Annotated in this window: 189 protein-coding genes, 2 tRNA genes and 1 pseudogene (1 of these 192 cut by a window edge); 118 read left to right on the top strand and 74 right to left on the bottom strand. The window is 70.6% G+C overall.

Annotated elements, in window-relative coordinates; translation table 11 throughout:
- The 33 genes from GTY96_RS11565 to polA all read left to right on the top strand — a co-directional run.
- Positions 1-135, top strand: a 135-nt coding sequence (locus GTY96_RS11565) for an EF-Tu C-terminal domain-related protein (protein WP_455423666.1), incomplete at its 5' end; no start/stop codon positions are given.
- A 94-nt stretch (positions 136-229) separates the two neighbouring features.
- Complete coding sequence (gene rpmG / locus GTY96_RS11560; protein ID WP_002617522.1) at positions 230-394, top strand: 50S ribosomal protein L33; 165 nt, start codon at positions 230-232, stop codon at positions 392-394.
- A gap of 22 nt (positions 395-416) precedes the next feature.
- Positions 417-492 (top strand) — tRNA-Trp (locus tag GTY96_RS11555).
- An 88-nt stretch (positions 493-580) separates the two neighbouring features.
- A complete protein-coding gene (secE, locus tag GTY96_RS11550) occupies positions 581-1,024 on the top strand; it encodes a preprotein translocase subunit SecE (RefSeq protein ID WP_161664708.1) in 444 nt (147 codons plus the stop codon).
- Positions 1,024-1,572 (top strand): transcription termination/antitermination protein NusG, encoded by a 549-nt coding sequence (gene nusG / locus GTY96_RS11545; protein WP_161664707.1) that lies wholly within the window; start codon positions 1,024-1,026, stop codon positions 1,570-1,572. Before secE ends, nusG begins: the two co-directional genes overlap by 1 nt.
- A 109-nt stretch (positions 1,573-1,681) precedes the next feature.
- A complete protein-coding gene (gene rplK / locus GTY96_RS11540; protein ID WP_120596209.1) occupies positions 1,682-2,128 on the top strand; it encodes a 50S ribosomal protein L11 in 447 nt (148 codons plus the stop codon).
- A gap of 28 nt (positions 2,129-2,156) precedes the next feature.
- A complete protein-coding gene (gene rplA / locus GTY96_RS11535) occupies positions 2,157-2,870 on the top strand; it encodes a 50S ribosomal protein L1 (RefSeq protein WP_143901318.1) in 714 nt (237 codons plus the stop codon).
- Positions 2,871-3,268: 398 nt separating this feature from the next.
- On the top strand, positions 3,269-3,790 hold the full coding sequence (rplJ, locus tag GTY96_RS11530) for a 50S ribosomal protein L10 (RefSeq protein WP_143901316.1): 522 nt from the start codon (positions 3,269-3,271) through the stop codon (positions 3,788-3,790).
- 89 nt (positions 3,791-3,879) lie between these two features.
- Positions 3,880-4,251: a 50S ribosomal protein L7/L12 gene (rplL, locus tag GTY96_RS11525; protein ID WP_161664706.1), complete on the top strand. Its 372-nt coding sequence runs from the start codon at positions 3,880-3,882 to the stop codon at positions 4,249-4,251.
- Positions 4,252-4,431: 180 nt separating this feature from the next.
- Entirely contained in the window at positions 4,432-8,658 is a 4,227-nt protein-coding gene (rpoB, locus tag GTY96_RS11520) for a DNA-directed RNA polymerase subunit beta (RefSeq protein ID WP_143901312.1), read from the top strand.
- Between the two features lie 132 nt (positions 8,659-8,790).
- Positions 8,791-12,999: a DNA-directed RNA polymerase subunit beta' gene (gene rpoC, locus GTY96_RS11515; RefSeq protein ID WP_143901310.1), complete on the top strand. Its 4,209-nt coding sequence runs from the start codon at positions 8,791-8,793 to the stop codon at positions 12,997-12,999.
- 176 nt (positions 13,000-13,175) lie between these two features.
- A complete protein-coding gene (locus GTY96_RS11510; RefSeq protein WP_201755975.1) occupies positions 13,176-13,637 on the top strand; it encodes a hypothetical protein in 462 nt (153 codons plus the stop codon).
- A gap of 101 nt (positions 13,638-13,738) precedes the next feature.
- Positions 13,739-14,089 (top strand): phasin family protein, encoded by a 351-nt coding sequence (locus GTY96_RS11505; protein WP_143901298.1) that lies wholly within the window; start codon positions 13,739-13,741, stop codon positions 14,087-14,089.
- Positions 14,086-14,847, top strand: a complete 762-nt coding sequence (locus GTY96_RS11500; protein ID WP_161664704.1) for a lytic transglycosylase domain-containing protein — start codon at positions 14,086-14,088, stop codon at positions 14,845-14,847. The genes GTY96_RS11505 and GTY96_RS11500 overlap by 4 nt, the downstream gene beginning before the upstream one ends.
- A 171-nt stretch (positions 14,848-15,018) precedes the next feature.
- A complete protein-coding gene (locus tag GTY96_RS11495) occupies positions 15,019-15,705 on the top strand; it encodes a hypothetical protein (protein ID WP_143901294.1) in 687 nt (228 codons plus the stop codon).
- Positions 15,706-15,738: 33 nt separating this feature from the next.
- Positions 15,739-16,203, top strand: a complete 465-nt coding sequence (locus GTY96_RS11490; RefSeq protein ID WP_143901292.1) for a social motility and stimulation tgl protein — start codon at positions 15,739-15,741, stop codon at positions 16,201-16,203.
- Between the two features lie 23 nt (positions 16,204-16,226).
- Positions 16,227-16,985: a social motility TPR repeat lipoprotein Tgl gene (gene tgl, locus GTY96_RS11485; RefSeq protein WP_161664703.1), complete on the top strand. Its 759-nt coding sequence runs from the start codon at positions 16,227-16,229 to the stop codon at positions 16,983-16,985.
- A gap of 21 nt (positions 16,986-17,006) precedes the next feature.
- Positions 17,007-17,393, top strand: coding sequence for a helix-turn-helix domain-containing protein (locus tag GTY96_RS11480; RefSeq protein WP_143901288.1), 387 nt, complete (start codon positions 17,007-17,009; stop codon positions 17,391-17,393).
- 9 nt (positions 17,394-17,402) lie between these two features.
- The gene (gene recO, locus GTY96_RS11475) at positions 17,403-18,137 is read left to right on the top strand and encodes a DNA repair protein RecO (protein ID WP_143901286.1); all 735 of its coding nucleotides are present in this window, start codon (positions 17,403-17,405) and stop codon (positions 18,135-18,137) included.
- A 29-nt stretch (positions 18,138-18,166) separates the two neighbouring features.
- Positions 18,167-19,192, top strand: a complete 1,026-nt coding sequence (locus GTY96_RS11470; RefSeq protein ID WP_143901284.1) for a carbohydrate kinase family protein — start codon at positions 18,167-18,169, stop codon at positions 19,190-19,192.
- 78 nt (positions 19,193-19,270) lie between these two features.
- Entirely contained in the window at positions 19,271-20,563 is a 1,293-nt protein-coding gene (locus GTY96_RS11465; RefSeq protein WP_143901282.1) for a DNA polymerase beta superfamily protein, read from the top strand.
- Entirely contained in the window at positions 20,560-21,348 is a 789-nt protein-coding gene (locus GTY96_RS11460; protein WP_201755974.1) for a nucleotidyltransferase domain-containing protein, read from the top strand. Before GTY96_RS11465 ends, GTY96_RS11460 begins: the two co-directional genes overlap by 4 nt.
- Positions 21,349-21,453: 105 nt before the next feature.
- A complete protein-coding gene (locus GTY96_RS11455) occupies positions 21,454-23,736 on the top strand; it encodes a serine/threonine-protein kinase (protein WP_161664702.1) in 2,283 nt (760 codons plus the stop codon).
- Between the two features lie 89 nt (positions 23,737-23,825).
- The gene (gene glyQ, locus GTY96_RS11450; protein WP_143901278.1) at positions 23,826-24,818 is read left to right on the top strand and encodes a glycine--tRNA ligase subunit alpha; all 993 of its coding nucleotides are present in this window, start codon (positions 23,826-23,828) and stop codon (positions 24,816-24,818) included.
- Positions 24,808-26,916 (top strand): glycine--tRNA ligase subunit beta, encoded by a 2,109-nt coding sequence (gene glyS / locus GTY96_RS11445; RefSeq protein ID WP_143901276.1) that lies wholly within the window; start codon positions 24,808-24,810, stop codon positions 26,914-26,916. The genes glyQ and glyS overlap by 11 nt, the downstream gene beginning before the upstream one ends.
- 167 nt (positions 26,917-27,083) lie before the next feature.
- Positions 27,084-28,613, top strand: a complete 1,530-nt coding sequence (locus tag GTY96_RS11440) for a YncE family protein (RefSeq protein ID WP_161664701.1) — start codon at positions 27,084-27,086, stop codon at positions 28,611-28,613.
- A 2-nt stretch (positions 28,614-28,615) separates the two neighbouring features.
- Positions 28,616-30,802 carry a hypothetical protein gene (locus tag GTY96_RS11435; protein ID WP_161664700.1) on the top strand — a complete coding sequence of 729 codons (2,187 nt, stop codon included), beginning with the start codon at positions 28,616-28,618 and terminating at the stop codon, positions 30,800-30,802.
- Positions 30,803-30,865: 63 nt separating this feature from the next.
- A complete protein-coding gene (locus GTY96_RS11430; RefSeq protein WP_143901270.1) occupies positions 30,866-31,723 on the top strand; it encodes an FHA domain-containing protein in 858 nt (285 codons plus the stop codon).
- Between the two features lie 104 nt (positions 31,724-31,827).
- Positions 31,828-32,364, top strand: coding sequence for an A24 family peptidase (locus GTY96_RS11425; RefSeq protein ID WP_143901268.1), 537 nt, complete (start codon positions 31,828-31,830; stop codon positions 32,362-32,364).
- A gap of 45 nt (positions 32,365-32,409) precedes the next feature.
- Positions 32,410-33,858 (top strand): type II and III secretion system protein family protein, encoded by a 1,449-nt coding sequence (locus GTY96_RS11420; protein WP_143901266.1) that lies wholly within the window; start codon positions 32,410-32,412, stop codon positions 33,856-33,858.
- Positions 33,859-34,021: 163 nt separating this feature from the next.
- Positions 34,022-35,788, top strand: a complete 1,767-nt coding sequence (locus tag GTY96_RS11415; protein ID WP_143901264.1) for an ATPase, T2SS/T4P/T4SS family — start codon at positions 34,022-34,024, stop codon at positions 35,786-35,788.
- A 7-nt stretch (positions 35,789-35,795) separates the two neighbouring features.
- Positions 35,796-38,012 (top strand): FHA domain-containing protein, encoded by a 2,217-nt coding sequence (locus GTY96_RS11410; RefSeq protein WP_161664699.1) that lies wholly within the window; start codon positions 35,796-35,798, stop codon positions 38,010-38,012.
- Positions 38,013-38,071: 59 nt separating this feature from the next.
- Positions 38,072-40,774 carry a DNA polymerase I gene (gene polA / locus GTY96_RS11405; protein WP_161664698.1) on the top strand — a complete coding sequence of 901 codons (2,703 nt, stop codon included), beginning with the start codon at positions 38,072-38,074 and terminating at the stop codon, positions 40,772-40,774.
- Positions 40,775-41,127: 353 nt separating this feature from the next.
- Here polA and GTY96_RS11400 read toward each other — a convergent pair whose 3' ends face one another.
- From GTY96_RS11400 to GTY96_RS11380, 5 genes are all read right to left on the bottom strand, one after another.
- On the bottom strand, positions 41,128-41,685 hold the full coding sequence (locus tag GTY96_RS11400; protein ID WP_143901259.1) for a hypothetical protein: 558 nt from the start codon (positions 41,683-41,685) through the stop codon (positions 41,128-41,130).
- 168 nt (positions 41,686-41,853) lie between these two features.
- Positions 41,854-43,131: a peptidase MA family metallohydrolase gene (locus GTY96_RS11395; RefSeq protein ID WP_161664697.1), complete on the bottom strand. Its 1,278-nt coding sequence runs from the start codon at positions 43,129-43,131 to the stop codon at positions 41,854-41,856.
- A gap of 8 nt (positions 43,132-43,139) precedes the next feature.
- Positions 43,140-43,439 carry a DUF167 domain-containing protein gene (locus GTY96_RS11390; protein ID WP_143901255.1) on the bottom strand — a complete coding sequence of 100 codons (300 nt, stop codon included), beginning with the start codon at positions 43,437-43,439 and terminating at the stop codon, positions 43,140-43,142.
- A gap of 7 nt (positions 43,440-43,446) precedes the next feature.
- The gene (locus GTY96_RS11385) at positions 43,447-43,974 is read right to left on the bottom strand and encodes a DivIVA domain-containing protein (protein WP_143901253.1); all 528 of its coding nucleotides are present in this window, start codon (positions 43,972-43,974) and stop codon (positions 43,447-43,449) included.
- A 114-nt stretch (positions 43,975-44,088) separates the two neighbouring features.
- Positions 44,089-44,649, bottom strand: a complete 561-nt coding sequence (locus tag GTY96_RS11380; protein WP_143901251.1) for a HEAT repeat domain-containing protein — start codon at positions 44,647-44,649, stop codon at positions 44,089-44,091.
- A 146-nt stretch (positions 44,650-44,795) separates the two neighbouring features.
- Here GTY96_RS11380 and GTY96_RS11375 point away from each other — a divergent pair, with 146 nt between their 5' ends.
- Positions 44,796-45,311: a J domain-containing protein gene (locus GTY96_RS11375; protein WP_143901249.1), complete on the top strand. Its 516-nt coding sequence runs from the start codon at positions 44,796-44,798 to the stop codon at positions 45,309-45,311.
- Here GTY96_RS11375 and GTY96_RS11370 read toward each other — a convergent pair.
- Both GTY96_RS11370 and GTY96_RS11365 read right to left on the bottom strand, forming a co-directional pair.
- Positions 45,227-46,237, bottom strand: a complete 1,011-nt coding sequence (locus GTY96_RS11370) for a stage II sporulation protein M (RefSeq protein WP_143901247.1) — start codon at positions 46,235-46,237, stop codon at positions 45,227-45,229. The genes GTY96_RS11375 and GTY96_RS11370 overlap by 85 nt on opposite strands.
- A 1-nt stretch (position 46,238) precedes the next feature.
- On the bottom strand, positions 46,239-47,018 hold the full coding sequence (locus GTY96_RS11365) for an RDD family protein (RefSeq protein WP_235685525.1): 780 nt from the start codon (positions 47,016-47,018) through the stop codon (positions 46,239-46,241).
- Between the two features lie 483 nt (positions 47,019-47,501).
- Here GTY96_RS11365 and fruA point away from each other — a divergent pair, with 483 nt between their 5' ends.
- On the top strand, positions 47,502-48,188 hold the full coding sequence (gene fruA, locus GTY96_RS11360; protein ID WP_120537371.1) for a response regulator transcription factor FruA: 687 nt from the start codon (positions 47,502-47,504) through the stop codon (positions 48,186-48,188).
- Positions 48,189-48,249: 61 nt separating this feature from the next.
- Here fruA and GTY96_RS11355 read toward each other — a convergent pair whose 3' ends face one another.
- Positions 48,250-48,477, bottom strand: a complete 228-nt coding sequence (locus GTY96_RS11355; RefSeq protein WP_143901243.1) for an MbtH family protein — start codon at positions 48,475-48,477, stop codon at positions 48,250-48,252.
- A 186-nt stretch (positions 48,478-48,663) separates the two neighbouring features.
- Between GTY96_RS11355 and GTY96_RS11350 the strand changes: the two genes are divergently transcribed.
- The gene (locus tag GTY96_RS11350) at positions 48,664-49,671 is read left to right on the top strand and encodes an Lnb N-terminal periplasmic domain-containing protein (protein ID WP_143901240.1); all 1,008 of its coding nucleotides are present in this window, start codon (positions 48,664-48,666) and stop codon (positions 49,669-49,671) included.
- Positions 49,672-49,680: 9 nt separating this feature from the next.
- Here the strand turns inward: GTY96_RS11350 and GTY96_RS11345 are convergent, their stop codons facing one another.
- The gene (locus GTY96_RS11345) at positions 49,681-50,424 is read right to left on the bottom strand and encodes a hypothetical protein (protein ID WP_161664695.1); all 744 of its coding nucleotides are present in this window, start codon (positions 50,422-50,424) and stop codon (positions 49,681-49,683) included.
- 123 nt (positions 50,425-50,547) lie between these two features.
- On the opposite strand from GTY96_RS11345, the gene GTY96_RS11340 reads away from it, so the two are divergent.
- A complete protein-coding gene (locus GTY96_RS11340; RefSeq protein ID WP_143901236.1) occupies positions 50,548-51,129 on the top strand; it encodes a YdeI/OmpD-associated family protein in 582 nt (193 codons plus the stop codon).
- Between the two features lie 13 nt (positions 51,130-51,142).
- On the opposite strand, the gene GTY96_RS11335 is transcribed toward GTY96_RS11340, so the two are convergent.
- Positions 51,143-52,033: a cyclic nucleotide-binding domain-containing protein gene (locus GTY96_RS11335; protein WP_161664694.1), complete on the bottom strand. Its 891-nt coding sequence runs from the start codon at positions 52,031-52,033 to the stop codon at positions 51,143-51,145.
- Positions 52,034-52,255: 222 nt separating this feature from the next.
- On the opposite strand from GTY96_RS11335, the gene GTY96_RS11330 reads away from it, so the two are divergent.
- Positions 52,256-53,251: a TIR domain-containing protein gene (locus tag GTY96_RS11330; protein WP_143901232.1), complete on the top strand. Its 996-nt coding sequence runs from the start codon at positions 52,256-52,258 to the stop codon at positions 53,249-53,251.
- A gap of 8 nt (positions 53,252-53,259) precedes the next feature.
- Here the strand turns inward: GTY96_RS11330 and GTY96_RS11325 are convergent, their stop codons facing one another.
- The 4 genes from GTY96_RS11325 to dacB all read right to left on the bottom strand — a co-directional run bounded on the left by GTY96_RS11325 (position 53,260) and on the right by dacB (position 58,705).
- Positions 53,260-54,345 (bottom strand): alanine racemase, encoded by a 1,086-nt coding sequence (locus GTY96_RS11325; RefSeq protein ID WP_143901230.1) that lies wholly within the window; start codon positions 54,343-54,345, stop codon positions 53,260-53,262.
- Between the two features lie 139 nt (positions 54,346-54,484).
- The gene (locus tag GTY96_RS11320) at positions 54,485-54,919 is read right to left on the bottom strand and encodes a hypothetical protein (protein ID WP_143901228.1); all 435 of its coding nucleotides are present in this window, start codon (positions 54,917-54,919) and stop codon (positions 54,485-54,487) included.
- A gap of 84 nt (positions 54,920-55,003) precedes the next feature.
- Complete coding sequence (locus tag GTY96_RS11315) at positions 55,004-57,184, bottom strand: prolyl oligopeptidase family serine peptidase (RefSeq protein ID WP_161664693.1); 2,181 nt, start codon at positions 57,182-57,184, stop codon at positions 55,004-55,006.
- A 36-nt stretch (positions 57,185-57,220) separates the two neighbouring features.
- Positions 57,221-58,705, bottom strand: a complete 1,485-nt coding sequence (gene dacB / locus GTY96_RS11310; RefSeq protein ID WP_161664692.1) for a D-alanyl-D-alanine carboxypeptidase/D-alanyl-D-alanine endopeptidase — start codon at positions 58,703-58,705, stop codon at positions 57,221-57,223.
- A 213-nt stretch (positions 58,706-58,918) separates the two neighbouring features.
- Between dacB and rdgC the strand changes: the two genes are divergently transcribed.
- The 5 genes from rdgC (at position 58,919) to GTY96_RS11285 (ending at position 65,422) form a co-directional block, all read left to right on the top strand.
- Positions 58,919-59,569: a recombination-associated protein RdgC gene (rdgC, locus tag GTY96_RS11305; protein WP_143901222.1), complete on the top strand. Its 651-nt coding sequence runs from the start codon at positions 58,919-58,921 to the stop codon at positions 59,567-59,569.
- Positions 59,556-60,245 (top strand): hypothetical protein, encoded by a 690-nt coding sequence (locus GTY96_RS11300; RefSeq protein ID WP_143901220.1) that lies wholly within the window; start codon positions 59,556-59,558, stop codon positions 60,243-60,245. The genes rdgC and GTY96_RS11300 overlap by 14 nt, the downstream gene beginning before the upstream one ends.
- 183 nt (positions 60,246-60,428) lie before the next feature.
- Positions 60,429-62,705 carry a hypothetical protein gene (locus GTY96_RS11295; RefSeq protein ID WP_161664691.1) on the top strand — a complete coding sequence of 759 codons (2,277 nt, stop codon included), beginning with the start codon at positions 60,429-60,431 and terminating at the stop codon, positions 62,703-62,705.
- A gap of 93 nt (positions 62,706-62,798) precedes the next feature.
- Complete coding sequence (locus tag GTY96_RS11290; RefSeq protein ID WP_161664690.1) at positions 62,799-63,833, top strand: HmuY family protein; 1,035 nt, start codon at positions 62,799-62,801, stop codon at positions 63,831-63,833.
- Complete coding sequence (locus GTY96_RS11285) at positions 63,833-65,422, top strand: MXAN_6640 family putative metalloprotease (RefSeq protein WP_161664689.1); 1,590 nt, start codon at positions 63,833-63,835, stop codon at positions 65,420-65,422. The genes GTY96_RS11290 and GTY96_RS11285 overlap by 1 nt, the downstream gene beginning before the upstream one ends.
- Here the strand turns inward: GTY96_RS11285 and GTY96_RS11280 are convergent.
- Entirely contained in the window at positions 65,419-66,420 is a 1,002-nt protein-coding gene (locus GTY96_RS11280; RefSeq protein ID WP_235685524.1) for a hypothetical protein, read from the bottom strand. The genes GTY96_RS11285 and GTY96_RS11280 overlap by 4 nt on opposite strands.
- Positions 66,421-66,647: 227 nt before the next feature.
- Between GTY96_RS11280 and GTY96_RS11275 the strand changes: the two genes are divergently transcribed.
- Positions 66,648-68,264, top strand: coding sequence for a VgrG-related protein (locus GTY96_RS11275; protein ID WP_161664687.1), 1,617 nt, complete (start codon positions 66,648-66,650; stop codon positions 68,262-68,264).
- Positions 68,265-68,318: 54 nt separating this feature from the next.
- Here the strand turns inward: GTY96_RS11275 and GTY96_RS11270 are convergent, their stop codons facing one another.
- The 4 genes from GTY96_RS11270 to GTY96_RS11255 form a co-directional block, all read right to left on the bottom strand.
- Positions 68,319-69,914 (bottom strand): aromatic amino acid hydroxylase, encoded by a 1,596-nt coding sequence (locus tag GTY96_RS11270; RefSeq protein WP_161664686.1) that lies wholly within the window; start codon positions 69,912-69,914, stop codon positions 68,319-68,321.
- 93 nt (positions 69,915-70,007) lie between these two features.
- Positions 70,008-70,928 (bottom strand): LysR family transcriptional regulator, encoded by a 921-nt coding sequence (locus GTY96_RS11265; RefSeq protein ID WP_143901206.1) that lies wholly within the window; start codon positions 70,926-70,928, stop codon positions 70,008-70,010.
- A gap of 23 nt (positions 70,929-70,951) precedes the next feature.
- A complete protein-coding gene (locus tag GTY96_RS11260; RefSeq protein WP_143901204.1) occupies positions 70,952-71,773 on the bottom strand; it encodes an SDR family oxidoreductase in 822 nt (273 codons plus the stop codon).
- A 99-nt stretch (positions 71,774-71,872) separates the two neighbouring features.
- Complete coding sequence (locus GTY96_RS11255) at positions 71,873-72,763, bottom strand: hypothetical protein (protein ID WP_161664685.1); 891 nt, start codon at positions 72,761-72,763, stop codon at positions 71,873-71,875.
- 103 nt (positions 72,764-72,866) lie between these two features.
- On the opposite strand from GTY96_RS11255, the gene GTY96_RS11250 reads away from it, so the two are divergent.
- Positions 72,867-75,551, top strand: a complete 2,685-nt coding sequence (locus GTY96_RS11250) for a M1 family metallopeptidase (protein WP_143901200.1) — start codon at positions 72,867-72,869, stop codon at positions 75,549-75,551.
- 20 nt (positions 75,552-75,571) lie between these two features.
- Here GTY96_RS11250 and GTY96_RS11245 read toward each other — a convergent pair whose 3' ends face one another.
- From GTY96_RS11245 to GTY96_RS11235, 3 genes are all read right to left on the bottom strand, one after another.
- Positions 75,572-75,925 (bottom strand): hypothetical protein, encoded by a 354-nt coding sequence (locus GTY96_RS11245; RefSeq protein ID WP_235685523.1) that lies wholly within the window; start codon positions 75,923-75,925, stop codon positions 75,572-75,574.
- Between the two features lie 165 nt (positions 75,926-76,090).
- Positions 76,091-76,435: an antibiotic biosynthesis monooxygenase family protein gene (locus GTY96_RS11240; RefSeq protein ID WP_161664683.1), complete on the bottom strand. Its 345-nt coding sequence runs from the start codon at positions 76,433-76,435 to the stop codon at positions 76,091-76,093.
- Positions 76,435-77,568 carry a cytochrome P450 gene (locus tag GTY96_RS11235; RefSeq protein ID WP_161664682.1) on the bottom strand — a complete coding sequence of 378 codons (1,134 nt, stop codon included), beginning with the start codon at positions 77,566-77,568 and terminating at the stop codon, positions 76,435-76,437. The genes GTY96_RS11240 and GTY96_RS11235 overlap by 1 nt, the downstream gene beginning before the upstream one ends.
- A 62-nt stretch (positions 77,569-77,630) precedes the next feature.
- Here GTY96_RS11235 and GTY96_RS11230 point away from each other — a divergent pair, with 62 nt between their 5' ends.
- Positions 77,631-78,314, top strand: coding sequence for an ArsR/SmtB family transcription factor (locus GTY96_RS11230; protein WP_161664681.1), 684 nt, complete (start codon positions 77,631-77,633; stop codon positions 78,312-78,314).
- A gap of 25 nt (positions 78,315-78,339) precedes the next feature.
- Here GTY96_RS11230 and GTY96_RS11225 read toward each other — a convergent pair whose 3' ends face one another.
- Positions 78,340-79,119: a DUF481 domain-containing protein gene (locus GTY96_RS11225; RefSeq protein ID WP_161664680.1), complete on the bottom strand. Its 780-nt coding sequence runs from the start codon at positions 79,117-79,119 to the stop codon at positions 78,340-78,342.
- Between the two features lie 144 nt (positions 79,120-79,263).
- Between GTY96_RS11225 and GTY96_RS11220 the strand changes: the two genes are divergently transcribed.
- Together GTY96_RS11220 and GTY96_RS11215 are read left to right on the top strand one after the other, a co-directional pair.
- The gene (locus GTY96_RS11220) at positions 79,264-80,151 is read left to right on the top strand and encodes a PhzF family phenazine biosynthesis protein (protein ID WP_143901191.1); all 888 of its coding nucleotides are present in this window, start codon (positions 79,264-79,266) and stop codon (positions 80,149-80,151) included.
- Between the two features lie 169 nt (positions 80,152-80,320).
- Positions 80,321-80,995: an Hsp20/alpha crystallin family protein gene (locus tag GTY96_RS11215; RefSeq protein WP_161664679.1), complete on the top strand. Its 675-nt coding sequence runs from the start codon at positions 80,321-80,323 to the stop codon at positions 80,993-80,995.
- A 12-nt stretch (positions 80,996-81,007) separates the two neighbouring features.
- Here the strand turns inward: GTY96_RS11215 and GTY96_RS11210 are convergent, their stop codons facing one another.
- Genes GTY96_RS11210 through GTY96_RS38550 form a run of 3 tightly spaced genes read right to left on the bottom strand, consistent with a single transcriptional unit; the run spans position 81,008 to position 83,045 of the window.
- Positions 81,008-81,709 (bottom strand): hypothetical protein, encoded by a 702-nt coding sequence (locus GTY96_RS11210; RefSeq protein WP_161664678.1) that lies wholly within the window; start codon positions 81,707-81,709, stop codon positions 81,008-81,010.
- Positions 81,706-82,371, bottom strand: a complete 666-nt coding sequence (locus tag GTY96_RS11205; protein ID WP_143901185.1) for a hypothetical protein — start codon at positions 82,369-82,371, stop codon at positions 81,706-81,708. The genes GTY96_RS11210 and GTY96_RS11205 overlap by 4 nt, the downstream gene beginning before the upstream one ends.
- Positions 82,368-83,045 carry a Fic family protein gene (locus GTY96_RS38550; protein ID WP_143901183.1) on the bottom strand — a complete coding sequence of 226 codons (678 nt, stop codon included), beginning with the start codon at positions 83,043-83,045 and terminating at the stop codon, positions 82,368-82,370. Before GTY96_RS38550 ends, GTY96_RS11205 begins: the two co-directional genes overlap by 4 nt.
- Positions 83,046-83,201: 156 nt before the next feature.
- Here GTY96_RS38550 and GTY96_RS11195 point away from each other — a divergent pair, with 156 nt between their 5' ends.
- Entirely contained in the window at positions 83,202-84,122 is a 921-nt protein-coding gene (locus GTY96_RS11195) for a diacylglycerol/lipid kinase family protein (protein ID WP_143901181.1), read from the top strand.
- On the opposite strand, the gene GTY96_RS11190 is transcribed toward GTY96_RS11195, so the two are convergent.
- From GTY96_RS11190 to GTY96_RS11155, 8 genes are all read right to left on the bottom strand, one after another.
- Positions 84,112-84,996: a CheR family methyltransferase gene (locus GTY96_RS11190; RefSeq protein ID WP_143901179.1), complete on the bottom strand. Its 885-nt coding sequence runs from the start codon at positions 84,994-84,996 to the stop codon at positions 84,112-84,114. The genes GTY96_RS11195 and GTY96_RS11190 overlap by 11 nt on opposite strands.
- A gap of 2 nt (positions 84,997-84,998) precedes the next feature.
- On the bottom strand, positions 84,999-86,063 hold the full coding sequence (gene cheB / locus GTY96_RS11185; RefSeq protein ID WP_143901177.1) for a chemotaxis-specific protein-glutamate methyltransferase CheB: 1,065 nt from the start codon (positions 86,061-86,063) through the stop codon (positions 84,999-85,001).
- A gap of 11 nt (positions 86,064-86,074) precedes the next feature.
- Positions 86,075-86,413, bottom strand: a complete 339-nt coding sequence (locus GTY96_RS11180; protein ID WP_143901175.1) for an antibiotic biosynthesis monooxygenase family protein — start codon at positions 86,411-86,413, stop codon at positions 86,075-86,077.
- 22 nt (positions 86,414-86,435) lie between these two features.
- The gene (locus GTY96_RS11175; protein WP_161664677.1) at positions 86,436-87,959 is read right to left on the bottom strand and encodes an ABC1 kinase family protein; all 1,524 of its coding nucleotides are present in this window, start codon (positions 87,957-87,959) and stop codon (positions 86,436-86,438) included.
- A 30-nt stretch (positions 87,960-87,989) separates the two neighbouring features.
- A complete protein-coding gene (locus tag GTY96_RS11170) occupies positions 87,990-90,092 on the bottom strand; it encodes a methyl-accepting chemotaxis protein (protein ID WP_143901171.1) in 2,103 nt (700 codons plus the stop codon).
- Positions 90,092-90,580: a chemotaxis protein CheW gene (locus GTY96_RS11165; RefSeq protein ID WP_143901169.1), complete on the bottom strand. Its 489-nt coding sequence runs from the start codon at positions 90,578-90,580 to the stop codon at positions 90,092-90,094. The genes GTY96_RS11170 and GTY96_RS11165 overlap by 1 nt, the downstream gene beginning before the upstream one ends.
- On the bottom strand, positions 90,577-92,748 hold the full coding sequence (locus tag GTY96_RS11160; RefSeq protein ID WP_201755973.1) for a chemotaxis protein CheA: 2,172 nt from the start codon (positions 92,746-92,748) through the stop codon (positions 90,577-90,579). Before GTY96_RS11160 ends, GTY96_RS11165 begins: the two co-directional genes overlap by 4 nt.
- A 174-nt stretch (positions 92,749-92,922) precedes the next feature.
- On the bottom strand, positions 92,923-93,843 hold the full coding sequence (locus GTY96_RS11155; protein ID WP_143901165.1) for a helix-turn-helix transcriptional regulator: 921 nt from the start codon (positions 93,841-93,843) through the stop codon (positions 92,923-92,925).
- A 278-nt stretch (positions 93,844-94,121) separates the two neighbouring features.
- Between GTY96_RS11155 and GTY96_RS11150 the strand changes: the two genes are divergently transcribed.
- Genes GTY96_RS11150 through GTY96_RS11140 form a run of 3 tightly spaced genes read left to right on the top strand, consistent with a single transcriptional unit; the run spans position 94,122 to position 95,795 of the window.
- Positions 94,122-95,180, top strand: a complete 1,059-nt coding sequence (locus GTY96_RS11150) for a DUF72 domain-containing protein (RefSeq protein WP_143901163.1) — start codon at positions 94,122-94,124, stop codon at positions 95,178-95,180.
- 38 nt (positions 95,181-95,218) lie between these two features.
- Entirely contained in the window at positions 95,219-95,524 is a 306-nt protein-coding gene (locus GTY96_RS11145) for a hypothetical protein (protein WP_161664675.1), read from the top strand.
- Positions 95,463-95,795 carry a Smr/MutS family protein gene (locus tag GTY96_RS11140; RefSeq protein ID WP_161664674.1) on the top strand — a complete coding sequence of 111 codons (333 nt, stop codon included), beginning with the start codon at positions 95,463-95,465 and terminating at the stop codon, positions 95,793-95,795. The genes GTY96_RS11145 and GTY96_RS11140 overlap by 62 nt, the downstream gene beginning before the upstream one ends.
- A 21-nt stretch (positions 95,796-95,816) precedes the next feature.
- On the opposite strand, the gene GTY96_RS11135 is transcribed toward GTY96_RS11140, so the two are convergent.
- The 4 genes from GTY96_RS11135 to GTY96_RS11120 all read right to left on the bottom strand — a co-directional run bounded on the left by GTY96_RS11135 (position 95,817) and on the right by GTY96_RS11120 (position 101,768).
- Positions 95,817-98,564, bottom strand: coding sequence for an SNF2-related protein (locus GTY96_RS11135; protein ID WP_143901158.1), 2,748 nt, complete (start codon positions 98,562-98,564; stop codon positions 95,817-95,819).
- A gap of 215 nt (positions 98,565-98,779) precedes the next feature.
- Entirely contained in the window at positions 98,780-100,108 is a 1,329-nt protein-coding gene (locus GTY96_RS11130) for a DUF58 domain-containing protein (RefSeq protein WP_161664673.1), read from the bottom strand.
- Positions 100,105-101,040 (bottom strand): AAA family ATPase, encoded by a 936-nt coding sequence (locus GTY96_RS11125; RefSeq protein ID WP_143901154.1) that lies wholly within the window; start codon positions 101,038-101,040, stop codon positions 100,105-100,107. Before GTY96_RS11125 ends, GTY96_RS11130 begins: the two co-directional genes overlap by 4 nt.
- Before the next feature lie 65 nt (positions 101,041-101,105).
- Entirely contained in the window at positions 101,106-101,768 is a 663-nt protein-coding gene (locus tag GTY96_RS11120) for a hypothetical protein (RefSeq protein ID WP_143901152.1), read from the bottom strand.
- A gap of 396 nt (positions 101,769-102,164) precedes the next feature.
- Here GTY96_RS11120 and GTY96_RS11115 point away from each other — a divergent pair, with 396 nt between their 5' ends.
- Positions 102,165-104,294, top strand: coding sequence for a peptidylprolyl isomerase (locus GTY96_RS11115; RefSeq protein ID WP_161664672.1), 2,130 nt, complete (start codon positions 102,165-102,167; stop codon positions 104,292-104,294).
- A gap of 18 nt (positions 104,295-104,312) precedes the next feature.
- Here GTY96_RS11115 and GTY96_RS11110 read toward each other — a convergent pair whose 3' ends face one another.
- The gene (locus GTY96_RS11110; RefSeq protein WP_143901149.1) at positions 104,313-105,434 is read right to left on the bottom strand and encodes an HD domain-containing phosphohydrolase; all 1,122 of its coding nucleotides are present in this window, start codon (positions 105,432-105,434) and stop codon (positions 104,313-104,315) included.
- Positions 105,435-105,678: 244 nt separating this feature from the next.
- Between GTY96_RS11110 and GTY96_RS11105 the strand changes: the two genes are divergently transcribed.
- The 4 genes from GTY96_RS11105 to GTY96_RS11090 all read left to right on the top strand — a co-directional run bounded on the left by GTY96_RS11105 (position 105,679) and on the right by GTY96_RS11090 (position 109,874).
- On the top strand, positions 105,679-106,680 hold the full coding sequence (locus GTY96_RS11105; RefSeq protein ID WP_143901147.1) for an NAD(P)H-dependent amine dehydrogenase family protein: 1,002 nt from the start codon (positions 105,679-105,681) through the stop codon (positions 106,678-106,680).
- 20 nt (positions 106,681-106,700) lie between these two features.
- Entirely contained in the window at positions 106,701-107,150 is a 450-nt protein-coding gene (locus tag GTY96_RS11100) for a MaoC family dehydratase N-terminal domain-containing protein (RefSeq protein ID WP_121715724.1), read from the top strand.
- Positions 107,150-107,842, top strand: a complete 693-nt coding sequence (locus GTY96_RS11095; protein WP_143901145.1) for a MaoC family dehydratase — start codon at positions 107,150-107,152, stop codon at positions 107,840-107,842. Before GTY96_RS11100 ends, GTY96_RS11095 begins: the two co-directional genes overlap by 1 nt.
- Before the next feature lie 187 nt (positions 107,843-108,029).
- Positions 108,030-109,874 carry an acyl-CoA dehydrogenase gene (locus tag GTY96_RS11090; protein WP_143901143.1) on the top strand — a complete coding sequence of 615 codons (1,845 nt, stop codon included), beginning with the start codon at positions 108,030-108,032 and terminating at the stop codon, positions 109,872-109,874.
- A gap of 89 nt (positions 109,875-109,963) precedes the next feature.
- Here the strand turns inward: GTY96_RS11090 and GTY96_RS11085 are convergent, their stop codons facing one another.
- On the bottom strand, positions 109,964-110,419 hold the full coding sequence (locus tag GTY96_RS11085; RefSeq protein ID WP_143901141.1) for an ExbD/TolR family protein: 456 nt from the start codon (positions 110,417-110,419) through the stop codon (positions 109,964-109,966).
- Positions 110,420-110,434: 15 nt separating this feature from the next.
- Positions 110,435-111,166, bottom strand: coding sequence for a MotA/TolQ/ExbB proton channel family protein (locus GTY96_RS11080; protein ID WP_143901139.1), 732 nt, complete (start codon positions 111,164-111,166; stop codon positions 110,435-110,437).
- A gap of 42 nt (positions 111,167-111,208) precedes the next feature.
- Between GTY96_RS11080 and GTY96_RS11075 the strand changes: the two genes are divergently transcribed.
- The 13 genes and pseudogenes from GTY96_RS11075 to GTY96_RS37570 all read left to right on the top strand — a co-directional run.
- Positions 111,209-112,039 carry a DUF4292 domain-containing protein gene (locus GTY96_RS11075; RefSeq protein ID WP_161664671.1) on the top strand — a complete coding sequence of 277 codons (831 nt, stop codon included), beginning with the start codon at positions 111,209-111,211 and terminating at the stop codon, positions 112,037-112,039.
- Positions 112,040-112,098: 59 nt separating this feature from the next.
- Entirely contained in the window at positions 112,099-112,854 is a 756-nt protein-coding gene (locus GTY96_RS11070) for a GspE/PulE/PilB domain-containing protein (protein ID WP_143901135.1), read from the top strand.
- A 9-nt stretch (positions 112,855-112,863) separates the two neighbouring features.
- Positions 112,864-113,865, top strand: coding sequence for a GspE/PulE/PilB domain-containing protein (locus tag GTY96_RS11065; RefSeq protein ID WP_161664670.1), 1,002 nt, complete (start codon positions 112,864-112,866; stop codon positions 113,863-113,865).
- On the top strand, positions 113,862-114,884 hold the full coding sequence (locus GTY96_RS11060; protein ID WP_143901131.1) for an ABC transporter ATP-binding protein: 1,023 nt from the start codon (positions 113,862-113,864) through the stop codon (positions 114,882-114,884). Before GTY96_RS11065 ends, GTY96_RS11060 begins: the two co-directional genes overlap by 4 nt.
- On the top strand, positions 114,881-115,936 hold the full coding sequence (locus GTY96_RS11055; RefSeq protein WP_201755972.1) for an ABC transporter ATP-binding protein: 1,056 nt from the start codon (positions 114,881-114,883) through the stop codon (positions 115,934-115,936). The genes GTY96_RS11060 and GTY96_RS11055 overlap by 4 nt, the downstream gene beginning before the upstream one ends.
- Positions 115,905-116,312, top strand: a complete 408-nt coding sequence (locus GTY96_RS11050) for a DUF2085 domain-containing protein (protein WP_161664668.1) — start codon at positions 115,905-115,907, stop codon at positions 116,310-116,312. The genes GTY96_RS11055 and GTY96_RS11050 overlap by 32 nt, the downstream gene beginning before the upstream one ends.
- 64 nt (positions 116,313-116,376) lie before the next feature.
- Positions 116,377-117,024 carry an RNA polymerase sigma factor gene (locus tag GTY96_RS11045; RefSeq protein ID WP_143901125.1) on the top strand — a complete coding sequence of 216 codons (648 nt, stop codon included), beginning with the start codon at positions 116,377-116,379 and terminating at the stop codon, positions 117,022-117,024.
- A complete protein-coding gene (locus tag GTY96_RS11040) occupies positions 117,021-118,466 on the top strand; it encodes an anti-sigma factor family protein (RefSeq protein ID WP_161664667.1) in 1,446 nt (481 codons plus the stop codon). The genes GTY96_RS11045 and GTY96_RS11040 overlap by 4 nt, the downstream gene beginning before the upstream one ends.
- 107 nt (positions 118,467-118,573) lie before the next feature.
- Positions 118,574-118,807 carry a hypothetical protein gene (locus tag GTY96_RS11035; protein ID WP_143901122.1) on the top strand — a complete coding sequence of 78 codons (234 nt, stop codon included), beginning with the start codon at positions 118,574-118,576 and terminating at the stop codon, positions 118,805-118,807.
- A 229-nt stretch (positions 118,808-119,036) separates the two neighbouring features.
- The gene (gene cpaB / locus GTY96_RS11030) at positions 119,037-119,852 is read left to right on the top strand and encodes a Flp pilus assembly protein CpaB (RefSeq protein ID WP_143901120.1); all 816 of its coding nucleotides are present in this window, start codon (positions 119,037-119,039) and stop codon (positions 119,850-119,852) included.
- Positions 119,853-119,930: 78 nt separating this feature from the next.
- On the top strand, positions 119,931-120,776 hold the full coding sequence (locus tag GTY96_RS11025; RefSeq protein WP_143901118.1) for a type II secretion system F family protein: 846 nt from the start codon (positions 119,931-119,933) through the stop codon (positions 120,774-120,776).
- A gap of 13 nt (positions 120,777-120,789) precedes the next feature.
- Complete coding sequence (locus tag GTY96_RS11020) at positions 120,790-121,680, top strand: type II secretion system F family protein (RefSeq protein WP_143901116.1); 891 nt, start codon at positions 120,790-120,792, stop codon at positions 121,678-121,680.
- A gap of 4 nt (positions 121,681-121,684) precedes the next feature.
- Positions 121,685-121,957: pseudogene (locus GTY96_RS37570) on the top strand (FHA domain-containing protein); the annotation flags it as partial.
- Between the two features lie 143 nt (positions 121,958-122,100).
- Here the strand turns inward: GTY96_RS37570 and GTY96_RS11010 are convergent.
- Positions 122,101-122,244: a hypothetical protein gene (locus tag GTY96_RS11010; RefSeq protein WP_161664666.1), complete on the bottom strand. Its 144-nt coding sequence runs from the start codon at positions 122,242-122,244 to the stop codon at positions 122,101-122,103.
- A 1,384-nt stretch (positions 122,245-123,628) separates the two neighbouring features.
- Between GTY96_RS11010 and GTY96_RS11005 the strand changes: the two genes are divergently transcribed.
- Genes GTY96_RS11005 through GTY96_RS10970 form a run of 8 tightly spaced genes read left to right on the top strand, consistent with a single transcriptional unit; the run spans position 123,629 to position 133,208 of the window.
- Positions 123,629-125,527 carry a hypothetical protein gene (locus tag GTY96_RS11005; protein WP_161664665.1) on the top strand — a complete coding sequence of 633 codons (1,899 nt, stop codon included), beginning with the start codon at positions 123,629-123,631 and terminating at the stop codon, positions 125,525-125,527.
- 36 nt (positions 125,528-125,563) lie between these two features.
- A complete protein-coding gene (locus GTY96_RS11000; RefSeq protein WP_186001880.1) occupies positions 125,564-127,309 on the top strand; it encodes an FHA domain-containing protein in 1,746 nt (581 codons plus the stop codon).
- On the top strand, positions 127,306-129,024 hold the full coding sequence (gene xseA, locus GTY96_RS10995) for an exodeoxyribonuclease VII large subunit (RefSeq protein ID WP_143901110.1): 1,719 nt from the start codon (positions 127,306-127,308) through the stop codon (positions 129,022-129,024). Before GTY96_RS11000 ends, xseA begins: the two co-directional genes overlap by 4 nt.
- 41 nt (positions 129,025-129,065) lie before the next feature.
- Positions 129,066-129,404, top strand: coding sequence for an exodeoxyribonuclease VII small subunit (gene xseB, locus GTY96_RS10990; RefSeq protein ID WP_120528859.1), 339 nt, complete (start codon positions 129,066-129,068; stop codon positions 129,402-129,404).
- Between the two features lie 27 nt (positions 129,405-129,431).
- Positions 129,432-129,821 (top strand): response regulator, encoded by a 390-nt coding sequence (locus GTY96_RS10985; protein WP_143901108.1) that lies wholly within the window; start codon positions 129,432-129,434, stop codon positions 129,819-129,821.
- A gap of 5 nt (positions 129,822-129,826) precedes the next feature.
- Positions 129,827-130,720: a polyprenyl synthetase family protein gene (locus GTY96_RS10980; RefSeq protein ID WP_161664664.1), complete on the top strand. Its 894-nt coding sequence runs from the start codon at positions 129,827-129,829 to the stop codon at positions 130,718-130,720.
- The gene (locus GTY96_RS10975) at positions 130,720-132,471 is read left to right on the top strand and encodes a 1-deoxy-D-xylulose-5-phosphate synthase (RefSeq protein WP_143901104.1); all 1,752 of its coding nucleotides are present in this window, start codon (positions 130,720-130,722) and stop codon (positions 132,469-132,471) included. The genes GTY96_RS10980 and GTY96_RS10975 overlap by 1 nt, the downstream gene beginning before the upstream one ends.
- The gene (locus GTY96_RS10970) at positions 132,468-133,208 is read left to right on the top strand and encodes a TlyA family RNA methyltransferase (protein WP_161664663.1); all 741 of its coding nucleotides are present in this window, start codon (positions 132,468-132,470) and stop codon (positions 133,206-133,208) included. The genes GTY96_RS10975 and GTY96_RS10970 overlap by 4 nt, the downstream gene beginning before the upstream one ends.
- Before the next feature lie 18 nt (positions 133,209-133,226).
- Here the strand turns inward: GTY96_RS10970 and GTY96_RS10965 are convergent, their stop codons facing one another.
- A complete protein-coding gene (locus tag GTY96_RS10965; protein ID WP_143901100.1) occupies positions 133,227-134,786 on the bottom strand; it encodes a hypothetical protein in 1,560 nt (519 codons plus the stop codon).
- Positions 134,787-135,305: 519 nt separating this feature from the next.
- Between GTY96_RS10965 and GTY96_RS10960 the strand changes: the two genes are divergently transcribed.
- The 9 genes from GTY96_RS10960 to GTY96_RS10920 all read left to right on the top strand — a co-directional run bounded on the left by GTY96_RS10960 (position 135,306) and on the right by GTY96_RS10920 (position 144,731).
- Positions 135,306-137,804, top strand: a complete 2,499-nt coding sequence (locus GTY96_RS10960) for an ATP-binding protein (RefSeq protein WP_143902137.1) — start codon at positions 135,306-135,308, stop codon at positions 137,802-137,804.
- A 5-nt stretch (positions 137,805-137,809) separates the two neighbouring features.
- On the top strand, positions 137,810-139,690 hold the full coding sequence (locus tag GTY96_RS10955; RefSeq protein ID WP_143901098.1) for a tetratricopeptide repeat protein: 1,881 nt from the start codon (positions 137,810-137,812) through the stop codon (positions 139,688-139,690).
- Positions 139,691-139,703: 13 nt separating this feature from the next.
- On the top strand, positions 139,704-140,540 hold the full coding sequence (locus tag GTY96_RS10950) for an alpha/beta hydrolase (protein WP_143901096.1): 837 nt from the start codon (positions 139,704-139,706) through the stop codon (positions 140,538-140,540).
- Between the two features lie 53 nt (positions 140,541-140,593).
- Complete coding sequence (gene bacN / locus GTY96_RS10945) at positions 140,594-140,935, top strand: bactofilin BacN (protein WP_014397642.1); 342 nt, start codon at positions 140,594-140,596, stop codon at positions 140,933-140,935.
- A 62-nt stretch (positions 140,936-140,997) separates the two neighbouring features.
- Complete coding sequence (locus tag GTY96_RS10940) at positions 140,998-141,321, top strand: bactofilin family protein (RefSeq protein WP_002636698.1); 324 nt, start codon at positions 140,998-141,000, stop codon at positions 141,319-141,321.
- Between the two features lie 3 nt (positions 141,322-141,324).
- The gene (gene bacP / locus GTY96_RS10935) at positions 141,325-142,044 is read left to right on the top strand and encodes a bactofilin BacP (RefSeq protein ID WP_143901095.1); all 720 of its coding nucleotides are present in this window, start codon (positions 141,325-141,327) and stop codon (positions 142,042-142,044) included.
- A gap of 139 nt (positions 142,045-142,183) precedes the next feature.
- Positions 142,184-143,533, top strand: coding sequence for a ParB/RepB/Spo0J family partition protein (locus GTY96_RS10930; RefSeq protein WP_328700827.1), 1,350 nt, complete (start codon positions 142,184-142,186; stop codon positions 143,531-143,533).
- A gap of 2 nt (positions 143,534-143,535) precedes the next feature.
- Positions 143,536-144,105, top strand: a complete 570-nt coding sequence (gene pyrE, locus GTY96_RS10925; protein ID WP_143901091.1) for an orotate phosphoribosyltransferase — start codon at positions 143,536-143,538, stop codon at positions 144,103-144,105.
- Positions 144,102-144,731 (top strand): hypothetical protein, encoded by a 630-nt coding sequence (locus GTY96_RS10920; RefSeq protein WP_143901089.1) that lies wholly within the window; start codon positions 144,102-144,104, stop codon positions 144,729-144,731. Before pyrE ends, GTY96_RS10920 begins: the two co-directional genes overlap by 4 nt.
- A gap of 28 nt (positions 144,732-144,759) precedes the next feature.
- Here GTY96_RS10920 and GTY96_RS10915 read toward each other — a convergent pair whose 3' ends face one another.
- From GTY96_RS10915 to nadB, 3 genes are read right to left on the bottom strand one after another with little or no spacing between them, the layout of a single operon-like run.
- A complete protein-coding gene (locus tag GTY96_RS10915) occupies positions 144,760-145,362 on the bottom strand; it encodes an LOG family protein (protein WP_161664661.1) in 603 nt (200 codons plus the stop codon).
- Positions 145,363-145,364: 2 nt separating this feature from the next.
- The gene (locus tag GTY96_RS10910; RefSeq protein WP_143901085.1) at positions 145,365-146,132 is read right to left on the bottom strand and encodes a rhomboid family intramembrane serine protease; all 768 of its coding nucleotides are present in this window, start codon (positions 146,130-146,132) and stop codon (positions 145,365-145,367) included.
- Positions 146,133-146,138: 6 nt separating this feature from the next.
- The gene (gene nadB, locus GTY96_RS10905) at positions 146,139-147,728 is read right to left on the bottom strand and encodes an L-aspartate oxidase (protein WP_143901083.1); all 1,590 of its coding nucleotides are present in this window, start codon (positions 147,726-147,728) and stop codon (positions 146,139-146,141) included.
- An 88-nt stretch (positions 147,729-147,816) separates the two neighbouring features.
- On the opposite strand from nadB, the gene GTY96_RS10900 reads away from it, so the two are divergent.
- The 7 genes from GTY96_RS10900 to GTY96_RS10870 all read left to right on the top strand — a co-directional run bounded on the left by GTY96_RS10900 (position 147,817) and on the right by GTY96_RS10870 (position 155,876).
- Positions 147,817-148,506 carry a lytic transglycosylase domain-containing protein gene (locus GTY96_RS10900; RefSeq protein WP_143901081.1) on the top strand — a complete coding sequence of 230 codons (690 nt, stop codon included), beginning with the start codon at positions 147,817-147,819 and terminating at the stop codon, positions 148,504-148,506.
- Complete coding sequence (locus tag GTY96_RS10895) at positions 148,463-150,133, top strand: tetratricopeptide repeat protein (protein ID WP_161664660.1); 1,671 nt, start codon at positions 148,463-148,465, stop codon at positions 150,131-150,133. The genes GTY96_RS10900 and GTY96_RS10895 overlap by 44 nt, the downstream gene beginning before the upstream one ends.
- A gap of 11 nt (positions 150,134-150,144) precedes the next feature.
- A complete protein-coding gene (gene pgsA, locus GTY96_RS10890; protein WP_143901077.1) occupies positions 150,145-150,834 on the top strand; it encodes a CDP-diacylglycerol--glycerol-3-phosphate 3-phosphatidyltransferase in 690 nt (229 codons plus the stop codon).
- Positions 150,835-150,921: 87 nt separating this feature from the next.
- A tRNA-Gly gene (locus GTY96_RS10885) sits at positions 150,922-150,996 on the top strand.
- Between the two features lie 154 nt (positions 150,997-151,150).
- Positions 151,151-151,930: an ABC transporter permease gene (locus GTY96_RS10880; protein WP_143901075.1), complete on the top strand. Its 780-nt coding sequence runs from the start codon at positions 151,151-151,153 to the stop codon at positions 151,928-151,930.
- Positions 151,931-153,277: an ABC transporter ATP-binding protein gene (locus GTY96_RS10875; protein ID WP_143901073.1), complete on the top strand. Its 1,347-nt coding sequence runs from the start codon at positions 151,931-151,933 to the stop codon at positions 153,275-153,277. It begins immediately after the preceding gene.
- Between the two features lie 61 nt (positions 153,278-153,338).
- Positions 153,339-155,876: a glycosyltransferase family 2 protein gene (locus GTY96_RS10870; protein ID WP_304503209.1), complete on the top strand. Its 2,538-nt coding sequence runs from the start codon at positions 153,339-153,341 to the stop codon at positions 155,874-155,876.
- Between the two features lie 12 nt (positions 155,877-155,888).
- Here GTY96_RS10870 and GTY96_RS10865 read toward each other — a convergent pair whose 3' ends face one another.
- From GTY96_RS10865 to GTY96_RS10845, 5 genes are all read right to left on the bottom strand, one after another.
- Positions 155,889-158,210 carry an HAD family hydrolase gene (locus GTY96_RS10865; RefSeq protein ID WP_161664659.1) on the bottom strand — a complete coding sequence of 774 codons (2,322 nt, stop codon included), beginning with the start codon at positions 158,208-158,210 and terminating at the stop codon, positions 155,889-155,891.
- Positions 158,211-158,232: 22 nt separating this feature from the next.
- On the bottom strand, positions 158,233-159,267 hold the full coding sequence (locus GTY96_RS10860; protein WP_161664658.1) for a hypothetical protein: 1,035 nt from the start codon (positions 159,265-159,267) through the stop codon (positions 158,233-158,235).
- Entirely contained in the window at positions 159,264-160,544 is a 1,281-nt protein-coding gene (locus tag GTY96_RS10855; protein WP_161664657.1) for a glycosyltransferase family 4 protein, read from the bottom strand. Before GTY96_RS10855 ends, GTY96_RS10860 begins: the two co-directional genes overlap by 4 nt.
- Positions 160,545-160,734: 190 nt before the next feature.
- The gene (locus GTY96_RS10850) at positions 160,735-161,190 is read right to left on the bottom strand and encodes a hypothetical protein (RefSeq protein WP_186001879.1); all 456 of its coding nucleotides are present in this window, start codon (positions 161,188-161,190) and stop codon (positions 160,735-160,737) included.
- A complete protein-coding gene (locus GTY96_RS10845) occupies positions 161,177-162,784 on the bottom strand; it encodes a glycosyltransferase (RefSeq protein ID WP_235685521.1) in 1,608 nt (535 codons plus the stop codon). The genes GTY96_RS10850 and GTY96_RS10845 overlap by 14 nt, the downstream gene beginning before the upstream one ends.
- Before the next feature lie 151 nt (positions 162,785-162,935).
- Between GTY96_RS10845 and rfbB the strand changes: the two genes are divergently transcribed.
- The 5 genes from rfbB (at position 162,936) to GTY96_RS10820 (ending at position 167,497) form a co-directional block, all read left to right on the top strand.
- On the top strand, positions 162,936-163,958 hold the full coding sequence (gene rfbB, locus GTY96_RS10840; RefSeq protein ID WP_161664656.1) for a dTDP-glucose 4,6-dehydratase: 1,023 nt from the start codon (positions 162,936-162,938) through the stop codon (positions 163,956-163,958).
- Positions 163,955-164,869, top strand: coding sequence for an SDR family oxidoreductase (locus GTY96_RS10835; RefSeq protein ID WP_161664655.1), 915 nt, complete (start codon positions 163,955-163,957; stop codon positions 164,867-164,869). The genes rfbB and GTY96_RS10835 overlap by 4 nt, the downstream gene beginning before the upstream one ends.
- On the top strand, positions 164,866-165,747 hold the full coding sequence (gene rfbA / locus GTY96_RS10830; RefSeq protein ID WP_161664654.1) for a glucose-1-phosphate thymidylyltransferase RfbA: 882 nt from the start codon (positions 164,866-164,868) through the stop codon (positions 165,745-165,747). The genes GTY96_RS10835 and rfbA overlap by 4 nt, the downstream gene beginning before the upstream one ends.
- On the top strand, positions 165,744-166,289 hold the full coding sequence (rfbC, locus tag GTY96_RS10825; RefSeq protein WP_143901060.1) for a dTDP-4-dehydrorhamnose 3,5-epimerase: 546 nt from the start codon (positions 165,744-165,746) through the stop codon (positions 166,287-166,289). Before rfbA ends, rfbC begins: the two co-directional genes overlap by 4 nt.
- A gap of 146 nt (positions 166,290-166,435) precedes the next feature.
- Positions 166,436-167,497, top strand: coding sequence for a YihY/virulence factor BrkB family protein (locus GTY96_RS10820; protein WP_161664653.1), 1,062 nt, complete (start codon positions 166,436-166,438; stop codon positions 167,495-167,497).
- On the opposite strand, the gene GTY96_RS10815 is transcribed toward GTY96_RS10820, so the two are convergent.
- On the bottom strand, positions 167,498-168,118 hold the full coding sequence (locus tag GTY96_RS10815) for a hypothetical protein (protein ID WP_161664652.1): 621 nt from the start codon (positions 168,116-168,118) through the stop codon (positions 167,498-167,500).
- Between the two features lie 30 nt (positions 168,119-168,148).
- A complete protein-coding gene (locus GTY96_RS10810) occupies positions 168,149-169,924 on the bottom strand; it encodes a serine hydrolase domain-containing protein (protein WP_143901054.1) in 1,776 nt (591 codons plus the stop codon).
- Positions 169,925-170,047: 123 nt separating this feature from the next.
- Here GTY96_RS10810 and GTY96_RS10805 point away from each other — a divergent pair, with 123 nt between their 5' ends.
- Positions 170,048-170,749 carry a lysozyme family protein gene (locus GTY96_RS10805; protein ID WP_161664651.1) on the top strand — a complete coding sequence of 234 codons (702 nt, stop codon included), beginning with the start codon at positions 170,048-170,050 and terminating at the stop codon, positions 170,747-170,749.
- A gap of 12 nt (positions 170,750-170,761) precedes the next feature.
- Here GTY96_RS10805 and GTY96_RS10800 read toward each other — a convergent pair whose 3' ends face one another.
- Both GTY96_RS10800 and GTY96_RS10795 read right to left on the bottom strand, forming a co-directional pair.
- Entirely contained in the window at positions 170,762-173,239 is a 2,478-nt protein-coding gene (locus GTY96_RS10800; protein ID WP_201755971.1) for an eCIS core domain-containing protein, read from the bottom strand.
- Positions 173,240-173,671: 432 nt separating this feature from the next.
- Positions 173,672-175,270, bottom strand: a complete 1,599-nt coding sequence (locus tag GTY96_RS10795; protein WP_143901050.1) for an ABC-F family ATP-binding cassette domain-containing protein — start codon at positions 175,268-175,270, stop codon at positions 173,672-173,674.
- Between the two features lie 268 nt (positions 175,271-175,538).
- On the opposite strand from GTY96_RS10795, the gene tgt reads away from it, so the two are divergent.
- Together tgt and GTY96_RS10785 are read left to right on the top strand one after the other, a co-directional pair.
- Positions 175,539-176,708 (top strand): tRNA guanosine(34) transglycosylase Tgt, encoded by a 1,170-nt coding sequence (tgt, locus tag GTY96_RS10790; RefSeq protein WP_143901048.1) that lies wholly within the window; start codon positions 175,539-175,541, stop codon positions 176,706-176,708.
- A gap of 125 nt (positions 176,709-176,833) precedes the next feature.
- The gene (locus GTY96_RS10785; RefSeq protein WP_143901046.1) at positions 176,834-178,018 is read left to right on the top strand and encodes an excinuclease ABC subunit UvrC; all 1,185 of its coding nucleotides are present in this window, start codon (positions 176,834-176,836) and stop codon (positions 178,016-178,018) included.
- Here GTY96_RS10785 and GTY96_RS10780 read toward each other — a convergent pair.
- Entirely contained in the window at positions 177,999-178,559 is a 561-nt protein-coding gene (locus tag GTY96_RS10780) for a sugar O-acetyltransferase (protein WP_143901045.1), read from the bottom strand. The genes GTY96_RS10785 and GTY96_RS10780 overlap by 20 nt on opposite strands.
- Before the next feature lie 105 nt (positions 178,560-178,664).
- On the opposite strand from GTY96_RS10780, the gene GTY96_RS10775 reads away from it, so the two are divergent.
- Positions 178,665-179,438, top strand: coding sequence for an HAD family hydrolase (locus GTY96_RS10775; protein ID WP_161664650.1), 774 nt, complete (start codon positions 178,665-178,667; stop codon positions 179,436-179,438).
- Between the two features lie 168 nt (positions 179,439-179,606).
- Here GTY96_RS10775 and GTY96_RS10770 read toward each other — a convergent pair whose 3' ends face one another.
- The 4 genes from GTY96_RS10770 to GTY96_RS10755 form a co-directional block, all read right to left on the bottom strand.
- A complete protein-coding gene (locus GTY96_RS10770) occupies positions 179,607-181,277 on the bottom strand; it encodes an OmpA family protein (protein WP_161664649.1) in 1,671 nt (556 codons plus the stop codon).
- Positions 181,278-181,280: 3 nt separating this feature from the next.
- Positions 181,281-184,574, bottom strand: a complete 3,294-nt coding sequence (locus GTY96_RS10765; RefSeq protein WP_235685520.1) for a Kelch repeat-containing protein — start codon at positions 184,572-184,574, stop codon at positions 181,281-181,283.
- Positions 184,575-184,724: 150 nt separating this feature from the next.
- Positions 184,725-185,312 carry a hypothetical protein gene (locus GTY96_RS10760; protein WP_161664648.1) on the bottom strand — a complete coding sequence of 196 codons (588 nt, stop codon included), beginning with the start codon at positions 185,310-185,312 and terminating at the stop codon, positions 184,725-184,727.
- Positions 185,309-186,298, bottom strand: a complete 990-nt coding sequence (locus tag GTY96_RS10755) for a hypothetical protein (RefSeq protein WP_161664647.1) — start codon at positions 186,296-186,298, stop codon at positions 185,309-185,311. The genes GTY96_RS10760 and GTY96_RS10755 overlap by 4 nt, the downstream gene beginning before the upstream one ends.
- Before the next feature lie 55 nt (positions 186,299-186,353).
- Here GTY96_RS10755 and GTY96_RS10750 point away from each other — a divergent pair, with 55 nt between their 5' ends.
- On the top strand, positions 186,354-187,199 hold the full coding sequence (locus GTY96_RS10750; RefSeq protein ID WP_143901036.1) for a tRNA (5-methylaminomethyl-2-thiouridine)(34)-methyltransferase MnmD: 846 nt from the start codon (positions 186,354-186,356) through the stop codon (positions 187,197-187,199).
- Here GTY96_RS10750 and GTY96_RS10745 read toward each other — a convergent pair.
- Both GTY96_RS10745 and GTY96_RS10740 read right to left on the bottom strand, forming a co-directional pair.
- Positions 187,150-187,767, bottom strand: coding sequence for a DUF2378 family protein (locus GTY96_RS10745; RefSeq protein WP_143901034.1), 618 nt, complete (start codon positions 187,765-187,767; stop codon positions 187,150-187,152). The two genes, GTY96_RS10750 and GTY96_RS10745, sit on opposite strands and share 50 nt — an antisense overlap.
- Before the next feature lie 79 nt (positions 187,768-187,846).
- Positions 187,847-188,848 carry a LysR family transcriptional regulator gene (locus GTY96_RS10740; RefSeq protein ID WP_235685519.1) on the bottom strand — a complete coding sequence of 334 codons (1,002 nt, stop codon included), beginning with the start codon at positions 188,846-188,848 and terminating at the stop codon, positions 187,847-187,849.
- A gap of 81 nt (positions 188,849-188,929) precedes the next feature.
- Between GTY96_RS10740 and GTY96_RS10735 the strand changes: the two genes are divergently transcribed.
- Both GTY96_RS10735 and GTY96_RS10730 read left to right on the top strand, forming a co-directional pair.
- Positions 188,930-189,823, top strand: a complete 894-nt coding sequence (locus GTY96_RS10735; protein ID WP_143901030.1) for an NmrA family NAD(P)-binding protein — start codon at positions 188,930-188,932, stop codon at positions 189,821-189,823.
- Positions 189,824-189,979: 156 nt separating this feature from the next.
- Positions 189,980-192,745, top strand: a complete 2,766-nt coding sequence (locus GTY96_RS10730; RefSeq protein ID WP_161664646.1) for a bifunctional acetate--CoA ligase family protein/GNAT family N-acetyltransferase — start codon at positions 189,980-189,982, stop codon at positions 192,743-192,745.
- Between the two features lie 30 nt (positions 192,746-192,775).
- On the opposite strand, the gene GTY96_RS10725 is transcribed toward GTY96_RS10730, so the two are convergent.
- The 3 genes from GTY96_RS10725 to GTY96_RS10715 all read right to left on the bottom strand — a co-directional run bounded on the left by GTY96_RS10725 (position 192,776) and on the right by GTY96_RS10715 (position 196,174).
- The gene (locus GTY96_RS10725; protein WP_235685518.1) at positions 192,776-193,591 is read right to left on the bottom strand and encodes a hypothetical protein; all 816 of its coding nucleotides are present in this window, start codon (positions 193,589-193,591) and stop codon (positions 192,776-192,778) included.
- Between the two features lie 17 nt (positions 193,592-193,608).
- Complete coding sequence (locus tag GTY96_RS10720; RefSeq protein WP_143901026.1) at positions 193,609-194,436, bottom strand: hypothetical protein; 828 nt, start codon at positions 194,434-194,436, stop codon at positions 193,609-193,611.
- Positions 194,437-194,497: 61 nt separating this feature from the next.
- Positions 194,498-196,174: a serine/threonine-protein kinase gene (locus GTY96_RS10715; RefSeq protein ID WP_161664645.1), complete on the bottom strand. Its 1,677-nt coding sequence runs from the start codon at positions 196,172-196,174 to the stop codon at positions 194,498-194,500.
- A gap of 164 nt (positions 196,175-196,338) precedes the next feature.
- On the opposite strand from GTY96_RS10715, the gene GTY96_RS10710 reads away from it, so the two are divergent.
- The gene (locus GTY96_RS10710) at positions 196,339-198,897 is read left to right on the top strand and encodes a DEAD/DEAH box helicase (protein WP_143901022.1); all 2,559 of its coding nucleotides are present in this window, start codon (positions 196,339-196,341) and stop codon (positions 198,895-198,897) included.
- 4 nt (positions 198,898-198,901) lie between these two features.
- Here the strand turns inward: GTY96_RS10710 and GTY96_RS10705 are convergent, their stop codons facing one another.
- The gene (locus tag GTY96_RS10705) at positions 198,902-199,186 is read right to left on the bottom strand and encodes a LysR family transcriptional regulator (protein WP_143901020.1); all 285 of its coding nucleotides are present in this window, start codon (positions 199,184-199,186) and stop codon (positions 198,902-198,904) included.
- A gap of 100 nt (positions 199,187-199,286) precedes the next feature.
- On the opposite strand from GTY96_RS10705, the gene map reads away from it, so the two are divergent.
- Both map and GTY96_RS10695 read left to right on the top strand, forming a co-directional pair.
- A complete protein-coding gene (gene map / locus GTY96_RS10700) occupies positions 199,287-200,078 on the top strand; it encodes a type I methionyl aminopeptidase (RefSeq protein WP_143901018.1) in 792 nt (263 codons plus the stop codon).
- A 120-nt stretch (positions 200,079-200,198) separates the two neighbouring features.
- Positions 200,199-201,116 carry a YeiH family protein gene (locus GTY96_RS10695; RefSeq protein WP_143901016.1) on the top strand — a complete coding sequence of 306 codons (918 nt, stop codon included), beginning with the start codon at positions 200,199-200,201 and terminating at the stop codon, positions 201,114-201,116.
- Between the two features lie 33 nt (positions 201,117-201,149).
- Here GTY96_RS10695 and GTY96_RS10690 read toward each other — a convergent pair whose 3' ends face one another.
- Positions 201,150-202,055, bottom strand: a complete 906-nt coding sequence (locus tag GTY96_RS10690) for a LysR family transcriptional regulator (RefSeq protein WP_143901014.1) — start codon at positions 202,053-202,055, stop codon at positions 201,150-201,152.
- Between the two features lie 408 nt (positions 202,056-202,463).
- Here GTY96_RS10690 and mltG point away from each other — a divergent pair, with 408 nt between their 5' ends.
- Positions 202,464-203,480, top strand: coding sequence for an endolytic transglycosylase MltG (mltG, locus tag GTY96_RS10685; protein WP_143901012.1), 1,017 nt, complete (start codon positions 202,464-202,466; stop codon positions 203,478-203,480).
- Positions 203,481-203,489: 9 nt separating this feature from the next.
- Entirely contained in the window at positions 203,490-205,181 is a 1,692-nt protein-coding gene (locus GTY96_RS10680) for a sensor histidine kinase (RefSeq protein ID WP_143901010.1), read from the top strand.
- Between the two features lie 98 nt (positions 205,182-205,279).
- Here the strand turns inward: GTY96_RS10680 and GTY96_RS10675 are convergent, their stop codons facing one another.
- Complete coding sequence (locus GTY96_RS10675) at positions 205,280-207,628, bottom strand: immune inhibitor A domain-containing protein (protein ID WP_161664644.1); 2,349 nt, start codon at positions 207,626-207,628, stop codon at positions 205,280-205,282.
- Positions 207,629-207,831: 203 nt separating this feature from the next.
- Here GTY96_RS10675 and GTY96_RS10670 point away from each other — a divergent pair, with 203 nt between their 5' ends.
- The 3 genes from GTY96_RS10670 (at position 207,832) to GTY96_RS10660 (ending at position 213,278) form a co-directional block, all read left to right on the top strand.
- A complete protein-coding gene (locus GTY96_RS10670) occupies positions 207,832-210,501 on the top strand; it encodes a phosphoenolpyruvate carboxylase (protein WP_161664643.1) in 2,670 nt (889 codons plus the stop codon).
- Positions 210,502-210,529: 28 nt separating this feature from the next.
- A complete protein-coding gene (locus tag GTY96_RS10665; protein ID WP_143901004.1) occupies positions 210,530-211,261 on the top strand; it encodes a hypothetical protein in 732 nt (243 codons plus the stop codon).
- Between the two features lie 79 nt (positions 211,262-211,340).
- Positions 211,341-213,278, top strand: a complete 1,938-nt coding sequence (locus GTY96_RS10660) for a CotH kinase family protein (protein WP_161664642.1) — start codon at positions 211,341-211,343, stop codon at positions 213,276-213,278.
- Here the strand turns inward: GTY96_RS10660 and GTY96_RS10655 are convergent.
- From GTY96_RS10655 to GTY96_RS10645, 3 genes are all read right to left on the bottom strand, one after another.
- Positions 213,272-213,613 carry a DUF2845 domain-containing protein gene (locus GTY96_RS10655; protein ID WP_143901002.1) on the bottom strand — a complete coding sequence of 114 codons (342 nt, stop codon included), beginning with the start codon at positions 213,611-213,613 and terminating at the stop codon, positions 213,272-213,274. The two genes, GTY96_RS10660 and GTY96_RS10655, sit on opposite strands and share 7 nt — an antisense overlap.
- Positions 213,614-213,711: 98 nt before the next feature.
- Positions 213,712-214,974, bottom strand: coding sequence for an SGNH/GDSL hydrolase family protein (locus GTY96_RS10650; RefSeq protein ID WP_143901001.1), 1,263 nt, complete (start codon positions 214,972-214,974; stop codon positions 213,712-213,714).
- A gap of 252 nt (positions 214,975-215,226) precedes the next feature.
- A complete protein-coding gene (locus GTY96_RS10645) occupies positions 215,227-216,108 on the bottom strand; it encodes a hypothetical protein (protein WP_235685517.1) in 882 nt (293 codons plus the stop codon).
- 126 nt (positions 216,109-216,234) lie between these two features.
- Between GTY96_RS10645 and GTY96_RS10640 the strand changes: the two genes are divergently transcribed.
- A complete protein-coding gene (locus tag GTY96_RS10640; RefSeq protein ID WP_143901000.1) occupies positions 216,235-216,591 on the top strand; it encodes a TIGR02266 family protein in 357 nt (118 codons plus the stop codon).
- A gap of 37 nt (positions 216,592-216,628) precedes the next feature.
- Here GTY96_RS10640 and GTY96_RS10635 read toward each other — a convergent pair whose 3' ends face one another.
- From GTY96_RS10635 to GTY96_RS10625, 3 genes are all read right to left on the bottom strand, one after another.
- The gene (locus GTY96_RS10635; RefSeq protein ID WP_143900999.1) at positions 216,629-217,120 is read right to left on the bottom strand and encodes a GNAT family N-acetyltransferase; all 492 of its coding nucleotides are present in this window, start codon (positions 217,118-217,120) and stop codon (positions 216,629-216,631) included.
- A 117-nt stretch (positions 217,121-217,237) separates the two neighbouring features.
- Positions 217,238-218,293: an alpha-ketoacid dehydrogenase subunit beta gene (locus GTY96_RS10630; RefSeq protein WP_143900998.1), complete on the bottom strand. Its 1,056-nt coding sequence runs from the start codon at positions 218,291-218,293 to the stop codon at positions 217,238-217,240.
- 2 nt (positions 218,294-218,295) lie between these two features.
- Positions 218,296-219,303 (bottom strand): thiamine pyrophosphate-dependent dehydrogenase E1 component subunit alpha, encoded by a 1,008-nt coding sequence (locus GTY96_RS10625; protein WP_143900997.1) that lies wholly within the window; start codon positions 219,301-219,303, stop codon positions 218,296-218,298.
- Between the two features lie 337 nt (positions 219,304-219,640).
- On the opposite strand from GTY96_RS10625, the gene GTY96_RS10620 reads away from it, so the two are divergent.
- The 3 genes in view from GTY96_RS10620 to GTY96_RS10610 are tightly spaced (at most 8 nt apart) and all read left to right on the top strand, a layout consistent with a single transcriptional unit that may run on beyond the window.
- A complete protein-coding gene (locus GTY96_RS10620) occupies positions 219,641-221,443 on the top strand; it encodes a PP2C family protein-serine/threonine phosphatase (protein ID WP_143900996.1) in 1,803 nt (600 codons plus the stop codon).
- An 8-nt stretch (positions 221,444-221,451) separates the two neighbouring features.
- Positions 221,452-223,965: a tetratricopeptide repeat protein gene (locus GTY96_RS10615; RefSeq protein WP_161664641.1), complete on the top strand. Its 2,514-nt coding sequence runs from the start codon at positions 221,452-221,454 to the stop codon at positions 223,963-223,965.
- On the top strand, positions 223,962-223,966 hold the start of the coding sequence (locus GTY96_RS10610) for a PhnD/SsuA/transferrin family substrate-binding protein (RefSeq protein ID WP_186001877.1). Its footprint extends 913 nt past the window's final position; only the first 5 of its 918 coding nucleotides appear in the window; the start codon lies at positions 223,962-223,964; its stop codon lies beyond the right edge, outside the window. The genes GTY96_RS10615 and GTY96_RS10610 overlap by 4 nt, the downstream gene beginning before the upstream one ends.

Raw genomic sequence — 223,966 nt, 5'->3', positions numbered from 1 at the left:
GTCATGCCGGGCGACAACATCGCCATCGAGGTGGAGCTGATCACCCCGGTCGCGATGGAGAAGGAGCTCCGGTTCGCCGTCCGCGAGGGCGGTCGTACGGTGGGCGCGGGCGTCGTTGCGGAGATCATCGCCTGATCGGCTTCCCGCCGACCAGCTTTCACGGGCACTGAGTTGCGGAGGGGAGGGCTGCTTTTGTAGCCTTCCCTTCTCGCATCTGGTGAAATGAGCCATGCCGAAGGGTAACCGTTCCATCATCTCGCTCGAGTGCACGACGTGCAAAGAGCGGAACTACACGACCACGAAGAACAAGCGGAAGAGCCAGGACAAGCTTGAGCTGAGCAAGTTCTGCCCTCGCTGCCGCAAGCATACGGACCACAAGGAAGGCAAGGTCTAGGTCGTCTGTTCCATGAAGGTTTAGGCCAGTAGCTCCAACGGTAGAGCAGCGGTCTCCAAATCCGCGTGTTGGGGGTTCGAATCCCTCCTGGCCTGCCAGCTTCAGTACAGGGACCCCCGGTACCGAGCGGTGCCGGGGGTCCCTGCCTTTTCGCAGTCCAGCTTCCACAGTCCCTCGTGAGGCACCATGGCGACGGCATCTGAGGCCAGCCAGCAGGCTAACCGCTCGGGTATCGACCCCAAGCGGCTCGTGGTCATCTTCTATCTCGTCGCCGGCATCGTCCTGGCCCTCTTCCTGGAGCACGTCTTCGGGTTGCTCTGGAGCCGGTTCGGCTGGAGTGACGTCGAACTGTTCGAGGGCCTCGGCTGGCGCGTGTCGACCCTGGTGGGCTACGTGACGGCCCTGGGGCTCGTGCTGGCGTCCTACTTCCACCCCCGTACGCACGCCTTGTCCATCGACGTGGCGTCCGAGCTGATGAAGGTCACCTGGCCCTCCTGGTCGGAGACCCGCGCGTCGACCATGGCCGTGGTCGTCGCCTCGCTCGTGGCGGCCGTTCTGCTCTTCTGCATCGACACCGTCGCCTACAACTTGATGGTGGAGTGGCTGCCTGCCCTGTGGGGGAAGCTGTAATGGCGAAGAAATGGTTCACGGTCCAGACCTACTCGAACTACGAGAACCAGGCGAAGAAGAACCTGGAAGAGCAGGTGCGCCTCAAGGGCCTGCAGGACCAGGACTTGATCGGTGAGATCCTCATCCCCATGGAGCAGGTCGTGGAGATGGTGAACGGCGAGAAGAAGACCACCCGCCGCAAGCTCTTCCCCGGCTACATCTTCGTCCAGATGGAGCTTAGCGACACCACCCTGCACCTGGTGAAGAACACCTCCAAGGTGACCGGGTTCCCGGGCGTCGGGCAGAACGAGCAGCCTCGGCCCATGTCGGACGCGGAGGTCGCGCGTCTCACGGCGCAGGTCACCGAGGGCGCGCACAAGCCCAAGCCCAAGGTCCAGTTCGAGACGAGCGACACGGTGCGCGTCATCGACGGCCCGTTCGCCAACTTCAACGGCACCGTGGAAGAGGTCAACCCGGAGAAGGGCCGCGTCCGCGTGCTCGTCAGCATCTTCGGTCGTGCGACCCCCGTGGAGCTCGACTTCATGCAGGTGGAGAAGACCACCGGCTAGCAGTTCCCAGTCTTCCGCGCCCGAGTGAAGGGCGTGGATCAACGGGTGGGAGGGTCGTCCCGTCTGGCGACCCGTTGGAACCACCCTCTCGAAAGGCAGCAGTCCGCCGATGAAGAAGGTCACAGGTCAGGTCAAGTTGCAGATCCCCGCCGGCAAGGCGAACCCCGCCCCGCCGATCGGTCCCGCCCTCGGTCAGCAGGGTGTGAACATCATGGAGTTCTGCAAGCAGTTCAACGCCAAGACGCAGGCGGAGGCCAAGGAGGGTCTGATCATCCCGGTGATCATCACCGTGTATCAGGACCGCTCCTTCACCTTCATCCTGAAGACGCCCCCCGCCGCCATCCTCATCAAGAAGGCCGCGGGTCTCCACACGGAGAAGAAGAAGGGTTCGGGCGCGAAGAAGCCGGGCAAGGAGAAGGTGGGGCAGATCACCCGCAAGCAGCTCGAGGAGATCGCCAACAAGAAGATCCAGGACACCACCGCCGCGTCCATCGAAGCCTGCATGAACACCATTGCTGGCACCGCGCGCTCCATGGGCATCGACGTCGTCGGCTAGCCCGCCCCATCTCTCAAGGATTCCTGCCATGGCTACCAATGGAAAGAAGTTCCGCGCGTCCTCCGAGCTGGTGGACCGCAACAAGCGCTACGCAGTCGCCGAGGGCTTCGCGCTGCTGAAGAAGACGGTGGACTCGCGCGCGACGAAGTACGACCAGACGGTGGATGTCGCCATCAACCTGGGCGTGGACCCGAAGCACGCGGACCAGATGGTCCGTGGCGCCGTGGTGCTCCCGCACGGCACCGGCGCCACCGTGCGCGTCGCCGTGTTCGCCAAGGGCGAGCGCGCCACCGAGGCCACCAACGCCGGCGCGGACATCGTGGGCGCGGAGGACCTCCAGAAGCGCATCGAGGAGGGCTTCCTCGACTTCGACACCGTCATCGCGACGCCGGACATGATGGGCGTCGTCGGCCGCCTCGGTAAGGTGCTCGGTCCCCGCGGCCTCATGCCGAACCCGAAGGTGGGCACGGTGACCATGGATGTCGCCAAGGCCATCCGCGACTCCAAGGGCGGTAAGGTGGACTTCCGCGCGGAGAAGGCGGGCATCGTCCACGCGAAGATGGGCAAGGCCTCCTTCGCCGCGGACAAGCTCGAGGCGAACTTCAACGCGCTGGTGGACCTGGTGATGAAGCTCAAGCCGGCCACCGCCAAGGGCGTGTACCTGAAGGGCATCGCCATCTCGACGACCATGGGGCCGGGCATCAAGCTCGACACCACGGAAATCCTGGCGCGTCACCGCTAGTCCCAGGGTGCCCGGGTGGGTAGGGAAGGGTGCGCTCCTCAACGGGGAGCGTCCCTCCCGTCATCCGCTGAACGTCCGTTCGATAGAAAGTGCTGGATCTTTGCGAAAGCCGGGGGTATAGGCCCCCGGCTTTTGCAATTGGAGCGCCATGTCGAGAGACGCGGCGTTCCGACCTGGTTCATGACAGCAGGGACCTGGAAGGGAGAAGACGCGTCCGTTGGGAACCGGGCAACCGGTCGGGCCGTCCATCCACTCCTGGTTCAAACGGCCGCAAGGTCAGCCCTGCCGAGACTGGAGGTGCGGTGTGGTGCCTCTCGGAGGCCCCCCTCTCGCTCTGCCACTTTGGCCCAGGCATCACGCCCGACCGTCCGGTCGGGCCATGAAGGAGGTGAGTCAAGGTGCTGAAGAGCGAGAAGGAAGAAATGATCAAGGAGCTCCACGAGAAGTTCGCCCGGACGAAGACGGCGGTTGTCGCCGAATTCTCCAAGGTGGACGTGGAGACCGTCACCAAGCTGCGTCGCAAGTTCCGCGAGGGCAAGGTCGAGTACAAGGTCATCAAGAACACGCTGGCGCGCCGTGCCGCTCAGGGTACGTCCGTCTCCGTGATTTCCGATGACTTCACCGGTCCCGTGGCCCTCTGCATCAGCTACGACGACGAGGTGGCTCCTGCGAAGATCCTGATGGATTTCATCAAGGACATGGAGACCATCAAGGTCCGTAGCGCCGTCGTCGCCGGTAACAAGGTCGACGCCAACGGCGTGAAGGCGCTGGCGAAGTTGCCGGGCCTCAATGAGCTGCGCGGGCAGTTGCTCGGCATGCTCAACCAGCCTGCTGGCAAGCTGGTTCGGACCATCGCGGCCCCCGGGTCGCAGCTCGCGCGGGTCATCCAGGCCAACGCGGACAAGGCGCAGGGGCAGTAATCGTTCCGAGAAGTTTTTCTACCGCAACCTCTTCGGTCGAGCCACCCAGCTGGGTCGCCGGCCGTTAGTCAAACAGAAGGACATGTTCCATGGCCGATTTGAACGCGATTGTTGAGCAGCTCTCCCAGTTGACCATTCTCGAGGCCGCCGAGCTCGTGAAGTCGCTGGAGACCAAGTGGGGCGTTTCCGCCGCCGCCGTGGCCGTTGCCGCGGGCCCGGCTGCCGCCGCCGCCGCCCCTGTTGAGGAGAAGACGGAGTTCAACGTGGTGCTGGCGAACGCCGGCGCCAACAAGATCAACGTCATCAAGGAAATCCGCGCCATCACCGGCCTGGGCCTGAAGGAGGCCAAGGACCTGGTCGAGGGCGCGCCCAAGACGGTCAAGGAAGGCGTCAACAAGGACGACGCCAAGAAGATCAAGGACCAGCTCGTCGCGGCTGGCGCCACCGTCGAGATCAAGTAGTTCTTACAGGGGCTGTCCTGTTCTTCCGGGAAATCCCGGGCAGCCTCCTGACCGGATGAGCAGGCCGGCGTCCCCATTGCTGGGACGCCGGCTTTGCCCATTTGACATTTGCCAAATTTCCCGGCGCCGCCGCGCGTTACTGAAGTTTGCCCCGCCCGAGCAGCCGTCCCCGGAGACCGAATGCCGACGCAGATCCAGAACAATTTCCGCGTGCGGAAGACCTTCGCGAAAATCGCGAAGATCATCGACATTCCCAATCTCATCAACATCCAGAAGCAATCCTACGAGAAGTTCCTCCAGGCCGACATCGCCCCGGAGAAGCGTGAGGATCTTGGCCTTCAGGGTGTCTTCAAGTCCGTCTTCCCGATCCGGGACTTCAACGAGACCTCTTCGTTGGAGTTTGTGAGCTACCACCTGGAGAAGCCGAAGTACGACGTTGATGAGTGCCACCAGCGTGGAATGACCTACTCGGCGCCTATCAAGGTCGTCGTGCGCTTGGTCGTCTGGGACAAGGACGAGGAGACCGGCGCCCAGTCCATCCGCGACGTGAAGGAGCAGGAGGTCTACTTCGGCGAAATCCCGCTGATGACCCAGAACGGTACGTTCATCATCAACGGCACCGAGCGCGTCGTGGTGAGCCAGCTGCACCGCAGCCCGGGTGCGTTCTTCGACCACGACAAGGGCAAGAGCCACTCGTCTGGCAAGCTGCTCTACAACGCCCGCATCATCCCGTACCGCGGCTCGTGGATCGACTTCGAGTTCGACCACAAGGACCTGCTGTACGTGCGCATCGACCGGCGCCGCAAGCTGCCGGCCACCGTGCTCATCCGCGCCCTGGGCGCCGTCGGTGACACGGCGAAGAAGAACCCGCTCGACTTCAAGGGCTCCACCGAGGAGATCCTCAACTACTACTACGCCACCGAGACCATCTACCTGCAGAGCGCCGCCGACTTCGAGAAGTCGGTCGAGCTGGAGCTCCTGCCGGGTCAGCGCGCCACGCGCGACATCAAGACCAAGTCCGGTGAGCTGATCGTCAAGAAGAACCGCAAGTTCACGCGCGCCGCCATCAAGAAGCTCGAAGCGGCGAAGATGACCAAGCTGCCCATCGACGCGGACGAGCTCTTCACCAAGGTGTCCGCCTACGACGTGGTGGACGAGAACACCGGTGAGGTCATCCTCGAGTGCAACGAGGAGGTCTCCCAGGAGAAGGTGGACGAGCTCCTCAAGCGGGAGATCAAGGAGTTCAAGGTCCTCTTCATCGACAACCTCAACGTGGGTCCGTACCTGCGTGAGACGTTGATGCTGGACAAGATCGAGTCGCCCGAGCAGGCCATCATGGAGATCTACCGGCGCCTGCGCCCGGGTGATCCCCCGACGCCGGAGACGGCGACGAACCTGTTCAGCAACCTGTTCTTCAACCCGGAGCGCTACGACCTGTCCAAGGTCGGCCGCCTCAAGCTGAACTTCAAGTTCAGCCTCGAGGAGCCCTTGGATGGTCAGATCCTCACCAAGCGCGACATCCTGGAGGTCATCCGCTACCTGATCGACCTGAAGAACGGCAAGGGGACGATCGACGACATCGACCACCTGGGCAACCGGCGTGTGCGCGCGGTGGGTGAGCTGCTGGAGAACCAGTACCGCATCGGTCTGGTTCGCATGGAGCGGGCGATCAAGGAGCGCATGAGCCTCCAGGAGATCGAGACGCTCATGCCGCACGATCTCATCAACGCCAAGCCCGTGACGGCGGTCATCAAGGAGTTCTTCGGGTCCAGCCAGCTGTCGCAGTTCATGGACCAGACGAACCCGCTCTCGGAAGTCACGCACAAGCGCCGTCTGTCCGCGCTCGGGCCTGGCGGCCTCACGCGTGAGCGCGCGGGCTTCGAAGTCCGCGACGTGCACCCGACGCACTACGGCCGCATCTGCCCCATCGAGACGCCGGAAGGCCCGAACATCGGCCTCATCGCGTCGCTGTCGACCTACGCGCGCGTCAACGAGTTCGGCTTCGTGGAGACGCCGTACCGCAAGGTGGACGCGGGCAGCGTGACGGCGGACGTGGCGTTCTACTCGGCGCTGGAGGAGGAGAAGCACACCATCGCCCAGGCCAACGCGGAGACGGACAAGAAGGGCAAGTTCCTCAACGCGCTGGTGCAGAGCCGCCGCAGCGGCGAGTTCGTCCAGGTCAAGGCCGAGGACGTGGACCTGATGGACGTGTCCCCGAACCAGCTGGTGTCGGTGGCCGCCTCCCTCATCCCGTTCCTGGAGAACGACGACGCGAACCGCGCGCTGATGGGCTCCAACATGCAGCGCCAGGCCGTGCCGCTGCTGCGCACGTCCGCGCCGCTCGTGGGCACTGGTATCGAGGCCATCGTCGCGCGCGACTCGGGCGTGACGTGCGTGGCCCGCCGCGACGGCATCGTGGAGTCGGTGGACGCCAGCCGCATCGTGGTGAAGGCGGACTCCAACGCGGCCCTGAGCGACGTGTCCAGCGAGGTGGACATCTACAACCTGCTCAAGTACCAGCGCTCCAACCAGAACACGTGCCTCAACCAGAAGCCCATCATCCGCAAGGGTGACCGGGTGAAGAAGGGCGACGTGATCGCGGACGGTCCGGCCACCGAGACCGGTGAGCTGGCGCTGGGGCAGAACATCGTCGTCGCGTTCATGCCGTGGCAGGGCTACAACTTCGAAGACTCCATCCTGCTCAGCGAGCGCATCCTCAAGGAGGACGTCTTCACGTCCATCCACATCGAGGAGTTCGAGTGCATCGCGCGCGACACCAAGCTGGGCAAGGAGGAGATCACCCGCGACATCCCGAACGTGGGTGAGGAAGCCCTCAAGGACCTGGACGAGAGCGGCATCATCCGCATCGGCGCCGAGGTGAAGCCCGGCGACGTGCTGGTGGGCAAGATCACCCCGAAGGGCGAGACCCAGCTGTCTCCGGAAGAGAAGCTGCTGCGCGCCATCTTCGGTGAGAAGGCCGGCGACGTGCGCGACAGCTCCCTGCGCGTCCCCCCGGGCGTGGTGGGCACCGTCATCAACGCCAAGGTGTTCAGCCGCAAGGGCGTGGAGAAGGACGAGCGCGCCAAGCAGATCGAGTCCATGGAGGAGGCGAAGCTCCTCAAGGACCAGAACGACGAGATCAAGGTCCTCCAGGACTCCGCCTACAGCCGCCTGCGCGGCCTGGTCCGCGGCAAGGAGGTCCAGGGCAAGCTCGTGGACGACAAGGGGAAGATCCTCCTGAAGAAGGGGGACATCCTCAACGACGAACTGCTGGCCACGGTGCCGTACAAGTACTGGGGCGAGATCTCCGTCGGTGATCCGCTGGACGCGCGCCTGCGCGACATCCTGCGCAACCTGGAGGAGACGAAGGAGGCCGTGAAGCTGGCCTTCGGCGAGAAGATCGCCCGCATCAAGAAGGGCGACGAGCTCCCCCCGGGCGTCATCAAGATGGTGAAGGTGTACGTCGCCATCAAGCGCAAGCTGGCGGTGGGCGACAAGATGGCCGGCCGCCACGGCAACAAGGGCGTCGTGTCCCGCGTCCTCCCCGAGGAGGACATGCCGTACCTGGAGGATGGCCGTCCGGTGGACATCGTCCTCAACCCGCTCGGCGTTCCCAGCCGCATGAACATCGGGCAGATCCTGGAGGTCCACCTGGGCTGGGCCGCCAAGGGCGTGGGCGAGCAGATCCAGCGCTACCTGGATGAGAACTTCAGCGGCGAGCAGCTCAAGAAGCAGCTGAAGACCATCTACGACGACAAGGCGTTCGGCGACTTCGTGGACGGCCTGTCCGACCCCGAGGTGCAGGACCTCTGCCGCCGCCTGAAGAAGGGCATCCACGTCGCGACGCCGGTGTTCGACGGCGCCCGCGAGACGGAGATCCACGGCCTGTTCGACGAAGGCCGGCTGCCGCGCTCGGGCCAGATGGTGCTCTTCGACGGCCGCACGGGTGAGCCGTTCGACCAGAACGTCACCGTGGGCGTGATGTACATGCTCAAGCTGCACCACCTGGTGGACGAGAAGATCCACGCCCGTTCCATCGGGCCCTACTCGCTCGTCACGCAGCAGCCCCTGGGCGGTAAGGCCCAGTTCGGCGGCCAGCGTCTGGGCGAGATGGAAGTGTGGGCGATGGAGGCCTACGGCGCGGCGTACACGCTGCAGGAGTTCCTCACGGTCAAGTCGGACGACGTGGTGGGCCGCACGCGCATGTACGAGGCGATCGTCAAGGGCGACAACGTCCTGGAGAGCGGCCTGCCCGAGTCGTTCAACGTGCTCCTCAAGGAGCTCCAGTCGCTGGCCCTGGACGTGGAGCTGCTCGAGAGCGCGCCCCCCGAACGGCAGCGCAGCTTCGGCGGCGACTTCCTGGGTGGTGGCGACGGCGAGGACCGCAAGTCCGGGACCGAAGCCTAGGCCTTTTCAAAGAAGCCGGTGCGCCCGCCTGACCGGCTGGCTGCTTCCTCGTAGGGGGAGCGGCTGGCCGGGTGCAGGGCGGGGGCCCGAAACGTTTGGCGCCTCGGGCGCTCATAAGTTTTCGGAGGCAACGTGAAGGACATTTTCAACTTCTTCGAGAAGCCGAAGGACCCGCTGTCGTTCAACGCCATCCGCATCGCGCTGGCGTCGCCCGACAAGATCCGCCAGTGGTCGCACGGCGAGGTGAAGAAGCCGGAGACGATCAACTACCGCACCTTCAAGCCGGAGCGGGACGGGCTCTTCTGCGCCCGCATCTTCGGGCCGGTGAAGGACTACGAGTGCAACTGCGGCAAGTACAAGCGCATGAAGCACCGTGGCGTCGTGTGCGAGAAGTGCGGCGTGGAGGTCATCCAGTCCAAGGTGCGCCGTGAGCGCCTGGGACACATCACGCTGGCCACGCCCGTGGCCCACATCTGGTTCCTCAAGTCGCTGCCCAGCCGCATCGGCAACCTGCTCGACATCACCCTCAAGGAGATGGAGAAGGTGCTGTACTGCGAGAGCTACATGGTCATCGACCCGAAGGCGACGCCGCTGCAGCGTGGCGAGCTCGTCTCCGAGGAGAAGATGCACCGGCTCTTCCAGGAGCACGGCGAGGACTCGTTCACCGCGGGCATGGGCGGCGAGGCCGTCCGCGAGATGCTCAAGTCCCTGGACGTGGAGAAGCTGTCCGAGGAACTGCGCAAGGACATGCGCGAGACCACCAGCGAGGCGAAGCGGAAGAAGTACGCCAAGCGCCTGAAGGTGGCCGAGGCGTTCCGCGTCTCCGGCAACAAGCCGGAGTGGATGATGCTGGATGTCATCCCCGTCATCCCGCCCGACCTGCGCCCCCTGGTCCCCCTGGACGGCGGCCGCTTCGCGACCTCCGACCTCAACGACCTGTACCGCCGCGTCATCAACCGGAACAACCGCCTCAAGCGGCTCCAGGAGCTGAACGCGCCGGACATCATCATCCGCAACGAGAAGCGGATGCTCCAGGAGGCCGTGGACGCGCTGTTCGACAACGGCCGCCGCGGCAAGACCATCACCGGCCCGAACAAGCGGCCGCTGAAGTCGCTGTCCGACATGCTCAAGGGCAAGCAGGGCCGGTTCCGTCAGAACCTGCTCGGCAAGCGCGTGGACTACTCGGGCCGCTCCGTCATCGTCGTGGGTCCCGAGCTGCGCCTGCACCAGTGCGGCCTGCCGAAGATCATGGCGCTCGAGCTCTTCAAGCCGTTCATCTACAACAAGCTCGAAGAGAAGGGCTACGTCACCACCATCAAGTCGGCGAAGAAGATGGTGGAGAAGGAGCGTCCGGAGGTCTGGGACATCCTCGAGGATGTGATCCGCGAGCACCCGGTGCTCCTCAACCGCGCCCCCACGCTGCACCGCCTGGGCATGCAGGCCTTCGAGCCCGTCCTGATTGAAGGCAAGGCCATCCAGCTGCACCCGCTGGTGTGCGCCGCGTTCAACGCGGACTTCGACGGCGACCAGATGGCCGTGCACGTGCCGCTGTCCATCGAGGCTCAGATGGAAGCGCGCGTCCTGATGATGTCGACGAACAACATCCTCAGCCCCGCGAACGGCAAGCCGATCATCGTCCCGACGCAGGACATGGTGCTCGGCATCTACTACATGACGCGCGCCCGCGAGTTCGCCAACGGCGAAGGCCGCGTGTTCGCGTCGCCGGACGAGGTGCGCGCCGCATACGACCACGGTGAGGTCCACCTGCAGGCCAAGGTGGTGTGCCGCATCGACGGCAAGCGCAAGGAGACCACGGTCGGCCGCGTGCTGCTGTGGGAGGTCGTGCCGCGCCGCGTGGGCTTCGACGCCATCAACAAGGTGCTCGACAAGAAGTCGCTCGGTAACCTCATCGACCTCTGCTACCGCCTCACGGGCGAGAAGGAGACGGTGCTGCTGGCGGACCGCGTCCGCAGCGCGGGCTACTTCCACGCGACCCGCGCCGGTATCTCCATCGCGCTCAAGGACATGATCATCCCTGCGAAGAAGCAGGAGTTCCTGGACTACGCGCGCAAGGAAGTGTCGGAGATCGAGAACCAGTACCTGGAAGGCCTCATCACCGACGGTGAGCGCTACAACAAGGTCATCGATATCTGGGCGGAGATCACCGAGAAGGTCGCCCAGGAGATGATGCAGCAGATCTCCCAGGACGAGGCCTCCGGGGACGTGGACGGCAAGCGCGTGACGCGCAAGCAGCCCTCGTTCAACCCCATCTACATCATGGCCGACTCCGGCGCCCGCGGCAGCGCCCAGCAGATCCGCCAGCTGGCGGGTATGCGCGGCCTGATGGCCAAGCCCTCCGGCGAAATCATCGAGACGCCCATCACGGCCAACTTCCGTGAAGGCCTCTCCGTGCTCCAGTACTTCATCTCCACGCACGGCGCCCGCAAGGGTCTGGCGGACACGGCGCTCAAGACGGCCAACTCCGGTTACCTCACCCGCCGTCTCGTGGACGTGGCGCAGGACGCCATCATCAACGAGTACGACTGCGGCACCATGGACGGTCTGTTCATTGGCGCGCTGGTCGAGGGCGGCGAGATCATCGAGCCGCTGGGTGAGCGCATCCTGGGCCGCGTGGCCCTGGACGACATCCTCGACCCGGTGACGGGCGAGGTGCTGGTGCGCGCCAACGAGGAGATCGACGAGGACCGCGTCCGCCGCATCGAGAACAGCGGCCTGGACAAGGTGAAGATCCGCTCGGTGCTGACGTGCCAGGCCAAGCGCGGCATCTGCGTGGAGTGCTACGGCCGTGACCTGGCGCGTGGCCGCAAGGTGTCCGTGGGCGAGGCCGTGGGCGTCATCGCGGCGCAGTCCATCGGTGAGCCGGGTACGCAGCTCACGATGCGCACCTTCCACATCGGTGGCGCGGCGACCCGTCGCGCGGAGCAGTCCAGCCTGGAGAACCGCTACGCGGGTTCCGTGAAGTTCGCGGGCCTGAACACGGTGCAGAAGGCGGACGGCACGCTGGTGGCCATGAACCGCAACGGCGAGATCGTCATCGTCGACGAGTCGGGCCGCGAGCGCGAGCGCTACCAGATCATCTACGGCGCCCGCATCCTGGTGAAGGAACACCAGAAGCTGGAGCCGGGCGTGCTCCTGGCCGAGTGGGATCCGTTCGCCATCCCGCTGCTCACGGAAGTGGGCGGTGTCGTGCGCTACGAGGACATCATCGAAGGCGTGACGATGTCCGAGACGCTCGACGAGGTGACGGGCCTGTCGCGCAAGACGGTCATCGAGTCCAAGGACCCGGAGGCGCGCCCGCGCGTCACCATCCGCGACGCGTCCGGCAACGTGAAGGATCTGCCGTCCTCCAGGAACCAGGCGAGCTACTTCCTGCCCCAGGGCGCGATCATCACCGTGAACGACACGGATGAGATCTCCGCGGGCGAGGTCATCGCCAAGGTGCCGCGCGAGACGACGAAGACCAAGGACATCACGGGCGGTCTGCCCCGCGTGGCCGAGCTCTTCGAGGCGCGCAAGCCCAAGGACGCGGCGGCGATCGCGGAGATCGACGGCGTGGTGTCCTTCGGCAAGGACACCAAGGGCAAGCGCAAGCTCATCATCACCCCCGAGGTGAGCGGCGAGCAGCGCGCGGACCTGGCCAAGGAGTACCTGATCTCCAAGGGCAAGAGCATCAACGTCCACTCCGGCGATCGCGTGAAGGCCGGCGAGGCGATGATGGACGGCGCGGCCAACCCGCACGACATCCTCAAGGTGCTGGGCGAGAAGGAACTCGCGCGCTACCTGGTGGACGAAGTGCAGGAGGTCTACCGACTGCAGGGCGTGAAGATCAACGACAAGCACATCGAGACGATCGTCCGGCAGATGCTGCGCCGGGTGCGCGTCACCGACGTGGGCGACACCAACTTCCTGGTCGACGAGCAGGTCGAGAAGTGGGTGTTCGAGGAGGAGAACGAGAAGGTCATGTCCGAAGGGAAGCGCCCGGCCGTGGGCGAGCCCCTGCTGCTCGGCATCACGAAGGCGTCGCTCTCCACCGAGTCGTTCATCTCCTCGGCGTCGTTCCAGGAGACCACCAAGGTGCTCACCGAGGCCGCCATCAACGGCAAGGTGGACTACCTGCGCGGCCTCAAGGAGAACGTCATCATGGGCCGGCTCATCCCCGCCGGCACGGGCCTGCCGAACTACAAGCACCTCGACATCGAGGTGGAGAGCCCCACTGACGAGGTCAACGAGATGGAGGCCGCCCTGGCCGCCACCCACGGAGACGCCCCGCTGACCCCTCCGCCGTCGCGGCCGGACACCCGGTCCACTGACGTCGCCTAGTGCCTGCTCGGAGCGTCCCTGACGCTTCCTGAGCCAGCCGCCGTCCTGGTGTCATGCCGGGACGGCGGCTTTCTCGTTTTGCACACTTCACATTCTGTCGCCTTGACACCATGTCGCGGTGCGTTATGTTGACGCATCACGTTATGAGACCCGGAACAGCCGGGGGGGAGCACGACATGGCGACGACGAGTGCGAAGGCAGCGGAGAAGACGGGCGTCACGCAGAACGTGGAGGCCTACCTGAAGGGGCGGTTCACGCAGGCGCAGAAGCGCTTCGAGGGCCTGGAAGGGGAGGCGAACAGGGCCTTCCGGGCGCTGGAGACGCGGGGCCAGGTGGCGGCGAAGGAGGTCCAGGCCCTGTGGACGAAGGTGCAGGCCGGTGAGCTGCGCGTGGATCCGCGGGTCGTGGAGCTGAGCAAGAAGGTGGACGCGGCGGGCGCGGAGCTGCGCAAGCGGCTGGACGGGCTTCAGGCGAAGGTCGTGGAGGCGGTGGGAGTTGCCAGCCAGTCCCAGGTGGAGCAGATCACCCACGAGCTGGGTCGCCTGTCGAAGAAGCTGGATGTGCTCCTCAAGCCCACCCGGCGTCCCCACCCGGCGGCCAAGAATTCGGGCGGCGCGGCGTCTTCTCCGCGGGCCTGAGCAGCGTTTTCTTCACCCATGGGGTGTGCTTAGGTCGCAGACCCCCTTTGAATGCCCCGGGTTCCCTCCAAGAGGGCCTGGGGTACTCCCGGAGCGACTTCATGGACAACAACACCGAGGCCCCCCGAGAGAAGACCTCCGTGGCGGAGGCATTCGAGCGGATCTGGAGCCAGGCGCTCCTCGCGGTGAACACGGCGGAAGAGGAGGCTTCCCGCGCGGTGCAGCGCGTGGCCTCCGTGGCGGGTTGGAGCCAGGACGAGGTGAAGCGCCAGGCCCGTGAGTTCTCCGACCGCCTGGCGGGGCACCGCAAGGACCTGGAGCACAACGTGGAGGAGCGGGTCCGTACGGCCCTGACCCTCCTGAAGCTGCCGCGCCGCGAGGAGTTGCAGGCGTTCGGCGCCCGCCTGGAGCGTCTGTCCGAACGCATCCAGGCCCTGGAGCACCGCAAGTGAGTGGACCCGCCGCCTCGGGCGGCAGGTCGCTGGGGACGCGGTTCTTCGCGGGGCTGCATGCCCTGAGCAGTGGGTGCTCCCGGCTCCCCTTGCTCGCGGGTGTGGCGCTCGTGGTGTCCGCGCGGGTGGTGCCTCTCCTGGAGGAGCCCACCCCCCAGCCCGTGGTCCCCGAGGTGGTGGGGATGGAGTCCGCCTCCGAGGAGGCGGTCCTCATCGACGCGGTGCTGGCCAAGCGGGCCCCGGATCTGGGCCTCACGTTGCGCCGGCGGTTGGGGCAGGCCATCGACGAGGAGTCCCGCCGCACGGGGTATGACCCGCTGTTGGTGCTGGCGCTCATCGACGTGGAGTCCGACTTCGAGGAGGAATCCATCTCCGAGAAGGGGGCCCGGGGCCTGATGCAGATCAAGCCCAGCACGTTGCACTTCCTGGCGGAGAAGGAAGGGCTGAGGCTGTCGCGCGAGGAAGTGGTGTCCGACCCGGCCGTCTGCGTGCGCCTGGGCATCCGCTACCTGCGCTCGCTCCAGGGGCGTTTCGGCGGAGACCTGGACCTGGCGCTGATGGCGTACAACGCCGGCCCCACGCGCATCCGGGACGCCATGCGGGCCGGGGAGCTGGAGAAGTTCCGCCGCTACCCGCGTGCCGTGCGGCGCGACTTTCGCCGCTTCCGCGAGGGCCACGGCCTGGGCGGGGACTGGGCGCTCGCGCAGCGGGAGCTGCCTCCCGAAGCGTCTGGCGCGTCTCCGACCGCGGCGCCCTGAGCCCTCGTCCGAGTCCGCTGGACGGGGGTGAGGAACACGGGCCCCGGGGTGAATGTTCGGGGCGGCGGTGCGCTCCATGGTGGGCCACACCCGCCTTGTCCCGCTCCCCCGGGTGCGCTAAGTCGTTGCAAGCCCCCGGGACTGTTGAGGATTCCCTGGAGGAATGCCCCCATGCCCCGCTCGTCCGACCGCATCGCGCTCACCCTCGTGGCTTCCCTCGTTCCCGTGCTGGCCCTGGCTGGCTCGGTGTTCTTGAACGGTGTGAACATCGACGGCGTGAAGAACCAGCGCTTCGAGAAGGCCACCGTCCGCATCGACGCGGAGGGCAATGTCCACATCGACGCGCCGGGATACGCCGCTCGCGTGACGACCGTGACCCCCACGCCCTCGACGCCTCCCGCCACGCCTCCGCCGCCGGCCGCCACGCCTCCGGACGCGGGCGTTGCCCAGGCCCCCGCGCCGGCCGCGGCGCCCACTCCTCCGGCTTCCGTGCCGGGCCGAATCTCGCAGCGCTACTGGCTGGTGACGGAGCAGACGACGCCGGGGATGACGGACTTCGACATCGACGTGTATGTGAACTCGCGCTGGCTGCGCCGTTTGCGCAATAACGAGGACCAGGTGGTGATGGACATCACCAGTCAGTTGCGTCCCGGTCCGAACGCGGTGACGCTGATGGCCCGCAAGGTCGTCGCGGGGAGCCGCCGCAGCAGCTCTCCCGGGAACGTCTTCAAGGTGATCATCGGCGAGGGCAACGAGGGTGGCGGCAACGTGATGATTGACACGCCCCTCATCCGCTTCCAGAAGACGGCTGCGGACGCGCAGGACGCGACCGAGGAGTTCACCCTCACCACCCGCTGAAGGTGGGGCGGGCGCTCAGGAAGGGAGACGACGGTGTTCACCATCGACGAGCGCTACCGGGGCCTTCCCGCGAGCCGCGACCAGGTGCTCGCGCTGCACCTGGCCCTCAACACTCCGCACGTGGCCATCCCCGGCAAGCAGGCGGGGCCCGCGCAGGCCTTCGTGGTGGGGCTTCGGGGCGGGCAGGGCGCGGGCGTCTTCGTGTACCTGTACCTCGTGGAGGCGGGCGACTGCGCGGTGTACGTGTCCGGCCGGCGCATCCAGTCCGCGGATGAGCTGCGCGAGGACGAGGACGACGCGCTCGCGTTCGTGGAGTCGCTGGGCTTCATGATGGACAACGCGAACTGGCGCGCCGCGGCCCCCGCGCAGCAGGACGAGTGGCTCAAGACGCTGCCCGTGTTCTTCCGGGAGCCCACGCTCGTGCCCGCCGTGAAGGCCCGCGCCGAAGAGAAGCGCAACGTCGCCACCACCCTGGGCCGCTTCCTGGCCGCGTTCTGAACCTCCATCCCGGATTGGCACCCATGTTCCGCATCGCTTCCTCCAGCTTCCTCGCGCTCGTGCTCGCTTCCGCGGGCTGCGCGCACGTCCCCACGGAGAAAGAGCGCCGGAGTTCGGAGATCTATTACGACCTGGGCGTGCAGGCGCAGCAGCAGGGCCACGTGCAGGACGCGCTCGCGGAGTACCAGAAGGCGCTGGCGCAGAACCCGGACAACCCAGAGGCCCACAACGCGGTGGGCATCCTCCTGCACCTGTCCTTCCGGCGGCTCGATGAGGCGTCCTCCCACTACGAGCAGGCCCTGAAGCTGCGGCCGACCTTCTCCGACGCGCGCAACAACCTGGGCAACCTGCGCCTGGATCAGGGCCGCTACGACGACGCCATCAAGCTGTACGAGGAGGCGCTCAACGACATGCAGTACCGCTTCGGCTTCTCCGCGCAGGGCAACCTGGGCTGGGCGCTGTACAAGAAGGGCGATACGTCGAACGCCCTGCAGAACATCAAGGCGGCCATCACCACCAATCCGGACTTCTGCATGGGCTACCGGAACCTGGGCATCATCTACGACGAGACGGGCAAGACGGAGGAGTCCTGCCGGCAGTTCGGGAACTTCCGTGAGAAGTGCCCGGACGTCGCGGAGGCCTACCACCGCGAGGGTGTGTGCCAGGCGAAGCTCGGGCAGGTGGAGTCGGCGAAGAAGGCGTTCGCGGGCTGCGAGGCGAAGGCCCAGCCCTCCGAGCAGGTGCTGAAGGACGATTGCCGCTCACTGCTGGAACACCTCTAAGCCAGGGGGCGCTGAGAGACCGTGGATCACGTCGACTTTGGCAAATACCTCAGCCAGCAGCGCGAGCTGCGCGGCATGTCTCGCGAGGACGTCTCCCGGGAGACGAAGATTCCCCCCAGCCTCGTCGCCGCGCTGGAGGCGGGACAGGTGGAGCGGCTGCCCGAGCGCGTGTTCGTGCTGAACTACATCCGCGCGTACGCGCAGGTCATCGGCCTGTCGCCCGAGGAAGCGGCGCTGCGCTACGAGGAGGTGGACCGGGCGGTGCCCGCGCCGTCGCCCGTGCAGCTGGAGAAGGAGCGGCGCAAGCGGGCGTACGTCGTCCTGGCGGTGCTGCTGGCGGTGCTGCTCCTGGGCGCGGTCCTGTTCCTGATGGTGTCCGGGAAGCTTCCGTCTCCCGTGGCGCGTTGAAGGGGGATCATGGAGCGGTACGCCGACGATGCGTTCGTGCTGTCCACGGTCGACTACGGTGAGTCCGACCGGCTGGTGACGCTGCTGACGCGCGAGCACGGCAAGCTGACCGCGTTCGCGGCGGGGGCACGCAAGAGCAAGCGGCGGTTCGCGGGCGCCCTGGAGCCGTTCATGCGTCTGCGCGTGCAACTGGTGGAGACGCGCGGCAGCACGGTGCGGTTGGACTCGGCGGACATCGTCGCGGGCTTCTACGCGGCGCGCGAGGACCTGTCCCTCATCGCCCGGGCGCTGTACGCGGTGGAGCTGTGCCGCGAGCTCACGCGCGACCATGAGCCGCATCCGGAGCTGTTCCAACTGGTGGAGGGCTATCTGCACCGCCTGGACGCGAAGGAGGCCGGCCCCACGTCGCTGCTCGCGTTCGAATTGGCGGCGCTGGCGCAGGCAGGGCTGATGCCTCGCTTCGACTCCTGCTCGCTGTGTGGTGGACAGCCCGGTGAGCGTCCGCGGTTCGACCAGGGCCACGGCGGTGCCGTGTGCGAGCCCTGCGGCGGACGCGCGCGCGATTCGGTGGCGGTACCGGTGGCGCTCCTGTCCGGCCTGCGCTCGCTCCAGGAAGGCGCGCGCACGCCGCTGCCCGCGGACCTCCGGGCCCGTGCACGCGGGCTGCTCAACGTCTTCATCGCGCACCACCTGGGCCGCAAGCTCAAGAGCGTGGACTTCATGGCCCAGGTGGGCCTGGACTGACGGCGCGCGCGCTCCCGAGGGGAAGAGTCATGCACGAGGCCGGATCGCTGGACGTGGTGTGTGTCGGCGAGACGCTGGTGGACTTCCTTCCCGTGGCGGGCGGCGCCTCGCGCGTGCGGGACGTGGAGGCATGGCGGCCTTCGCCCGGGGGCTCTCCGGCCAATGTCTCCGTGGGGCTCGCGCGGCTGGGGCTGCGCTCGGCGATGGTGGGCGTGGTGGGCGCGGACGAGTTCGGCCACTTCCTGAGGGAGCGGCTGGCGGCGGACGGCGTGGACGTGAGCCGCCTGCGGCAGGTGGACCACGCGCGCACGGGCCTGCTGTTCGTTTCCCTGGATGCTCGCGGCGAGCGGACGTTCACGTACTTCCGGACGCGTTCAGCGGAGTTCCTGCTGGATGACTCGGACGTGGATGGGGACTTCGTGCGGTGCGCGAAGGCGGTGCACTGCGGCTCCAACTCGCTGCTGCTGCCGGAGGCGCGTGAGGCCATGGTGCGCATGCTCACCCTGGCGCGCGACGCCGGGATGCTGGTGAGCTGTGATCCGAACCTGCGGTTGCACGTGTGGAGCCAGCCGGAGGAGCTGCGAGTCCTCCTGGGGCGCATGCTCCCGTTGTGCACGGTGGTGAAGCTGTCCGAGGAAGAGGTGTCCTTCGCGACGGGGGCGACGACGCCCGAGGACGCCCTGCGCGTCCTGGCGGGGCAGGGCGTGCGGCTTCCGGTGGTGACGCTGGGCGAGCGCGGGGCGGTGTTCCTCTGGCGCGGCGAGGTCATCTCCATTCCCGCGCCCCAGGTCACGGTGGTCGATACGACCGGCGCGGGTGACGGCTTCGTGTCCGCGATGCTTCACGGACTGGTGCGCTGGTACGGCGATGCGCGTTCGCTGGAGGACGCGACCCGCGAAGAGCTGAGCGCGCTGATGGCCTTCGCCGCCAGCGTGGGGGCGAGGGTGGTCACGAAGCTGGGCGCGTTGGCGGCACTGCCCCTGGCGTCCGAGGTGGAGGGCCTCCTCCCCGTGCGACCGCCCCGGCCCGACGCCGCGCGACGCGCCGCGCGCTGACGGGAAGCGCCGTGCCGGGTCAGGCTCCCGTGGTTCACTGCGTCCACCGTGGCCCACCCACCCAAGCAGGAGGGACCGATGAGTGACCCGCGAGCTGATGCCGCTTCCTCCACCGCCGCGAGGGTCCGGGGCCTGGAGCAGATCGACCGGCTGTCCGTGCCCCTTCCGCACGGCACCGAGGTGACGACGCGTGTGGAGCGAGTGGCCTCGGCGGGGCGCCGCATTCCGCAGGGCGTGGTGGGCCGCGTGGTGCGCGCGCATGACGGTGGGTTCGACGTGCAGATCGTCGGCGTGGGCGAGGTGTGGTTCGCGCGCGACGAGCTGGTTCCCCGGCGCATGGGCCAGGTGCAGTTCGCCCAGCGGCGAGAGGCGGCCTGGGGCGCGCTGCGGCCGTGCGTGGTGCTGGAGACGCGGGTGGGCAGCCACGCCTGGGGGCTCGCGGACGAGCGCTCCGACGTGGATGTGCGCGGCGTGTTCGCGCTGCCCTTGTCGTGGACGCTGGGGCTCGGGGAGCCTGCGCGGGACCTGGTGAGCGCGGACGGCAGCACCACGTACTGGGAGGTGCGCAAGGCGGTGGAGCAGGCCCTGCGCGCGGATCCAAACACGCTCGAGACGCTCTTCGTCCCGGGCGCGACGGCGGTGGACACCCTGGGCGAATGGGTGCTGGAGGCGCGCGAGGCGTTCGTCTCCAAGGCCATCTTCGGCAGCTTCGGGCGCTATGCCATGAGCCAGCTCGACAAGCTCACGCGAAGCCAGCGGCTGGCCGAGCACCGGGACCTGCTCCTCGCGTGGCTGTGCGAAGATCCCACGCCGGACCTGGACGAAGTGGCTCGGCGCCTGGCCGCAGTGTCTCCACGCGCCGCACCCTCGCCCGAGGACGCGGTGCTCGCGGCGAAGACATACGTCAAGCAGCTCTATCGCTCGCTGTGGGATCAGGGACTGCTCGCCGCCAACGACTTCGCGGCGCTCACGGTGTACGCGCGAGGTGGCGGCCAGCGCCCTCCCTCCGCGCGGGAGCTGCGGCCGAAGAACGCCTACAACCTGCTGCGGCTGGTGGCCCTGGCCACGGGTTGGCTGCGGGACGGTGTCCCCACCTTCGAGGCGACGGGGCCGTTGAAGGCGCGGCTGCTCGACATCAAGGGGGGACAGGTGCCCCTGGAGGACGTGCTGCGCGACGCGGAGGCGATGGCGCCCGAGCTGGAGGCCGCGCACCGGGAGAGCCGGCTGCCGGAACATCCGGACTACGCCCGCGCGGACCGGCTGCTGCGCAAGGTGGGGGACGAGGTGGCTCGGCGTTGGGTGTTGAAGACCCCTGGGCCCTTGGGCCGCGACGCGCCGGAGGCCCCGGCGCTGGAGGGAGGAGCGGAATGAAGGGCATGGTGACGGAGCATCAGGCACGCATGGCGGACAGGGTGCTGGACGAGGAGTCCCTCCAGCGCGAGCACCTGGTCATCACGCTGTCTGGCGCGCATGCGTACGGCTTCCCCTCGCACGACAGCGATCTGGACCTCAAGTCCATCCACATCGCACCCACCGCCGCGCTCCTGGGCCTCCAGCCCCGGCACGTGCCGGCGGAGCGCCTGGAGGTGCGGGAGGGCGTGGAGGTGGACTACTCGTCCAACGAGCTGCAGCCGGTGCTGCTCGGCATCCTGCAGGGCAACGGCAACTACATCGAGCGGGTGCTCGGCGCCGTCACCGTGCGGGCGCTGCCGGAGCTGGAGGCGCTGCGGCCTCGGGTCCGGGCCGTCCTGTCGCGGCGTGTCCACCGGCACTACCGCGGCTTCGCGCAGGGGCAGCTCCGCGAATGGGAGAAGAGCGGCTTTCGCTCCGCGAAGAAGCTGCTGTACGTGCTGCGCACCACGCTCACCGGGACGCATCTGCTGCGCACGGGCGAAGTGGAGACGGACGTCACCCACCTGCTGGAGCCGTATGGCTTCGCCGAAGCCCGCGCGCTGGTGGAGCGCAAGCAGCGGGGGGAGCACATCGAGCTGTCCGACGCGCTCAGCGAGCAGTGGCAACAGGGGGTGACGCGCGCCTTCGCGGTGCTCGACGAGGCGGACGCGTCCTCCACGCTGCCGCTGGAGCCCCCCGCGTCGGCGGTGGCGGCGCTCGAGGCCTGGATGCTTGACGTGCGGCGGCAACGGTTCGGCGCCTAAGCGGCTTTCCCCGGGCTCCTGAGCCGTTTGGGGGGGAGGGCCTGTCCGTCCAAGAGAAGACGAGCATCGACCTGGGGGGGCGTGACAGGTAACATCCCCCGGGCCATGAGCACGCAGGGAGGCGCCGGAGAAGATCCCGACCGGGGGCGGCGCATCGGAAAATACGAGATCCTCACCCGACTCTCGATGGGCGGGATGGCGGAGTTGTTCCTCGCGTTCACCTCCGGTCCCGGCGGCTTCCGCAAGTTCGTCGCGGTGAAGCAGATCCTCCCCGACATCAAGAAGGACGACCAGTTCGTCAAGATGTTCCTCGACGAGGCGCGCATCACCGCCGCCTTCTCGCACGCGAACATCGGACAGGTGTTCGACCTGGGTGAGGAGGACGGCGAGCTGTACCTCGCCATGGAGTTCCTGCCCGGTCAGAACCTGGAGCAGGTGGTGAAGATGGCGGCCCGGCGCAACTACGCGCTGCCGCTGGGCTTCAGCGCCCGCGTGATGCGCGACACGTGCCTGGGGCTGCACTACGCGCACCACTTCATGGATCCGTCTGGGCGGCCCGTGGCGGTGGTGCACCGCGACGTGTCCCCGAAGAACGTGATGATCACCTACGACGGCGTCGTGAAGGTGATCGACTTCGGCATCGCCAAGGCGCGCGGCAAGCTGGGCCGCACGCAGGTGGGCACGGTGAAGGGAACCAGCGGGTACATGTCCCCGGAGCAGGTGCGGGGACAGGGCCTGGATGGCCGCAGCGACCAGTTCTCCGCGGGCGTGATGTTCCATGAGCTCGTCGCCGGTCAGCGGCTGTTCAACGCTCCGGGCGAGGCCGCGGTGATGATGCAGATCGTGGACGGGGAGATTCCCGCGCCGCGCTCGCTCAACGCCACGCTCCCGGAGGCGATTGAAGCGGTGGTGCTCAAGGCGCTCTCGCGCGACGCGGCCCAGCGCTTCGGCACCTGTCGGGAGATGGCGCGCGCCATCGAGGCCACGCTCGGCGCCGAGCTGTTCGACGAAGATCAGATGACCGCCGTCATGGGCGAGCTCTTCGAGGAGAAGCGTCAGAAGACGCGCACCCTCCTGGAACTGGCCAGCCGCGCCGAGGACGCCCGCGTCAGCGAGGCCGCCGGTGCGCTTCAGGTGGAGGAGGGCACGGATCAGGCGGCGGCCGCCACCACCGCGCAGGTGAAGTCGCCGCACGCGGACGCCCCGCCCTCGGAGGCCGCGGCGTCCTTCCGTCCCACGCCCGTGCGCCGCACCGCGGCCGAGTCCCCGACGCCCGCCCCTCGCGCGACCCCGCGTCCTTCCGCCGACGGGGCGTCGCGCGTCAACACGCCACCGATGACGCCGCGTGCGCAGCGGCCCGCGGGCGCTGAAGCGGCTCCCATCCCCCGGGTGGTGCGTCCTCCCGCGGACAGCGCGCGGCCCGCCAGGGCACGTCCCTCGGCGCGCCCGGAGGCCGCCGAGGCCCGGAACGCACCCCAGGCCGACGCGCTGCTGGATCCCCCCAGCGATCTCCAGACGCAGCGCTTCCGCACCCGGCCGGCGCGCGGGGGCACCCGGCCCGCGCGTGGGGCCGGGGAGGCCGCGGACGCGGCACCGGAGGCTCCACCGCAGCGCTCCAATTGGGGCATGCGCCTCGTGCTGCTCCTCATCCTGGGCGGCGTGGGCTACCTGGCGACGCTGGAGCCGGTGCGCCGCCTGTTCATGCCCGCGTTCGACTCCGCGAAGCAGTGGGTGAAGGCGGAGCTGGATCCGGCAGCGCCCGTGGATCCCAGCGCGACCGCGGAGTGGCCCCCCAAGCGGTCCGGTCCTCCGCCGGGCTTCGTCGCGAAGACCGAGCCCGAGAAGCCGCCGCAGCAGGAGACTCCTCCGGCCCCCCCGTCCGAGCCCGTCGCGGAGGCGGAGACCCCGACCGCCGACGCGAAGAAGGGCGCCGCCGGCAAGGGCGCCCGCAAGGCGAAGCCGGGCAGCTCTCCCGCGAACTGGGTGGCCCCCGCCGACAAGCCGACGGTCGCGAAGGTCGACCCGAAGCCCACGCCGGCCGCGCCCACCGTGGCCCCACCCCGTGTGCCGGAGCCTGTCACCACGGTCACGCAGACGGAGGCCCCGGAGGTGCTCGACACGACCACCGCGAAGGGCGCGGCGAAGGCGGGCCTGGGCTGGCTGACGCTCTACACGGTGCCGAAGAACGCCGCGGTATTCGACGGCGCGACGCAGCTGGGCACGTCCCCGCTGACGAAGTTCCCGCTCCCCATCGGCACCTACCGCCTGCGCATCGTGGACCCTCAGGACCCCGGCGGAACGAGCAAGCTGTTGTCCGCTCCCATCCGTCCAGGGGAGGTGACGAAGCTCCAGATTCGACTGGCCGACCTCCCGGCCTATTCGGACTGATGCCCGTCCTTGACGCTCCTGGACCCCCTCACTAGGGTCCGCCGCGTTCAGCCTCCGCCTTCGACGCACTGCGAGAAGGACTCGCCATCATGTATTTCCAGGACCTCATCCTCACGCTCCAGAAGCACTGGGCCGACCAGGGATGCATCGTCACCCAGTCGTACGACACGGAAGTCGGCGCGGGCACCATGGCCCCGTACACGTTCCTGCGCGCGCTCGGCCCCGAGCCGTGGAACGTCGCCTACGTGCAGCCCTCGCGGCGCCCCGCAGACGGCCGCTTCGGTGAGAACCCGAACCGCCTGTTCCAGCACCACCAGTTCCAGGTCATCCTCAAGCCCGCGCCCAAGAACGTCCAGGAGCTGTACCTGGAGTCGCTGCGGAAGATTGGGATGGATCCGCTGGAGCACGACATCCGCTTCGTGGAGGACGACTGGGAGTCGCCGACCCTGGGCGCGTGGGGCCTGGGCTGGGAGGTGTGGTGTGATGGGATGGAGGTGACGCAGTTCACCTACTTCCAGCAGTGCGGTGGCTTCGACTGCCGCCCGGTCGCCGCGGAGCTGACGTACGGGCTCGAGCGCCTGACGATGTACCTGCAGAACGTCGAGAACGTCTTCGACATCGAGTGGGTCAAGGGCGTGAAGTACGGCGAGGTGTTCCACGCGAACGAAGTGGAGATGAGCAAGTACGCCCTCCACGAGTCGGATCCGCAGATGCTCTTCGCGCTGTTCGACGCGTACGAGAAGGAGTGCAAGCGCCTCATCGAGCGCCACCTTCCGCTGCCCGCGTACGACTTCGCGCTCAAGTGCTCGCACACGTTCAACCTGCTGGACGCGCGCGGCGCCATCTCCGTCACCGAGCGCGCCAACTTCATCAAGCGCGTGCGCGACAACGCGCGCCTGTGCGCGGAAGGCTATCTCCAGATGCGCGAGCGCCTGGGCTTCCCGCTGACGAAGACGCCGTGGACCGTGGGTGAGCAGCCGCCGGTGCTGGAGGGCAAGCCCGCCAGCGACTACTGGAAGACGGTGCAGCTCAACAAGCCGGTGGAGAAGAAGGAGAAGGGGGAGGTGGCCCGTGGCGCGTGATCTGCTCCTGGAAATCGGTGCCGAGGAGATCCCGGCGTCGTTCATCGTCCCGGCCTTGGAGGACCTGAAGCGCGTCCTCTCCGAGCGCATGGCCGACGCCCGCCTGAAGCACGGCGAGGTGCGCACGTTCGGTACGCCGCGCCGGCTGGCCGTGTGGGTGCGCGGCGTGGCGGACGCGGGCGAGGACGTGACGAAGGAGGTGCTGGGGCCCAGCGCCAAGGCCGCCTTCGACGCGCAGGGCAAGCCCACCAAGGCGGCGGAGAAGTTCGCCGAGAGCCTCAAGCTGTCCGTGGACGCGCTCGGGCGCACGACGACGGCCAAGGGCGAGTACCTCTCCGCGCGCGTGGAGGAGAAGGGCCGTCCCGCGGAGGCCATCCTCCAGGACGCGCTGCACACCGCGGTGCATGGCATCAACTTCAAGAAGTCCATGCGCTGGGGTGACGTGGACACGGCGTTCGCGCGTCCGGTGCAGTGGCTGGTGGCGCTCCTGGGCGACACGGAGCTGCCCGTGGTGCTGGGCGACGTGAAGGGCGGACGGACCACCCATGGCCACCGCTTCCTCGCGCCCGGTCCCATCGCGCTGAAGTCGCCCGCGGACTACGAGGCCACGCTGGAGAAGGCGCACGTGCTGGCGGACATCGGCAAGCGCCGTGCGTCGCTGGTGGAGAAGGTGAACGCGGCCGCGAAGGCAGCGGGTGCCCGCCTCCTGGAGGACGAGGGGCTGGTGGATCAGGTGACGAACCTGGTGGAGCTGCCGAGCCCCGTGGTGGGCAGCTTCGAGGCGCGTCACCTGGACCTGCCGCCCGAGGTGCTGGTGCAGGAGATGAAGAGCCACCAGCGCTACTTCTCGCTGACGGACGAGAAGGGGAAGCTGCTGCCGCTCTTCATCGCCGTGTCCAACACGCCGGTGCGCGACGAGCAGCTCTCCCTGCGCGGCTATCAGCGCGTGCTGGCCGCCCGGCTCGCGGACGGACGCTTCTTCTTCGACGAGGACCGCCGGACGCCCCTGGGCGACCGCGTGGAGAAGCTGGGCCGCGTGGTGTGGCAGAACCAGCTGGGCACGTACCTGGACAAGGTCGAGCGCTTCCGCGCGCTGGCCGTCTGGCTGGCGCAGGCCACGGGCAGGGCAGGGGAGGTGGCCACGGTGGAGCGCGCCGCCACGCTGTCCAAGGCGGACCTCGTCACCGGCATGGTGGGCGAGTTCCCGGAGCTCCAGGGCGTGATGGGCCGCGAGTACGCGCGCGCGGGCGGCGAGCCCGAGGCGGTCGCGCTGGCCATCGCCGAGCACTACCTCCCCCGCGGCGCCGAGGACGCGCTGCCGACCCAGGACGCGGGCGCGCTCATCGGCCTGGCGGACCGGCTGGACTCGCTGTGCGGCATCTTCGCCATTGGCAAGGCGCCGTCGGGCGCGGCGGATCCGTTCGCGCTGCGCCGCGCGTGCCTGTCCATCATCCGCATCGTGCTGGGGCGCGGCTATCGCTTCAGCCTGTCGGCCGCGGTGGATGAGGCGCTGCGCCTGCTGGCCCCGAAGCTGGCCAACGTGAAGCGCAAGCCGGGCGAAGCGGCGCCGCGCGAACAGGTGCTGGAGTTCTTCCGCGGACGCCTCAAGGCGCTCTGGGGCGAGCAGCACCGCACGGACGTCGTGGAGGCGGTGCTGGCCGTGGGGTTCGATGACCTCGTCGCGGCGAAGAAGCGCCTGGAGGCGCTGAGCGTGCTGGTGGGCCACTCCGACTTCCAGCCGCTGGCGGCGGCGTTCAAGCGCGTGGTCAACATCGTGGAGAAGCAGGGCAAGGACGTGGCCGGCGGGCAGACCAACCCGCAGCGCTTCACCGACGAGCCGGAGAAGAACCTCCACACCGCCTTCACCCACGCGCGGGACAAGGTGGGCGAGCGGGTGCGCGCGGATGACTTCGCCGGGGCCCTCAAGGAGATCACCGGCCTGAAGCCCGCCGTGGACACCTTCTTCGACAAGGTCATGGTGATGGCCGAGGACAGGGACCTCAGGGAAAACCGCATCCGGTTCCTCACGGAGATTGGCGCCCTGTTCAACCAGGTGGCGGACTTCTCCAAGATCCAGGCCGAGGCCGCGGCCGCCTGAGGCCCGCGGACCGCTTCAGCGCCGGAGCGCGCCCGTTCCCCAGCCAGGGGAGCGGCGCGCGCTCGCGTGCGGGGGCCGGATGTCGTCCGGTGGGCGGCCGGGGAATAGATACCCCCCTATTCAGTTGCCCGGGGCAGGGCGGCGTTCCTAGACTCCGCCCCCCTCTGATGCGCCTCCATTTCCTGACCCCCGCGCTGTTGTTCTTCGCGGCGTGTTCGATCGAATCCGACCCGAACCCGCCTCCCTCCACCCGCTTCGTGTACCCCAGCGGGGTGGCGTTCTGGCGCCCTCCCACGGCTGGGGGGCCCACGAACAGCAACGGATACCTGTTCGTCGCGAACGCCAATTTCGACAACTGCTACGACTCCGGGTCGGTGGTCGCGCTGAACCTGGACTCGCTGAGCGCCCAGGTGGACGGACAGTCGGTTCTGGTGCCCCGGCTGGGCGCCCCTGTCGCCGCCTCCCCGCTCGCCTTCGAGGACCTGACGACGGGCGACGAGTCGCTGGTCCAGATCCGCAGCTTCGCGGGGAAGCTGGGCCTGTGGATCAACCCGCTCAACGGGCTGCCCCGCTTGTTCGTCCCCTCGCGCGCGGAGGGCAACAACCTCTACGCGGTGGACGTGGGCGTGGCCGAGGGCGGCAAGCCGGTGCTCAACTGCGTGCAGGGCGGCGAGGACTGCCGCACGGGCGCCCTGTCCCTCACCAACGACATCCCGGCGTCGCTGCGCACGGAGGGGCTGCCGGACCTGCCTCGCGCGCCGTCGCCCATTGGCGTGACGGTGGATGACGCGAGCGGCACGCTGTACGTGACGCACTCGGAGGCGGCGGACTCGCCCGCCAAGTCGAGCAAGAACTTCGAGAGCTACCTGGCCACGGTGAAGCTGGACAACCCCACCCGCGACACGCTGGGCTTCATTCCGCTGTCGCCCACCGGCTTCCTGTATGGCGGCTCGGATGCGGTGACGGTGGGCGCGGGCTACCTCTACGTGACGGGCCGCAACTTCGTGGCCGGCGTCAACGGCACCGTGGGCGCGAACTTCGTGCTGCGGCTGGTGGACAAGTTCGACACCGGACGCATCCTGGAGCCCAACCTGCAGTCCGTGTACCGCATCCGCGAGGCGCGTGCGGCGCGCGTGGTGCCCCGGCCGGTGACGGCGGCGGAGCTCGCGGTGCGTCCGAACCTCGTGCGCGAGCGGCTCTACCTGCTGGCGCGCGGACCCGACACGCTCCTCACCCTCGACTTCGACTACGACGCGCCGCCCGGCGCCATCGCCACCCAGCCCGTCTTCCGGGTGGTCTCCGCGGTGCCCATGCCGAACGGCGTGAGCGACATGCAGATCATCAACCGGACGGCGTCACCGAGCGACCCCGACAGCCACATCGTCGCGGTGACGAGCACCGGCGACAGCGCGGTGTCCTTCTATGACGAGGGGCTTGGCCAGGTCGTCGCGCAGGTGCCGCTGGTCAACGCGCAGAACCAGGGCAGCAACCCGTCGCAGGCCTTCGGCCTGACGGTGGACAACCCGGTGGGCGTGAACTCGGCGCGGCTGTTCGTGACCAACTTCGGGGACGGGCAGGTGGCCATCGTGGACATCCCCGACCTCGCGCGTCCCCAGGACGCGAGGCTGGTGGCGAAGCTGGGCACGCAGCAGCAGCGCGATCCGAACCAGGGCACCAGCGTGTGCCAGGAGAACTGACCTTGAAGCGCGGCTTCCTTGCTGCCCTGTTGCTGAGTGGCGCGAGCTTCGCGCTCGCCTGCTCCGACACCACCTCCACCGCGGGCGCCGCCGGTCTGTCCGGCACATACGACGTGGTGCTCTCCAACCAGCTCGTCTTCGTCACCTCGCAGGACCGGGACGAGCTGCGCGTGCTGGACTTGAGTCGCACGCCGCGTGAGTTCATCCCCGCGCCCAATCCGCTGGAGCCGCTCGCCATTCCGGTCATCGCGCGGCCCGACTCGCTCACCCGGGACGTGGGCTACGACGCCAAGGGCGCCGACGTGTCCGGCCCCTACATCTACGCGCGCAACTCCGGTGGCCGGAGCATCTCCGTGGTGGCCGCCGACCGGACGCGCCTCAACGAGGTGACGCGCCTGGCGACCGGCCAGCTCATCACCGCCTTCGCCGCGCACGCCCCGGTGGCGGACGGCGCGCCGAGCGTCCTGTACTACGCGCTCCAGACGCGCCCGGAAGCCGCCGAGCAGCTCTGTGGCCCCTTCGGGGGGGGCGTCGTGATGCGCCAGGAGCTGCCCGGTCCGGAGGGCTTCGACGCCGCCGCGCTGCCTCCCGCGCTGCCCGTCTTCTGCCTGAAGGCCGCGGACACGGTGCTGTCCATGATCACGCTGCCCGCCCGGGCGGATGCCACGGACTCCCTGGTGCTCGCCATCCGCAACGTCTCCGGCACCAGCCGGCTCGTGCGCGTCGTCGCGGACCAGCAGTCGGTGGAGATCCCCTACAAGCGTCCACGCCCCGCGCCCTTCGCGGTGCCGGACTACACGGACCTGGTGGACATTCCGGCGCGGCTCGTCGTCACGCACCCCAGCTTCATCCCGGAGGGGGGCAGCGAGGCCAACCCGGTCCCCGCGGGTCGCTACGTGTACGTGGTGCTCGACGAGCTCACGTGCGTCTCGTCGGATTGCGAGGGCATCATCGCGCTCGACAACGGGCCGGATCCGCTGGTGCCGTCCGCGGCGCCCGTGCTCGCCCGCGACGTCACCGGCGCGGCCATGCTGACCCTGCGACCGTCCGCGGGCCTGCCCACGGGGCTCACCCTGCGCTCGGGTTTGGAGGTGCGTGAGCTGCTCGCGAACAGCGTCGCGTACCTCACCGCCATCCCGCTGCTGGGCATCATGCCGTCGTCCAGCGGGGAGATCACCCTGTTCCGCGCCGACGAGCTGCGCGCGTTCAACCTGGATCGCACCGTCACGACGGATCCCGTGACCAACGTGGAGAAGATCGTCTCCTTGGACTCGTCGGTGACCGTGGAGCTGCGCGACGGCAACGAGGTCGCCCGGTCGGACCAGTTCCAGGCCATCACCGTGGTGGAGCCGGGCTGCCCGCAGGTGGAGGCGACCAACGCCACGGCCTTCCTCTGCAACGGGACGGTCCCCAACGGGACCTACCGCTTCGTCTACCAGGGCCTGCTTCCGGGGCTGCTCAACCTGACGCGCGACCTGACCGTGACCGACCCGCCGCTGCTGATTGAAACGGAGCTGGCCGTCTCGCGCGGCGTGGTTCCCGGCGATTCCTTGGTGCTGTCGAACAACGGCGGCAACTGTGCGCAGCCCGTCCGGATCCTCCGCCTGGAGGATCAGGGCAACGGCTTCACGCGGCTCTTCGCGGACACGACGGACGCGACCACCGCCGCCGCGCTGGAGGCCTGCGCTACATACCCGTACTTCTCCGTGCGCGCGGGGCCGCTCGTGAAGCCCTACGTGCTCTATTCGGGCCTGGAGACCAGCGATACCTTCGTGCAGCGGCTGGACATCAACGAGCCCTACACGGTCTCCAGCTTCCTGGATTACTACTACCACCCGAATGGCTTCGACCTGGGGCTGAGCCCGCCCAAGTCGCCCACCACCTACGTGCCCGCGCCGCTCAAGCTCACGCTGACGGCGACGTTCGCGGACGCCACGCGCCTGAACCCGGGGGACCGCTACGTGGTGACGCTGCTGCCGCGCTTCCGCCGGTTCGTCTTCGGCGTGGACACCAGCTCGACGAGCAACCTGGCGGCCTACACCCTGCCTGGGACCGTGGTCGCCACGGACGTGGACGGCTCGAGCCTCGCCTACATCGCGTATCCCTCGGCGGACGGCGTGCTCCAGGTGGCCCTGGAGTCGATCAGCGACAACGCGTTGAACCTCCAGTATCTCCGGGCCTTCCAGTAACTGGGCGGCCCCGGCCGGCTCTGGTATCGTCCCCCAGGTCCAGCATTTCCCGAGCCAAGAACGATGATCGATCAGAACTCCCGTCCCGCACGCAAGGTCGGCATCGCCGAGCACCTGTGGGAGACGTACGAAGAGATGGCCCAGCAGATGGGGTCGGATCGCGACGCGCTCATCAATCAGGCGCTGTTCATGTTCGCGCGCCTCAACGGCTTCATCGACGTGAGGACGAAGGCGGAGCCGGCGGTGGCGGCCGTGCCGTCGCCCACGCCGTCTCCGCGCCCCGTCTCCGCGCCGCCGCCGGCCGCCGCGGCCAAGAGCGGGCCGCCGGTGCTCGCGCCCGCGCGCGCCGAGGCTCCCGCCGCCCGGCCCTCCGCGCGCAACGTGGACGAGCGCCCGTCCTCCAACGGCCTGGACAATGATCCGGTGCGCCGCGAGGTCGCCGAGCGCGTCCTGGAGACGGCCGCCGAGCTGGAGCGGCTCATCAAGGGCAAGAACGAGCCGCCTCCGCCCTCCGCCGACGACATGATCGAGGACGAGGAGGAGCCCCTGCCGGAGCAGGAGGATCCGCCGCTCGACGAGATGGAGGACGAGCCGCCGGAGGAGGCCGAGGAGGAGCAGGCGGAGGAGGCCGAAGAGGAGGGCGCGGCGCTCTACCTGGTCATGGAGTCCGGCGAGGAAGAGAAGATCGTCAAGGACCGCTACGTCATCGGCCGCGGCAAGCACTGCGACTTCGTCATCAACTCCGGCAAGGTGTCACGCGAGCACGCCGTCATCGCCCGTGACGGCGGGGACTTCTACATCGAAGACCTCGGCTCCTCGAACGGGACCTGGTTCAACAAGCAGCGCATCAAGCGCCGCAAGGTCGAGGACGGGGACGAGTACTTCATCTGCAGCGAGAAGATCCGCCTCGTCATCCACTGATGACGCAGAGCCCCACGGTACGAGGGTCTTGTTCAGGAATTGACGGGCTCCAGGCCTCCATTGTTTGATGGGGGTCGCCTGCTTCCCAGGGAAGCAGGTGCCGAATGACACCTGTTCAGCTCGCGCTTTGGACGATTCTGGGAGTGGCCCTCGTGATTGCGGCGGTGAGCGACGTGCTGCGCCGGCTCATCCCGAACGCCGTGACCTATCCGCTCATCGTGCTGGGGCTCGGGGTGCGCGGGGTGTCCGAAGGGGTGGGTGGGCTGGAGACGGGGTTGGTGAGCGGGGTGCTGGCGGGCGCGGGGCTCGCGCTGCTGCTGGTGCCGGGTGCGCTGCGCGGGCGCATGGGGTGGGGTGACGTCAAGCTGATGGCGGCCGTGGGCTGCGTGCTGGGCTTCCCCACGGTGCTCGCGGCGGCGGCCTTCATTTCGCTGGTGGGAGCGCTGCAGGCGGTCGTCACGCTGCTGTGGCAGGGGGCCGTCTGGGACACGCTGGCGGGGGTGGTTCGCCGCTGGGCGGTGCGCATGAAATGGCTGCGCGAGGAAACCTCGCCCGCTCCCGTGCGACACATCCCCTACGGCGTCTCCATCGCGCTCGGGACTTTCTGGGCCATGTGGTGGCAGCAACAACATCTGGGATAGCGCGCCGGCGTCCGGGCGCGCGCACGCAAGAAGGGGATTCACACGATGTCCACTCGCTTCACGCAAGCCCTGGCGCTCAGCGCCCTCGTCACCCTGGTGGCCGCTGCCCCCGCCCTTGCCCAGGAGGGCAGCACCGTCAGCCTGGGCGTGGGTACCCAGAAGGTGCTCACCATCCCCGGCCTCAGCCGCGTCGCGCTGGGCGATCCGTCCATCGCCGAGGTGAAGACGCTGGGCACCGGCCAGCTGCTCGTCACCGGTAACCAGGAAGGCAAGACGACGCTGCTGGTGTGGAAGTCCTCCGGGCAGCGCATCAGCTACCTGGTGACGGTCCGCAAGCAGGACCCCAACGAGGTCATCTCGGAGATCAAGCGCCTCCTGGGTGAAATCGAAGGTGTGTCCGTGCGCATGGTGGGTGACCGCATCTACCTGGACGGTCAGGCGTACACCACGCAGGACGCGGACCGCATCGAGCAGGTGGTGAGCCTCTACCCGAACGTGAAGTCGTTCGTGAAGATCGCCCCCAACGCGAAGAAGCTGGTCGCCCAGAACCTGAACGCGGCCTTCCAGAAGGCGGGCCTGAAGAACGTGCAGGCCAACGTGGTGGGCGCGACCATCTTCCTGGAGGGCTCCGTGGAGAGCCAGCAGGACCTGCAGAAGGCGGAGCTCATCACCAAGGCCATTGGCGAGAAGGTGGAGAACCTGCTCGTCGTCGGCATCAAGCGGATGATCCTCTCCGAGGTCCAGTTCGTGGAAATCCGGCGCAACAGCCGCGACCGCTACGGCATCAAGTACCCCACGGACATCACCGGCTCGCTCACCGCGACCGTCAACCTGACCAAGTCGCTCATCCCCTCCGCGGACGCCGTCTCCGGCCTCATCCTGGGCGCGACGGGCGGCTCGGACCTGAGCATCGGCTTCCAGTCCAATGACGGCTACGGCCGCCTGCTGGCGCAGCCCAAGCTGGTCTGCGCCAGCGGTGAGAAGGCGGAGTTCCTCGCCGGCGGCGAGGTGCCCATCCCGCTCATCACCAACACGCAGTTCACGGTGGAGTACAAGCCCTACGGCGTCATCCTGAAGATCCGCCCGACCGCGGACCGCAACGGCAACATCCAGACGGAGGTGGAGGCGGAGGCCTCTGAAATCGACACCTCCGTGTCGGTGTCCTTCGGTGGTTCGTCCGCCATCCCCGGCTTCCGCACCCGCAAGGTGAAGACCAACGTCACCGTGCGCCACGGTGAGACCATCGTGCTGTCGGGTGTGTTCAGCCACGACGAGCAGAAGGCCGTCGCGAAGCTGCCGGGCCTGGGCAACATCCCCATCGTGGGCGAACTGTTCAAGAACCGCGCGTTCGACTCCACCAAGCGCGAGCTGGTGATCTTCGTCACCCCGCGCATCGTGAACCCGGACTCGGACAAGGTCCGGAGCATCATCGAGGACGTGAAGACCCGCTACAAGCAGGCCCGTTCCGAGGTGAACTTCAACATCTTCGACTGAGGCAGGCGCCTGCCACGGGCGCGACACCTCTGTTGGATCCGGTCAGGGCCGGCCCCGTTCCCCGCTGCTGGGGGGAGGGTGCCGGCCCTTCCGTTTGCGGGCAGGCGAGCGAGCGTCGCAGGAGTCTTTGAGGTCGTGGGATGGCTTGGTAGCATCCCTGCCCATGTTTCTCATCACGCTGACGGAGAAGGGCGGCGGGTCGGAGCAGCGGGAGTATCCCAAGAACGAGATCACGATCGGCCGGCTCGCTGGCAACGACATCGTCCTCGCCAAGGGAAACGTCTCCAAGACCCACTCCCGCATCGTCGAAAAGGACGGGCGCTTCATCATCGTGGACATGAAGTCCACGAACGGCACCTTCGTGAACGGCAAGAAGATCGCCGGGCCCATGGTGCTCAAGCCCACCGACCAGGTCTCCATCGGCGACTACATCCTCAACGTGGAGGCGCTGGACGACGCGCCCCAGGATGAGCCCGCCGACGAGGCCTACGACGAGGAGCAGGGCGAGGAGGCCTACGAGGAGGAAGAGCCCTACGAGGAGGAGGAGCCCTACGAGGAGGAGGCGCCGCCGCCCGCCGCCGCCGCTCCCAGCCGCATGCCCGCGTCCATGGCCGCGGCCATGGCGAAGAACAAGCGCAAGGTGGACCCCCGGCTGGAGCGCTACTCGCGGCTCCAGAAGGAGATCCACGACCGGCTCATCGAGTACCTGGACCTGCGCCGGATGGACATGGACCGGCTCGGGGACGAGGAGCTGTGGCGCCGCACCGAGAAGGCCATCCGCGACATCATCGACCAGATGGAGGCGGACGGAGAGCTTCCGACGGACGTGGACCGCGAGGAGCTGCTCACCGACGTCATCAACGAGGCGCTGGGCCTGGGGCCCCTGGAGGCGTTCCTCGCGTCGGAAGAGATCAGCGAGATCATGGTGAACCACGCCAACCAGATCTACATCGAGCGCAAGGGCAAGCTGACCCTGTCGGAGAAGACGTTCTCCTCCAACCAGGCGGTGCTCGGCGTCATCGAGCGCATCGTGGCGCCCATCGGTCGGCGCATCGACGAGTCCAGCCCGCTGGTGGACGCGCGCCTCAAGGACGGCAGCCGCGTCAACGCCATCATCCCGCCGCTGGCGCTCAAGGGCCCCTGCATCACCATCCGCAAGTTCAAGAAGGACGCGCTGAAGATCCAGGACCTCATCAAGTACAAGACGGTCACGGCGCAGATGGCCGAGTTCCTGGAGATGTGTGTCACGGCCCGCCGCAACATCGTCATCTCCGGCGGCACCGGCTCCGGCAAGACGACGACGCTGAACATCATCAGCTCCTTCATTCCCGAGGGCGAGCGCATCATCACGGTGGAGGACGCCGCGGAGCTGCAGCTGCCGCAGGACCACTGGGTGCAGCTGGAGAGCCGCCCGCCCAACCTGGAAGGCAAGGGCGCCATCACCATCCGCGAGCTGGTGAAGAACTGCCTGCGCATGCGGCCCGACCGCATCGTCGTGGGGGAGTGCCGCTCCGGTGAGACGCTGGACATGCTCCAGGCGATGAACACCGGCCACGACGGTTCGCTCACCACGCTGCACGCGAACACGCCGCGAGACGCCATCGCGCGGCTGGAGACGATGGTGCTCATGTCCGGCATGGAGCTGCCGGTGAAGGCCATCCGCGAGCAGATCGCCAGCGCCGTGCACCTCATCGTGCAGCAGACGCGCTTCTCCGACGGCACGCGCAAGATCTGCTTCATCACGGAGGTGTCCGGCATGGAGGTCGACATCGTGACCCTCCAGGACATCTTCTATTTCAAGCAGGACGGCTTCACGGAGGACCACAAGGTGCGGGGGCGCTATGTGGCTTCGGGCTTCGTCCCGAAGTTCTACGACGAGCTCCAGCGCAAGGGCATTCCGGTCAACATGAGCATCTTCCGCGAGGACTGACGCGCCCATGGCAACCCTGGTCGTCCGTCATCCTGACGGCACTGAGCACGAGCACGAAATCGCCGGCGAGCTGAAGATCGGCCGCCAGCAGGGCAATGACCTCGTCCTCACGGAAGGGGGCGTGTCGCGGCAGCACGCGCGCCTCTACGTGGAGGGCAACACCGTCTATGTCGAGGACGGGGGGAGCCAGAACGGCACCTTCGTGGACGGCGAGCGCATCGAGGGGCCCACGGCGCTGACGCCGGCCTCGCAGGTGCTGCTGGGCGACTACGAGCTGAAGCTCAAGGCGAGCGCCCGGGGCAGCAGCGGCCGTCGCGCGGCGGTCCCCGCGTCCGGCGACCCCGCGACGCTCGCGGACGCGCCCGTGAAGGGCACCCGCGCCATGCCCAGCATCCGGGCCAAGGCCACCCAGAACGGGGCGGCGAAGCCCGAGGGTTCGGCCCTGGCGAGGCGGCCGGCGCGGTCGCTGCCCGCCGGCGCGGCGGCGGCGGGCGCGGGCGCGGGTCCCATGCTCAAGGGCATGACGGGGCCGTGGGCGGGCAAGTCGTATCCGCTGAACGGCACGGTGCTGGTGGGCCGGGCGCCGCCAGCGGCGGTCGTCCTGGATGACGACTCGGTGAGCCGCAAGCACGCGGAGGTGGAGCGCGCGGGCACCGTCGTGCGGGCGCGCGACCTGGGCAGTGCCAACGGCACCCTGCTCAACGGCGAGCTGCTGGGCGAGGAGTTCGTCGACCTGCAGCCCGGCGATGTCCTCCAGTTCGGCGTGGTGGAGATGGCCTACGAGGCGTCCGACACGCCCGTGCGGCGTCCGGGGTCGGGCGGGGCGCCCCCGGCGCGGCGTGGCGGCCGGGGTGAGCCCGCGGCCAACAGCCGACGCAAGCTGGTGGTGGTCGCCGGGGGCGTGATCGCGCTCCTGGCGGTGGCGGCGGTGGTGAAGGCGTCCGTGGGGCCGGGCGCGGGCAAGAACCCGAAGGCCGGGCCGGCCGCGCCGTTGGATCCCGCGCAGCAGGTGCAGGAGTTGCTCAGCGAGTGCCGCTCCTATGCCTCCAACGAACTGGGAGCGCCCAACTGGGAGCGGGCCGAGGCCACCTGTGAGAAGGCGCTGGATCAGGATCCCATCAACGTCGAGGCGAACAACCTCATCCGGCGCATCAAGCTGGAGAAGGAGGCCTTCGACAACTTCGAGGCCGCGAGGAAGGCCAGCGAGCTCAACCGCGAGAAGGACAGCCTGACGCTGCTGCGCAAGATTCCGAAGGAGAGCGAGTACTTCCGCCGCGCCCGCGCGAAGGCGCGCGAGACGGCGGCGCGCTTCGTGGAGCGCGCGAAGGATGACTGCAAGCGCTACCTGGCCAACTCGCAGTGGAGCGCCGCGGTGCCGCGCTGCCAGGACTTCATGGAGGTGTGGTGCCAGAAGCAGAGCAAGGAGGACCTGGAGCCGCCCATCGGTCAGACGCTCCGCCTGGAGGGCGGCCTGCGCAAGAACGAGTGGCGCCCGAAGGACCCCATGTTCGTGAAGTTCCTGGTGGCCCGCACGAAGCTGGACCGCAACGCGATACCCTGGACGTGCCCGGTGTCCGACATCCTGGCGCAGGACGAGCTGGGGCCGGACCAGGCCAGCGAGGTGCGCGCGATGATGAACTCGCGCTACGCCCCGAAGCTGATCCAGGCGGCGATGATGGACTACTGGACCGGCCGCGGCAGCGAGGCGCTGGCGACGCTCCAGAAGCTGCGCTCCAAGGAGGACCAGGCGCAGTACCACGCCCAGGTGGACGACCTCATCCGGGACGTGTCCAACGTGGATCAGCTCTTCAAGACGGGCGAGAGCGCGCTCACCAACAACGACCCCGAGCGCGCCGTGGCGCCGTTCAAGGAAGCGCTGACGACGGACAAGCGCCTGATGGCGGAGCTGGCGGAGACGCACCTGTCGTTCTACCGGAAGAACATCTTCCAGGACATGGCGACCGCGTCGTACCTGCGCGGCAAGCACTTCGCCGACCGCGAGGACCGGCGCCGGGGCTGCCGCATCTGGAAGCTGGGCTTCGACTTCTACAAGGGCAACACGGACCTGAACCGCGTGGTGGCCTTCTGCTCGACGCAGGCGCAGAACGCGCTGAACGCGGTGGGCAGCTGCTCGGACCTGACGGCGGTGGAGGACTACGCCGTGCCGGGTGACGGCATCGCGGAGCAGGTCGCGACGAAGAAGGCGGAGCTGAAGTGCCGGTGAGCTGAAGCGCCGGTACGGGCTTCATGGACAGGCGCCGGGAGGCGCGCTAGGGACGGGGGATGGCCGACACCAGCCCCCCGCGCTCCGAGCGCCGCCTGGCGCTCTTCGACGCCTCTGGCTTCATCTTCCGCGCCTACCACGCCATCCCCCCGCTCACGACGAGCAAGGGGGTGCCCACCAACGCGGTGCTGGGCTTCACCCGCATGGTGCTCAAGGCCCTGCAGGACCTGAAGCCCACCCACGTGGCGCTCGCGTTCGACAAGTCGGGCCGCGTGGAGCGTCAGAAGATCGACCCCACGTACAAGGCGAACCGCAAGGCGCCACCCGAGGATTTGACGCCCCAGTTCCCGCTCATCCGCAAGGTGGGGGACGTGCTCAACCTGCCCTCGCTGGACGCGGAGGGCTGGGAGGCGGACGACGTCATCGGCACGCTGGCGCTCCAGGCCAAGGCGGCGGGCTTCCAGGTCCTGGTCGTCACCAGCGACAAGGACTTCATGCAGATCGTCGACGAGGACATCACCCTCTTCGACCCCGCGAAGAACAAGCGCATCGCCATCGCGGACGTGCAGGAGAAGCTGGGCATCCTGCCCATGCAGGTGCGCGACTTCCTGGCCCTGGTGGGCGACGCGGTGGACAACGTCGCCAAGGTCCCAGGCGTGGGCGACAAGACGGCGGTGGAGTTGCTCCACCAGTTCGGTGACGTGGAGACGCTGCTGTCGCGGCTGGAGGAAGTGAAGAAGCCGAAGATCCGCGCGGCCCTGGAGTCCCACCGCGACAGCCTGGTGCGCGCCAAGCAACTGGTCACCTTCAACACCACGCTGCCCCTGGGCGTGAAGCTGGAGGACCTCATCCGCCGCGCCCCGGACGCCACGCGCGCGCGCGACCTGTTCACGGAGCTGGAGTTCTTCGCGCTCCTGCGCGACCTGCCGGCGGAGGAGGCCCCGCGGCCGGAGGTGGCGCCGCTGAACCTCACCACCACGCTGATCACCACGGAGGAGGAGCTGCGCTCCCTGGCGGACGCGGCGAAGGCCGCCGGGGCCCTCACGCTGGTGCCTGCCTTCGAGGGCATGCCCTTCGCGGCGCCGCTGGTGGGCCTGGGCGCGGCGCTGCCCGACGGCACCACGCGCTACGTGCCGCTGCGGCACCAGCAGCTGGGCGCCACCCAGGTGCCGGTGGCGGCCTTCACCGCGGTGATGAAGGACGTGCTGGCGGACGCGGCGGTGAAGAAGGGCGGGCACGACCTCAAGGCGCTCACGCTGGTGCTGGCCAACGAGGGGCTGTCGCTGGGGGGCGCGCACGACGACGTGGAGCTCCTGAGCTACCTGCTCAACCCTTCGCGCCGGGAGCACGCCCTGGCGGACCTGGCGCGCGAGCGGCTGCGTTCGGAGCTGCCCGCGCTGCCCGCGTCGGTGGAGGGCAAGAAGGGCCGGGCGCTGGCGGACCACGGGCCGGAGGAGGTGGCCGCGGCGTACGCGGTGCGCGCGGACGCGGCGCGCAGGCTGGCGCCTGAGCTGTGGCGCGAGCTGGAGCTGGGCGGGCTGGCGGAGCTGGCGCGCACGCTGGAGCTGCCGCTGTTGCCCGTGCTGGCGCGGATGGAGCGCGAGGGCGTGAAGCTGGACGTGGCGGAGCTCGCGCGCACCTCCGAGCACGTGGACGTGGAGGTGAAGGCGAAGGAGGCCGAGTGCCACCAGGCCGCGGGCCACGTCTTCAACCTGGGCTCCAACCCGCAGCTGGCGCAGGTGCTGTACGAGGAGCAGAAGCTGCCCATCCTCAAGCGCGGCAAGACGGGCCCCTCCACGGACCAGGAGGTGCTGGAGAAGCTGGCGGAGGAGCACGGCAGCGTGCTCGCGCGGGCGCTCATCGAGTACCGCGGGCTGTCCAAGCTCAAGAGCACCTACCTGGACACGCTGCCCACGCTGGTGGCGAAGGACGGGCGCATCCACACCACGTACCACCAGGCGGCCACCGCCACCGGGCGGCTGTCCTCGTCCGACCCGAACCTCCAGAACATCCCCATCCGCACCGAGCTGGGCCGGGAGATCCGCCGCGCCTTCGTGGCGGACGCGGGGCACCAACTGGTGAGCGCGGACTACTCGCAGATCGAGCTGCGGCTGCTGGCCCACATCGCGGAGGATCCGGTCCTCATCGACGCGTTCCGCAACGACGAGGACATCCACAGCCGCACGGCGGCGGAGATCTTCGGCGTGGAGCCCAAGGCCGTGGACCGCGAGCAGCGCCGCGTGGCGAAGATGGTGAACTTTGGCATCGCGTACGGCCTGTCCGCGCACGGCCTGTCCACGCGCCTGGGGATTTCACAGGAGAGCGCGCGCGACGTCATCGAGCGGTACTTCACCCGGTACGCGGGCATCCGTCAGTACCTGGAGGACACCGTGGAGAAGGCGCGCAAGGTGGGCTTCGTGGAGACGCTCGATGGCCGCCGCCGCCTGATGGGCGACCTGCTCTCCAAGAACCGGGGCGTGGCGCAGGCCGCGGAGCGGGCCGCCATCAACATGCCCATCCAGGGCACCGCCGCGGACCTGATGAAGAAGGCGATGCTGGCCGTGGACGCCGCGCTCCGGCAGGAGAAGCTCCAGGCGCGCGTGCTGCTCCAGGTGCACGACGAACTGCTCTTCGAGGCGCCGGACGCGGAGGTGGAGACGGTGAAGGCCCTGGCCGTGAAGTGCATGGCCGCCGTCGCCCAACTGAAGGTGCCGCTGAAGGTGGACGTGGGCTCGGGCCGGAGCTGGGCGGACGCGCACTGACGCGCCTCGCGGGCCCACGGCCTCGCGGACGAAGACATGCGGGAGAGCGCCCACCCCCGTAGGCGCCCTCCCGCGACCCCCGTCCCAATTCCCCCTGACAAAACATGCCGATCCGTCCGACCGGCGGAGCGCGCGGACCCCCATCCACGCGTTCCGGCGTTCGAACCTGTGTGCGCGCTCACCGCTCCCCCGAGCAGGAGCACGCTCCCTCAAGGCGCATCGCGGACCCCCATCCGCGACAGCGCACCCTCCCGCCAGACCCCGGACCCTCCTGTTGAGAGAAGCGTCAAGCCGGACGGATCGGCAAACCCTTGCGACATCACCTCAGCGCCACCCGCGCGCTGGAATCCCACTCAGTGCATCGCGGACCGCTCGTCGCGACGGCCCACCGGGGCCTTGCGCGCATGGGACGGTCGCTCGAAGTACTCCACCACCAACCCGCCAAAGGGCACCCGCGGCCCATCCGCCTTCGGGTCCGCCAGCCGTTGGAGGAGCGCCACCGCGCTGTCCACGGCCTCGTCCAGCGCGCGGTTGATGCGCTGGCGCTCCGCGTCCCCTCCGCCCAGGACCTCCAGGGCGTCCACCAGGCACCGGCGCAGCAGCGCGAACTCGTCGTGCAGGGCGCGCGCGCCACGCTCCGGCGCCAGGCGCAGCACCGCGCGGGTGCGGCTCCACGGGCTGGACTCCACGCCTTCCAGCGTCAGTCCCAGCTCCCGGACGAAGGGCTCCACCAGTCCGTCCAGCAGGCTGGCGACCGGAGCGCCCTGGCCCTCGTGCGCCGCCAGACGCATCCGCCGCCACAGCGCCGCGATGCGCTCAGGCTGCTTGCTGAAGACCCGGGCCGCCCCGGCCTTCTTCCGACCCCGCTCCGCCGCCATGTCCGCTGTCGTCCGCATCGCGAGCAGGGACATAGCAAGGGCTTTGCCAACGCCAGACGTGTCCCCGTTCCCAGTGAATCCAAACCCTTGGGCAGAGGCGCGGCCCCGGAGGGAGGCCGGAGTGCGTAAATCCTACGGGGCGGTTGTTGAAATCCAGGGGGTGGGGGGAAGAACCTTCCCTGCCTGGGCAGCGCGGGCCCTTCAGTGGAGCGTCGGCTTGGGCGGACGGCCCGCCGGGGACTCGCCTTCCAGCTCGTACTCGCCGCTGGAGGACTCCGGCTCCTCGTCGCCCGCGCCCAGGTCCTCCGGGGCTTCTGGCAGGGCGGAACCAGACTCCAGCGCCTCCGGAGCGCCCTCCAGGGCTTCCGGCTGGGCGGGGGCGGCGGAGGGGTTGGGCGGCGCGGGCGTGGTGGCGCCAGGCCACTCCGGCCAGGGCAGGGCGGGGGAGAGGGGTTCGGCGCCGTCCACCGGCCCCGCGGCGCGGGCCGCGGCGAGCAGGCGCAGCGCGGCGTCCTCGGCGGCGTCCTCGGCGGCCAGCTCCGTCATCCGCGCGGCCTTCTGCCGCATCCGGCGCACGAAGGCGGCCACGCACAGGACGGAGGCGGTGAGCCACAGGAGCGCGGAGCTGGTGGTGAGCGGCAGCCAGCCGTAGCGCGCCGCGAGCCCGTTCCTCCAGTCCTGCTCCTCCAGCAGCAGCGACGAGTGGAACGCCTTGCCGAAGGCCTGCTCGAAGGGCTCACCCGCGCGCACGCCGTCCACCAGCAGCCCCATGGCATGCGGGCCATGCTTCCCGGTGAGGTACGCGACGAAGGCGGCGCTCTGCGCATAGGCGATCTCCACGTCCGCGGGCACGTCCGGCCAGTCGTCGGACAGGTCCTCGAAGTGGAAAACGCGCTCCTGCGTCACCGCCCGGAAGAGGGCGGTGTAGTGGGCGACGGAGTAGCGCTCGTCGGTGAGGTTCTGCGCCACGCCCTCCTGGAACCAGCGCGGCCAGTCCTTCGCCAACTGCCCCAGCGCCACGTGCGCCAGCTCGTGGCGGAGCGTGGTGGGGCCTTCCGCGTCGCTCAGGCTCAGCGCGTCCAGCAGGATGATTTGATGCCCGGGGTACGCGAGCGCCACCGCCCAGCCCGGGGGCTTGCCGCCCGGCAGCGCCAGCGCCTCGAACTCGTCCCGGCCCACGCCCAGGCGGATCTCCGTGGTGCCCGGCCAGTCGCGCCCGAGCATCGCGCCGAAGGCATCCCGCACGCCTTCAATCTGCCCGGCCAGCGCCCGGGCCGCGCCCGCCGCCTTCGCTGTGTGGAGGATGACGAAGCGCTGCGTGCGCAGCTCACCCGCCACCAGCGCGGGGCGGGCGTGGGGCACGAGCGCGGCGTCGGTGACGACGGCCTCCGTGGCGTGGATGCCGCGCGGACCCTCTTCCTGCGCGAACACCCCGGGCGAGGCCAGCAGCATCATCAGGAATGCGAACAGGCGGAGCATGCGTGGCCTCACGGTCCACCAGAGATAACAGCCTCGACCGCCGCCGCATCAACCCCCTCCACCCTCAATCGCTTACGGCGCGACGTGTCACCGGCGGTGAGTGTCACCTGCCGACGGGGCACACCCAGCCTTTTGGCGATGAATTCCACCAGGGCGGCATTCGCTTCGCCATCCACCGGGGGCGCGGCGAGCTGAATCTTCAGCTGGCCGTCATGTTCGCCCACCACCTTCGTGCGGGACGCGCGCGGCTGGACGAGCACCGTCAGCTCCACTCCCTCCGGCAGCGCTTTGAGCCAGGGGGCGGGCACCGGGGCGCTAGTCGTTGGAGGTGGCCTTCTTCTGCGACAGGAAGGAGACGTTGTCCTCCACGCGCGCGTAGTCGCGGTCCGCGAAGGTGGGGGCGGCGAAGGTCTCCAGCAGCTTGCGGTGGGCCTCCACCACGGAGCGCACCTGCGATTCGAACTGGGTGCGCTGACGCTTGAGCTCGTTGATGTCCTCCACGACCTGCACCAGCCGCTGGTGCGCGCCGTGGACGATCTTCTCCGCCTGGTGCTCCGCGTCCGCGATGATGATCTCCGCTTCCTTCTTCGCGGCGTCCTTCAGGTCCTCGCTGATGCGCTGGGCGGTGACCATCGTCTCCTGGAGGGTGCGCTCGCGCTCCTGGTGCGTTTCGAGCTTGTGCTGCGTGCGCTTCAGCTCCTCCTTGAGCGCGATGTTCTCCTTCACCACCTCCTCGAACTCGCCGGCGATCAGCTCCAGGTACGCGCCCACTTCGGGACGCGCGAAGCCGCGCATCGCCGTCTCGAAGCGCTTCTGCCGGATGTCGAGCGGGGTGATCTTCATGCGCGCCAGTCTAACCCATACACGGGCGCACTCCAGGAATCGGCCCCGGGGGCGGAGACGCGCGGGGTGCCTGGGTCATGGCGCCTGGCGGGCGGGCAGGCGGGCAGCCGGGCCTCAGGGGGCCGGGGCCGTGGAGGCTTCCCACTGAGACGCCACCGAGCGCGCGGCGTTCTGCACCGCGTAGCCCAGGCGGCTGTCCGCGGCCACGTCCTGCACGACCCGGCGCGCGGTGGCGGTGCGCTGGTAGAGCAGGCCCCCCAGCGCCTGGATCTTCAGCGCGTCCGGCAGGCGCGGGTGGCGCACGACGTTGCCCAGGATCTCCTCCGCGCGGCGGTGCTGGAAGAGCGCCACCGCGCGCAGCGCCGCCTGCTGGATGCGCGGGTTCGGGTCCCAGATGTACGCGGCCAGCGGGTCCAGGGCGCGCGCGTCCCCCAGGAGCGCCAGGTCCTCGATGGCGAGCGTGCGGATCTCCTCCGGTGCCGGCTCCGCGGCCCACAGCAGGCCCCTCAGGAGGGCGGCGTCCGGGGAGGGCGCTTCCGTGGGGGGCCGGGCGGCCTTCTCCGGCGCGGCCTTCTCTGGCGCGGCCTTCGGGGAGGCGGCCCTGGCCGGGGCCGACGGGGCCTGGGCGTGGGCGGCGGCGGTCAGGAGCAGGGCGGCGGCGAGGAGCGGTCGCATGGGCCTCGTTCTACCCGAAACCCTGGAGGCCCGGCAGCACGGCACCCCCATCCCCTGGGTCGGTGGCGACATTTTCTTGACGGGATCGCCGGACGTGGGAGGTTGCCGCTGCTACAGGCGTGTTGCGAACGGAGGGCGAAGAGACCATGGGTGCGGCGGTCGCGAGCTGGCAGACACTGGAGAATGTCACGGTGGAGTGCACCCACTGCGGCGTGATGATGACGCTCCAGGCGGGAAGCCGGGTGAAGTACTACCGGTGCGGCTCATGCCACCGCTGGGTGTCCAGCACCTACAGCGAGGTCTTCCGCGCGGACGCGAAGATGCGCACGCACCCGGTGAAGGACACCGCGGACGCGGATGCGCGCTTCGTGGAGGTGAAGGACCGGCTGGACAAGTGGCTCACCGCCGTCCAGGAGCAGTGCCCGTACCAGACGATGGGCGTCTCGCCGCTGGATTCGCCGGACGTGGTGCGCGCGCGGTTTCACGCGCTGGCCATGGAGCGGCACCCGGACCGGGGCGGCTCCGCGGAGCAGATGCGCGAGCTGAACGCCGCCTACGAGCGCATCCTCAAGCACCGTCAGCGCAAGCGGCTGGAGGCCCTGTCCTCCGGCACCGCGTCGCGCGTGGCGCCCGCGTCCGTCCTGCCCGCGCGCAGCAGGTAGAACCAGAAGAGCGCTCCCAGCGACAGGCCCAGCCCCACCTTCGCCCAGGTGGGGAAGAGGTGGCCCGGGGAGATGAAGCCCTCCACCATGCCGATGCCGGCGAGGAAGGGCGCGCAGCCCACCACCAGCTTCACCGCCTCGCGTCCGCGCGCCTGGAGCGCCTGCGCGCGGGGCAGCTCACCAGGGTCGATGAGCGCCTGGCCCACCATCAGGCCCGCGCCGCCCGCGATGACGATGATGGACAGCTCCACCGGCCCGTGCGCGGCGATGAAGTCCAGGAAGCCCACCGTCATGCCCTCGCGGAAGCACAGCGCGCCCACCGCGCCAATGAGCACCCCGTTGTTCACGAGCGTGAAGATGGGCCCCACGCCCAACAGGATGCCGGACGCGAACGCGAACAGCGTGACGGTGAGGTTGTTGGTGGCGATGCCCGAGGCCACCGCGTTGGGCGGCGCCACCGACAGGATGTCATCCGTCCACATGCGCCCCTGCGCCACGTAGCGCCGCACACCCTCCGGCACGAGCAACTCCGCGCCGCGCGGCTCCAGCGTCACCACCAGCGCGCCCAGCAGCAGCCCCAGCACCAGCATCCCCGCGCTCACGCCCACGAAGCGCGCCTCGCGGCGCAGGGTGGCCGGGAAGTCGCGAAGGAAGAAGTCTCGCGTGGAGGCCCAGCGCTCGCGGGGGGGCTGGTAGATGGCGCCGTAGGCCTGGCCGCAGAGCTGGTTGAGGAAGCGGTGCGCGTCCGTGCCCGGGTAGAACGTCTGCGCCCGCGCCAGGTCCGCGGACGCGCGCCGGTAGAGCGTGTCCAGCGTTCGCAGCTCCTCCAGGTGCAAGCGGCCCGCGCGCTGGCGCGCGAGCAGCGCCTGGAGCGCGTCCCAGTCCGGGCGGCGCCGGGCGACGAAGGCGGGCAGGGGCGTGGCCATGTCAGTGGGCCGCCTGCGCGCGCGTGCGCAAGAAGGACTCCAGGGCCTCCGGAGTCTGGAGCACCTGGGCGCGCTCCTCGTCCGTCAGCGTGGCTCCCACGCGGTCCACCAGCCGTGCGCCCAGCCGGCGCCGCACGTCCGGCGCCAGGCCCGGGGCGCGCGCGAGGAAGGCCAGCACCAGCTCCACGTCCTCCGCGCCCAGGGGCCGCTGCGCGGCGGTGGCCGTCATGGCCTGGGCCGCGGCTTCGGACGCGGCGGGACGCGTGTACTTGTCCAGGTCGATGGCCTCCTCGCGCACCAGCACGGTGCCCGCGAGCAGGTCTCCCAACCGGCGGTGCCTTGCGTCCAGCAGCATGGTGATGCAGCCGGTCGCGTAGAGCACCGGCAGGAAGTCCACTGCACGGCAGAGGTTGCGCACGGCGCTTTCGAGGAAGCCCACGGGCGAGCCATCCTCCCGCACCACGCGGATCCTCAGCGCGCGTTTGCCCGGTGTCTGTCCATGGAAGAAGACCTCCGCCAGCGTCCAGTACAGCCATTGCGTGGCGAAGAGCCCCACCGCGAACAGCGTCTGCGTGAGCCCCGACAGGGACTGGAACGCGCCCAGCACGTCGGACACCAGCAGCGTGATGACGAAGTAGAGCGCCACCCAGAAAAAGAACAGCAGGCTTGCGTCCACCAGCCACGCGAGACAGCGGTAGCCGATACCGGCCACGGGCAGGGAGAGAGCCACCCGCTCGGGCGTGGCGACGTCGACATGGGGTGCGGGGGCAGAGGGAGTCATGCGCGTGGGACGCACAGCATACGCCCTTGGCGTCCAGGACGCGCCATCCGCATGCATCCCCTCCGCATGAAGGCGGCGGGGCGAAACAGCACGCGAAACATTGAAATGTGGACGCCGGACGCGTGTCCCACGGCCGACAGCGATCACGACCTGACGGACGAGGCCCTGGATTTCGATGCGATTCGTGCGCAATTGACAGTCCGGGCAGGGTCGGTTCGCAAGAGACTTGGGATGGTGTTAGGGTCTCGGTTGGCTGGAATTGCCTGAAACGTAAAAGGAGGAACGGCCAGGACGGGCCAGTTCGGCAGTCGCAAGCGCAGTCCGCGGGGCAGCACTGACAAGAACCCTGGATGGAGTTGAAGCGCGGTTCTCGCACGCTCAGCACTGGCGGAAGTTCCGCCGCGGTTCCACCGACTCCAGGGCAGGTTGCAGTCGACAGGTAGCATTGAAAGCAATTCGCCACGACGGCTGGGGGGCCATCGCATGGCAGCGAATCAATCCGCAGTTCGTATTTCGATTCTCGAAGGACCGTGGGCGGCCTGGCAGGGCCTCTCGGACGGGCTTCGGGGTGAGGGTCATTCCACTTCGGTGACGCGCGACGTGCGCGGCTTCCTGGATGGGCTTGGAACGGATCCGCCGCAGGTGGCGATTCTGGACGTGGAGAGCGATGGCGAAGCCGCCATTGGCTGCTCCGTGACGGAAGGGCTCAACCTGCTGCGCGAGGCCCGCAAGCGCCGGCTGGAGGTCCGCATGCTGCTCTTGTCCGCGGTGAGCACGCCGGAGGTCATCTCCCAGTGCTTCGACGAGGGCGCCTCGGGCTACCTCTTCCGCGCGGGGCTGGGCGTGAACGCCGTGTCTTCCGCGGTCCAGTCGCTGGTTCGGGGCGAACGCCTCTTCCCGGTGCAGCTGCTCCGCAATGACTTCGAGCATCCGCCGGTGACGTCACCCACGGCGAGCGTGCTGCTGCTGCTCACGCAGCGGGAGCGCGAGGTGCTGGCGTACGTGGCGGGAGGCGCGGACAACCTGAAGATCGCCGCGCACCTGCAGATCGCCGAGCGCACCGTGAAGTCCCACGTCACTCAGCTCTACCGCAAGCTGGGCGCGGAGAACCGCACCCAGCTCGCGCTGCGCGCCTGCCACCTGGGCGTCAGGCCTCCGCCGGACCTCTAGGCGGGGACGGCCCACCCTCCCCGGTGAAACGGGGAGGGCACGGCGAAGGGCGGCGCGGCCTTCAGTTCTTGTTGCGGGCCGCGTCCTCTTCCATCTTCTTGCGGAGGCTCAGGGGGCGCATGTCCGTCCAGACCTCCTTGATGTACTCCAGGCACTCGGCCTTGAGGCCCTGCTTGCCGGCGTCCTTCCAGCCGAGCGCGTTCTCGCGGTCCGCGGGCCAGATGGAGTACTGCTCTTCGTGGTTCACGACGACCTTGTAGATGGTCGTGTCTTCGCGCTCGTCGCTCATGGGCTGGCTCCTGGAAAGCTGGGGACTCCCTTTCGTCGCACACCCAGGGAAAAGCGGTCAAGGTAGGCGAACGCGGTCTTCACCGGTCCTGCCCACGAGGGCGGATCCGCGCCTGCCCGCCCGGCGGGGTTCCACCCGGAATCCGTGGTCGTGACAGGCAGGGGGGCGGCACGGATACTCCGCCCCATGCGCATCGTGAAGAACGCCGTCGCGGGCCTCGTGCTCCTCGTGGGGGGCGGCTGGGCCTCGCTCGCCCTGGCCCTGACAGGGGCGGGCCCGGAGGGACCGCACGTGGGGCGGGCCCTGCTGGCCGGGCTGCTCCTGGGCGCGGCGGTGGCCGCGTGGCGGTGGCGCTCGCGGCGCTGGGGCGTGGCGGTGGCGCTGCTGGGGTGTCTGATGGTCTACGGCTGGGTGCGCACCGTGCGGCCCTCCAACACGCGGGACTGGGCGCCGGACCTGGCGCGGGCGCCGTGGGCGGAGGTGGCTGGCTCCCAGGTGACGATCCACGACGTGCGCGACTTCCGCTACCGCAGCACCACGGACTGGGATGCCGCCTGGTACACGGCCACCTACGACACGGAGGCGCTCACGGAGGCGTCCTTCATCGTGGAGCCGTTCTCCGGCTTCTACGGCGCGGCGCACACCATGGTGAGCTTCGGCTTCCAGGACGGCCGCCGCGTGGTGTTCTCCGTGGAGGTCCGGCGCGAGAAGGGGGAGACGTTCTCCGCGGTGGGGGGGCTGTTCCGCCGCTTCGAGCTGGCGTACGTCGTGGGAGACGAGCGGGACCTGGTGCAGCTGCGGTCCAACTTCCGACACGACACCGTGTATGTGTATCCCGTGAAGGCATCCAGGGAACGCATCGCCGCGTTCTTCATGGACATGGTGCAGCGGATGAACGGACTGCACGCGGCACCGGAGTTCTACGACACGCTCACCAGCAACTGCACCACCAACCTGGTGCGCCACTTCGAGAAGGTGGCCACGCGGAACGTGCCGTACGACCATCGTACGTTGATGCCCGCGTTCTCGGATGAGCTCGCCTACTCGCTGGGCATCATCGACACGGACGCGCCGCTGTCGCAGGTCCGCGGCCGCTATGAAATCAACGCGCGCGCCCTGGCCGCGCAGGGGCGGGATGACTTCTCCGAGCGCATCCGCGCGCCCGCGACGACCGCCACCGCGCCCGCGCCGTGATGTCTGGCTTCAAGTCCCCGTGGCGGCCTGGGGCGTGGCCGGCGCCGTGGCGACCTGAAGGTGGCGGACGTAGTGCTCCTGGAGCGCGGTGAAGTAGCCGCGCTCCTCCCACAGCTCCTCCAGGAGGCGGTCGGTGAGGGACCGCACCTCCGCGCTCTCGTCCTCTCGGTCGGGCACGCGCGGGGTGGGTTCGGGCTGCATGAAGGCGCGGGTGGCCTCCGCCATCAGCAGCCGGCTGCTCCGGAAGAGGCGGCGCAGGGCCTGGTTGATGGGGCGCGCATCCATCCGCGCGCAGGCGGCGACGATGGCGGCCTGCACCGTCCGGGGGCCGTCCCCCTGGAGGGACGCGGCGTCCAGGTCGCCGCGCTCCAGCGCGTGGTGCAGCAGGTAGCCGTGGTGCAGGCACGTGGACGTCAGGTCCACGCAGTCCTTCACCCAGAGCACGATGAAGACCTTGCGGAACACCTTGCGCACCGGGAAGAGGGCCACGGCCTTCAGGTAGGACACGAGTCGCCCCCCCAGGTCGCGCGCCTCGTACGAGCCGGCCAGCAACTGCACGGCCTTGTCGGGGGCCTTGAGGCCCCGCTCCTTCAGCTGGTCGCGCACGGACTGCTCGCGCACCTGGCGCAGGGCGTAGTCGTCCAGGAAGGGCACGGGGATGAGCGGGGTGAGCCCGGCCGCCACGGCGTGGAAGGCCACGCGGGCGAGCGAGGGCGGCACGGCGTTCGGTGGGCGGGAGGTGGAATCGGCCATGGCGTGTTTCATAACCGCTTCCGCGCCGGCCGCCTTCCGCAGGTAGACTGATGGACGGATTCTGGCCGTGGGAGTGTCGTGAACTCCGCCGAAGCACGCGGCGGATGGGTGAGGTGCCTGGGAATGAAGGTGAAGCAAGAACTGCCCGTCGTGCCGTTCGCGTCGGAGAAGGCGTGGGAGAAGTGGCTGGCAGCGCACCACGCCGACTCGCCGGGCGTGTGGATGAAGCTCGCGAAGGGGGAGTCCGGCATCGCGTCCGTGACCTATCCCCAGGCGCTGGACGTGGCGCTCTGCTACGGGTGGATTGACGGCCAGAAGGGCGCGTTCGACGCCGAGTACTGGCTGCAGCGCTTCACGCCCCGGGGGCCCCGCAGCAAGTGGTCGAAGATCAACGTCGGCAAGGTGGAGGCCCTGGTGGCGGCGGGGCGGATGAAGGCCGCGGGCCTGCGCGAGGTGGAGGCGGCCCGGGCGGATGGTCGCTGGGAGGCGGCCTACTCGGGGGCGAAGACCATCCAGGTTCCGGAGGACCTGCTGCGCGCGCTGGAGGCGAACCCGCAGGCGAAGGCGTTCTTCGCGACGCTCAAGAGCGCCAACCGCTACGCCATCCTCTACCAGCTCCATGATGCGAAGAAGCCGGAGACGCGCACGCGCCGGCTGGAGAAGTTCGTCGCCATGCTGGAGGCCGGGGAGACGCTCCACGGCTGAGCCGGGCGGCGGGCTACTTCGGCTCGCCCATGACCTCCATCGTGTGCTTGAGCCGCTCCAGGCCCAGGCGCACCAGGGCGCCGCGCAGGTCGGGCTGGGCCAGGAACACCTTCTTGAACACGTCGCGCTCCAGCTTGAGCAGCGTGCACGGGGTCACCGCGCGCACGGTGGCGGTGGCCAGCCGGCTGCGAAGCAGGGAGATCTCCCCGAACAGGGCGCCTTCCTCCAGCGGGGGGTAGGGCGATTGGCGGCCATCGCCGTGCGTGTGGAACACCTCGCACTGGCCGCGGAGCAGGACGTAGAGCGCGTCGCCCGGCTGGCCCCGGGTGAGCAGCGTCTCGCCCGCGGGGACGGTGCAGGGGACGAAGGCGCCCCCCAGGTCGTGCTGCACGTCCGGAGGCAGCGCGGCGATGAGCGGGTTGCTGCGCAGCGCGTCCGCCAGCAGCCGCTCCCGGGCGGCGACCTGCATCTGGTCGCCCTTCACGCCGTAGTCGCGGCCCAGCTCCCGGACCCCCGCCAGGGTCAGCTCCAGCAGCACCACGTCCTCCACCGTCACCACGGTGGCGGTGCGCTTCGTGCCGGTGAGCAGCGCCAGCTCTCCGAAGAACTCGCCGGCCCCCAGGCGGCCAACCTCCGTGTTCGCGCCAGGGGCGCCGCCGTGGAGCACCGCGACGCGGCCCTCCAGCACGACGAACATCGAGTGGCCCGGGTCGCCCTCCCGCACCACCACCTGCCCCGCGGACAAGTAGCGGGTGCAGACCGGAGGCGGTGCCGGGGGCGTCTCCGCGTCCACCTGGGATGCCTCCGCCGCCGTGGACGGTGCCGCGGACGCCTGCCCGGCGCCGGTGGCCGGGGCGGACGGGTGTGCGGACAGCAGGGCCTGCAGGCGCGCGAACAGGGACATGGTGCCCGAATGCTAGCGGGGCGCCGGGGTGGAAACTGTGAAGCGCTTCACAGTGGGCAGGGGGCCGGGTTGAAAGACAGCCGGGTGCGCGCAATCCCTGTCAAGGCCGGCTGAGCAGGGATTGCGGGTGTTTGTGTTTCAGGGGGGGCCGCACCCCCGGGAGGTCCTTCGGGACCACGGGGATGGCGCGGGCGCTTCGGGGCGCTCTACAGTCCCGGATTCATGGGAGACACGCTGGACGTCGTCGTGGACCTGGGAGACGTGGCGGAGACCGCCGCGGACGCCGTGCTGCTGAAGTACGCGCAGGGCTTCCATGGGGCGGACGGGGCGGTGGCGCGCCGGCTGGAGTCGGCGGGCATCGCCGCGGAGTCCCTCTCCCTCCTTCCCGGGGACCACCGCTTCGTCGAGACGCGCGGCGGCCTGGGGGCTCCGGTGGTGCTCTTCCTGGGCACGGTGCGCCTGCGGCAGTTCGGCTACCATGAGATCCGCCAGTTCGCGGTCCGCGCGCTCCAGCTGCTGGAGCCCCGGCACTCCGTGCGGCACCTCGCGTGCACCGTGCACGGCCCCAACTACGGGCTCGACGAGGACGAGGCCGTGCTGGCCCTGGTGGGCGGCTTCGTGGACGCGTTCCAGCGCGGCAGCGGTCCTCGCGACCTGGAGCGCATCACGGTCGTGGAGTTGAACCCCAAGCGGATGGAGCGCCTGCGCCACGCCATCGCGCTGGGCCTGGGGGCCACCGCGGGCGTGGAGCCGCTCCCGGGCATCACGGGCTTCCGCGTCCGGCGGACGTCCCGCTTCGTCCAGGCGCCGCCGATGGCCAGCGCCGGCGCGAACTCGAATGAGAAGCCGCATGCCTTCGTGGCCATGCCTTTCGCGCCGGAGCTGGAGGACACGTACCACTACGGCATCCTGGGCCCCGTGAAGGCCGCGGGCCTGCTGTGCGAGCGCGTGGATCAGGCCACCTTCGACGGCCCCATCATCCAGCGCATCCGCGACCGCATCGACACCGCGAAGGTCGTCATCGCGGACCTGTCGCTGGCGAACCCCAATGTGTACCTGGAGGTGGGCTATGCCTGGGGACGCGGGAAGCCCACCCTGATGCTCGTGCGAGACGTGCGCGAGCTGCGCTTCGATGTTTCCAGCTACCGGTGTCTGGTCTACCGCAGCATCCGGCACCTGGAGGAGGTGCTGTCCGAGGAGCTGAAGCGCATCCTCTGAGCCGTGTCTCACCAACCTCGCGCGGCGACCTCCCACGTCGCCAGGCTCGCATCGCCGCGAATGACATGCAGCCGCGAGTGCAGGGGGACCGAAACACAGACATGGTTGGGCACCACGCGCACGCGCTCGCCGATGCGGGGGCGCCATGTCGTGGCGGACACGTCCAGCAGCCCGTGCTCCTCCGACAGGCTCTTCACCACGACCTCCGGCCGGTCGAGCAGGACGCCATAGCCCGGCGCCAGGCCTTCCTCCTTCGCGAGCGCCTTGGCCCCCGCGTCGATGACCACCTGCCCGGGCACGGCGGTGCTCACCACGGTGGCCAGGACCGAGTATGCCCACTCCGTCCCATCACAAGCGCCAATGACGGCGCTGTTGCGGTCGTTGAAGACGTTGAGGCCGGGGCGGATCTCCGTCAGCCCCCGCACGGTATGGGATTGCCAGAGGGTGGGGGTGGAGCCGCCGCTCACCACCTCGGGCGGGAGGCCCGCGCCGCGCAGGGCTTCCACGAACGCTGTCAGCGCTTCGGACTGGGCGTGCATCGCGGCGTCCAGCTCCGCCTGGGGGACGCGGATGTGGCCCGCGTAGAACGTCACGCCACGAAACGTCACGCCGGACATGGAGGCCGCCATGCGCGCCAGGGCCACGGCCTCGTCGGGGGTCCGCAGGCCGACCCGGCGCATGCCCAGGTCCAGCTCCACGAGGACGCCCACGGTGCGCCCCGCGTCCGTGGCCGCGCGCGCCAGCCCCTCCAGCGCCTCGCGCGAGTCGAGCGCCACGGTGAGCCGCACGCGCGCGGGCAGGGCCAGGAGCCGTGCGAGGCGGCGCGCGCCCACCGGCGGATACGCGAGCAGCACGTCATCACAGACGGAGGCCATCACCTCCGCCTCCAGCACGGTGGCCACCGTGACGCCCGAGGCCCCCGCCGCGACCTGGAGCGCGCAGAGCTCCGCCGTCTTGTGGGTCTTGGTGTGGGGCCGCCAGCGCAGGCCATGCTCGCGGGAGTAGTCCGCGACGCGCTGGAGGTTCCGCTCCACGCGGTCCAGGTCCACGAGGGCGGCGGGCGTATCGAGGGCATCCAGGGCGGGGACGGACATGCGGCGCATGCTGGCACCCGTTGCGTCACCCCGTCACAGGAATCCCCCGCCAGTGTGGCGAACGACGCCGGTCAGCCTCCGTGACCGTCGGGGGCTCAAGCCCGTCGCGGACCCTCCGTGCGCCGAGACCGCTTCCCGGTCACTGGACTTGCGACGCCGCTGGCTCGAAGCCAATCGTGGGCCGCTGCCACTTCCAGCCGCCGGACTTCAGGGCCTCCATCGCCTGAGCATCCAGCACGCGCAGCGCCGCGAGCACGTCCGTGGGCGGGCGGGGGGCTCCCGGGGCGCTCTCCACCTCGAAGCGCGCCGGGATGCCCGCCGCGTCCCGGCCGCCCATCACGACGCGGACGCGGCAGTTCTGCGGCGACAGCTCCGTCTCCCCGGACCACGACACGTCCTGGACGAACAGGTCCACCGTGCCGGCCGCCTTCTGTCCGCGCAGCCGCGTCACCACCGCGTCCAGCGAGCCCTTCGCGCGCTCGTTGCGCTTGCGGCCCAGGCGGGTGAGCGTCCACCAGGCCAGGCCTCCGGCGACCACGGGCGAGAGGATGAAGTAGGGGATGAGGGGGCTCATGGGGCGCCAGGGTGCCACGAAACGCGGGAGAAGAAACGCCCGTCTCCAGCGCCCAGGGGCCGGAGACGGGCGGGGGGAGGCGGGCTACTGCGGCGCGGGGGCGGCGACCTTCTTCGTCGCGTTGGGCTTGTACGTCATGCCCAGCTCGTTGAAGACGAAGGAGTAGACGTCCACCTCCTCCTCGATGCGCGCGGACAGCGGCGTGCCCATGCCGTGCCCCGTCTCCGCGTTGGCGCGCAGCAGGATGGGCTTCGGGGACGCCGTCGCCGCCTGCATCCGGGCCACCATCTTGCGCGAGTGGAAGGGATCCACGCGCGGGTCGTTCGCCCCGGACGTGAAGAGCACCGACGGGTACTTCGTCCCGTCCTTCACGTGGTGCACCGGCGAATAGCCATACAGCGCCTTGAACTGCGCCGGGTCCTTCACCGAGCCGTACTCGGTGACGTTGAACTGGCCGTTGGGCGTCAGCTCCGTGCGCAGCATGTCGTAGATGCCCACGCGCGCCACCACGGCGCCGTACTGCTCCGGGTGCTGCGTCACGGCCGCGCCCATCAGCAGGCCGCCGTTGCTGCCGCCCTGGATGACCAGCTTCTTCGGCTGCGTGTACTTCTGGTCCGTCAGCAGCTTCGCGCACGCGTAGAAGTCGTCGAACACGTTCTGCTTGTTCGTCAGCGAACCTCCCTGGTGCCAGGCCTCACCGAACTCCGAGCCGCCGCGCAGGTTCGCCACCGCGAACACGCCGCCCTGCTCCAGCCACATGCCCGCGAGCGCGTTGTAGCCCGGCGTGACGGCGAGGTTGAAGCCGCCGTAGCCCGTCAGCCACGCCGGGTTGTTGCCGTTCAGCTTCGTGCCCTTCTTCTTCAGGATGGAGAGCGGCACCTTCGTGCCGTCCTTCGACGTGGCCTCCGTGCGCACCACCTCCACGTCGCTCATGTCGATGGGCGACGTGCGCGCCAGCGCCGTCTTCGCCACCTTGCCGTCCTTCGCCGTGTAGCGGAACCACGCGGTCGGCTGGGTGAAGCTGCCATTGACGAACAGCAGGTCGTCCGCGCCCTGTCGCACCGCGCCGCCCACCGAGGACACCGGCAGCGTCGGCACCAGCCCCTGCGCCTTGCCCGTCAGGTCCACGATGCGCAGCTGGGAAGGACCGCCCAGCTGCTCCACCAGGTAGACGCGGCTCTGCGTGGGCAGGATGGACTGCACCGTCGCCTCGCTCTCCGGCACCAGCACCGTCGCCTTGTCCAGCGTCGGCGTGGCCAGGGGCAGGCGCAGCACCTTGCCGCGCGGCGCGTCCTTGCGGCTGAGCAGGTACGCCGCGCCGTCACCGCCGAAGCGCGCCGACACCACCTTGTCGGTGAACTTCGCCACCTGCGCCCACGTGCCCGTGGGGCCGTGCAGGTAGAGCTCGAACTCGCCGCCGTCCCCGTTGGCGACGCGCGCGAAGGTGTACTGGCCGTCGTCGCTCGACTCCAGGTTGGTCATCGCGATGCGCGGGAAGTCCTTGCCCAGCTCGTACGTGTCCTTCTCCGTGGGCGTGCCCAGCGCGTGGAAGTACACCTGCTGGTACACCTCGCGGTCGACGGGGGGGCGCTCCTCGCCGCGCGGATAGCGCGTGTAGAAGAAGCCCGTGCCCTGCGCGTTCCACGCGAGGCTGCCGCCCGCCGTGCCGCCGTTGACGCGCGGCACCAGCTCGTTGGGCAGCGCCTTCGCCGTGGCCACGTCATACACGGACACGTCGCCGCTCTCCGTGCCGCCCTTCGACATCGACACCGCGACCTTCTTGCCGTCGTGCGACAGCTGGAACCAGTCGATGGTCGTCTTGCCGGACGCATCCACCTGCGTGGGGTCCACCAGCACGCGCTCCTTCGACAGGTCGTCCACCTGGCCCACGGCGACCAGCGTCGGCTGCTGCTTGGGCGGCTGGAACTTCAGCGCCAGCAGCGTGCCGCCCTGCTCATCCAGGCCGCCGTACGCGGCGGACTTCCACGACAGCAGCTCGGTGATGCGCTGGCGCAGCGGCTCGCGGCCGGGGAGCTTGTCCAGCGTCGCGCGGGTGTAGGCGTTCTGCGTGTCGGTCCACTGCCGCACCTTGGGGTCGGTGGCGGACTCCATCCACTGGTAGGGGTCCGTCACGGCGGTGCCGTGGTAGGTGTTCTCCACGGGCTGCTTCTCCGCGGCGGCGGGCTTCGCGGGCGCCTTGCCCGCGGCCGTGGACACCAGGGGCAACAGCAGCACGGCGGTGGTGACGGCGGTTCTGAGCTTCATGGTTCACCTCGCATGCGGGTGGGCCCTGGCTGACGGTCAGCGCAGGGGCAGCTCCACCAGGGCGGTGGAGAAGGTGTCGAAGGTCTCGTTGGCGGAGGGCTTCGTGCCCTCGTCCATGTTGCCCAGCATCAGGGCGAAGACGACGCGCGGGTGCTCCGGGTCCTGGGGCCGCTCGGCCACGCCCACGAAGCACTTCTGGCCGGTGAGCGTCCCCGTCTTCGCGCGGATGCGGCCCGCGGTGGACCGCGTGGTGGGCCGGCCCGCCAGGGTCCCGTCCACGCCCAGCAGCGGCAGGCTGTCCACCAGCGCCGCGCCGTAGGGCTCCTGGAGGCTCGTGAAGATGACCCGCGCCATGCCCTGGGGCGTGGCCAGGTTGTAGCGGGACAGGCCGCTGCCATCCACCGGGCGCAGGTCCTTGGCCGGCACGCCCCGGCGCAGTAGCTCCGCGCCCAGGGCGGTGCGGAGCGCGGCGTAGCCTTCCTGTCCCGTGCGCTCGCGCGCGAAGCGCATGCCCAGCCGCTCCGCGTACAGGTTGAGGCTCTCCTTGTTCGTCACGCGCACCAGCTCCGACAGGGGCGGGCTGGTCAGCTCCACCAGCGGCATGGGGATGGGGGGCATGGGCGCGGTGGGGGCCTCCAGCGAGAGGGGCAGCCGCGTCACCCCGCGCCGGGCCAGCGCGTCATCCACGCACGCCGCGAAGAGCTCCTGGGGCGCGTCCACGGACAGCTTCACGGCGGCGGCCTGGGGGCAGGGGCCTCCCGTGGGCGAGCGCCACGTGCAGCGCACCCCGCCGCCGCCGCGCACGCAGGCCAGGTTCGCGCGCTCCGCGTTGACGTCCACGCGCACCACGGCGGCCAGGGGGGCGAAGGTGGGGGTCCACTCGAGGGAGGGCGCGGCGTCGCACGTGGCGCCGGGGGCGCGCCTCAGCGCCAGGTCCACCACGTTCTCGCGGAAGACGAAGGGCGTGGGCGCCGCGCTGTAGGCATACGCCGCGTCGTCCCAGGCCCAGCCGGGGCCCATCCCGCCCTCCACCCCGTCGGTGCCGGCGATGCGCACGCTGCCTCGCCACTGGTGGATGCCTCGCGCCTGGAACGCCTCCGCGATGCGGTCGCAGGCCAGCGCCGTCTCCGGGAAGCGCCACGAGCCCAGGGACGGGTCGCCGGAGGCCTGCGCCACCACGTCGCCCAGGAACAGGCCCCCGGTCTGCGAGCCCTCCAGGAACACGGGCGTCACGAAGCGGAAGTCCGCCCCCAGCGCGGACAGCGCGGCGGACGTGGACACCACCTTCATCGTGGACGCGGGCAACAGCCGCACGTTCTGCCGGTGGGTGAAGAGCGGCTCGCCGGTCCTCGCGTCCACCACGGCCACGCCCGCGAGCGCGCCGTCCGCCTCCAGGGTCTCCAGCAGCGCCTTCGCCACGCCGGGCAGGGTGTCGCCCCGGGCGCCTTCCGGCGCGGCGGGCGCGTGGGCACAGGCGGTCAACAGCACGGAGACGCTGGCGGACAGGAGAGCGCGGCGCATGGCGGCGGCCACCGTATGTCGCGTGCTGGGGAGTGTCATGGTTTCCCGCCAGCGGGGAGGGCGCGAGCGTGCGCGGGGAGACGGCCCGGCCGGGGACCAGGCGGTTGGACGCGCGCGGAACGGCCTTGTGCCCCGTCTATTCCCGGCGCTTCGCGTCCAGCCACACCGAGTGCCTTGACGCGACGGCACAGGCCCCCCATCCTGCCGCGCCCCATGCCTGTCCTACGTGGTGCCGTGACCTTTTCGCGCTTCCGGACCGAGCCGGCCAAGGATGCGCCGTCCGACGTGAAGCGCTGGTTGACCAAGGGGCTCAAGTCCCATGCGTTCGAGCCCATCGACCGCCGCTCCGAGGAGGAGCGCGCCGCCGGTTTCGTGGAGCTGGAGAACCCGGAGGCCTCCGAGTTCTCCACCACCCACCTCTTCTACGGCGAGTACGCCCTGTTCGCCTTCCGCATCGACACGCTCAAGGTGCCCGCGTCGCTGATGAAGTCGGAGCTGGACAAGTGGTCCGCCGCGTTCGCCAACGAGAACGGCCGCCCGCCCGCCCGCGCGGAGAAGAACAAGCAGCGCGCGGAGCTCAAGCAGCTGCTTCGCCAGCGCGCGGTGCCCCGCACCAGCGTGCTGGACGTGACGTGGAACCTGAAGACGCAGCAGGTGCAGATCTGGGCCGCGTCGCGCAAGACGGTGGATGAGATCGCCGTCGCGCTGGAGGGCGCCCTGGCGGTGAAGGTGATTGGCATCACGCCCGCGTCCATGGCGCAGCGCGCGGGCATCGACGAGAAGGCCCTGGGCCCCACCGCGGAGCTCATTGGCCTGGACCTGCCGGCGACGGCTTCGGTGGAGGGCAGCCATGGCGAGGCGTGAGCAGGCGAGGGAAGAGGCGGCGTTCGCCCGGGGCGACGTGGGCGTGGATGGCGTCGCCACCGAGGAGGAGAAGGACGCGGCCGAGGTCGAGAAGGGCCAGGCGCGCGAACAGCTGCTGCGCGGCCGGGCCTACCTGGGCCGCGAGTTCCTGACGTGGCTGCTGTGGCGTTCGGAGTCGGGCGACCCCATCTCCGAGTTCGACGGCTCGGGCGTCACCGTGCTCTACCTGGGCCGCGTGGTGCTGCGCGGCGTGGCGGGGGATGTCACGGAGATGAGCGCGAAGGGCACGCTGGCGCCGTACTCGGAGCAGGTGCGGCACTCGCTGGACCGGGGCCTGCTCGTGTCCCAGGCCCGGCTGCGGCTGTCGCACGGCGAGCGCGAATACGAGCTCACCCTGGATGCCGAGTTCCTGGACATCCGCGCCGCCAAGCTGCCCGCGCTCATGACCGAGGAGGAGGATGATCAGCTCTCCGAACGTCTGGAGCTGACCGAGCAGCTCTCCGCCCTGGTGGATACGCTGGTGCAGGACTTCCTGACCGTGCGCGCGGGCCGCGCCTGGAGCAAGCAGGTGGTGCCCGCGATGAAGGAATGGATGAAGGGCGAGGAGAAGGGCAGCGACCTGCTCTCCAAGGCCGCCCGCGCCCGGGGCCGCGACGCCCGCACCGCCCGGGGCTAGCGACCGGAACCTCCGGTGTGTGGCGCGCGCTGTCGCCGCGCCAGTCTGGACCGCCTCCCGTTCCGGAATGGAGCGGGGGGCAGCTCCAAGCCGGTGCGCGACCGCGCGGTTCCGGGGCAGGCAGGGGCGGCATGGGGCTCGCAGTGGCTCGAGGGCGAACCCCTCACCGCGAGCAGGTGTCCCGTGCCGTCCGCCCAGCCCACCACCGAAGCCATCCAGCGCATCTCCCTGAAGAATCGCGAGTACGCCTACATCGAGGACGCCAACCGCGGCGTGGTGTTGATGGAGGTGGGGCCTCGGGTGCTGACCCTGGAGGCGCACCTGACGCTCGTCGCGAAGGAGCGGATGGTGGAGGTGGGCGCCGGCAGCTGGTGCGTCGTGCGCAACCCCGTGGTCCGCGTGGAGGGCCAGGTGGCGCTGGATGACTTCGGTCAGGCCCGCGTGGCGGTGGGGGACCGCGAGGTCCGCGTGGGTCCCAAGGTGTTTCCGCTCTACCCCGGCGAGGAGCTGGAGGGGGACATCGTCCCGGAGTACGTGCTGGGCGTCTCCGAAGCGCTGCGGCTGCGCGCGCTCACCGCCTTCAGGGATGCCACCGCTCCGGACGCGCCCCGCCACCGCGAGGCCGGCGACGAGTGGCTGGTCCGCGGTCCCGGCCGCTACGTGCCCGCGGAGAGCGTCACCGTCGTGTCGCTGGAGAAGGCCCGCGTCCTCAAGGAGACCGAGTACTGCGTCGTCCTCAACCCCGTGGACCGCGCCACCGGCCGCGTCCAGGAGGGCCGCCGCAAGGTCGTCTCCGGCCCGGACGTCTTCTTCCTGGAGCCCGGCGAGGCGCTGGAGGGGGACGTGCGCCGCAAGCACGTCCTGTCGGAGCTGCAGGGGCTGAAGCTCCAGGCGCTGGATGACCTCTCCGAAGAGGAGGGCGGCGAGCCTCGCGCGCGAAAGGCCGGTGACACGTGGATCGTCCGGGGCCCGCGCACCTACGTGCCCAGCGAGAAGGTGCTCATCCACCGTGAGATCTCCGCGCTGTCGCTGGGCCAGGGTGAAGGTCTCTATGTGCGCGACCTGCGCTCCGGAAAGGTGACGCTGGTCCAGGGGCCCTGCCAGTTCATGCCGGAGGCGCATCAGGAGCTGCATGAGAAGCGCCTGTCCCCGGAGGCGGAGGGCCTGCTGGGGCTCACGCCGCCGCCTGCCTCGGAGACGAAGGACGCCCGCGCACCGCGCCCCACCACGGCGGGGGAGAAGGGGGACCGCACGCGCGCCATCGTGTTGCGCATCGAGGACAACACCGCGGTCCTGATCAACGACTTCGAGTCCAACCACGCGCGGGTGGAGTTCGGTCCCGCCAAGGTGATGCTGCGCCCGTACGAAGACGTCACCGTGCTGGACCTGTCCGGCGGCACGCCCAAGCGCCCGCGACAGCTCAAGGTGCTGATGCTGCGGCTGGGGCCGGACTTCGCCACGGACCTGTTCGAGGTCGCCACGCGCGACCACGCCCGGCTGCGCATCAAGCTCTCCTACAAGTGGCAGTTCGACGTGCAGGGCGATCCGGAGAAGGACAAGGCCATCTTCCGGGTGAACGACTTCATCGGATACGTGTGTGAGAACCTGGCGTCGCGCATCCGTCAGGTGGCGGCGGAGAACGAGTTCGAGACGTTCCACAAGAACGCCAGCGTCCTCATCCGCCGCGCCATCTTCGGCATGGACGACGCGGGCCGCGCGCGCAAGGACCGGCTCTTCTCCGAGAACCAGCTGCGCATCATCGACATCGACATCAAGGACATCGCCCCCGTCGACGAGAAGACGGCCCTGAAGCTGCGCGAGGCCATCGACACCAACATCCAGATCCAACTGGACGCGTCGCGCCAGGAGGCCCAGGCCGCCGCCGAGCTCAAGCGCATCCGCAGCGAGGAGGAGAAGCAGCTCGCGGACATCGCCAGCCACCGCAAGGCGGAGGCGGAACGCCAGTCCCTCATCGAGCTGCAGAACCGCAACCACCAACTGGAGACGCTCAGCCGCGCCAAGGTGGAGGCGGAGGCCCAGCTGGAGCGCGCCCGCGTGGAGAGCGAGGAGGCCCTGGCCCGCGCGGAGTCCGACGCCCGCGCCTCGCGCATCCGCTCCGAGGCGGAGCTGGAGCGCGAACGGCTGACGACCCAGGTGACCCTGGAGCGCCAGCAGCGCCTCAATGACCTGGAGGTGGAGCGCCAGTCCCGCATGTCGGAGGTGGAGGCCACCCAGTTCCGCCAACGCGTGGAGTCGCTGGGGGGAGGGGAGAACTTCGTGAAGGCCGTGGCCGCGCAGGCCCAGGCCGCCGTCGTCGGGGGCCTGGACAAGGTCGTGTTCCTCCCCAGCGGCTCCAACCTCAACCTCTTCGACGCCATGCAGGGACTGCTGGGCCCTGGAGGCGCACCCCGTGTGTCGTCCCACATCGTCTCCCCTCCGCCCGGGGACACTTCCGCATGAAGTCGGTGGAACGATATTGAAAATGATAATCGTTATCGAATAAGGATCGTCACCTTCGAAGACAGCGGTACTCCGCATCGAAAGGTCACGACGATGAGCTTCCCTGGAAGGGTGGTCCGGAAGAGCAGTGCCCGGTGGTTCGGCACGGGGGCCCTGGCGGCCCTCGCGCTGGCGGCGCTGGCAGCGGGTTGCAGCGGCGACGAGTGCGTGGACGCGTTTGATTGCCGCGACAAGGGCAGCGCCCCGGCGGGCAAGGCCTATGTCTGCAACGCCGACAACAAGTGCGAGCTGCGCACGCTGACCGTCGAGCCCGAGGCGGATGCGGGTACGGACGCGGGCACGGGTACGGACGCGGGCACGGATGCCGGCGCGGACGCGGGCACGGATGCCGGCACCGGCACGGACGCGGGCACGGATGCCGGCACGGACGCAGGGACGGAGACCGACGCGGGGACACCGGACGGCGGCGCGCAGCTCTGCCGCAACACGGTGGAGTGCAAGGAGCAGAGCATCGACCAGCTGACCCTCAAGTCCGTGGTGTCGACCGGCCTCGTGACGGAGGAGGGCACCACGGCGGGCCAGTTCCTCACGTACCTGGATGGCCGCGCAGGTGGCTCGAACCCGGCGCAGTCGTACACCTACGCGCGCTTCACCGCGACGGGGCTGGTGAAGGTGGACATCGACGATCTGGCCGCGCTCGATTCGACGGCGTGGGACATCGCGGTGCGCCGCTTCGTGATCCGCGTGAACAGCGGCGTGTCGGGCCCGTCCTGCGTCGGAGTCGCGCAGACGGCCGCGGGCACGACGTTCGACGCGGTGACGTCCGTGGACCCGGGTGCGACCTTCGCCTCCGAGTCGTACTTCACCGCCAACACGTGCCAGTACGTGCCGGATGACTCGGGCATCAACGGGCCCGACACCGGCCTGGCCACGTACTGGACCTATGCGAGCTGCCTCAAGATGACGGACAAGGTCTTCCTCCTTCAGCTGGCGGACGGCCGTCACGTGAAGCTACAGGTCGTGTCGTACTACGACCCCGCGGCGCAGACGCAGTGCAACACCTCGGGCACGCTGCCCGGGACGTCAGGCGCGGCCCAGTTCCGCATCAAGTGGGCCTTCCTGCCGTGATGACCGCCGGGGTTCCCACGCTGCTCCTGCTGCTGGCCGGCGCGGGAACCCCGCACCGCCTCCCCCATGAGGTGGAGGCGGTGAAGGGGCTGGCCGCCGAGTCCGGGCGGCCCACCTCGCCCACCGCGCCCGAGCCGCGCTACCTGCCCACGGACACGGTGGAGTCCATCGTCTCTCCGGGCGAGCGCTTCCGCATCCACTTCACCCGCCAGGGCCCCAACGCGGTGCCGCTGACGGACGCGGACGGCAACGGCGTGCCCGACTTCGTGGAGCTCGTCGGCCGCACGTATGAGCGCGTGGCGACGTTCTACGCGGGCCTGGGCTTCCGCCTGCCGCCCGACGACGCGAACACCTCCCAGGACGACGGCGGCGACGGCCGCTTCGACGTGTACCTGGTGGACTTCGCGCTGCGCGGCGATGGCGCCTTCCGGCAGGAGGTCTGTCTGGAGGGCACCACGCATTGCACCGGCTACATGCTCCAGGAGAACGACTTCACCGGCTACGGCTACCCCTCCGACGCCGAGGCCGTGGAGACGCTGGCCAGCCACGAGTTCTTCCATGCGGTCCAGGCCGCCTACCGGCCGGACCTGGGAGGGATTGCATCGGAGGGAACGGCGGTCTGGGCCACGGAGCGCTTCGAGCCCGCGCTCGACGACCTGGAGGGCTTCACCCGCTATTACATGTCCAGCCCGGACCGCAGCCTGCTGACGGATCCCACGGGGCCCGGGGTGAGCTTCAACTATGGCGCGGGCCTGTTCTTCCAGTTCCTCGGCGAGCGCTTCGGCGACGGCGTCCTCGTGGCGCTGCTGGAGGAGTCCGTGCGGCAGCCGGAGGCGCGCTGGCCGCTCCTCTTGGACACCTGCCTGCGCCGCGACTTCGCGTCCACGTTCGATGCGGCCTTCGCCCAGTTCGCCACCTGGAACCTGGGCACCGGGCCACGCGCCACGCCTGGGGGCGGCTATGCGCGAGGCGAGGGGTACGCGCCCGTGCTGACGGCCGAGGCCGCGCTCCCCACCTCGATGGCTTCCGTGCGCGTCGCCGCCGCCGCGTCGAGGCTCTTCGAGGTGCCGGGCGGCGCCCCCTTCGTCGCCGCCACGTTCGAGCCGGATCCGGGCACCGACCCCGCCGCGCTGCACCTGCTCGTGGCCGCCGTCACCGACGACGCCGTGCTGCGCGTCACCCGGGTGGATGGGCCGGAGTCCCTGCGCGCCCAGGTGGCCGCGCAGGACGCGACGCGGGTGGTGGTCGCGGTCGTGGATGGGCGGTCGGAGGGGCTGGGGCGCTACGGGCGGCTGTGCATCGCGGCCACCGGACAGAATGCGTCGTGCGCGCCCCTCCAGGTACCGGATGCGGGCACGCCCGACGCAGGCAGCCCGGATGGGGGCTCGCCGGATGGGGGCTCGCCGGATGGGGGCTCGCCGGATGCGGGGGGCGCCGATGCTGGCTCGCCCGTGGAGCCCGGCGAGGATCCTCGGACCCCCACGTCCAGCGGTGGCTGCCAGACGGCGGGGGGCCCCCTGTCCGGTGCGCTGGTGGCGCTGCTGCTCGGCAGGAGGCTGGGCCGCCGTCGCCGCTCGCCGGCGCGTTAGTGCTCGTACTCCTCGCACCCGGTCTCCTGCTTCATCGGGAACTCGGACCGCTTCTCCTGGCGCACGTAGTCGTGGCTCTTCGAGAAGAGGTCCGGGCTCGTGACGGACACGGTGCCCTTCGCGGCGTCGACCGTCTTCCACTGGAGGGCCTCTGGTTTGCCTTCCGGTGACGTGAGCCCCAGCGCCCAGGCCCCGGCGCCCTTGCCGGGCGCCACGGACGTCACCTTCAGCGTCGTCGCCTCCTGGCCCAGCTGCACCTCCAGCTCTCCCGTCGCGGGCTTGACGGTGAAGCTTCGCGTCATCGCCGAGCAGGGCTTGAAGATGACGAAGCCCTTGCCCTGCTTCGTCAGCGCCACCCACGTCCCCGCGAAGGGCTGGAGCTTGTCCGCGGCCACCGGGGGCGGCGTGGAGGTGGCCTTGGACGCCGTGTCCGCCGGGCACTCCAGGTCCTCGCGCTTGAGCAGCCCCACCGTGGCCTGGCGCGGCCCCTGGAACCGCGCGGCGAGGTAGTCCGGCTCGACGGGGTCGACGTAGGCCTGCACCGCGTCACCGGACACCACGAACGTCTTGCGCGGTGTATTGGCGGCATCCGACGCGAAGAAGCCCGCCTTCGGCACCTTCACCTTGCACGTGCTCAGCGGCCTGACGGGAGCGCGGGCGAACGAGTCCTTTCCCGGATAGCCGGCGCCGCAACACGTGGGGGCCCCGGTGGTCAGGACCAACTGCTTGGGATTGATGCTCAGCGTCCAGGCGTCGTCCTCCCCGCCCTGGTGCAGCGTCCAGCTCGACGCGCCCTTCTTCTGGACCACCAACGCGCAATCACACGTCCCCGTGCTGTTGCCCTGTGGAAACCCCGTAGCGTAGTGGACCAGCGTCTCGTTGGTGCCCTCGACAATCGCCAGCGTCCCGGCCTGATTGGAATAGACCCCGGAGAGTCCCGCCGCCCCCTGAGCGGTGGCGTCTGGGGTTGCCCCCGTGACGCAAAAGGCAAATAACAATGCTGCAAATTTTGAATCTGGTTTGAGCGTGGACATCTGGCTGGACCTCCTGGGCATGTCCTTTGATGACGTCGTATTGATCCGTGGAAACTGAAGTAGCCGGAATCACATGCTTTACGTGATTGTGACTGTCAATGCGAAACCGCGCGCATTGCCTTTCGATAATCGTGGAAATCCAATCGCGTCCGCGATGTGTCTGTTCGCGGTCGGACATGAGAGGGCTTTCCATGACCGTCTCCAGCATCCGCGTGCGTTCCGGTGACACCCTTTCCGAGATCGCCAGGCGCTACAACACGTCGGTGGACGCGCTGGCCAAGGCGAACAACATCAAGGATCCGAACAGGATCCTCGCGGGGCAGACGCTCCAGCTGAAGGACGGCTTCGACACGAAGGGCCCGCGCGGTTCGAACGCGGGGGGCAAGGCGCAGGGCGACAGCTTCGCGCAGTCCACCGGGGGCACGAAGGCGCCGGCCACCTCCACGGCGACGCCCTCCACCCGTACGGCGGATGGGGAGCTGGGCGGGCTGAGCCGCAAGTACGAGGCGCGCGGTCCCGGCACCGTCTCCACGGGCAAGGGGGACCGGGGCGGCGTGTCCTACGGCTCCTACCAGTTCGCCTCGGCGAACGGCTCGGCGCAGTCGTTCGTGAACTCGCTGAAGAAGTCGAACCCGGACTTCTACAAGGCGCTGTCAGGCAGCAAGCCGGGCACGCCGGCGTTCTCCACGGCGTGGAAGCAGCTGGCGGCGAAGGACCCGAAGGGCTTCGACAAGGCCCAGCACGACTACATCAAGGCCACGCACTACGACGTGGGCGCCGCGAACATCAAGAAGGCGACAGGCATCGACCTGGACAAGCGGTCCGCGGCGCTGCGCGACGTGGCCTGGTCCACGTCGGTGCAGCACGGCCCGGGCGCGGCGGATGACATCTTCAAGAAGGCGCTGGCCGGGCGCGACCCCGCCAAGGTGAGCGACGAGCAGCTCATCAAGGACATCTACGCCGAGCGCGGCCGCACGAACGCCAGCGGCACCCTGGTGCACTTCTCCGGCAACTCCCGGGACGTGCAGAAGGGCGTGGCCAACCGCTTCAAGTCAGAGGCCAAGGACGCGCTCGCGATGCTCAAGAAGGAGAAGGCGGGCGCCACCGCGACGCCGGGCAACACGGGCATCGTCCCTCCGAACAAGACGGGCGGCGCGGCGACGCCGGGCAACACGGGCATCGTCCCTCCGAACAAGACGGGCGGCACCATGACCTCGCGGCCCACCACGGAGGCGGACCGCACGGACACGCAGCAGGTGGCCCCGTCGAAGTCCGGCCCCTCGGTCCACGTGAAGGTGCCGTACTACAGCCAGTTCGAGAACGGCCACGGCTACACCGCGAGCGACACGGCGTGCTTCAAGGCCGCGACGGCGATGGCGGGCGCGTCGGGCGCGAAGGTGACGGGACCGGAGAACCGCATCCAGGTGGGCAAGAGCGAGAACAGCACCGGCCAGCTCACGGTGGACTCGAAGAAGGCCAAGGAGGGCCGCGACTACATCGACCGGCAGCTGGACGCGGGCAAGCCGGTGGTGGTGGGGGTCAGCCACAAGGACGCGAACTACAACGCGGATGGCCTCACGGACCACTTCGTGACCATCACGGGCCGTGGCGTCGACGACAAGGGCCGCACCTACTACACGTTCCACGACCCGGGCACGTCCAACGCCAGCAAGGGCAAGGACACCAATCCCAACAACCGCTTCTACGTGGATGACCAGAGCGGGAAGATGTACCGCCCCGGCCAGGCCGCGAACGGCTACGTGACGGACCGCCGCTACGAGGTCGCGATGGTGCGTCGCAACGCGTAGTCCGCGCGTCGCGCGCCCACCCGGAAGTCAGTCGAGGGTGCGGCGCGCCCGTGGCTATGCGTGCGCCGCGTCCCGCCGCGCGGGCACCTCGCCGCGCAGCTCCGCGACCTCCGCGCGCAGGAGCCAGTCCGACGGGAAGTCCGTGGACGCGCGGGCGATCTGCTCCAGCCGCTCGGGGGCGAGCTGCCCCGTCTCGCGGATGCGGCGCACCTCCGTGTAGAGCGCCGCCAGCGACGGGGGCAGGGCCTGGGCCTTGCGCTCGCGGGCCAGCGCCTCGCCGTCTCCCGCGGTGAAGGCGTCCAGCTCCCCGAACCACCGGTCCCAGGTGCCGGGATCCGCCGGGCCGCCCGCCACGGACGGCAGCCGCTCCGTCAGGTACAGCCGCGCCATGGACGGCAGCGTCAGCGGCTGTCCGCCCAGGGTCCCGCTCAGCGCGATGACCTCTCCGCCGCCCACCGCGAACCCCTCCAACACCAGCCCGCTGTCCAGGGTGAGCCGGAAGCTCCCGCGCTCCGGCAGCGTGCCCTGGCCAAATGCCACCAGCGCCGCGCCGCTGAACGGCTTGTCCACGGCCTGACCCTTCACCGACGTGAGGATGGGGCCCTCCAGCCGCGCCAGCGCGGTGGACAGGCCCGGCGCCACTTCCTTCGCGGTGGGCAGCAGCTCCACCACCTTGCCCGTGACCTCCCGGCCGTCCGCGAGCACCAGGTGGTTGACGGTGCGCGCCCGCAGCGCTTCGTTCAGGCCCAGGTCCCCGCCGCGCTTCCACGCGAGCGTCGACTCGAAGTCGGCGAGCACTTCGAAGAGGTGTTCGAAGTCGCGCGCCACGAAGAGCTGCGGCTGCATGCGGGTGATGTCGTAGTCCGTGTCCGCGCACTCCTGGCCCAGGGGCAGCTTGCGCACGGCGGACGTCAGGCAGTGCTTCGCCTCGCCGATGCTGGACAGCAGGCCCGCGCCATAGATGCGCGGGCGCTCCAGGTCGCCGATGAGGCCGTACTCCGCCGTCCACCAGTACAGGCGGCTCGCGCGGGTGCTCTCGCTGATGTAGCGGTGGCTGGCGTTGGCGGCCTCCAGACGGGCCTGGGCGTGGGCGATCTCCTCCTCGCTCGCCGTCGGGTCCTCCTTCACCACGGAGAGGTTGCGGATGGCCTCGAAGACGGCCTGGTCCTCCACGCTGGCGATGGCCTTGAACCCCACCAGCCCCACGGCCTTCAGGTACTGCGCGTAGCGCGCGTTCGCGATGATGGGCGCGTGGCCCGCGCTCTCATGGACGATGTCCGGCGCGGGCGTGTACTGGATGTGCTCGTGGGTGCGGATGTCCGCCGCGATGGCCAGCACGCCCAGCGCCTGCAGCTCCGTGAAGACCGCCGGCGGGATGAAGCCGCGCACCGCCACGCAGGCCCAGCCCAGCTTCGCCAGCTTCGCGTTCATCTCATCCAGGCTGGGGATGGCCTCCGCCCCGATGCCCGTCGCCTCCAGGCCCTCCAGGTAGACGGGGTGCGCCTTGTCGCCCAGGTGCTCCCGCAGCTGCCCCAGGATGTGCCGCCACACCGCCTGATCCCTGGGCGTGTACGCCGCGTAGTCCTGCGCCACGACGTAGCGGCGCAGGTGGGCGGGCAGGCGGGCAATGGTCCGTTCCGTGGGCGTCATCGCGGGCGGCTCCTTCAGGCGCAACAGGACCCTTGAAGAATACGCACCCGGCTGGAAGACGGAAATCCGGCAGAATTCGACGTCTTCGTCGGATTATCGCCGTTTGTTCAGGCGGCGACGCAGCCCGTCCAGGATGCTCTGGGCGCCGGGGCTGAGGCCGCCGGAGGGCCAGAGGGCGACGACCTCCACGGCCTGGGGGTCTTGTTCGCGCAGGGGCCAGACGCGGAGGTCGGTGGGGAACGGCTGGGTGGGGCGCACGTCGGGGGCGATGGCGCAGGCCCGGTAGGCGCGCAGCAGCTCGTAGAGGTGGAGGAAGCTCTCCACGCGGCCCACCTCGTTCACGGTGACGCCCTGGGCGGCGAAGCGGGCGCTGTTGGCGCCGCCGTACGGGTCGTCTCGCAGCCAGTCCACGAAGCGTTGACCGTCCAGATCCTTCACATCCAGGGCGCGGCGGGAGGGGTGCGCGTGGGCGAGCGTGGAGTCGGGGCCCGCGAGCACCACGAAGGACATGCGCAGCAGGGATTCGGTGTCCACGCCCTCGTGGGGGGGCAGCGGGGTGAAGTCGAGCACCAGATCCTGCTGCCGCGTCTGCACCTGCCGCATGAGCTCATGCGACCCGCCGAAGCCCACCACCAGCTTGAGGTCGGTGGCGGCGGCGTCCTGCGCGATGCCGCCCAGCAGGGACATGGAGAGGGTGGGGTTGAGGCCCAGGCGGAGGGTGGGCTCCACGCGGGCCAGGTCCATCAACCGCTTCATGTCCAGCTGGTGCAGCGGCGTCTGCGTGCCGGCGTAGAGCCGCTCCCCGCGCGCGGACAGCTGGAGGCGCCTGCCCGGGCCGCGCTCCAGCAGGGCGGCGCCATCCGCGAGCACCTCTTCCAGCGCGCGGATGTGTTCACTCACGACGGAGCGGGCGACGCCCAGGTGCTCCGCGGCGGCTTCGATGCTGCCGGCCTCCACGGCGGCGGTGAAGGACTCGAGCCAGACGAGGTGCCGCTGGAGCTTGCGCGGGGGCATGGAGCCTGGGCGGGGCCGGACGCTTAGAGGAAGAAGTCGGGCAGCAGCTCCGCGCCGGGCACGGACTGGTACTTGTCGAAGTCGGTGACGCCGGCCGCGCGGAGGACCTCGTCGTCGATGCAGAAGTTCCCGGTGAAGGAGCGGCTGGGCCTGGTGAGGATGGTGTAGGCGGCGTCGGCCATGATCTCCGGCGTGCGGCTGCCGCGGATGGTGTCGTCACCGCCCAGCAGGTTCTGCACGGCGGCGGTGGCGATGACGGTGCGGGGCCAGAGGGTGTTGACGGCGATGCCGTCGTCCTTGAGCTCCTCCGCCATGCCCAGCGCGCACAGGCTCATGCCGTACTTGGCGATGGTGTACGCCACGTGGGGCCCGAACCAGCGCGGCTCCATGTTGAGGGGCGGCGAGTTGTTGAGGATGTGCGGGTTGCTGGACTTCTTCAGGTACGGGATGCAGGCCTGCGAGCACGCGAAGGTGCCGCGCGTGTTGATGCCGTGCATCAGGTCGAAGCGCTTGAGCGGCGTCTCCAGCGTGCCGGTGAGGCTGATGGCGCTGGCGTTGTTCACCAGGATGTCGATGCCGCCGAAGGTCTCCACGGCCTTCGCGACGGCCGCGTGGATCTGCGCCTCGTCGCGGATGTCCACCACGCACGCGAGCGCCTTGCCGCCGGCTTCTTCAATCTCCTTCGCCGCGGTGTGGATGGTGCCGGGCAGCTTGGGGTGCGGTTCGGTCGTCTTGGCGGCGATGACGATGTTGGCGCCGTCCCGGGCCGCGCGCAGCGCGATGGCCTTGCCGATGCCGCGGCTGGCGCCGGTGATGAAGAGGGTCTTGCCTTGGAGGTTGGACATGGGGCGCATCCTGGCCCACTCCACCGCCCGGCGCATCTGGAAGTCGGAGGCTGTCGGCCGGGAGCGCGCCCGTGGCTCCCTCCCGGCCCGGACGTCCGGCTAGTACGTGATGCAGAGGATGGATTCGATCATCGTCACGTTCCCATTGCCCGTCGTGTTCCAGGGGCCCACGCCGCCCGTGCCGATGATGTAGGTATACGCGGAGCCCCGGATGGCGGTGGTGAAGCTCAGCGCGCCGGCGTGCCCCTGGTCCTGGCAGAAGCGGCGGGCGGTGTCCGCGGGCGTGCTGAGGTTGGCCGTGGGGAAGTTCGGCTGGACCGTGCCGATCTGAAAGCCATTCACCTTGGGCGTCTCGTACGCGACCTCCGCTGAATGGAAGCAGGTGATGGACTCCAGCATCGTCGCGTTTGAGTTGCCAGACTTGCTCCAGGGGCCCACACCGCCCGTCCCGGCGACGTACGAATACGCGGACTCACGGACCGTGCTGGTGAAGCGCAGCGCGCCGGCGTGCCCCAGGTCCGTGCAGAAGCGGCGGGCGGTGTCCGCGGCCGTGCTGAGGTTGCCCGTGGGATAGAGCGGCTGGACAGTGCCCACCGGATAGCCATCCACTGTCGGCGCCGTGTACGTGACCTCCGTCATGGACGTGAAGCAGGTGACGGATTCAATCATCGTCACGTTCGCGTTGCCCGTCGTGTTCCACACGCCCACGCCGCCCGTGCCGATGATGTACGTATACGCGGAGCCCCGGATGGCGGTGGTGAAGGACCGCGCCCCGCTGTGGCCCTGGTCCGTGCAGAAGCGGCGGGCGGTGTCCGTGGGGGTGCTGTAATTGCCTGTCGGGGAGTTGGGTTGCACCGTGCCAATCTGAAAGCCATTGACCGTGGGCGTTGTGTAGGTCTGGTACGTGTCCGCGCTGGCAGGCAACGCGAAGCCCGTCATCAGGAGCAGGGACACGACGAGGGAGGGAAGACGGCGACCGTGATGCATCATGTTTTCCTCGGCTTGTGCGGAAAAGCAGAGCGGGAAGGTAGCGGCTCCCGACGGTGAAAGCATCCCGGTGGGCGAGCGCGCGCCGGTCTAAGCTGGGGCCCCCATGCGTCTGCTCCCTCTGCTCGTCCTGTTGGCTTTGACCGTCCGCTGTGCCCACGCACCGGAGGCCGCGCCGTCCGCCTCCGCGCCTCCCGCCGTCGCGTGGCCGGAGGCCCTTCCCCCCGCGCTGCGTCTGCCGGACACCGTGCGGCCCGTGCACTACGCGTTGGATCTGAAGCTGGTGCCTTCGGAGGACACCTATCCGGGCAGCGTCACCATCGACGTGGAGGTCCGTGAGCCGGTGCGCCAGGTGTGGCTGCACGCGCAGGACCTGGAGGTGACGCGAGCCCGGGTCGTGGTGGGCGACCGCACCTTGGAGGCGAAGCCGGTGACAGCGGACGAGGGGCGCCTGGGCTTGCTGTTGCCGGAGGCGTTGCCGGCGGGCCGGGCGCGGCTCGTGATCGACTTCACCGGCAAGGTGGACCGCGAGCGCAGCCAGGGCATCTACGGCCAGGCGGAAGGGGGCGAGCCCTACCTCTACACGTTCTTCGAGCCCATCGACGCGCGCCGCGCGTTCCCGTGCTTCGACGAGCCGACCTTCAAGGTGCCGTGGCGCCTGCGCTTCACGGTGAAGGCGGGGCACGTGGCGGTGGCCAACCATCCCGTCGTGTCTCGCGAGCCGCTGACGGACGGGCTGGAGCGGGTCACGTTCGCGGAGAGCAAGCCCATGCCCAGCTACCTCGTGGCCTTCATGGTGGGGCCGTTCGACGTGGTGGAGGCCGGCACGGTGGGGCGCGCGAGCGTGCCGCTGCGCTTCGTCGTGCCGAAGGGCCGGGGCGCGGAGACGCGGTACGCCGCGAGCATCACGCCGCGCATCGTGAAGGGCCTGGAGGACTTCTTCGATCAGACCTATCCGTACGAGAAGCTGGATGTGGCGGTGGTGCCCCGCTACTGGGGCACCATGGAGCACCCGGGCATCGTCGCGCTCGGACAGCCGCTCACGCTCATCCCGCCTGGCGAGGAGACGCTGGCCCGGCGCAAGTCCTACGCCGTCATCGCCAACCATGAGCTGGGCCACTATTGGTTCGGCGACGTCGTCACCTGCGCGTGGTGGAACGACATCTGGCTGAACGAGTCCTTCACCGCGTGGCTGGACCGGCAGACGGTGGACCGGCTGGAGCCTTCCTGGAACTTCCAGCAGGAGCGCGCCATGTCCGCGACCCGCAACGCGCTGGAGTCGGACGCGCTGGAGGCCGCGCTGCCGGTGCGCAAGCCGGTGACGAGCAACAGCGACATCGTCGGCTCCTTCGACAACGGGACGACGTATGACAAGGGCTCGTCCGTCATCGCCATGTTCGAGGCGTGGCTGGGTCCGGAGCGCTTCCGCGAGGCGCTGCGCGGGTATGTCCGCAAGCACGCCTGGGGCGTCGCGACGATGGAGGACTTCCTCGCGGACCTGTCCCAGGCGGCGGGACCGGAGGTGGCGCGGTCCTTTGGCGGTTTCATCGAGCAGGGCGGCGCGGCGAGCGTGTCCGCGCAGGTGTCATGCCCCAAGGGAGGCACGCCGACGGTGAAGCTGTCGCAGGAGCGCTACCTGCCGGTGGGGTCGCAGGCGAGCTCCCAGCAGGAATGGCTCGTGCCTGTGTGCCTTCGCGCGGGAACCGGCGCGCAGTCGTCCCGCGTGTGCTCGATGATGGAGGGGCGGACGGCGGAGGTGTCCCTGCCTTTGAAGCAGTGCCCGGCGTGGGTGCTGCTCAACGCGGGCGGCACGGGCTACTACCGGGGCGGCTACACGCGGGAGCAATTGACGAAGCTGCTCTCGACGCCGGCCACCGCCTTCACGGTGGGGGAGCAGGTGGCGCTCTGGGCGGACGTGGACGCGGCGGTGACTCGGGGGATCCTGCCGCTGGGGCAGGCCTTGAGCGCGGTGCCCGCCACCGCCCGGTCGGCGGATCGCCTGGTGGTGCAGGGGGGCGCCGCGTTGCTTCACCGGGTGCGTGAGGATCAGCTCACGGTGGAGGAGCGGCAGCGCTTCCGGGCCTGGGTGGCGTCGCTCTATGCGCCGCGCGCGCGCGCACTCGGCTGGATGCCCAAGGCCGGAGACGATGACGCGATGACGCAGTCGCGCTCGCTTTTGCTCGCGCTGGCGGCGGGGCTCGGCGATGATCCCAAGCTGGCGAAGGAGGCCGCGCCGCTGGTCCGTGCGTGGCTGGCGGACCGCAAGTCAGTGGATCCCGAGGCGCTGTCGAATGCGTTGCCCTGGGCGGCGGCGCACGGGGACGCGGCGTTGTTCGACGCGCTGCTGGCGGCCGCGAAGAAGGAACAGGACCGCAACGAGCGCACGCGGCTGTTGACGGCCCTGGCCTTCTTCCGCGCCCCGGAGCTGGTGGAGCGGGCGCTGGCGCTCGTCATGGGGTCGGACTTCGACGTCAGGGACTCCGAGATCATCCTCAAGATGGCGCTGGTCATCCCGGAGTCGCAGTCGCGGGCCTTGAGCTTCTATCAGGCGCACTTCGATGAGCTGGCGCAGCGACTGCGCTCGGACGAGATGGGCGGGCTGATTGGCCGTCTGGGAAATCTCTGTGATGAGACGCAGCGGGCCCAGGTGGAGGCGTTCCTCAAGCCCCGCGTGGAGAAGATCGAAGGCGGTCCACGCGCCCTGGCCCGGGCCCTGGAGTCCATCCAGTTGTGCGCCGAATCCCAGAAGCTCCACCTGTCGAGCATCCGGGACTTCCTCCGCACCCACTGAATGAAGCCAGTGGGCGCGGTTCAGGGGCCGTAGGGGCACAGTTGCAGCATCTCCGCGATGGGCGGTCGGCAGAGCTGCAAGAGCTGGGTCTCATCCGCGAACGAGGATGTTCTCGCCTTCAAGAAGCAGGAGGCGGGATCGTCCTCGGGCGTGGCGTACTGGCAGAGCTGGAGCGCTTGAGGATCCGACAGGAAGCCTCCCGCCTGGACGCGCTGGAAGCACCGGGCTGGCGAGTCGGAGCGGGCGCCCTGGCAGAGCTGGGCCGCGAGGGTGTCCGTCACCGCGCCGCCCGCCCGGGCCGCCTCGAAGCAGGAGAATTGGGGCGCTCCCGCGGGGATGCCTCCGCTCTGACCCAGCACGGGGAGCCCAAGCAACAGGGCCGCCAGTCCCCCGACTCCTCTCCAACGCTCGTGTCTCATCGTGCAGTGCACCCCCTGGAGAAGGTGGGGAGTCGTTGCCCGCACGCGACCGGAGAGGCGGCCGCGCACGCGGCCCGATGGACGGAGGGCCAGGGAGACGGACGCGGTGCGGTCGCCGTCTCAGTCGTGCGCGGTGCGGCTGTCGGCGGGCACGGCCGCCCGGTCCTTCAATCCGTAGTCCCTCAGCACGTGCGCCACGCGCAGCCGGTAGTCGTTGAACACCCCCTCCCGGCCCTCGCGCTGTGCTTCACGGTGGGCTTCCAGCCGCCGCCACTCCGCCACCGCCGCCTCGTCGCGCCAGTAGGACAGCGACAGCAGCTTGCCGGGCTCGCTGAGGCTCTGGAAGCGCTCGATGGAGATGAAGCCATCGATGCCTGCCAGCAGGGGGCGCAGGGCCGCGGCCAGGTCCAGGTACCGCTGATGGTGATCCTCGTGAGCCCAGGCCTCGAAAATGACAGCGATCATCACGGTCCTCTCAGGATGCGGGTGTTGGTGGATGCGCGCCAGGTGACGGGGCCCGACAGGGGAGACAGGTCCAGGCCGCTCGCGAGCACCTGTTCCGCCGCCGCGACGGCCATGGTCTCCGCCAGCCGCTGGCCTGGACAGGCGTGGGTACCCAGGCCGAAGGTGAAGGTCCGGCGGTCCACGCGCCGGGGCAGGAAGTCGTCGGGCCGGGGATTCTCCTGGGGATCGCGATTCGCCGCCGCGAGCACGACGACCACGGTCGCACCTGCTTCCAGCTCCTGGCCCGCGACGGACACCCGCGAGTGGACGAAGCGCCGGGTGTTCTGGACGGGGGATTCGTGCCGGGCCGCCTCCCGCACCACATCCTCCATGGTGCATTCACGGCGTGCGAGCTGCGTCCGCAGCGACGGCATCCTGGCAATGGCGAGCAGCGACGCGCCCAGGAGCCCCGCCGTGGCCTCATAGGCTTGAGTGAGCAGTCCCACCGCGTTGGGTGTGCGCAGCTCGGCTGGCGCACCGCCCTCCTGCATTCGCGCGGAGAAGCGGCTCAGCAGCGCTGGCCTCGCTTGGGCGCAGTCCTCCACGCGCCCGGTCAGCCGCGCGGCGCTCGCCGCCCCCTCGCTGACCGCCTGGGAATGGACGACCGAGCGAACATAGGCCTCCACGTCCTGCACGCACGCGTCCAGCCCGTCCTCTGGAAGGCCCAGCAGCGTGCCGAGCACGAAGACAGGCAGCTGGAGCGCCCGGGTTGGAAGGAGCGCGATGGAGGGCTCCGCGAAGAGCCGGGCGGACCAGCGGCGGCTCTCTGCTTCCAGCGCCGACATCATCTCTTCCAGCGAGCTCGCCAGGGCCCGCTTCACGGTGGGGAACGGCCCTCCGTCATTCATGCGCACCAGGCGTCCAAAGAGCGCGCCCGCGGCGGTGCCGCCCAGGTGCGGGGGGATGGGCTCCGCCAGAGGCCGCACCCGGCAGTGCTCGCTGGTGAGCACGGCCCGGACCGTGGCTCCGTCCGCCGCGATCCACGGGTCGAACCCTTCGATGCGGTGCAGTCCTCCCCTGGCACGAAGCCCCGCGTAGAACGGGTAGGGGTCGGGATGGGTGACGGCCAGATACGGGTCGGTGGGCGGTCTCATGGGGCCTCGCTCGCGGAGACTCTCGTCGTTCTTCCGGCCTCGGTGCTAGGAAAGGGTTCGTCATGGAGCGAACGATGAATGCAGGGCCGGACCTCGCGACGCTCGCCAGCGCGGTGGGCGACGCCACGCGGATCCGGATGCTGGAGCTGCTCATGGAGGGGCGCGCGCTCGTCGCGAAGGAACTCGCGTTCGGCACCGGCGTCAGTCCGGCGACGGCGACCGCGCACCTCCAGCGGCTGGAGGGGGCCCGGCTGCTTCGCTCCACGCGCCAGGGCCGCAACAAGGTGTTCCGGATCGCCACACCCACCGTGGCGCGAATGGTGGAAGCGATGATGGCGGTGGCGGTCCGGGGGCCTCGGGCCTCCGCGACACCGGAGCCCCTGCGGGCCGCGCGCTACTGCTACGACCATCTGGCGGGCAGGCTGGGGATGGACATCACCGACGCGCTCCTGCGGGCCGGGCACCTGTCCCTCCGGCGCAGGGCCTTCGCCCTGACGGACACGGGAGAGGGCTGGTTCACGGCCTTCGGCATCGAGGTGGCCCCGCTGCGCGAACAGCGTCGCCAGTTCGCCCACCGGTGTCTCGATTGGAGCGAGCGGCGCGACCACCTCGCCGGGGCGCTGGGGGCCGCGCTCGCCTCGCGGGTGTTCGCGCTGGGATGGGTTGAACGTCAGCCCGACTCCCGGGGCCTCACCGTCACGCCCACGGGACAGCGAGGACTGCGGCGTTACTTCGGTTCGCCATGAGCGGACCCGCGACGCCGAGGCACTTCTAGAGCTTCACCCCCACGGTGGTGCGCAGCTGCGTGTCCAGGGGCGGCACCGTCGCGGGGGGCGCGCTGTCGTAGGTGAGGTTGAAGCCAATGCCCACCGTGACCCGGGGGTTGGGCGTCACCGCGAACAGCGTCTCGTTGAGCACGCGCAGGTCGGAGGGGCGCGTGACGCGCGGTTGGAAATAGACCGTCTCCACCAGCTGGATGTTCTCCATCAACTTCAGCCGGCCCAGCAGGTAGCTGGACACGCGTGGATCCGTGTAGCGGTCGCCCGCGTCCGCCTCGCCGTCCTTGCGCAGCCGCTCGTGTTCGACCATCAGCGCGACGCCGAAGGTGAGCCCCGTGGCGTCCTCGTTGAACAGCACGACGCGGGGCCCGGCGCCCAGCAGCGCCCGGAACTGGAGCCGGCGGAACTCGTTGTATTCGTGCTGGGCGAAGACCTCACCGGACACGCTGTCGCTGAGCTTCCGGCGGTAGCGGACGTGTTCCAGGACCTGGCTCACGATGCGCTCGCCACTGGCGAACGAGTACTCCCCGCGGATGATGCCCAGCCACACGTTCCGCTCCGAGCGCAGTTGGCCCACCAGCGAGCCCCGCACGGTGAAGAGCCGCGTGCTGCCCGTGCGCCAGTCGCCGCCCAGCTCGATGGACGCGGCGGGCCCCAGCTCCGCCTTCTCGTCGAAGAGCGCCTGGACATTGACGATCTGTGCCGAGGCGGCGCTCGCATGGAGCAGCACCCCCAGCACCAGCCCCCACCCACCTGTCTTCAGTTGTTTCATGCCCCTCCGCTGTGCCTGTTCAAGGGGGCCGGTTCAACCCTGTTCTGCATGGGCGATGGAGTGCCGGGTCGGCGCTTGACGGCGGCGGGGGAGGGGAGCATGCCTGCGCCGTTTCGCGCCCCTTCAGCCACCCGGAGCCCGCCCATGCAGGTCCACATCATCGATGCCTTCACCCGCACCGCCGGTGCCGGAAACCGCGCGGGCGTCGTGCTCGACGGCGCGGCGTTGGACGTCCCCACGATGCAGCGCACCGCCGCGGCGGTCGGTGCGTCGGAGACCGCCTTTGTCTTGTCCCGCCCGGGCGACCCCACGGTGCGCCTGCGCTACTTCACGCCCATGGATGAGATCGCCTTCTGCGGCCACGCCACCGTGGCCACCTTCCACCTGCTCGCGGAGAAGGGCCTGCTGCGAAGCCCGGGTGTGTACACGCTGGAGTGCCCCGCGGGTTCGTTCGACATCGAGCTGGAGCCCCGGGGCGCGCGGGAGACGCGGGTGTGGATCGTCACCCCCCAGCCGCCCGTGCAGCCGAACCCCGTGGCGATGGACCCGCTGATGGCCGCCGTAGGGGGCACGGCCGAGCAGGTGGACCCGGCGCTGCCGGTCATCCGCCAGGGCCACCGGTTGATGGTGCCCATGAAGCGGCTCGCGGACCTGGAGGCCCTGACGCCCCGGGGCGCGGTGTTGAACACGCTGCTGATGCCTCATGGGGTTCGCGGCGTCTACCTCTTCACCCGCGAGGCGAAGGAGGAGGGCAGCGTGGCGCAGGCGCGCTACTTCGTTCCAGGCTTTGGCGTCCTCGAGGATCCCGTGACGGGCTCCGCCGCGGGGCCGCTGGCAGCCTACCTCGTCGAGCACGGGAGCCTCCGCCTGCCAGCGCAGGGAGGTACGGTTCACAGCCGCATCGAACAGGGAGACACGCTCGGCAAGCCGGGCCGCATCGACATCCAGGTGACGGGCCGTCCCGGCCACATCGAGCGCGCCCGTGTCGGCGGGGTGGCGCTCACGGTGATGGACGCGACCCTCCTCGCGTAGCGCTGGCCGCCAATGACAGACAGCGGAGGCCTGACGGGCTGCCACGAGGCTGCCGTGCCCGGCTCTTGATGGCCTCCCCGTGCGCCGCAAGCTTTGGGCTGGGACAATCACGTCCCTGCTTGCTTCGCCGGTGCTGCGCGGTGGCCGGGCTCATCGGGGAAAGGATGTCATGGCAGCCGACAACACGAACCCGGGGGCGCGCGGGTCATCCCCCGCCTCGCCCGCGGTGAAGAATGCCCAGGAAGGCGCGTCCGGTCCCAGGCAAGCCGGCGCGCCCAGGTCCTCTCCCCAGGCACAGGAGCCGAAGCAGGGGGCCGGCATCACGCGCCGCGAGTCCTATTCCCCTGCGCCGTTGCGTGACGTCCTCTCCCTGAGCCCGTTTGGCCTGATGAGCCGGATGATGGAGGACATGGATCAGCTCTTCACGGACTTCGCGGGTGGCGCCCTGGGCTTGCGGGGGCGTGGCGCCCCGGAGGGCGGCTTGTGGTCGCCGCAGGTGGACGTGCTGGAGCGGGACGGGAACCTGCTGATTCGGGCGGACCTGCCGGGCATGAAGCAGGAGGACATCCGCGTCGAGGTGCTGGAGGACCTGCTCGTGCTCGAAGGCGAGCGCGCCTTCGAGCAGGAAGGGGAGGAAGACGGCATCTGGAGCATGGAGCGCGGCTCCGGTTCGTTCCGCCGGGCCATCCCCCTCCCGGAAGGCATCGAGACGGAGACGGCCCAGGCGCACTTCGAGAACGGCGTGCTGGAGGTGTCGCTGAAGCTTCCCCAGGCCAGGTCCGAAGGAAGGCGCATCGAGGTGAAAGGGGGCTCACGCCCGACGCAGAAGAAGCCGGTCCACTGAGCCACGGGCGCTTCAGCGCTTGTGGGTGTGACGACGGCCTTCGTCCTCCACGACGGCCGCCGCCACCTTCTCCGCCGAGTCCCGCAGCTCCTCCAGGGGCGGCGCGTGCCAGGACTCGAAGGCGAACAGCTTGTTCATCAGCTTGCCGGCCTGATAGCCCGGCCGGAGCCCCAGCGCGTCGAACATCCACCCCAGGGCCCGGTCCGCGAAGCCATACCAGGCCTCCTCGCAGGCCGTGGCCTGGATGGTGATGTCCAGCGTCGAGACCAGTCCGTCCGCCAACGCGAGCATCCGGATGTCCGTGTCATCAGGCGCCGAGGGCAGGTCGTGCCGGAGCGCTTCAAACCGGGCGTCCAGCTTGAACAGCCATTCCCGCGAGCGCTCCAGCGCGTCGATCATGAGCTGGATGTTGTATTCAACGCTCATGTTCGGCGTGGGCTTCTGTCTGAAGAACCGGTGACACCAGCAGTAGCCACCGATGCTCTCATTGCCCAGGACGACGCCCGTCTCCGTGTACCAGGGACCCAGGTTCTGTTCGAGCAGCCGCTGGATGTGTTTCGCCATCGCGTCGTGCTGCGCATCCGTCAGCTTGCGCGTCCCCGGCGGGACCTGGGGCGTCAGGTATTCACGCAGCAACCGGATCAGCTTCTCCGGCTCGTAGCCGTCCAGGCTGTCGCGAATGCGCTGCCAGGAGCCCAGGGCCGTCTTGCTCACGGCGCCACCGACGCAGCCACCCTCGCCGCCGCGGACCTGAGCGCGTCTTCGGACGGCGCCACCCAGGACCCGAATACGAAGCACGTGTTCATCAGCTTCTCCGCGGCCGGCTTTACATACAGGTCCAGCGCCGTGACGCACCACCACAGTGCCCGCTCCGCGATCCGATACCAGGCATCCTCGCAGCCGGTCATCCTGGCGGTGACCTCCACTGTCTCAACCAGTCCGTCCGCGAGCGCCCTCGCCCGGCGCTTCGCGTTGCCAGCGGCCGCCGCCAGCTCACCCCGCGTGGCTTCGAACACGGCGTCCAATGCATCCAGATACTCTTGAATCCGCTCCAGCGCCTCCAGCATGAGCTCGATGTTCTCATCCACGTCCCGGGTGGGCACGGGCGCCTGATTGAAGAACGAGTGACACCAGCAGTAGCCCCCCAGGCTCGCGTTTCCCAGGGAGAGGCCGCTCAGGTTGTACCAGGGGCCCAGCTCGCTCCAGAGCAGCTGCTTCACCTCCTCGATGCGCGGCTGGAGCGCAGGCTTCGAGAAGTCACCGGCCTTCAACGGGGCCAGGACCTCTCGCAGCCGGGAGGCCAGCGCCACCGGATCATAGGCGGCCAGGCTCGCGCGGATTTGTCGCCACGAGTTCAACGAATCCTCAGGGTTCATCCGTGCACCTCGTTGCGACACGGGGCGTCCGGCCCCGCGATGCTCCGCGCCAGCAACCTCGCCATCCGGGTGTAGCCCACGGCGTCTCCCGGCCGCTTGGGCCAGAGCACCACGGGGGCCAGCGGCGGGGTGGGCAGCCGGCCCCGCCGCAGCATGAACTCCAGCCACAGCCGCGCCGCCCGGGCGTTGCCGTCCGGGAAGGGATGGAAGAAACACAGGTCCAGGTACAACCGCGTGGCATGCGCCACCGGATGGCGGGGCTCCCGAGCGTCCGCCTCCACCTTCGCGCGGAAGTCCGCCTCCAGGCCCGGTGTGTGCGCGTAGCGGTGCGCGCCTCCATGCGCGAACGCGTCCCCGGTGCGAAAGCCCGTGGGCCCGCCCAGCGCCTCCGCCTGGGCCTCCGCCATCCGGGCGAACGTCAGGGGCTCCCCCGCGTCCGCCCACCGCCGGACCCGGTGCAGGGCCCGCTCGAAGCGCTCCGTTCGCGCCACCCCCTGGGAATCATGGGCGGGTGCGTCATGGCGGTGCAGGAAGTCCTCCTGGGCGCGCGTCTCGTGGAAGGGCTGCCGCGACGCCGCCGCCAGGTCCGCGCGCAGCGCCGGCAGGTCCCAGTCCAGGCCTCGCGTGGCCTCCCGGTGGGGCGCGAGCTGCTCGGTCGGGGACGGGGCTTTCACTCGGGATCCAGGGAAAACGACGAGGGGACAGCCCATCACGAGCAGCCCCGGGTGACAAACACCCCGGGCCCTTGAGGCCTCTGGTGGGTCATGGAGTGGAGCCCCGGCTCACAATTGCGTAAACAAGCCGTTCTCGCAGCAGGGAGATGGCACTGAATGAAGACGTTCCTCGTGGTCAACCCGCGCAGCGCCAACGGGCAGACGGGGAAGCGATGGGTGGAGATCTCCGCGCAGGTGGGCCGGGTGCTCGGTGAGTTCGGGCATGGCTTCACCAGCGGCGGCATGGATGCGGCGCGTCTGGCGCGGCAGGCCATCGAGGACGGCTACGAGTGCATCGTCGCGGTGGGCGGCGACGGCACCCTCAACGAGGTCACCAACGGCTTCTTCCGCGACGGGCAGGTCATCAACCCGCAAGCCACGCTGGGGCTGCTGCCCCGGGGCACGGGGGGCGACTTCCGCCGCACGTTCGGGTGGGACCTGGAGCTGACGTCCGCGCTGGAGCGGCTGCGCACGGAGAAGACGGAGCCCTTCGACGTGGGGCGGCTGGAGTTCATCGACAACGACGGCAACCCAGCGACGCGCTTCTTCGCCAACATCGCGTCGTTTGGCGTGAGCGCGGTGGTGGCCCGCGAGGTGAATCAGGGCAGCAAGGCGCTGGGCGGCAACCTGAGCTTCATGTGGGGCACCGTGAAGGGCCTGATGAAGTACACCGAGCAGCAGGTGCGCCTCACGGTGGATGGCGGTGCGCCGGAGACGGTGAGCGTCACCGCGGTGGCCGTGGCCAACGGGCGCTACTTCGGCAGCGGGATGTTCGTCGCGCCGGACGCGCTCACGCACGACGGGCTCTTCGACGTCACCCTCTGGTCCAACTACGGCCTGTCCGACTTCGTCCTCAAGTCGAAGGGCGTCTACAACGGCGACCACGTCAACTGGAAGGGCACGCGCCGCCTGCGCTGCCGCACGCTCCACGCGGAGTCCGAGACGGGCGACGTGTTCCTGGACGTGGACGGGGAGACTCCGGGCCGGCTGCCCTGCACCATGACGCTGCTGCCGGGGGCCATCCGCCTCAAGGTGTAGCGTTGGAGTGGGGCGTGCGCGAGCCGTGCTCCACGGGCGCGCCGGTGGAGAGGGGCGCGGGGCGGTACCAGCTCGTCTGCCCGATGAGGTGCCGCGTGAAGCCGTCCTCCACCAGGGGCGCGGCCTCCGCGGCGCCCAGCACCAGGTAGCCGTCGGCGTGCAGCATCCGCCGCACGCGGGCGAGCACCGCGCGCCGCGTGGGTACGTCCCAGTAGATCATCACGTTGCGAAGCAGCACGAGGTCCACGGGCGCCTCCAGTGGGAAGTCCTCCATCAGGTTGAGCGGGCGGAACTCCACCGGCTTGCGCACCTGTTCGTTCAGCCGCCACCCGTCGCGCTCCTGGTGGAAGTAGCGCTGGCGCAGGACGGGCGTCACGCCGCGGTGGAGCTCCTGGGCTTCATAGCGGGCCTCGCTGGCGCGGCTGAGGGCGCGGAGGGAGAAGTCGGTCGCGAGGATGCGCACCGTCCAGCCGGTGATGAGCAGCCCCGCCTCCGCCAGCGTCATCGCCACGCTGTAGGGCTCCTGCCCGTAGGCGCACGCCGCGCACCAGATGCGCAGCGTCCGCGTCCGGCCGCGCCGGGCCAGCAGGGCGGGCAGCACCGTGGAGCGCAGGGCGTCGAACACCGGCGCGTCCCGGAAGAAGGCCGTCTCGTGGTTGGCCAGGGCCTCGGCCAGCCGCTGGTGGAGCGCGCTGCCCTCGGGCTGCGAGCGCAGCCGCGCCACCAGGGTGGTGATGTCGGGGAGTCGCTCCTCGCGCATGAGCGGCGTGAGCCGCGTCTCCACCAGCGCGTGCGTGTCGGACTCCAGCACCAACCCGGACCTTCGCAGCACGCGCTGGCGCAGGTAGGAGAAGTCCTCGGGAAGCAGGGGCATGACTACGTCCTCTTTCCGCGTGCTTCCACGCGCCGCACCAACTCCGTGGCCAGGGTGTCCAGCGGCACCACGGCGTCCGCGAGCCCCGCCTGCTCCACCACGCCCGGCATGCTGCCGATGACGCAGCTGGCCTGGTCCTGCACCACCACCTGACCGCCCGACTCGCTCACCCGGCGGCATCCGCGCAGGCCGTCCTGCCCCATGCCGGTGAGCACCACCGCCAGCACGCCCGGGCCGTACACGTCCGCCGCGGAGCGGAAGAGCAGGTCCACCGCCGGCCGGCAGGCGTTCTCCGCGGGCCCCTGATGCGTGTGCAGCCGCACTCCCGCCGCATCCCGGCGGACGGCCAGGTGGAAGTCCCCCGGCGCGACCCACACCGCGCCGGGCTGGACGAACGCTCCGGACACCGCCTCGCGCACGCGCAGCGAGCTCGCGGCCTCCAGGCGCTCCGCGAGCAGCCGGGTGAAGAGGGGCGGCATGTGCTGCACGATGAGCACCGGCACCGGCAGATCCGCGGGCAGCGCGGACACCACGCGCACCAGCGCGCCGGGGCCCCCGGTGGACGCGCCGATGACGATGGCCTCCACGCGCGAGGGCGCGTGTGCGCGGGCCCGGGGCGCGCGTGGGACGGAGGCCTGCGCGGGGGGCGCGGGGGACGCGCGCACATGGAGCGCCTTGAGCTTGCGCACCAGCTCTTCCCGCACCGCCTCCACGGTGACGTGCAGGCCCCCGGCGGAGGTGGGCTTCGTCACGTAGTCACGCGCCCCCAGCGCGAGCGCCTCCAGGGTGAGGACGCCCGCGCGTTCGGTGAGCGCGCTGAACATCACCACCGGCAGCTCTGGCGCGCGCTGTCGCAGCAGCTTGAGCGTCTCCAGCCCGTCCAGGTCCGGCATCTCCAGGTCCAGCAGCACCACGTCCGGCTGGAACTGCTCCACCTTCGTCAGCGCGATGCGGCCGTTGGGCGCGGTGGCGACGACCTCCAGGCCCGGATCCGCGTCCAGCAGCAGGGACACCTGCCGCCGCACCACGGCCGCGTCGTCCACCACCAGGACCCGGATGGCGTTCATGGGCCCCCTCTTCACCGGGCCGCGTGCGCGACCGGGCAGCGGCCCCCGGCGGGGGAACTGGAGGCCGCGTTGCCGTACACCTCGTGCCGGGGCCGGCTCGCGAGGATGGCGCTGGCGCCCCAGTCCGTCACCCGGTGGAAGGCCTCCGAGGTGACGAAGGCGTCGAAGCCCTCGCGGGTGTGCCACTCGGAGACGATGAGATAGCGGCCCGGAGCCTCCACGCTCCGGAACAGCTCCGTCCTGGCGTGCTCGGGCAGCGCTCGCATGGCCTCCAACACGAGCGCGAACTTCCGCTCGAAGGCCTCCGCCTTGCCCTCTCGCACTTCGTAGTTCATGCCGATGGTGACCATCCGCCACCTCCTTGTCCGTCGTTCACTCGAGCCAGACCCGGACTTGCCGGTCGCCCTCGTCCAGGTGGAACAGCTCCGAAGGCCGCAGCCCCGAGGCCACCGCCGCCGCGCCGATGGCCGCTGGATCCAGGCCCCGCGCCGCGAGCCTTCGCGCCAGGTCGTCCGGCAACAGCTCTTCCAGGTGCGCCGTCACATCCGCGCGGAAGGTCAGCGCCACGCGCGTGAGGCACCCTTGCGTCACCCGCACCCGCAGGTACCTGGCCGCCCCCTCGAGGTGCGAAGCGGGCGGTGGAAGCGGAGGCGGCAGCGAGGGGGCGCGCGCCTCGTCCAGCAGGGGGCCCCAGGCGAGCGGCGCGTCCAGCACCTCCAGGTGGCGCACCAGCCCATGGAACGCGCGCAGGACGTAGAGGTGCGAGGCGGAACCTGCCGCTCGGAAGTTCCACCGGTGGGGCCCCAGGGCTTCGGAGATCCGCGCCCCCAACCGCCAGCTCCTGACCTCGAAGGGGCGGTCCTGGAGGAAGGGCTCCAGGAGCACCTGGCTGATGGCGGGCAGCGCCTCCGCCATGGGCTCCAGCAGCTCTGGCGCGAAGCCCAGCGTGACCCACGCGGATAGCAAATGGTCGGCCTCCGGCGCGGGTCCCCGGAGGAGCGCGATCAACCGGCCCAGCCCCAGGGGCAGCTCGGGTTGAATCGGCTTCACGCAGCCGAAGTCGAGCACCCCCAGCACGGGCCGTCCGTCCGGGCCTCGTGACACGCGGTAGTTGCCCGGGTGTGGATCCGCGTGCAGCACGCCCCACGTGAAGCAGCCGTGGAGGAACAGCCGCACCAGCGTCGTGGCCAGCGCGCGGCGGTCCGCGTCGCTCCAGCGCCGGGCCTCCGCCAGCGGCTGGCCTTCCACCCAGCTCATCACTAGCAGGTCTTCGCGCACGAGCGCGTCCACCGGCACCGGGGAGGTGACGCCCGGCACCTCCGACAGGCGCGCGTTCGCGTCCCGCAGGGCCTGGGCCTCAAGGTGGTAGTCCAGCTCGCGCTGGAGCATCTCCGCCAGCTCGCGACGGTAGGCGGACAGGTCCAGCTTCCCGCGCCAGCCGCCCAGCGGCGCCGCCAGCCACCCCAGCGCGCGCAGATCATCCCGCACGGCGTCCACGATGCCCGGGTGCCGCAGCTTCACCGCCACGGCACGCCCGCCCCGCAGCACGCCCCGGTGCACCTGCCCCAGCGACGCGGTGATGCCCACGCCCTCCAGTGTCGCGAACACCTCCCGCCACGGCCTGCCCAGCCGGCGGGAGATCTCCTCCAGCGCGGCCTCGGGCGCGAGCGGGGAGGGCGCCTCCGCGAGCGAACCGAACCCCGGGGTGTCCGTGCCCAGCTCGGAGAGCGTGAGCACCTGCCCCACCTTCTGGGGCAGCCCGCGCAGCCCGAGCAATCGCTCGGCGAGCTCGTGCCGCGCGGGCTCCACGTCCTGGGGGCGGGACGCGCGCCGCAGGCGTTTGGAGGCCTGGGCGACGCGGCCCAGCTCCCACCATCGCATCAGTCCGGTTCTCACGCGCCGTGGCTCCCGAGTCCTGACCGCGCGCTACTTCGACCGGTTCTGCTTGTCCGTGGTGTCCACCTGGATGACCAGCCGTTGCAGTGACTGCGCCATGTGGGCCAGCTCCACCGCCGAGCGCTGCGTGCTGCCCGCGCCCTCGGTGGTGCTGCGCGCGGCCTCCGCCACGGCGGCCATGTTCTCGGAGATCTGCTGGCTGCCCTTGGCCGCCTCTCCCACGTTGCGGAGGATCTCCCCCGCGGTGGCCGTCTGCTCCTCCACGGACGACGCGATGGAGGTCTGCAACTCGTTGATCCGGCCGATGGTGGCGCCAATCTCCAGGATGGCGTTGACCACCTCCTCGGTGTCCCCCTGGATGCTGCCAATCTTCAGCCCGATGTCCTCCGTGGCCCGGGCCGTCTCGCGCGCCAGCTCCTTCACCTCGTTGGCCACCACCGCGAAGCCCCGACCCGCCTCGCCCGCGCGCGCCGCCTCGATGGTCGCGTTGAGCGCCAGCAGGTTGGTCTGCTGCGCGATGGAGGTGATGACCTTGATGACCTTGCCGATCTCCTGGCTGCTCGTCCCCAGCTTGCCCACGACGACGGACGTGCCGTCCGCCAGCTTGACGGCGGAGGACGCCACCCGGGCCGCGGTGCTCGCGTTGCGCGCCACCTCCCGGATGTTCGCGTTGACCTCCTCCATGCCGGACGCGACGCGCTGCACGTTGCGGCTGACCTGCTCGGCGCCCGCGGACACCTGGGTGGCCTGCGCCGCGGTCTCCTGCGCGTTGCTCACCATCTGCTGGCTGACGCTGGACAGCTCCTGGGACGACGCCGCGAGCGTCTGCGAGTGCTGCGTCACCTCCTGGAAGATGCCGCGCAGGGTGGTGTCCAGCTCCTTCTCCCGCTGCTGCACGGCGAGCTTCTCGGTGATGAGCTCCCAGGTCACCATGGGCCCCAGGTAGCGGCCCTGGCCGTCGTACACCGCCGTCACCAGCAGGTCCGCGATCTCCGGCCCGATGGGGATGTTCGCGCGCACCGGCAGGTTCTTGTCGTTGGCCAGGATCTTCCGCTGGTACGCCGCGTCCCGGTGGAAGACGTCGATGGTCGAGCCGATCACCCGGTCCGCCGTCACCGGCAGGTGCTTCTCCACCCGCTGCAACAACCGGCGCGATGCCGGGTTCAGGTAGACGATCCTCAGGTCCACGTCCGCCACCATCACGCACGTGGGCGCGTTCTCCAGCATGGCCCGCAGGCGCGCCATCTCCGTGTCCGTGCGCTGCTTCTCCGTGACGTCCGTCCAGTTCACCACGTAGCCGGTGAGCGCGCCCGCCTTGTCCAGGATGCCGTCCACGCGGGCCTTGAGCTGGAGCGCGCCCACGGAGAAGGCGGCCTCGTGAGGCAGCGCCGACGGCGTGTTCAGCCGGCCCTCCTCGCGCCGCAGCTGGTGTTCGAAGCGGGAGAGGAAGTCGCCGCCCGCTTCGTCCGCGCCATGGCTTGGGAACGCATCGCTCTCTTCGATGCGCTCGATGGCCTCCATGGCGGACGCGTTCGCGAAGACGATGCCCAGGTCCATGTCCAGCACGAAGAGGTTGACCCGCGCCGCGTCCAGCAGCGCTTCGCCCAGGCCGCTCCCCAGGGACATGGACGCGCGGCGGCGGGAGGAGCGCGGCGCGCGGGAGGGGCCCTTGGCGATCCGCCGTCCCGCGGTCCGGGGCGAGCGCGCCGGAGCCTGAGGCGTCGCGGGAGGGGAGGAGGACTTGGGCGCGGACGGGCTCACGATGTCGTCCCGCAGCGCGCCCACCGCCGCCAGGACCTCCTGGGCGAGGGGGCCCGGCACGTCCAGGTCGTCCAGGACGTGGGCCAGGTGTTCGGCGACGCGCTCGAAGTGCTGGGGCTGAAGGTCCATCCTCGCGTGCACGTCACGCATCGACCGGCCGTGATAGAGCGCGGGCCCGCCCAGCAGCTGCGTGAGGTAGGTGACCATCTGGCGCTGCAGCGGGACCAGGTCCGTGCGGTGGAAGTAGGGCGTGAGCTGGGTGTCCGTCATCACGCGCGCGTAGAGCTTCTGCACGGCGGCCGTCAGGGCGGCCTTGCCCCCCAGGCGGTGGAAGAGGCTGGTCTTCTCGGTGGGCGCGGAGGTGCGGGCCATCAGTGGGGCTCCTGGGGAAGCGCGGAAAGGGAAGGGGATGCGGCGGGGTTGGACGCGGGCGACAGCCCGTCCACCACCGCGTCCGCGGACAACACCAACAACAGCCGGTCTGGAAGCGCGTGGACGCCCAACAGCAGCGAGCGCAGGGGCCCGCGCAGGTTGTCTGGCACCGGGGCCAGCTTCGCGTCGACGAAGGGGAGGATGTCGCCAATGGCATCCACGCGCAGGCTCACCGCGCCGTCGTCACCGCGAAGCACCACGTGGGGCGCGTCCGCGGGGGCCGTGGCCTCCGGCAGGTCCAGGCGGCGGCGCAGGTCGATGGCGGGGACGATCTGCCCGCGCAGGTTGAGCAGGCCCGCCACCTCCGGCGGGGCGCCAGGGACGCGCGTGAGCGGGGGCGGCAGGAGGATCTCCTGCACCCGCTCGATGTCCAGGCCGAACAGGTGCTCGCCCACCAGGAACGAGCAGAGCTGGCGCGGGTCGCTCATGGCGTACCGCCCGTCAGCAGCTCCGGGTGCACGGCGCGCACGGTGCCCTCCACGTCCAGGAATTCGGTGGCCCGGCTCTGCACCACCATGGAGCCCAGCACTCCCGGGCGCCGCGTCTCGCGCTGGAGCGCGAAGTCCACCTCCGCGATGTCGAGGATGGCGTCCACCACCAGCCCCACGCGCGTCTCCGCGTGAGAGGTGACGACGACGGACAGGGACGCGCCCGCCGCGGCCTGGAGCGCCTGGGTGAGCGTCTCCGTCGCGCCCTGTCGAGACGCCAGCACGGAGGCCACGCGCACCAGCGGGAGGAGCTGGCCGTGGTAGCGCGCCATCTCCATGCCTCCGCTCAAGCGCTCCACGTCCGAGGCGGGCAGCTCCTCCAGCCGCGCCACGCGCGACAGCGGGATGGCCACGCGGCCCTCCTCGCCGGTGCGGCACAGGAGCACCCGCTCGCGCGGCGCCTCGGGCCGCGGCGCCACCTCCGGGACGGGCTCGGGGATGACGACCTGGGCCTGCGTCTCGTCGAGGGTGCCCGCGCGGCGTCCCAGCCCCATCGCGTCCAGGATGAGCGCCACGCGCCCGTCGCCCAGCACCGTCGCGCCCGCGTAGCAGGCCAGCCCCTTCAGGTGCTTCCACAGCGGCTTGACGACGATCTCCTCGGTGTCGTGGATGGCGTCCACCCACAGCCCGAAGGAGTGCTCCCCGGCCTGCAACACGACGACGGTGACGCCTTCTTCCAGGTCCGGCATGGCGGGCCCCACGCCCAGCTCCGAGGCGAGGACGACCAACGGCATCAGCTCCCCCCGGAGCCGGAGCACGCACGCGCCCTGGATGCGGGTGACGTCGCGCCGGGCCTGCTCCGGCTCCAACCACACCACCTCGCGGAGGCTGGCCTGTGGCAGCGCGTACCGGTCCCCCCGGCAGGTGACGAGCAGCGCGGGGATGATGGCCAGCGTGAGGGGGATCTTCAGGGTGAACGTCGTGCCCTGGCCGGGCCGGCTGTGCACCTCCACGGTGCCGCCAATGCGCTCCACCTGCGTGCGCACCACGTCCATGCCCACCCCCCGGCCGGACAGCGACGTCACGCGCTCGGCGGTGCTGAAGCCGGGCATGAAGATGAGCATCAGCGCGTCCGCGTCCGGCAGCCGCGCGGCCTGCTCCGCCGTCAACAGGCCCCGCTGCACCGCGACCTGACGCACGCGCTGCACGTCGATGCCCGCGCCGTCGTCGGACATCCCCAGGTGCACGAGCCCGCCCTCGTGCGACGCCCGCAGCGTCACGCACCCCACGGGCGGCTTGCCGCGCTCGCGGCGCTGCTCGGGCGTCTCCACGCCGTGGTCCACGGCGTTGCGCAGCAGGTGGGTGAGCGGATCATGCAGCGCCTCCACCAGCGTCTTGTCCAGCTCCGTGTCCGCGCCCTGCAACTGGAGCCGCACCTGCTTGCCGCACCCGTTCGCCAGCTCGCGCACGAGCCGGGGGAAGCGGTTCCACACCTGCCCCACGGGCTGCAGCCGCGTCTTCATCACCACCTGCTGGACCTGGGTCGTCACGACGTCCAGCCGCTGCGACGCGGTGACCAGCTCCGCGCCCGGCGCGGGGGACGTGGCGCACTGGAGGATGCGGTTGCGCGCCAGCACCAGCTCGCCCATCAGGTTCATCAGCCGGTCCAGCAGCGCCACGTCCACGCGCAGCTTGGAGTCCATGCCGGTGGCCGCGCCGCGCCAGGGCAGGGTGCCCGGTGGCGTCAGGGGCTCGGAGGCCGCCAGGGGCGCGGACGCCGCCGTCGCGCCCGCCATCCGGGCGAACAGCGCGGAGTGGTCCACCGCGGGCTCCAGCCCCGTCGCCTCGATGTGCTCCAGCGCCCCTCGCGCCGCGTCCGCGATGGCCAGCAGCGTGGAGACGCGCTCCCGGTCCAGCGTGAGGCGCCTGTCGCGCGCCAGCCCGAGCAGCTCCTCCGCGGCGTGCATCAGCGCCTCCAGGCGGGAGAAGCCCAGGAAGCCGCAGGTGCCCTTGACCGTGTGGAGGCTGCGGAAGAGCTGCGCCAGCAGCGCCTGCGAACCCGGCTGCGCCTCCAGCTCCAGCACCGTCGCCTCGATGCCCTGCACGTGCTCGCGGGACTCGACCAGGAACTCCCGCATCACCTCATCCCAGCCCGGAGTCTCAGCCACGGGCGGCGCGTCCCCGCGCGAACGCTCGCGCGCCATGTCTGTCTTTGAGATGGAGTATGCCGGCGCTGCCCATGGGCAACGGCCCCCCCGACCCGCAGGACGCCCGAGTCGAGACGCCAGCATGGCGCAAGCGATTCGGAATGGGAATGCTGTCCCCCAGGGAAGGGGGCCTGATCAGAAGAACAGGCGGAGCAGGTCGTACCGCGTCTCCGCTCCCAGCTTTCGCAAGAGATTGGCTTGATGGAATTTTACGGTGCGTTCGGTAATGCCTAACACCGCGGCGATGTCGGTGGAGGAGCGGCCGAGCGCGAGGTAACGCAAGACATCACCCTCCCGCTCGGAGAGCCGCGCGGTGAGCGCCATCCTGCGCACCTTCGCCTCGAAGAGGCCGGTGAGCGTGGCGTCGCCAATCGTGTGCACGGTGATCCGCGCGGTGCCGGCCCCGGTCGGGGTGGCGGTGACGACCTCGTAGCCGTCACTGGCGGCGTCCGCGTGCCGCACGATGGTGTGGGGCCAGGCGGTGGTCGCCGCCGCCGTCAGCGGGCAGTCCAGACAGGGCGTGTCGCGGTGGGCGAAGGCGCCGAAGCACGGCCGGCCCACCCGGTCGTCCGGCTGCGGCGTCCCCGAGTTCCAGACGGCCTTGAGCGTCCCGAACGACGCCAGCTCGGTGGAGATTTCATAGCTCAGGTCCTGATACGGCCCCGGGGCGTGGGGGCCGGAGTCCTCCGGCTCTCCGGGGGCGGGGAGGATGGGCCCGGCGCGCGTGACGATGGCCACCAGGCGCAGGGGCGGGCGCCCCACGGCGGCGACGTCCAGCTCCACCGGCAGCCGCTCACCCTCGCGGGTGAGGACCTCCGTCTCCAGCCGGTGCTCGGCGCTGGTGAAGATGGCCCGCAGGGCCCGCCCCACCGCCGGGCCGTGCTCCCGCGGTGTGCAGACGTCCGTCCAGCGTCGTCCCAGCAATTCCTCGCGCGGCCGGCGCAGCAGCGACGTGAACGCGACATTGGCCAGCTCGATCCGGCCCCTCCGGTCCATCACGACGATGGGACGCACGTCCCGTTCCGCCAGCAGCGATGCGGTCGATGACCAATCCATGGTGACCCCCCGCGTGTTGCGCCCACGGCCAGTCTATTAATGGATATTGATGAATTGCGTGGCTTCATCATTTTGCCGCGAAGTGACAGGGTTTGCAGCTGGACAAACATCCCAGCGCGGGCCGCGGCCGCGACGGCGCGCGCACCCGTCTGCCTGGAGGGCGTGCCAGAAACCTGGAACGTCGCCCTGAATCCAGGCAACCTCCTGCATCCCCCGGGCTCCTGGATTACATCCAGGGGCCACCCTCGCAAGCCTGGCTCGGGAAGGGAGCCGACCGCATGAGCGCACCGCGACGACCCGCGCAGTTCGACCTCTTCACTGGCGCGGCGGAAGAAGCCCCGGTGTCGTCCCGGCGTCGCACCCAGCCGGTAGGGCCGGCCCCCGCGTCCGACAGCCTTCGCGCGTTGGGGGAGCAGCTGCCCCGAGGCGTCTACCTGGGCACGTCGTCGTGGACCTTCCCGGGCTGGAACGGCCTCGTCTATGATCACGAGGCCAGCACGACCCAGCTGGCGCGCGAGGGCCTGGGGGCCTACGCGCACCACCCGGTGCTGCGCACGGTGGGCATCGACCGGACCTTCTACGCGCCGGTGCCCGCCGCCACGTTCGCCGAATATGCCCAGCAGGTGCCTGACGGTTTCCGCTTCCTCGTGAAGGCGCACGAGGCCTGCACGCTGGCGCGCTTCCCCGTCCACGAGCGCTACGGCGCGCACCGGGGGCAGGCGAACGAGCGGTTCCTCCAGGCCGCGTACGCGGTGGATCACGTCGTGGCGCCGTTCCTGGAGGGGCTGGGCGACAAGGCCGGCCCGCTCGTCTTCCAGTTCCCGCCGCAGGACCCGGCGGCGCTGGGCGGCCCCGGGCGCTTCGTGGAGCGGCTGCACGCGTTCTTCTCCGCGCTGCCCCGGGGGCCGCTGTACGCGGTGGAGGTGCGCAACGAGGAGTTGCTCACGGAGGCCTTCGCCCAGGCGCTCGCCGACACGGGCGTCAGCCCGGTGCTCGCGGTGTGGGCTCACATGCCGCCGGTCGCCCGGCAGGCGAAGCTCACGCGCGCCTTCGAGTCCCGCGCCGTGGTGGTGCGCTGGATGCTGCCGCCCAACCTCGGCTACGAGGAGGCCTACGCCCGCTATGCGCCGTTCAATCGGTTGGTGGACGAAGATGTTGGCACCCGGGACGTGCTGGCCCGGGTGTGCATGGCCGCGGTGCGACGCGAGCGCCCCGTCTTCGTGACCATCAACAACAAGGCGGAAGGGAGCGCTCCGCTGTCCGCCGTCCGCCTCGCGGAACGCGTCGTGTCACACAAGGAGGAGGGCGGCCAGCGGGCTGTCGCGCACGCAACATGACTTGCGCGTGAGCACGGCGCTTGCTTACGTGAAAGTCCATGAAGGTGATGACCCTGGCTGCCCTGCTGATGCAAATGACCTCCGCCGGTGGCGCGGGCGCGGAGGACAAGCGGGCGGGCAAGCACGTGGAAGACGTGGGAACCGAACACAAGGGCGCGGTGGCGGAGGACATCACCTCGCTCAAGGGCGAAATCGTCAGCTTGAAGGAAGAGTTCCGGCGCGCGCGAGAGCGGCAGCGCCTGGCGGCGGAAGAGAAGCAGCGCCAGGAGGAGGCTCGTTACGGTGTCCCGGCGAAAACCGCTCCCACCCCTGCCTCCGGAGGGGAACGAACCCCCGCCCGATGAGTCGGAGGCGATCGAGGTTCCGGTCGACGGCAACCTCGACCTGCACCTGTTCCAGCCCCAGGACGTGAAGGACGTCGTCACCGAGTACCTCTGGGCCTGTCGCCAGGAGGGCGTGCTCGACGTTCGCGTCATCCACGGCAAGGGCACGGGCGCGCTCCGGCGCACCGTGCAGAAGCTGCTGGCCACGTTGCCGGAGGTGGAAGGCTTCCAGACCGCCTCGGAGGTGGACGGCGGCTGGGGCGCGACGTGGGTGCGGCTCAAGCCCCGATGAAGGGGCCCGGCGCCGCGGCCCTCAGGACAGCCAGAAGTACGCGGAGGCGATGAGGGTGCGCTTCTCCGTCACGCGCCCCTTCTGGGCCAGCTCCGCGAGCTGCCGGTCCTTGGCCGCGTAGCGCTTCTCCTCTTCGTTGCGCAGCGACGCCAGCTTGCGGCGGTAGTCGCGCTCCTGCCGGTCCGAGTGCGCCCGGGCCTTGGCGCGCTCCGCGGTGTCCTCCACGCCGAGCACGTCCTTGCGCGCGTCGAACCACGCCTGCCGGGCGGACTCCACCACCTCGCGCGACTCCATCAGGCAGTCCTCGACGTAGCGGTCCGCGCGCTCCTTGGCCTTGTCCAGCTCCAGCGCGTTGCGGCGCTCCGCGGCGCGGATCAGCTCATCCTTGGCGGTCATCAGCGACTGCTCTTGCATGAGCTGCACGGACACCGGCGCGGGCTGGCGGCGCTTCTCTTCCTTCGCGTCGAGCTTGGTGAAGTGGACCCCGTCCGTCAGCGGCAGGGCGCGGAAGCCGCCGTCGCGGTCCTTCACCAGCACCAGATGGACCAGCTTCTCCTCGGGCTTGAGGCCCGTCGTCTCGAACTTGTAGACGAACCACCAGCCCTCGCTGCCCGCGAGCCGGGCCAGCCGCGAGGGCAGGCCGGCCGCGTCCAGCTGAAGGTAGCTGACGGCGTCCTGGGTGCGGTCGCGCACCGCGTAGGCGGCCTTGGCCACCTGGAGCCGGCCGGAGGTGCGGCTGCCCAGCACGGAGCCGGTGAGCGCCTTCGCCTCCTGCTGGCGCTTCGCGACGACCTCCTTGGCCTGGTCTCCCGCGACGCGCAGGCGTCGGCGCACGTCGCCGTCGAAGCGCTCCAGCACCACCGAGCGCATCGCCGTCATGCGCTGGCTGATGCTGCCCTCCAGCTCCTCGCGCAGCTTGTCGAAGGCGACGTTGATGTCGGCCGGGTTGCGGCAGGACTGGTAGATGTCCAGCACGCGCCGCTCGAAGTCGACGCCGCTCTCCAGCACGCCCAGGATCTCATCCGACGCGCCGAAGACGCCGTCGAACAGGTTGAGCTTCTTCTCCAGCAGCTCGAACAGGCGCGCGTCCGCCGCGTTCTGCCGGTTGAGGAAGTTCACCACCAGCACGTCGCGCTGCTGCCCGTAGCGGTGGCAGCGGCCGATGCGCTGCTCCACGCGCTGCGGGTTCCACGGCAGGTCGTAGTTCACGACCAGGTTGCAGAACTGGAGGTTGAGCCCTTCGGCGCCCGCCTCCGTGCAGATGAGGATCTGCGAGCGGTGGCGGAACTCCTCCACCAGCGCCCGGCGCTCCTCGGGCGTGCCGCCCGCGTCCCCGGAGAGCAGCGAGATCTTCCCCCGGTAGCCGTGCTCCGACAGCAGGTTGAAGAGGTACTGCTGCGTGCGCTTGGACTCCGTGAAGATGAGCGCCTTCTCCGGCCAGGAGTGCGTGCGCATCACCGCGAAGGTGCGGTCCAGGGCGCGCTTGAGCGCCTCGCCCTTGGCGTTGATGCGGATGGAGTCCGCGAGGTCCGCGTACTGCCGCAGCTCCCAGACCTCCTGCTCCAGCGAGCGGACCTGGGGGGCCTTGGCGGGGTCGTCGGACCACTCCTCGCCTTCCTCCTGGTACTGCTTGGCTTCCTCGGGCTCGAAGAGCGCCAGGGCCTGCTGTCCCAGCCGCGCGGCCTCCAGGCGCTTCTGCAGGTTCTCCGACAGCCGGCGCAGGGTGGGCGCGATGGCGAACGTCGAGGAGGCCAGGAGCTTGCGGTAGCACAGCGTCAGCAGCGTCTTCTTGCCGGGCTCGATGGCCGCGGCCTCCGAGCGCTGGAGGTACTCACTGACCTTCTCGTAGAGGTCGTGCTCCTCGGGGGACGGGTGGAAGTCCTCCACGATGCTGCGCCGGTTGGTGTAGCGGACGTACTCGCGCACCTGGCGGCGCAGCGTGCGCTGCACCACGGGCGCCAGCCGCTCCTTGAGCTCGCAGGCGGCGGCCTCCGTCATGCCGCCGCCCTCGTCGGCGCGGTAGCGGCTGCGGAAGGCGTGCTCGGGGCCCAGGATCTGCTCGTCCAGCAGCGACATCAGGCCGAACAGCTCCATCAGGTCGTTCTGGAGCGGGGTGGCGGTGAGCAGCAGCTTGGGCCGGCCCGCGAGCGACGCGCGCAGCGCCTGCCCCGTCTTGTTGTTGGGCCGGTGCGCGTTCCGGAGGCGGTGCGCCTCGTCGATGATGATGAGGTCCCACGGGATCTCCGCCACGAGCGCGGAGCGGTTCGCCGCGAACGGGTGCGAGCAGATGACGGGGAAGGGCTGATCGAAGCAGTTGTTGTGGCGCTTCACGTCGCGGCCGTCGACGAGGACGCTGTCCAGGTCGAACTTCTCGCGCAGCTCCGCGTTCCACTGCGCGCGCAGCACCGCCGGCGCCAGGATGAGGATGCGGTTCTTGCCCTCCGCCATCAGCTGGGCCACGACGAGGCCCGCCTCGATGGTCTTCCCCAGGCCCACCTCGTCCGCCAGCATGCAGCCGCCGCGCGACAGGGCGTCCAGCGCGAACATCGCCGCTTCGACCTGGTGGGGGTTCAGGTCCACCTTCGCTTCGGCGAGCGCGTTGGCCAGCCGCTGCTGCGTGTCCCCGCTGCGCGCCAGCAGCTCCTCGGCGAGGAGCCGCTCGTGGAAGGGCGTCAGCCCCGCCTCCACCAGCTCCTCCGCGGCCCGGGCCGCGACGGCCGCGGCGTCCGCCTCCACCTGCAGCTTCAAACCCCTTGCGACCTCCGCCAAGTCCCGCCTCCCGTCCGGTTTGGAGCGTGCGCGCGTGCGCGCGAACAGTTGAGGCGCGCCATTCTGGGCAGCGATCCGCATCTGTAAAGGGGGTCCTCCGCGAGGCCGAAAACTCGGCCTCCGCGCGATTGGCAAGGACGCAGTTCGGCGGAGTGTCGCGGGCGCACTCGAGCGTTGGAGCGTGCCAAAAGGCTTGACGGATGCGACTGGAGCGCTCAGAGGCGTCCGCGCGCCTTGACGTCCAGGTACACGTTGAGTGCAGCGGCGCCGAAGCCGCGGGCCGGCGCGCGCACCACCAGCGCGCCCGCGTCGCGCAGCGTGGTGGCGGTGCGGCGGTATTCGGCCTCCATGCGGGCGGCGGCCTGCCGTGCGTAGGCGGCGGGCGCGTCGCCGGGCACGTCGGTGGCGGCGGCCTCCAGGTCCTCGTCCAGCAGCGACGCGACGACGGGCAGGTGCCGGGGGCGCAGGGCGAGCGTGCGCGTGAGGAGCGCGGCGGACGCGTCCGGATCCACCAGGTCGGTGAAGAGCACCACCAGCGCGCGGCGCGTCTGGCGGGCGAAGGCGAAGTCGAACGCGCGGCCGTAGTCGCTCTCCTCCAGCCCGGCCTCCGCGCGGTAGAGGGACTCGGTGATGAGGCGCAGGTGCTCCGCGCCCTTGCGCGGAGGGAGGAAGGCGCGCACGTCGCTGGCGAAGGCGAGGACGCCCACCACGTCGCCCGCGTCCAGGCTCACCCGCGCGAGCCTCAGCGCCGCGTCCACCGCGTGGTCCAGCTTGCGCCTCCCCTGCACCCGGCCCGCCATGTGGCGGCCACAGTCCAGCAGCAGCAGCACCGGCTGGTGGCGCTCCGGCTGCCACGTGCGCACGAGCGTGTGGCCATGGCGCGCGGAGGACTTCCAGTCGATGTGGCGGTAGTCATCTCCGGGGCGGTATTCGCGCAGCGATTCGAACTCGCGGCCCTCCGCCGTCTTGCGCAGGAGCGTGCGCGCGGACACGGCCTCCGACGTGCGCGCCAGCGTCAGCGCCTCGCGCGACAGGGCGCTCAGGTCCGGATACACCTTCACGTCCCGCGCGGCGGGCAGCTGTACCTGCCGTGAGCACAGCCCCAGCGGGCCCGACAGGCGCAGGCTCACGTCGCCAAAGCGCGCGTCGCCCCGCGCGGGCGGGCGCACCCGGTACGTCAGCCGCGTGGGCCCGCCTCCGGCCTCCAGCGTGAAGGGTTGCCGGTGTCCGTGGCTCTCCATGTCCAGGGGCGGCTCGTCGCGCAGCTCGCCGCGCACGGGCCGGGGCGTGTTCGCGCGCAGCTCCCAGCGCACGAGGTTGTCCACGCCGGAGGAGAGGATGGGCTCCACCTCGCGGCGCGCCTCCAGGTCGCGGGCTTGGGGGGCGCGCAGGAAGTCCACGGCGCACAGGAGCAGGACGGCCACGTCCACCGCGAGCGCCAGCCACCCGAAGGAGGGGTTCGCCACCGCGAGCGCAGCGGGCACGAGCGCCGCCGCGAACAGCGCCACGGCGAGGCCGGTGGGGACGGGACGCCCTGGGCTCACCGGGGCACTCGCACCCGCTCGAGCGTCTGCCGGAGGACGTCATCCGCCGTGACGCCCTCCACCTCGGCCTCGGCCTTGAGGAGGAGGCGGTGGTTGAGGACGCTGGGCGTGACGGACTTCACGTCATCCGGGGTGACGAAGTCGGTGCCCCGGAGCGCCGCGTGCGCCTTGGCCGCCGCGAGCAGGGCCTGGGCTGCGCGGGGGCTCGCGCCCAGCCGCACGCGGGGATGGGCGCGGGTGTCGCGCACGAGCTGCACGACGTACTGGAGGATGGAGTCGTCGCACGCGACGCGAGCCGCGCGGTCCTGCAGCTCCGTCAGCGTGGCGGCGTCGAGCACGCGGGACACGGCGGGCGGCCGGCCCTCGCGCTGGTGGAAGGCGCGCAGGAGGGAGGCCTCCGCGTCCCCGTCCGGATAGCCCACGCGCACGCGCATGAGGAAGCGGTCCAGCTGCGCCTCGGGGAGGGGATAGGTGCCCTCCAGCTCCAGCGGGTTCTGCGTGGCGACGACGAAGAAGTGCGGCGGCAGCGGGTGGGTGACACCGTCGATGGTGACCTGCCGCTCCTCCATGGCCTCCAGCAGCGCCGCCTGCGTCTTGGGCGGGGTGCGGTTGATCTCATCCGCGACCAGGACCTCCGTGAAGACGGGGCCCTTCATCAGGCGGAAGGACTGCGACTGCGGCTGGAAGACGTTGGTGCCCAGGATGTCCGCGGGCATCAGGTCCGGGGTGAACTGCACGCGGGAGAAGGACAGGCCCAGCGCGCCCGCCATGCTGCGGGCGGTGAGCGTCTTGGCGACGCCGGGCACACCCTCCAGCAGCACATGGCCGCGCGCGAGGAAGGCCGTCACCAGGTCGGCCAGCACGCGGGGCTGGCCCACGACGGCCGAGCCCAGCGCGTCGAGGAGGCGGGAGAGGGGCGTGGCGTCGGACATGGTGGCCCGCGACGGTAGCCCGCCTCCCATCCCCCGCGGCAGCGAAATCCTCGGGGGGGCCGGACCTAGTCCTGGCGTCTCAGGCCCATCAGTCCGCCGAGGAGCGCGATGACCGCGCCGAGGATGCCCAGGAAGCAGCCGATGCTCGGCGACGAGTTCATCATCTCCGAGTTGCCGAGCGGCGACGGCACCAGCGTCGTGTCCGACGAGAGCTTCAGGAACACCAGCGACCACGCGAGGCACACCACGCTGCAGACCATCTGCGCGCCCCAGGGAATCATGGGGTTCACCCAGGTCATCACGTTGCGCGACCGCAGGCCGACGAGGACCATCTGCGCGACGGCGAAGAGGAAGGAGACGAAGCCCAGGCTGATGAGGCCCAGGAAGTCGCCGTCCGCGGCCGTCTCCTTCCACGGCATGAAGCAGGACAGCACCACCAGCGTCGCGCCCCAGAAGGCGATGCGGTCCCCACCTTCCAGCTCCTTCAGGAACGAGCGCGCGTCGTCCAGCAGGACTTCCGGATCATCGATGGGCGAGCGGTTGGACTCGAGCTCGCGGGCCTCGCGGGACCAGGGGTCCGCGGCGTCCCCGGCGTCGTCCTCTTCCTCCTCGACGGGCGCGGGAGCCGGGCGGCGGGGGGCCGGGGCGGCACGCGCGGGGGCGGCCTTCGCCGCGGCACCGGTCCGGCCCGCGGGGCGCTGGGCGCGCTCCCTGGCGATGTCGTCCATGCTGCGCACGTTCGTGGCGTCGTCGCCCGGCGGCGGCGCGGCGGCGCGGGCGCCCGGCTTGGCGCGGGCCGGGGCAGGGCGTGCCTTGGGCGGCGGCGCGGCCTTCGGGGCGGGCGGGCGTGAGCGCGGCGGGGGGCCGACTCCGGTGCTCTCGTCATCCCCGGAACCGCCCTCGTCCCCGCCCCCGAGGAAGGACTGGTCGATGATGTAGTCGCATTCGGGGCAGATGGCGGTGTCGTCCGCGACCTTGCGATTGCAGCCTGGGCAGTTCAGGGCTGGTGCTCCGGGAGGGGGGAAACGGCGCGATATCTTCCCGGCCCCCGCGCGCGCCTGTCAAACCCCTTCAAAGCCATAACCCCTGGATTTTCGCGGGGAATTGACCTAGCCCCTCCGGACATGGCCCGCCTGACCGCCGCCGTGTCCGCCGGAATCCTCCTCCTGAGCGCGTGCGTGCGCACCGTGCCACCGTCCGACGGAGGGGACGAGCCGCCTGCCCGCGTCCTCCAACGCATCCAGGACTGGGAGGATCGCCGTTCGCTCGGGGGCGGCGAGCTCGTGCGGCTCGCCACGTCAGCCCCGGAGGCCCTCGTGCGAAGCCGCGCCCTGCGGGCCCTGGCGCGCATCCAGGACCTGGAGACGCTGGACGCGATCCTCGCGGGGCTGACGGCGCCCGCGACCACCGTGCGCGACGAGGCCGCCTTCGCGGCGGGCGAGCTGGCGTTGTCGTGGGAGCCACTGCCGGCGGACGCCCAGGCGAAGCTGACCGCGGCGCTGGTGCGCGCGGAGGCCACGGAGACGACGGACCGGGTGCGCATCACCCTGCTGGAGTCGCTGGGGAAGCTGGCCACGCCCGGCGCGGTGGAGGTCCTGACGGCCCGCCTGTCGCCACCCGGCGAGCCCTGGTCGGAGTTCGCGGCGACGGCCCTGGGCGTCGCCGCGCGCAAGGCGGGCCCGGCGGCGGTGGCGGGCGTTCCCCTGGATGCGATCCGCGCGCTGTTGAAGGCGCGCGAGCGCTGGGAGGTGAACCTCGCCGGGGCGTACCTGCTGGCGGCGTCGAAGCGGCCGGACGCCGTGGACGCGCTTCGCGCCTGTCTGTCCAACGCCCAGCCCGACGTGAGGGCCCTGTGCACGAAGGGCCTGGGGGATGTGGGCGGCTCCACGGACACCTTCGCGCTGGGCTTGATGCTCGGAGACGAAGTCCCCCGGGTCTCGGCGGAGGCGGCGCGGGCGTTGGCGAAGCTGGCGGTGAAGTGCCAGGAGGGGACGACCTGTGGTCCGCTGCTGGCCCTGCAGGGCATCGGGTACCGCGCGAAGCGCGTGGCGGAAGGGAAGGCGGAGTGGGGCCACGCCTTGCTGGCGGTGGCCCAGCAGGGACTCCCGCTCCAGGGACGGCCGGTGTTGTCGGGCCTCAGGGCGGCCATGGCGGAAGCGGCCCCTGGCGCCGCGTCCGACGAGGCCCGCGCGGACCTCGCGTGGCTGGACTGCCGGTTCGCGGCGGCGATGGACCGGCAGCGGGGCATCCTGGAGGAGGTGCTTCGGTGTGGAGAGGGCCGCGTCCCTGAAGCCCGGAGGCTCGCGTTGGGGCTGCATGAGGTGGCCCAGTTCAAGGTGCTGTCCGCGACCGCGGCGAAGCCGGGGGACGTGACTCCACCCGTGTCGGGAGCCGCCTTCGCGGTGCCCTACCTGAGCCACGTCAGTCCCGTGGTGCGCGGCGCGGCGCTGGATGCCATTTCCGAGCGGCCCGTGCCCGAAGCGAAGGCGCCGGTGCGAGCGCTCATCGCCGGGAGCGACGCGGTGGTGGCGGGGCTCGCCGCCTCCGCCGCCGGAAAGCTGCACGACGCCGAAGCGCTGCCCGCGGTGGAGGCCCTGGCGGCGCGGGTGCCTCGGGAGCCGGACCTGGCGGAGTCCGTGGCTGGCGCGCTCGTCGCGTTGCAGGGGCGCGCCGCCGAGCCCCGCCTGCGCGAGTGGCTGACCCACCCGCACGCGAACGTGCGCCGCGTCGCCGCCGAAGCCCTCACCTCCCTCACGGGGACGCCCATCCGCGCCGGCCGCGTGGAGCTGCCGCCGCACACCTCCCGTCCGCCCGCCGCGCCCCCTTCCACGACGCTCACGCTGCGCACGCGCAAGGGCGACATCACCGTGCTCCTGGATGAACAGGCGCCGCTCACGGGCGGCAACCTGGTGGCGCTCGCGCGGCAGGGCTACTTCCGGGGCACGACGTTCCACCGCGTGGTGCCGGACTTCGTCGCGCAAGGCGGCGACCCGCGCGGGGACGGGGAGGGCGGCCCCGGGTACTCCATCCGGTGTGAGATGACGCGCCGGCCATATGCCCGGGGCACCGTGGGGATGGCGCTGTCCGGCAAGGACACCGGCGGCAGCCAGTTCTTCTTCACCCACTCGCCGCAGCCGCACCTGGACGGCCGCTACACGGCCTTCGGAAGCGTCATCGCGGGCATGGACGTCGTGGACGCGCTGCTGGAGGGCACGGTCATCGACGACGTCATCGTTGGCGACCACCGCCCCTGAGCCGGCCTCTCGCGCGCGTCAGGCCCCGCTGGCGCGCGCGGGCTCGGGTTCACCGTGGGCGTTGAGCTTCCCGCCGTTCCAGCGGCGGTCCTCCGCTTCTTCCATCATCTCCACCTCGCGGCGGATGCGGGCCCACTCCGTCTCCGGGAGGCCCAGGAACGCCTCCGCGAGCGCCGGGTCGAACTGCGTCCCCGCGCAGCGGCGGACCTCGTCGCGGGCCACGCTCATGGGACGTCCCTTGCGATAGGGCCGGTCGGAGGTGATGGCGTCCAGCGTATCCACGAGGCAGAAGATGCGCGCGCCGACGACGATGTCCTCGCCCTTGAGCCCCAGCGGGTAGCCCTTGCCGTCCCAGCGCTCCTGGTGCTGCAGCACGATGAGCGCCGCCTCGTGCAGGTAGGGCATCTTCGCCAGCATCCGGTAGCCGAACTCCGGGTGCTGCTTCATCTCCACCCACTCCTCGGGCGTGAGCGGCCCGGGCTTGAGCAGGATGGAGTCGCGCACGCCAATCTTGCCGATGTCGTGCAGGAGCGCGCCCTGTTCCACCACGTCCAACGCCGGCCCGGTGAGGCCAATCTCCTGCGCCAGCCGCCGCGCGTACAGCGACACGCGCCGTGAGTGCCACTGCGTCTCCGTGTCGCGGTAGTCCAGCGCGCTGATGAGCCCGTCCAGAAGCCCCGTCGTGCGCTCGATGACCCGGCGCTCCAGGCCCTCGTTGATGGCCAGCAGCTCCGCGTTCTTCTCCGCGACCTCGCGCGTCAGCCGCTCGTTGGCCGCCACCAGCCGGTGGTGCTCGATGGCCTGCCTCACGCTGCTGGTCAGCTCGCTCAGCGCCCACGGCTTGCCCAGCAACCGGAAGACCTCGCCCCGGTTCACCGCCTCCGACGCCGTCTTGAAGTCCGCCGCCGCCGTCAACATCAGCCGCACCGCGCGCGGGTTCTTCTCCCGGAGCGCCGACAGCAGCTCGATGCCGTTGAGGTACGGCATCATGAAGTCCGTCAGCACCACGTCGAAGCCCTGTTCCCGCGCCGCGACCACCGGATCGCTGTGGGTGACGACCTCGTAGCCCTCCGCCTGCAGGATTCGGGAAAGCGCCGCGAGGATGAGCACGTCGTCGTCCACCACGAGGATCCGAGCCATGGGCAGATACGCTCCGAGCGAGTGGGCTGCGTTTTCTCAGAGTCTTATATCCGCTCCACGGGCAGGCAAACAGGCCCCCCAAGCTTTCCAGTGCTGGTAAACTGCCGGAATTCTTGAAGATTCCCCGAAACCAGTGGTCGCTGGACTCCACGTTACGCTTGCTTGCTCAAGGAAGCGTGTTCTATGGTGGCTGGCGACCCGCCGTAAATGGTTGTAACCCCTTGGAATTCGGGAGCAATCTCCGATGGCTAGAGCCCCTGATGGGCCGGTGCCGGTGGTGGTGATGGGGCTGGGGTTCATCGGGCAGGAAATTGCCAGGGCCGCCCTGTCGTCCCCCGAAGTGGAATTGATGGGCGCGGTGGACTCGCAGCCTTCCCTGGTGGGGCGTCCGCTGGGGGACGTGCTGGGGCAGGCCGCGCCGCGCTTCAAGGTCGCGGACTCGCTGGAGCGCGCCGTGGGGCGCCGCAAGGGCGTGGTGGTGCTGCACGCCACCAGCTCGCGGCTCTCGCAGGTGATGGAGCAGCTGCTGGACGCGCTGAAGCTGGGCCTGCCGGTGGCCAGCACGTGCGAGGAGCTGGCGTTCCCGCACCTCAAGTACCCGGAGCTGGCGGAGAAGCTGGAGCGCGCCGCGCAGAAGGCGGGCGTCGCCATCGTGGGCACCGGCGTGAACCCGGGCTTCGTGCTGGACCGGCTGGTGGCCACCGCGGGGCAGGTCTGCGGGCCCGTCCGCAAGGTGCTGGCCAGCCGCGTGGTGGACGCGCGGACGCGGCGTGAAGCGCTGCAGCGCAAGGTGGGGGCGGGCCTGACGGAGGAGGAGTTCTTCGAGCTGGTGGACCGCGAGGAGCTGGGCCACGTGGGGCTGGTGGAGTCCGCGGCGCTGGCGGCGCTGGGTTTGGGCCTGGACTGCGACGACTTCGAGGAGGAGGTCGCGCCGGTGTTCGCGGAGGAGGAGATCTCCGGCGGCGCATTTGTCGTGAAGAAAGGCCGCGTCGCGGGCATGTTCCAATCCGTGGTGGGTTTGGAGGAGGGTCAGGAGCGGGTGCGCCTGGAGCTGACCATCGCGGTGGGGGCGGACAACCCAAGGGATCGCATCGAAATCGACGCGGATCCCAGACTGGTGCTGGAAATCCCGGGGGGAGTGGCGGGCGACCGGGCCACCGCGAACGCGCTGGTGAATGCCGCGCCACGTTTGACGGCCGCGGAGGCCGGGCTCATGACGGTGCTTGAGCTGCCGTCAGGACGCTGAAGGTTCATCAGGAGAGGGAAATGCTGGACAAGAACGCGATTGGCCGCGCCTCACCGCCGACGCTCAACGAGGTGGAGAAGGGCGCCATCCGGCGCTTCGCCGAAGCGATCGGCGACTACAATCCCATCTACTACGACGAGGAGTACGCCCGTGCCTCGGGCTATCCCACCATCGTCGCGCCGCCCACGTTCCCCGCGTCGTTCCATTCCGCCGCGGACCTCCGTGAGCTGTTGGGGGTGGGCATCAAGAGCCTGCTGCACGCCGAACAGGGCTTCGACTACGAGCGGCCCATCTTCGCGGGGGATCGCATCTACGTGTCCACCCGCGTGTCGGACGTCTTCGAACGGCCGGGCATGTCCGGCAAGATGGACATCGCGGTCATCGAGGACGAAGGCCGTGACGAGGAGGGCAACCTCGTCTTCCGTGCTCGCCGGACCCTCGTGGTGCGTGCCGCCAAGGAGAACGTCTGATGCCCGCGCGCAAGCTCTACTTCGAATCCATTCGCGTGGGTGACGAGCTGCCCGCGCTGGCCAAGGCCCCGGTGGACCGCGTGCAGCTGTCGCGCTACGCGGGCGCCTCCGGCGACTACAACCCCGTCCACGTGGACGAGCTGTACGCCAAGAGCGTGGGCATGCCGTCCGTCTACGCCCCGGGCATGCTCGTCATGGGCATGCTCGGCCAGTTGATCAGCGACTGGGCGCGCGGCGGGCAGCTGCGCCGCTACAACGTCCGGTTCATCAAGATGGTGTGGCCGGGCGACACCGTGGTCTGCAAGGGCCGCGTGAGCGACCGCCACGGCTCCGGCGGCCGGTACTTCGTCGAAATCGACCTCTGGGCGGAGAACCAGAAGGGCGAGCTCGTCATGAAGGGCGGCTCGCAGATCCAACTCTTCTACTCCCTGGAGGACGAGAACCGGCAGCGCTCCGGCCAGTCCCCCATCGTGGTGGAGGTCCCTCGCGAGAGCCTGGTCGTCCCCGCCGCCACCAGCGCCGCCCCCGAGTCGTCCACCAGCGCCGCTCCCACCGCGCCGGAAGAGGACGAGGACGACGACGAGGAGGCGGGCGAGCCCCGCTCCGGCGCCTCGTCCAAGAAGACCGCCCCCCGGGAGAAGCCCGCCGCCAAGACGGCCTCCCTCCCTCTGGCGAAGAAGGCCAAGAAGTAGGCGTTCAACGCTGGAATCCCGCGTTCGGACGGGGCGGCTTCGACCGCTCGTCAACGCGGGGTGTCATTCCGGGTTGACTCAAAAATCAGTCGACGCCACACTTCCTGCGTCACATGGGCCGCTGACCCTTTCTTTTTCCTGCCCTGCGGGAAGAGAGCAGGCAGCGAGCCCCTACGCAGGAGTGGCCATGTCCGCCGGCATCAACACCTACAAGACCGACCTTCGAGAGATCTTCTTCACGCTGTTCGAGCAGTTCGGCTTCGGCCAGGTGGCGGGCCAGGCGCCGTATGACGCCTGGGGGCCGGATGAGGCGAAGGCGGTGCTCACGGAGACCTACCGCTTCGCGCGCGAGGTCCTGGGGCCCCTCAACTCCGTGGGCGACCGCGAGGGCTGCCGGGTGGAGAACGGCGCCGTCTTCACGCCCAAGGGCTTCAAGGACGCGTGGAACAAGCTCTACGAGCAGGGCTTCAAGACGGTGGCGGTGAGCCCCGACCACGGCGGCCAGGGCGCGCCGATGATGCTCCAGGTGACGGTGGAGGAGATCCTCTCCGGCGCCAACACGGCGTTCAACATGTACCCGGGCCTGGCGTTCGGCGCGGCGGAGGTCATCGCCGAGTGCGGCACGCCCGCGCAGCAGAAGCAGTTCGTGGAGCGCATGCTCAACGGCACGTGGGGCGGCACCATGTGCCTCACCGAGCCGCACGCCGGCTCCGACGTGGGCGCGGCCAAGTCCACCGCGAAGCGCAACGGGGACGGCACGTACAGCATCCGGGGCACGAAGATCTTCATCTCCGGCGGCGACCACGACATGGCCGGCAACATCATCCACCTGGTGCTCGCGCGCATCGACGGCGCGCCGGTGGGCACCAAGGGCCTGTCGCTCTTCATCGTCCCCAAGCTGCGCATCAACGCGGACGGCTCCGCGGGCCAGGCGAACGACGTCACGGTGGCGTCCATCGAGCACAAGATGGGCATCAACGGCTCCGCCACCTGTGTCCTCAACTTCGGTGAGAACGACGGCTGTCTGGGCGAGCTCGTGGGCACCGTCGAGCACGTCGGCATGAGCCAGATGTTCAAGATGATGAACGGCGCGCGCATCGCCGTGGGCATCCAGGGCGTGAGCCTGGCGTCGGCCGCGTACTACAACGCGGTCGACTACGCGAAGGACCGCAAGCAGGGCTCCCACTTCACCAAGTGGAAGGACCCGTCCGCGCCCCGCGCCTCCATCCTGGAGCACCCGGACGTGCGCCGCATGCTGCTGGACATCAAGGCGCACGTGGAGGGCATCCGCGCGCTGGTCATCAAGCTGGCCATGCACCTGGACAAGGCGAAGCAGCTGGCGGGCAAGGATGACGACGCGGCCAGCTACCACAAGGGCCAGGTGGAGGTGCTGACGCCGCTGGTGAAGTCCTACGGCTCCGACCAGGCCTTCCGCCTGTGCGCGCAGGCCATCCAGGTGTACGGCGGCGCCGGCTACATCCAGGACTACCCGGTGGAGCAGTACACGCGCGACTCGAAGATCTTCTCCATCTACGAAGGCACCAACCACATCCAGGCCATGGACCTGGTGGGCCGCAAGATGGGCCAGGCGGGCGGCGCGCACTTCCAGCAGTTCATGGGAGACGTCGGCAGCTTCGTGGAAGCGCACCGCGAGCACCCGGTGCTGGGCGAGGCCGTGAAGACGCTGGCCGCCGCGCAGGAAGGCCTGATGTCCAGCGCGATGGCGCTGTTCGGCTGGTCGCAGGACCCGGGCCGCTTCCCGCTCATCCCCCTGTCCGCCAACCGCTTCCTCAACATGATGTCGGAGGTCGCCGTGGGCTGGCTGCTGCTGGACGCGGCCGTCATCGCGGAGAAGGCCGCCGCCAGCGTGGGCGCGGACCACCCGGACAAGGCGTTCTACGACGGCAAGAAGTTCAGCGCCCTCTGGTACGCGCGCAACGTGCTGCCCAACGTGGAGTACGCCGCGCGCCTCATCGCCACCGAGGACACCTCGCCCATGGACATCAGCGACGCGGCGTTCGCGTCCGTCTGAGTCCGCCGGACACCCGGCTGACGCCATGAAAAAAGGCCCTCCGGCATGCGTGCCGGGGGGCCTTTTTCCTTTCCGAGGGGGGAGGGGGGCTAGTTGCCCTCGCGCACGCCGATGGCGAGCTGCGCGAGGCCGGCCTTCTTCGCCAGCTCCATCACCTGCACCACCGTCCCGTGGGAGACGCCCTCGTCCGCCTGGACGATGACCACGGTGTCGGGGTTCTGATCCTTCGCCTTGTCGAAGGCCTGCTTCAGCTCCGCCTCCGCGACGACGTTGCCGGCGAGCATGAAGCGGCCGTCCGCCAGCACCGCCACGGACAGGTCCGTCGTGCGCGCGGTGACGTCCGCCGCGCCGCCCTTGGGCAGGTTCACCTTGAGGCCCGCCTTGGCGCCGCCGCCCGGACCCTGCTGCGTGATGACGGAGCTGGTCACCATGAAGATGATGAGCAGCACCAGCATCACGTCCGTGAGCGGCGTGATGTTGATCTCCGCGAAGCCGGCGCCTTCGACCTCATCGTCGGACGAGCCCGGCGTCTTTCCCATGGCCATGGTGGGCGTGTCTCCTTACGACGAGGCGGGCTGCGGATCCGGGCGCGGCGCGGGGGCCGCGGGGCTCTCGCGTGAAGGCGTTGGTTCTGGCAGCGGGCCGCCGGCGGCGCGCTCCTTGAGGATCTCCACGAACTCGTCGCCCAGCAGCCGCAGCTCCACGAGCACGCGGGACAGCCGCGCCTGGAAGTAGTTGTAGAAGACCATCGCCTGCACGGCGACGAGGATGCCCACCGCGGTGGCCACGAGCGCCTCGGAGATGCCCGTCATCACCGCCGCGGAGCCGCCCGTGCCGCCGGCCTCCACGTCCACGCCCAGGTCCTTGAAGGAGCGCATGATGCCGGCCACGGTGCCGAAGAGGCCCACGAAGGGCGTCGTCGAACCGATGGTCGCGAGCAGCCACAGGTTGCGCCGCAGCTTGAGCCCCACCTGGGCGCGCTCGCGCTCCACGGCGGACTCGATGCCGTTGCCGCCGGTGGCGCGGGAGCGCTCCCAGCGGTCGAAGCCGGCGAGGAAGATGTCGGCGGCCACCGCGTCGGAGCGCTCGGCGGCGGTGCGGGCCGCGGCCACGTCCCCCCGGAGGAGGTGCTTGTGGACGATCTCCCCCAGGTTTCGGGAGCGCTCGCTCACGCCCCACAGGGCGATGAGTCGTTCGATGGCCACACCCAGGGCGACCACGGAGGCACCCAGGAGGAGGGCGAGGGTGACGCCGCCCAGGCGAAGGTAATGAAGTAGATCGTTCAGGCTCATGATGGATGACCGGGCATGCGGCCCTGGCTCACACTAGGACATATGAACCGCGCAGCCGCCGCAATCTTCCTGGCCCTCCTCTGTTCGGCCTGCCCCAAACGCCTCGAGTTCGGTCCGGAAGGCCGCATCGAGGATGCCCAGACGCTCTACCAGCATGTGCGCGAGCGACAGGCGAAGGTGGTGAACCTGGAGGGCGACGCCAAGCTGCACGTGGACTCCCCCCAGGGCAGCGGCACCCTCTCCACCTTCCTCTCCATCACCCGTCCAGGGCTCATCCACCTGGAGACCTACGACTTCTTCAACCGCCCGGTCGCCTCGCTCGTCTCCGACGGGGCGCGCTTCGGCGTCTATCAGGCGCGGGACAACGTCTACCTCCAGGGCCCCGCCAGCGCGGAGAACGTGTCGCGCTTCCTGCCTGTCGTCCTGCCGAGCGAGGAGCTGGTCGCGGTGATGCTCGGGCAGGTCCCCCTCCTGCCGCCGGAGTCCATGACCCTGGCGCTGGATGAGAAGGACCGCGTGTATGTGCTGAAGCTCCAGCGGGGGCCCGCGACGCAAACACTCCGCGTGGATCCCAAACACCTGCGCGTGGTGAAGAGCGAGGTGCGAGGTGTGCCGGGCTACGACCTGGCGTTCGAGGACTTCCAGCAGCGCGGCGAGCTGTTCTTCCCCGACAAGGTCCACCTCATCGCCGCGTCGGCGGACACACGGCTGGACCTCCGCTACACGGACATCCGCCTCAACGGCCGGCCGGACCTGACGCTGTACGAGCTGACGGCACCCGAGGGGGCGAAGGTGGTGAACGTCGACGCGCGGGGCCAGGAAGTCCGGGGCCGGGACACGGTGTCGCCGCCGCCCCCGGCGCCGGGTTCCTGAGCTTCCAGGCGTCGAAAGGCAGCGCCCCGGCTCAAACCGGGTACTATGGCGCGCACGACATGGCACAGATCAAGCTTGGAGAACTGCTGATCAAGGCGAACGTCCTGCAGGAGAGCCAGCTCAAGGCGGCGCTCGCCGAGCAGGCCAAGTGGGGCGGGAAGCTGGGCGAGATCCTCGTCCGGATGAACCTCGTCTCCGAGGACATCCTCGTGCGCGCCTTGTCGAAGCAGCTCGGCATGCCGGCGGTGAACCTGGACGCCGTGCAGGCGGTGCCGCCGCACGTGAAGGCCAAGATTCCCTCGCAGACGGCGCGCGACTTCTCTGTCGTGCCCCTGCAGCTGCGCGACGACGGCAAGACGCTGGTGGTCGCGATGTCGGATCCGCTCAACGTGCGGGTGCTGGACGAGCTGCGGGCCCTGTCCAAGTGCCGCATCGTGGCCAACGTGGCGGGGCGCACGTCCGTGGCGCGGGCGTTCGCGCGCCTCTACGAGGAGTCGGCGGAATTGGAGGACGCGGACACCAACTTCAAGGTGGTGGACGCCCAGGGCCGCACCGTCGTGAAGAACCTCAAGGACCTGGACCCGGCCGCCGCGGTCGCTGCGTCCGCGCCCGCCCGTCCCGCCCCCGCGCCGGCCCGTCCGCCGCCTCCCGCGGAGGCGCCTCGCGCGGCGGCCTCCGGAAGTCCCGCGGAGCTGCTCAAGAGCGTGGAGGACGTGCAGCGCAAGGAGGTCGCGGCGCTCAAGGCCATGGTGGAGCTGCTCATCGAGAAGGGCGTTTTTTCCCGCGAGGAATACCTCGCCAAGGTCAAGCGGTAGCCCCCGGCCATGCGCAAGAAGATTGGTGAACTCCTCGTCCAGGCGGGCGTGGTCACGGACGAGCAGGTGAAGCAGGCATTGGCCTCCGGACGGCGCGGCCAGGGCCGCAAGCTGGGCGAGGTGCTGGTGTCCATGGGCCTGTGCACCGGCCGGGACATCGCGCGGGCGCTGGCGGCGCAGCACGAGCTGCCCTTCGTGGAGATCCCCGAGTACATCCCGCACGCGGTGTCCTCGCTGGTGTCCATGGACTTCCAGACCGAGCAGCGCGTGCTGCTCTTCGCGCTGGAGCAGGACGGCCGCAGCGAGAAGCTCCACGTGGCGGTGGAGGACCCGGGCAACCTGAACCTGGTGGACCAGCTGCGCTTCCAACTGCGCAAGCAGCTCAAGGTCTTTGTCGCCGCTCCAGACGACCTGGAGCAGGCGCTCGCGCGCGGCCGGGGAGAGCCCCTGGACATCGTGGAGGCAGAACCGATGGACATGGACGAGGACGATTCGCCGGACATCCTGCCGTCGACGCCGGCGCCCGCCGCCGCGCGTCCCTCGTCGGCGCGCCCGCCCGCGCCTCCGCCTCTGGACTGGGACCTGCCCCCGCCGCCGCCCCACGAGTCCTCCGCGGACGGCGCGGAGGTGCTGGAGGACATCCTGGGCTCCAAGCCCCGGCCCGCCGCCAGGCCCCCGCCGCCCCCCGCCGCCGCGAGGCCTCCGCCCCCGCCGCCGCCGCCGCCCTCGGAGGCGGACGCGGATCCCAACAAGCCGCGCGTGCCGGTGGTGCTCTTCGGCGGCGCCGCGCAGGGCGTGAAGCCGTCGGTGGCGCTCACGCCCAAGCCGGACTTCTCCGAGGAGGACCTGGCGGTGCTGGACGACATCGACCGCATCTCTCGCGGCGAGGAGGCCAGCCTGGACACGGAGAAGGTGAAGCCCGCGCGCATGGTCGCGAGCCTCATCCGCCTGCTCATCCGCAAGGGGCTCATCCAGGAGGCGGAGTTCCTGGAGGAGCTGGCCCAGAAGTGACCGGCGTCGCGCCGTCCCCGGACGCCGGGGCCCCGCTCCTGGACGTGCGGGGCCTCACCACCCAGCTGTCGCTCGCGCGCGGCACGGTGCGCGCGGTGGATGGCGTGTCCTTCAACGTCCCTCCGGGCGGCACGCTGGGGGTGGTGGGGGAGAGTGGCTGCGGCAAGAGCCTCACGGCGCTGTCGGTGATGCGGCTCGTGCCCGAGCCCCCCGGCCGCGTGGTGGGCGGCGAGGTGCGCTTCCGGGGAGAGGATCTGCTGGCCCTTCCCGAGCGGGAGATGCGGCGCGTTCGCGGCCGGCACGTGGCCATGGTGTTCCAGGAGCCGATGACGTCGCTCAACCCGGTGTTCACGGTGGGCGAGCAGATTGGCGAGGGCGTCCGGTTGCACCTGGGCGCCACCCGTTCCCAGGCGCGCGAGCGCGCGGTGGAGATGCTCCGACAGGTGGGCATCCCCGCGCCCGGCGAGCGCGTGGACGCGTACCCGCACCAGCTCTCCGGAGGCATGCGCCAGCGCGTGATGATCGCCATGGCGCTCGCGTGCGACCCGGCGCTGCTCATCGCGGACGAGCCGACCACGGCGCTGGACGTCACCATCCAGGCGCAGATCCTCGAGCTGCTCAAGCGGCTCCAGGCCGAACGCCACATGGCGGTGATGCTCATCACCCACGACCTGGGCGTGGTGGCGGGGAGCTGCGACGCGGTGGTGGTGATGTACGCGGGCCGCATCGTGGAGCAGGCCCCGGTGCGGGAGCTGTTCGCCCGCCCCGCGCACCCGTACACCGCGGGCCTGTTGCGCTCCATCCCATCCCTGCACGACGCGGGGGCGGCGGAGGGCGGACGCCAGCGCCTCAAGGCCATCCCCGGCATGGTGCCGTCGCTGGGCGCGCTGCCGTCCGGGTGCGCGTTCCGAGATCGCTGCGACCGGGCCAGCGAGCTGTGCGCCCGCCTCACGCCCGCGCTGGAGTCGAAGCGCGGAGGCCAGTGGGCCGCCTGCCACCACCCGGTGCCCGCGCCATGAGCGAGCCGCTGGTCCAGGTGCGCGACCTGAAGGTGCACTTCCCGGTGCGGGGCGGCTTCCTGGGGCGCACGCGCGGCACGGTGCGCGCGGTGGACGGCGTGTCCTTCGAGGTCGCCCGGGGTGAGACGCTGGGCCTGGTGGGGGAGAGCGGCTGCGGCAAGAGCACCCTGGGGCGCGCGCTCCTGCGCCTCATCGACCCGACGTCCGGCTCCATCCGCGTGGAGGGGCGCGAGCTGACCGGCCTGTCGCAGCGCGAGCTGCGGCCGCTGCGCCGCCGCATGCAGCTGGTCTTCCAGGATCCGTACGCGTCCCTCAACCCGCGCATGACGGTGGGGGACATCCTCGCGGAGCCCTTCGCCATCCACGGGCTCGCGAAGGGCCGGGCACGCGAGGACGAGGTGCTGGCGCTCCTGGACGCCATGGGCCTGCCCCGCGAGGCGCGGCACCGCTACCCGCACGAGTTCTCCGGGGGCCAGCGCCAGCGCATCGGCATTGCACGTGCCATCGCGTTGCGCCCGGAGCTGGTGGTGGCGGACGAGCCCATCAGCGCGCTGGACGTCTCCATCCAGGCGCAGATCGTCAACCTGCTGGTGGACCTGCAGCGCGAGCGCGGCCTCACCTACGTCTTCATCGCGCACGACCTGAAGATCGTGGAGTACGTGTCCACGCGCGTGGCGGTGATGTACCTGGGCCGCATCGTGGAGGTGGCGCCGTCGCGCGCGCTGTACTCCGGGCCGCGCCACCCGTACACGCAGGCCCTGTTGTCCGCGGTGCCGGTGCCGGATCCGGAGCGGCCTCGCGCCCGGCTGTTGCTGCCGGGGGAGCCGCCCTCGCCGCTGTCTCCGCCCGCCGGCTGTGCGTTCCACCCACGCTGTCCCCACGCGATGGAGCGCTGCCGGCGCGAGTCGCCCCCGCTGTACCCGCTGGGGGGAGGCCACGCCGCGGCGTGCTTCCTGGCGGAGGGGGACGCCCGTCCCGCGTGGGAAACCCCCACTGTCTCCGCGTCCGGAGGAGGTGCCGGTGTTCTGGCTCAGCCATCATCACCCGGATGAATACAACCGCACCTATGTGCTCGCGGGCGTGCGCGTGTGCGCGCGATGCCTGGGCACGTACCCGGTGCTCGCCGCCGTCTTCCTGGGGCTGTTCGCGCTGAAGGCGCCGCTCCAGTGGTCGTGGGAGGTCCCGGTGGGACTGGGCCTCACGCTGCCCGCGCTGCTGGACTGGGCGGTGGGGCGGTTCCGGCCCGCGTCGGGTTCCAACGCGGTGCGCACGCTGACGGGCGTCCTATTGGGGGCGGGGCTTGGCCGCTCGCTGCATGTCCACGTGCAGCACCCGCTCCCCGCGGTGCTGTTGGCGCAGGCACTTCTGGTGACAGGGGTGGCGGTCCCTGTCATTCTCGCCACTTACCGGCGGCCACGGCCGGAATAGACCTTTCGCGCACGGCTGTCCGTTACAGGCGGTGGGCGGCGAAGGGGATGGCACCCGTGGCTTCATGGGCACTGGGGGAAGTTTGGCACCCGAAACCTCAGACGAGCATCTGATGCTCGCCTTCCAGGCGGGAGACGCGCGTGCGTTCGAGGCGCTGGTGCGAAAGCACCGCGCGCCGGTGTTCAACTTCATCCTGCGCTTCGTCGGGCACCGGGCGCGGGCGGAGGACGTGCTGCAGGAGACGTGGCTCAAGGTGGTCCGCAGTGCCCGGGAATACGCGCCGAAGGCCCGGTTCACGACCTGGCTGTACACCATCGCGAGGAACCTCTGCGTGGACAGCACGCGCAAAGAGAGCTACCGCCAGGCGACGTCCCTGGAGGCCCCCGCGGCCGGTGCGGACGGGGACGAGGGACGTCCGTTGGGCGAGGGGCTGCCGGACGCCGGTGCCAGTCCGGAGCGCGGCGCGCACAACGCGCGCCTGCGGCCCCTGCTGGAGCGGGCCCTCGCGGGGCTGCCGGAGGAGCAGCGCGAGGTGTTCGTGCTGCGGGAGTACAGCGGCATCCCGTTCAAGGAGATCGCCGAGGTGACGGGCGTGTCCGAAAACACGGTGAAGAGCCGGATGCGTTACGCGCTGGAGGGCTTGCGCCGCCGCCTGGGCGAGCTGGGTGTGGATGGCGACCTGTCGGAGGATGGAAGGACGGTGGCGGGATGAGTGCCCAGAATGCTCACGCGCACGAGGACCGGCTCCTCGACTTCGCCTACGGCGAGCTTCCGGCGACGGAGGCCCAGGCGTTGGAGCAGCACGTCCAGGGCTGTGTGCGCTGTTCCAAGGCGCTGGCGGACATCCGCGGCGTGCGCACCACCATGGCGCAGCTGTCGACCGAACCCGCGCCGGACGCGGGCCTGGAGTCGCTGCTCGCGTACGCCCAGCAGTCCGCGCGCCGCGCCTCCGCGGGGCCGGAGCCGAAGCCCTCGCGCTGGCGCCGCTGGCTCTTGCCCGCGGTGGGCCTGGCCACGGTGAGCACCTTCGGCATCCTGTCGCTGGAGGTCAACGAGGGCCTCCACCTGGAGCCGAACCTGGCGCAGAAGACCGCGAGCCCCGCGAGGGCCCCGGCGGAGGATGAGACCCGCACGCTGGGCAAGCGCGAGCCGAAGTCCGCGCCCGCCTCCGCGCCCGCGCCGATGGGGAGGAGTTACACCCCGCGGAGCGATGACCTGCTGGCGGCGGCTCCGGCCTCCGAGGCGCTGAAAGACGCGCCCGCACGGAATCAGGCGGATGCGCAGCTCAAGGGCAATGCCGCGGGCCGTCCGTCGGATTGGATGAACGCGGGCGGTGGAGGCGCGATGCTGGAGCGCCGACGCGAGGGGCCCGCGCCCACGAAGAAGCTGTCCAAGGCCCAGGACGCGGACGGCGAGTTCGCGGCGCTCGAGCCGGCACAGGCCCCGAAGGAAGAGGCGGCCGGCGCCGTGTATGGCGGGAAGGACGCACGCTCCACCTCGGACTCCGCGTTCGACCAGGCAGGGGGAGGCACGGACAAGGCCCAGGTCGCGAAGCGCGACTCACTGCGGCTGGGCGGTGCGTCCTACGGGCGCGGGCTCGCGTCCGACGATGCCGCCATGGGAGAGGCCGCGTCGCCGCCGCCTCCGGCGCCGGTGGCCTCGGCGCCCATGGCGCAGGCCGCGCCCGCGACGCCTTCCGCCACCGGCGCGGTCAGCGCCTCGAAGCTGGCCCCGGGCCCGGCCCGCGCGGTCGCCGAACCGGTGAAGGAATCGGCACGCGCGGAGGCCGCGAAGCCCAAGCCCATGGAGAAGCAGCCCCCGGCCGGAGCGATGACGTCGCGCGAGCTGGCCCGTCAGGCGCAAGCCGCCGCGAGCCAGGGAGATCGCGTCCGGGAGGCCCAGCTGCTGCGCGCCGCGCTCGCGGCCGGACCCAGTGGCGGTGAGCGGCTGGACCTGCTCTCGCGGCTGTGTGACTCGGAGTCCGCTCAGGGCCAGAGCGACGCCGCCGCGGTCGTCTGCGCCCAGGTCGTCCACGAAGCCCCCGAGTCCGGCGCCGCCCAGATGGCCCAGCGCCGCATGCGCAAGGCCGCGCCCATCATGGCGCCCGCCGCCAGCACGAAGCTGCCCGCCAGCGCCCCGGCGCCCACGGAATAGGGGAGGGGGCCGCCGCGCTTTCTCCGGCGACGGTCCACATGACCGATGCGGCGCTCCCCCGGGCCGTGGATGATGCGACCATGAGGCCGGACGTGGATCATCCCCCCGTGAACACTCCCCGGAAGTCGTCGAAGCGCTCCCCGCGCAGGGCCCGCCGTGGCCAGGCGATGGTGGAGTACTCGATGATCAACTGGGTGTTGATCGTCGCGCTCGTCGTCGGCGCCACGGTGAAGGTCCGCTGGAGCGAGGACAAGCAGACCAACGTCATCGACCTCTTCCTCGAGGCGTACCAGATTTATTACGACTCGTTCTACTTCGTGCTGAACCTGCCGTTCCCCTGAGGGACGGAGGCCATGGATCCGGCCGCGTTTCGCGCCGTCCCCCCGGGGGTGGACAGGCGCCGCGGCCTCCCAGGCGTCCAGGGATTCCGCTTTGTCACGAGAGGTGGTTTTGACACCTGCTCTGGGGCATGGCTAACATCTTCACTCGTTCGCGCCCTGGCATTGCCCCCTCGTCCAAAGCAGTCCTGCCGCCACGACGGCGCCCCACCGTTCTGGAGGACCTTGAACCATGTTGAAGGGTAAGACCCCGCTCGTCGTCGCGCTGGTGCTCGGTTTGCTCGCCGGCATCGTGGCCTACTCGGCCATCAAGAAGAAGGAATCGGATGTGCGTCGCGGGTGGAACCTGGTGCCCGTGGTGGTGGCGGGCCAGGACATGCCCGAGGGGTCGGTCATCACGTACGAGATGATCTCCCAGCGCTCCGTGCCGGAGCAGTTCGTCACCTCGTCGGTGGTGAAGCCGGACTCCGCCAACTACATCGTGAACCAGAAGGTGCTCGTGGCGCTGCAGGCCGGCGACCCCATCCTCTGGAGCCAGTTCGAGACGACGAAGGCCGCCGAGCGCCTGTCGACGAAGGTGCAGAAGAAGGCGCGCGCCATCACCATCGAGGCGAAGCTGACCACGGCCGTGGGCGGGTGGATCCGTCCCAACGACCACGTGGACATCATCGGCACGTTCCGCGATCCGCAGACGGATGAGAGCGTCGCGGTGACGCTGCTGCAGAACATCATCGTGGTCGCCACGGGCAAGATCACCGGCACCACGAACATCAACCTCATCCCGGAGAACCAGCGCGACTACAACAACGTGTCGCTGATGGTGCTGCCGGAAGAGGCGGAGATCCTGGTGCTGGCGGCGGAGCTCGGACAGCTGACCCTGTCGCTGCGCAACGAGGACGACGTGGACCTCATCGAGGAGCGCGGCCGCGCGACCATCAGCACGCTGCTGTCCGGCGAGCGCACCCGCGTGCTGGAGCAGAAGCGCCGGGAGATCATCCAGATCATCAAGGGTGGCGGCAGCGACAAGTCGGCGGCTGGCTCGCCGTAGTCCGCCGCGTGGGGCCGCTTCCCTCACGGGTGAAGCGGCCCCGCCGACCCCTCCCTCTTCCCCCGGGGATTCGCGCCCATGCTCGCAGGTATCGTCCTCCTTCTCGTCACCGGCTCGGTGTTCTTCTTCAGCCTGGTGATCTTCAGCGTCCTGTCGAAGGCGTATGAGCAGTACCAGGAGCGCTACGTCGCCAAGTCGATGAACGACTTGAGCGACATGTTCCTCTTCATCGACGCGCGGCAGATGTTGATCCTCAACATCGCGTGCATGTGCCTCCTGGGCATCCTCAGCTACATCGTCTTCAACCCCATCCTGGCGGTGCTGGCGACCATCTTCGGTTTCTTCCTGCCGATGCTGCTCGTGAAGCACTACCGCACGCGCCGCATCAAGAAGTTCAACGTGCAGTTGGTGGACGCGCTGCAGGCCATGGCCAACGCGTTCAAGGCGGGTCTCACGTTCCCGCAGGCCATCGAGCACGTGGCGCGCGAGGCGATGCCGCCCCTGTCACAGGAGTTCGGCCTCTTCGTGAAGGAAGTGAAGCTGGGCGTTCCCCTGGAAGAGGCGCTCGTCAACATGGGCCGCCGGGTGGGCAGCGATGACCTGGAGCTGGTGGTGGTGTCCACCAACATCGCGCGCCAGCTGGGCGGCAACATGGCGGAGATGTTCGAGACCATCTCCACGGTGATCCGCGAGCGCTTCCGTCTGGAAGGCAAGATCGACGCGCTGACGTCCCAGGGCAAGCTTCAAGGGTGGATCGTCGCGGCCATGCCTGCGGTGCTGGGCCTGGTCCTCAACTACATGCGTCCGGACCTGATGGAGCCGATGATGAACCACATCTTCGGCTACATCCTGGTGACCATCATCGCCATCATGGAGATCATGGGCATCCTCATCATCCGGCGCATCGTCAACATCGACATCTGAATCGAGGCGCACCGTGCAGGATTTCCTGACATTCTTGCTGATGGGCGGCTCGGCACTGCTCACTGCGGGCGCGGTGGCGTTCCTGGGCGTCGGCCTCTACACCAACGTCCTCGAACGCTTCCTCACGGAGGTACGTGACGAGTCCGCGGGTGGCGTGAAGGGCGCGGGCTCCGTCGCCGTCCGCAAGCTGGGCGCGATGAACCGGCGCTTCATGTGGCCGGGCTACGAGTCCAAGACGCGCCGCAAGCTGATCAAGGCGGGCGAGCCGTCGCAGTACAAGCCCGAGGACATCATGGCGCTGCAGGAAGTCAGCGCCTTCTTTGCCCTGCTGGCGGGCCTCTTCGTCGTCAACGGCCTTGGCGGCAACCTGGCCTGGTCGCTGCTGGTGATGCTGCTGGGGCTCTTCTATCCGCTCATCTGGTTGAACGATCAGGTGAAGCGCCGCCACCTGGCCATCAGCCGCGCGCTTCCGTACAACCTGGACCTGCTCACGCTGTCGGTGGAAGCGGGCATGGACTTCACGGGTGCGCTCGCGAAGGTGGTGGAGAAGGGCCGCCAGGGGCCGCTGCGCGAGGAGCTGCAGCTGGTGCTCAAGCAGCTCAAGATGGGCAAGACGCGTGAGGAAGGGCTCAAGAGCATGATTGCTCGCGTGGACCTGCCGTCGTTGACGACCTTCGTCACGGCGCTGATCCAGGCGGACAAGATGGGCACGAGCCTGGGCAAGGTGCTGCGCATCCAGTCCACGCAGATGCGCATCGACCGCACGCAGCGCGCGGAGAAGCTGGCCGGCGAGGCGCCGGTGAAGATGCTCTTCCCGCTCATCGCCTGCATCTTCCCGACGGTGTTCATGGTGCTCTTCGGGCCCATCGTGTTCCAGTTCATGTTCGGGAACGTCGGGGGCTAGTCCTCTGCCCATCCTGCTCACCATCACCCAGGGGCTCCAGGTTGGACGGGAGCTCGCCTTCGAGCAGGCCGAGGTCAAGATCGGCCGGACCTCGGAGAATGACCTGGTGCTGCATGACCATGGTGTCTCCCGGCGGCATGCACGCATCACGGCGCGGGATGGGCGCTACTTCGCCGAGGACGTAGGCAGCGCGAACGGCACGCAGCTCAACGGCCAGCCGCTGGCGGGCGAGAAGCAGCTGCGTGACGGGGATCGCATCACCGTCGGACCGGTGGAGTTCACCTTCGTGTGGATGCCGCCGGACGACGATGACGATGTGACCCGGCCCATCCGCAGGGTGCTCGCGCCGCCGCACGCACGGGTGTCGCCCCAGGGCGTGGAGCAGGCCGCGCTCGCGGAGATCGAAGCGGCGCCCACGAGCTACCAGCAGTCCATGCCCGCGATGGCGCGTCCGGCGTTCGCGCCGAGGCCCGGGATGGCCGTGCCCGCCGCGAAGGGTGGGGCGATGTCGGAAGCTCCGCCCGCCACGCCGAAGCAGCCCGAGGTCCGGGTGCCGCCGCCCAAGCGCCCCTCCGCTCCGGATCTTCCGGCGGTCGGCGCTCCCACTCCGGCTCAACCAGGGGCAGGCGCCGCGACGCCGAACAGGGCACCCACGGGCGCTCCCTCGATGGGGGGGGGAGTTCCGGGAGCTTCGGCGGGTACGTCCACGGCCAATCGGGCACCGACGGGTGGTCCCGTGTTGGGGGCTTCGGGTCCTCCGTCCGCGGGTACGTCCACGGCCAATCGGGCACCGACGGGTGGTCCCGTGTTGGGGGCTTCGGGCTCTGCTGCGGCAGGCGCGTCCGCGGCGGGACGTGCTCCCGCGGGACCTCCGGTGCTGGGGGCTTCGGGCTCTGCTGCGGCAGGTGCGTCCGCGCCAGGACGCATTCCTGGGGGGCCTCCCGTATTGGGGGCTTCCGCGCCGGGAGCGTCGATGTCGGGGGCCACGGTATCGGGACGTGCTCCCGTGGGACCTCCCATGCTGGGGGCTTCCTCGCCGGGAGCGTCGATGTCGGGAGCCACGGTATCGGGACGTGCTCCCGTGGGGCCTCCCGTGTTGGGGGCTTCCGCGCCGGGAGCCTCGATGTCGGGAGCCACGGTATCGGGACGTGCTCCCGTGGGGCCTCCCGTGTTGGGGCCCGGTTCGGGGAAGGCGTCGGCGTCAGGTTTGCCCGCGGTCGATGCGCCCACGTCGAACAAGGCCACCGTTGGGCCTCCGATCCTGGGGGCTTCCTCGCCAAACAGGGGACCGGTTGCGCCTGCTCCGGGGGGAGCCTCCGAGGCCCGGGCCTCGGGGCCTGGATCGCCAGCCGTCGATGGCTCGTCATCGGGAAGGCCCTCCGCACCAGGTCCGCAGCCGGTCGGCGCTTCGACACCGGGGAGGTCCTCCTCGTCGGGAGGCGGGCTGGGCGCGGCCTCGTCGGCGGGCAGGAGTCCGTCGTTGGCGGTTGTTCCAGCCGGGGTCGCCGCGCAGGCCCGTTCCACGGCGCTGGAAGTGTCCGGGGTGGGAGCCTCCGCCGCGCCTGTCCTGCCGAAGCCTCCCGTGCTCGGCGCTGCTGTGTCGGGCCCTCCTCAGCCAGGAGCGTCCCCTCGGCGAAAGGCCATCCCTGGCTTGCCCGAGGTCGGCGCACCCGCGCTCAATCGTCCCGATCTGGGGCGTGGCGCCGCACGCGCGTCCTCGACGGCGACGCTCTCTGAACCTCGTGACGCGGACAGCGCTGCTTCGCCCTCGTCCGCACCGCGAAGGAACGTACCGGCGGCTTCGACTCCGACCCAGGGCCGCACGCCGGAACCCCGGAACGTCGTGGCCGCCGTGCCTCCGCAGCCGGTCGCTCCACCCCAGGCGCCTCCTCCTGCTTCCGCGCCCCGCGGTTGGGAGGCCCCTGTCGCCGGCCTCCTGACTTCTCCCGTGGATCTGTCCCCGGTGGATCCGGACGAACCCGAGGAGCGCACGCTGATGGCGATTCCCACCGTGGAATCGCCGGAGCCCGGCTTCCCGCCACCACCGGAACTGCCCCTCGCGGGATTCGATGAACCCGAGGAACGCACGCTGATGGCGATCCCGGCGACGCCGGACGTCCCATCCCTCGTCGCCGAGCCGTCCCCGCACATCGCCCCGTCCATGCTCCCCGCATCGACGATGGATGAGCCGGAGGAGCGGACCATGCTCGACCTCCGGCCCATCACTCCCGTCAGCCCGCTCGTCGCTCCGCCCGTACGCCACAGCGGGGCCCTGCCCACGAACGGCACCGATGAGCCGGCGACCTTCGTGGGTCAGGACGACGAAGTCCCCTCCGGCCCTCCCGCGGAGGCCGAAGAGCTGGTGACCTTCGTGGGCCAGGATGAGCCTGGGGCCAGGCCTCCCGCGTTGGCTCCCCCGTCGGCCTGGGGTGCGCCCGTTGGGCCCCCTTCGCCAGAGCCGGTGACCTTCGTGGGCCGCGACCAGGGCGGTGTGTCACCGTCGTCCTGGAGCTCGCCCGCCGAGCCCGACTCGCCCGAGCTGGTGACGGCGGTCGGCCGCGACCAGGGCGGTGTGTCACCGTCGTCCTGGGGCTCGCCTGCCGAGCCCGACTCGCCCGAGCTGGTGACCGCGGTCGGCCGCGACCAGGGTGGTGTGCCACCGTCGGCCGCCTGGGGGTCGTCGGTTCCGCCCCCTCCGCCGGATCCGGTGACCTTCGTGCGCCGGCCTCCGGGCGCTTCGCCCGCGGTGCTGGATCCCGGGCTGCTACCGGGCGAGGTCCGCGCGCTGGCGCTCCATCCTCGACCAGAGGCGGATGGCGACACCACGGAGCCCGTCAACGACCTGGAGGCTTCCTCCTCGCAGCCCGTGCCCGCGGGACCCATCACCGTCGTCGCGAAGGTCGCGCCCTCATCCGCCGCCGACAAGGCCCGGCAGCGGCGTCAGCTGGGCCGGTCGTTGCACGGCAAGTTCCTCCTCTTCTGGCAGCGTCAGTCGCTGCCTCGGCGCATCGGCTTCGCGTCGCTCGGGGTGTTGAGCGTGCTGGCGTTGCTGGCCCTCCTGGTCTCCGTGGCCCCCGCGGGCCTCCGGCTCCCGGGCCGTGAGCCGTTCAAGCTGGGGTTGGAGCCGGTGACGGACTCCTTCGGCCTGGGCGATGGCGTGCGTTGGGCCCACGCCGACGACAAGCTCTTCGACTTCCGCTTCGTGTCCCCCACACGCGCGGTGGCCGTGCTGCACTACCAGGCGAGTGACATCTCCCGGGATGAGGTGAACCTCTCCCTCAACGGCGTGTCCCTGGGCTGGGTCCCTCCCGACACGGCCCAGACCGCCGAGCGCGAGCTGGAGCAGGTCCTTCCCCCCAGCCTCCTGCGCCGCAACGCGAACAACCAGCTCCTCTTCGACAACGCCCTGAATCCGCCCGGCCGTGAGCGGTGGCGCATCTGGAACCTCCGGCTGGAGATCATCCCGGTACCCGAGGCGCCGCCGGATCAGCTGGTCGCTTCGGCTCGGGAGTCCGCGCGGGCGGGAGCCCGGTTCTACGAGCTCAAGGATGTGGGCGCGGAGAACCTCTTCAAGGCGTGGCGGGAGTACCGGGCCGCGTGGATCACCCTGGAAGCGCTCGACGAGAAGCCGGACCTGTACGAGGACGTACGGGAGCGGATCTCCCAGATTTCAACGGAGCTGGACCACCGCTGCGGTCAGTTGATGATGCAATTCCAGCGGGCGGTTCAGTTCCGCAGCCGACGCGATGCGGTCGCGACCTTGGAAGACGTACGGAGACGCTTCCCTACCACCGAGCATCGCTGCCACAATCTCGCGCTGGAAAAAGCCTATGAGCATGAGCTTTAGGGCTCGTGCCCCCCTCAGTAGGACGCGGTGAAATCCATGTCGAACGCCCCTCCTCCCGCCCGCCGAAGGCCTACGTCCGGTACGCCCTCCTCCGGGACCGGGCAGCGCGCCCCGGTCCGCCGGTCGACCGCCGGTGCCGCCGCGGCACGCCCCGCGAAGCTCGTGGTCATCGCCGGTCCCAGCGAGGGCGAGGAGTTCGCGCTCTCCGACGCCGAGTACACGGTCGGCCGGTCCACCGACAACCCCATCTGCCTCCAGGATACGTCCGTCTCCCGCAAGCACGTGACGCTGCGCAAGGAGTCCGCTGGCTGGATGGTCAGTGACATGGGGTCGGGCAACGGCACCATCCTCAACGGCGAGCCCATCAGCGAGGAGACGCTGCTGGCCAACGGCGACGTCATCACGCTGGGCGACTCCGAGCTGCGATACGAGGACACCGCCAACAGCACCGCCAAGGTGCAGGCCCCCTCCGGCCCGCGTCCCCGTCCGTCCGCGGCGGGTGGCCGCGGCTCCGGCGCGGTGCCTGCCCGTCCCGCTCCCCGAGGCGAGGGCCGTTCGCGCCCGCAGACCTCGCGCGCGTCCGCGGCCGCGGAGCTGACGCCGGAGGTCCTGCGCAAGCGGATGCGGATCAAGCTCGCCGCCGTGGGCGTGCTGGTGGTGCTCTTCGCAGGCCTGGGCGTCGCGCGCTCGCGCATGCGGCACCAGCAGGAGGAGCAGGGCCGCATCGAGGCCGAGCAGCGCCAGTACCGCGAGCAGCTGGGGGGCCTCTTCCAGGAGGCCAAGAACCTGGTGCGCGAGGGCCAGTGGGCGCAGGCCAAGGCGAAGCTGGAGGAGCTGCACTCACAGGCTCCGGACTACCCTGGCGTGGAGGACTACCTGAAGGCGGCGGAGCGGGAGATCCCCAACCAGGGGCACCTGGCCACCGCGCAGACGGCCCTGGGCAAGGGTGAGCTCGCCAACGCGAAGGCGGCCATCGACAAGGTGAGCAGCGACACCCAGCTCTATGAGCAGGTGAAGACGGCGCGCAAGAACCTGGTGGACGCCGCCGACAAGCGCACCAAGGAAGCCAAGCAGCAGCTGGACATGCGGCAGCTGGAGGCGGTGCAGCGGGCCAAGGCCATCACCGACGACGTGCTCGCGACGTTCCCGGACCACCGCGATGGCAAGCTGATCAACGACGAGGCCGCGCGCGTCATCGCGGACATGACCCGTCCGGATCCCGTCCGCGTGGCCGCCGCTCCCAAGCCGTGGGAGCCCGCGGTGGACCGCTTCCGCGACGGTGACGTCTCTGGCGCGGTGGCCATCCTCAATGCGTGCGCGGCCAAGGCACCCCAGTGCAAGCAGCTCATGGGGCAGGTGACGGAGTTCGGGAACCTCTACAAGAAGCTGGAGGACCTGGACGCCAAGGGCCTGAGCCGGCTGCTGGCGCTGGACAAGGACATCACCGACGGCCGCGGCAGCAAGATGGCGCGCAACGCGGGCACCCGCGCGGCGACCATCTATTACAAGAGCGCCGCGGGCGCGAAGGCCGCCGGCCAGTGGTCTCGCGCGATGGAGTTCGCACGCCGCGCGCTCCAGGCCGACCCGGCCCACACCGGCGCGGCCAACATCGTCAACGACCTCAAGGCCAAGGCGAAGGACCTGTACTTCCAGGCCTACGCCATCAAGGACTCCAGCCCGGAGGACGCGCTGCCCAAGTTCCGCGACGTCGTCGCGATGACGCCGCCCGACGACGAGCTGCACGGCAAGGCCCAGGGCTGGGTCGAGAAGCTGTCGCGATGAAGAAGCGCAAGGGGCTGGAGCCGCCCCCGGCCGACGAGCCGGGGCAGGGCGACCTCTTCGGCACGTCGCTCCTGCCGCCCCTGCGCCCCGCCTCTCCGGCGAAGGCCTCCGCCTCTGGCAGGAAGACGCCCGAGGCCCCTCCGCCCGCGCCGAAGGCGGACCTCGCTCCGGCTCCGCCCTCCGCTCCGCTCCCGCCGCCGCGCCCCGAGCGCACGGTGCTGACGGTGGGAGAGCTCACCCGGCAGATCAAACAGACGGTGGAGTCGCGCTTCCCGCGCGTGCTGGTGCGCGGCGAGGTGTCCAGCTTCCGGGGCGCCAACGCGCGCGGCCACTGGTACTTCACGCTCAAGGACGTGGACGCCTCCATCGACGCGAAGGTGTGGGCGTCCATGGCGGCGCGGATCCGCTTCGCGCTGCGCGACGGCATGGAGGTGCTGGCCGAGGGCAGCGTGGACCTGTACGAGCCGCAGGGCCGCTACAGCCTCATCATCTCCCGGCTGGAGCCGGTGGGTGAGGGCGCGCTGGCGCTCGCGTTCGAACAGCTCAAGCAGCGGCTGGCGGCCGAGGGCCTCATCGGCGACAGGCGCGTGCGGCCTCCGCGTCCGGTGCCGTTCCTGCCCCGGCGCATCGGCGTCGTCACCAGCCGCACCGGCGCGGCGCTCCAGGACTTCCTGCGCGTGCTGCACTCGCGCAACCCCCGGCTGGGCGTGCTGCTCGCGGACGCGCGCGTGCAGGGCGAGGGCTCCGCGGAGGACGTGGCGCGGGCCATCGAGCGGCTCGCGCGCACCGACGTGGACGTCATCGTGGTGACGCGCGGCGGAGGCTCCGTGGAGGACCTCTGGACGTTCAACGAGGAGCGGGTGGCGCGCGCCATCTTCGCCTCGCCCGTGCCGGTGGTGTCCGCCATCGGCCATGAGATTGACTTCACCATCGCGGACTTCGTCGCGGACCTGCGCGCGCCCACGCCCAGCGCGGCGGCGGAGCGGCTGGCGCCGGTGCTGGCGGACCTGGAGCTGACCCTGGCCACGCAGTCCGGGCGCCTGCGCCGCGCCATGGAGCGGCGGGTGCTGGAGCTGCGCGAACGCCAGGGACAGCTGCGCGCGAGGCTCGCGGATCCGCGCCGCGCGGTGAACCAGCAGCGGCTGCACCTGTCGGAACAGGTGGAGGCCATGATGCGCGTGCTGCGCCCCCGGACGCGCGAGCACCGGGAGACGCTGCGGGCCCTCCAGGAGCGGCTGCAGCGCGCGCGGCCCCAGACGCGGCTGTCCGAGCAGCGCGCGCACCTGCTCAAGCTGGCCAGGCGCCTGTCGGAGGCGGCGCGCGCGGGGGTGACCCGGCGGCGGGGCGCGCTGGCGGACGCGCGGCTGGGCCTTCAGCGGGCCTCGCCCACGGCGCGGGTGGCGTCCGAGCGGGCGAGGGTGGCGCTGGCCCGCTCGCGGCTCCTGGAGCTCCAGCGAGGGGCGCTCGCGTCCGCGCAGACGCATTTCGGACGTTTGGGGGGACGGCTGGACGCCCTCAGCCCATTGAAGGTGATGTCGCGCGGCTACGCGGTGACGTTCCGACAGAAGGACGGAGGGGTGGTGCGCTCCGTGGCGGACGTCGCGGTGGGGGACGTGCTGGGCATCAAGCTGGCGGCCCACGGCGCCCAGACGCTGGGCGGGTGTGAAGAAATCGAAGCCACGGTCACTGGCTTGAAAGGGCCGGTGGACTGCTAGCGGGCCACCCTCTACATTCCGCGCCCCGCTCGGGGAGGTGGATGGCCGTGGCGAAGTCGGACAAGAACCCCAAGGTGGAACCCGCTCCCGAGCAGTACGGGGACGTGGTGTCGCGCCTGGAAGAGACGGTGGCGCGGCTGGAGAGCGGCGACCTGTCGCTGGAAGAGTCGCTCAAGGCATTCGAGGAGGGCATCCGCCTCGTGCGCCGGGGCGAGAAGCTCCTGACGGAGGCCGAGCAGCGCATCGAACAGCTGCTCGTGGACGAGGACGGCCAGGAGGTCGTCGCGCCGCTGGCGGTGGCGGCACGGCCTGCTCCCCAGGCTGCTCCCCGGACGGCCGCGCAGGCCCGTCCGCCACCGGAGGACGATGTCCCGTTCTAGGTATCAGGGGAAGGGCGGAGGCCGGGCATGTCGAAACCGAAGATCACCATTGTCGATGACGACCGGGACACGCGCGAGCTGCTCGCCGAGGCCCTAGGGGCCGAGGGGTTCGAGGTGACGTCCGCGGCCAACGGCCTGCGCCTCGTCGCGTCGCTGGAGCTGCACCGGCCGCACGCCATCCTGCTGGACGTGAACATGTCCTGGATCAACGGCTTCGAGCTGTGCCAGGCCGTGAAGCAGAACAAGCAGTTCCGGGACATCCCCATCATCTTCATCAGCGGGCGGGGAGACCCGGAGGACAAGCGGCGCGGCATGGAGGTCGGCGCGGCCGACTACTTCGTGAAGCCGCTGGAGCTGGACACGCTGGTCCACCGCATCCGCGAACTCATCCCCGCCGACGTGGCGAAGGAGCCCTGAAGCCGATGGCCGCTTTCAACCTGGAACCCTTCATGCGTTCGCACCAGGAACGGGTGGAAGCGCTGTTGCGCGAGCGCGCGGATCGGCTCGCCCCCGCGGGGACGCCGCCCGCCCTGCTGGAGTCCATGCGCTACTCGCTGCTGGCGGGGGGCAAGCGGCTGCGGCCCGTGCTGTGCCTGGGCTTCGCGGACGCGGTGGCGAAGGCCAGCACCGTCAGCGCGGTGGTCCTGGATGCCGCGTGCTCGCTGGAGTACGTGCACACGTATTCGCTGGTGCACGACGACCTGCCCTGCCTGGACAACGACGACCTGCGCCGGGGCCAGCCCACGAACCACAAGGTCTACGGCGAGCCGCTGGCCCTGCTGGCCGGGGATGGGCTGCTCACGGAGGCCTTCGGGCTCCTGGCGTCCGGACCGGAGCCGGTGCGTGGCGCGCTGTGCGGGGAGCTGGCGCGCGCGGCGGGCGCATTCGGGATGGTGGGCGGCCAGGTGCTGGACATCGCGAAGGACCGGGCCGCGACGCTGGACTACCTGCTGCGGCTGCACCGGCTGAAGACGGGCGCGCTCATCCGCGCGGCGTGCCGGATGGGCGTGGTGGCGGCCGGCGGCGACGCGGCGGCGCTGGCGAGCGCGGAGTCCTACGGCGACGCGGTGGGCCTGGCCTTCCAGATCGCCGACGACGTGCTGGACGTGACGTCGAGCGCGGAGGCGATGGGCAAGCCCGTGGGCGCGGACGCGGAAGCCGGGCGCTTCACCTTCCCGGCGGTGATGGGGCTGGAGGCGTCGCGGCGCATGGCGGATGAGCTGGTGGCCCGGGCCCAGGCCGCGGTCCTGCCCCTGGAGGGCGCGGACGGACCGCTGGCGGCGCTGGCGCGCTACTCGGTGGAGCGGAAGTCCTGATGGCGGACGTGCTGTCCGGAGTGGCCTCTCCCGCGGATGTGCGCGCGCTCCCCGAGGACGCGCTGCCCGGCCTGTGCGACGCCCTGCGCGAAGCCATCATCACCCTGTGTGGCCGCGTGGGCGGACACCTGGGCGCGTCGCTGGGCGCGGTGGAGCTGGTGGTGGCCCTGCACCGCGTCTTCCACACGCCCCAGGACGCGCTCTTCTTCGACGTGGGGCACCAGGCGTACGCGCACAAGCTGCTCACCGGCCGGCAGGAGCGCATGCACACGCTCCGGCAGGCGGGAGGCATCGCGCCGTTCCTGGACCCGCGCGAGAGCCCCCATGACGCGCTGGCCGCGGGCCATGCCTGCACGGCCATCTCCGCGGCGCTGGGCCTGCTCTCTGGCCGGCGGCAGCTGGGGCACTCGGGCCACGTGGTGGCGGTGGTGGGCGACGGCGCGCTCACCGGCGGTCTGAGCTTCGAGGGTCTCAACAACGCGGGTGGAAGTCCCCTGCCGCTGGTCGTCGTGGTCAACGACAACCAGATGTCCATCAGCGCGAACGTGGGCGCCATCCCCGCGCTGCTCCGCACGCGCAACGCCCGGGCCTTCTTCGAGTCGCTGGGCTTCACCTACCTGGGCCCGGTGGACGGGCACGACCTGGGCGCCCTCACGCGCGCGCTGCGCGAGGCGAAGGCCTCCTCGCGCCCGGTGGTGGTGCACGCGCTGACGAAGAAGGGCCGCGGCTTTCCTCCCGCGGAAGCGGACGAGGTGACGCGCGGCCACGCGATGGGGCCGTACGAGTGGCGCGACGGCAAGCTCGTGCGCTCTCGCGGAGGCCGGCCCACGTTCAGCGAGGCCTTCGCCCAGGTGCTGGGCGAGGCCCTGGAGAAGGATCCGCGCGTGGTGGCGGTGACGCCCGCGATGCTGGAGGGCAGCGCGCTCACCGGCCTCAAGGCGCGCTTCCCGGACCGCGTGCACGACGTCGGCATCGCGGAGCAGCACGCCGTCACCTTCTGCGCGGGGCTGGCCGCGGCGGGGGCGAAGCCGGTCTGTGTCATCTACTCCACGTTCCTCCAGCGCGCGTATGACCAGGTGGTCCACGACGTGTGCCTGCCGGGGTTGCCCGTCGTCTTCGCGGTGGATCGCGCGGGGCTCGTGGGCGCGGACGGCGCCACGCACCAGGGCGCCTACGACGTGTCCTTCCTCCGGCCGCTGCCGGGCCTCACGCAGTGGGCGCCAGTGGTGGGCGAGGACCTGGCGCCGCTGCTCGCCACGGCGCTCCAGGCTCCCGGGCCGTCGGTGCTGCGCTTCCCTCGGGGCACGTTGCCGGAGGCTCCCCCGGAGCTGTCGCCGGGCGAGGCCCCGGTGTCGGGGGCCCGCTGGCTGAAGCGCCCGGCCGCGTCCCGCCTGACGCTGGTGACGCTGGGCCCGCTGGGCCTGTCCGCGCTGGAGGCCGCGCGGAGCGAGCCGGACTGGAGCGTGCTCGACGCGCGCCAGGCGTGGCCCCTGGACGAGGCCGCGCTGCTGGAGGCCGCGGCGGGCGGGCACGTGGTGGTGGCGGAGGAGGGCACCACCCGGGGCGGGTTGGGCAGCGCGCTGCTGGAGCTGTACGCGGCGGCGGGCGTGGCCCCCCGGGTGAAGCTCCTGGGCATGCCGGACGTGTTCCTTCCGCACGGAGACGCGCGCGTGCAGCGGGCGCAGCTGGGACTGGACGCGGCGGGCCTGCGACACGCGGGCCGGGTGCTGCTGGGAGAGGAGGCCCCGTGAAGCCGAAGAAGGAGCGGGTGGATGTGCTGGTGGTGGAGCGCGGGCTGGCCGAGTCGCGCACCAAGGCCCAGGCGCTCATCCTCGCGGGCCAGGTGGTGGTGGCGGATCAGCGCGTGGACAAGCCCGGCGCGCTGGTGCCGGTGGAGGCGGAGCTGCGCCTCAAGGGCGAGGTGCTGCCGTACGTCTCGCGCGGAGGCCTCAAGCTCAAGGCGGCGATGGACCGCTTCGGCCTGGACGTGGCGGGCCGGGTGGGCGCGGACATCGGCGCCAGCACGGGGGGCTTCACGGACTGCCTGCTCCAGCACGGCGCGGTGCGGGTGCACGCCATCGACGTGGGCTACGGCCAGCTCCACGAGAAGCTCCGGACCGACCCGCGCGTGCGCTCGCGCGAGCGGGTCAACGCGCGCTACCTCACGGAGGAGGACCTGCCGGAGAAGGTGGGCGTGGTCGTCATCGACGTGAGCTTCATCTCGCTCACCCAGGTGCTGCCGTCGGTGCTGACGTTCCTGTCGCCGGGCGGCCTGCTGGTGGCGCTGGTGAAGCCCCAGTTCGAGGTGGGGCCGGAGCGGGTGGGCAAGGGCGGCGTGGTGCGCGACCCGGCGGCTCGGCAGGACGCCATCGATACGGTGACGGCGTTCGTGCGCGAGCAGGGGCTCGCCGTGCGCGGGGTGATGGACTCGCCCGTGCCCGGGCCCGCCGGCAACGTGGAAGCGCTCCTCGTCGCCGACAGGCCCTGACGCTCTCGCCGCGGGCCGCTACTTGCGGACCGCGCGGTACTCGCTCAGCGGCAGCGCCTGGACCAGGTTCTTGCCCACGCGCATCCACAGCCGCCCGGTGTCATCCACGGAGCAGGACAGGCTGCTGGAGACCTCGTAACGGAACAGCTCGCCCTTCTCGGAGGCGTCCACCGCGACGATCTCCTGCGGCAGGACGCCCGCCACGTCCGGGGCGTTCAGCAGGTAGAACTCCGGGCTGGTCGGCTGGCCCAGCTGCACCTGGACGATGCGCAGCTTGCCGGACGCGTCCACGGAGGTGCCGCCCTTGTTGGTGACGATGCCGTTCGTCGCGTCGAGGAACCACACCCGCTGCGTGCCAATGGCCGCGATCCGCGAGCCCGCCGAGTAGGGCAGGAGGAAGTTGATGGGCACGGGGAGCGTGGGGCTCGCCCACTTGAACGCGGCGCCCTCGCAGCCCTCCAGGTCCGTGGAGCAGGCCTGCACGCGCGACTGGTTGTTGCCGAAGAGGAACGCGAAGTAGATGGTCGACCCGTCGGCGCTGAACGTGGTGACGGGCGGCGCATCCAGCTGGCCGTTGTAGGCGTAGATCTTCCGCTCCTGCACCGGCTGCAGCTCCTGGCTGGTGCCGTTCGCGTCCAGGTAGGCCACGATGACCTGGGGCACCTGGGAGAACTCCAGCTGCGCCACGTAGGGCACCAGCACCTGCTGGCCCTTCTCCTGCGGCGGGGCGATGGGCCCCAGCACGGCGCCCTTGTACGTCCACTGGAAGGTGCCGCCCGCGTTGGTGTGCTTGAGGCGGGAGACCGTGTACCGGTCGCGCACCAGCGCGTCGCCGTTGCTCATCACCGACAGGCTGACCAGGAAGTAGGTCGGCGAGGTGCGGCCGGTGATGGTGAAGTTGGCGTCCACCGCCACCGCGCCAGCGCCGGGCGTCCACACCCACCGCTTGCCGCTGCTCGGGTTGATGGGGGTGATGACCGTGGCCGCGCTGCACGGGATGCCCATCTCCACCGAGTTGCGCAGGACCCCCGCGGCGTCCACGCGGAAGAGCGTGCCGCTGCCAGTGGTGGGGTTGCCGCAGCCGATGAAGGAGATGTTCGCGCCGGTGCCCTCGGTGATGAAGAAGTCCGTCACCACCTGGCCGTTGGGGTCCGGGTCCTTCACCACCTTGGTCACCGGCAGGAACGTCGCCGACGCGGGCTGCGACACGTTCGTCCGGCCGTCCGCGCACGTCGCCCGCGCGTTGAGCGACAGGCTGACCGCGAGGCCCCGGGTGTACTTGATCTCGTTCGCGGCGAGCTCGAAGTCCATGGACCCGCTCGTGTACGGGACCGTCTTGAGGAACGTGTCCTGGTCATAGATGTCCACGCGGGCGACCGCGTCACAGCCGGACACGATGACCCGCACCGTCAACGTGGGCGTCGCCGAGTTGGGCTGCGGGACGTTGAGGGACACCACCGGAGGGTCCGGCACGGGCGGCGGCTTCGGGTCCCCACAGGCGGCGAGCACGGAAGCGCAGAAGGTGAGCATGGCCAGGAGGGCCCGGGGCGCGGACGGGCGCGAAGGAACGGAGTGCATGGTTCCACACTCTACCGCGCTCCCCTGGGAAGCGGGCGGGGCCCGGCCTTTCCGTCCGGGGCCACCCCCGCCTCCATCCCCCATTCCTGATCGCGAAGCGGCCTGGAGACCCCGTCGGAGAGGGCTTCCAGGGCCCCGGTGAACCGCACCCACCCCGGGTCCCTCCTGCCTGCCGACCGGCCCTCCAGGCAGGCGCAGGGACGCGGTGGGGGAAGAAAGTCACAGCCGTGGCGTTCCGGCGGCTTTTTCCCATCCTCCCGAGGGAGGAGACCGCGGGTGCTCCCCGGTCACCGGCCCGTCATCGCGAGCGGGATTCCGCGGCGCGGACGTCGGGCCGGGGTATACGTCGCGCCCCTTCTCTCACCCCTCTCTCTCGGAGAGCCCCGTTCATCCGCTGGCTCACGGACGGGTTAGACGGCATGATCCAGAATCGACCATGACCCCTTACGCACCCAACGGGCTTCCGCGACGTCGTTCCCTGTCTGGGCGGGGCGGAGGCGCGCCGTGAGGATCGAGATGTTGTCGTCTGAACAGCGGGGACGGGTGCTGGTGCTGGCGGCGAAGGCCGCGGGTGACGCGCTCGTGGAGCGCCTCACCGCGAGCGGCTATCAGTGCGCCTCCACCGAGCGGGAGACGGGTCTGGCGGAGATGGTGGATCAGCTCCAGCCGGAGGTGGTGCTCCTGTCGGTGACGGCCAAGCGCGCGGCCGAGCTGCTGGAGACGGTGCGCAAGGTGGACAAGCTGAACCGGCTGCCGGTGCTGGTGGACCAGGGCCGCGCGCGTTCGGCGGAGGCGTTCAAGCGGCTGGCGGTGGACGACTTCGTGCGCGGCGCGGATGAGCTGGTGCCCCGGTTGGAGTCCGCGCTGCGCGCCTGGCGGCTCAAGGAGCGCGAGGAGCGGATCCGCCTGCGCATGGGGATGCTGCTGGAGATCACCCAGGCGGCGACCAGCTCCCTGGAGCTGGAGGAGATCCTCCGCATCGCGGTGGAGAAGGTGGGGCAGGTCACCGGGACGGATCGCTGCTCGGTGGTGCTGGTGGAGGGCAGCCACGCGCGCACGGCCGCGGTGGTGGCGACGCAGGAGGACCCCAGCCTCGTCCAACTGGACATCGAGGTGGCGCGCTACCCGGAGCTGCGCCGCGCGCTGGAGACGCGCCAGCCCGTCTTGATTGAAGAGGCGCAGCGCGATCCGCTGATGGCGGAGGTGCGCACGTCGCTGCTGCCGCAGGGCGTGAAGTCCATCCTGGTCCAGCCGCTCATCTGCCAGGACGACCTGCTGGGCGCGCTCTTCCTGCGCGTGTCCAAGGGCGAGGCGTCCATCGGGCGCGACGAGCAGGAGTTCGCGGAGGCGGTGGCGGGCGTGCTCGCCAACTCCATCCGCAACGCGCGCCTGCACACGGCGGTGAAGAAGAAGCGCGAGGACCTGGAGCTGGCGTACGTGGAGCGCTACCGCGAGCTCAACGACGCGAACCGCCGGCTGAAGGAGCTCAACCGCCTCAAGGATGAGATCATCGCGGTGTGCAGCCACGACCTGCGCGCGCCCCTCCAGGTGCTCCTGGGCCACGGCCGGCTCTTGCTGGAAGGGCCGCTGGAGGTCCAGCAGAAGCAGTCCGCGGAGGCGATGATCCGCCAGGGCCGGAAGATCCTCACCCTGGTCGAGTCCCTGCTGGAGAAGGGCAAGGGCGAGGCGGCGCGGCTGTCCATCGAGCCCCGCGTGCTGGACGTGGCGCAGCTGTGCCGCGACGCCGTGGCGGAGCTGGAGATCCTGGCCGCGGAGAAGGCCGTGGCGCTGCGCTCCGAGTGCCCCGACAGCCTGATGCTGATTGGCGACGAGGTGAAGCTGCACGAGGTGTTGCAGAACCTCATCAGCAACGCCATCCAGCACGCCAGCGAACCGGGCGAGGTGGTGGTGCGCACGCAGCGGCTGTCGCGGCCGGACGGCGACGCGGTGCGGGTGATGGTGAGCGACAACGGGGTGGGCATCCCCCCGGACGAGCTGCACCTGGTGTTCGACCGCTACCGGCACGGGCCCAAGGGCACGGGGCTGGGGCTGGCCATCTGCAAGGAGTTCGTGGAGCTGCACGGCGGTGAAATCTGGGCGGAGAGCCCGGCCGACGGCGGCTGCACCTTCGTCTTCACGCTGCCCCTGGCGCAGGAGGCCGCGCGCAACCCCCGGCCGCAGCCCGTGCCGGGCGCCGCGCCCGAGCAGCCGCGCGTGCTGGTGGTGGAGGACGAGCCGGAGATCGCCGCGGTCCTGTCGGAAGTGCTGCGCTCGAAGTACCGCGTGGAGGTGGCGCGCGACGGCGCGGAGGGCCTGGCGAAGGCGCGCGCGTCGCGTCCGGACCTGGTCGTGATGGACGTGTTCCTGCCCAAGCTGGACGGCCTGGACGCGGCCATGGCGCTCAAGTCCTCGTCGGACACGGCGCACATCCCCGTCATCCTCCTGTCCGCCCACCAGGGCGTGGCCGACAAGGTCCGCGCCCTCAACCTGGGCGCGGTGGACTACATGGCCAAGCCCTTCAACGCGGTGGAGCTGCTCAACCGCACCGAGCGCGCCCTCAAGCTGCGCCAGGGGGAGAAGGACCAGCAGGACAAGTCGTCCGCGCTCCAGAGGCGCACCGGCAGCGATCCCGCGACGGGGCTGCACGACCGCCGCGGCCTGCTCCTGAGGCTGGAGCAGGAGGTGGCCCGCAGCCGGCGCTACCACCGCGCGCTCACGCTGGCGGTGCTCCGCCCGGACCGGGAGCTGGACGTGATGCCCCCCAACATGGGGGACGTGATGCGCAAGCGGGTTCGCCACCCGGACGCCATCGCCCACCTGGGGCAGGGCGTCTTCGCGGTGGTGCTGCCCGAGTGCAACGCGGACGCCGCGCGCACGGTCATCAACCGCCTGATGCCGGACGTGGAGAAGGTGACCTCCATCGAATACCGGGCCGCCATGGCGGACGTCAGCCAGGACAGCGACCCGGTGGAGAAGCTGCTGGAGAAGCTGGGGGCGCCCCCTCCGGAGGTCCACTAGCCCGCGTGCGCCCGCTCCCGCTCCTCAGCCGTGCCGCCGTGCTGTGCCTCGCCCTGGCCGCCGGCGGCGCGGGGGCCGTCCCCGCGAGGAAGACCCCGCACGTCGACCGCGAGGCGATGCGCGAGGCCATGGATTCGGGGGAGCGCGACGACGAGCCGGCCGCGTCGTCCGCCAGCTACGCGCACTACCTCCAGGCGCGGTTGATGCACCTGGAGGGCAACCACCGGGGCGCGGTGGACGAGCTTCGGCTCGCGCTCGCCACCGACGACGGCAACCCGCGCCTGCTCACCCAACTGGGCGAGGAGTACGCGCGGCTGGGCGACCTGGAGCGCGCCGAGCGCGAGCTGCGCCGGGCCGTGGACAGGGCCCCCACGTACTACCCCGCCCACGTGCTCCTGGGCCGGGTGCTGATGGAGGCCGGCCGGCCGGCGCGCGCGCGCCAACACCTGCGCCGGGCGCTGTCGCTGCGCCCGCGCGAGCCCGAGGCGTACCTGGTGCTGTCCCAGCTGCACCTGGACGCGAAGGCGCCGGACGAGGCCGTGAAGGTGGTGGAGGCGCTCGCGCACGCGCTGCCCGGAGAGGCCTCCGGTTACCGGCGGCTGGGGCTGGTGCTGGCCGAGCGCGGCGACACGGCCCGCGCCGAGCGGCTGCTCACGAAGGCCGCCGAGCGCGACCCGGGCGACGTGGAGGTGTGGTCCACGCTGGCCCGGCTGCACGAGGACGCGGGGCGCCCGAAGGACGCGGAGGACGCGCTCGCTCGCGCGCTGGAGGCGGATCCCGACAGCCGCGAGGTGCTGCTGTCCGCGGGGAGGGCCGCGCTCAAGGGGGGCTCGGTGACGCGGGCCCGGGCGTACTTCGACCGGCTCCTGTCCCTGTCCAGCTCTCCGGAGCTGGCGGTGCGGGTGGCCTTCAGCTACCTGTCCGCGCACGAATCCGCCGCCGCCGAGGCCGTGCTGGAGGCCGCGAGGAAGGAGACGCCGGACGAGCCCCGGCTGGCGTACTACGCGGGCCTCGTCGCCGAGCGGACGCGCCGCTTCGCCGCCGCCGCCCGGGACTTCGCCGCCGTGGCCCCGGATTCGGAGGTGTTCCCCGACGCCCGCCTGCGCCAGGCCCGGTGCCTGTCGCTGTCGGGGGACCACCCGCGCGCGCTGGCGCTCTACCGCGCCGCCATGGCGGAGTCGCCGGAGGACCTGGAGGCGCGCGTCGCCTATGCCCGGGCGCTGGAGCGCGGCGGCTCGGCGTCGAAGGCGGAGGGCGTGCTGCGCGAGGCGCTGGGCGGGGAGGGCGCCGCGCTGGCGTACGAGGCGCTGGCCACCCTGCTGGAGCGGCAGGGCCGCGCGCCGGACGCGCTCGCGCTCCTGAGGGAGGCCGTCTCGAAGGCGCCCCGGAACCAGGACCTGCTCTTCTCCCTGGGCGCCCTGATGGAGCGCCAGGGCGACGTCGGCGGAGCGCTCAACCGCATGCGGGCGGTGCTCGCGCTGGCGCCGGACCACGCCGCGGCGATGAACTTCATGGGCTATGTGCTCGCGCAGCGGGGACGGGACCTGGACGAGGCGGAGCGGCTGGTGCGCCGCGCCCTGGCGCTCCGGCCCGACAGCGCGGCCTACGTGGATTCGCTGGGGTGGGTGTACTTCCAGCGCGGCGACGCGAAGAAGGCCGTGGAGGCGCTGGCGCGCGCGGCGGAGCTGGCGCCCGACGAACCCGCCATCCTGGAGCACCTGGGAGACGCGCACCTCAAGGCGGGCCATGCCCCGGAGGCCGCCCGGGCCTGGCGGCGGGCCCTGGAGGTGCTGACGCTGGAGCCGGAGGCCGCCGAACCCGCCGATCAGCGCGCCACGCTGGAGCGCAAGTTGAAGGCGCTACCCTCGACAGCGCAGGGCCGCTAAGGTCGTGGGCCTCATGGCCCGCCACGACGAAGGCTTCTTCAGCGGCAAGGACAACACCCGGCTGTTCTGGACGCTGGACCTGCCAGACGGGGCCCCGCGCGCGCACGTCGCCATCGTCCATGGCTACGGCGACCACATCGGCCGGTACCGGCCCGTCATCGACGCGCTGGTCCAGGACGGCTTCGCGGTGCACGGCTTCGACTACCGGGGCCACGGCCGCGCGGACGGCCGTCGCGCCTACGCCAGCAAGTGGACCGAGTTCCTCGACGACCTGGACGGCTTCTGGCAGCGCGTGCGCAAGGCCGCCGGCGCGGAGAAGATCTTCCTGCTCGCCCACAGCCACGGCGGCCTGATGGCCGTGCACGCCCTGGCCAAGGGCCTGGACGGCCTCACCGGCGCCATCCTCTCCGCGCCCTACCTCAAGCTGGCCATCACCCCGCCCACCGCGAAGATTCTCGCCGCGCGCATGGTGGGCACCGTGGTGCCCTGGATGAAGGTCGCCTCCGGCCTCGCCCCGGACATGCTCAGCACCGACCCGGAGGTCCAGAAGGCGGTCGGGTCGGACCCGCTCTACGTGCCCTTCGCCACGCCGCGCTGGTTCGTGGAGTCCACGGCGGCCCAGGCGCAGACGCTCGCGCTGGCGCCGAAGATTCAAGTACCGCTGTTCGTGCTGTGCGGCCAGGAGGACGGGGTGGCGGCTCCGGCGGCGGCGCGGGCCTTCTTCGAGGCGGCGGGCACGGCGGACAAGAAGTTCAAGGAGTACCCCGGCATGCGGCACGAGCCGCTCAACGAACGGGACCGCGCGGCGGTGTTCCAGGACATCTCCGGCTGGATCTCCGCGCATCTCTGACATAATCAGGTCGCCCCGCTCCCGACGGAGCAGGCGCTGGCGAGGATCACCTCATGGCACAGGGTGAAACGGGCATCATTGGCAAGGGCATCGTCATCAGGGGCAACCTCACGGGCGGAGGGGACCTGGTCATCGAGGGGCGCGTCGAGGGACAGATCGCCCTGAAGAACCACCTCACCATCGAGGGCACCGGCAAGGTGCAGGCGGACATCCGCGCCGAGGAGCTGACCATCAACGGCGAGGCGAGCGGCAACATCGACGCTTCCACGCGCGTGGCCATCAACGCCTCGGCGAAGGTGGCGGGCGACATCAAGGCCCCGCGGGTCATCATCGAGGACGGCGCCGTGTTCAACGGCTCCATCGAGATGGACGTGAAGTTGCCGGACGACATCTAGCATCCACCGGGGCCCGTCCCACGGTCCCCCAGGCTCAAGCTTCGAGAAGGCGGACAACACTCATGGCGAATACGGTCATTGGTTCGAGCATCGTCATCGACGGGGAGATTTCCGGTGACGAGGACCTGGTCATCCAGGGCACCGTGAAGGGGAAGATCTCCCTCAAGGAGAGCCTGTACGTGGAGGGCTCGGGCGTCGTCGAGGCGGACATCGAGACGCAGAACGTGGAGATCGCCGGTCGCGTGACGGGCAACATCGTCGCCAGCGACAAGGTGGAGCTGAAGACGGATTGCCGCGTGGTGGGCGACATCAAGGCCCCGCGCATCCTCATCGCCGACGGTGCGTCCTTCAAGGGCAACGTCGACATGGACATGAAGGAGCGCTGATCCGTGGCCACCGCCAAGGAGCTTGCAGGCAACACCGTAGACAACACCGTGGTGGGGCCCTCCATCCTCATCAGCGGTCGGCTCACGGGTGACGAGGACCTCACGGTCCGCGGGCGCGTGGAGGGCGAGCTGACCCTCAGCCGCACCCTCATCGTGGAGCCGTCCGGCGTGGTGAAGGCCAACGTGGCGGTGAAGAACGCCATCGTCAGCGGCGTGGTGGTGGGCAACATCAACGCCACCGAGAGCGTGGAGCTCACCCGCGAGGGCCGCATGGTGGGCGACATCCGCGCCCCCCGCGTCATCATCGTCGACGGCGCCAGCTTCCGCGGCCGCGTGGACATGGGCGACGTGGAGCCGGGACGTCTGCCGGCCGAGCGCCCCGCCGTGACGCGCCCCCAGGCCGTCACGCGTCCCACGGTGCGCCCCGGCGCGACCCCGCCGCGGCCTCCGCCGCCCGTCGCGCCGCAGCGCACGGCCCCGACGCCGCCCCCGCCTCCGGCGCGCACGCCGCCCGCGTCGGCGGCACCGGCCACGGTCGTGGCCCGCCCGGCGGCCAAGCCGCTGCCGCCGCCGCCGCCCGCGGCGCCCACCTACACCCCGCGCGCGGCTGAACCCCCGCGCCCGGTGTTCACTGAGCAGGCGAGCAGTGCCTCCGCGCCCGTTCCCCCCGTGATGGGTGCTGGCGCGAAGAAGAAGGTCGTGGTGAAGAAGAAGACCCGCTAGAGCCCGCCCGCCGCGCCGTCGCTTCCGGCGGCGCGGGGGTGGAACAACCGGGGGTGCCACCATGGACGCCGAGCACAGGGCCGAGGGACAGGAAGGGACTGGGGAGAACGCGACGCCGCCCCCGCAGGAGGGCGCGTCCGTGCCGCGGCATGGAGAGGGCGTGGGTGGAGACGTGACTTCGGAAGGCATCGCTCCGTCAGGAGCGGGTGGGACACGGACGGACCTGCCCGGCGAAGCCGCTCCGGCGTCGCAGGCGGCGCAAGCGTCCTCGAACGGCGAGGAGGTCCATGCCCAGGGGGCGGAGGTCCCCGCGGGCAGCGAGACGGACTCGTCACGGGCTGGCCCGTCGGGCGGCGAAGGCGGGGAGTCCTCTGCCTCCGCGGCGGGTGCCGACGGCACGGCGTCCCAGCCCGGCGCGAACTCTGGTTCGGACGGCGCGGTGTCCGCGACGGGCTCGGAAGGGAGCGCGTCGGCGGGCGAGGGTGACTCGGCCGGTGCCGTGAGCGGTGCGGACGCGACGTCGCGGACCCGCCTGGATGCCAGCAGCGAGGCGCAGGGAAGCGGCGCGGCGGCGGACGCCCCCACGGGTCCTGGCCGCTACGTGGAGCTGTCGTCCGGCCAGGACGTGCCGGACGCGTCTGGGGCAGGCAGCGACGGCGGCGGCGGCGAGGCGAAGGACGTGCTGGCGGAGCAGCGGTCCGGCCCCGTGTCCGGTGCGGATGAAGCGCTCCTGGGCGCCGGCATCTGGGATGTGGCGAGCCGCGCGAGCCAGGAGGAATCTGGCTCCGGGGACGACGTGCGAGACGATTCCGAAGCAGGCTCCGACGACGACGCGGCGACCCCCGAAGGGGAGCCCCCCGCGGAGGCCCTGGCGCCTCGCGTGATGGGACAGGTGACGGCGATGGTGCTGCCGCTGGAGCGACTGGAGGAGGACACCACCTTCCGCCTGCGGGACGAGGGCGACGTGTCCGAGCTGGCCACGGACCTGGCGCGACTGGGGCAGCTGTTCCCGGTGGACGTGCGCCCGCGCGGCGAGGAGCGCTACCAGCTCATCTGCGGCTTCCGGCGCGTGGCGGCGCTGCGCTTCCTCAAGCGCGACCAGGTGCAGGTGCGCGTGCACGAGACGCTGTCCGACGAGGACGCGCTGCTCCTGTCCCTGGCGGAGGCCATCCACGCCTCGCCGGTGGAGCATGACGTGCTGGAGGCCAAGCGCGACACGCTGGAGGCCGAAGGCCGGCTGACGGCGCCGGTGCGCGACATGCTGGAGAAGGCGCTCGCCACCGAGGAGACGCTGGCGCCGGAGGGCGTGGAAGAGGAGATCGACGCGGACGAGCTGGCGGTGGACGTCGCGCAGCGCATGGGGGCCCTCAACCAGGACCTCTCGCTGCTCGCGGACGTGTTCGCCGCGCTGGACGAGTCGCGCAGGGCGGAGTTGCTGATGCAGCTGCGCTACTCGGCGCAGCTGGTGGCGTACCTGGAGGGACTGTAGCCATGGCGGAACCGCTCGTTCGCGACCGCGCCCGGCTCCTGGAGGTGCTCACGCAGCGCTCCTTCGAGCGCCGCCGCGTGGTGCTGTCCTCCGGCAAGGAGTCGGACTTCTACATCGACTGCAAGCGCACGGCGCTGCTCGCCGAGGGCCACTACCTCATCGGCCGGCTGCTGCTGGAAGCCATCCGGCGGGACGCCCCGGCGGCGGTGGCCGCGGGCGGACTGACGCTGGGCGCGGACCCGCTCGCGTCGGCGGTGAGCCTGACCAGCTTCCTGGAGGGCAAGGACCCGCTGCACGCGTTCATCGTGCGCAAGGAGCCCAAGGGCCACGGCACGGGCCAGTGGATTGAAGGCCTGTCCGCCCTGAGCCCCGGCGCCCCCGTGGCCATCGTGGAGGACGTGGTGACGACGGGCGCGTCCACCCTCAAGGCCATCGAGCGCGCGAAGCTGGAGGGCCTGACGGTGCTGGGCGCCTTCGCGCTGGTGGACCGGCTGGAAGGTGGACGGGAGGCGGTGGAGGCCGCTGGCCACCGCCTCACCACCCTGTTCACGCGCAAGGACTTCATCCCGTGAGAAGGCTGCTGGTGGCCGCGGTGCTGCTGGGCGTGCTGGGCGGTTGCGCCAACACGCCCCCTATCGTCGGCGAGCCCGCCCCCACGCTGGATGATCCGAAGCAGGAGGCCGCCTATCTCGCGGTGCTGAACCGGTACACGGGCCGCCAGGAGATCTACGACGGCTTCGACACGCGCATCTTCGCGGGGGCCACGCTCCAGACGCCCGCCTTCCGCGACGCGCGTGTCCACCGGCGGGCCCTCTTCCAGACGCTGCCCGCGGCGAAGGTGGAGCAGCTGCTCGCGGAGGAGCAGGCGGAGGCGGCGCAGTTCCACGAGTTCTTCCTGGGCGTGCACGTCAACGACCCGCGCTACGACGACTTCGCCCACCGGCGCAGCATCTGGCGCCTGGCGCTGGTGACGCCCGCGGGCGAAGTCACCCCCGTGGAGATCCGCCGCGTGGGCCGGGCCGACCTCAACGTGCGTGCCTACTACCCGTACGCCAGCCTCTTCTGGGTCGCCTACCGGGTGCGCTTCCCGCAGACCTTCTCCAACGGCCAGCCCGTCATCCCCGAAGGCACCGAGCTGGTCACGCTCCGCGTCGCCTCGTCGCTGGGGAACGCCGAGCTGAAGGTGCACGCGCACTGAGGCTTCCGCGAAGGGCCGGGCCGCGGACTCAGGTCTGCTGGCCGCCCTTCAGCCACTTCGGCGTCGCGGGCATCGAGGGCCCCGCGAGCAGCCGGTCCAGGAGCGCGTCCGCTGACGCCTCCACCGCGAAGGGCATGCGCTGGGTCTCCGGGACGAAGCCCGCTTCGACCATGCGCCCCACCAGCGCGAGCAGCGGCTGGAAGAAGCCGTCCACGTCCAGCAGGCCCATGGGCTTGCGGTGCAGGCCCAGCTGGGCCCAGGTGACGATCTCGAACAGCTCGTCCAGGGTGCCGAAGCCGCCGGGCAGGGCGATGAAGGCGTCCGCGCGCTCGGCCATCATCGCCTTGCGCGAGTGCATGGAGTCCACCCGGTGCAGCTCCGTCAGGCGCGGGTGGCCCAGCTCCTTCGCGTCCATGAAGTGCGGCAGCACGCCCACGGCCTTGCCGCCGCCCGCGAGCACCGCGTCCGCCACCGCGCCCATCAACCCCACGCTGGCTCCGCCGTAGACGAGCGTCAGCCCGCGCCGGGCCAGCGCCGCGCCCAGCTTGGAGGCGGCATCGCGGTACTCGGCGCGCACGCCTGAGCGCGAACCGCAGAACACGCAGACGCTTCGCACGGTGACTTCGGGCATCGCTAGAGTCCTCCGAGCCGCCCGGGATGGGCGGCGACCACGGCGAGCGCCGCGGCGATGAAGAGCAGCACGGGGATGGCGCGCGAGTAGAACTTCGGTCCCTGGCGCAGGGCCATGCCGCAGGGCAGGCCGAAGACGAAGCCCCCCAGGTGGCCCGACCAGCTCACGCCGGGCAGCAGGCTGATGACCGCCACCTGCACCAGCCAGAACATCAGGTCCCGCCGGCCCTGCAGCGTGGAGATGGGCAGCATCGCGCCGCCCCAGCCGAGGATCATCCCGGACGCGCCCACCGTCACGGTGTCGAAGTTGAAGAAGAGCGCGAACGCGGAGCCGCCCAGCGCGGTGACGAGCGACAGCGCCAGGAAGCGCGGGCTCCCGATGGCGCGCTCCAGGGACATGCCCAGCGTGTAGACGACGGACATGTTGAAGAACAGGTGCAGCACGCTGCCGTGCTCGAACACCATGCCCAGCAGCCGCCAGTACTCCCCGGCGCGCACCGCCGGCCCATAGAGCGCCAGCGGCGGCAGGCTTCCCAGGGGCGTCCCGTCCGGCCCCGTCACGGGCTGCCCCATGCCTCGGGTCAGGAAGAACATCCCCACCGCGCCGGCCATGATGGCGTAGCAGACGAAGGGCGTGGGCAGCACGCGCGGGGGGGCGGGCGGGGCCGGGGGCGGGCCGTCGCCATCCCGGCCGCGCGGCTCGGGGGCCTGCGCGTCATCCAGGCCGGACGGGCCCGGGAGATCATCCAGCATTCGGCGCGGACGGGACATGCGCTCTCACAGCTCCCGGGACAGCACGGTGTCGCGCGTGCCCTGGTGCTCGTCGGTGTGGGGGTAGTCCAGGGTGTAGTGCAGGCCCCGGCTCTCCTTGCGGCGGCTCGCGCAGTCCACGATGAGGTGCGCCACCTCCGCGATGTTGCGCAGCTCGATGACGTCCCGGGTGACCTTGAAGCGCCAGTAGTAGTCGCGGATCTCCTCGCGCAGCAGCTCCAGCCGGCGCCTCGCGCGCATCAGCCGCTTGTCCGTGCGCACGATGCCCACGTAGTTCCACATCAGGCGGCGGATCTCATCCCAGTTGTGGGTGACGACGACGCTCTCATCGGAGTCCACCGCGGCGCCGGAGTCCCAGGCCGGCGGGTCCTCCTTCGGGTGCGACAGGTCCGCGAGCTCCGCCGCGGCCACCTGCACCGCGCGGTGGCCGAACACCAGGCCCTCCAGGAGCGAATTGGACGCGAGCCGGTTGGCGCCGTGCAGGCCCGTGCAGGACACCTCGCCAATGGCGTAGAGGCCCGGCACGTTGGTGCGCCCGTGCAGGTCCGTCACCACGCCGCCGCACTGGTAGTGGGCCGCGGGCACCACGGGGATGGGCTGCACGGCCATGTCGATGTTGAAGGCCTTGCAGGTGGCGTAGATGTTGGGGAAGCGCTCGGTGAGGTACGCGCGGCCCAGGTGCGTCATGTCCAGGTAGACGCAGTCGTTGCCCGTGCGCTTGAGCTCCGCGTCGATGGCGCGCGCCACCACGTCGCGCGGCGCCAGGTCCCGCATGGCGTGGTAGCGCTCCATGAACGTCTGGCCGCCCTTGAGCCGGAGCTTGCCGCCCTCGCCGCGCAGCGCCTCGCTGATGAGGAAGCTCTTGGCCTCCGGGTGGAAGAGGCAGGTGGGGTGGAACTGGTAGAACTCCATGTTCGCCACGCGCGCGCCCGCGCGGTACGCCATGGCCACGCCGTCGCCCGTCGCGACGTCCGGGTTGGACGTGTAGAGGTACACCTTGCCCGCGCCGCCCGTCGCCAGCACCGTCACCTTGGACAGGAAGCGCTCGATGGAGCCGTCCTCCAGCAGCGCGTACGTGCCCACGCACCGGCTGGCCGCGGGGGCGTGCGGACGGCGGTCCAGGATGAGGTCGATGGCGGCCGTGTTCTGGAAGAAGGTGATGTTGGGCTGCTCGTCGCACGCGGCCAGGAGCGCGCGCTGGACCTCGCGGCCGGTGATGTCACCTGAGTGGATGACCCGGCGGGCGGAGTGACCGCCTTCGCGCGTGAGGTCGAACTCGCCGCCGCCCCGCCGGTCGAACTCCGCGCCCAGCGCGACCAGCTCCTTGAGGCGCGTGGGCCCTTCGCGCACCGTCACCTCCACCGCGTCGCGGTGGCACAGGCCCGCGCCCGCCACGAGCGTGTCCTCGATGTGCGAGTCGAACGTGTCCGTGGGGGAGAGCACGCTGGCGATGCCCCCCTGCGCGTAGGCGGTGTTGCCTTCGCCGCGCTCCCGTTTGGTGAGCACCGCGACCGTGCCATGCCGGGCCGCCTGGAGGGCGAACGACAGGCCGGCCACTCCGCCGCCCATGACCACGAAATCAAACCGATGGGGCATGGCGAACAGCCTTAACGGCGGTAAGTGCCGGAAACAAGGCGTTTTCTTGAGGACTTTCCGGCCGTTGTCTAAGGTTTCGGCCGCCGCCATGCGTGTCCTGACCGCCCTCGTTGCCCTCCTGACCGTCGCCGCTCCGGCGTACGCCTCCGACGGCATCTACAGCTACGTGGAGAAGGACGGCACCATCGTCTATACGAACGTGCCTCCGGGGGGCTCGCGCAAGGCGCGCAAGCTGGCCGGGACGTTCACGCCCGCGCCCTCCAAGACCGCGCCCGTGCGGGGCCGCGCCCGGACGCCCACGGAGCTGGATCCGCACATCACCACGGCGGCCCTGCGCTACCGCATCCCGCCCGCGCTGGTGCGCGCCATCATGCACACGGAGAGCAACTTCAACCCGAACGCGCTCAGCAACAAGGGCGCCAGCGGGCTGATGCAGCTCATGCCGGGCACCGCGTCGGACATGTACGTGAAGGACATCTTCGACTCGAAGGACAACATCGAAGGAGGCGTGCGCTACCTGCGCGTGCTGGCCAACATGTTCGACGGCGACATGGTGAAGATGGTCGCCGCGTACAACGCCGGGCCGGACGCGGTGAAGAAGTACGGGGGCCAGGTGCCGCCGTACGCCGAGACGCAGGAATACGTGCGCAAGGTCCTCCAGCTCTACTACCACTACAAGGAGCGCGAGCGGCTCGCCCAGGCCGAGGCCAGCAGCCGTGAGCCCACACCCGAGAATGACGACGCGCACGAAGGGGACGAAGGAGCCGGGCCCCGCTGACGACGAGTTCCTGCAGCAGCTCTACCGAGGCGGAGAGCTGCTCGGTGCCGGCAAGGTCACCGAAGCGAAGGAGTTCCTGGAGCGGGCGCACCAGCTGCAGCCGCGCCACGAGAAGGCCCAGAACCTCCTGGGCCTGACGTATTTCAAGCTGGGCCTCTTCGACCGCGCCGCGGACCTGTACGAGATGCTCGTGCGGGACAACCCGGTGGACCCCACGCTGCGCGTCAACCTGGGGCTCGTGTACCTGAAGACGAACGCGCTCCAGCGCGCGGCGCGCGAGTTCGAGACCGCCACCGACCTGGCCCCGGACCACAAGAAGGCCCACAACTACCTGGGCCTGACCTTCGCCCAGATGGGCGAGTACGGCCGCGCGCGCGAGCACTTCCTCCTGTCCGGCAGCGACGCCATGGCGGAGAAGATGTCTCGCGCCATCGCGGGCGAGGGCTACAGCCGTCCTCCCGCCGCGCCGTCCCGCCCGCGCGAGGAAGAGGAGGAGAGCGCGGGCCCCGCCTCGGCTCCCGCCTCCAGCGGGGAGAACGACTGGGGCGCCCAGTTCGGCCTGGATGAAGCGCCCCGTGGCCCCAGGGCCCCGGGCGCCGCGCCGCCCCGTCCGTCCACGGCGGCGCAGGATGACGACCTGCGCTTCGCCGAGGACGAGGGCCCGCCCGCGCCGACGGACGACCACGCCTTCAGCGCCCGCGCGGATGAGGAGGAGGACGAGGATCCGAGCCTCGCCGCCGGTTCGAGCCTCGCCGAGGACGCCGACACGTCCGGGGCCGACGTCGAGGTCGCGGACGAGCTGCCCCCCACGCCGGTGTCGGAGGAGATCGAAGTCTCCGAGGAGCCGCCCGCGCTCGCGTCCGACCTGGACGCCGAGCCCGGCGCCGCCTTCGCCGAGACCTCCGCCGCGCTGGCCGCCAGCGAGCCCGCCCCGGTGGCGCGGCGAACGGTCGCCGCCGCGACTCCTCCCGCACCAGTCGTGAATCCGCCGATGCTCACCGAGTGGGTCCACACCGTGGCGCTGCCGGGCGTGGCGTCGGGGCAGCCCTTCACGCAGGGCGCGTCGGGCGTGGCGCTGGAGGTGGATGGCGAGCTGCTCACCCGGCTGGAGGGGCTGGTCGCCGTGCGTGGCCAGGTCCGCTTCCAGCCGGAGATGAAGCGCTTCCGGGGCCGGGCCACGGACAAGCCGTTTGGGGAGGGCGAACAGGCCATGGTTCGCGCCCAGGGGCTGGGCACGCTGCACCTGGAGCCCGCCCAGGGCCGCCAGTTCGTCACGGTGGTCCTGGACGAGGAGTCCGTCTACCTGCGGGACGCGTGCGTCTTCGCCTTCGAGGAGCCGGTGGTGTTCGAGAACGGCCGCGTGCCTTCGGACCTGGCGCCGGACCTGGACCTCGTGCACCTGCGGGGACAGGGCAGGGTGCTCTTGAGCCTGACGGGGCCGCTGCGCTCGGTGGCGGTGGCCATGGACGCGCCGGTGACGGTGCCCCTCACGCACCTGGTGGGCTGGCTGGGCAACCTCACGCCCCGCGTGGTGCCGCTCATGGCCTCCGCTGGCGGGGAGACAGTGAGGGGCGCGGTGGAGCTGGGCGGTGAAGGTTTTGCCCTCATCACACTCGGGGTCCGGTAGAACGCGCGCCCATGGCCACGGAGCGAGCCCTCAGGAAGCAGCGCAAGCGCGAGGAGCGGGCCCGCCGCCGCGCCTCCCGCCGTCCCAGCATCCTGGTGCAGGAGTTCTGGAACCTGCCCAACATGCTCACGCTGGGGCGGATCCTCATCATCCCCTTGTTCGTCTGGCTCACCTACGACGCGGACCCCCTGCACTCCCTGTTGGCGGGCCTGGTGTTCGCGGTGGCCTCCATCACCGACGTGGTGGATGGCTACCTCGCCCGGAAGTGGAACCTCATCACCGTGGTGGGCAAGTTCATGGACCCGCTGGCGGACAAGCTCATCGCCATGGCCGCCCTGGTGATGATGGTCCGCCTGGGGCGCATCGCCGCGTGGGTCGTCATCGTACTGCTAGCGCGGGAGTTCATCGTCAGCGGCCTGCGCACCATCGCCGCCAGCGAGGGCATGGTCATCGCCGCGGGGCAGGAGGGGAAGTGGAAGACGTCCCTCCAACTGGTGGGGATCATCTCCCTGTGCGTCCACTACGTGCATCCGCTGGACCTGGGCTTCCGCACCGTCACCGTCGACTACAACCAGGTCGGCAAGGTGCTGGTGTACCTGTCGGGTGCGTTCTCGGTGTGGAGCGCCGTCGTGTACTTCCGCGCGTTCCTCGGGATGCTCGCCCGCAGAGGGGGCGCGGATCCGGATGCGAAAAGTGTTTGACGTGTCCGAAGGGCCTCTGTATACCCCACCTCACTTCCGGCGCGGCACCGCCCGACGGAAAGCAGCAAGCGGTACGGCAGTCCTGATGCGGGAATAGCTCAGCGGTAGAGCATCGCCTTGCCAAGGCGAGGGTCGAGGGTTCAAATCCCTTTTCCCGCTCCAAAATAAAGGCCCTCTGGGAAACCAGGGGGCCTTTTTCTTTCTCCCCTGTTTGTTTCCAAGGGGCGCGACACCAGGCGGGCGCGCGAGGGGCCGGCGGTCCGCTGTTCCGGGTAGTTCGCCACCAGCGAACCCTTTGCGGTATGGATACCGGCGCATGATTCGCAACTTCCGGGAACTCTACTCGTACCGGGGGCTCCTCCTCAGCCTGGTGCAGCGCGAGCTGAAGGCGCGCTATCGCGGCTCGGTGCTGGGCTTCTTCTGGACGTTCCTGAACCCCACCCTCCACATGCTGGTCTACGCGCTGCTGTTCGGCGTGTTCATGAAGAACCAGATTCCGCACTACCCCTACTTCATGTTCGTGGGGCTGCTGCCGTGGATCTGGTTCTCCACGTCGGTGTCCGCGGGGGCCAGCGCCATCAGCGACCGGCGCGACCTGATGACCAAGGTGCGCTTCCCGGCCCAGGTGCTGCCGGCCACGGTGGTGGCGACCAACTTCTGCAACTTCATCTTCTCGCTGCCCTTGATGGTGGCGCTGGGGCTGGTGTTCGGCGTGGCGCCGTCCTGGCACGTGGTGCTCTTCCCGGCGGTGGTGCTGGTCCAGATGTGCTTCACCTTCGCGGTGGTCTACGCGGTCAGCGCCTTCAACGTGACGTTCCGGGACCTGCAGCACATCGTGATGAACCTGATGACGCTGTGGTTCTTCGTGACGCCGGTGCTCTACAAGCTGTCCACCATCCCGGAGGAGTACCGGCGGGTGCTGCAGGTGCTCAATCCGATGTCCATCCTCATCACCTCGTACCAGGCCATCTTCTACGAGCACCGGTTGCCGGACGCGGTGCCGCTCGTGTCGCTCCTGGGGGTCTCCGTCGTGCTGCTGTGGGGCGCCACGCAGATCTTCGAGAGCCGCCGCGAGGAGTTCGCGGAGTCCATCTAGATGGTCCATCCAACGACCGAGGACGCCATCGTCATCGAGGACGTGGTGAAGAACTTCCGGAAGAAGACCATCCGGGGGGAATACACCACGTTCAAGTCGGAGCTCGTGCGCTGGCTGCGCGGGCATCGCAACGCGTCCCAGCAGGGCCGCTTCATCGAGTCCCTGCGCGGCGTCAACCTGCGCATCCCCAAGGGCCAGACGGTGGCCATCCTGGGGCGCAACGGCTCCGGCAAGAGCACGCTGCTGAAGCTCATCACCGGCATCTACACGCCCACGTCCGGGCGCATCCAGGTGAACGGGCGCATCTCCGCGCTGCTGGACCTGGGCGCGGGCTTCCACCCGGACTTCTCCGGCCGGGAGAACATCCTCATCAACGGCATCATCCTCGGCATGTCGCGCGCCGAGGTGCGCGCGAAGATGGACGCCATCATCGCGTTCAGCGAGCTGGGGGAGTTCATCGACGAGCCGGTGCGCACGTACTCCAGCGGCATGTACATGCGCCTGGCGTTCTCCGTGGCCACCCACGTGGACCCGGACATCCTCATCATCGATGAGATCCTCGCCGTCGGCGACGAGCACTTCAGCAAGAAGAGCCTCGCGAAGATGACGGAGTTCAAGCGGCTGGGGAAGACCATCGTCCTGGTCACCCACGACATGTCCACCGTGGAGCGCTGGTGCGACCAGGCGGCGTGGCTGGACGGCGGGAGGATCCGCCGCGTGGGCACCCCGGCGGAGATCGCCGCGGAGTACCGGCAGGCGGTGTCGCTGGCGGAGGCGCGCTCCACCATCTTCACGCCGCCGGCCCTGACGGAAGGGGGCGGGGCGCTGCCGTCGCTTCCGGAGGGCCCGGTGGTGCGGGACGAGCCGCCGGTGTCGCCCGCGCTCGCCGTGTCTCGGGTCTCGCTGTGCGGACCTCGGGGGGAGGAGCTGGGGCCCGTCACCGCGGAGACGCGGGTGGAGGCGTGCATCGACTACGTGGCGCGCGAGCCGGTGGAGGACGTGGAGTTCGTCCTCACGCTGTCCCACGCGGACGGGGCGGTGCTGTACGTGACGAGCACCCGGACGGACCGGGTGCCGCTGCCGGCGCCGCTGCCCCCGCAGGGGCGCCTGCGCTTCGTGTTGCCCCGGCTGGGGCTCTTGGGTGGCTCCTACGTGCTGAGCGTGGAGCTGAAGACGGGCAACACGGCGAACCCGGAGCCGGGACGGGAGGCGCGCTGCACCTTCTCCGTGTCGACCGAGCATGACGACCGGGGTGTCTTCCGGCCGGAGCATGCCTGGGTGGTGGAGGAGGCTCCGGCCGCCCCGGTCCAGGCGGTCTCCGTGCCCACGCATGCCGCGGCCTCCTGAGGGGAGGAGGCCTCCCGCGCGCCGCGGCCCGGGGCCTTGAAAAAGGGGAGGCGCCTGGGAGGTGAGCACCTTGTTCCACACCATGCCCGAGGGGGGGCAGGCGGCAGCGTCCGCCGGAGAGATCGCGGAGCGGATCGCCGCGTTGCGCGCCGAGCCCGACGCGGCCAACGCCGCGGCGCTCGCGGACCTGACGGAGCAGCTGCGCCGGCTGGCGCCTCCGGCCAACACGGCCCTGTCGCCCTTGCTGGCCGCGGCCCGGCTCGCCGTCCCGTTCGAGTTCTCCGTTCCGCCGTCGCACCGGGCCTCGGGAGGGCAGTGGGTGACGGCCGCCAAGCGCGCCTTCGTCCTGGGCCTGCGTCCGCTCCACGTCGAACTGCTGCGGCCCCAGGCCGCCTTCAACCAGCGCGTGCTCCGGGTGTTGGAGCGGTTGGAGGCCCGGCGAGACCAGGGCGGCCGGGACGACTTGACGGAGTGGGCCCGCAAGCAGCTCGACGCACAGGGCACCGGCAGGCCCCCTGACCGTGGGCCGCGAAGCTTCGCGCCCGCGTCGGTGGCGTGGAAGCTGGCGTGGCGCGCATGGCGCCGGGCGCTGGGGCCCGTGCTGGAGCCCCTGCTCGCGCGACAGGCGGAGTGGAACGCGCTCATGCGCGAAACACTGGTGGCCGTCGCCGCCGTCCCGGGCGCGGGGACGCCGGATACCGTGGATGCCACGCACCGGGTGGCGCGGCTCGTGGCGCTGGCCTCCCCGCTGGCGCGTCCGGGCCTTCCCCGGGGCATCCGGGCCTCCGCGCCGCTGTGGCGCGAGGTGCTGCGTCGGCAGTCCCGCTTCAACGGCGAGGCGGTGGTGGCGCTGGCCGCCATCCTCGGGGTGCGCACGCCGCCTCCGCCCCTGCCCGCGCTGGAGGACTTCCACCACTGGTGCACGCTCCGCGAACCGGCGGACATCCACGCCGCCCGCGAGGCCCTGGAGCGGCTGCCCCTCCGGCCCCGGCTGTCCCTGCTGGTGGCCACCGCGGGGGCCTGTCCCGCGCACCTGCGCGAATGCCTGGCGTCGGTGGAGGCCCAGGTGTACCCGGACTGGGAGCTGGTGCTGGTGGGGCCGGAGGACGGCCCCGCGCTGCCGGAGCCGTGGGCCTCCGCGCACCGCCAGACGCGCATCCGCCGCGTGACGCTCTCCGGGCCCACGGACTTCGCCCGGGCGCTGCGCGTGGGCCTTCAGGCCGCGAGCGGGGACTTCGTGGGCGTGCTGGGCGCGGAGGACACGCTCGCGCCCAACGCACTGGCGGAGGTCGCCCTGGCCCTGGGCGCCGACCCAGGCCTGGATCTGATCTACGGCGATGAGGACCGGCTGGATTCGCGCGGCCGGCGCACGGCCCCGTTCTTCAAGCCGGACTGGTCGCCGGACCTGCTGCGCTCGGTGGACTACCTGGGCCGGGGCGTGATGGTGCGCCGCGCGCTGGTGGAGGCCGTGGGCGGCTTTCGCGAGGGCTTTCCGGGCGCGGAGGAGTACGACCTCTTCCTTCGCGTGAGCGAAGCCTCCGAGCACATCGGGCACGTGCCGCACCTGCTCTACCACCGCCGCACCGGACAGGTGGGCGAGGTGTCCCAGGAGGGCCGTCGCGCGCTCGCCGAGCACCTGACGCGCCGGGGTGAGGACGCGGAGGTGACCGTGCCGGGGCCGGGCCGCTACCGCGTGCGCTACGCCGTCCGGGGCACGCCGAAGGTGTCCATCATCGTTCCGTTCAAGGACCGGCCGGACCTCCTGGAGACCCTGACGGACACGCTGCTGAAGCGCACGACGTACCCGCACTTCGAGATGCTGCTGGTGTCCAACAACAGCGTCCGCCCGGAGACCTTCGCGCTGCTGGACAGGCTGGAGGATCCGCGCCTGGTGAAGCGCACCTGGGACTTCCCCTTCAACTACCCGGCCATCAACAACTGGGCCGCGCGGGAGGCCACGGGTGAGCTGCTGCTGTTCCTCAACAACGACATGGAAGTGGTGGACCCCGGCTGGCTCACGGAGCTGGTGGCCCAGGCGCAGCGCCCGGAGGTGGGCGCGGTAGGCGCCAAGCTCCTCTTTCCGGAAGGCACCGTGCAGCACGCGGGCATCGTGGTGGGCATGACGGGCATGGCGGGCCACCCCTTCTGGCGCCTGCCGGATGGGCCCATCGCCACGCCCTTCGGCCACACGGAGTGGGTGCGCAACTGGCTGTCCGTCACCAGCGCGTGCGTGATGATCCGCCGCCCGCTCTTCGACGCGCTGGGCGGCTTCGACGAGCGCTTCCTCCTGTGCGGCAGCGACGTGGACCTGGGCCTGCGCCTGCACGCTCGCGGCCTGCGCGTGGTGTGCACGCCCTTCGCGCGCGTGGTGCACCACGAGTCCGCCAGCCGCCGCACGGACGCCATCCCGGAGCCGGACTACTGGCGCTCCTTCACGTCGTACCGGCCGTGGCTGCTGAGAGGGGACCCCTACTACAACCCCAACCTCACGCTGCTGTCGGGGGACTGCGACCTGCGTCGGCACCCCGAGGACGGCGAGGCGCTGGCGGTGCGCACGCTGGCCCACGAGGTGCCCAGCGCGCGCCGTCCGCCGGCGTGACGGCCTGGGCGGCTAGCGGATGGCCCGCCAGGTGAACCAGGCGTCATAGGCCAGGTTCGCCAGCGGCAGGCCGCTGCGCTTCACCACGCCGTCGCGCCAGGAGTTCGTCTCGAAGGCCTTCCACGCCTCCTTGAGCGCTCCCTTCACCGAGCCGTGCTGCGTGAGCTTCCGCAGGTCCAGCTTGAGGCCGAAGGTGGTGACCTCATGCACGCCGAAGCTCTCCACGTGCGAGTACTTGAGGAACTCGCGCGCCTCCTCGTCCGTGGGGTAGCGGGTGTAGCGCAGCAGCTCCTGGAGCGTGCCGGGCTGAAGCTCGTCCGCGGTGAAGCGCAGGAGCGGTGACAGGCGCGCGTAGTCCCGCGCGTAGTCGTACATGCCTTCCTGCACGCGGCGGAAGAAGCGCGCGCTGTTGTCCTTCTCCTGCTCGTGGTGCAGCAGCTCCGGGAGCGGCAGGTGCGGCGCCCACGGGTTCGCGCCATAGCGCATGGTGCTGCCGTGGTTCGCGGTGGTGATCATCTCGAAGATGGCGGTGTTGCGCAGGAAGTCCGCCTCCTCCAGGTCGCGCCGCCGCAGGTCCGACAGGTAGCCGTACTTGAAGGACCTCTTCGCCTGGGGCTGACCGTCCGGCACGTAGGCCAGGTAGAAGCCGTGCAGCTCCGGGAAGCGCGCGTCGTGCTCGAAGGCGCGCATCAGGTTGTCCTGCATGCTGCCCTTCCACCCGATGTCCACGAGCGCCGTGCGCTCCAGGCCCATCATCCCGCGGTACTCCAGGTAGCGCGCGAGCGCGGCCCGCGCCTCGTCGCGGCGCTGGTGGAAGGCCACGCGCACGCGGCGCGAGGCGAGGAAGCGCATGAAGGCGGCGTCCTTCGTGGGCTCCAGGATGGGCTGGTCGGGGTCGGTGATGCCGCACTCGGCGGCCAGCTGGATGAACTCGTCCTGGGGCAGCGACAGGTTCTTGAGCAGGCCGCGCAGCGACTGGCGGCTGTACTGGCGCCAGAAGCGGTGGACCTCCTCCCAGCTCAGCTCGCGCATGGAGGCGAGGATGGTGGAGGCGCGGCTGACGAACAGGTAGTGCGCCTGGGGCACCCGGCGGAAGATCCCCGAGTCCTTCAGGATGGCGAACACCTTGAGCAGCGTCAGGCCCTCGCGCGCCAGGAAGTAGACATGGTCGATGCCCAGCTTCTCCGCGCGCTCGATGACGTCCACCACGAAGGCCACGATGCCCGGCGCCAGCGTGCGGCCCAGCTGGTAGTTGGGGTCGTCCTCCGGCCCGCGGACATGGTGGGCCTCGTTGCTCAGCACGACGTCCACGTAGTGCGCGGCCCAGTAGGGATTCCGCTCCACGGCCTTCTGCGCGGCCTCCAGCCGGCGGCGGCGCTGCTTCTCGTCGGGATCCTCCACGCGCAACGTGGTGATGCCCAGCCGGCGGGGCTGCACGTTGTCGGCGTTCTCGTCGTCGCCGACGAAGAAGAGCTGCTCGGGCTTCAGTCCCTCTCGCTCCAGCACGCGCGGGAACAGGCGGCCGGACGCCTTGCGCAGGCCCTCGTCGATGGAGACGTACCCCGCGTCGAAGTACTGCTCCAGCCCGCAGTGCCTCAGCAGCTCCCGCAGCAGGGGCGCGGACAGGTACATGTCGCTCACGAAGATGAGCCGCTTGCCCTGGGCCTTCAGCGCGGACAGCAGCTCCGCGATGCCCGGCGCGGGCCGCAGCGCCCGCTTCTCCAACTCCAGCTCCAGCGCGCGCAGCTCCGCGGCCAGGCGCGAGCGGTGCGGCTCCACCGGCACCCAGGTGCCGGCCCAACGCAGCACCAGGGCCTCGAAGTCCACCTCGTTGTCGCGCCCCTGGGCGACCTGCTCCCCGGCGATCTCCATCTCCAGGTCGAACCGGCGCTGGCGCACCTGCGCCGCCGTGGGCATTCGCGTCGGGCTCAGCAGCTCCTTCAGCCGCGCATGGAAGCCGCGCGCCACGGCCGTCTTGAGCCATTCGCCCTCCACGCTGCGCACCACCAGCGTGTTGAAGACGTCGAAGCCCACCACGTCGTAGCCCGCCGTCGCCGTGAGCAGGCGCTCGCGCAGGGTGGCGAAGGGGGAGGATTCGATGGGGGGGGCGTCGCCCGGGCGGAACACGCGCGAGGCCTCCGACAGCCCCTCCACCCACTCCGGCAGGGCCTCCGAGGCGAGCACCGACACGCGCTCGCGCGGGCTGGCGCGGGGATGATGGGAGGCGGGGGGGGCGCCCTTCTGCGTCAGGTACAGGTCGCGCGCGGCCTCCACGGCCCAGCGCTGGAGCGAGGGAAGCAGCGCGGCCGCTGCGGGTTCACGGCGGGCTTTCATCTGCTTCCAGTGTCCTTGCGCTCTAGTTGGTGACGGCCGCGCGAGCGCGGCTCAGACGCGTGACCTTCTCCGCGCCCAGGGGCTCCTTCGCGGAGGACTCCGGGGACCGGGCGGCCTCCACGGCCACGGGGACCGCCACCGGCGGCCCCACGGGGCGAAGCGACGCCAGGTGCGCCACCGGGTCCGCGAAGAGGTGCGCGTCGTGGAGCACGCGCTGGAAGCACGCGGACGCGTCGAACGCCTCGCGCATCTTCTGCCAGGCCCGGATGCGCACCGCCCGGAAGGACACCGGCATGCGCACGGTCTCATCCAACGAGCGCGCCCACTGGCCGTCCGGCCGGTAGAGGAACTCGTCCTCCGGCTCGATGTTCCACTCGGGGGCGAAGACCGTGTCGGCGATGACGAGCAGCCCGTGCGCCATGGCCAGCAGCGGCAGCGGATCAAACCGGCCCATCAGGTCTCGCGACGCGTACACCAGGGTCCCGGCCTGCTCCAGCGCGCGGGTGATGTCCCCGGCCGTGGCCTGCGACGGCAGCACGTCCACCGGGCCCACCTTGCGCAGCGCCTCCAGCGCCTCCGGCGTCGGGCTGGCCCAGTCCGCCACCAGCACCCGGCGGCAGTCCAGCCGCGGGCCCGTGGGGCACCGGGCGGTGTCCACCGGCAGGGGCAGCGTCTGCAGCAGCGGCAGCCGCGCCAGCTCCGGCGACGTGGGCGTCTCCAGGTACGTGAGCCAGCGGAAGCCCTTCACGTCCGGGCCGGACATGCGGGAGAGCCGCTCCATCTCATCCGCGCTGAAGAGCGGCGCGGGGATGACGCCAATGCTCATGCTCCCGGGCAGCCGCGCCGCCAGCTCCGGCGTGAGGTCCTGCGGGCGGAAGACGAGCGTCGCGTTCGCGCCCCACGCCTGGGCGGCGCCGATGGCGTCCTCCCACCGGCCGGCGGTCACGGGGAAGAAGCGGACCTCGGCCCATGCCGCCTGCACGGGCACGTGCGGCTCGAAGGCCGGCTCGCCCAGGAAGGCGACGCGCTGGAGGGAGGAGGGCGGATGGACTCTCATGACAGGACTCGCGTGATGCGCGCGCGCAGGGACTTCTTGAAGTCGTCGGACACCAGGTTCTGCAGCGCGCGGACGGGGCGGGACTTCTTGAACCGGCGGTAGCGCTCGAGCAGCACCTGCTCGCCGGGCCCCACGTACGGGTGCAGCGGGGAGGCGCCTTCCCCTCGCGCCCCGCGCCAGACGTCGTCCAGCCAGTGGCCGTGCATCGTGGACATCGCGGCCAGGGCGGGGCGCAGGTGCGTGTTCGTCCAGCCCTCCGCGTGCAGGGCCTCCAGGCCGGAGGCCACCTGGCGCGTGCTCGACTCCCAGTCCGTGAACGCCTTCGCGGTGGCGAGCGCGTTCGCGCGCAGGTGCGCCAGGTACGCGGGCTGCGTGCTCAACAGGCGCAGGAACTGGACGATCTGCCGGTGGTTGTACGGCTCCACCATCAGCGAGTTCTGCCCGTGCACCATGTACTCGTCGGTGCCGGTGACCGTGTACGTGATGGCGGTGCCGCCCTGCGAGAACATCTCCAGCGGCGGGCCGAACATGCCCTCCACGCGGGACAGCTTCAGCAGCACGTCGTACTGGCCGTAGACCTGGTGCACCTGGTTGATGGGGATGCGCTCGTGCACCTGCACCGGCTGCCCTCCCACGGTGGGCTTCTGTCCACCGGACGACGATGCCAGCCAGCCTGTCTCGAACTGGACACCCTGGGCGGCCGCCAGCTCCAGCACCTCGAAGGTCTCCGGAACGCCCTTGAAGCCCACGCCCCAGGGGCCCTCCACCAGCACGCGCAGCTTCCCGCCGCGCTCCGGCGGGGCCTGCACGCAGGGGAAGTGGTCGCGGGACAGGCCGTTCTGGACGTAGAGGGACCGCCCCTCCGGCTGGAGCGTCTGGATGAACTCCACCAGCCACTTCGCCTCGGTGACGAAGAGCAGCGGCAGCGAATACGTCTGCCGGTTGAGCAGCTTGTAGTGGCGCTCCGCGTGGAAGCGCGACTCCAGGCTCTGGTTCAGGTAGCCGTACACCCGGGCGTTGACGCGCCACAGGTCGTAGAACGTGATCCACCACGTCGCCAACGCGAAGTCGAACGACTCGCCCTCGGCCTCCGCGAGCGACCGGCGCGGCAGGTCCGCCAGTCGCGGGTGCCACAGCGGATACGTCAGCTTGACGGGGCCCGGGGTGATGAGGACGGCCTCGTGGCCAAGGTCCTGCAACCGGGAGGCGTATTCGAGGATGACGTTGGAACCACCGGAGATATTGGCGATGTCTCCAACGAGGAACCCGATCTTCATGCCTTGGCAACTCGCGTCGTGGGCTGGATGCGGCCCGGAGGAAACGATTCGCCGCCGCCGTTGAGTCTCCCCGTGGCATCCCCCTCAGGATTGACGAGGCAGGCGAAGCGAGCGGCCGATGTAGCGCGGAGAAGGTTGCTGCGTCAACGCCCTGTCCGGCCGCCGTCCCGTCGGGCAGGCGACCATGCACTCAATGGGAGGATGGGCCTGGCGGATCCTTTTCAAGCTGCTTCAAACGGCCCTCCATCTCACGGCGCCACAGGGCCTGCGTGCGCGCGTGTTCGCGCTGGTTCTCGATGACGACGGTGAGCGCGTCCAGGATGGCTTCGTTGAAGTGCACCTGGCGCCGAAGCACCTCGTTGATGAAGGGCTGGAACGCGCCCCGGAAGGAGCGCTTGGCGAAGACGAGCACGGGGCCCAGCACGGGGCGGTGCGACGTCGCGGGCTCCACGTAGCGCACGTCCGCCTTCGAGCGCGCCTCCAACAGCAGCGCCGGCCACTGGCCCGCGGAGGGCGCGCGCAGGGACGCGGCGAGCGTGCGCCGCAGCTGGTCGCGCGCGGCGGTGGACGGCTCGGGGAGGCGCTCGGTGGCGGCGGCCACGGCCTGGGCCGTGGGCTGGGCCGTGAGCAGATCATCGGCGTGCATGGCGGGCTCCTCGTTTCGATGACAGCGCCTGGACCAGCTGCTGGGCCACCGCGTCGATGTCCGCGCGGTCCAGCTCCAGGAGGCGAGGCCCCAGGTGTTGCCGGGCGGCCTCCGTGGAGGCCTCGTCGGACGCGGCGGCCGCGTCGCGCACGCCCCAGCTCCGGCGGCCCACGCCCGGCATCAGCGCCTGCGCCGCCGCGGTGTCCGTGCCCAGGAGCACCACCGTCGCGGGCGAGGCCCGCACCGCCGTCTCCAGCGACGACGAGCCCGGCAGCGGCTCCGGGGCGGGGCCCACGGGCTGGTCTGGCGTGAAGTGCCACACGGGCACGCCGTCCCGGGTCTGGGGCCCGAGCGAGAGGACGGGCGCCTCTCCGCGCCCCCGCAGGGCGAGCAGGCGCGAATCGGGCAGGCGCCGGTGCAGCTCGCGCGCGAGCCGCGACATGGGGGCCTCCGGCCGCGCGCAGAGGCCGGGACAGACGAGCTCGATGGCGGCCGTGGGGAGCGCCGCGGAGGTCGCTCCGGGCCCTCGACCCCCCAACCACCCCTGCAGGGCGGTGCGCACCTGCGCGGCCACGGCCTTCTGGGACAGGGCGGCGACGCGGGCGCGCTGCGCGTCGAGGACCTGGGCGCGCAGGCCGGGGTCTCGCTCCAGCACGGCGAGCAGCTGCGCCACGTCCACGGGCTCGCGCGAGAAGGTGGTGAGGCCCGCGCCGCCCAGGGTCTCCGGGACGGCGGCGGCGCCGTACGCGACGACGGGGACGTCTCGGTACATGGCCTCCAGGAGGGGCACGCCGAAGCCCTCGTGCCGGCTCATGGACAGGTAGGCGGTGGCGGAGGCGAAGCAGGCGGACAGCTGCGCGGCGTTCACGCGGCCCAGGAACTGGATGCGCTCCGGGCCGAGCAGGTCCTTGAGGCCGTGCAGGAAGCCGCCGTAGGGCGCGTCGCGGTGGATGTTGCCCGCGATCAGCAGGCGGCTCTTGGGTTGGTACAGGCGCTGGTAGGCGGTGAAGACACGCAGCACGTCGTCCACGTACTTGCTGGGCACCGCGCGGCCCACGAAGAGGATGTTGGAGCAGCCGTCGTCCAGCTCCGCCATCAGCGCCGGATCCGGCGGCGTGTCGAACGCATGCCAGTCGATGGCGAAGGGCAGCACGTCCACGCGCGGGTAGCCCGCGGCGACGAGCTCCTCCGCGCTGAAGCGCGAGTAGGCGAACGCGCCGTCCACGTGGGGGCGCAGGGCCAGCAGCTCCTGGCGGGCGGCGTCGCACGCGAGCACGGCCCCCCGGTCGAAGCCCTCGAAGAGGCGGGCGGGGGTGATGTTGTGGTAGACGAGCAGCTTGCGGCCGCGAGCGCGCGCGATGAGCGGCACCAGCTTCGATTCAAAGCTGTGGTGCACGAGCAGCACGGAGTCGCGCGTGGCCTCGCGCGGGTAGCTCTTCGCGGCGCGCACCTGGTCCCGGCAGGCGTCATCCCAGGCGTCCGCGTAGATTTCGGAGGTGTGTCCCCAGGAGCGCAGCAGGCTCTGGAGGTAGCGCACCTGGTTGCCAATCGCGTCGCCCCACGCCAGGCGGGTGACCAGCTGATGGATGTGCAAGGGTCCGCCCGGGCCGTGAGGTGGTCGCGGTGACACGCGCGCGTTCCCTTACAACCTGAGAGCCTGCCCTTACAAGCGGGCTCGACGTGCCTTGACGGAGGCACTTCCACACAGTAGCCAGTGCCGCCCACGCGTCCCCGAGGTTGGGTCCATGTCAACGAACGTCCTGGTCACGGGTGGGTGCGGCTTCATCGGGTCCAACCTGGTCCGCTTCCTGCTCCGAGAGCGGCCGGACTGGAAGGTCGTCAACCTGGACCTGCTCACCTACGCGGGCAACCTGGAGAACCTGGCGGGCCTGGAAGACGACGCCCGCCACGTCTTCGTCCACGGCGACGTGGGCGACCGGGCGTGCGTGGACCGGGTGCTCCAGGAGCACGCCATCGACGCCGTGCTCCACCTGGCCGCGGAGAGCCACGTGGACCGCTCCATCGAGGGCCCGGCGGTGTTCGTCACCACCAACGTGCTGGGCACGCAGCACCTGCTGGAGGCGTGCCGCGCGCGCGGCGTGCGCCGGTTCGTCCAGGTCTCCACGGACGAGGTGTACGGCTCGCTGGGGCCGTCCGGGGCGTTCACGGAGCGCTCGCCCCTGCAGCCCTCCAGTCCCTATTCGGCGTCCAAGACGGGCGCGGACCTGCTGGCGCTCGCGTATCACCACACGTACGGCATGGACGTGGTGGTGACGCGCTGCTCGAACAACTACGGGCGCTACCAGTTTCCGGAGAAGCTCATCCCTCGGATGGTGGTGAACGCGCTGAGGGACCAGCCGCTGCCCGTCTACGGGGATGGCCAGCACGTGCGCGACTGGCTGCACGTGGACGACCACTGCCTGGGGCTGCTGCGGGCGCTGGAGCGGGGGACGGCGGGGGAGGTCTACAACCTGGGCGGCGGCGCGGAGCGCAGGAACCTGGACCTGGTGAAGGGCATCCTCGCGGAGCTGGGCAAGCCGGAGTCCCTGCTCCAGTTCGTCACCGACCGGCTCGGGCATGACCGCCGGTATGCCATCGACCCGACGAAGAGCCGCCGCGAGCTGGGGTGGGCGCCCACGCATTCCTTCGAGCAGGGGCTGTCGGACACGGTGCGCTGGTACGTGGAGCACCCGGAGTGGTGGGGGCGCGTGCTGAGCCGCGAGTACCGGAACACCGTCGCGCTGGCGTCCCGGAGGCATGGAGCATGAGCCGCTTCGTCGTGACGGGAGCGAACGGGCTGGTGGGCCGCCGGGCGTGCGCGCTGCTGGCGGCGAAGGGCCACGCGGTGGTGGGACTGGGGCGGGGCCCGCGCCGGGTGGCGGGGGCGTTCGACTACGAGGCGCTGGACCTGACGCGCGAGGCGGACGTGGCGCCGGTGCTGTCCCGCCTGTCGCCGGAGGTCGTCTTGCACTGCGCGTCGATGACGGAGGTGGACGCCTGCGAGAAGGCGCCTGAAGCCGCCTACGCCGCGAACGTCACCGCCTCGGCGGCGGTGGCCCGGTGGGCGCACGGGGCCCGCGCGCACCTGGTGCACGTGTCCACGGACTATGTCTTCGACGGGGACGCGGGCCCCTACGGCGAGGACGCGGTGCCGAACCCGCGGGGGGTGTACGCGGTGACGAAGCACCTGGGCGAGCAGGCCGCGCGCGTGCTCGCGCCCGGGTGTGCGATTGCGCGGACCGCGGTGGTGTATGGCTGGCCTCCGGTGGAGGGGCGGCTCAACTTCGGCGCGTGGTTGGTGAAGACGTTGTCGGCGGGGCAACCAGTGAAGCTCTTCGAGGATCAAGTGGTGTCGCCGACCTTCGCGCAGAACGTGGCCGCGATGCTGGTGGAGCTGGGGGAGCGGCGGCTGGGTGGGACGTGGAACACCAGCGGCGCCACGGTGTTGGACCGCGTGGCCTTCGGGCGGGCGCTGTGCGAGGTGTTCGGCTTCGACGCGGGCCTGGTGGTCCCCACGCGGATGGCGGACCTGAAGCTGTCGGCGCCCCGACCGCTGCGCAGCGGGTTGCGGACGGACAAGGCGCGGGAGCAGTTGGCGGAGAAGCCGCTGGCCCTGGCGGAGTCCCTGAGGCGCTTCCACGCGAGCTGGCTCCAGGTCCAGGCCGGGGAGGCGGGATGAAGGGAATCATCCTCGCGGGAGGCTCGGGGACGCGCCTGTATCCGCTGACGCTCGTGGTGAGCAAGCAGCTGCTGCCCGTCTACGACAAGCCGATGATCTACTACCCGCTGACGACGCTGATGCTGGCGGGCATCCGGGAGGTGTTGATCATCTCCACGCCGCAGGACCTGCCGCGCTTCCGCGACCTGTTGGGCGACGGGGCGCAGTGGGGCATGTCCTTCCAGTACGCGGAGCAGCCTCGGCCGGAGGGACTGGCGCAGGCGTTCGTCATTGGCCGGGACTTCGTGGGCGGCGATTCGGTGTCGCTCATCCTGGGTGACAACATCTTCTACGGGGATGGCCTGAGCGAGCTGGTGCGGCGGGCGACGCGGCGCGTGTCCGGCGCGACGGTGTTTGGCTATCAGGTGAAGGATCCGCAGCGCTACGGCGTGGTGGAGCTGGCGCCGGGCAACCGGGCGGTGAGCATCGAGGAGAAGCCCGCGAAGCCCCGCTCCAACTACGCCGTCACCGGGCTGTACTTCTACGACAACCAGGTCCTGGACATCGCGGCGGGGCTCAAGCCCAGCAAGCGGGGCGAGCTGGAGATCACCGACGTCAACGCGGAGTACATGCGCCGCGACCAGCTCACCGTGGAGTTGATGGGCCGCGGCTATGCGTGGCTGGACACCGGGACGCATGAGTCGCTGATGCAGGCGTCGTCGTTCATCGAGATCATCGAGCGTCGCCAGGGCTTGAAGATCGCATGTCCGGAGGAGATCGCCTTCCGCATGGGCTACATCGACGAGGCGCGGCTGGAGGCGCTCGCGGCGCCCATGTTGAAGAACGAGTATGGCCAGTACCTGCTGGCGCTCCGCGCGAGCCGGGGAGGGGCGTCATGAAGGTGCAGGCCACGGAGCTTCCCGGGGTCCTCCTGCTGGAGCCCCGCGTCTTCGGGGACTCGCGAGGCTTCTTCGTGGAGACGTTCCATGCCCAGCGCTACACGGACGCGGGCATCCCCGGCCCGTTCGTGCAGGACAACCTGTCGAGGTCGGTGCGCGGGACGCTCCGGGGCCTGCACTTCCAGGAGCCGAACGGGCAGGGGAAGTTGGTGCAGGTGCTGGCGGGGGCGGTCTGGGACGTGGTGGTGGACGTGCGGAAGGGTTCGCCCACGTTCGGCCGGTGGATGGGGGCGGAGCTGTCGTCGGGGAACAAGTGGCAGCTGTGGATCCCCCCGGGCTTCGCGCATGGCTTCTGCGTGCTGAGCGACTCCGCGGACTTCTTCTACAAGTGCACGTCGCTGTACGCGCCGGAGTCCGAGCGGAGCGTGGCCTGGGATGATCCGGATCTGGCGATCCCCTGGCCCGTGAAGGAGCCGCTGTTGTCGGTGAAGGATCAGCGCGCGCCCCGGCTCAAGGACGCGCCGGTGTTGCCCGCCTACTGATTCGGGAGCGGCCGGGCGGGCGTGGACCGGGGGGCTTGCCTTCGCGTGCCCCCTGCGCGGTGAGCAGGCAGGGGGGCGGGCATCGCCCGTGGGGAGGAGGCCAGCCGGGGGATGGAATGCCCAATCTCTTCCGAGGAGGAGACGGCATGGTCTTGCCCGGCAGGGGAATGAGTTGGAAGGAGTTCTTCAAGTCCCTCAAGGATGAGTGGGCGCGGGACAACGTGGGCAACGTAGCGGGGGCGCTGACGTTCCAGGGCATCCTCGCGCTGTTCCCCTTCCTGCTGTTCCTGGTGTCCCTGGCGGGCCTGCTGATTGACCCGCATCAGGCGCAGCAGCTCATCCACGAGCTGTCGAAGGTGGCGCCGCAGGAGGTGACGAAGATTCTAGGCGAGCGCCTGGATGCGTTGGCGACGAGCAATCCCGTGGGGCTGCTGACCGTGGGTGGCGTGGGCGCGGTCTGGGCCGCGTCGGGCGGCGTGGTGGCGCTGATGGAGGCGCTCAACACGGTCTACGGCGTGGAGGAGAAGCGCCCGTTCTGGAAGAAGCGGGGCATCGCGCTCCTGACGACGTTGGGGACGGCGCTGACGGTGGTGCTGGCGGCCATCATCGCGGTCGTGACGCCGGCGGTGGCGAGCAGGCTGGGCGACCCCCTCCAGGGCATCGTGCTGTGGCTGCGCATGCCGGTGGCGGGCCTGCTGATGATGAGCCTGCTGGCGGTGCTGTACTACGTGCTGCCGGACGTGAAGCAGAAGTTCAAGTTCATCACGCCGGGCTCGGTGGTGGCGGTGCTCATCTGGGTCGCTGCGTCGTGGGCGTTCTCGCGGTACGTGGCGAACTTCGGCTCGTACGACGTGAACTACGGCGCGATCGGCGGCGTCATCGTGATGCTGCTGTGGATGTGGATCTCCTGCCAGGTCATCCTGCTGGGGGCGGAGATCAACGGCATCCTCGAGCACAAGTCGCCGGAGGGGAAGTCGCCGGGCCAGCGCGATCCGGATGCGCCGGGACCGAACGTGACGAAGACGGAGGCGGAGGAGCAGGGCGCGAACCTGCCCGGCGCCACGGACTTCCGGCCCACTTCACCCCAGCCGGCCTACGAGAGCCGCCCGGTGGCGCTGGGCAAGACGCCCCTGGCGGCGGCGGCGAAGTGGGCCGCGGGCGTGGGCCTGGGCGTGTTCCTGATGCGCCGCAAGTCCACGGCGCGGTAGCTATCGAGCCGAATAGGAATGGGTCAGGTCGATGACCAGACGTTCCACGGCTCTGGGGATGGCGATGTCGATCCGGCCCAGATTCAGGTCGGCGGGGGTGACCTGGTAATGAATGGTGCCGAACTCGTCATCGAAGATGAAGTCGTCGTTGTCGAAGATGGAGATCTCGATGGGGTAGCGGAGGAGGTTGGAGGTGATGACCTCGCAACTGCCCGTCCTCCATCGAGGCTCCCAGCTCTCACTCTCCTCGGTGCGGGTGCGCTCGGAGGTGGATGGGCAGCGCATCTCCACGACGACATCCGGCGGTGAGCCATCGGAGTCCCACGCCTCCCCATTCGCCGGGTCGACTTCCGCGATGACGGCCCAGCGGGGCTGCACGCGTGTCCTCATCACCCCCGCGAAGCACGCCTGTTGATCCAGCCGGCAGACACTGCCGTCCGCGCAGCGCTCACAGGCGCCGCCGTTGGGACCGCACTCGGAGTCGCCGCGGTAGACGACGCACTCGTTGTTCGCGGAGCAGCAGCCGTCCCCGCAGTTCTCCGGGGTGCAGTCGAAAGGACCGCAGGAGACGACGGCCAGCGCGCACGTCAGGGTCAGCAGCAGGAAGCAGGCGTTCTTCATGACGGCGGCGAACGCTAGCAGACGGGGCGCCTACTTCGGGGTGACGGCGCTCATGATGAACTGAGGCAGGAGCTCCTCCCGGAACTTCCGCCAGACGGCCGAATTGTTGTAGTTGCCTCCCGTGAACATCACGACGAGGTCGAGCTCGGGGATGACCATCACGAGCTGTCCTCCGTTCCCTCCGGCCTCGTATTCCGAGTACACGTGGTCACCCACGCGGAACTCGTGGCGCCACCAGGCGTAGCCATACGTTCGCCCGGGCTCCATCGTCGCGTGCTGGGCGGTGGAACGCTCCACCCAGCGCTGGCTCACGACGCGCCTTCCATTCCACGTTCCTCCGCCGAGGTAGAGCTGCCCGAGCTTCAGCGCGTCGCGTGGACGCATGGAGATGCCACCGCCCAGGTACTGCTCTGTGTCGGGCATCAGGTTGACGTGGTAGCCGCGCATCTGGAGCGGCCTGGCGACATGCTTCTCGAAGAACTCTGGAATCCACGTGCGGGTGGTGTTGCGGAGCACTCCGCCCAACAGGTTGATGTTCGCGGAGCAGTACACCGCCTTCTCACCGGGCTTGCGCACCATGGGGAGGTCCAGCGTGTATTTGTACCAATCCGGCACACTGTCATCGATCCGGTCCTCGTTTCCTGGAGAGGCCTGGTCGTTGTCGTCGCAGGCCAACCCCGTCGACATGGTCATCAGGTGCGCGACGGTGAGCTTGCGCTTGTTCGCGTCCAGGTTCGAAATCTTCCCCTTGTATTCAGGGAACAGCGAGACCACCGGAGTGTCCACGGTGAAGGGGGCGCCCTGATCCAACGCGATGCCTATCATCAGGGAGGCGTAGGTCTTCGACGCGGAGCGCAGGTCATGCGGGCGTTCCTTGTCGAAGCCCCGGAAATACTCCTCGACGACCAGCTTCCCGTGGCGCGCGATCAGCAGCCCCTGGATGGCGGGCGCCGGCTCCTGTCCTGGCTCCTGGTCGAGGATGCGCTGCACGAGCTGTTGGATGGGCTCGACCTGCATCCCGACGTCGGCGAGTGACGCCGTGGCCCAGCCATCCTCTTCACCCACGGGCTTCTGGTAGACGTAAGGGCCCGGGGCGGGCGTGCGCGCGTAAAGGCCCACGGCCTCGGACCGCGTCCGGCGCGTGAAGTCGAAGGTCGCGTCCAGGAACGGATGGACCAAGGACAAGCGTCCTGAGTCCGCATCGAACGTGCCTTCAAGCCGAGGGTTTCCGGCCACGGGGGTGAGTTGGACGGCGCCGTCCCGGAGCTGGACCTGGAACAGCATCCGGTTGCCGAAGTTCCGTTCAGGGTTGCGGATGAACGCGGCCACGGAGCCGTCGGGTTGCTTCTGAACCACCAGATACAGTGAGAAGCGATCCTCCAGGGGCGCCACCACCCCGCGCCAGACGCCGGTCTGGAGCGCGCGAAGCTCCACGGGCGTGGCGAACGCCATGCCGTTGCTCATGGTCCGCGGCTGGATCCAATGACCCGCGATGCTCGTGCCGTCCTCCGCCAGGGTCGCTCGCAGCTCGCCCTGACCATCGGGAAGGACGACGGAGACCTTCCGGCCGTCGACCCGGGCCGGGAGCTCGAATCCCGCGATGCGCGCGGACCAGGTGCTCTCGCGACGCACCAGGGTCAGCTCCCCACGGACCTGGGGCCCCATGACGCGTTCGCTGCCCCAGAGGCCCACGAGCTGCTCCGCGGGATCCTCCTGGAGGGGGACAGCGCCGACGTGAAGGGGAAGCAGCAGCAGGATGCCGAGGAGCCTGCGGGCGCCGAACAACGGAGAGGGGGGGATCGTCATGCCCATGTGTAGCGACACGGCCCCGCTCCGTTTCGATTGCACTCCCTACGATGTTTCAGGCGGCTCGATGAAGACGGACCGCCTCCCACGCCCGCTTTTGATCCGGTACAGTTCGTCGAAAATATGACAGACCTGCTCGATCCTGGTTCCCAGAGTTCCACGCCGGAGACCTTCGTCAGCGACTTCTCCGTTCCGGAGGGGCAGCTCACGTTCGATGCCGAAGGGCAGGAGACGAGGGGGGCCTACTTCAGCCGCAAGGCCCACTGTCCCGGAGGCGCTTCGGGGGTCACGATTGGCCGCGGCTACGACATGAGAGAGCGGACCCAGGAGTCCGTCGTCTCCGATCTGATCGCCGCGGGTGTGCCCCGGGGGGACGCCGAACTCCTCGCCCAGGGCGCGAAGCTGACCGGCAATGAGGCGGCCCACTTCATCGCCAGGGCTGATGTCAAAGTCATCCAGATTTCACCGATGGCGCAGAAGAAGCTGTTCAGCGCCGTGTATGGCCAATACGCCGCGGATGTGAAGCGCATCTCCAGCAAGTCAGACACGGTCGCCAAATATGGCAACGTCGACTGGGAGAACCTGGACCCCGCGATCAAGGACGTGGTCGTGGACCTGCGGTATCGAGGTGACTACACGCCCGCGACCCGCAGGGAGATTCAGGAGATCATCGCCCACAACGACCTCCAGGGCCTTTATGACGTGCTCTCCAACCAGGCCAAGATGACCGGCGAGTGGGGCGTTCCCCGGGATCGCTTCGAGCGGCGCCGGGACTACCTGGCGGCGGCATTGAAGGCGCATGGCAACGGTGAACACGTCGGTTGAGGCGGTGCACGCTCACGGCTTCTTGGGTGTCGTGGTGGGGGGAGCGGTCGGGGCGGGATCCACCAACTTGCCCCAGTCGATGTCCGAGTCGATGTCCGCCATCTTCCCGGTGATCCGTTGCGGCCGGGCCTCCTTTCGGAGGTCGCCAGGGTGGACAACGCCGAAGGGCAGCTTGATGGCCTCCGTCGCGTCGCGCGCCTTGAGCGCCTTGTCGCGGCTGGCGCGCAGCTCCACGTTCTTTCGCTGCACTCCGCGCGCCGCGTCGGCCCGATCCAGAAGGCGCTCCCGCCGCATCTTCAGCTCATCGCGTTCCGGGCCGTCCTTCAGCTTCGAGATCTCGCGCTGCACATCGGCGGCGGCGGCCTCGAGCTCGCGGACGAGCGTCGGGTCCTTCACCCGAGGGTCGCTCTCCACCGACTGGATCTCGGCCTCGGTATCGTGGAGATGCTTGGCCGCTGTCGCCGACGCGGCCTCTTTCTTGTCCTTTGCCGCCTGGTACGTTGGGTCCAGCTTTGCGTAGTAGGCGCGCATGTTCGCGTCGAACAGTCTGGCGTTGGCGCTCAGGGGGCGCAGCCGCTGGTAGAGGCGGACCAGCGCCTCCAGGTCGTCGCCCTGGTTCACGCCGCCGAGCACGGCGCGCTGTCCCGGATCCAGGTGGGTCCCCAGCGAGGCCATGAAGGACTGATTCTTGTCCCGGAGCCACGCGTGGAGCTTCTTCCGGTTCACCGGCCCCTTGAGCCTCTTCCCCTTGATGAAGTCCTCGTTGTCCTTCGCCAGTTTCGTTGCTGCCGCGCCAGTGGGGCCCGGCAGCATCCCGGCCGCGGTGGTAGCGGGCCCCGTGTCGGGTGTCACCCGCGAGACGTGCGTCACGGGTGTGACGAAGGGGGCCAGGTTGTTCGCGGGGTTGGGCACGAAGCGGTCGCCCAGGTTCGCCCGATGCTGCACGCCGCCGGTGTCGGGCCGCGGCTGGCTCCAGACGATGGCCACGCGGAAGCGGGCGCCGGGTGGCGTTTGGACGAGGTCTTTCCCCGTCTCCCAGTGAGAGAAGATGACGCTGTGCCCACCGCCTTCCGAGGCGTTGGCGTTGTAGATGTAGAGCCAATCTCCCGTTTGAAACTCATTGAATCTTTCGAAAGGAAGATGCGGTTGCCGGTAGAACCTCTCCCCTTTGCCGGGGGCCGCGGCCTCGGCCTTCTCCGACGCCTCCGCCTGCTTCGTTCCCGCGTGCAGCGGGCCCAGGCCGCAGGACGGCGGCTTCGCTGGAGCTGGCGACACCTCTTTGAGCGTCCCCTCCTGTCCGGTGCCGCAAGACGGGGGCGTCTCGACAACGCCCGGAGACTCATCGTCGGGGAGTTTCAGCTTCGAGACCCGCTTCGGGTTCGAGACGTCTATCTCCTTCCCCGTGGTGAACGCCGCGGCGCCCATGGGGTCGAAGGTCCCCATCACTCCCCCGGAGAAGCCGGCCCCGGGCGGTGTGGCGCCGGCGTAGTGGTGGACGATCTGCACCCAATGGAAGCAGTACTGCGCATGCACCCGCTGGTCGAACGAGCCGGGCCGGTAGACGCCGTTCGCGAGGATGTGGGCTGAGAGGAGGAGGCGCTGCTGCGCGGTGGTCTTCCCTTGGTCGGTGCCGTTGAACAGGCGGTCGGGGATGCGCCGGGCGAGGATGAAGTCCTGCAGCTTCTGGCGCTGGGTGTCCGTGAAGAGCGCCTGGAGCCTGGCGGGCGCCAGTGGGACCGGCGGCACGCCAAACACGTTCAGCACTCCCGCGAACTCCTTGTTGAAGAGGGGGGCGAACGCGTCCCAGACCGTCGTCCTTTGCAACGCCGGGTCGATGCGAGCCTCCAGCCGGGCGAGCTCATCGCGCAGGTGCTGCGTCGTCGCGTTGTCGGCCCCGGGACGCTGCCGCGCCAGCCAGCGGCGAATCCTCGCGATCTCGCTCTGGACTGCCCGCGGGTTTGAGTCATCGATGGAGCCTTTCAGTGACTGCGGAGCGTCCGTGCCGACGTCAAGGAGCGGCGTGTCCAATGGCTGTCGGTGGAGCGTGGTCGCGCCGCCCTGGAGGGTGTGCGCCAACTCGTGCGCCAGCAGCCGGTCTCCGGTGGCCGTCCCTGGCCCGTAGCGCCCGGCGGCGAAGACCACGTCGCTCCCAACGGCGTAGGCGTGCGCGCCCACCGCCAGGGCGCTCTCCGCGGCCCGCGCGTCGTCGTGCACGCGCACGGAGGAGAAGTCGGCGCCTCCGAAGCGCCCCTCCATCGCGGCCCGCGCGGCCGGCTCCAGCGGGCGCCCGGGCCGAGCGAGCACCTCGTGGACGACCGGCGGCGCGAGCGCGCGCGCCGTTCCCCCTCCGGCCTTCGCCCGGTGCGGCTCCGGGCCGATGGGCGCCGGTCGCGGCGCCCGCATGACCTTGTCGGCCACCGCGTCCGCCTCGCGCTCGAACGGATCCTCTGGGGAGCTGATCGTCAGCTTGCGCTGAGTCCGTGGCGGCATGATGGGGATGCTGGCGAAATCAAACCGGGAACCGGGCGCGACCGGCGGCGACAACTCGCCTCCCACGTCTGCGTCTGAAGCGGCGCGCCCGACGGCTGGGCGCTGTGATTCACGCTTCGGGGCAGGAGAGTGCTCCGAAGACGGACGCGGCTTCCGGTCGAACGCGAACATGGTGGAGGCCCCCCTCGTGAACGAGACCGCCGTTGAGCGGCGTCCGCGGAGTATAGGAGAGATGCGGGTCCTGGTGAGGGGGGGCGGGCGCAGGGAGGCAGAGGAAGGCCGCCGACGGGGCCGCGCAAGAGCTCGCCGTGCCCCGTCGTGACGAGCCGCCGTGATTCGTGAAACCTCCAGCCCACGCGCACGAAAACGCCGCCTCGCTTCCGGCGAACCGGAAGCGGGCGGCGCAGGCGCCACGGAAGTCCGTGAAACGGATTACCGGCGCTTGAGCGCGGCGTCCGAGTGCTTCTCCATGAACTCCGAGTAGGGACCGTTGAAGTCGAGCACGTCCTTGCCCGCCTCCAGGCTCCAGATGCGGGTCGCGACCTCGGAGATGAGCTCCTGGTCGTGCGTCACGACGATGACCGTGCCCTCGAACTTCGACAGGCCCTCCGCCAGCGCCGCGATGGACTCCAGGTCCAGGTGGTTCGTCGGCTCGTCGAGGATGAGCACGTTGTCCTGCATGATCATCAGCTTGGACAGCAGCACGCGCACCGTCTCACCACCGGAGAGCGTGTCCGTGTTCTTCATCCGCTCTTCGCCGGAGAAGAGCATCCGGCCCAGCACGCCGGAGATCTCCTCGTTGGTCAGCTTCTCGCTAATCTCCCGCAGGTAGCCGAAGCACGTCGTCCCCTTGTGGATGACGCCGTGGTGGTCCTGCGGCAGGTAGCCCACCGACGCCTGGTGGCCCCAGGTGATGGTGCCCGCGTCCGGCTCCAGCTGCCCCGCCAGCATCTTCACCAGCGTGGACTTGCCCACGCCGTTGCGGCCGATGACGCAGATGCGCTCGCCCTTGCAGACCAGCCCCGTGAACGGCTTGATGACCGGGACCCCGTCGAAGGACTTCTTCAGGCCCTCGAACATCAGCGTCTGACGGCCGCTGACCACCTTCTGGTCGAACCGGATGAACGGCCGCGCGATGTTCGAGCGCTTCAGGTCCTCCGTCTTCAGCTTGTCGATCTGCTTGATGCGGCTCTGCACCTGCGACGCGCGCGTACCCGCGTGGAAGCGCGCCACGAAGTCCTGCAGCTGGGCGATCTTCTTCTTCTTCTCCGCCGTCTCCGACTCCACCCGGGTCCGCAGCTGCGACTTCTGCCGGACCATGTCGTCGTAACCCCCCGTGTACTGGATGATGGTCTCGTAATCGATGTCCGCGATGTGCGTGCAGATGGAGTTCAGGAAGTGCCGGTCGTGGCTGATGGTGATCAGCACGCCCTCGTACACGTGGAGGAAGTTCTCCAGCCACCGGATGGAGTCGATGTCCAGGTTGTTCGTGGGCTCGTCGAGCAGCAGCCCCTCGGGCTTGCCGAACAGCGCCTGCGCGAGCAGCACGCGCAGCTTCAGGCCGCCCGTGAGCTGCCGCATCGGCCCTTCGTGGAAGCTCTCCTCGATGCCCAGACCCGCGAGCAGCGTGGCCGCGTCGCTCTCCGCCGAATAGCCGTCCTCTTCCGCGATGACGCCTTCCAGCTCACCCAGCCGGTTGCCGTCCTCCTCGGTGATGTCCGCCTTGGCGAGCAGCTTGTTCTTCTCGTCCATCGCCGCCCACAGGTGGCGGTTGCCCATCAGCACCACGTCCAGGACGCGGTCGTTCTCGTAGCGGAAGTGGTCCTGGCGCAGGATGCCCAGCTTGCGCGGGCGGATGATGTCGCCCATGTCCTGCTCCTCGTCACCCGCGAGGATCTTCATGAACGTGGACTTGCCGGCCCCGTTCGGACCGGTCAGGCCGTAGCGGCGGCCCGGCGAGAAGGCGACGTTGACCTCCTCGAAAAGCTTCTTGGGCCCATAGGCCTTGGAGACGTTGATGACGTTGAACATGGCGGCGGCTTGTAACGGAAATGGCGCGGCGACCCAAGACGCGCGGTGAATCGAGGCCCGGCAGCGTACCGGAGGACCCAATGTAACCGCCGGCCCGCCCCGGAAATGCCGGCTTCCCTCGCCCCCCGGTCCGTCCCCCATGTGCCCCAGGTAGGGAAAGTGGCGCCCCCGCCGGGCCGGGCCGGGAGGGGCGTCCCCCTGGAGGCCGGGCAGGCGTCCCCAGGAACCGGGTGCCTCCAGGCGGGCGGGCTGGGTATAAGGCCCGACAATGGCCGTCCGCTTTGAACTCCTGAACACCGACCCCACTGGCGCCCGTACGGGCATCCTGCACACCCGCAAGGGGTCCTTCCCCACGCCGATGTTCATGCCGGTGGCCACCCACGCCGGCTTCCGCCACCTCGCCATGGAGGAGGTGAAGGAGACGGGGGCCAAGGTCCTCCTCGCCAACACCTACCACCTGATGCTCCGGCCCGGCCCGGAGGTCTTCGAGCGCTTCGGCGGCATCCATCCGTTCATGGGGTGGGACGGCGCGGTGCTCACGGACTCGGGCGGGTTTCAGATCTTCTCCCTGCCGGAGGACCGGCTCATCACGGAGAAGGGCGCGCACTTCCGCAGCTTCTACGACAACAGCCGGCGCCTCCTGAGCCCCGAGTCGAGCATCGCCATGCAGCAGGCGATCAACTCCGAGATCATGATGGTGCTCGACGTGTGCATCGACTCGCGCACGGACGAAGCGGGCACCCGCGAGGCCATGGAGCGCACCCACCGCTGGGCCGTGCGCAGCCTCGCCGCGAAGGAGCAGCGCGCCACGGGGCAGGCGCTGTTCGGCATCGTCCAGGGCGGCGTCCACCCGGCGCTGCGCGACGAGAGCGCCGCGTTCCTCACGAAGCTGCCCTTCGACGGGTTCGCCATCGGCGGGCTGGCGGTGGGGGAGACGAAGGTCGAGCGCGACACGATGACCGAGCGCGCCACCGCGTCCCTGCCCAAGGACAAGCCGCGCTACCTGATGGGCGTGGGCACTCCCACGGACCTGCTGGAGGCGGTGCTGCGCGGCGTGGACATGTTCGACTGCATCATCCCCACCAAGATGGCGCAGCAGGGGTACGCGTACACGTTCCAGGGGCTCGTGCGCATCACGCGCACGGCATACCAGCTGGAGGACGGTCCGCTGGACCCGGAGTGCGACTGCTACGTGTGCAAGCGCTACTCGCGCGGCTACCTGCAGCACCTGATGCGCGGCAAGCACCACCTGGGCTCGCGCTTCCTGTCGGTGCACAACGTGCGGCACTACCAGAAGCTGATGGAGCGCATCCGCGAGGGCATCCTGCGCAATGGCTATGCGCAGACGTACCGCGAGCTGAAGGCCGCCGTCGCCACGCCCAAGGACCTGAAGGACGAGGCCGCCGCCAGCGCCGCCACGTTGAAGGAAGTGGGCTGAGCCTCGGGCCCGTGTCCCGTCGCCCGCCCTCCGGCCGGGGCGACGGGACGCGAGAGGCAACAGCGGTGCGGCGGGACGTGGCCGGTTAGCCTGCGAGGTCCGGGCGTGGCCCGGCTCACCGCCGCATGGACTCCCGCGTCGCCACCCTCCTGAGTCACGTCCGCGCCAACGCGGAGAACCGGCCCGGCGTGTACCGCATGCTCGGTCCCGCCGGAGAGCTGCTCTACGTGGGGAAGTCCGTGCGCGTGCGCACGCGGCTCCTGTCGTACTTCCGCGCGGAGGAGGGGGAGAAGGCCGCGGAGATCATCGCCCAGGCGCACCGGCTGGAGTGGGAGTACACGGCCAGCGAGTTCGCGGCGCTCCTTCGTGAGTTCCGGCTGATCAAGAGCCACCGGCCGCTCTACAACGTGGAGCACAAGCGCGACCGCGCGCACTGCTTCCTCCAGCTCACGCGGGAGGAGGTGCCCCGGCTGCGCGTGGTGGGACAGCCCGGCGGCGGGAGCGCGGAATACTTCGGGCCCTTCCACGGCCGGCACACCATGGAGGACGTGGTCCGCGCGGTGAACGACCTGCTGGAGCTGCGCGATTGCCCCGCGCGGACGCCCATGCGGCTGGCGGATCAGCTCCCGCTCTTCGCGCTGAAGGACGACCCGAGGTGCCTGCGCGGGCAGACGGCGCGATGTCTGTCGCCGTGCGCGGCAGGGTGCTCGCAGGTGGAGTATCTGGAGCGCGTCGCGCTGGCGCGGGCGTTCCTCAACGGAGAGTCGGACCGTCCGCTGGTCATCCTGCGCGAGCGGATGGCCCTGGCGGCGCGTCGCCTCCAGTTCGAGTACGCGGCGGAGCTGCGCGACCGCGCCGAGCGGCTGGAGAACGTGCGGGCGTGGATCGTCGAGCTGGGGCGCACGCTGCGGCGGCTCTCGTTGGTCTACACGGTGCGGGGGCACGGCGGAGCGGACCGGGCGTATGTGCTGCGGCGGGGACGCATCCGCGCGGAGGTGCCTGCGCCCCGGACGCCGCGGGCGCACGCGGACCTGGAGGCGCGGGTGCGGGACATCTTCTCGGTGCCGGAGCCGGAGGCGATTGGACTCCGCGCCCAGGAGGCGCAGGAGGTGATGCTCATCGCGAAGTGGTTCCGCCTGCATCCCGGTGAGCTGGAGTCCACCGTGCCCGCGCGGACGGGGGACGGGAGCGACGAGGCGCTGGCGGAGGCCCGGGATGCGCTGGCGCGCACGCTGGCGCGCACCGTGGCGGGGCCGGGGGCGGACGGGGCCGATGCCTCGGGCGGTGGTTTCAGCGCAGGTTCCGGATGATCCGGCAGGGATTGCCGGCCGCGAAGACATACGGCGGGATGTCCCTCGTCACCACGCTGCCCGCGCCGATGGTGGACCCTTCCCCGATGGAGACCCCCGGGCAGATGATGGTGCCGCCGCCCACCCAGACCTTGGAGCCGACGGTGATGGGGCGGCCCAGCTCCGGGCCCTGGATGCGTTCGTCCGGATCCAGCGGATGCGTGGCCGCGTAGAGCTGCACTCCGGGGCCGAGGGACACGTCATCTCCCATCGTCACCGTGTTGCAGTCGAGGATGACGCACTGGAAGTTCATGTAGACGCGCGCGCCCAGGCGGATGTGCTCGCCGTAGTCGCAGAAGAAGGGCGGTTCGATCCACGTCCCTTCGCCCGCCGCTCCCAGCAACTGGCCGAGCAGGCTCTCGCGTCGCGGCAGGTCCTCCTCGGTGGAGGCGTTGTAGGCGCGCAGGAGCTTGCGCGCGCGGGCCCGCTCGGCCACCAGCTGGGGATCCGCCGCGACGTACAGCTGGCCCGCGAGCATCTTCTCTTTTTCCGTCCGTGCCATGACGGGCAACGTAGTCACGCCCTCCGGCGCGATGCTGAACACCCCGAGGGAAGGAAGCCCTCGGGCGGGTGACACCGAACAGGCGGGCCAGCGAGGATGCGGGACATGAGGATCGAGCGGGTCGAGGAGACGCTGGAGCGCATCCGTCGTGAGGTCGCGCTGACGCCTGACGGCGTGCTGGCCTTCGACGGGGACGGCACGCTGTGGAGCGGGGATGTGGGCGATGACCTGTTCCTGGCCCTGCTGGAGCATGGCGGCGTGCGGCCCGAGGCCCGCCTGGAGATGGAGCGGTTGGGGGCTCGGCACGGCGTGGAGGGGCATCCGGACGCGGTGACGCTGGCGCGCGCGCTGTTCGCGGCGTTCGAGGCCGGGCGGCTCCCGGAGAAGGCCACCTACGAGATGATGGCGTGGATCTTCGCGGGCTGGCACGCGGAGGAGGTGCGCGGCTTCGCCCACGACGTGGTGTCACGCCGGGGCGTGGCCCAGCGCATCCATCCGGAAGCCCGCCGCGTGGTGGAGTGGGCGCGGGGGCAGGGGGTGGATTGCTACGTGGTCAGCGCGTCGCCTCGCGCGGTGGTGGAGGCCGCGGTGAAGGAGGTGGGCATCTCCTCGGAGTTCGTCCTGGCGTGCACGCCGAAGGAGGAGGCGGGACGGTTGCAGACGTCCGTCTTCGAGCCCGTGCCCTACGGCCCCGGAAAGGTGAACTGCTTGAGGCAGCGCACGGACCGGCCGCTCTGCGCCGCGTTCGGGGACAACGTGTTCGACCTGGATCTGCTCGCGGCGTCCCGCGTCCCGGTGGCCATCCGCCCCAAGGTCCGGCTGCGCGAGCGCGCGGCGGAGCTGCCTGGGCTGGTGCAACTGCACGCCGAAGAGGCTTGAGTCATCCGCGAACGGCTCCGCGGGGACCGGCCGCCGGGCGGGGACAGCGGCGTTCCGTGAGGGCCGGATGTGTCCGCGCGGCGCGGTCGCATCCGGTGGGTGCGGGATGCGACCGCTCGCCGCTTCGTGGAGGCCCACGAAGCGGCGTCACTCTGGCGCGACCTGGAGTCAGCTCCCCGACACGGGGACGAACTCCACGCGGCGGTTCGCGCTGCGGCCTTCCGGTGTTTCGTTGGACACGCGCGGACGGTCGGGGCCGTAGCCCTTCGCCTCCATCCGCGAGCCCGCGATGCCCTTCTTCATGAGATACGCGCGCACCCGGTCCGCGCGCTGCTGGCTCAGCGTGCGGTTCGCGTCCTCCGGACCGCTGTTGTCCGTGTGGCCTTCAATCCGGATCGCGAGCTGGGGATTCGCCTTCAGGTAGGCCGCGATGTCGTCCAGCTGCCGCTGCTCGTTCTCCTGGAACTCCGACTGGTTCACCGGGAACTGCACGATGTGCTCCAGCGGCGACTTCGTCTCCACCGGGGCGGGCTGCTCCTCGGGCGGCGGCTGGGGCTTGGGCTCCTCGGGCGGCTTCTGCTCCTTCACGGGGCAGCCGCGCTCCGCCGCGGGGCCGGCCTCGTGGGGGCACGCGTCCTCGTCGTCCGGAACGCCGTCCTGGTCCGCGTCCGGCGGCGGGCAGCCGTTGTAGCGGGCCGACCCTGCCTGCGACGCGCACTGGTCCAGCCGGTCCACCACGCCGTCCCCATCCGTGTCCTTGTCCGGGCAGCCGCCGTTGTCCACGGAGCCGGCCTCCAGCGGGCAGCGGTCCTGCCCGTTGGGCACCGAGTCCCCGTCGTCATCCAGGTTCGGGCACTGCGCCGGGGTGTGGCTGCGTCCATCCTGGCAGCGGTCCACCGGCTTGGGCTCGTTCGCGTACGCGATGCCCGCGGCCAGGCGGAACGACGGCGTGCCTGGGATGTCCGTGAAGCCGTGCCCCGCGAGCGCGAAGGCCTCGAAGCCGTAGGCCACCGGCAGCCGCAGGCCGCCCAACAGCTCCAACGCGACGTCGGACTGCACCAGCGACTCCGCGGCCTGGAGCACGACCTCGCCCCGCAGACCCTTGCCGCGCGTCGCCACCACCAGGCCCTGCTCCAGCTCCGTGCCGACATCGCGGCCCGGCTCGACTTCCCGCGAGCGGATCCGCACGCCCGCGCTGAGCCCCAGCGCCAGGGGGCCCACCTCGCGGCTCACCGCCACGCGAGGCGCGACCTGGAACCCGGCCCAGCCCTGCTGACGGCCGAACGCGTCCGCGGTGCCGCCGGGCAGCCCGATGTCCAGGCCCAGGCCCAGGAACACCGGCGCGCCTTCCTCACGCCGCAGCAGCTCGAAGCGCGCGCCCAGCTCGGGCGTTCCCAACCCGAAGGAGTCCGGCGCCGTCACGCCGACCAGCTGCTCCGCGCCATGACCTCCCTGGGAGATGATGACGGGCAGTCGCGCGGACAGCTCCAGGCGGTCCACCGGGGACCACGCCCCCGCGAGCCACCCCGACGTGCGGTAGTGCAGGATGGAGCGCTTGAGCCCATCACTGCCCTGGAGCAGGAGGATGCCGCGCTCGTAGTTGGCCATGAGGAGCAGGCGGTAGCCGCCCTCGGGGAGCACGCGGCCGGTGTCCACCAGCATGGAGTCCGTCGCCGCGGGCTGGAAGCGCAGGCGCTCCAGGTCCAGCGGGACGAGGGGACTGGCGACACTCTGTCCGAAGGCGGCGGGGGCGACGGCGGTGGCCAACAGCGCGGCCAGCGCCCAGCTCTGTGCCTGGGTACGCAAGGTGAGGTCCATTCGAGAGAAGAGGGAGCGCATGGGTCAGTTCCCCCGCGCCGGGTTCTGGCGGCGGCGCGAACCGCTCCATGCCGCCAGCACGACGAGGATGGCCAGCGCGGAAGCGCTGCCGCCGCTGCTGTCACAACCGCCGCCCGCGATCTCCACCACCTCCGCCTGGACACGGACCTGGAACGTGCACTGCGCGGAGTTGCCGGCGTCATCCGTGGCGGTGACGGTGACTTGCGTGGCGCCCGGCGAGAAGGTGCTGCCCGACGCGGGCGAGGACGTCACGGACGGCGAAGCCGTCACCGCGTCCGTGGCCGAGGGCGTGAACGTCACCGGCTCCCCCGGCGCCACCGTCACGTTCGCCGGACAGGTCAAGGCGGGCGGCGTGGTGTCCCGCACGGTCACTCGGAACGTGCACGACACGCCGCTGGCCGGGAGCGTGGCCGTGACGGTCGTCGCTCCGAGCGGGAAGCGCGTCCCCGAGTCCTGCGAGTAGCTCACCGGCAGGCCCGCCGGGTTGGGCACCGCGGGATCGTAGCTCACGAGCGCTCCGTCCGGCCCCGTCGCCTCGGCGGTGACATCCGCGGGGCAGGAGAGGGTGGGGGGCGCGCCTTCCGTGATGGTGAGGGTCACGGTGGCGACGTTGCTGTCCTGGAGGCAGTCCCTGACCCGGAACGCGAAGGTGTCGGTGCCCGTGTAGCCCGGCGCGGGCGTGTACGTGAGGGCGGGGGGCGTTCCGCTCAGCGTGCCGTGCTGGGGCGGCGTCACGACGGTCCAGGTCAACACCTGACCGGCATCCGGGTCGCTGCCCCCCAGCGTCACGGCCACGGCCGTGTCCTTCTGCGTGGCGGCGGTCTGGTCCGGCGCGGTGGGCGCCTGGTTCGCGACGACCTGCACCGTGCGCCCGCCGGGGATGGCGTTGGCGAGGACGGTGAGCCCGTAGGTGCCCAGCGGGACGCCCGCGGGGACGGTCACGGTCGCGCGGGTGGCGGAGGTGTCGCTGCTGGGGAGCGTCCAGAGGCGTCCGCCCTCGGCGGCGCTCAGGCGCACCAGGGGGAAGTCGGTCGGAGAGTCGGTGCTGTTGCCGCTGCTCGCGCCGGAGATGCCCCGGAACAGCAGGCCTTCCAGCACGGTCGGGCAGGCGGCGACGAGGGTCGCCGGGCGGGTCACCGTCGGCCTCCACGCGGGCTGCGCGCCGGTGTCGTCGAACAGCTCCGCGTCGGGCGCGCTCATGCCACCCACGACGAGGACCTCGCCCGAGGGCAGCGCGAGCGAGGAGAGCCCGCCACGCGTGGTGGGGGTGGCGACGGTGGTCCAGGCGCGCAGGAGGGGGTCGTAGACCTCCGCCGTGTCGGAATACTCGCCCGCCAGGGTCAGGCCGCCCGCGACCAGCACCTTGCCGGAGGAGGTCAGCGCGGCGCTGTGCAGCCAGCGCGGCTGCGCGAGCGGACCCACGGCCACCCAGGTGTTGGTGCCGGGGTCGTAGAGCTCCGTGGACGTCAGCTCGATGCCGCCCGCGATGCCGCCCGCCGCGAGCACCTGGCCCGACGGCAGCAGCGTCAGCGTCAGCTCATCCCGGGCCACGGCGAGGCCGGCCGCGGGCGTCCAGAGGTTGGAGACGGGGTCGTACAACTCGGTGGTGGCCAGCGCCGCGCCGCCGTCATCATGGCCGCCAACGATGAACACCTTGCCGTTGGACAGCAGCACGGCGCGATGCCCGGCGCGGGTGAAGGCGCTCGGGGCCGCCACGCTCCACGTGTCGGTGTCGGGCGTGTACAGCTCCGCGGTGTTCAGCGCGGTCGTGTTGCGCTGACCTCCGGCCACGAGCACCCGGCCGTCGGGGAGGACCGTGGCGGTGTGGAGGTGCCGCGGCGCCAGCAGCGGCGCGGTGGAAAGCCAGGTGTGGGTGGCGGGGTCGAAGCGCTGCGCGGAGGCGGTCGAGGTGCTCAGCTGCCGGCCGCCCGCGATCAGCACCTGTCCCGAGCGAAGCACGGTCGCGGTGGCGCGCTCGCGCGGAGTGTCGAGCGCGGGCAGGGCGGTCCAGGTGTTGCTCGCGCGGTCATACAGCTCCGCGGCGCTCGACGACCCGAAGAGACCGCGGCCCGTCGCGACGAGCACCTGGCCCGAGGGCAGCAGGGCCATCAGGGGATCGGTCCGGGGCGTCCCCATGGCGCCGGCGGGGGACCACGCGCTGACGGCGGGGTCGTAGACCTCCGTGGTCGCGAAGAAGCCGAGCACGGGCGTCCGGGCGGATCCGCCCGCGACGAACACCTTCCCGGAGGGCAGCAGCGTCGCGGTGTGGTTCTCACGGCCGGTGAGCATCGTGCCCGCGGGGGTCCACACTCCGGTCGCGGGATCGTAGAGCTCCGCCTCGCGCTCGGGAGCGGCCCCGCTGATGGCTCCACCGGTGACGAGCACCCTGCCATTGGGGAGCAGCGTGGCCATGTGGCTCGAGCGCGCGAACGCGAGGCTGCCCGTGGCCGTCCAGGTGTTGGCCACCGGGTCATAGAGCTCCGACTGCGCCGTCGCGCCGCCCGAGGCGAAACCGCCCGCGACGAGGACGCGGCCATCCGGGAGGAGGGTGCTGGTGGAGTAGTGCCGGCCGACCAGCAGGGGCGCGGCGCTGGACCAGGTGCCGGTCGCGGGGTCATAGATCTCGGCGCCCGGCACCTCGCCAAGCTCATTGATTCCGCTCACCGCGAGCACCCGCCCGTCGCGCAGCAGCGTGGCCATGTGCGCACCCCGGCCCACGCTCATGGAGCCGGTGGGCGTGAAGGTGTTGGTGGTGGGATCGTACAGCTCGGCCGTCGCGAGCCGGTTGACGCCGTTGCCTCCGCCCGCGACCAGGACCTTCCCCGAGTTCAGCAGCGTGAGGGTGGGGAGGAAGCGGGTCCGCGCCATGTCGCCAGTGGTGGACCAGGTGCCCGTGGCGGGGTCGTAGATGCGGCCCGACAGCGAGCCGTCGGTCATCGCCAGCACCTTGCCGCTGGGAAGCAGCACGGCCTCGGTGACGTTGCCCGTGATCCCGGGACTGCCCGCGGAGGACCAGGTGCCGGTGGCCGGATCCAGGAGCTCCGCCGTGGTCACGAACCCGGTCGTGTTGACGCCCGCGATGACCAGGAGCTTTCCGTCAGGAAGCAGGACCGCGGCGTGCTGGGCCCTCTCCACGGTCATGGGGGTGGTGGCGTACCAGGCCGGTGCCGCGGCCAGCCGGGAGTGCGCGGTGCGGGCGCCCTCCGCGACCGGGCGCTCATTGCCGCCACACGACAGCAGGCCCAGGCCCGCGAAAAGCATCAAGAGCCTGCCAAGGACCGCGCGCTTTGATCGCATCGAACGAACTCCGAGCCGCGAGGGCTGGCGCGAACGCGAACGTCCGGGACCAGCTCGACGTGAACAATCTCGGGCGGGGCTTATCAGTGCGTCGGGTGGATGGGCAACGCGTGAAAAAATCCTCTGGGATTGCTCAGCGGCCCCGGATCCTCAAGGGGCTGGCGGCGTGAGCTGCTCGCGGAGGAAGGTGGCCGCGGCGTCGAGGCTGGAGAAGACCACGGCCTCGGCTTCGCGTGGCTCCTGTGTGTCGGTTGAAACAATCCACCGATCCGCCTGCTCCCGTCGAAGACGCAGCGTCTTGAGCCACCCCTGGATGTTTCGCGGATCACGGGCCCGCTGGGTGGGAAGACTGACGAGGAGGGTGTCTTCGCCGAAGTCCCGGTGCCGGCGCGCATGGAAGCCCCGCGCCTTCAGCAGGTCCACCGTGCGGGTGAGCTCCAGACAATCGCGCATGGATTCGACCGCCGCTTCGAAGGTCCCGAAGTGGCGCTCCAGCATCTGCACCGGCAGGACCCTCCAGCCGTCAGGCGTCTCCCGGAGAATCACTGCGTCGCGATAGCCGACGACGGGCGGTGTCCCCGTGGCGAAACAGGGCAGGCTGACCATGACAGTCTGGCCTCCGCTCCCATCCCGGGCGATGGCCGCGAATCCCAGACGCCGAAGCACGTCGACCACGCTGTCACCGCGTTCGGGCGTCATGGCCCCCCCGAGACGATGCGCGTTGACGCCCGCGCTCAATCATCCGCTTCATCCATTTCGTGCGCCGCCGCGTTGAACAGGCCGAACCCTCCGGCCTCCGCGGCTGTGATTCCGGCCCTGCGCACCGTTGGCGAATCCGGCGTCTGTCCCACCGCCATCCAGCGGGGCGCGGCCAGCAGGATGCCGCCCCGGGGCAGCTCCGGCAGCAGGTGCTCCAGGTCCCCGATGATGAACTCCGCGTGTCCCACGCCCCGTGGCTCGGGCAGGCCCTCCGGCGGATGCCACGGGCCACCGTCCAGGTGGCCGAACGGAAAGCTCCCCGTGCCGCTCGCGCCGCCATAGCCGCCTTCCAGCAGGCGCCGCGCCCGCTCCGCGCCCCCCGCCACCGAAGGCAGGCAGACGCGCGTCAGCCAGTCCCAGGTCGCCGCGCCTTCTTGCACGGGCCAGTCCAGCTCCACCGTGTCGTCGGCCTTCGCCAGCAGCGCGTCGATGTACGCGCACGCCGCGCGCGGCCCCAGCACGCCGCCCTGGCGTGCCTCCTCCACCGCCGCCGACCACAGCTCCTCGCGGTAGTAGTGCGCGAAGTAGAACCCGGGCTCCTCCCAGTCCGCCCGGGTGCCGTGGGGCAGCTTCGCCAGCACCAGCCCGCTGGACAGGTACGCGGGCCCGGTGGCCCGGGGATGGAACTGGCTGAAGGCGGAGCGGAACACCCGCACCGCGAGTCCTGCCTCCTCCGTCGCCTCCAGCCCCTCCGGACAGCCCGCGCGCAGATGGAAGTCGTCGAAGCGCAGGAACTGGTCCACCCCGATGCCCACCGCGTTCTGGCACAGCGACTCCAGGCACGCCGCCAGGGGGTGCCCCGCGTCCACGCTGGCCGGCGCCTCCCAGGCCGCCGCCAGGATGGCCCGCGTGTGCGCATCCACCCGGAGCGACAGCCGCACCCGGCCCCCCGCGAAGTGCGCCTCCCCGTGACGGACGTCCTCCCCGTGGAGCCCGCCGCGATGTTCCTGCCCTGGAATCGTCATGCTAGGGACCCATCCTTTCCCACGCGTCCCTTCCAGGCCAGGAGCCTCACGTCCCATGTCCGAGCCCTCCCACCCGCGCGACGGCGACTTCGAGCTCGTCACCCTCCGCAACGGCCACCGCGCCGTGCGGCACCTGGGCCACGGGGAGGTCATGCACCCCGCAGTGGGGCCCTGGCAGGAGGCCCTGCGCCTCTACGTGGATCAACCCGGCCTCGCGGACCGCCTGCGCCAGCCGGGGCCGCCGCTCGTCATCCACGACGTGGGCCTGGGCGCCGCCACCAACGCCGTCGCCGCGCTCACCCGCGCCCGGGAGCTGGGCCCGGAGCGCGCCCGCGACCTGCATGTCGTCAGCTTCGAGGTGGACCTGGCCCCGCTGCGCCTGGCCCTCGCGGACGCGGAGGGCTTCCCCTTCCTCCAGCCCTTCCGCCCGGCCGCCGAAGCCCTCATGCGCCACGGCACCTGGGAGGAGCCCGGCCTCCAGTGGACCCTCCACCTGGGGGACGCGGTGCCGTACCTGGAGGGGGCCCTGCCCACGGCCGACCTCGTCTTCTTCGATCCGTTCTCGCCGGCGTCCAACCCGGACATGTGGACCGAAGCCGTGCTCGCCCGGGTGCGCCGCCACTGCCGAGAGGACGGGGAGGGCGCCCTGCTGATGACCTACAGCGCCGCCACGCCCACCCGCGTCACGCTGCTGCTCGCGGGGTTCTTCGTGGGGGCCGGCGTCTCCACCGGCACCAAGGGGGAGACCACCGTGGCCTCGACCCGCTGGGAATCCCTGACCACCCCGCTGGGGTCCCGGTGGCTCGAGCGCTGGGAGCGCTCCTCCTCCCGGGCGCCCCATGGGGCCACCCTCACGCCTGAGGTCGAGCGTCGCCTGAGGACCCATCCTCAGTGGCGTTGAGCGCCGACTCGGCGGGGGCCTCGCTCCAGCGCAGGTGGAACGTCGCCGCGGTGCCGTCGAACTCCTCCGGCAGCGCCACCACCCGCCAGCCCCCGCACAGCTCCACCGCCCGCGCCAGCAGGCCCGCCGCGAACGTCGGCTGGTCCGCCAGCACGTCGTTCATCCAGAGCTCCAACGCTGTCGCGCCGCGCTCCACGATTTTGATTTCACTGAAGTTGTTGCCGGCGCGAAAGCCCAGGTCCGCGCGCAGCAGCAGCCTCCGGGGACCGGCCAGCCGGCCCACGCCCAGCAGCGCGCGGCCAAAGAAGGTGCCGAAGTAGGCATCCATGAAGCGCTCGCCCAGGGAGTAGTACGCGGCCTCCGCGGGCACGCCGCCATAGACGTGGCCGGCGGCGATCCGCAGGAACTCCCGCCACTGCTCCAGCGAATAGGCGCGCTCCAGCTTGCGGTCGAGGTCCAGTCCGGCCCTCTTCAGGTGCTCGCGGCACGCGGGCGTCAGTCGGTTCTCCAGCGCTCGGACGAAGAGCGCTTCGACGGTCTGCGCGAAGACAAGCTTCTCAGGATTCATGGGGCGCACCCTACACGATGCCCCCCATGCGATGCTCCCCCACCTGTGTACTGACGTTCAGTGTCGCGATTCTCGAGTGTCAGGAAGCGCTCGCGCGCCGCACCCGTCGTGAACTCCGGGTGTTTTCCGACCTCAGTCCGACGGCTCGCGCCACGAGTCCCCGCAGCCACTGGTGCGCGGGGTCCCCGTCGAAGCGCTCGTGCCAGACCTGGATGATGTCGAAGGGGGGGATGGGCAGGGGCGGGGCCAGGACCTGGAGTGGATAGGTCTCGCTGAACGCGGCGATAAGGCGGCGGGGCGCGGTGAGGACGTGGTCGGAGCGCGTCACGACCAGGGGCGCGATGAGGAAGTAGGGCACGCGCAGCGCGATGCGGCGCGGGGGCAGGCCGCGTTGCGCCAGGGCCACGTCCACCGCGCCCACGCCGTCGCCGCGCGGGCTGATGAGGACGTGGGAGAGCTTCAGGTAGGTGTCCAGGTCCAATGTCCGGCGCACGGCCGGGTGGTCCTTGCGCACCACGCAGACGAAGTCCTCGGTGAACAGCTTCTGCTGGCGCAGGCCGGGCCCGGACTCCACGGGCGGCGTGACGACGACCAGGTCCACCTCGCCGGTCTCCAGGAGCGCGGGGAAGGTGCTGCTCTCCACGTGCCGCACCGACAGGTCCACGCCGGGCGCCTCGCGGCCCAGCAGCTCCAGCGCTCCGGGCAGGAGCACCGAGCCGAAGTAGTCGCGCGTGGCCACGGTGAAGCGGCGCGACGCGGTGGCGGGCTCGAAGGGGGGCTCGTTGCGCAGGGCGCGCTGCAGCTCCGCCAGCCCCCGCCGCAGCGGCGCGGCGAGCTGCTCCGCGCGCGGCGTCAGCACCATGCCGCCCCGGCCCCGGATGAGGAGCGCGTCACCCAGCAGCGCCCGAAGCTGCGCGAGCGCGTGGCTCATCGCGGACTGGGTGAGGCCCACGCGGGCCGCGGCGCGGGTGACGTGGGCCTCCCTGAGCAGCGCGTCCAGCGCCACCATCAGGTTGAGGTTGATGCCGGTGAGGTCCACCTCGGCGGGGGGAGGCGTCGGGGTTTCATGAACGCGGCGCATGGAGACATGCATAGCATGCAGTGGCCTCATGATGTGCCGGGGGGCACTGTGGTGCCATCTCGCTGTCGCTGGAGGCACCCCATGTCCATCGTCATCAACACCCCGAATGGCAACATCGGCCGTCCCCTCGTGCAGAAGCTGCTGAAGGCGGGCCGGAAGGTCACGATCATCGCCCGCGATCCAGGGAAGGTGGCGGACCTGGCGAAGCTGGGCGCGGCGGTGGTGAAGGGCTCCATCGACGAGAAGGCCACGCTGGACGCGGCGCTCAAGGGCGCGGAGGCGCTGTTCTGGCTGTCGCCCCCGCCGGCCCGGCCGGACTTCTTCACCTGGGCGACGGACGCGGCCCGGCAGGCGGCGGCCGCGGTGAAGGCGCACGGCGTGCAGCGCGTGGTGGTGCTCTCCAGCGTGGGCGCGCAGAACGGCGCGGGCACGGGCCCGGTGTCCACGCTCAAGCCCATCGAGGAGGCCTTCCAGGCGGCGGCGCCCCATGTCACCAGCCTGCGGGCGGGCTTCTTCATGGAGAACCTGCTGCGCGACGTGCACGGCCTGGCGAAGGCGGGCGCGCTCTACAGCGTCATGTCGCCGGAGCGGGCCTTCCCGATGGTGGCCGCGGCGGACATCGCGAGCAAGGCCGCGGAGGTCCTGACGGACGCGTCGTGGAAGGGCCACCGCTACGTGGGCGTGCACGGGCCCAAGGACCTCACCTATCCCGAGGTGGCCCGCATCCTCACGCAGGTGCTGGGGCAGCCCGTGAAGTACGTGCAGGTGGGGCTGGAGGACCTGCGCCACGGAATGACGGGCGCGGGCCTGCCGGGCTGGATGGCGGACACGCTCACGGAGATGTACGGCGCCATCAAGGAAGGCCGCATGGATGCGTCCGAGCCGCGCTCCCTGGACACGACCACGCCCACCACGCTGGCGGAGTTCGCCGGCGCCGTGCTCAAGCCGGTGGTGGAGCAGGCCCGCGCGTCGTAGTCAGAGCGCGGGGACGGCGGCGCGTCCGGCCGTCCGCCCGGATTCGGAACCGGACAGGGGACCCTCCCCCCTCCCGTCCTCTTCCTTCCAACTGGTGCACGATGGGGACCGTCCGGAAATTGATCCGGAATGGCCCCCACCGCAGAAGAGCGCACCATGGACGAGCAGCGCCCCGCCAGCCCCCCGGCCCGGACGGACCCCTCCATCGACCTGCTCCACCAGCGCACGCGCCATCCGCTGGAGGTCCTCTTCGCGCCCAGGAGCGTCGCGGTGGTGGGGGCGAGCGAGCGCGCCGGCAGCGTGGGCCGCACCGTGCTCTGGAACCTCATCAGCAGCCCGTTCGGCGGCACCGTCTACCCCGTCAACCCGCGGCGCCCCAACGTGCTCGGCATCAAGGCGTGGCCGTCCGTGCGCGCGCTGCCGGAGGCCGTGGACCTGGCCGTCATCGTCACGCCCGCGGCGTCGGTGCCGGACATCATCCGCGAGTGCGCGGAGGTCGGCGTCAAGGGCGCCATCATCCTCTCCGCGGGCTTCAAGGAGACCGGGTCGGAGGGCGTCAAGCTGGAGCAGGAGGTGCTCCGCCTCGCGCAGGGCGCGAACCTGCGCATCATCGGGCCCAACTGCCTGGGCGTGATGCGCCCCACGGGCGGCTTCAACGCCACGTTCGCGAAGGGCATGGCCCGGCCCGGAAACGTGGCCTTCATCAGCCAGTCCGGCGCGCTGCTCACCTCCATCCTCGACTGGAGCCTGCGCGAAGCCGTGGGCTTCAGCGCCTTCGTGTCCGTGGGCTCCATGCTGGACGTGGGGTGGGGCGACCTCATCGACTACCTCGCGGATGATCCGATGACGCGCTCCATCCTCATCTACATGGAGTCCATCGGCGACGCGCGCGCGTTCCTCTCCGCCGCGCGCGAGGTGGCCCTCACCAAGCCCATCATCGTCATCAAGGCCGGCCGCACCGCGCAGGCCGCGCAGGCCGCCGCGTCCCACACCGGCACGCTCGCCGGCAGCGACGAGGTGCTGAGCGCCGCCTTCCGCCGCGCGGGCGTCCTGCGCGTGGACTCCATCGAGGACCTGTTCCACATGGCGGAGGTGCTGGCCCGCCAGCCCCGGCCCTCCGGCCGCAGGCTCACGCTGCTCACCAACGCGGGCGGCCCCGCCGTGCTCGCCACCGACGCGCTCGTCTCCGGAGGCGGGGAGCTGGCCGTGCTGTCCGACACCACCCGCGCGCGGCTGGACGGCTTCCTGCCGCCCCCGTGGAGTCACGCCAACCCGGTGGACATCCTGGGGGACGCGGACGCGGAGCGCTACGCGAAGGCCCTGGAGACCACCGGCGCGGACCCCAACAGCGACGGCCTGCTCGTCATCCTCACCCCGCAGGACATGACCGAGCCCACCCAGACGGCGGATCGCCTCAAGGGCTACGCGAAGCTGCCGGGCAAGCCCGTGCTCGCGAGCTGGATGGGTGGCTCCGAGGTCGCCGCGGGCGAGCGCATCCTCAATGACGCGGGCATCCCGACCTTCAGCTACCCGGACACCGCCGCGCGCGTCTTCAACTTCATGTGGCGCTATTCGGACAACCTCGCCGGGCTCTATGAAACGCCCACCCTGGCGGAGGAGCCCACCGGCGGGGGCCGCGACGTGGCGCGCGCCCTGGTGGACGAGGCCCGCGCCGCCGGCCGCACCCTCCTGTCCGAATACGAGTCCAAGCGCCTGCTGGCCACCTACGGCATCCCCACCGTGGAGACGTGGCTCGCCACCTCCGAGGACGAGGCCCTGGAGAAGGCCCGCGGGCTGGGCTTCCCCGTGGTGCTCAAGCTGCACTCGCTCACGGTGACGCACAAGACGGACGTGGGCGGCGTGCGCCTGGACCTGCGCGACGAGGCCCAGGTGCGCCAGGCGTACCGCGCCATCCGCGACGCGCTCGCGGAGCGGGGCCTGTCGGACGCGTTCCACGGCGTCACCGTGCAGCCCATGGCGAAGCGGGACGGCTACGAGCTCATCCTGGGCAGCAGCCTGGACGCGCAGTTCGGGCCGGTGCTGCTCTTCGGCGCGGGCGGCACGCTGGTGGAGGTGTTCCAGGACCGGGCGCTCGGGCTGCCACCCCTCAACACCACCCTGGCGCGGCGGATGATGGAGCGCACGCGCATCCATCAGGCGCTCAAGGGCGTGCGCGGCCAGGCCCCGGTGGACCTGGGCGCGCTGGAGCGGCTGATGGTGCGCTTCAGCCAGCTGGTGGTGGAGCAGCGCTTCATTCGCGAGCTGGACATCAACCCGCTGCTCGTCTCCGGGGAGCGCATCGTCGCGCTGGATGCCCGCGTGGTGCTGCACCCGCCGGGCGTCACCGCCGCGGAGCTGCCGGGGCTCGCCATCGAGCCGTACCCGTACCAGTACGCGCAGTGGCTCACGCTGAAGAACGGCGAGCAGCTGATGGTGCGGCCCATCCGTCCGGAGGACGAGCCCGCCATGGGGCGCTTCCATCAGGCCCTGTCGGAGCAGACGGTGTTCATGCGCTACGCGGGCCTGATGAAGCTCAGCCAGCGCGTGGCCCACGAGCGGCTGGCGCGCATCTGCTTCAACGACTACGCGCGGGAGATGGCGCTCGTCGCGGAGCGGCGCTCGCCGGACTTGAAGGGCTCGGGGGAGATTCTGGCGGTGGGCCGGCTCACGCGCCTGCGCGGCACGAAGGACGCGGAGTTCGCCATCACCGTCAGCGACCCGGCGCAGCGGCTGGGCCTGGGAACGGAGCTGCTCCGGCGGCTCGTGGACATTGGCCGGGACTGGGGCCTGCGCCGCATCGTCGCGGACATCCTCACGCGCAACCGCGCCATGCAGGCCGTCAGCAAGAAGCTGGGGTTCACCCTCGTGGAGGACACGGAGCTCGCCCCGGACATGGTCAAGGCCGTGAAGGTGCTCGGCTGACCGTGCCCGGGGCGGTGCGTCCCCGAGGCGCTACACGTCGTCGCAGGGCGTGCCCAGCCGCGCGCCCGTGTAGACGCCCAGCTCGTTGTAGATGAAGGGCAGGTTCTCACCCACCGGCACGGCGCGCAGCTTCTGGCGCTTGCTCTTCACGACCCAGAAGGACGGCTCCTCGCGGTCCACCACGAGGCGCAGGTCGCCGCCCTGCGTGGAGAAGATCTCTCCCTGCGAGTCGGTGACGACGTTGAGCATCTTCTGCGGCTTCACCTGGCCGCGCTGGCCCGTGAAGATGCGGAAGCTCTTGTTGTCCGTGCCCAGGCCGCGCTCCACCAGGTAGTACGTGCCCTTGTCGTCCCGCAGCAGCGCGTACGGCTGGAACTTCATCGGGCTGGGGGTGAAGGTGGACTTGCGCAGGAGCTCCTTCGCCTGCTCCGCGGCCACCGGCTGCTGCGGCAGGGTGCGGTCCCCGCAGCTCAGCGTGCATGTCTTGGCGTCCTCGCTCAGCCGCAGGGCGGAGACCACCCGGTAGTCCACGCCGCGGAAGCTCTCGTTGGCCTTGGCGTTGAAGAAGCGGGGCTCGAAGAAGTCGCCCTGCGTGGCGTTGGGGTAGCCCACGGGGGCCACCTGCATGAACGTCTTGCCGTCGCCGTAGTACAGCTCTCCGTCGTGCTCCGGCGTCTGCGGCACGAGGACGGTGTAGTGGCCCTTGCCGTCCGTGCACACCTTGGTGGACTCCAGCACCATGCGCTCACGCAGCTTCTCTTCCTTCCCCCAGGGCGGATCCAGCGCGAGCGCGGCTTGCGGGGCCAGGACGAGCCCCAGGGCGATGACCATGCGTCGAAGTGTCATGTCAGTGGGCTTTCGTTCTAGAGGGTGTCGGTGAAGTAGGCGGTGGTGGCGTCGGGCTGGATCGTCTCGCCGTTCGTCACGGACCAGATGATCTTCTGGGCCTCCAGCTTCAGCGCGGCCTTGGGGTCCACCCGGCACTCCACCGTCTGGACCTTCTGCTGGATGGTGCGCTTCGCCTCATCGGAGCGCTCGCACAGCTTCTGGAGCGACTCCAGGGGGCCCGCGCAGTAGCTGCCGAAGGACATCTCGTTGATGAGCTCGTCGGTGATGGAGTCCCAGGCCACGGTGGAGGACAGCTTCGTGCCGCAGGCCTTGTTCGTCTCGGTCAGCGCCTCCGTCAGCTGGGCCTCCGCCTGCTGGGTCCAGAACTTGCGGTCGAACGCGAGCAGGGCCTGGTACTTCTTGTCGCCCTCCTGGTCCGCGTAGCGCGCGAAGACCTTCTCCACCTTCAGCGCCGCGGTCTTCCCCGTGTCCGGCTTCAGGTGCGTGTAGCCCGTGTGGTTCACGGCGCTGAGGACCAGGTCCTCATAGCCGCCCCGGTCGTTCACGGTGACGAAGCGCTGCCGGCGGCCGCGCCACTGGGTCCAGTACTCCATGCCCCGGTCGCGGCTGACGTGGGCGACCAGGACCTTGCCGTCCAGCTCACCCTGGGTGCCTTCGAAGGCCACCAGCGCCTTGTGCGCGTCGGCGGGCTCCAGCGCGATGACGGTGACCTGCTCGCCGGCCTCGTTGGAATACACCTTGCCCACGGTGGGCTTCGTGCCCGCCACGGGGCTGTCGGGCCGAAGGCCCCGGGAACACCCCAGGGACAACGCCACGATGCTCACTGCCAATAGAACTCTCACGGCCACTCCTTGAATGGGCAGGGACGCTGGAAGCAGCGTTCCGCGCGCCCGGGACGACCCTTCAGAGGTCGATTTCGTACTTCGCACAGTATTGTCGGACCCTTGGACGCTCCGTTGCCGGAACCCGGGTCCATTGTGCCCGCGCGTTCGCCAGGTCGTGCTGCTGGCAATACACGCGGGTGAGCAGCGCGTACGACGCGCCGGTGATTTTCGTCCGCTGGCTCCGCCGGATGTGACGCAGTGCTTCCGCCGTGTTCGACGCGTCCAGCGCCCGCTGCGCCGCGGCCAGGTCCTCGCGGACGCTGTCGGGCATCGACTCGGGGGCGCCCCGGGCTCCCTGGGGCTTGCCCTTGACGGCGACGGTGGGAGCCTCCGCTGGCTCGGTGGGCTGCTGTGACGGCTGGGCATCGACGGTCGGCGGCTGGCCCTCGGGCTCCATGGCCGGCGGCGGATCCACCGGCTTCGTCGGGTCCTCCGGGGGCGGGGTCACGGCCACGGCGGGCGGCGGGTCGGCGGGCTTCACCGGAACCACCGGGGCCTGTCCGGCCACGGCCGGAGCCGCGACCGGGCGCTTCCAGAAGAAGGCGGCGGAGAAGGCGACGATGACCGCCACGCCCACGGCGACGGCGACCGGCCACTTCGGCCGGGCGCGGGACAGGGGCTGCGCGGGAAGTGACTCCGTCCGGGGACTGGCGGGGGCCTGCGGCGCCGCATCATCGCTGCCCGCGTGGGGCCGCATGCCCACGGTGGGGATGTGCTCCTGGGGGAGCGGGCGGGGATGCATTGGCGTGGGGCCGTCGGAGGCGGTCCGGGGGCGCTCCTGCTTCGGCTCCCCGAGCGACTGCAGCGGGCTGCCCGTCAACTCCAGGATGAACGCGCCCACGTCCGGGTAGCGGTCCGCGGGCTTCTTCGCCATCGCGCGCGAGATGGCCGTCACCACGTGCGGCGGTGTCTGCGGGGCCAGCGTCAGCAGGGGCGCGGGCTCCAGGTGGACGATTTGATAGATGAGCTCCGCGATGTTGTCGCCGGAGTAGGGGGGCCGGCCGGCGAGCATCTCGTAGACCATGCAGCCGAACGCGAAGAGGTCCGTGCGCGCGTCCACGTCGCTGTTGTGGCCCATGGCCTGCTCGGGCGCCATGTACTGCGGCGTCCCCATCAGCACCGAGTCCAGCGTCTGCACCGTGCGCGAGTCGACGAGCTTGGAGATGCCGAAGTCGAGCAGCTTCACGCGCTCGCCCACCACGCCGCCGGCTTCGGTGGGCACGAGGAACACGTTGCCTGGCTTCAGGTCGCGGTGCACCACGCCCGCGCGGTGCGCCGCCTGGAGCGCCGCGCCCATCTGCCGGGAGATGGAGAAGACCTCCTCCAGGGGCAGCTGCTTCTGCTTGCGCAGCCGCCGCGACAGCCCCTCACCGCGCAGGTACTCCATCACCATGAAGGGCGTGCCGTCCTCCAGCGTGTCGAAGTCCAGCACCTCCACGATGTTCGGGTGCCCCAGCCGGGAGGCGATCTCCGCCTCGCGCCGGAAGCGCACCGCGACCTCCTCCGACAGCGCCTCCACGCCGTGCAGCACCTTGACGGCCACCTGCTTGCCCGGGAGGCGCAGGTGCCGGGCCAGGAACACGGCGCCCATGCCTCCCTTGCCCAGCACGGTGCCAATCTCATACGTCCCACGGAGGACCCGGCCCGTCGTCAGCGGTTCGGATTGCGCGGAGGTGGGTTCGGTAGGCTTTTGCATCGGCGGTCCAAATTCCTACTAAACCGGGCCGACACGATTGGAAAGCACCCGGGCCCCTCCTTCCCCCACGGGTCGTGCGAAAACGTCGCGAATCGCAGGTTCTGAGAGGGCGAGTCGCAATTTTCCAGTTGGGCGCGCATGCCACGTCCTAGAGTTCCCCGGCGATGGCCTCCTCCGAATCAAGCGCTCCTCTCGCCGCCCTGTTGCCGAAGCCCGGCGAGCCCCGTCTCGACGCCGATGAAATCCTCAACCGCTTCGTGGGCTACGTGGCCACGAACGGGCTGAGCCTGTATTCCGCCCAGGAGGAAGCCATCCTGGAGCTCTTGAGCGACAAGCACCTGTTCCTCAAGACGCCCACGGGCTCCGGCAAGTCGCTGGTGGCCATGGCGCTCCACTTCAAGGCCATGGCCGAGGGCAAGGTGTCGTTCTACACGTGCCCCATCAAGGCGCTGGTGAACGAGAAGTTCTTCGCGCTCTCCAAGGCGTTCGGCCCGGAGAACGTGGGCATGCTGACGGGCGACGCGAGCATCAACCGCGAGGCGCCCATCCTCTGCTGCACGGCGGAGATCCTCGCGAACCTGGCGCTCCGGGACGCGTCCGCGCGCGTGGACGCGGTGGTGATGGACGAGTTCCATTACTACTCCGACAAGGAGCGCGGCGTGGCCTGGCAGATTCCGCTGCTGGCCCTGCCCCACACGCAGTTCCTGTTGATGTCCGCCACCCTGGGGGACACGCACGTCATCGAGCAGAGCCTGGAGAAGCTCACCGGCCGCGAGGTCGCCACGGTGCGCAGCTCCGAGCGCCCCGTGCCGCTGGACTTCGACTACCGCGAGGTGCCGCTGCACGAGACCATCCAGGACCTCATCGCGCGCGGGAAGTACCCCGTCTACCTGGTGAACTTCACGCAGCGGGCCGCGGCCGAGCAGGCGCAGAACCTGATGTCCGTGGACTTCAACACCAAGGAGGAGAAGGAGGAGATCCGCCAGGCGCTGATGGACGCCCCCTTCGACACGCCCTACGGCAAGGACTTCCAGCGCTTCCTGCGCCACGGCATCGGCATGCACCACGCGGGCCTGCTGCCCAAGTACCGGCTGCTGGTGGAGAAGCTGGCGCAGCAGGGCCTGCTCAAGGTCATCAGCGGCACGGACACGCTGGGCGTGGGCGTGAACATCCCCATCCGCACGGTGCTCTTCACGCAGCTGTTCAAGTTCAACGGGGAGAAGCTCTCGACGCTGAGCGTGCGCGACTTCAAGCAGATCGCCGGCCGCGCGGGCCGCAAGGGCTTCGACACCGAGGGCAGCGTGGTGGCGCAGGCCCCGGAGTACATGATCGAGAACATCCGCCAGGCCGCGAAGGAGGCCGCGGGCAAGAAGAAGTCGCCCAAGGCGAAGCCGCCGCAGAAGGGCTTCGTGCAGTACGACAAGAGCACCTTCGACCGCCTCCAGAATGGCCTGCCGGAGCCGCTGGAGTCGCGCTTCGAGGTGAGCCACGGCCTGCTGCTCAACCTGCTCCAGAGCGACAAGACGGAGGGCAGCGGGGGCTACCGGCGGCTGGTGCAGCTGGTGATGCGCTCGCACAACTCCGACTACACGAAGCGGCGGCTCCTGAAGGACGCGGCGATGTACTTCCGCACGCTGCGCGACGCCGGCATCGTGAAGGTGGTGCAGTGGGAGAAGCGCTCCGCGACGGTGGAGGTCGCGGAGGAGCTGCAGCGCGACTTCAGCCTCAACCACACGCTGTCCCTGTACCTGCACGAGACGCTGGAGCTGCTGGATCCCACGCTGGAGACGTACGCGTTGGACGTCGTCACGCTGGTGGAGTCCATCCTGGAGAACCCGGACGTGGTGCTGTACGCGCAGCTGCACCAGCTCAAGGGGGAGAAGATCCAGGAGATGAAGGCGCGGGGCGTCGAGTACGACGACCGGATGGAGGAGCTGGAGAAGCTGGAGTGGCCCAAGCCCAACCGCGAGTTCGTCTACGGCACGTTCAACGCGTTCGCGCGCAAGCACCCGTGGGTGGGCGAGGAGAACATCCGGCCCAAGTCCATCGTCCGGGACATGTTCGAGCGCTTCATGTCCTTCCACGACTACGTGCGGGAGTACGGCCTGCAGCGCAGCGAGGGCGTGCTGCTGCGCTACGTGGGGGACGTCTACAAGTCGCTGGTGCAGACGGTGCCGGAGAAGTTCCGCAACGAGGACCTGGACGACATCATCGACCACCTGCGCGCGACGCTGCGTCAGGTGGACTCCAGCCTCCTGGACGAGTGGGAGCGGATGCGCAACCCGGAGGCGCCCGTCGAGGCCAAGCCGGTGGTGGACCTCAAGCCCAAGGAGCTCACCGAGGACCCGCGCGCCTTCGCCGCCCGCGTGCGCGAGGAGCTGCACCGGCTGCTGCGCGCGCTGGGGCAGCGCCGCTTCCTGGACGCGCTGGGCATGCTGGACAACGCGCTGGGCGAGTGGACGGCTCCGAAGCTGGAGCAGGCGATGGCGCCGTACTTCGAGGAGCACAAGCTGGTGGTGCTCACCCCGCAAGCGCGCAAGCCGGCGAACACCCAGCTCAAGGAGACCGGCACCCGTCAGTGGGAGGCGCAGCAGCGCATCATGGACCCGGAGGGCCATGGGGACTGGGTCATCGACTGTGAGATCGATCTGCGCGGCCGGCGCATGGACGACGGCCCCATCCTGATGCTGCGCCGCATTGGCGGCATGAGCGCCTGGTCGTAGGCCGTCAGGCGGGAGGCGGCTTCGGGTCCCGGGCCGCCTCGCGCACGGTGCGCGTCGCGGCGTCCACCTCCGCGAGGATGCGGCGCGCGTGCTGGAGCAGGGCCTCTCCGGTGGGCAGCAGGCGCATGCCCCGGGGGACGCGCTCGAAGAGGGGCGTGCCCAGCTCGTCCTCCAGGGCGAGGATGTGACGGCTGAGCGGGGGCTGCGTGAGGTGCAGCCGGCGCGCGGCCCGGCCCACGTGGCCTTCTTCCGCCACCGCGATGAAGGATTGGAGGTGCGTGATGCTCACGCGCGCGAGGTTAGCGCGGGACCCGCGGGCCGTGCACGGGGCAGGGCGATGCCAGAACAGCATTGGACGTTTCGAAGGAGCGGATGCCACCTTGCCCGGCATGGGCATTCCTCTCTTCAAGGGCAGTGAAGTGGAGCGGCTGCGGCTCGCGGGGCGCGCGGCGGCGGGCACGCTGGAGCACGTGGCTGGCAGGCTCCAGCCGGGCGTGACGACGGCGGACATCGACGCGTGGGTTCGCGAGGACACGGCACGGCGGGGCGGCACGCCCAGCCAGCTGGGCTACAAGGGCTTTCCCGCCACGGTGTGCACCAGCCGCAACCACGTCGTGTGCCACGGCATCCCGCGTCCGGATGAGCACCTGAAGCCCGGGGACATCGTGAACGTGGACGTGACGACGTGCCTGGACGGCTTCCACGGCGATACATCCGCCACGTTCCTCATCGGCGAGGTGTCCGCCGACGCGAAGCACGTGGTGGACGTGGCGCGGCGGTGCCGGGACGCGGGCGTGGCGGTGGTGCGGCACGGCGCGCGGCTGGGGGACATTGGCGCGGCGGTGATGGCGCTGGCGAAGGCGGAGGGGTGCAGCGTGGTGGAGGAGTTCGGCGGGCACGGCATCGGCCGGCGGATGCACGGCGAGCCACACGTGCCGCACGTCGCGAGGGCGGGCACGGGCATCACGCTGCGCTCGGGGATGGTCATCACCATCGAGCCCATGGTGAACCTGGGGCGGCCGGACATCCGGATGATGCCGGACGGGTGGACCGTCGTGACCGCGGACGGCAGCCTGTCCGCCCAGTTCGAGCACACCGTGCTCGTCACCCGCGATGGCTGTGAAGTCCTCACCCCGAGCGAGCTGAACCTGCGGGTCTCCGGGAGGTATCCGGAAAGCTGATGGCCCATCGCTTCTGCCATCTGGTGGACGGGGCGGTCCGCGCGCATCTCTTCGCGCATGGCACTTCCTCCTCCTCTCCCTGTCGCCCGGGTACGGTCATGGACCCCCGGACACGTCCTGGTGCCGCTGGGCGCGGCGGCGTGCCTGCTGCCCCAGGTCTCCACGGGCGCGGCGCTGCTCGCGGGGCTGTGCGTCGCGATGACGGTGGGCAATCCGTTCGCGGCGCGGACGCGCGGACTCACGCCCCGGTTGCTGTCCCTGGCGGTGGTCGGGCTGGGCGCGGGCATGGACCTGCGCACGGTCCTCACGGCGGGGCGTGAAGGGCTGGGCTACACGGTGGTGGGCATCGCGCTGTGCCTGGCGGTGGGGGTGGGGCTTGCCCGGCTGCTGCGGGTTCCGCGCGTGACGGGACTGCTCATCAGCGTCGGGACGGCCATCTGCGGCGGGAGCGCCATCGCCGCGGTGGTGCCGGTGCTGCGGCCGAAGGAGCACGAGACGTCCGTGGCCCTGGGGACGGTGTTCCTGCTCAACGCGGTGGCGCTGTTCGTCTTCCCCGCCGTGGGCCACGCGGTGGGGCTGACGCCGCACCAGTTCGGGCTGTGGTGCGCGATGGCCATCCACGACACCAGCTCCGTGGTGGGCGCGGCGCTGCGCTATGGCCCGGAGGCCCTCGCGGTGGCGACGCCGGTGAAGCTCGCGCGCGCCCTGTGGATCCTCCCGCTGACGCTGGGGCTCGCGGCGTGGCAGCGGCGCAAGGGGAACGCGGTGACGGGCAAGGTGCGCCGACCGTGGTTCATCGCCGGGTTTCTTGGCGCGGCGGCGCTGGTGACGGTCTTCCCCTCGCTCGCTCCGGTGGGGCAGGGCGTGGCGGCCGTCGCGCGGCAGGTGCTCGTCGTGACGCTCTTCCTGCTGGGCGCGGGGCTGACGCGCGACACGCTGCGCGCCGTGGGGCTCCGGCCGCTCGCGCAGGCGGTGCTGCTGTGGTTGCTCATGGCCGGCCTGTGCCTGGGGGGGCTGCTCCTGGGCTGGGTGTCCTGAACCGCGCGCCCGGTCACCGGGGATGGGGGACCCTCAAGGCAACAGCACGGGCGGCGTGGCGCGAGCGTGGCGGAGGAAGCGCCCCGCGACGCCGGAGGGCTCGTCCACGGGCAGGGCCCAGGAGAAGACGCGGGGGACGCGCAAGCCGGGCACGGGCAACACCTGGAGGCGGCCCAGGGACAGCTCCTCGTGGATGCTCCAGCGGGACAGCAGCGCCACGCCCAGGCCCAGCGCGACGGCCTTCTTGATGGCCTCCGTGCTCCCCAACTGGAGGTCGCCCGGCCGCGGCCCCTTGCGCACGCCCGCCTTGCGCAAGGCCCGCTCCAGCACCGCGCGCGTGCCCGAGCCCGGCTCCCTCCAGAGCAGCGGCACCCCTCGCAGCGCTTCGAGCGTGCGGATGCGCAGCCACTCCGCCGGCCCCCGCGCCGCGACCACGGGGAGCAGCTCGTCGTCGAGGTAGCGCTCCAGGCGGATCCGCGGCGCCCGTGCGTGCCCCTCCACCAGCCCGAGCGGCACCCGGCCCTCCGCCAGCCAGGACAACACCTCCCGCGTGTTGCCGACCTCCAACCGGACCTGGAGGTCCCGGTGCGTGCGAAGGAACGAGGCCAGGAGGCCCGGCACGATGTCGCTGGCGATGGTCGTGCTGGCCGCCAGCACCAGCTCCCCGGTGAGCGTTTCTTCCGCCGCGATGGCGAGCGCCGCCTCATCGAGCAGCCCATGGATGCGCTGCGCGTAGTCGAAGAGGACGCGCCCCGCCGCGTTCAACCGCACACCCCTCGCGGTGCGCACGAGGAGCGGCTGGCCGCAATCGGCCTCCAGCTGCCGGACCTGCGCCGTGACCGCTGGCTGTGACAGGTGGAGCAGCCGGGAGGCCGCGGAGATCTGTCCGGTCGTGGCGACGACACGGAACGTTTCGAGCCGGCGGGGATCGACGAACAAGCCCCCATCCTACTCGCGCCCGGTCCAGGGCCCACCCGCCTCACATGACGGCCGGCCGCGCGCGGAATCCAGGCTGTCCGGTTCCCACCAGGGACCCCCGGAGGCTCACCGTCTCCTCCACGGCGGCGGGCGGGACCGCTGAAACGGGCATCAGGCGCGAGTGGCCGTGGGCCGGGCCGCCGCGGCGTGCGCCTATCCTCGAAGAGGCCCGCGCCTTTCGGTGGAGGGACGGCGCCGCGACCCTGGGTATATCTCTTGGGTGCGGAGCAGGCGGTCCGGTCCTCCGCCTGGAGGTGAGGGGGGCCTTCTCGGGGGGTGTTGAGAAGAGGGCGCCTGCGCCCGCCTGCTCGGCCGCGCGGCTGGCGGTTCCCGTTGGCACCGTCAGGGCCGGTGATAGTTTGCCGCCCCATGAAGAAGATCCTCGTCGCGCTCCTCGTGCTCGGCGTCCTGGCGGTCGCGGGCGTGGGCGGAGTGTTCGTGTCCCTCCAGAAGGCCACCGTGGCGCCGCACCCCGCGGCGGATCCCGCGCCGAAGGAATTCATCGTGAAGAAGGGCGCGTCCGCGCGCTCCCTGGGGCAGCAGCTCCAGGCCCAGGGCTTCCTGGACAACGCCACGGTGTGGCGCTTCCACCTGTGGCGCCGGGGCAGCCTCAACGTGAAGGCGGGCCGCTTCCTGCTGAGCCCCACCGCCTCCGTGGAGGAGCTGGCCACCGCGCTGGAAGGCTCGCCGCTGCCGGAGGACGTGCCCTTCGCGATGATCGAGGGCTGGCGCCTGCGCGACACCGACCAGATGCTCGCCTCGCAGGGGTTGATCAAGCCGGGTGACTACATCGCCGCGGCCACCCATCCGGAGCACTTCACCGCGCCGTTCCCGCTGCCGTCGCGCGGCCTGGAGGGCTACCTCTACCCGGAGACGTACGGGATCATCGCGGACAACTTCCGCGTGGACGCCTTCATCCAGCGGCAGATCGACACCTTCCGCGCCCGTTTCTACGACGCGCACCAGGAGGAGATCGCGAAGAGCGGCCGGTCCCTGCACGACATCGTCGTGATGGCCTCCATGCTGGAGCGCGAGGAGCCGGTGCCGTCGCAGCGCGCGCTCGTCGCGGGCATCCTCTGGAAGCGCGTGGACAAGGGCTTCCCCCTGGGCGTGGACGCGACCAGCCGCTACGAGCTCGCCGAGTGGAATGACCGCAAGGCGTTCCTCAAGCGGCTGCGCGACAACTCGGACCCATGGAACTCGCGCACCCGCGCGGGCCTGCCGCCCGGCCCCATCGGGGCGCCCACGGTGGACTCGCTGCTCGCCGCGCTGCGGCCGGTGAAGAGCGACTTCTGGTACTACCTGCATGACGCGCAGCGGGTCCTGCACCCGTCGCGCAACGCGCAGGAGCACGAGGCGCTTCGCGCCAAGTACAACGTGTATTGAGTCCTCGCGATGACGTCCCTTGGTTCGGATGCCCAGCGTTCCGCCGTGCCGCCTGAAGGGATGGAGGCCGTGACGCGGGCGGAGCTCGACCAGTTGCGCGAGGAGTCGGAGCGGCTCCGCCTGCTGCTCGCCACGGCGGCGCAGGTCGCCTGGTCGAACCCCGCGCGCGACGAAGCGGATGCGCTGCTGCCGTCGTGGAAGGCCTTCACCGGACAGACGCCGGAGCAGATGCGGCACCAGGGCTGGCTCCAGGCGGTGCATCCGGATGACCGGGCGGGGGCGTGGTCCGCGTGGGAGAAGGCCGTGGCCGCCCGGGCGCCCTTCTGCGCGCGCTACCGGCTGCGCCGCGCGGATGGCGCGTACGTGTGGATGCTCGCCCGGGGCGCGCCGGTGCTGGGGCCGGACGGCGCCGTGCGCGAGTGGGTGGGCACCTGCGTGGACATCCACGCCCAGGCGCTGGGCGAGGAGCGGGCCGCGTTCCTCGCGCGGGCGGGCGAGCTGTTCTCGTCGTCGATGGATGCCTCCACCACGCTGGCCTCGCTCGCGAACCTGTCCGTTTCGGCGCTCGCGGATTGGTGCATCGTGGACGTGCTGCATCCCAACGGACACTTCGAGCGGGCCCAGGTGGTGACGGCGGACGCCTCCCAGGCGCCGCTCGCGTTCGCCTTGCGGCAGCTGTCGCCGGTGTCTCTCGACCGGCCCGTCTCTCCCCCCGCGGTGGCGCTCGCGACCGGACATGCCACCGTCGCGTCCGACGTCACCGACGCGCTGATGCAGGCGTTGGCGCAGGACGCGCAGCACCTGGAGCTGTTGCGGCGGGTGGGCCCGCGGTCGCTGCTCACCGTGCCGTTGATGGCCCGCGGTCAGATCCTGGGCGCGCTGTCCTTCCTGAGCACCACGTCCGGCCGCCGCTACGGCGACGAGGACCGCCAGTTCGCCCAGGAGCTGGCGAACCTGGCCGCGCTCGCGGTGGACAACGCGCGGCTGCTCCAAGGCGCGCGCGAGGCCGTCCGCCTGCGCGACGAGTTCCTGTCCGTCGCGAGCCACGAGCTGAAGACGCCGCTGACGCCGCTGAGCCTGAAGCTCCAGGCGCTCACACGCGCGTTGAAGTCGCACCCGGATTCACCGCTCGCGCCCATCATCGCATCCCATGTGGAGGTGGGGCACCGCCAGGTCCGCCGGCTCACGGAGCTGATGAACGACCTGCTGGACGTCTCCCGCATCAGCGCCGGGACCTTCCGCCTCCAGCGCGAGGAGGTGGACGTCGCGGCCCTGGTGCGCGACGTGTCCGAGCGGTTCGCGCCGCGCTTCGCCCTGGAGCACTGCGACTTCAGCGTGGACGCCCCGGAGTCGGTGCGCGGCTGCTTCGACCGCGCGCGACTGGCGCAGGTGTTGGATCACCTGCTGGACAACGCCCTCAAGTACGGCGCGGGCACGCCGGTGTCCGTGCGGCTCGCGGTGGAGGGGCCGGTGGCGCGGCTCACCGTGCGCGATGGCGGTATCGGCATCTCGCCGGAGCAGCGCCCCCGCCTCTTCGAGCGCTACGGCCGCGCGGTGTCCGAGCGCCACTACGGCGGCCTGGGCCTGGGGCTCTACCTCACCCGCACCATCGTGGAGGCGGAGGGCGGGCGCGTGTCCCTGGAGAGCTGCCTGGGGGAGGGCGCGACGTTCGGCGTGGAGCTGCCGCTCGCGAAGGCGTGAGCGCTGGCCCGTGACGGCCCCCGGAAACGACCGGAGGCCGGCCCCGCGTCGAAGCGGAAGCCGGCCTCCTTCAAGCATCAGCGACCTTCGTCAGGCGCTCACTCGACCGGGCGCACCTGGACCTGCATCACGGTCTGGTTCTTGTTCTCGCTCAGGACCTCGATGATGGTGCCCGTGGGCGGCACCTTCACGCCGGCGTACGGCTGCGCGGCGTACCAGAAGGTGTTGGTGTCGTTGAACACCGGCACCGCGGGCTGCGACGGGTACTCCTCGCGCGGCAGGCCGTTGGGCTTGAGCGACAGCGGGAAGCTGGGCTGCAGGCCGAACGTCGCGTCGTGCGTCTGCACGCGGCCGGACCAGAAGCGGCCGTTGGTGAGCTGCAGGGGCACCGGGCGCGCGTCGATGGGTAGGATGCGGCCCTCACCCGGGTGCACGGACACGCGGTTGTCGCTCATGGACGTGTCCCAGTAGGTGACCAGCAGGCCGGGGTTGTAGGCGTAGCGCTCCGCGTACTTGGGCAGGCCGTCCGCGCTGAACCCGTAGTTGTACGGGCCCGTCTCCAGCGTCTCGTCGTAGCCGCGGAACTGACGCCACTCGGCCAGGTAGTAGTGATCGTAGAAGGTGTTGGTGCCGTCCGTGGGGAAGAACGTGCTCTCGTCCCACCACTTGGCGCCCCACTCCGCGTCATCACCGAAGACGTACTTGTTCTTCGCCCACAGCTGGAAGTAGTCGACCAGGAAGCCCTTGCCGAACTCCGCGCTATCCGTCTTGTAGCGGATCTTCAGCGTGACCGTCTTGCCCGCGTGGGCGGACAGGTCGAACTCCAGCGGCGTCCAACCGTTGGACGTGCCGGTGATGCCGTTGCCCAGGTTGTTGCCATAGGGGTTCGTGGCCCGGCTCACCGCGCTGGGCAGGTTGACGAACGGGCCGCCCTCCACCGACAGCGCGACGTAGGCGTAGTCCCAGTCCTCCTCGATGTCGAACCACGTCTGGAACGAGAACGTGATGGGCGTCTTGTTCGGCAGCTTCACCGTCTTCACGAGCACGCGATCCAGGTTGTTGCCCTGGCCGCCCTGCCACGCGAACTGCCCCTCGAAGGGCGCGGTGGTGGGCTGCGGGCGGGGCTTGCCGGGCAGCTTCACCAGCAGCGCCTGCTTCGCGTTCTGCGACGTCACCTCCGCGGGGCCCAGCTTGTGGTACGAGTACAGGCCCGCGCTCGTGGTGGCGTAGTCCAGCCAGCCCAGCTGCAGCTTGTCCCAGGCGAAGAAGTCACCCGGCCGGCTGCCGATGTCCGTCGTGCCGTCGTTCAGGTACGAACCGGACGACATGATGGTCCAGAAGCCCGTCCCGTTGTCCGCCGCGTTCGTCGTGTCGTAGTGGTCCGGCAGACCCAGGTCGTGGCCGTACTCGTGCGCGAACACGCCCAGGCCGCCGTTCTCCGGCTGAATGGTGTAGTCGCCCACCCACTTGTCCACGTTGGCCGCGAAGCGCGTGCCGCCGCGCTTGTTCCAGGCCGGGCCCTGGCCGTCCGGGCCCGTGCCGGTGCTGTAGGCGAACCAGCGGTGGCTCCAGATGGCGTTGGGGCCCTGCGCGCCGCCGCCCACTTCCTCACCCATGCCGGCGTGGACGATCTGGAAGTGGTCGATGTAGCCGTCCGGCTCGTTGAAGTCGCCGTCGCCGTCGTAGTCATACCGGTCCCACGTGTCGAACGTGTCCAGGTACGCCTTGATCTCCGCGGGCGTCTTGCCAGCGGCGATCTGATCCTGCGTCCACACCTTGATGGCGTCGCTGACGAGCGGCCAGATGGAGTTGGAGCAGCTGGAGCTGCCGCACAGGTTGTTGCCGTAGCGGGCTTCGTTGTACGGCACCTTCACCCACTCGGACACCACGCCGTTCACGGTGTAGCGCCCGGACGACGCGGTCCGGTAGAAGTTGGCCACCGAGTCCGCGCCCGGCGTCGCGTCGAAGTACAGCTTCTCGAAGTGCGCGCGGTCGTAGTCCGGCTGCCAGATGGAGGTGTTGTCCACCGCGCGGTTCGGCGCGGGGATCGCGTTGTGCAGCGGGCCGGGCACGTTGCCGCCCGGGTTGGTGGTGGGGTTGCCGAACACCGGGTGGATCTGCGTCCCGAACTCCACCAGGATCACGAAGATGCGGTCCGTGCGCTCCAGCTCCAGCTCCACGAACTTGCCGTTCGCCAGCTTGTGCACCTTGCCGGGCTGAACGTTGCCCTCGATGCGCTCCTTCAGCGCCTGGGCCTTGAGCTCCTTCTGCTGCTCGCCCAGCGTGTGGGGCAGGTCGTCGGAGATGTCCTCCGCCGCGGCGCGCAAGGACTTCGTCTTCGGCGCGACGTCAGGCTGCGGCTTCTCGTACCACGCACGCTCCGCGTAGGCCGACGGCGCCGCGAGCGCGAGCAGGCTCCACGCAAGCCAGGATGGGGGTTTCCGCATGGCGACTCCTTCAAGATGTTGAAGACGGGCATCCCGGCGGGTCCGGGATGCCCCTGTTTCTAGTGGAAGACATGGGAGTTTTGGAAGACGGGGACATTAAATTTTTCCTGCAAGGACGGAGCGGGTGATCCGTTGGTGGACGGCGGAAGTCGAAGAATGGGTAGGGGCGAGGGCAGGGCGAGGGACTACGGTTCCGCTCCGCTATGGCGCGTACACGTCCCGTGGATCCCCCGCTGCGGCGGGATGTCCGGCTCCTGGGCCGGCTTCTGGGTGAGGTGCTGGTCGAACAGGAGGGGCAGGCCCTGTTCGAGAAAGAGGAGGAGGTCCGCCAGCTGGCCATCCAGCGCCGGCGGGGGCCGGTGGCGGGGCGGCGCGCCGCGGCGGCGGAGCTGGCGGCGGTGTTGCGGCGGCTGCCCTCGGAGCAGGTGGAGCCGGTGCTGCGCGCCTTCTCCGTCTACTTCCAGCTGGTGAACCTGGCGGAGCAGCACCACCGCATCCGCCGCGCGCGGGCCCACGCGAGCCCCACCGCCACCCGGCCCCAGAAGGGGTCGCTGGAGGCGACGCTCCTCGCGCTGAGGGCCGCGGGGGTGGGCGCGGACAAGGTGCGCGAGACGCTGGGGACGCTGAAGGTGACGCTGACGTTCACCGCGCACCCGACGCAGGCGGTCCGGCGCACGCTGCTGGAGAAGCTCTATCGGCTGGCGCAGCTCTTGGAAGAGCGCGACCGGTGCGCGCTCACCCCGCGCGAGGCGGCCGCGAACCTGTCGTCCATGCGCGAGGAGATCACCGCGCTCTGGCAGACGGACGAGCTGCGCCGCGAGCGCCCCACCGTGGGTGACGAGGTGAAGAACGTCCACTGGTACGTGGAGGAGATGCTGGCGGAGCCGGTGTCCCGGCTGCCGGAGGCGCTGGACTGGGCCTTCGAGCGCGCCTACGGCGAGCCCCTGGGCGCGCTGGACACGCCCGTCCGCGTGCACTCGTGGGTGGGCGGCGACATGGACGGCAACCCGCTGGTGACGCCCGACGTGTTCGCGGACACGCTGCGCGCGCACCGGGCCCGGGGCCTGCGGCTGCTGCTGCGCGACGTGGAGCGGCTGGGGGGGATGCTGTCGCAGTCGGAGCGGCACGCGCGCCCCACCCAGGAGCTGGAGCGGTCGCTGGAGGAGGACGCGAAGGCGCTGCCGGAGGTGGCGAAGCAGCAGGGGCCGCGCACGCTGGGCGAGCCGTGGCGGCGCAAGCTGCGCTTCATGGAGGAGCGGCTGTCGCTGGCCCTCAAGCACGTGCTGGCCCGGCGTGAGGGGAGGGCGTCCACGCTCGCGCCGGGCGCCTACCGCTCTCCGGAGGCCCTGGGCGACGACCTGGCGGTGCTGGAGCGGTCGCTCTTCGCGGCCCGCGCCGAGCACGCCGGGCTGCGCGAGGTGCGCCGCATGTCCGAGCGCGTCCGCGCGCTGGGCCTGGGCCTGGGCGAGCTGGAGGTGCGCGTCCCCGCGGAGGACGCGGTGAGCGCGGCGGCCTCCATCGCCGGGGGACCGCCTCCCTCCGAGGGGGGCCAGCGGCTGCTGGACGTGCTGAAGCGGCTTCGCGAGGGCCAGGACGAGGGCGGCGAGTCCGTCTGCCGCACCCTCATCCTCTCCATGGCCTCCACGGCGGAGGACGTCCTGGCGGCCTTCCAGTGCCTGAAGCACGCGGGGCTCTGGGACGCGGAGCGCCAGTGCGCCACCGTGGACGTGGCGCCGCTCTTCGAGCAGCTGGGCGCGCTGGATGGCGGGCCCGACGTGCTGCGCCAGCTGTTCGCGCACCCGGAGTACCGCCAGCACCTGAAGGGCCGGGGCGTGCAGGAGGTGATGGTGGGCTACAGCGACTCCGGCAAGGAGGTGGGCCTGCTCGCCGCGAGCGCCGCGCTGTACCGCGCCCAGGTGGCGCTCACCCAGGTGGCGGACGAGGCCGAGGTGCCCCTGCGCCTGTTCCACGGCCGGGGGGAGACGGTGGCGCGCGGCGGCGGCCCCGCGCAGACGGCCATCCTCGCGCTGCCGCCGGGCACGGTGGCCGGGGCCTACAAGGCCACGGAGCAGGGCGAGGCGATGGACCACAAGTACGCGCGCCCGGAGCTCACGCAGCGCACGCTGGAGCTCGTGCTGGGCGGCGTGCTCCTGCACACGCTCGACGCGCAGCCGCGCCCGTCCCCCGAGGACGAGTCGGCCTTCCGCGCCGCGTTCGACGTGCTCGCGGAGTCGGGCCGTCAGGCGTACCGGTCGCTCGTGTGGGACGACCCGCGCTTCGTGGAGTTCTTCATGACGGGCACGCCGGTGGAGGAGATCGCCGCGCTGCCCATCGGCTCACGCCCCAGCAAGCGCAAGGCGGGCGGGCTGGAGACGCTGCGCGCGATCCCCTGGAGCTTCGCCTGGACGCAGACGCGCGCCATCCTCCCGGCCTGGTACGGCGTGGGCAGCGCGCTGGAGTCCTACGCGGCCACCCCCGAGGGCGCGGCGCTCTTGCAGCGCATGTACAAGGAGTGGCCCTTCTTCCACACGGTCATCGACAACGTGACCATGGTGCTGGCGAAGACGGACATGGCCATCGCGGCGCGGTACGCGAAGCTGGCCCCCGCGTCCACGCGGCCCCTGTGGCTGCGCATCCAGCAGGAGCACGCGCGCACGCGCCGCGCGGTGAAGTCGCTGACCGGCGAGGCGAAGCTCCTGGACAACAATCCGCAGTTGCAGCGGAGCATCGCGCTGCGCAACCCCTACGTGGACCCGATGTCCTTCCTCCAGGTGGAGCTGCTCAAGCGCAAGCGCGACGGGGACGCGGAGTGCGACCGCCCGCTGCTCCTGGCGCTCAACGGCATTGCTGCGGGGATGCGGAACACCGGTTAGACAAGGGCGACACAGGAGCGCGCGGACCATGGCCCAGGAGACGTTCACCGTCGAGGAGATCAACCCGAAGCACGGCTTCGCGCGGCTGCGCCCGGACGCGCCCGCGCCGGGCGACGGGGTGCTCCACACCGCCCTCTACCCGGATCCGGAGTTCACCCACGCGCCCCCCTTCCAGCTGCGCAAGGGGGACCGCGTGACGGGCCTGCGCCGGGGCCAGACGGTGTCGGAGGTGTCCTGGCTTCAGCGCGTGGAGCCCCCGTGGGAGGAGGTGGAGCGCGTGGCGGAGCTGCTCGCGCTCCTGGAGCGCTGGGAGATCCGCATCCCCCATGAAGCCCGCTTCCTGGCCGAGCACTCCTGGCGCGACAGCCGCGAGGATCCGCTGCGCGACGAGCTCCAGGCGCAGCTGCCCACCTTCTTCGACTGGGAGGGCGCCCACCCCTTCGAGGACCCCTCCCTGCTGGAGCGGCTCTCCGCCGCCATGCAGCCCTACCTCCCGGGCTTCGCCGTGCAGCCCGTGCAGGGCCAGCCCGCCGTGCGCGTGGAGCCCGGCGCTGTGGAGGTCCAGGCCGGCGTGGGGAGCTGGGATGTGCCCCAGCCCACCTTCGCCCCGATGATCGCGGAGGTGAACGCCCGGCTCGCCGCCGCTCACGCCCCGGTGCGATGGGTGCCCACCCGCGAGGACTGGATGCTCGCCCCCCCCGCGCTGGCCGCGCTCCTCCAGAAGCATGGCCTGCTGGAGCCCGTCGCGCCCGCCCCCTAGGCGTTGGCGCCCTTCCACCGCGTCGTGTCACAGGGCGATGGGAGGTCAAATGATTCTTTGATAGAGGACGGAGCCAATCATGGGCTTCCGATACCTCCCGTCCCTGCTCGTAGGTCTCCTCGTCCTTAGCGGGTCCGCCTGTGGACCCGAACCGGAGCGGCGCGTCTCGGAGGCGGAGCTTCCCCCGCCCGCGCGGCCGTACGTCACCATCGAAGGGCACGCGGTGGACACGCACCGGCTGTCCGGCACGGTGTGGAGCGATGCGGGGGTGCCCCGGGTGGAGGTGTACGAGGACGGGCGCTTCCTGGGCTATGCCGACGTGGAGGCCGGCCGGTGGAGCCTGCCCTGGTGGCCGGGCCGACGGGCGCTGGCGGTGGAGGTGGTGGCGAAGGACCGTCAGGGCGTCGAGTCGCGGGCCCGCGTCGACTTCCAGCACCTCGCGTTCGACGCGCGGCCCGGCCTCTATCAGCAGGAGGCGCTGCTGACGCTGCCCACGACGCGGGGCGTGCGGACGAACTTCACGCTGGACGGCTCCCTGCCCACGCCCGAGTCCCCGCTCTACACGGGGCCCCTGGTGCTGCTGCCCCGTCCCACGACGCCGGTGACCTGGGCCTATGTCCCCACGACGCCGGTGAGCGCCCCCGAGGGTTCCCGGTGGGCCGCGCCGCTGGAGGTGGTGCCGCAGGCCACGGTGGTGCGCTACCAGCAATACGTGGGGACGGTGCCGGTGGGGCCCGTGTCCACGCGCACGTTCCTGATTGGACGGACGCCGTACACGCTCCCGGTGCTGTCGCTGGTCACCGACGCGGCGAACTTCTTCGACGCGGAGCGGGGCATCTACGTCCCCGGCCGCATCTCCGAGGCGAGCCCCGGTGACCCGGGGGCGGGCAACTACATGCAGGACGGCAAGGAGTGGGAGCGGCCCGTCTACGTGGAGTGGTTCGAAGCCACGGGCGCGCGCGTCTTCGCGCAGGACGCCGGGGTGCGCATCCACGGCTCCGGCAGCGCCGTGCTGCCGCAGAAGAGCCTGCGCCTGTACGCGAAGGAGGAGTACGGGCCGAAGACGTTCTCCGGCGCGGTGTTCCCCGGCTCCACGGTGACGGACTTCACGCGGTTGCTGGTGCGCACGTCCGGGCAGGACCAGGGCGACACGAAGCTTCGCGACTGCGCGTTGCAGCGGCTGCTCGCCGAAACGCGGCTGGCGCTCCAGCCGTGCCGGCCCACGCTGGTGTTCTTCGACGGCGAGTACTGGGGCCTGCACGAGCTGCGCGAGCGCTATGACGAGTACTACCTCGCGTCGCACTACGGCGTGGACCGCAAGAAGGTCGTCATCCTGGAGCGGTTCGGGGAGGTGAACGTCGGCGAGGCGGGCGACGAGCAGCACTACCTGGACCTCATCGACTACGTCCAGGCGAACGACCCGGCCATCCCGGCGAACTACGCCTGGGTGGGGACGCGGATGGACGTGGATGACTTCATCGACTACCAGGTCGCGCAGCTGTACCTGGGCAACGAGGACTGGCCGGAGAACAACGTGAAGTTCTGGCGGCTGCGCACGAAGGCGTACGCGCCGGGGGCGCCCTACGGGCAGGACGGCCGCTGGCGCTGGCTCGTGTATGACCTGGACTTCGCCCTGCACTCGGGCCCGGACTTCGACAGCCTGGGCCGCGTGCTGGAGGACCCGACGTTGGAGGCATGGTCCGTCGTCCTCCTGCGGCGGCTGCTCCGGTCACCGGAGTTCAAGGCCCGCTTCATCGAGCGCTTCCTCTGGCACCTGGACCACACCTTCACCGCGGAGCGGGTGACGGCCTATCTGGATGCGGCCGCCGCGGACCTGGAGCCGGAGATGCCTGGCCACGTGGCGCGCTGGAGCCAGCCGGCCTCCATGGAGGCCTGGCGGTTGAACCTCGCGTGGGTGCGCGAGACGGCGATCCAGCGTCCTGCCTTCATGCGGCGGTTCCTGGAGCGGCACCTGGGGCCGCTCACGCCGCCCGAGGCCGAGGCCAACGCTCAGTAGCCGTACGAGCCGCTGCGCACGTCCACGAGGCGGCCATCGCGGAAGATGGCCACCTGCATCAGCCGGTGGGGGCCGAAGTTGTAGGTCCACTCCTCGAAGGTGGTCGAGGAGGTGACCTCCGTGGAGGCTTCCTCCATGGGGGTCTTCGACTTGACCTTGTTGGTGACGTACTCCGTGCGGCTCTGCCGCGTCACCGGTTCGCCGCACTTGGCCAGCGCATCCGCCTGGGACGCCCCCTCGGAGACAAGCTTGTTGTCGCAGCGCAGCGCGGAGGCGTGGACGAGCGAGGGCAGGGCGAGGCAAGCGAGGACGAGGCTGGCGGACAGGGTGCGCATGTCGGCTCCGGATGGAGGAAGTGGTGCGGTGGTGCCGCACGGACGCGGAGGCCCCGCCTCTATTCACACCCGCCGTGCATTTTCCTTGCGGGTGGGCGCTACAGGCCGCCCCTCGCCTTGAGCACGCGCACCACCTCCGCGGCCATGACGCGGTGGCCTTCCTTGGACGCGTGGATGCCGTCCACCTCCAGCCCGTCGATGAAGAGGTCCACGTTGTTGGGCTGGCGCGTCACCGCCTCCAGGTCGATGACCTCCGCGCGTTTCTGGGCGCGGATCCACGCGTTGAACTCATGGCGCTGCGCCTTCACGACCTCGTAGCTGCCCTCGTTCGTCTTCTCCTTGGGCAAGAGCGTGCTCACCCACAGCCGGCACCGGGGCTGGAGCTGATCCAGCAGCTGCGTCATCCGCTGCTCCAGCTTCTCCACCGTCACGTCCGGCGCGCCCAGGTCATTGGTGCCCAGCAGCACGATGCAGTCGGTGAAGCCCTGCATCGCAAGCACCTCCTGCGGCAGCTGGATGTTCGCGTCCCAGAAGCCCTGCCCGGACACGCCCGAGTTCACCACGGGGACCCCGAGCTGCGCCTCCGCCAGGGCCGGCCAGGCGTTGCGCGTGTCGTTCCAGGTGTCCGTGTAGCCCTCGGTGATGCTGTCCCCGATGGCCACGAACGCCCGGCCCGGCGTGCCCTCCACGTCCACCGTGGCCACCGCCACGGCCTGTTGCCAGGGTTGCCCGCCCAGCGCGGTCTGCGTCGCTGCGTACGCGCCCGTGTGCGCGTAGCTGCCGGGGAACGCGTTGATGAGGCTCTGGCCCATGGCGCCCTTCACCTCGAAGGAGAGGGCCAGCTCGTCCCGGAACGCCACCGGGAACGCCACGGGATCCGACGTCACCAGCGAACGCGCGCCGGTGGTGAAGCCCGGCTTGCCGCTGAAGGTGAGGGCCACGGGCGTGGAGGCCAGCGCGCCGTCGGCGCCCGCCTTCGCCACCGTGGCCCGTTGCAGGGTCAGCTCGCCGTTGCCCGAACGGAAGGTGACGCGGACGCGGTTGCCCGCGCGACCCACCGGAATCCTCAGGCGGTACGTGGTGACGGCCCCCACGAAGCCGGACTCGCGCAGGGCCTGGTGGAAGCCCGGTTGGAACTGGACCTCGCCCGGCGCCACTGGCGGCGTGGCCTGCACCGTGTGTCCGTCATGCAGCGTCAGTGTGGGGGCGGCCTCCACGGGCCCCACGGGCACGCCGACCTCCGCGTCCGTGTGGCCCGGGGCTGACTCCCTCGTATCCCCGTCCTCGATGAGGCCGCCGCACCCCACGAGCAGGCTCAGGGCACCGAAGCCGCACCACCGCAGCGCCTTTCCCATACCCATGCCCACCACCTCCCGGCGCAAGAGAATGTGCACGACACGCCTTCTTGGCGACCGATGATTCACGTCGCGGGCCAGCCGCGCGGGGGGCCCGGACGCCCGGCCGCGGGGACGCGGCGGCGGATGACCGCCACCGCAAGGGGGGACGGCGCGCCCGTCCAGTCCCGTCGCATCGCCACCCCGGGGTGGAGGGCTTCCGCCCCTGGGTAGAACCGTCGCCTTCCACACGGTGTTACCGGGGGCGTGCCCCCCGCGTCATGGGATGCAGGCGCCCACGTCGCCGTTGTTGGTGATGGCCCGGCAGGTCGCGTTGGTGCAGCCAGGCGAGCCCGACGGCGTGCGGCAGAGCGTCCGGCACGCGCCGGTGCCACCGGACACCACGCAAGTGCTTCCCCGTGAACACTGGTTGCTGAACTCGCATGCGGCGCCCGGGGCCAGCGTTCCCTGGCCCGCGCACACCGGCCCGTTGGCGGCCGGGTAGCAGCCCAGCGGACTCTCACAGTCCTGGGCGAACGCATCGCACCGGGCGGACGGCGGGCCGCACACCAGCGGCAGCTCGCGCGTGCCGGCCAGGCGCAGCACGGTGTTGCAGTCGCCGGAGCCGCAGTCGGAGGCGGCGTGGCACAGCTTGCGGCAGAAGAAGCCGGTGCCGCCGTCGGCCTGCGCCTCGTCCTTGCAGTACAGGCCCGCCGCGCACGTGTCGTAGGTCTGCCCCGGGGGCGACGCGGCCAGCGTGCACGGAGCACCCTCGGCCGCGGTGCCCGCGGCGACGCACTGGCGCTCCGTCGTCCCGGCATCCAGGCCCACGTAGGTGCAGCGCAGCCCGTTCGCGCAGCCCTGGCTCACGGGATCGCACGCGCCCGCGAAGCACTGGCTGCCCGTGCCGCCATCCAGCAGGTCCGTGTAGAAGCAGCCCTGGCCCGCCGCGCAGCCCTCCTGCTTCGCCACGTTGCAGGCGAAGTCCGACGGGCCGCCCCCGTCCCCTGCGCCGATGGTCCCGGAATCACCGGCGTCCGCCCCGGAATCCAGGGTTGTGCCGCCATCCGTCGGCGGACGGACAGTTCCGCTGCCATCGCAGCCCGCCACCCACAGCCCCAGCATCAGGGCCCCACCCAACAACACGAGACGCGCACCCATCCGGAAACCCCTCCGTGGAAGTAACCTGGGACTTACACGAGCCGTTCCGTCTCACGGGGGCCCTTGAACCGGGCCTGGAAACCAGCCGACACTTCTGGTTCGAGAACCGAGGGGGTCAGGGTGCGCATGAACACGAAGCTGGATGGGCCGGTGGAGCCAGACCCGTACTTGAACCGTCGCGCCGAGGAACGGGTGGCGGCGCGGTTCGAGGTGCGCTTCGAGCAGGCGGAGGACGCGGCGCGCGCGCTGCGGGCCTACTCCCTGAATCTGTCCGCGGGGGGCCTGTGCCTGCGCACGCGCAAGTCCTACGACGTGGGCGCGCAGGTGCGCCTGGCCATGGTGGTGGATGGCGAGGAGTTCCACCTCACCGGCATCGTCGCCTGGGTGCGCGACGAGGCGGAGGCCATCGGCGTGCGGTTCATCGACGTGAGCGAAGAGGACCACGAGCGCCTGCGCCGCGTCGTCGCGAGCTTCAAGCGCTGAAAGCCCGGGGCCCGGCCGGGATGCCGGGCCCTTTCTGCTACCGCTGGGCTTCGCTCTCGGCGTGGCGGAACACCCCCGAGTCGCCTTCGACGTAGCCGCACGCCCGGTAGAAGGCGCGCGTCTCGTCGGTGACGTTGATGGGGGCGATGAGCTGGAGCTGCTTCACGCTCAGCACCTTGCCGCGCTGGGCCACCTGCGCCAGCAGCGCTCGGCCCACGCCCCGGCGGCGCCAGCCCTCGGAGACGACCAGCTCGTCCACCGTGGCCACGCGCCCGCGCAGCCGCAGCTGCGGCCGGTGGGAGAAGGACACCATGCCCACCGCGCGGTCCTGCGGATCCCCCGCGACGAAGATCTCAATCTCCGGATGGCTGATGACCCAGTGCACTGTCTGCTGATCGGTGCCCTGGGGGTAGCCCAGCTCGCGCAGCAGCTGGGCCATGACCTCGGCGTCGCCACGGCGCGCGCGGCGGATGCGGAAGGCGTTGGCGTCAGGGGCGGGGGTCATGGTGCGGACGATGGGCTGGGACACGGAAGTTGGGATTCTAACGACAGGGCCGCCGGACCTCCAAAGAGGAACGGCGGCCCAGGTGGCTTCTGGCGCGGGGGCACCGGACATTCGGTGTGGGTCCCCCGGGCCGGGGTGGGGTCAGGGCTGTTCGCGGCAGAGCGTGCGCAGGGCCGCGGTGATGTCGCCCTGCTGCGGCACGGACGCCATCTCCAGCGCGTCCGCCAGGCCGATGCCCGGCACGAACTTGCCGGCGATGAGCCGGGGCGGCGCGAGCAGCGAGTAGAACAGCTCCTCCACGGTGCGGCGCACCAGGTGCTCGCCGAAGTTCGTGACCTCGGTGTCCTCGTTGACGAAGAGCACGCGGCCCGTCTTCTGCACGGAGGCCTTGATGAGCTCCCAGTCGTAGGGCCACAGCGAGCGCAGGTCGATGACCTCCACGCTCAGGCCCTCCTCCGCCAGCTGGGCCGCGGCCTTCGCGCACAGGGGCAGGGTGCGGCCGTAGCTGACCACGGTGGCCTGCGCGCCCTCGCGCACCACCTTGCCCTTGCCGATGGGCACCGCGAACCCCTCCACCAAGGGCCACTGGGGCTTCCACTGCGAGCGGTCACCCAGGGGCGCGTCGATCATCTTCGACAGCGCGCGGTCGTCGTCGGGCTCGCCCGGGATGCGCTCGTCGCCCTTCACGCGCAGCAGCGCCTTGGGCTCCAGGAACATGACGGGGTTGGGGTCCTGGCACGCGGAGATGAGCAGGCCGTACGCGTCCAGCGGCGTGGAGGGCATCACCACCTTCCAGCCGGGGATGTGCGTCATCGTCGCGTCGAAGGAGTGCGAGTGGTAGATGGACCCGCGGATGCCGCTGCCCACGGGCGTGCGCACCACCATGGGCATGGCCCAGTCGCCGTTCGTCGCCCAGTGCGTGTTGCCCGCCAGCTTGAGCAGGTCGATGGTGTTGTAGATGTAGTCGCAGAACTGGATCTCCGCGACCGGCCGGTGTCCCGCCATCGCCAGACCCATGGCCGCGCCGATGATGCCGCGCTCATCCAGGGGGCTGTTCCACGCCGTCTTCAGGCCCTGGGTGCAGGTGAAGACGCCGCCCAGCGGGGCGCCCACGTCCTCGCCGAAGATGTCGGTGACGCCCAGGTTCTCCTCGGCGTAGTGCAGGGCCATGCGGATGGCCTGTGCCATGTTCGCCATGGTTATTTCTTCTCCGCGTAGATGTGTTCCCAGATGGAATCGCCGGAGGGCTGCGGCTCGTCGCGCACGGTGCGCGCCGCGGCGGCCAGCTCCTCGGAGTAGCGGTTGCGCGCCTCGTCCATCTGCTGCCGGCTGAGGACGCCTTCCTGCTCCAGCCGCGCCTCGAACAGGCGCAGGCAGTCCTGCTCCTCGTTCACGAAGTTGGCGCCGGACGCGGAGGAGTGCCCGTACAGGCGCGACACCTTCGCCTCCAGGAAGTAGGGCTTGCGCTCCTTGCGCACGTAGTCCATCGCGGCCTGGATCTCCTGGTAGGACTCCACCGGATCATTGCCGTTGATGGTCTTCGCCGGGATGTTGAAGGCGCGCGCGCGGTCGCTGATGTTCGTCTCGCCGTGCTGGCCGTCCGACGTGGTGGAGATGCCCCACGTGTTGTTCGTGACGATGATCAGGATGGGCAGCGGGTTGGCGGGGCGGCTGCTCCAGATGAGGCAGCTGGCGAAATCGCCCTCGGCCGTGCCCGCGTCGCCGCCGGTGACGATGGTGATGCCGTCGCCGCCGTGGCGCTTCTGGGCCATCGCCGTGCCCGGCGCGATGGCGTACTGCACCTCGATGGGGGAGGTGACCGGGGCGATGTTCTTCGAGCGCCGGCTGAAGTGGCCCGCGAAGTTGCGGCCGCCGGAGTAGGGGTCCGTGGCCGTGTTCTTCATCTGCCGCAGCGCCCCGATGGGCTCCTCGCCCAGGGCCAGCAGCGTCGCGGACTGGCGGTAGTGCGCGTGCAGGTAGTCGTACGCGGGGCCCTCGCCGCACTTCATCAGCAGGCCCAGGGGGACGTTGAACGCCTCCTCACCGGGGCCGCCAATCCAGAAGTAGCCGTGGCCCTGCTTGTACATCTGGATCAGGCGCTCCTCCAGGACGCGCGCCTTCACCATCAGGTCGTGGATGCGGATGAGCTGCTCTCGGGCGAGCGAAAGCGGCGCGGAGTTTTCTTTGATCAACCGGGGCCGTGACACGCGCGGAGGACCTCGAAGGGAAAGGAAAGGGATGCCCCTATACTCCGAACGCGACCTCCCGACTCAAGCTCCCTGAGCGGCCGGTGTCCGCCGCCACCGTTTCGAGCCCCGGGTGGCGCGACGCGGCAATGAGCGGAACTCATCCATGCCGCGCCAGGGCGGGTTTCCGGCCGCTCGGAAACGCTCCCGTGACGGCTGGGAGCACGTCGGGCGGGCGGGGGAGGGAGCGCCCCCGGAGTAAAACCCGACAGGTGGACTCCTCGCGTCAATCAGGAAGTGCGATAGAGTCCGCCCCGCCCCGACTGCGTTCCCCTCGCGGGCCCTCCCAGGTGTGCCTTTGTCCCGTACGAACACGCGCCTCGACCCCGTGCCCGATTCCCCCGATGCGTCCCCGAGCGCGCCGAGCGGGGGGCCGCCTCCTCCGCCGGAGCACACCGGCACCCACTCCCGAGAGCTCACCGTCCTGCGCGGGGAGAGCACGGCCACCCGGCTGACGGGCGCGGTAGGGCTGCCGGCCGCGGACGCGACGCACACGGTCATCGCGCCCATGGAGGCGGGGGAGCTGCCCAACGTGGCGGCCATCCGCGGGCTGCGGTTGGATCAGCTGCTGCTGCTCACCACCGGGGCGCTGGTCATCGTCATCGTGGGCCTGCTGGCCGCGCTGTCGGCGAAGACGACGGAGGCGCAGCTCACCGCGACGTCGGACCGCTTCACGCAGCGGCTCCAGTCCCAGGCGCGCGAGCTGGGACAGACGGTGAGTCACACCCTGGCGCTCACCTCCGCCACCAGCCTGCGCGACAACAACTACGCGTTCCTCACGGAGGTGGCGCGCTCCATCATCGCGGACAACCGCAACATCCTGCGCGTGCAGATGTTCGACGCGGACGGGCAGCTCGTCGCGGACAGCGACCCGGCGGCGAAGCTGGGGGAGTCCTCCGGCGGCCGGACCGCGGAGCGCCACTGGGCGAGCGCCTTCTTCCAGGGCCAGCCCGTCTTCGAATTCCAGGAGCCGCTCGACTATGGCTCGCAGGGCGGCAAGGGCGTGGTCGTCATCAGCTACTCGCTGGAGGACCTGCAGAAGCAGCTGCACGACCTGGAGGAGACCAACCGCGCCGCGGTGCGCGCCAACACCCTGCGCATCGTGGGCCTGGGCGTGGGCTTCGTGGTGCTGGCCGGCGTGCTGGCCGCGTTCCAGAGCCGCCGCATCACCAAGCCGCTGGGCGTGCTCACCCATCGGGTGATGCAGCTGGCCGCCGGTGACCTGGGCGCGAGAGCGGGCACGGCGCCGGGCGCGGGCCGCGAGGTGACGACGCTGGGCGTGGTGTTCAACCACATGGCCGAGCGCATCAAGGTCCTGCTGGAGGACGTGCGCGCCAAGGCGCAGCTGGAGCGCGAGGTGTCGCTCGCGCGCACGGTGCAGGAGACGCTCCTTCCCGGCCGCGAGGCGGTGACGGTGGGGCCCCTGCGGCTCGCGGGGCTCGTGGTGCCCGCGGACGCGTGCGGCGGTGACTGGTGGTTCCGCGCGGCGCTGGATGACCGGCGGGTCGTCATCGGCATCGGGGACGTGACGGGCCACGGCCTGTCCACGTCGCTGGTGGCCACCAGCGCGACCAGCGGCTTCGCGTCCGCGATGACGCTGCGTGAGCCGTCGCAGGTGCACGCGCAGATGCTCATCACCGCGCTCAACGTGACCCTGGCCAACGTGGGCCGGGGCGAGCACCAGATGTCCAGCGCGCTCGCGGTCATCGACGTGTACAACGGGCAGATCGACTACGCGGCGGGCGCGCACCCCGCGGCGGCGGTCTTCAACCGGAACACCGGGCAGATGGCGTCGCTGCCGGCGCGCGGCCCGCTGCTGGGCGCGAACGTGGCGTCGCAGTTCACGTCCCGCCAGGCGCAGCTGAGCCCGGGTGACATCATCGTCTGGTACACGGACGGCCTCACCGAGGCGCGCGACGGCGCCAACCGGCTCTACGGCACGCAGCGGCTCGCCGCCGCGCTCCAGGCCCACGCCCACCTCCCCGCCGACGCCCTCCGCGACGCGCTCCTCGCGGACGTGCGCGCCTACAGCGCCGGCCAGCCTCAGCGCGACGACATCACCGTCATCGTCGCCGAATTCAGCCCCGCCCCCTCGCCGTGACGAACCGCATGCGTCCATTCCACCGTCCCCCGCGCCGCGTCTCCACCGCGCTCGTCCTGCTGGCCACCCTGGCCGGCCCGCCGACGGCGCTCGCCCAGTTCCGCCCGCCGCCCGCCACCGAAGCCCAGCGCATGACGGAGCAGGGAGAGCAGGCGCTCGTGTCCGCCAACGCCGCCGCGTCCAAGGGCGACAAGAAGGAGGCGGAGGAGAAGTTCAAGAAGGCGCTCCAGCTCTTCGAGCAGGCCCTCACGCAGGAGCCGCAGTCCATCACGGCCGCCGCGGGCCTGGGCAGCGCCGCCAACGCGCTCCAGGACTTCCAGCGCACGGCCGCGCGCCTCCAGCCGGTGTTCGAGCGCAACCGCGCGGAGCTGTCGCTCGCGTACCCGCTGGGCACGGCGTACTTCAAGCTGCGCCGCTTCCAGGAGGCCGTGCCGCTCCTGGAGCAGGTGGCCGCCGCGGATCAGCCGGACCACCTCATCGTCCACTACTACCTGGCCAGCTATTACCTGTACGTGCAGGACGGGAACCGCGCGGTGGCGCGGCTCCAGCGCTACCTGTCGCTGCGCCCGGAGAAGCTCGCGGGCAATGACTTCCAGATCCTCGAGCTGCTGGGCAAGGCGCACCTGCTGCGCCGGGACGCGCCCGCCGCGCGCGCCGCGTTCGAGAAGGCCCAGGCGGGGAGGGCGGAGTCCGCCACCGCGCAGATCGGCCTCGCCGCGGTGCTGGAGCTGGAGGGCCGCGTCCCGGAGGCCCGCACGCTGCTGGAGCGGCTGGTGACGAAGTTCCCGCAGGTGGCGGAGCCGAAGGAGCGCCTCGCGCGGCTGTACCTGTCCGCGGGGGACGTGCCCCGCGCGGAGGCCCAGGCGCTGGCGCTGGTGAACCTGGGCGCCACGCCCGCCGCGCACCTCTTGCTGGGCGACGTGCGGCTCGCGCAGAAGCAGCCCGCGCAGGCCGAGGCCGAGTTCCGCAAGGTGCTGGAGCTGCAGCCGGGCCTGTTGATGGGGCAGATCGCCGTGGGCAAGGCGCTCCAGGCGCAGGCCCGCCACGAGGAGGCCATCCAGTTCCTGGAGGCGGCGGTGAAGTCGGGCGGAGGCAGCCTGGAGCTGTGGGCGACGCTGGGCTCCGTCAACCGCCGCGCCGGCCGCTATCAGCGCGCGGTGGAGGTGCACCGGCGCGTGGTGGAGATGGCGCCGCGCCAGGCGCTGGGCTGGATGCTGCTGGGGGCGGACCACTTCGCCACCGGCCAGTGGGACCAGGCCATCGAGGACTACAGCAGCGCGCTCCAGGTCGAACCCGGCCACCCCGGCGCGAGCCAGTGGCTGGCCCGAGCGCTGGCGCACCGCGCGCGCGACCGCGCGGGCACGCAGCGCCTGGACGACGCCGTGCGCGACCTGCGCCGCGCGTACGACCTGGATCGCTCCGTGGCCATGGCCCGCCGGCTGGGCGCGGCGCTCCTGGACAGCCACCAGTTCGCGGAGGCTCGCAAGGTGATGGAGGGCGCGGTGACGCTGCCGGGCGCGACCTGGCGCGAGCACCTGCTCCTGGGCTACGCCCGGCTGGGCGGCGGGGACGCGCAGGCCGCGCTCGCCGCCTTCACCCAGTCCGGTGAGGCCACGCAGGAGCCGGATCAGCGCGCGGAGGCCTCCGCGGGTGCCGCGCTCGCGGAGGTGGAGCTGGGCCAGGTGGACGCCGCCGTGCAGCGGCTGACGGACGCGGGGCCCTCCAAGACGGCGGCGAAGGTGGCGGAGGCGAACCTGCCGCGCGTGCTGGTGCGCCGGGCCCTGGCGAAGCTGGAGGTCGGCGACGCGGCCTCGGCGAACCGGGACCTGGACGCGGTGGACCGCCTGGGCACCGGCAAGCGCGCGGACCTGGCGAAGCTGGCCACCTTCGCCCGGGCGCTCACGCGCGCGGAGGAGGGCAAGTTCGCGGACGCCACCGCCGGCACCAAGCGCGCGCTCACGCCGACCCCGGAGTGGGCGTGGCCCAACACGCGCCCGCTCGCGGACGCGTGGGTGCTGTACCGCCAGGGGAAGGTGGCGCCCTCGCGCAAGCTGCTCACCACCGCCCAGAAGAAGCCCATGCCCGGGCAGCCCCGCTGGATGGGCAACCTCACCGGCGCGCTGCTCCGGCGCGAGGCGGCGCTCGCGTACGCCTCCGGCAACATGAAGGCGTCGGAGAAGGCGCTGAAGGCCGCGCTGGCCGCCACGCCCGACGACGCGCTCGTGCAGCACAACCTGGCCTGCGTGGACTGGCGCCAGGGCGAGACGGCGGCGGCGCTGACGGCGTGGAAGCGCCTGGAGACGGCCGTCCCCATCGCCGCGCTCAACCTTGGCATCGACGCGCAGGACCGCCGCCACGAACCCGCCGAGGCCGTGGACGCCTGGCGCCGCTACCTGGCCTCGGGCGTGGGCCCCCGCGCCGCCCAGGTTCGGGAATGGAAGGACCGCCTGCAGGGCCTCTACGGGCTGGGCGACGCGCAGGGCGTCGGTCAGGCCTCCGGGGTCGCGGAGGAGACACCGTGAA

Source organism: Corallococcus silvisoli (assembly GCF_009909145.1).
Classification (GTDB): domain Bacteria; phylum Myxococcota; class Myxococcia; order Myxococcales; family Myxococcaceae; genus Corallococcus; species Corallococcus silvisoli.
Note: the sequence above shows the minus strand (reverse complement) of the source record. Positions and strands in the feature narration are given on the sequence as shown.

Coding starts and splice junctions, on each gene's coding strand:
- rpmG (WP_002617522.1), top strand. CDS start 230: ATGCCGAAGGGTAACCGTTCCATCATCTCGCTCGAGTGCACGACGTGC.
- secE (WP_161664708.1), top strand. CDS start 581: ATGGCGACGGCATCTGAGGCCAGCCAGCAGGCTAACCGCTCGGGTATC.
- nusG (WP_161664707.1), top strand. CDS start 1,024: ATGGCGAAGAAATGGTTCACGGTCCAGACCTACTCGAACTACGAGAAC.
- rplK (WP_120596209.1), top strand. CDS start 1,682: ATGAAGAAGGTCACAGGTCAGGTCAAGTTGCAGATCCCCGCCGGCAAG.
- rplA (WP_143901318.1), top strand. CDS start 2,157: ATGGCTACCAATGGAAAGAAGTTCCGCGCGTCCTCCGAGCTGGTGGAC.
- rplL (WP_161664706.1), top strand. CDS start 3,880: ATGGCCGATTTGAACGCGATTGTTGAGCAGCTCTCCCAGTTGACCATT.
- rpoB (WP_143901312.1), top strand. CDS start 4,432: ATGCCGACGCAGATCCAGAACAATTTCCGCGTGCGGAAGACCTTCGCG.
- GTY96_RS11510 (WP_201755975.1), top strand. CDS start 13,176: ATGGCGACGACGAGTGCGAAGGCAGCGGAGAAGACGGGCGTCACGCAG.
- GTY96_RS11505 (WP_143901298.1), top strand. CDS start 13,739: ATGGACAACAACACCGAGGCCCCCCGAGAGAAGACCTCCGTGGCGGAG.
- GTY96_RS11495 (WP_143901294.1), top strand. CDS start 15,019: ATGCCCCGCTCGTCCGACCGCATCGCGCTCACCCTCGTGGCTTCCCTC.
- tgl (WP_161664703.1), top strand. CDS start 16,227: ATGTTCCGCATCGCTTCCTCCAGCTTCCTCGCGCTCGTGCTCGCTTCC.
- recO (WP_143901286.1), top strand. CDS start 17,403: ATGGAGCGGTACGCCGACGATGCGTTCGTGCTGTCCACGGTCGACTAC.
- GTY96_RS11470 (WP_143901284.1), top strand. CDS start 18,167: ATGCACGAGGCCGGATCGCTGGACGTGGTGTGTGTCGGCGAGACGCTG.
- GTY96_RS11465 (WP_143901282.1), top strand. CDS start 19,271: ATGAGTGACCCGCGAGCTGATGCCGCTTCCTCCACCGCCGCGAGGGTC.
- GTY96_RS11460 (WP_201755974.1), top strand. CDS start 20,560: ATGAAGGGCATGGTGACGGAGCATCAGGCACGCATGGCGGACAGGGTG.
- GTY96_RS11455 (WP_161664702.1), top strand. CDS start 21,454: ATGAGCACGCAGGGAGGCGCCGGAGAAGATCCCGACCGGGGGCGGCGC.
- glyQ (WP_143901278.1), top strand. CDS start 23,826: ATGTATTTCCAGGACCTCATCCTCACGCTCCAGAAGCACTGGGCCGAC.
- GTY96_RS11440 (WP_161664701.1), top strand. CDS start 27,084: ATGCGCCTCCATTTCCTGACCCCCGCGCTGTTGTTCTTCGCGGCGTGT.
- GTY96_RS11430 (WP_143901270.1), top strand. CDS start 30,866: ATGATCGATCAGAACTCCCGTCCCGCACGCAAGGTCGGCATCGCCGAG.
- GTY96_RS11425 (WP_143901268.1), top strand. CDS start 31,828: ATGACACCTGTTCAGCTCGCGCTTTGGACGATTCTGGGAGTGGCCCTC.
- GTY96_RS11420 (WP_143901266.1), top strand. CDS start 32,410: ATGTCCACTCGCTTCACGCAAGCCCTGGCGCTCAGCGCCCTCGTCACC.
- GTY96_RS11415 (WP_143901264.1), top strand. CDS start 34,022: ATGTTTCTCATCACGCTGACGGAGAAGGGCGGCGGGTCGGAGCAGCGG.
- GTY96_RS11410 (WP_161664699.1), top strand. CDS start 35,796: ATGGCAACCCTGGTCGTCCGTCATCCTGACGGCACTGAGCACGAGCAC.
- polA (WP_161664698.1), top strand. CDS start 38,072: ATGGCCGACACCAGCCCCCCGCGCTCCGAGCGCCGCCTGGCGCTCTTC.
- GTY96_RS11400 (WP_143901259.1), bottom strand. CDS start 41,685: ATGTCCCTGCTCGCGATGCGGACGACAGCGGACATGGCGGCGGAGCGG.
- GTY96_RS11395 (WP_161664697.1), bottom strand. CDS start 43,131: ATGCTCCGCCTGTTCGCATTCCTGATGATGCTGCTGGCCTCGCCCGGG.
- GTY96_RS11385 (WP_143901253.1), bottom strand. CDS start 43,974: ATGAAGATCACCCCGCTCGACATCCGGCAGAAGCGCTTCGAGACGGCG.
- GTY96_RS11380 (WP_143901251.1), bottom strand. CDS start 44,649: ATGCGACCGCTCCTCGCCGCCGCCCTGCTCCTGACCGCCGCCGCCCAC.
- GTY96_RS11375 (WP_143901249.1), top strand. CDS start 44,796: ATGGGTGCGGCGGTCGCGAGCTGGCAGACACTGGAGAATGTCACGGTG.
- GTY96_RS11370 (WP_143901247.1), bottom strand. CDS start 46,237: ATGGCCACGCCCCTGCCCGCCTTCGTCGCCCGGCGCCGCCCGGACTGG.
- GTY96_RS11365 (WP_235685525.1), bottom strand. CDS start 47,018: ATGACTCCCTCTGCCCCCGCACCCCATGTCGACGTCGCCACGCCCGAG.
- fruA (WP_120537371.1), top strand. CDS start 47,502: ATGGCAGCGAATCAATCCGCAGTTCGTATTTCGATTCTCGAAGGACCG.
- GTY96_RS11355 (WP_143901243.1), bottom strand. CDS start 48,477: ATGAGCGACGAGCGCGAAGACACGACCATCTACAAGGTCGTCGTGAAC.
- GTY96_RS11350 (WP_143901240.1), top strand. CDS start 48,664: ATGCGCATCGTGAAGAACGCCGTCGCGGGCCTCGTGCTCCTCGTGGGG.
- GTY96_RS11345 (WP_161664695.1), bottom strand. CDS start 50,424: ATGGCCGATTCCACCTCCCGCCCACCGAACGCCGTGCCGCCCTCGCTC.
- GTY96_RS11340 (WP_143901236.1), top strand. CDS start 50,548: ATGAAGGTGAAGCAAGAACTGCCCGTCGTGCCGTTCGCGTCGGAGAAG.
- GTY96_RS11335 (WP_161664694.1), bottom strand. CDS start 52,033: ATGTCCCTGTTCGCGCGCCTGCAGGCCCTGCTGTCCGCACACCCGTCC.
- GTY96_RS11330 (WP_143901232.1), top strand. CDS start 52,256: ATGGGAGACACGCTGGACGTCGTCGTGGACCTGGGAGACGTGGCGGAG.
- GTY96_RS11325 (WP_143901230.1), bottom strand. CDS start 54,345: ATGTCCGTCCCCGCCCTGGATGCCCTCGATACGCCCGCCGCCCTCGTG.
- GTY96_RS11320 (WP_143901228.1), bottom strand. CDS start 54,919: ATGAGCCCCCTCATCCCCTACTTCATCCTCTCGCCCGTGGTCGCCGGA.
- GTY96_RS11315 (WP_161664693.1), bottom strand. CDS start 57,184: ATGAAGCTCAGAACCGCCGTCACCACCGCCGTGCTGCTGTTGCCCCTG.
- dacB (WP_161664692.1), bottom strand. CDS start 58,705: ATGCGCCGCGCTCTCCTGTCCGCCAGCGTCTCCGTGCTGTTGACCGCC.
- rdgC (WP_143901222.1), top strand. CDS start 58,919: ATGCCTGTCCTACGTGGTGCCGTGACCTTTTCGCGCTTCCGGACCGAG.
- GTY96_RS11300 (WP_143901220.1), top strand. CDS start 59,556: ATGGCGAGGCGTGAGCAGGCGAGGGAAGAGGCGGCGTTCGCCCGGGGC.
- GTY96_RS11290 (WP_161664690.1), top strand. CDS start 62,799: ATGAGCTTCCCTGGAAGGGTGGTCCGGAAGAGCAGTGCCCGGTGGTTC.
- GTY96_RS11285 (WP_161664689.1), top strand. CDS start 63,833: ATGACCGCCGGGGTTCCCACGCTGCTCCTGCTGCTGGCCGGCGCGGGA.
- GTY96_RS11275 (WP_161664687.1), top strand. CDS start 66,648: ATGACCGTCTCCAGCATCCGCGTGCGTTCCGGTGACACCCTTTCCGAG.
- GTY96_RS11270 (WP_161664686.1), bottom strand. CDS start 69,914: ATGACGCCCACGGAACGGACCATTGCCCGCCTGCCCGCCCACCTGCGC.
- GTY96_RS11265 (WP_143901206.1), bottom strand. CDS start 70,928: ATGCCCCCGCGCAAGCTCCAGCGGCACCTCGTCTGGCTCGAGTCCTTC.
- GTY96_RS11260 (WP_143901204.1), bottom strand. CDS start 71,773: ATGTCCAACCTCCAAGGCAAGACCCTCTTCATCACCGGCGCCAGCCGC.
- GTY96_RS11255 (WP_161664685.1), bottom strand. CDS start 72,763: ATGATGCATCACGGTCGCCGTCTTCCCTCCCTCGTCGTGTCCCTGCTC.
- GTY96_RS11250 (WP_143901200.1), top strand. CDS start 72,867: ATGCGTCTGCTCCCTCTGCTCGTCCTGTTGGCTTTGACCGTCCGCTGT.
- GTY96_RS11240 (WP_161664683.1), bottom strand. CDS start 76,435: ATGATCGCTGTCATTTTCGAGGCCTGGGCTCACGAGGATCACCATCAG.
- GTY96_RS11235 (WP_161664682.1), bottom strand. CDS start 77,568: ATGAGACCGCCCACCGACCCGTATCTGGCCGTCACCCATCCCGACCCC.
- GTY96_RS11230 (WP_161664681.1), top strand. CDS start 77,631: ATGGAGCGAACGATGAATGCAGGGCCGGACCTCGCGACGCTCGCCAGC.
- GTY96_RS11225 (WP_161664680.1), bottom strand. CDS start 79,119: ATGAAACAACTGAAGACAGGTGGGTGGGGGCTGGTGCTGGGGGTGCTG.
- GTY96_RS11220 (WP_143901191.1), top strand. CDS start 79,264: ATGCAGGTCCACATCATCGATGCCTTCACCCGCACCGCCGGTGCCGGA.
- GTY96_RS11215 (WP_161664679.1), top strand. CDS start 80,321: ATGGCAGCCGACAACACGAACCCGGGGGCGCGCGGGTCATCCCCCGCC.
- GTY96_RS11205 (WP_143901185.1), bottom strand. CDS start 82,371: ATGAACCCTGAGGATTCGTTGAACTCGTGGCGACAAATCCGCGCGAGC.
- GTY96_RS11195 (WP_143901181.1), top strand. CDS start 83,202: ATGAAGACGTTCCTCGTGGTCAACCCGCGCAGCGCCAACGGGCAGACG.
- GTY96_RS11190 (WP_143901179.1), bottom strand. CDS start 84,996: ATGCCCCTGCTTCCCGAGGACTTCTCCTACCTGCGCCAGCGCGTGCTG.
- cheB (WP_143901177.1), bottom strand. CDS start 86,063: ATGAACGCCATCCGGGTCCTGGTGGTGGACGACGCGGCCGTGGTGCGG.
- GTY96_RS11180 (WP_143901175.1), bottom strand. CDS start 86,413: ATGGTCACCATCGGCATGAACTACGAAGTGCGAGAGGGCAAGGCGGAG.
- GTY96_RS11170 (WP_143901171.1), bottom strand. CDS start 90,092: ATGGCCCGCACCTCCGCGCCCACCGAGAAGACCAGCCTCTTCCACCGC.
- GTY96_RS11165 (WP_143901169.1), bottom strand. CDS start 90,580: ATGAGCGACCCGCGCCAGCTCTGCTCGTTCCTGGTGGGCGAGCACCTG.
- GTY96_RS11155 (WP_143901165.1), bottom strand. CDS start 93,843: ATGGATTGGTCATCGACCGCATCGCTGCTGGCGGAACGGGACGTGCGT.
- GTY96_RS11150 (WP_143901163.1), top strand. CDS start 94,122: ATGAGCGCACCGCGACGACCCGCGCAGTTCGACCTCTTCACTGGCGCG.
- GTY96_RS11145 (WP_161664675.1), top strand. CDS start 95,219: ATGAAGGTGATGACCCTGGCTGCCCTGCTGATGCAAATGACCTCCGCC.
- GTY96_RS11125 (WP_143901154.1), bottom strand. CDS start 101,040: ATGTCCGACGCCACGCCCCTCTCCCGCCTCCTCGACGCGCTGGGCTCG.
- GTY96_RS11120 (WP_143901152.1), bottom strand. CDS start 101,768: ATGGACGACATCGCCAGGGAGCGCGCCCAGCGCCCCGCGGGCCGGACC.
- GTY96_RS11115 (WP_161664672.1), top strand. CDS start 102,165: ATGGCCCGCCTGACCGCCGCCGTGTCCGCCGGAATCCTCCTCCTGAGC.
- GTY96_RS11110 (WP_143901149.1), bottom strand. CDS start 105,434: ATGGCTCGGATCCTCGTGGTGGACGACGACGTGCTCATCCTCGCGGCG.
- GTY96_RS11105 (WP_143901147.1), top strand. CDS start 105,679: ATGGCTAGAGCCCCTGATGGGCCGGTGCCGGTGGTGGTGATGGGGCTG.
- GTY96_RS11100 (WP_121715724.1), top strand. CDS start 106,701: ATGCTGGACAAGAACGCGATTGGCCGCGCCTCACCGCCGACGCTCAAC.
- GTY96_RS11095 (WP_143901145.1), top strand. CDS start 107,150: ATGCCCGCGCGCAAGCTCTACTTCGAATCCATTCGCGTGGGTGACGAG.
- GTY96_RS11090 (WP_143901143.1), top strand. CDS start 108,030: ATGTCCGCCGGCATCAACACCTACAAGACCGACCTTCGAGAGATCTTC.
- GTY96_RS11085 (WP_143901141.1), bottom strand. CDS start 110,419: ATGGCCATGGGAAAGACGCCGGGCTCGTCCGACGATGAGGTCGAAGGC.
- GTY96_RS11080 (WP_143901139.1), bottom strand. CDS start 111,166: ATGAGCCTGAACGATCTACTTCATTACCTTCGCCTGGGCGGCGTCACC.
- GTY96_RS11075 (WP_161664671.1), top strand. CDS start 111,209: ATGAACCGCGCAGCCGCCGCAATCTTCCTGGCCCTCCTCTGTTCGGCC.
- GTY96_RS11070 (WP_143901135.1), top strand. CDS start 112,099: ATGGCACAGATCAAGCTTGGAGAACTGCTGATCAAGGCGAACGTCCTG.
- GTY96_RS11065 (WP_161664670.1), top strand. CDS start 112,864: ATGCGCAAGAAGATTGGTGAACTCCTCGTCCAGGCGGGCGTGGTCACG.
- GTY96_RS11055 (WP_201755972.1), top strand. CDS start 114,881: ATGAGCGAGCCGCTGGTCCAGGTGCGCGACCTGAAGGTGCACTTCCCG.
- GTY96_RS11045 (WP_143901125.1), top strand. CDS start 116,377: ATGGGCACTGGGGGAAGTTTGGCACCCGAAACCTCAGACGAGCATCTG.
- GTY96_RS11040 (WP_161664667.1), top strand. CDS start 117,021: ATGAGTGCCCAGAATGCTCACGCGCACGAGGACCGGCTCCTCGACTTC.
- cpaB (WP_143901120.1), top strand. CDS start 119,037: ATGTTGAAGGGTAAGACCCCGCTCGTCGTCGCGCTGGTGCTCGGTTTG.
- GTY96_RS11025 (WP_143901118.1), top strand. CDS start 119,931: ATGCTCGCAGGTATCGTCCTCCTTCTCGTCACCGGCTCGGTGTTCTTC.
- GTY96_RS11000 (WP_186001880.1), top strand. CDS start 125,564: ATGTCGAACGCCCCTCCTCCCGCCCGCCGAAGGCCTACGTCCGGTACG.
- xseA (WP_143901110.1), top strand. CDS start 127,306: ATGAAGAAGCGCAAGGGGCTGGAGCCGCCCCCGGCCGACGAGCCGGGG.
- xseB (WP_120528859.1), top strand. CDS start 129,066: ATGGCCGTGGCGAAGTCGGACAAGAACCCCAAGGTGGAACCCGCTCCC.
- GTY96_RS10985 (WP_143901108.1), top strand. CDS start 129,432: ATGTCGAAACCGAAGATCACCATTGTCGATGACGACCGGGACACGCGC.
- GTY96_RS10980 (WP_161664664.1), top strand. CDS start 129,827: ATGGCCGCTTTCAACCTGGAACCCTTCATGCGTTCGCACCAGGAACGG.
- GTY96_RS10975 (WP_143901104.1), top strand. CDS start 130,720: ATGGCGGACGTGCTGTCCGGAGTGGCCTCTCCCGCGGATGTGCGCGCG.
- GTY96_RS10965 (WP_143901100.1), bottom strand. CDS start 134,786: ATGCACTCCGTTCCTTCGCGCCCGTCCGCGCCCCGGGCCCTCCTGGCC.
- GTY96_RS10950 (WP_143901096.1), top strand. CDS start 139,704: ATGGCCCGCCACGACGAAGGCTTCTTCAGCGGCAAGGACAACACCCGG.
- bacN (WP_014397642.1), top strand. CDS start 140,594: ATGGCACAGGGTGAAACGGGCATCATTGGCAAGGGCATCGTCATCAGG.
- GTY96_RS10940 (WP_002636698.1), top strand. CDS start 140,998: ATGGCGAATACGGTCATTGGTTCGAGCATCGTCATCGACGGGGAGATT.
- pyrE (WP_143901091.1), top strand. CDS start 143,536: ATGGCGGAACCGCTCGTTCGCGACCGCGCCCGGCTCCTGGAGGTGCTC.
- GTY96_RS10915 (WP_161664661.1), bottom strand. CDS start 145,362: ATGCCCGAAGTCACCGTGCGAAGCGTCTGCGTGTTCTGCGGTTCGCGC.
- GTY96_RS10910 (WP_143901085.1), bottom strand. CDS start 146,132: ATGTCCCGTCCGCGCCGAATGCTGGATGATCTCCCGGGCCCGTCCGGC.
- nadB (WP_143901083.1), bottom strand. CDS start 147,728: ATGCCCCATCGGTTTGATTTCGTGGTCATGGGCGGCGGAGTGGCCGGC.
- GTY96_RS10900 (WP_143901081.1), top strand. CDS start 147,817: ATGCGTGTCCTGACCGCCCTCGTTGCCCTCCTGACCGTCGCCGCTCCG.
- GTY96_RS10895 (WP_161664660.1), top strand. CDS start 148,463: ATGACGACGCGCACGAAGGGGACGAAGGAGCCGGGCCCCGCTGACGAC.
- pgsA (WP_143901077.1), top strand. CDS start 150,145: ATGGCCACGGAGCGAGCCCTCAGGAAGCAGCGCAAGCGCGAGGAGCGG.
- GTY96_RS10880 (WP_143901075.1), top strand. CDS start 151,151: ATGATTCGCAACTTCCGGGAACTCTACTCGTACCGGGGGCTCCTCCTC.
- GTY96_RS10875 (WP_143901073.1), top strand. CDS start 151,931: ATGGTCCATCCAACGACCGAGGACGCCATCGTCATCGAGGACGTGGTG.
- GTY96_RS10865 (WP_161664659.1), bottom strand. CDS start 158,210: ATGAAAGCCCGCCGTGAACCCGCAGCGGCCGCGCTGCTTCCCTCGCTC.
- GTY96_RS10860 (WP_161664658.1), bottom strand. CDS start 159,267: ATGAGAGTCCATCCGCCCTCCTCCCTCCAGCGCGTCGCCTTCCTGGGC.
- GTY96_RS10855 (WP_161664657.1), bottom strand. CDS start 160,544: ATGAAGATCGGGTTCCTCGTTGGAGACATCGCCAATATCTCCGGTGGT.
- GTY96_RS10850 (WP_186001879.1), bottom strand. CDS start 161,190: ATGCACGCCGATGATCTGCTCACGGCCCAGCCCACGGCCCAGGCCGTG.
- rfbB (WP_161664656.1), top strand. CDS start 162,936: ATGTCAACGAACGTCCTGGTCACGGGTGGGTGCGGCTTCATCGGGTCC.
- GTY96_RS10835 (WP_161664655.1), top strand. CDS start 163,955: ATGAGCCGCTTCGTCGTGACGGGAGCGAACGGGCTGGTGGGCCGCCGG.
- rfbA (WP_161664654.1), top strand. CDS start 164,866: ATGAAGGGAATCATCCTCGCGGGAGGCTCGGGGACGCGCCTGTATCCG.
- rfbC (WP_143901060.1), top strand. CDS start 165,744: ATGAAGGTGCAGGCCACGGAGCTTCCCGGGGTCCTCCTGCTGGAGCCC.
- GTY96_RS10820 (WP_161664653.1), top strand. CDS start 166,436: ATGGTCTTGCCCGGCAGGGGAATGAGTTGGAAGGAGTTCTTCAAGTCC.
- GTY96_RS10815 (WP_161664652.1), bottom strand. CDS start 168,118: ATGAAGAACGCCTGCTTCCTGCTGCTGACCCTGACGTGCGCGCTGGCC.
- GTY96_RS10810 (WP_143901054.1), bottom strand. CDS start 169,924: ATGACGATCCCCCCCTCTCCGTTGTTCGGCGCCCGCAGGCTCCTCGGC.
- GTY96_RS10805 (WP_161664651.1), top strand. CDS start 170,048: ATGACAGACCTGCTCGATCCTGGTTCCCAGAGTTCCACGCCGGAGACC.
- GTY96_RS10800 (WP_201755971.1), bottom strand. CDS start 173,239: ATGCCGCCACGGACTCAGCGCAAGCTGACGATCAGCTCCCCAGAGGAT.
- GTY96_RS10795 (WP_143901050.1), bottom strand. CDS start 175,270: ATGTTCAACGTCATCAACGTCTCCAAGGCCTATGGGCCCAAGAAGCTT.
- tgt (WP_143901048.1), top strand. CDS start 175,539: ATGGCCGTCCGCTTTGAACTCCTGAACACCGACCCCACTGGCGCCCGT.
- GTY96_RS10785 (WP_143901046.1), top strand. CDS start 176,834: ATGGACTCCCGCGTCGCCACCCTCCTGAGTCACGTCCGCGCCAACGCG.
- GTY96_RS10780 (WP_143901045.1), bottom strand. CDS start 178,559: ATGGCACGGACGGAAAAAGAGAAGATGCTCGCGGGCCAGCTGTACGTC.
- GTY96_RS10775 (WP_161664650.1), top strand. CDS start 178,665: ATGAGGATCGAGCGGGTCGAGGAGACGCTGGAGCGCATCCGTCGTGAG.
- GTY96_RS10770 (WP_161664649.1), bottom strand. CDS start 181,277: ATGCGCTCCCTCTTCTCTCGAATGGACCTCACCTTGCGTACCCAGGCA.
- GTY96_RS10765 (WP_235685520.1), bottom strand. CDS start 184,574: ATGCGATCAAAGCGCGCGGTCCTTGGCAGGCTCTTGATGCTTTTCGCG.
- GTY96_RS10755 (WP_161664647.1), bottom strand. CDS start 186,298: ATGACGATTCCAGGGCAGGAACATCGCGGCGGGCTCCACGGGGAGGAC.
- GTY96_RS10750 (WP_143901036.1), top strand. CDS start 186,354: ATGTCCGAGCCCTCCCACCCGCGCGACGGCGACTTCGAGCTCGTCACC.
- GTY96_RS10745 (WP_143901034.1), bottom strand. CDS start 187,767: ATGAATCCTGAGAAGCTTGTCTTCGCGCAGACCGTCGAAGCGCTCTTC.
- GTY96_RS10740 (WP_235685519.1), bottom strand. CDS start 188,848: ATGCGCCGCGTTCATGAAACCCCGACGCCTCCCCCCGCCGAGGTGGAC.
- GTY96_RS10735 (WP_143901030.1), top strand. CDS start 188,930: ATGTCCATCGTCATCAACACCCCGAATGGCAACATCGGCCGTCCCCTC.
- GTY96_RS10730 (WP_161664646.1), top strand. CDS start 189,980: ATGGACGAGCAGCGCCCCGCCAGCCCCCCGGCCCGGACGGACCCCTCC.
- GTY96_RS10725 (WP_235685518.1), bottom strand. CDS start 193,591: ATGACACTTCGACGCATGGTCATCGCCCTGGGGCTCGTCCTGGCCCCG.
- GTY96_RS10715 (WP_161664645.1), bottom strand. CDS start 196,174: ATGCAAAAGCCTACCGAACCCACCTCCGCGCAATCCGAACCGCTGACG.
- GTY96_RS10710 (WP_143901022.1), top strand. CDS start 196,339: ATGGCCTCCTCCGAATCAAGCGCTCCTCTCGCCGCCCTGTTGCCGAAG.
- map (WP_143901018.1), top strand. CDS start 199,287: ATGGGCATTCCTCTCTTCAAGGGCAGTGAAGTGGAGCGGCTGCGGCTC.
- mltG (WP_143901012.1), top strand. CDS start 202,464: ATGAAGAAGATCCTCGTCGCGCTCCTCGTGCTCGGCGTCCTGGCGGTC.
- GTY96_RS10680 (WP_143901010.1), top strand. CDS start 203,490: ATGACGTCCCTTGGTTCGGATGCCCAGCGTTCCGCCGTGCCGCCTGAA.
- GTY96_RS10675 (WP_161664644.1), bottom strand. CDS start 207,628: ATGCGGAAACCCCCATCCTGGCTTGCGTGGAGCCTGCTCGCGCTCGCG.
- GTY96_RS10670 (WP_161664643.1), top strand. CDS start 207,832: ATGGCGCGTACACGTCCCGTGGATCCCCCGCTGCGGCGGGATGTCCGG.
- GTY96_RS10665 (WP_143901004.1), top strand. CDS start 210,530: ATGGCCCAGGAGACGTTCACCGTCGAGGAGATCAACCCGAAGCACGGC.
- GTY96_RS10660 (WP_161664642.1), top strand. CDS start 211,341: ATGGGCTTCCGATACCTCCCGTCCCTGCTCGTAGGTCTCCTCGTCCTT.
- GTY96_RS10655 (WP_143901002.1), bottom strand. CDS start 213,613: ATGCGCACCCTGTCCGCCAGCCTCGTCCTCGCTTGCCTCGCCCTGCCC.
- GTY96_RS10650 (WP_143901001.1), bottom strand. CDS start 214,974: ATGGGTATGGGAAAGGCGCTGCGGTGGTGCGGCTTCGGTGCCCTGAGC.
- GTY96_RS10645 (WP_235685517.1), bottom strand. CDS start 216,108: ATGGGTGCGCGTCTCGTGTTGTTGGGTGGGGCCCTGATGCTGGGGCTG.
- GTY96_RS10640 (WP_143901000.1), top strand. CDS start 216,235: ATGAACACGAAGCTGGATGGGCCGGTGGAGCCAGACCCGTACTTGAAC.
- GTY96_RS10630 (WP_143900998.1), bottom strand. CDS start 218,293: ATGGCGAACATGGCACAGGCCATCCGCATGGCCCTGCACTACGCCGAG.
- GTY96_RS10615 (WP_161664641.1), top strand. CDS start 221,452: ATGCGTCCATTCCACCGTCCCCCGCGCCGCGTCTCCACCGCGCTCGTC.